This is a genomic window from Mesorhizobium denitrificans (genome assembly GCF_003403035.1).
Lineage (GTDB): Bacteria > Pseudomonadota > Alphaproteobacteria > Rhizobiales > Rhizobiaceae > Mesorhizobium_G > Mesorhizobium_G denitrificans.
On sequence record NZ_QURN01000008.1, the window covers coordinates 57,672 to 220,697 of the forward strand.

Sequence of the window (163,026 nt, forward strand, 5' to 3'; positions counted from 1 at the left end):
CGTCAGCAGTAGAAGCCCTGCCATGACCATCGGCGGAAAAGAATCGGCGAGAACATAGATCACGCCGACCAACACCATGTTCGCAAGCACCAGCGTACCGCCAAGTCCGGCATAAAAAGTGGTGCGCATCTCGCGCGGCACACTGCTCAGCTGCTCCATCGCCAGCACCCAGGAGGTGATAGCCACGAAGTGCGACAGCGCGTAAAGCACCCATCGCGGTGTTCGCTCGGTTCGCATTTCCGGAACGAGCGCGACCACCATCGGCATCAGTCGGATCGAGGACAGCGCCACCGCGAACGCAGCCGCCGGCAAAGATGCACCGCTAAGAATCGCTCCGATCAAAACAACCTTCGCGGGAAGCGCCCAGACCACGCCCACCATAAATACACTTTGCCACAGGGTCAGCCCGGCCGCCTTCGCCAAACCCGCAAAGCCAACGAAGGCGCTGGAAAGGATCAATCCCGGTATGGAAAAAGTAGCTCGCACACCGCGCAAATACCAATGGCGGCGGCTGTGTTCCTGTTCGTGCGGGAGAGTTGCAGACATTTAAAGCCGAATATCACGCTGCCAGTCATGAGTCAGTATGGTTGCTCCCCCTTCAAACAAATAGGATCAAATTCCTTGATTGATGCGATATGTTCACGTATTGTTCTTTCTTCTTATTCATCAAATTGCCGGCCGACTTATCAGGCTTTCGGGAGTAGCCATTGCGATGCATGCGATCAGCACCCATAGTTCCGCGACGTTTCCTGGCCTGTCTACGGAGAAACCCGTGGTGAAGCGCAGACTGACGACCGTGTTATGCGCAGATGCGCGCGGCTATGCCGGCCAGATGCAGATCGACGAAGCAGGAACGCTGGAGCGTTTGCGCCGATATCGTTCGGTCATGTCCGAGCTTTTCGCCAGTCACGATGGACGAATGGTCAACACATGGGGTGATTCGATTATCGCGGAGTTCGCCTCCGTTGTTGAGGCCGTGCGCTGTGCTGTCGAAATTCAGGAAGCTATCGGCTCCCAGAATGCCGACCTCTCCCAGGAACGACAGATGCAATTTCGCATCGGCATCAATCTGGGCGATGTGATTCAGGATGGCGACGACATTTACGGTGAGGGCGTGAACGCGGCTGCGCGGCTGGAATCTTTAGCCGAGCCCGGCGGGATCATGGTTTCAGAAACGGTTTATGCTCTCACCCATAAGCAGTTGAGTTTCACCTTCGACTTTGCCGCTCCGCGTCAGGTTAAAGGTCATGAGGCTCCGGTTTCTGGTTATCGTGTGCGCGTTCCGGGCAGCGACTTGGCGAGCGCCGAGTTTCAGGAGCCAGCGCTCCCGCCGCAACAGGGCAAACGGTCAGGGCTTATTGCCAGATATTTCGGCCCTTCCTCGACGGCGCGCATACCGCTCGTCATGATTGCCATGTTTTTCACGATCAATCTGGTCACAGGCATTGATAAGCCTTGGTTTATATACCCAGCCATACCGTTCGCGGCTTTAATTGTGCTGCGGGGTTTGCGTGGCTCAAAATGAAAAAGCCGCCGGGTGTACCGGCGGCTTTTTTTGCAAAGTTCAGTCTATCAGGATTTACGCGGAAGCTGCGGAACAAGGCTGCGCTTGCCGCCCGAACCGCCGCCACTATCCTTCGCCTTTGGCGCGGGAGCAGCCTTCTTGGCAGCAGGTTTGCGTGCAGCTTTCTTGCGCGGTGCAGGTTGCTCCACTTCTTCCTTTTTCGGCTTCACCGGAATCTCGTCCGCAATGCTTTCGAGCTTGAGGCCGGTTTCGCCGGTATCCTTCTTCTCGACCGTAACGCGAACCGTGCCGCCCTTCTTGAGCTTGCCGAAAAGCACCTCTTCCGCGAGCGGCTTCTTGATGTGCTCCTGAATGACGCGAGACAGAGGCCGCGCGCCCATCCGCTCATCATAGCCCTTGTCCGCCAGCCATTCGATTGCCTCCTTCGACAGATCGAAGGTCACGCCGCGCTCGGACAATTGGGCCTCAAGCTGCATGACGAACTTCTGCACGACCTGATGCACTACCGGAACCGGCAGTGAGCCGAAGGGAATGATTGCATCGAGACGGTTGCGGAATTCCGGCGAGAACAGGCGGTTGATCGCCTCCATGTCTTCGCCTTCGCGCTTGGATGAGCCGAAGCCGATTGCAGCCTTTGCCATATCCGATGCGCCGGCGTTCGTGGTCATGATCAGGATCACATTGCGGAAGTCGATAGACTTGCCGTTGTGGTCCGTCAGCTTGCCGTGGTCCATTACCTGCAACAGAATGTTGAACAGATCTGGGTGCGCCTTTTCAACCTCGTCGAGCAGCAGCACGCAATGCGGATGCTGATCGACGCCGTCCGTCAACAGCCCACCTTGGTCGAAGCCAACATAGCCGGGAGGCGCGCCAATCAACCGCGAAACAGTGTGACGCTCCATGTATTCCGACATGTCGAAGCGCAGAAGCTCCACGCCCAATGACGCTGCAAGCTGCTTGGCGACTTCCGTCTTGCCGACGCCCGTGGGGCCGGAGAACAGATAGGAGCCAATCGGCTTTTCAGGTTCACGCAGGCCAGCGCGAGCGAGCTTGATGGACGAGGCAAGCGCGGTGATAGCCGTATCCTGCCCATACACAACGCGGCGCAGTTCAGTCTCCAGACCGGCCAGCACCTGCTCGTCATCTGCAGAAACGGTCTTCGGCGGAATTCGGGCCATCGTGGCAATCGTTGCCTCGATTTCCTTGATGCCGATAGTCTTCTTCCGCTTGCCTTCCGGCAGCAGCATCTGAGACGCGCCGGTTTCATCGATCACGTCGATCGCCTTGTCCGGCAGCTTGCGGTCGCTGATATAGCGGGCCGAAAGCTCCACCGAACCTTTGATTGCCTCGGTTGTGTACTTGACCTTGTGGAACTCCTCGAAATAGGGCTTCAGCCCCTTCATGATTTCGATTGCGTCCTCGATAGTCGGCTCGTTCACGTCGATCTTCTGGAAGCGCCGCACCAGCGCGCGGTCCTTCTCGAAGAACTGCCGGAACTCCTTGTAGGTGGTCGAGCCGATGCAGCGAATCGCGCCTGACGACAGCGCCGGTTTCAGCAGATTCGAAGCGTCCATCGCGCCGCCGGAGGTTGCACCAGCGCCGATAACGGTGTGGATCTCATCAATGAACAGCACCGCGCCCGGATATTCCTCAAGCTCCTTGACGACCTGCTTCAACCGCTCTTCGAAGTCGCCGCGATAGCGCGTGCCTGCCAGCAGTGTGCCCATGTCCAGCGCGAAGATCGTCGCGTCCATCAGCACTTCCGGCACGTCTCGCTCCACGATGCGCTTCGCCAAACCCTCGGCGATGGCCGTTTTGCCAACACCGGGATCGCCCACATAAAGAGGGTTGTTCTTGGAACGACGGCAAAGCACCTGGATCGTACGATTGATTTCCGATTCGCGACCGATCAGCGGATCGATCTTGCCGGAACGCGCCTTCTGATTGAGGTTCACGCAATAGGCCGTCAGCGCATCCTGCTGCTTCTTGCCCTTGCCGTTTTCTTCCTCGTTGTTCTGCTCTGGCTGATCGTCTTCAACGCCACGCGGCGCACGACGCTCCGACGAACCGGGACGCTTGGCGATTCCATGAGAGATGTAGTTCACCGCGTCGTAGCGGGTCATCTGCTGCTCTTGCAGGAAGTATGCAGCGTGGCTCTCACGCTCGGCAAAGATCGCGACCAGCACGTTTGCGCCAGACACTTCTTCCCGACCCGACGATTGCACATGAATCACCGCGCGCTGGATAACACGCTGGAAACCTGCCGTCGGCTTGGAGTCCTCGTCATAGCCGGTAACCAGATTGTCCAGCTCCGTCTCAATATAGTTCAGCACCGTCTGGCGCAGCTCGTCGAGATCGACATTGCACGCGCGCATAACCGCCGCGGCATCAGGATCGTCGATCAATGCGAGCAGTAGGTGTTCGAGTGTTGCGTATTCGTGGTGACGTTCGTTGGCAATTGTCAGCGCTTGATGCAGCGCCTTCTCAAGCCCCTGTGAAAATGCGGGCATTCAGAACCTCACTTCTTTTCCATCACGCATTGCAGCGGATGCTGGTTCTGGCGGGCGAAATCCATGACCTGCGCGACCTTGGTTTCGGCCACCTCGAAAGTGTAGACGCCACATTCGCCCACACCGTGGTTGTGAACATGAAGCATAATGCGCGTGGCGCTTTCGCGGTCCTTTTGAAAGAACCGCTCCAGCACTACGATCACAAACTCCATAGGCGTGTAATCGTCATTCAGGATCAGCACGCGATAAAGACTTGGCTTTCGCGTTCGCGTCTTCGTTTTCGTGATGACAGCCGTGCCGCGCCCGGCTCCGCCGCCGCCGCGCCGCTCATTATCCTGCATGCGGATAAGATCAGTACCAATGCTAGTCTCGCCGGTTTTCACCCCGACCATCCCTTTCGCCGAATCCTCGCCCAAGCCGTCATGTAGGTAACCATAGCCTGATTGTAAGAGCTTCGCCATTACACTCAATATGAAGGAAGCCCCTTCCGAATGAATTACTGTGGTTGTGAAAATGCAAAGAGCCCAGCCATGCGTCGCATAGCCGGGCTCCTGGTCATACTCCTGATGGGGAGTTATTTCGTCTTGGCGAGCGCGGCCTCGAATGGCTGATACGCATCTTTTGCGAGATCGGCATAAAGGCCGCTCAGCTTCGATGCTTCAGCTACAAAGCCCTCATAGCTCGATTTGAAATAAGCCGACTGAATTTCAACCGCCTTCTCAAAAGACTTTGCCGCAGTGAGATTCTGCCACGCAGAAACACCGTCTTCCATTACCTTCTTGGCATAGTCCGATGTTTCGACGGCTATCGCTTGCGCACCGGTCGAAAACGCTGCGAAGGCTTTCAATCCGCCTTCGTAGAATTCCTTGTTGAATGCGCCGACATCTTCAAAATTCTTGCTCATCTAACTGCCTTTCAAAATAAAGATTCATGCGAGCTTGTGCGATGCACCAAATATTGTGCAGCGCACCATGCCTGTCAAGGTTGATCCCATTCAGCGGCAGCATTGTCCTCGCGAGAATTTGAATAAAAGACACTTTAACAGCGACCAAAATGGTGAACGCGGCGCTTACCATAAACGGATTGGTAACGCTGTCGCCCTAGTTTGGAACGGTACTTCGCAGCGCGTATTGGCGGCGAAGTTTGAAATTTCAATGAGTGTAGGGTGTGCAGCGTGCATCAAGGTTCGAGTTGGCGGGCTGCCGCCGCGTTTTGGCTGATCGTTTCCGCAATTGTTTCGGCGTCTCTTTTCCTGACGACCATTCAGGCGCGGGCCGCATCGAATAAATATGCGGCTATCGTGGTGGACGCGAAAACCGGCAAGGTTCTCCATTCGGAAAACGCTGATTCGCGTCGCTATCCTGCCTCGCTCACCAAGATGATGACGCTCTATCTCACCTTCGAGGCGATGAAGAGCGGTCGCATCAACAAGAACACGCCCGTCCCCTTTTCGGTGCAGGCAGCAGCGCAGCCGCCCACAAAACTTGGCGTTAAGGCCGGCAATTCGATCACCGTCGAGCAGGCGATTTACGCGCTCATCACGCGTTCGGCCAACGACGCGGCTATGGCGCTTGCAGAGCTTTTGGGCGGTTCGCAGCAGCGTTTTGCACTCATGATGACCCAGAAAGCGCGTGCGCTTGGCATGCGCGGTACAATTTTCCGTAATCCTAACGGCTTGCCTGATGATGGTCAGTTCACGACCGCGCGCGATATGGCGACGCTTGGTATCGCCTTGCGCGAGCACTTCCCGCAATATTATCCTTATTTCTCCGTGCGCTCGTTCGCTTATGGCCGTCAGCGCATCGCGAACCATAATAAGTTGCTGGGCCGCGTGCGTGGCGTGGATGGCATCAAGACCGGATACACCCGCGCTTCCGGTTTCAACCTTGTTTCGTCGGTTCAAGATGGCAACCGCCGCATCGTCGCAGTGGTGATGGGCGGCCAGTCCGGGCCTTCCCGCGATAGCCGTATGACCCAACTAATTGCTGCAAACATGCCGAAGGCTTCCAGTCGCGGCGGCGGCGCACTGGTGGCGCGTGCCGACGGCGACACTTCCAAGCGCACGCTCGCCAGCCTGTTGCTGCCGAAGAAAGATATTCCGACTCCTGATGGTCGTCCGGCAATGGCCGATGAGCGCGACACCGATCAGCTCGCCTCGATGATCCAAGGCGCGCAGCCCACCCAGGCATCTGCTGATCAAATCGGCGCGCAAGCCTATGCCGAAGAAGATCAGGCACAGGGCGACACCGAGCCCACGCCGACCCCCGTTGCTGCGGTCAACGATGGCAAGTGGGTGATTCAGGTGGCTTCGTCGCCAAGCGCCAAAGAGGCGAAGGCTGTTCTTGCTCGCACACAGGACGCCTCGGCCGTCCTCGCTGACGCTTCAGCATACACAGTTCCATTCAGCAAAGACGGCACGACCTATTACCGCGCGCGTTTCAGCGGCTTCGCTTCTCAGGTTGAGGCATCGAAGGCTTGCGGCGCGCTCAAGCGTAAGAAGATTGCCTGCTACGCCACTCAGCAGGATTGAACACGCGTAAGAGTACAGCGTTCACGGAGATGGGGTTATGAGTACTGAGTTCGACATCCATCGCGACACTGCGGGGTTTTCCACACCGCGCTCGGAAGATGCCAGCGTTCAAGCGCTGTACCATGCGGCCAGCCGTCTGGCTGACGCGCGGCGCGGGACGCCCCGTTTCAAGACGAGGGATCTTGTCGGGCTGCTGCTCAGCCACGGCGCACGCACCTGGCGCAACAGTCAGCCGCGCGCCGTCGTCAGGTTGCGCGTTCGCTCGCCGGAAGGCCGCTTGGCGGTTCGCATAAATTTTGGCTGAAACGCTCTAGAGCAGACCGAGCTCGGCGAGTTCCTGCCTTAGCTTCGGCGGCATTTCCATCACGTCTTTGGCGCGCTTTCCGAGATCGGCAGGCGCGTCTTCTTGTTTCAGGTATCGCCACCCTTGAAACGCACGGCGCGGCTGCCACACTGTCCGCGCCACAATCGGCTCAAGCACGAGATGGCACCGGGATATGCCTTCGCTATCCACAAACGGCCGAATTTCGAGCAAGCGCTGCCTGCACTGGACATTGCCTTTTATCACCCAATAGAGCGACCCCTCGTCCGTAAGTTCGGAAATGCGCGTCGGCACCATGCGCGTCGTGTGCCACTGCTCAGCAGGTTCGCCCGCGCGCCGGCGCTCGTTCAGCCGGAAGGCAATCCATTCTTCCAGATCTTCGACGCTGTCGCAGCCGACGCACAGTTTTATAAGGTTAAGTGACATGGGACGACCCTAATCCGCGCTCTGCGAAGGTCAACAGAAAGCGCGGTTCTCCACAGGGTCAGCACTCAACCACGTTGACCGCAAGGCCGCCTTGGCTGGTTTCCTTGTACTTCTCGCTCATGTCTATGCCGGTTTGGCGCATGGTTTCGATAGCCGCATCAAGCGGCACGAAATGAACGCCATCGCCTTTGATCGCCAGCGAGGCGGCGGTGACCGCCTTCACGGCGCCAAGCGCATTGCGCTCGATGCATGGCACCTGCACCAGCCCGCCAACAGGATCACACGTCATGCCAAGATGATGCTCAAGCGCGATTTCAGCAGCATTTTCGACCTGCTCTGGCGTGCCGCCCATCACCGCGCACAGTCCAGCAGCAGCCATGGCGGAAGCTGAGCCTACCTCGCCCTGGCAGCCAACTTCGGCACCGGAAATCGACGCGTTTGTTTTGATGATGCCGCCAATTGCCGCCGACGCTAATAGAAATTCGCGAATGCTTCCCTGATCGGCTTCCGGATGGAAATGCAGCCAGTACCGCAGCACCGCCGGAACGACACCAGCCGCGCCGTTGGTGGGCGCAGTCACAACGCGCCCACCTGCTGCGTTTTCTTCGTTCACTGCCATTGCGTAGATCGACAGCCAGTCATTCGCCAGCAGCGGATTTGGCCTGTTGCGCTGCCAATCATCTTGCAATTTGTCATGAAGCTGGCGAGCGCGACGGCGCACTTTCAGCCCGCCAGGCATGATGCCTTCCTTGGTCAGTCCGCGCTCGATGCAGCCCTTCATCGCGCCCCAGATCGCGTCCAACCCGGTGTCGAGTTCTTCGCGCGTTAGAAAAACCTCTTCGTTAGCGCGCTTCATTTCCGCGATGGATAGGCCGCTGCGCGCGGCCATCGCAAGCATCTCCTTCGCGGATGCAAAGGGGTAAGGCACCTTCTTCGATGGCTTCTCCGGTCCCCGCGCCTTCATGCGCTGCAATTCTTCGTCGGAAACAACAAAGCCGCCGCCAATCGAATAGTAGATCCGTTTCAGCAGCAGCCTTCCGCCGCTGTCATAGGCGTAAAACTGCATGCCGTTTGCGTGGCCCGGCAGTGGGATTTTCTTATCCAGCACAAGGTCTTTGGCCGGATCGAAGTGATATGTCGGATGCCCCGCAGGCGTTACGCGCTTTTCGCGCTGTATGCGGTCGATGATTTCGTCCGTTTTGTCAGGATCAGCCGTTGTCGGGGTCAACCCCGCGAGGCCGAGAACAACCGCACGGTCCGTGCCGTGCCCGATGCCCGTGAAAGCCAGCGAACCGTGCAGGCTCGCGCCCAGCGCTGCAACCGCCGCATCTCGCGGTCGCGGCCAATCCCCATTCAGTATCTCATCGAGAAAACGCGCACCGGCCGTCATCGGGCCCATCGTGTGAGAACTCGATGGACCTATGCCAATTTTGTAGAGATCGAAAACAGAAAGAAACAATGGCTATCCCCATGGCAAATCGCCACGGTGATTTAGCGCGCTCTGAAAGACAAATCCATTCCCGTAGTCGACGGTGGATAATCTATGCGCGACGTGAAGCCGAAGATTCTTGCTTAGCCCGCCCGTGCCAACAGAGCGGTGGATTCGTTGCCGCCGATCAACCATGTCAGCAACATGAGCGCGGCGATTACGAGCATGACCTTGGTGGTCAGGCCCCAACAGGATTGGCTGTTTTCTTGATCCATGGTCGATGCAGGTACTTATGAATGGCCGCGCAACGGCAGATTGAATTCTGCAACCCAAATAGACGGTTCAAACTGGACTGGCAAGCGCGGATTGAGGCGGAAATGCGGCAAATGCAGCAGCGCACGCTTCATCCAATCTAAATAACCTTTTAAAATCAATAATCTCCAACACCTCGTTGAGTTGGAGAATTTTAGGCTTTTGGGCAGAAACATGGCGGGCGACTTTTAGCCGCCTGCCGAAACGATCAGTACGATCACCACCATTTTTGGGGTTCGAAGCGTCCCGCCGCCTGCTCGATCACATGCGCTGTCTGAAACAGCGTCTCTTCATCAAATGGGCGACCGATAAGCTGAAGGCCAAGTGGCAGGCCACGCGAATCGAGCCCGGCAGGAACCGCTATGCCGGGCAATCCGGCCATGTTCACCGTCACCGTGAAAACGTCGTTCAAATACATTTTCACCGGATCGCTGTTCATTTCCTGATCCGCTACCCCAAAAGCAGCGGAAGGCGTTGCAGGCGTCAGAATCACATCCACGCCATCCGCAAAAACATTCTCGAAATCGCGCTTGATGAGTGTGCGCACCTTCTGGGCCTGCAAATAATAGGCATCGTAGTAGCCCGCCGAAAGCACATAGGTGCCAATCATAATGCGGCGCTTCACTTCATCGCCGAAGCCTGCAGCGCGGGTGTTTTCATACATCTCGATGATGTCTTTGCCCGGTACGCGCAGCCCGTATCGCACACCGTCATAGCGCGCGAGATTCGATGAAGCTTCGGCAGGCGCAACGATGTAGTAAGCAGGCAGCGCATATTTCGTGTGCGGCAGCGAAATATCGACGATCTCGGCCCCCGCATCGCGCAGCCACGCAATGCCTTTTTGCCAAAGCGTTTCGATCTCCGCAGGCATTCCGTCCATACGATATTCTTTCGGAATGCCGACCTTCATGCCCTTGAGCGATTTTCCAAGCGCAGCCTCATAGTCCGGCACCGCGCGGTCAACCGATGTCGTGTCCTTGTCGTCCACGGAGGCCATGGATTTGAGCATGATCGCCGCGTCGCGCACGTCGCGCGCTATCGGCCCGGCCTGATCCAGCGACGACGCGAACGCCACAATGCCCCAACGGGAAACGCGCCCATAGGTCGGTTTGATGCCAACGGTACCGGTGAATGCCGCGGGCTGGCGAATCGAGCCGCCCGTGTCTGTCGCTGTTGCGCCCGCGCACAGAAACGCCGCCACCGCCGCCGCCGATCCACCGGAGGACCCCCCCGGCACGAGCTGAGCATTGCTGCCCTCTGCGCGCCAAGGGTTCGTCACAGGCCCATAATAGGATGTCTCGTTGGACGAACCCATCGCGAACTCGTCCATATTGAGTTTGCCGAGCATGACGGCGCCGTCGGCCCAAAGGTTCGCTGTCACAGTCGAGTCGTAGCGAGGCTTGAAACCATCGAGAACATGGCTGCACGCCTGCGTGTGCACGCCCTCCGTCGCGAAAAGATCCTTGATGCCAAGCGGAATGCCCTCAAGCGCGCCGCCTTCGCCTTTCGCCAGCCGCGCATCCGAAGCCTTCGCCATTTCCCGCGCCTTGTCATGCGTCACCGCGACATAGGCGTTGAACGCCTCGTTGGCCGCGTCGATAGCGCCCAGATAGGCGTCGGTCAGTTCCGTCGCGCTAATTTTCCGCGCCTTCAGCTTTTCGCGCGCTTCGGCAATGGTCAGTTTTGTCAGTTCGGTCATGAAAGTTTCTTTTCGTAGAATCTGGAAAAACCGGAATCCGGGTAATCGAGCACCGCGCCGCAAGCATTAAAGCCGTTTCGCTCATAAACGCGCCAGGCTGGTTCGAAGCCGGGTGCTTCGCCTGTTTCAAGCACCAATCGGCTCATGCCGCGTTCGCGCGCCAAGCCTTCCAGCGCCGCCAATATCTGCGAGCCGATGCGCTCGCCGCGCACTTGCGTATATGTGTACATCCGTTTGATCTCGGCCACGCCATCGCCGTGGTCCTTGATCGCGCCCATGCCGACCGGCGCGCCGTCCGCGTCGCGAGCGACCAGCAGCGTTACGCTCGGCTCACCCATTTGCTCCACCGTGAGCTGGAACTGGAATTCGCGCGGCGTCAGCGGAATGAGATAATCATTCAATGCCGCTACCATGGCGCGCACATCATCCTGCAGTGGCGTTTCGACGGCGATTGTGATCGGCATTGTCTATTCGACCACCTTCGGCACGAGGAAGAAGTTCTCTTCAGTCGCAGGTGCGTTCGCGACAATATCGGCGGCCTTATTGCCGTCCGTCACAATGTCTTCGCGCTTTTTCATCGCCATAGGCGTCACTGACGTCATGGGCTCAACATCGCGCACGTCAACTTCGTTCAGTTGCTCGACAAAGCCGAGAATGGTGTTCAGTTCGCCGGTCATGCGCGCGGCATCCTCTTCGCTCACAGCAATGCGAGCGAGACGGGCGACGCGTTTGACGGTTGTAATGTCCACGGACATGAGAAAACTCCAAAATGCCTGCTGAGGGCCTCGCCGGGCTATAGCGAGGCCATTGCCACAGTGCAATATTGCGCAGCGTCAGAGAGTGAAGGCTTCGCCCAACTTTGGCACAATAACTTTCGTGTCAGCCCCTTCCATACCATCAACGAACTTCTCCGCCGTTGGGTCGAGCATCGGGAAAGTCGCATAATGGCAGGGAATGACCGTCTCGAACTGGAAATACCGGCGGCATGCGAGTGCAGCAACCGCACCGCCCATCGTAAACCGGTCGCCAATCGGCACGAGCCCAACCTGCGGATTGTGAAGCTCGTTGATAAGCGCCATGTCGCCGAAAATGTCCGTGTCGCCCATATGATAAAGCGTCTTGTCCTCCGGGAAATGCAGAACCAGCCCCAGCGGGTTGCCCAGATAGGTGTTCGTGCCGTTCTCGCCACCGAACGAGGACGAGTGCAGTGCCTGAACGAATGTCGTGGTGAATCCGCCGCAATCGACCGTGCCGCCCGTATTGCCCGGATTGATCCGCGAGCCATCGGCGCCCTGCCCGACCAGATACATGCAAATCTCGAAATTCGCGACGAGTTGCGCGCCGGTCTTCTTTAGAATTTCGACCGAATTGCCGATATGGTCGTTATGTCCGTGTGTCAGCAAAAGATGGGTCACGCCTTCGGACGGCTTTTCCCACCCGCCAGACCAGAGCGGATTTTCAAGGAATGGGTCTATAAGGATCGTCTTGCCTGCCGCTTCGATGCGAAAGGCCGATTGCCCATACCATGTAATCTTCATCTTATGCTCCTTGGTTCCAACGTCGCAGCAAGATAGAAGCGCTTACGTCCGTGTCAAAAGGAAAGCGCCTTGCCCGTCATATCAATAGAAGACGCAACAGCACTTTTGATGACCGGCAGGGTTTTGGCCGGTCTGGACCTTGGCGAAAAAACCATTGGTCTGGCCATCTCGGACCTTAGCCTTTCCTTTGCGCATCCAAGGCCGGTGATCCTGCGCAAGAAGTTCACGCGTGATGCCGAAACCCTGCTCGCGGCGTTGAAGGCGGAGAATGTTGCCGCTGCGGTTATCGGTATGCCGCTGAACATGGATGGTTCGGAAGGTCCGCGGGCGCAAGCTACCCGCGCCTTCGTACGCAACATGGAACGCCTTACGGACCTGCCCTTCATTTATTGGGACGAGCGCCTGTCAACCGTCGCGGCAGAGCGCAGCCTGATCGAGATGGATATGTCGCGCAAAAAGCGCGACGGAAAAATCGATTCCGCCGCTGCTGCCTTTATCCTGCAGGGTGCACTGGACCGGATGCGGATTGCTGGCCGATAGCGCCCGCCTGCATCCGCTCTTTGCGCCTGATCCACCAAGCGCTGATTTCACGACGCCGGCGAAACGCCCAGATGGCCGCAATCAGCATTGTATCGAGGATGCAGGCTTTGCCCACCATCCACGGAATTACAGTCGGGTCCATGTGCAGGATTTCGCCGTAAATGTTGAAAACCAGATCGTTTCCCGCACGTGAAAGCATGAAATAATTCGCGCCCAGATCGTAATAAGAGACGAAATACCAGCCCCAGAAGATCGACATCGGAATTGCCCAGGCTAAGAACACGTATTTCATGCGCGTCCGCCTTTCATTGAGCAATCGACAGCAATTGATGCCATCAAGACATCAGTGCGCCGTTCATCACTTTCCTTATTTATTCTCATCACCCACCCACGCCTGCCAGAACTCTGAAGGCGAAAGGCGTTAGCCGCAATGGAAACCATTCATTAAGGTTAACAGGCGGAGGACTGTGGATTGTCGAGGCTGGAGATCAGGCTGGGAACAGCGATTCTACGATCAACGACGGGTCGTGGCGCGGCCCCAGCATCCCATAGGTCGAGCGCCATTGGCCTCCCAGACGCGTTGCGATAAACGCGTCCGCAATGCGCCCCGCGCCCAGCCTTCGCAGTTCCGCGCCTGCTGCTGAAAGCGCGAGTTGTTCGGTAAAGAGCCGCGCCGAGCCTTCATCGGATGCGGCGACATCCCGCGCCGCGCGCAGGACGGTAGTCGTATCTCCGGCATCGCGGCCAAGGCCATCCTCAATGTCGTTCAGCACTTCATCCAGAATGTTCGGCGCGCGCGACATCACGCGCAACAGATCGAGCGCCATCACATTGCCCGAGCCTTCCCAGATCGCGTTGACGGGCGCCTCGCGATAATATCGAGCCAGCGGACCATCTTCGATGTATCCATTGCCGCCGAGGCATTCCATCGCCTCGTAAAGAAGCGCGGGCGCACTCTTGCACACCCAATATTTCACGACCGGCGTCATGATCCGCGCGAAGGAGGCTTCCGCCCGGTTCTGCGATGCAAGATCAAACGACCGCGCCAGGCGCATCGAAAGTGCTGTCGCGCCCGCAACGTCCAGCGCCATATCGGCCAGCACTCGCAGCATCAGCGGCTGATCGATCAACGTTTTGCCGAACGCCTGTCTGTGGCGGGCGTGATGCACTGCCTCTGAAACGCCTGCGCGCATCAGCGCCGCCGATGCCAGCGCGCAATCGAGACGCGTCAGCGTCACCATATCCATGATCGTCTTGATGCCGCCGCCGGGATCACCGACCAGTTCGCCCAACGCGCCCGCGAACTCCACCTCAGCAGACGCGTTCGAGCGGTTACCGAGCTTGTCTTTCAAGCGCTGGAAGCGAAGGCCATTGGTGTTTCCGTCACCCAGAATGCGCGGCACGAGGAAGCAGGAAAGCCCCTCCCCGGTTTGCGCCAGCATCAGAAACGCGTCCGACATTGGCGCAGACAGAAACCATTTGTGCCCGGTCAACCTGTAGACGCTTCCACCGGCGCGCTCCGCGCGGGAGGTGTTGGCACGAACGTCCGTGCCGCCCTGCTTCTCGGTCATTCCCATGCCGAGCGTCAGCCCAGTCTTTTCGACCGGCGGCTTTTGAGAGGAGTCGTATTTGCGGCTGGTTATGCGCGGCGCCCATTCGCGAAACAGCTTGCCGCTTGCCATTAGCGCGGCCAGCGAAGCGCTCGTCATGGTAACGGGACATAGATGTCCACATTCAAGCTGCGCGGTCAGGTAATAGCGCACCGCCCGCACCTGATGGCGGCGGTTCACCTCTGCCGGCGTATTTTCCCAGATCGAACTGTGCAGCCCGTTGCCAATGGAGCGGCGCATAAGCGCGTGATAGGCCGGGTGAAATTCGACAACATCGATGCGCGTGCCTTGCCGGTCATGCGTCTTGAGTCGCGGCGCTTCTGCATTTGCGAGGCGCGCAAGCTCCTGCGCTTCCGACGAGAGCACGAATCGTCCGAGTACATCGAAATCTTTCCGAACCTCTTCCGGAAAGTCTTCCGCGATCTGAACCAGAAGCGGGTCTTTCCGCCACGCACTGCCGCCGCTCATTGGCGGCGTCTGGTTTGTCACTTCATGCGTCACGCGCTGTCTCCAAGCTGCGCAATCCCGGTACGACGAAAACAGGCATCAGAACATAGGCAGATAAACAAATAATCTGTTGAATCACAAAATGGCGACCCAAACCTAAGCTTGCGACCTGCCCGGCTGGCTCTTATAGCAATGCCTTCAGATGACCCGATCTGATGAACTCCCCCTGTATCCGCACCGCCACCTGCTCGGCATACGCGGCTTGTCCCCTCATGACATCGAGGATTTGCTCGACAGGGCAGATGCAGCCGTAGCCATATCGCGTCAGGCGGAAAAGAAATCCGCGATTCTGCGCGGTCGCACACAGATCAATCTGTTCTTTGAAGCGTCCACCCGCACGCAATCCTCGTTCGAATTGGCGGGCAAGCGCCTTGGCGCAGACGTCATGAATATGTCAGTCGCAAGCTCTTCGGTCAAAAAAGGCGAAACGCTGATCGATACTGCGATGACGCTGAACGCCATGCGTCCCGACATTCTCATCATCCGCCATCAATCTGCCGGGGCGGCGGCGCTGCTCGCGCAAAAAGTTGGCTGCTCGGTGGTCAATGCTGGCGATGGCGCGCATGAGCACCCTACGCAAGCCTTGCTTGACGCTCTCACGATCCGCCGCGCCAAGGGCCACATCGGCGGTCTGGTTGTGGCGATCTGCGGCGACATCCTGCATTCGCGTGTCGCCCGTTCAAACATCCTGCTGCTCAATGCGCTCGGTGCGCGCGTGCGTGTCGTGGCTCCGTCCACGCTTCTGCCCTCCGGCATCGCGGACATGAGCGTCGAGGTTTGCCGCACTATGCAGGAAGGTTTGAAGGACGCTGATGTGGTCATGATGCTACGCCTTCAACGCGAGCGCATGACCGGCTCCTTCGTGTCCTCCGTGCGGGAATACTTCCATTATTACGGGCTCGATGCCGCCAAGCTCGCCCACGCCAAGCCGGATGCGCTCGTCATGCATCCGGGCCCGATGAATCGCGGCGTCGAAATCGCGTCCGAAATCGCTGACGGTCCGCAAAGCGTCATTCAGGAACAGGTGGAAATGGGGGTCGCCGTCCGCATGGCCGTGATGCAGGCGTTGATGGATCCGCGCCGCAACACTGGAGCGGCACAATGAGCGTCACCGTTTTTGAGAACGCTCACATTGTCGATCCTTCGCGCGGTCTAGATGCGGTCGGTTCGCTGATAGTCGAAGGTCGCAAAATAGTTGCCAGCGGAGCGGACGCCCGCAACCAGGGGGCGCCCGAGGGCGCAACGCGTATCGATTGCAAGGGCAAGGTCCTAATTCCCGGTCTGGTCGATAGCCGCGTGTTTATCGGGGAACCCGGCGCTGAACACCGCGAAACCATCGCGTCAGCCAGCGAAGCGGCGGCTGCCGGTGGCGTCACGTCCATCGTCATGATGCCGGACACCGATCCGGTCATCGATGATGTGGCGCTGGTCGAATTTGTCCTGCGCACTGCGCGCGACACCGCGAAGGTAAATGTGTTTCCCGCAGCCGCGATCACCAAAGGCTTTCGCGGTCAGGAACTCACCGAGTTCGGCCTGCTGCAAGAGGCGGGAGCTGTCGCACTCACCGAGGGGCGGCACACCATCTCGAACGCTCAAGTCATGCGCCGCGCCCTCACCTATGCCCGCGACTTTGGCGCGACCATCGCTCACGAAACCAAGGACGCCGATCTGGGCGCATCCGGCGTTATGAATGAGGGGCTGTTTGCAAGCCGGCTTGGCCTCTCTGGCATTCCGCGTGAGGCCGAAGCAATACCGCTCGCCCGCGACCTGATGCTGGCGCGCCTTACAGGCGGCTCGTATCACGCCGCAAAAATCTCCAACGGCCTGTCCGCCGATGCCATCGCCCGAGCAAAGAACGAGGGCGTGAAAGCAACCGCCGGCATTTCTATCAACAATCTCAGCCTGAACGAAAACGACATCGGCGAATACCGTACGTTCTTCCGTCTCGACCCGCCGCTGCGCTCTGAAGAGGACAGGCTCGCGATGGTCGAAGCGCTGCGCAACGGCACCATCGACGTGATTGTTTCGTCGCATGATCCGCAAGATGTTGACACCAAGCGCCTGCCATTTGCTGATGCAGCCGCAGGCGCGATCGGTTTGGAAACCATGCTCGCGGTCGCATTGAGGCTGCATCACAGTGGCGAGGTTCCTTTGCTGCGCATCGTCGAAGCGCTATCCACGGCTCCCGCACGCCTGTTCGGCCTGCCCGGTGGCACTTTGAAACCAGGCGCAGCAGCAGACTTTGCGCTGGTTGACCTCGATGAACCCTGGATCGTGCGGGAAGCGGAAATCCGTTCACGTTCCAAAAATACCTGCTTTGAAGATGCACGGCTTCAAGGCAAAGTCTTGCAGTGCTGGGTGGCGGGCCGCAAAGTGTTCGGCAACTAAGCGGGAGGAGCCTCGCCTTGATAATTCTGGCTGCATTGGTGGTGGGCTATCTGCTTGGCTCAATTCCCTTCGGGCTGCTACTCACGCGTGCAGCCGGACTCGGCGATGTGCGCTCAATTGGCTCCGGCAATATCGGTGCAACGAATGTTCTGCGTACCGGCCATAAGGGCCTCGCCGCAGCAACATTGCTTCTCGATATGTTCAAGGGAACCGTCGCGGTGCTGCTCGCAAACCACTTTTTCGGCATGGAAGCCGCGATGGCGGCGGGCTTTGGCGCGTTCATCGGCCACATATTCCCCGTCTGGCTCGGCTTCAAGGGCGGCAAGGGCGTCGCGACCTATCTCGGCGTGCTGCTTGGCTTTGGCCTAAATCCGGCGCTCGTCTTCGCTGTCGTATGGATCGCGATGGCCCTCATGTTCCGCTTTTCCTCACTCGCGGCCTTGTCTGCCGCCATCATCGTGCCGGTCTCGCTCTTTTATATGGGCATGCCCATGGTCGCGCTCATGTTTGGCGTGATGAGTGTCATCGTATTCTGGAAGCATCGCGCGAATATCCAGCGCTTGGCCGCCGGAACCGAATCGAAGATCGGCTCCAAAGGCTAAACAGTGGTTTTACAGCTTAGTGACCGCCAGCGGCTGCAATGGCTGCGGCTCATCCGCACGCCCAATGTCGGCCCTGCCAGTTTTCGCGACCTCATAAATCGCTTTGGCTCTGCCGAGGCCGCGCTCGATATGCTGCCAGAGCTTGCCGCACGCGGTGGCGCACGGCGCGCGGTCCGCATCCCCACGCTCGCGGAGGCCGAGGCGGAACTCGTCGCCGTTCGCAAAGTGGGTGCGCGCATCATCGCCATCGGCGAGGCGAGCTATCCCGCGAATATGGCGCAGATGGATAACCCGCCTCCGCTCATAACCGTTTTCGGATCGGATCAAGTCTTTGCGAGCCCGTCCGTTTCAATCGTCGGCGCGCGCAACGCATCGCTCGCAGGCATCAACTTCGCCCGAAAACTGGCCACCGATTTAGGCAAACACGGCTGGACAGTAACGTCCGGCATGGCGCGCGGCATCGACACCGCCGCACACAAGGGCGCACTGCATAGCGGAACGACCGCCGTGCTCGCGGGTGGTATCGACCGCCCCTACCCGCCCGAAAACATTCCGCTGATGCACGAAATTGTGGAAAAAGGCGGCGCAATCGTTTGCGAAATGCCGTTTGGCTGGGAGCCTCGCGCGCAGGATTTTCCACGCCGCAATCGCATCATAGCGGGCCTTTCGCTCGGCCTCGTCGTTGTGGAAGCGGCCATGCGATCCGGCTCGCTCATCAGTGCGCGAATGGCAGGCGAGCAAGGCCGCGTCGTTTTCGCCGTTCCCGGCTCGCCGCTTGATCCGCGCTCTGCCGGCACCAACGGCCTGCTGAAGCAAGGCGCAATTCTCGTCACCGGCGCGGACGATATCATTGAACATCTTACCCCGATGTTGGGAATTGATGCGGCGCCACGGGAAAGCTTTGAGGAACCCGTCGATTTTGCTGATGTGCCCATGCAGCGCGATGATGACCGCGCGCGCCTTGTTGGGCTACTCGGCCCCACCCCGACATCCGTGGATGACCTGATCGCGCATTCCGGCGTACATCCCGCCAATGTTCAGTTGATATTGCTTGAGCTGGATCTTGCTGGTCGCCTTGAGCGCCATCGTGGCGGGCTCATTTCGCTAGTTTCTTAGCGCCATAATCGGCACGTCGCGCATTTGGCTCGCAGCCTCCCCGGCTTCGATCTGCGCCATGTCGATAAGATATGCCAGAACGTTCAAATCCTTGCTTTGCGCCATCAAACGCAATTGTCCAAGCATTGCTGCAATGTATTCGATGGCCAGCAATTGCTCATGCCCCGCATCATTCATCATGTTCAGCCTGCCATTGCGCTATGAATCAGAAATAGCTAACTCGCAATTCTCAGCCTTGCAACTACAATTACTAAAACTTCACCTATTTAGATTTTAGGTTGCAGAATTGTCATCAACAAAACAACCTTCAGCCCTTGACCGAGCGGAAAAGCAAAGCCATTTGACGTGCCTTCTGCACATCTGAGAGTGCTGCCCTGCCTCATTCGCCCCTGCAGCAAGGCCCACAGAGATTAGAGATTTATGGACGTTGTAGTCGTCGAGTCGCCTGCCAAGGCAAAAACCATCAACAAGTATCTTGGCCGCAATTTCAAAGTGTTGGCCTCGTTTGGCCACGTGCGCGACCTGCCCGCGAAGGATGGTTCCGTCCGTCCAGATGAGGATTTTGCGATGTCCTGGGCGGTCGATACCGCATCCGCAAAACGCCTCACGGATATCGCGAAAGCGCTTAAAGAAGCTGACGCATTGATTCTCGCAACCGACCCTGATCGCGAGGGAGAGGCCATTTCCTGGCACGTTCTGGAGGTCCTTCGGCAGAAAAAAGTGTTGAAGGATAAGCCGGTCAGCCGCGTTGTTTTCAACGCCATTACCAAGCAATCGGTGCTGGATGCGATGGCGAATCCCCGCCAGATCGATGCACCGCTGGTCGAAGCTTATCTCGCGCGCCGCGCCCTTGATTACCTCGTGGGGTTCACGCTTTCGCCGGTGCTTTGGCGCAAGCTGCCAGGCGCGCGCTCTGCGGGCCGTGTGCAGTCTGTCGCGCTTCGCCTCGTTTGCGATCGTGAATCCGAAATCGAACGCTTTATCCGCGAGGAATATTGGCAGATCGCTGCGCTTCTGCGCACACCACGGCACGAAGGTTTTGAAGCGCGCCTCACAGACTTCGAAGGCAAGAAGCTCCAAAAGCTGGATATCAAAAATCGCGCGCAAGCCGATAATATTAAGGCAATGCTTGAGGGCGCGTCGTTCAAAGCGCTTTCCGTTGAAGCAAAGCCTACCAAGCGCAACCCCGGACCGCCCTTCACGACATCGACGCTCCAGCAGGCGGCTTCGTCGCGACTCGGCTTCTCCGCAAACCGCACCATGCAGGTCGCGCAGCGCCTCTATGAAGGTTTGGATATTGGCGGCGAAACCGCCGGCTTGATCACCTATATGCGTACCGACGGCGTGCAGATGGCGCCGGAAGCGATTGCCGCAGCACGCTCCACCATCGCTCGTGAGTTCGGCGAAAAATATCTGCCGGAAAAGCCGCGCTATTACGCCAACAAGGCAAAGAATGCGCAGGAAGCGCACGAGGCGATCCGCCCGACTGATTTTTCGCGCCTGCCGCAAGATGTGAAGAAATATCTCGATGCCGATCAGGCACGCCTCTATGAAATGATCTGGAAGCGTGCCGTCGCCAGCCAGATGCAGCCTGCCGAAATCGAGCGCACCACTGTCGAGATCGAGGCGATCAACGGCTCGCGCTCTGCCAAGCTGCGCGCTGTCGGCTCGGTCGTCCGCTTTGACGGCTTCATCGCGGCCTATGCCGAGATCAAGGACGAGGATTCGGAAGACGAGGACAGCAAGCGCCTGCCGGAAATTCGTTCGGGCGAAGCGCTCGAGCGCGAGGCCATCAACGCCACGCAGCATTCCACAGAGCCGCCGCCGCGCTATTCCGAGGCCTCGCTCATCAAAAAAATGGAAGAGTTGGGCATCGGTCGGCCGTCAACTTACGCAGCAACGCTCAAGACGCTCGAAGATCGCGAATATGTGGTCATCGACAAGCGCAAGCTCATCCCGCACTCGCGCGGTCGTATCGTCACCGCGTTCCTCGAAAGCTTCTTCGAGAAGTATGTCGAATATGATTTCACCGCTGATCTGGAAGAAAAGCTGGACGAAATCTCTGATGGCAAGCTCGCCTACAAGTCCGTTCTGCGAGACTTTTGGCAGGATTTCTCCGCCGCCATCGAGAGCATCAAAGAACTTCGCGTCACCGACGTTCTGAACGCACTGAACGATGATCTTGCGCCGCTGCTTTTCCCGGCACGCGAGGACGGCACAGATCCGCGCAGTTGCCCGAAATGCGGCAACGGCACGCTTTCGCTGAAGCTCGGCAAATACGGAGCGTTCGTCGGCTGTTCGAACTATCCTGAGTGCGGCTACACCCGTCAGCTGGGCGATGCCGCTAACGGCAACGGCGATGGCGAATCCGTAGAAGACGGGACCAAAGCACTGGGAACCGACCCGTACACCAAGGAAGAAATCACGCTGCGCTCTGGTCGTTTCGGCCCTTATGTCCAGCGCGGCGAAGGCAAGGAAGCAAAGCGCTCGAGCCTGCCGAAAGGTTGGACCACAGATTCCATCGACCATGAAAAGGCTCTCGCCCTGCTATCGCTTCCGCGCGATGTCGGTAAGCATCCCGAAAGCGGCAAGATGATTTCCGCTGGGCTTGGGCGCTATGGTCCGTTCGTATTGCACGATGGAACCTACGCCAATCTCGAAAGCATCGAGGATGTGTTCTCCATCGGCTTGAACCGCGCCGTTTCCGTCATTGCCGAGAAGCAGCAAAAAGGTCCGCGCGCACGCGCAGGCACCCCCGCCGCACTCAAGGATTTGGGCGAGCACCCGGATGGCGGCGGCAACATCACCGTGCGCGATGGCCGCTATGGTCCTTACGTCAATTTCGGCAAGATCAACGCGACGTTGCCGAAGGGCAAAGACCCCGCAAGCGTCACAGTCGAGGAAGCCCTTGCGTTGATCGCTGCAAAGGCCGAAAAAGACTCAGCAGGCGGCGGCAAGAAGCCATTCAAGCGCGGAAAGAAGGCATAGCTTGGCACGAAGGATTTCGGGGGGCCGAAAAGGCGGTGAATCAACCGCCCCGCCGGAAAACTATAAGCCTTCGCGAGAGGATATCCTCCGCTACATCACCGAAAATCCAGACCGTTCCGGCAAGCGAGAGATCGCGAAAGCCTTTTCGCTGAAAGGCGAAGACCGCGCTTGGCTCAAGGATATGCTCCGCGATCTTCAGGACGAAGGTCTGCTCAACAAGCAGCGCAAGCGGCTCGTTCGTCCCGGCGCCCTGCCCCATGTGGTCGTGCTGGATATTTTCGGTCGCGATTCGGACGGCAGCCTCATCGGACGGCCCGCGGAAGCGGCAGAGTATGACGGCGACCTGACCGTTCTCATTCGCGCACCGCGTGGCGGCCCCATCGCTGGCATCGGCGACCGCGTGCTGGCCAAAACCTTCCCGGCCGACGGCACGAGTGGCCCGCCATACACCGCCCGCATCATGAAGGTTTTCGAGAAGCGCCGCGAATCCACGCTTGGCGTTTTCCGCACCGCCACGGACGGCACCCTGCGCATTGTTCCGGTGGAGCGCCGCCAGGCCGAGCTCATCGTCGATCCAGAGTTTCGCGGCTCGGCAAAAGATGGCGACCTTGTCGAGGTAGAGCCGGTTCGCGCTGGCCCTTACGGCTTGCCGCGCGCCAAGGTTCGCACGGTGCTCGGTTCGCTGACATCGGAAAAGGCGGTCTCCATGATCGCCATTCATGCGCATGAAATACCGCATGTCTTTCCGCCGGAAGTGCTTGCCGAGGCAGAGAAGATCAAGCCCGTTGGTCTTGAGGGTCGCGAGGATTGGCGCGAAATCCCGCTCGTCACCATCGACCCGGCAGACGCGAAAGATCATGACGACGCGGTGTTCGCAGAATCAGATCCCGACGAATCCAATCCCGGCGGGGTTATCGCCACCGTCGCAATCGCAGACGTCGCCGCATACGTTCGGCCCGGCTCAGCGATTGATCGCGAGGCGCTAAAGCGCGGGAATTCCGTCTATTTCCCGGACCGCGTGGTTCCGATGTTGCCGGAACGCCTTTCCAATGATCTGTGCTCGCTTAAAGAGGGGCAAGATCGGCCCGCAATGGCCGTGCGCATGATTTTTGCTGCGGATGGCCGCAAGCTGCGTCACAGCTTTCACCGCGTAACCATGCGTTCGGCGGCAAAGCTGGCATATCCGCAGGCGCAGGCTGCAGTCGACGGTTCTCCCGACGATAAGACCGCTGCGATTCTCGACACCGTCCTGAAGCCGCTTTGGGAGGCTTATGCAGTCTTGAAGCGCGGCCGCGTTGCGCGTGAACCGCTGGAACTCGACCTGCCGGAGCGCAAAATCCTGCTCAAACCGGATGGCACCGTTGACCGCGTTGTCATCCCCGAGCGGCTTGATGCACACAAGCTCATCGAAGAATTTATGATTCAGGCGAATGTTCGCGCCGCTGAAACGCTGGAGTGGAAGAGTCAACCGCTGGTCTATCGCATCCATGACGGACCCTCGCTGGCCAAGCAGGAATCGCTGCGTGAATTCCTACAAACCATCGGCATGTCGCTGGCGCGTGGCGCCGAGCTTCGGCCCAATCAGATCAACCATATTCTTGAGCGCGTTCGCGGCGCAGATAATGAAACGCTGGTGAACGAAGTTGTGCTGCGCTCGCAGAGTCAGGCCGAGTATTCGCCAGACAATATCGGCCATTTCGGCCTCAATTTGCGGCGCTATGCACACTTCACTTCGCCAATCCGTCGTTACGCTGATCTCATCGTTCACCGCGCGCTGATCGGCGCGCTCAAGCTTGGCGCTGGCGGCATCACCCCCGATGAAGAAGCCCGACTTGAGGAAATATCTGCGCTGATCTCCGCGACCGAACGCCGCGCGATGGCCGCGGAGCGAGACACTGTTGATCGCCTTATCGCAGGCTATCTATCTGAAAAAATTGGCGAAACATTCGCCGGGCGCATATCTGGCGTCACCAAGGCTGGCCTTTTCGTACAATTGCCGGAGTTTGGCGCAGATGGCTTTATCCCCATATCAACGCTCGGAGATGATTATTACCACTTTGACGAGGGCGCGAGAGCGCTTTTCGGCGAGCGCTCTGGTCAAGGCTACAGGCTTGCGGATACGGTTGAAGTGCGGCTTGTAGAAAACGCGCCCTTGGCTGGCGCCATGCGATTTGAGATGTTGAGCGATCCGAAGCCTCTGCCCGGCAGAAGGAAGTCGTTCCACAAATCAAAAAGCGGCAGGCAGGGGCGTCAAAGAGCATCGCAGCCGCGAGGCCCGCGACGCAGGAGATAAGAATGATGGATCATGCAGGTGGCGTAAATCAGGTTTTCGGTGGCGAAAACCATACCGGTAAACCTCAACGCCCGCTTTGGGACGCCATCAAGCGCGGTATGCTCGGCAAGTGCCCGCACTGTGGCAAAGGCCGCCTTTTTCGCGCCTACACCAAGACGGTGGAACGCTGCGAAGTTTGCAACGAAGAGATCTATCACCACCGCGCCGACGATCTGCCGGCCTATCTGGTAATCACCGTTGTCGGCCACATCGTTCTCACAATGTTTCTCGCGGCAGAGATACTCACGAACTGGTCGAGCTGGCAGCACCTCTCCATTTGGGTTCCTCTCACGCTCATCATGTCGCTCGCATTGCTCCAACCGGCCAAAGGCGCTGTGATCGGGTTGCAATGGGCAAACTACATGCATGGCTTCGGCGGCGAACATGATGGGCTGGAAACCCATCCTGAAATCACCGAATCTGCACGGTAAAATAATACCACATATTTATCGTATTGATTTTCAATAGCATTTTTGATTTGCGCCGTGATTTGATGAATTGACGAGCGCGGAGCACTGTTTTATATGCTGCACCGTCGACAGCGGCCTTTCGGGCCGCCGTTGTCGTTATTGGCGGGTCGCTCGATCGGCGCGTCAATGTAAGCAACAAGAAACGCCCTCACGAGAGGGTTCTATAGGACAAAACCATGACAACCTTTTCGCAAAAGCCTGCGGAAGTGGTGAAGAAGTGGGTCGTGATCGACGCGGAAGGTCTCGTCGTCGGTCGTCTGGCCTCCATCGTCGCCAACCGCCTGCGTGGCAAGCATAAGCCCACCTTCACCCCCCATGTTGATGACGGCGACAACGTAATCATCATCAATGCTGACAAGGTGGCTCTCACGGGCAAGAAGTACACCGACAAGATGTACTACTGGCACACTGGCCATCCGGGCGGCATCAAAGAGCGCACCGCGCGCCAGCTTCTCGAAGGTCGCTTTCCGGAGCGCGTGATCGAGAAGGCCGTAGAACGCATGATTCCGCGCGGCCCGCTCGGCCGTCGCCAGATGAAGAACCTTCGCGTATATGCCGGTGCAGCGCACCCGCATGAGGCACAGCAGCCAGAGCAGCTGGACGTCGCCGCGATGAACACCAAGAACAAGAGGGCTTAACGATGGCCGAACTCAGCTCCCTCGCCGAACTCGGCACGGTGGCCGCAACGCAGCAGCCTGCCGCGCCAGTGCATGTCCAGAAGCTGGACAAGCAGGGCCGCGCCTATGCCACCGGCAAGCGCAAGGACGCGATTGCTCGCGTCTGGGTCAAGCCGGGCTCCGGCAAGATCATCGTCAACGACAAGGAATTCGCGGCCTATTTCGCACGGCCCGTGCTCCAGATGATCCTGAACCAGCCGATCGTCGCTTCCAACCGCGTTGGTCAGTTCGACATCATCGCAACCGTCAAGGGCGGAGGTCTTTCCGGTCAGGCCGGTGCGGTTCGCCACGGCATTTCCAAGGCGCTGACCTATTATGAGCCGGCGCTGCGCGGCGTGCTCAAGAAGGGCGGCTTCCTTACGCGTGATAGCCGTACCGTCGAGCGTAAGAAGTACGGCAAGGCGAAAGCCCGCCGCAGCTTCCAGTTCTCGAAGCGCTAATCGCTTTACAGATTATCGACAAAGGGCCGCTCTCGCGGCCCTTTTTGTTTCTCGCTAGCCGCCTAGATCGGCGAGTGCTGAGACGGCGGGCAAATCATAGGCTCGCCGATAGCCATGGGCGTTCATCCAATCGATAGCTGCCTTCGGCTCGTCTGTCTGAATGATCGTTGCGCCCTGCTCTATCCAAAACCCGAAGACCTCATCAGGATTGGAAGCCTCAACCGCAAGCTGATCACCGCGCCCGCCCGCCAGAAAGCCCGCAGGCTTGTTCACGATTGCATAGGTGTTCACCCACATGTGCCAGTCGCCCCGAACCGCTTCTGCTCGTACCATTGGACGGAACAATGCGCCGCCATTGCCGGTAAGGCTACCTGCCTCGCGCCTCCAATTGATAAGTTCGACAGCGCTTGCACTGACCGGCCCCGTAGCAGAACGGACAAACCCGGCATCGCGCACGGCGTCATCCGCAATAATCGGCATAAACTGAACCTTCGCGCCGATCTTTGCGAGCAGCGCCTTGGCCTCTGCCACCTTGGCCGCATTCCATAGATTCTGTTTGACGATAAGCTGCTCTTCCATGCCGAGCGAACGCGCTTCGGCAACGATGCCCTCAAGCTCGTCAAAATCCAGCTTGTTGTCGATGTTCACCAGAACGCGGTCGCGCGCAGCCGAAAGAATCGCTTTCAGCGTCGGCACACGCTCGTTCCTAACACGTCCCGTCTCTGCGATTCTGAGGCGGCACTCAGCCAGTTGATCAAGCGTGCGATCAATGAGCCGGCCATGACACGTGGTCGTGCGGTCCAGCCAACTGTCGTGCAAAGCCACATAGACACCGTCGCGCGTCTTTTGGACATCGATCTCGACCACCTCGATGCCAAGCGCCACGGCGGCTTCTATCGCCTCCAGCGAGTTTTCTGCACGGACCACTTCGCCGTTCTCGCGAACGCCTCCGCGGTGGCCCACGACCATGATGTGGTCGCGCCACTGATTTGCGTGATGGAAGCGGTCAAGAATCGCCGCGGCGCGCGTGCCCGGCTGATCGGCTGCCGAGGGAAAAGCCATAGCCAGCAAAGCTATGACCGCTGCTGTGAGGGCAAATCGCATTTCGATTCCCGCCAACGTTTCGGTTGGCTGGGCTTAGGTCTGCGATGCAACAGTGTTGTGAAGGTTAGGCGAAGCGCCAATGACACATCTAACCCGCGCAGGGTCTATGGTGGGCGATGAGAGACTCGAACTCCCGACATCTTCGGTGTAAACGAAGCGCTCTACCAACTGAGCTAATCGCCCCTGCAGGCGCGGACCTTTAAGTGGTTCGGTGCATATGCGCAAGCCAAAAAACACGTTTGTTTGCACATGATCGTGCGGTTTTTGCTGTTCCGAATAATTTCCAACAGAACATTCCAACTTACTTGAAAATAAGCGTTCTCGCGCCTTGACACCTAGGAACGAACGCCTTAATCCCACGCCCATCGACGCGGTCCACACGGATCCAAGTCGCAAAGCGCGGGTGTAGCTCAGTCGGTTAGAGTGCCGGCCTGTCACGCCGGAGGTCGCGGGTTCGAGCCCCGTCACTCGCGCCATTAACTCTCGGAAAGCACTAGAAGAACCGCCGCCGCAATCCTCTATAGGGATTCGCTGCTCTTTCCGGTTACGCGATTGCAGCGGTTCAATCATAACCCCTTCAAATTGCCGCATCCGCGCAATCCTAATTATCATCTGTCACGTATCTTAAATGGTCCGCCCTATCTGCGTACAGCAAAGGATCGGGAGGAGGTCGTTCATTGAAACGGCAAATTTCGGGCGGGCACTATGCGGCAAGTATGGCGATGCGTTTTGGCATGCTCGCAGCTATCACCTTTGCATTCCCATTCTTTGTCTATTGGGTAGTTGATGTATCAGGCGCGCGGCATACAGATGCCGCAGGTGCGCTAGCAATGATGCTCGGGATATTTCTGAAGCCGATAATCTATCTCCTGTTCGCGCTTTCAACGCTGCGTCTTTCCTTATGGCGTGCCGGATCTATCGGAATTTCGCCGAAGATCGGACTTTGCATTTCATTGCTGGTTCTATGCGATCTCTCTTTCGGAACTACATTCGGCTCGTTCTGGGCTGTGGGCTTTGCCCTTGGTGTCCTCTATATAAAGCTTCCCGCGTCGCTGTTTGCCGCTGTGATTGCTATGGTCACGTTGTGCCTCTTGCAGGACTTCAAGCAACCAATGACAGGCCGCGTTGCGACCCTGTATCGGATCTGGAAGGGCCTACTCTTCATCTTCCTCGGCCTCGGCTTGATCGAACTCGCTTCATTCGCGCTGCCTTGGTTGTTGGGACTGATTGGCATCAGAACTTCTTTTGGCTTCCGCTATTTACTCATGATGCCGACGGGCTATTTGAAATACTACTTATTTTATCCGCTTGGCGTTTTGATACCGTTCGCGGCAGTTTCCGCCGCGCTGGTTATAGAAAACAGGCGAGCGACACCCGATAACAAAAGCCGCGTCGGTGCCCTGTTCCGCAACAAGGGCGCCCTGCTTTCGGAACCCGTGCGAATTAAGCACAAGCTGCCCTACCCAAAAACAAAAGCGGCCGGGCTGAGCCCGACCGCTTTCCTTCAAAATGAATACCAAGGTGCGCTTAGTTGAGCGCGTCCTTGAGGCCTTTGCCGGCCGAGAACTTGGGGCGAACACGAGCTGGAACCTTCACTTCCGCGCCAGTCTGCGGGTTGCGGCTCGTGGATGCAGCCTTCTTCACTGCACTGAAATTACCGAAACCAACCAAACGAACATCTCCGCCACTCTTCAACTCGTTGGTGATCGCTGAGAACACCGCATCGACGGCTGCCTGCGCGTGCGCCTTGGAGAGATTTGCGGCATCTGCAACCGCGGCAATCAGCTCGTTCTTGTTCATGAAGTGTTTCCTTCCTAGGAGAAAATTTGAGATCTAACGACTCAGCAAATGAGAAGGCGATACTAGAGATTGTTGGCAAGCCAACCAAGCGGAAACCCATGCAAAACAAGGAAAAACCGATGTTTTCTACGGCTTTCAACAGCAAAACGGCCGGGTTTTTGGCCCGGCCGTCATCAGTTTCGTGAATTGGCGTTCAAGCCTAGTGAGCGATGAACTTGCCACCATCTTCGGCATTGTCAGCGGGGGCAGGCGCATTCGCCGGCTCAGTCCACTCGATCGGTTCAGGCATACGCACCAGCGCGTGCTTCAGAACCTCGCCAACGCGCGTCACGGGAATGATCTCCATCCCGCTCTTCACATTGTCCGGAATATCCGCAAGATCCTTCGCGTTTTCTTCCGGGATCAGCACCTTCTTGATGCCGCCACGTAGCGCCGCAAGGAGCTTTTCCTTAAGGCCGCCGATAGGCAGCACCCTGCCCCGCAGCGTAATCTCGCCGGTCATCGCCACGTCCTTGTGAACCGGAATGCCGGTCAGCACCGACACGATGGCAGTTGCCATCGCGGTGCCGGCAGACGGTCCGTCCTTCGGCGTAGCGCCTTCCGGCACGTGGACGTGAATGTCCCGCTTGTCGAACAGAGGCGGCTCGATGCCGAAATCAAGCGCCCTGCTGCGTACATAAGATGCCGCAGCGGAGATCGACTCCTTCATCACGTCGCGCAGATTACCGGTCACAGTCATGCGGCCCTTGCCCGGCATCATCACACCTTCGACAGTGAGCAGTTCACCGCCAACCTCGGTCCAGGCCAGACCAGTAACGACACCGACCTGATCTTCGCCTTCCACCATGCCATGCCGGTAGCGAGGCACGCCGAGATAGTCGTGGACGTTCTCCGGCGTAATCTTCACCGACTTCTTCTTGGTCTTCAGAATTTCGGTGACCGCCTTGCGCCCGAGCTTCATCAGCTCGCGCTCAAGCGAACGCACACCTGCTTCGCGGGTGTAGGTCTGGATCACGATGCGGATCGCATCTTCCGAAATGCTGAACTCCTTCGGCTGCAAGGCGTGGTCGCGGATCACCTTCGGCAGAAGGTGGCGCTTGGCGATTTCAACCTTTTCGTCCTCGGTGTAACCGGCAATACGAATGATCTCCATGCGGTCCATCAATGGCGCTGGGATATTCAGCGTATTCGCGGTCGTCACGAACATCACGCTCGAAAGGTCATATTCGACCTCCAGATAGTGGTCCATGAACGAGGAGTTCTGTTCCGGATCCAGCACCTCAAGCAGCGCGGATGACGGATCGCCACGGAAATCCTGACCCATCTTGTCGATTTCATCGAGCAAGAACAGCGGATTGGATTTCTTGGCCTTCTTCATCGACTGCACGACCTTGCCGGGCATGGACCCGATATAGGTGCGGCGATGGCCACGGATTTCAGCTTCGTCACGCACACCGCCCAGCGCCATACGCACGAACTCACGTCCGGTCGCCTTGGCGATCGACTTGCCGAGCGAGGTCTTACCCACGCCGGGAGGACCAACGAGGCACAATATCGGACCCTTCAGCTTGCGCTGACGGCTCTGCACCGCAAGATACTCGACGATACGCTCCTTGACCTTGTCCAGACCGTAATGATCCTCGTCCAGCACTTCCTCAGCGAAGGTGAGGTCGTGCTTGACCTTGGAATTCTTGTTCCACGGGATAGACAGCAGCCAGTCGAGATAGTTACGAACCACCGTCGCTTCGGCAGACATCGGCGACATGGTGCGAAGCTTTTTCAGCTCCGCTTCAGCCTTTTCGCGCGCTTCCTTGCTTAGCTTGGTCTTCTTGATGCGGGCTTCGATTTCCGCCGCTTCATCGCGGCCGTCCTCGCCCTCGCCAAGCTCCTTCTGGATCGCCTTCATCTGCTCGTTAAGGTAGTATTCGCGCTGGGTCTTCTCCATTTGGCGCTTCACGCGCGAGCGGATACGCTTCTCCACTTGGAGAACCGAAATCTCGGCCTCCATGTAGCCCATCGCCTTTTCAAGCCGCTCCTTCACCGAAAGCGTCGAAAGCAATTCCTGCTTTTCCGCGATCTTCACAGCCAAATGCGAAGCGACCGTATCGGCCAGCTTGGAATAATCCTCGATCTGCCCAGCAGCGCCAACGGCCTCTGGCGAAATCTTCTTGTTCAGCTTCACATAGTTCTCGAAGTCGGAAACCACGGAGCGGGCAAGGGCTTCGACCTCGACCTCTTCCTCTTTAGGCTCGGCCAGAACTTCGGCCTCAGCCTCGTGGAATTCGGAACGCTCGACGAAATTCTTGATCTGCGCGCGCGCGACACCTTCGACGAGAACCTTCACAGTTCCATCGGGCAGCTTCAAAAGCTGAAGCACGTTAGCCAGCGTGCCGACGTCGAAAATCGCATCCGGCTCCGGATCATCGTCGGCTGCGTTTTTCTGGGTTGCGAGAAGTATCTGGCGCTCAGCGCCCATAGCCTCCTCAAGCGCCTTGATCGATTTTTCCCGGCCAACGAATAGCGGCACTATCATGTGCGGGAAAACTACGATGTCTCGCAAAGGCAAAACCGCGAACACACCGGAACCTGAAGGCTTTGTTGTCTTGCTCATTTTGAACCTTTCATGCGGCCGCACTAGGCCAGCCGCGATTCTCAATCATAGCGGCATAGGGTCGATCCGCCTATCATCCATTGATTGAATGCTGAAAAAAGCGCGGAGGCAGCCCATTGCCCTGCAGCTTAATTGGAGACCTGCACGGCAAAGATCAAGGTCTATAAGCAAAAGCCGATTGATATTGTGCTGAAAGCAACACGGGGCGGCACATATTGCGCCACCCCGTGCGAAAATCCGGTCGAAATTTCGAGCTTAAGCGCTCGCGCTGCTCTTCTTCTCACCCTGTTCGGAGTAGATATAGAGCGGTCGCGCATTGCCCGACACGACCTCTTCCGAAATCACAACCTCCTGCACGCCTTCCAGCGCCGGAAGCTCGAACATCGTGTCCAGCAAGATCGCTTCCATGATGGAACGCAGACCGCGCGCGCCGGTCTTGCGCTCGATTGCGCGTTTGGCGATTGCGGAAAGTGCGTTCTCGTGGAACGTCAGTTCGACGTTTTCCATCTCGAAAAGCCGCTGATACTGCTTGACCAGCGCGTTCTTCGGCTCGGTCAGGATCTGGATCAGCGCAGGCTCATCGAGGTCCTCCAGCGTCGCCAGTACCGGCAAACGACCGACGAATTCCGGGATCAGACCGAATTTCAGCAGATCTTCCGGCTCCACCAGACGGAAAAGGTCGCCTGAGCGACGATCTTCGGGCGATGCGACGCGAGCACCGAAGCCGATCGAGGTCTTGCGACCACGATCCGAGATAATACGATCCAGCCCGGCGAACGCGCCACCGCAGATGAACAGAATGTTCGCAGTATCGACCTGCAGGAATTCCTGCTGCGGATGCTTGCGGCCACCCTGCGGCGGAACCGAAGCAACCGTGCCTTCCATGATCTTGAGCAGCGCCTGCTGCACGCCTTCGCCTGAAACGTCGCGCGTGATCGAAGGATTGTCAGACTTGCGCGAAATCTTGTCGATTTCATCGATATAGACAATGCCGCGCTGCGCGCGCTCGACATTATAATCGGCGGCTTGCAGCAGTTTCAGGATGATGTTTTCAACATCCTCGCCGACATAGCCGGCTTCGGTCAGCGTCGTCGCGTCCGCCATAGTGAACGGCACGTCGATGATGCGAGCCAGTGTCTGCGCGAGCAGCGTCTTGCCACAGCCGGTTGGGCCGATGAGCAGAATATTGGACTTCGCCAATTCCACATCGTTGTTTTTGCCCGCATGCGCGAGGCGCTTGTAGTGGTTATGTACAGCGACTGAAAGTACGCGCTTGGCGTAGCTTTGCCCGATTACATAATCGTCCAATACCTTCAGAATTTCCTGCGGAGTTGGAACACCCTCGCGGGATTTCACCATCGAGGTTTTGTTTTCCTCGCGGATAATGTCCATGCAGAGTTCGACGCATTCATCGCAGATGAACACGGTTGGTCCTGCAATGAGCTTGCGCACTTCGTGCTGGCTCTTGCCGCAGAATGAGCAATAGAGCGTATTCTTTGAATCGCCGCTGTTGCCTACCTTGCTCATTTTCTAACGTCCTTTCAGTGCCGTTTCAGCCTTCCTGAGAACCCAACCTTTTCGGTGCGTTCCGTCGGAAAGCCGGCTACCCTGCTATGCCAATCGTACGAAACACAATTCGATTGGCGTGGCAATGATTCGCAGTTGCCCTATTTGAGGCTACCCATCCGTAAATCAACAGAAGCTTAACGTAGGACGTCAAGGGGCCAGTTCAAACATACAGGATGGATTTGGCCATCGCAGGGGCATCCATGTGACGATATAGTCACCCAGAAGCCCAACTGCGATATCAACTTTTGTTGTCTCGGTTAAGTCGTTTGGCCGGAGATCGGGGCTTTACCCGATCAGCTTGCCGGATTTTCCACTGCTTCGCGCGTGGTAATCACCTTGTCGATCAAACCAAATGCGAGCGCCTCGTCGGAGGTCATGAAGTGGTCGCGATCCAGCGTCCGCTCAATGGTGTCGTAGTCTTTGCCGGTGTGCTTGACGTACACCTCATTGAGGCGGCGCTTGAGCTTGATGATATCCTGCGCGTGACGTTCGATATCAGATGCCTGCCCCTGGAAGCCGCCGGATGGCTGGTGAACCATGATGCGCGCATTCGGCGTTGCAAACCGCATGCCCTTCTCGCCTGCGCAAAGCAGCAGCGAACCCATGGATGCCGCCTGCCCAATGCACAGCGTGGAAACAGCAGGCTTGATGAACTGCATCGTGTCGTAAATCGCCATGCCGGACGTGACCACGCCACCGGGCGAATTGATGTAGAGGCTGATTTCCTTCTTGGGGTTTTCGGCCTCGAGGAACAGCAACTGAGCGCAGACCAGAGTCGCCATCCCGTCTTCAACCGGACCGGTCACGAAAATGATGCGCTCCTTCAGCAGGCGCGAGAAAATGTCGTAGGCCCGCTCGCCGCGATTGGTCTGCTCGACCACCATCGGCACAAGGTTCATATAGGTTTCGATCGGGTCTCTCATGGAACTACCTTCGCAACGGTCTGCATGGCCGCAGAATCGGAATCGGAATTTCTGCCTGTAGATAGGACGCCCACTCCCCCTAGTGCAAGTGCATGGAAATTGGGAATTTTCTTAACCTTTCTCTTTAACCGCATCCGGTGAATCTGCTTTTCACATCGCTCTCCGCGCGTAAAGTCGCGCCGAAACCGTCGTGCGGAGGTTGCCCGATGAAAGCTGTAATTGGCCGTTTTGCCGTGATAACTCTTGCTGCGAATATCGCTGCCCCATCCGCGATTGCCGGTGGTTATCCTGTTGAATGCTATGAGCACATTCAGCGCGCGCCGGTTTACGGTACAGTCACCGAGCGGGTTGAGCTTTATCCCGCCACCACCGATGTGCGGATTTCCGCGCCGATCATCGGAACGCGCGAGCGCGTCACGCGGCTAAGCCCCGAAACTGTCGGCGTGCGGGTCGTTCCCGCGCAATATCGCACGATCAGGGAGCGTTACGTGCTCGAACCGGCAAAAGTCGTGCAGCGCCGCCTGCCGCCGCGGACCGAGGCGCGTTACCGCAAGGAACTCGTGCCCGGTGGATATAAATGGGAATGGCGCGTGATTAACGGGCGCAAGGTGCTTTGCAAGATCAAGCTTCCAGCCCGCTATCGAACCGTGGTTGAGCGCGTGCCCGTAGGCCCGGATCGCGTCGTCCGCCAGAAGGTCGCGGCCACCTATGGTTATCGCGAGAAGGTCATAGAAATCACGCCGGAGCGCCGTGAGCGTTATGTCATTCCTGCGCGCTACGCATCGGAAACCGAGCAAGTGGTGCTGCGTCCGAAGATCGTGCAGGAAATACCCATCGGTCCCGCCTATCGAACGATTACGCGTAAAGTGCTCGTGCGGCCCGGCGAGGATGCTTATCAGCGCGTAGCGTTGCCAAACCGATGCAAGTCCTAAGCCTGTTCGGCCTTTAGCCACTGCTTGAAGCCCTCGATGTCACCGTCATCGATCGCGCGTGCTGTCCGCCGGCCAACGGCCGCTCCAAACTTGTAGCCGTGGCCTGAACAAGCCGAGACGATCAGGCATTTGCCGCGCTCATCCGCGAAAAAGCGCTCATCTTTGGTGAAAGTATAGGCGCAGGTCACCACGTCGGTAATCCGATATTCCCTCACCCGCGCGATGGGCGGCTGGAAAATATCGCGTATCGCCTCCCCCTCGCCTGGCACTGGCTCGCGGTTCCAATCCGCATCGCTTGTTTCAACCTTGTGCAGGCCGGTGCCAAACTTCATGCCTGCGCCGCCGCTCGGCGGAATCATATAGCCATCCGTATTGCCGCCCACGTCCAGAACCACCGGCGCGGCTTCCCACGCGGCCTTCAGATCGGCTGGTGGCTCGACATAGGCCAGCGCGGTTCGATAGGTCGTGAGTGTCGAACCCAGGTCCGGGAAAAGCTTGAGCACCCAGGCGCCAGCCGTGACCACGACATGATCGGCTTGCATCCTCTCGCCGGATTCCAGCTCTATGCGCCCCGCATCGGTATCAACGCTGACAACTTTGGCGTTCTCGTAGACATTCGCGCCTTGCTTGCGCAGCCAGTCGGCAATACCGGTCGCGATCCGGCGGCAATGCAGCGCGCCACCTTCCGGCGAGAAAAACGCATAGCGGAACGTTCCGGCCTCCAGAAATGGCCAGCGCGCTACAGCTTCGTCGGGCGTCAGCAATTCCAAAGGAAAGCCGCCATCCACAAGGCCCTCGCGATACTCATCTGCCTCGTCGCCCGGTTCGCGCGAAACGCACATGAAGCCGCGCGGATCGAGGTGGCTTTCGCCAAGATCTGCCCATAATTCGTCCCATGCTTCGTATGCTTCGGAAATCAGACGCCCGTAGCCCGCGGCCTTGCCATAGGCGCGGCGAATTATGCGATGGTGGTCGCCAGATGCTGCCAGCGGGTTGGGAATCGGCCCCTGCTCCACCAGCGAGACACTGTGCCCCGCCTTCGTTAGCGACCACGCTGTGGAGAGCCCGGCAATGCCTGCTCCAACGACAATAATGTTCATGGTTCAATGCCCGTATGCTGACAATTGGCGCGGCTGCGCGTAGAGCCTGTTATGGAACACGCAAGCACGGCGGCATGGGCGGATGCAAGACGAACTACCTTATTTCCAATTCGATTTGCGTTCGAAGCACCTTAAGCTGGACCCGCACGAACCGCGCTTCGTGCAGAATCCGTACGAGGCATACGCGTGGTTGCACGCAAGAGCGCCAACCTTCTATTGGGAAGAGTTCGGCATGTGGTGCTTCGGCGGATATGACCAGGTCAACCGCCTGCTGCGTGATCGCACTCTTGGCCGGCAAAACCCGCTCGGTGTTCCCGGCAGCCCTGCTGTCTCGGCTGGTCGCGAACATCTCCAGCATTTCGACGCCATAGAAGCGCATTCGATGCTGGAGCTTGAGCCGCCGGTCCACACGCGTCTGCGCACGCTGGTCAATCGCGCCTTCGTCTCGCGTCAAGTCGAGCGTTTGCGCCCGCGCGCTGAAGCGCTCGCAAATGAGTTGATCGACCGTTTCCCGAACGGGTCGTTCGATCTGCTTCCGGCTTTCGCTGCGCCGTTGCCCATCACCATCATCGCGGAAATGCTCGGCGTTCCGCTCGAGATGGGGCCGCAGTTGCTGGATTGGTCCCACAAGCACGTCGCCATGTATATGCATGGCCGCACCCGTGAAACCGAAGATGCTGCCAACCGCGCCGCGCTCGAATTTTCCGATTTTCTGCGCAGCTACGCTGCTGAGCGCCGCCGCGCACCGGGCGACGATTTGCTCTCACTTCTTCTGTCCGCGCAGGAAGACGGCGAGCGACTGAACGAGGATGAGCTGGTTTCATCGGTTGTCCTGCTGCTCAATGCCGGGCATGAAGCGACCGTTCATCAGACCGGCAACGCCGTTTCCGTTCTGCTTGCGGAGCGTGATACGGGCCGCGTCGATCTTCCTTCGCTATTCTCTTCGCCGGAAGCCACAGCCGCTGCTGTTGAAGAGTGCCTTCGCATCAACGCGCCGCTCCACATGTTCACGCGCTACGCCTATCAGGATACAGATTTTGGCGACGGCGTCGCCGTCAAGGCAGGCGAGCAGATTGCCTTGCTGCTCGGCATGGCGAACCACGATCCTCGCGCCTTTGATCGACAGGACCAATTCGTGTCAGGCCGCGCGGATCAGAAGAATGTAAGCTTCGGTGCGGGCATCCATTTCTGCATCGGCGCGCCGCTTGCGCGTGTCGAGTTGCAGGCTTCACTCAGCGCGCTGTTGACGCGCCTGCCAAAGCTGAAGCTGGCAGAGCCGCCGCAATACGGCGACACTTACCATTTTCACGGGCTGCAACGGCTCATCGTAACGCGCAACTAGAGCCGGATCACATATTCCTTGCGCGTCGTTTCGAGCACTTCCCAGCTTCCTTTGAAGCCGGGGCGGAGAATGAAGCTGTCGCCCGCCGTCACCTTCCGGGCTTCGCCGCCATCCTCGGTAATGATCGAGGTGCCTGCTAGAATATGGCAGAATTCCCACTCATCATATTCGATGTGCCATTTGCCGGGCGTCGCTTCCCATATTCCCGCATAGAGGCCGCCATCGGCCTCCTCCACATTCCACGTCCGAAACTGCGGCTTTCCTGAGATCGTCCGGCCTTCCGCCGGAGTGCCTTCTTCGGCCTCTCCGGCAGTGTTCACCGCTACATACAGCGCCATGCCTAGACCTTCGCCAGCGACTGTTCGAGGTCGGCAATGATGTCGTTCACATCTTCAATGCCGATTGAAAGGCGCACTGTGTCCGGCCCCGCGCCCGCAGCGATCTTCTGCTCGTCGGTAAGCTGGCGGTGCGTCGTTGATGCCGGGTGGATAACCAGCGAGCGCGTGTCACCGACATTTGCAAGGTGCGAGAACAATTCCAGCCCTTCCACAAACTTGACGCCCGCGTCATAACCGCCCTTGAGGCCGAAGGTGAAAACAGCGCCCCCACCGTTCGGCGAATAGCGCTTTTGCAACGCGTGATTCTTGTCGCCTTTCAAGCCGGGATAAGACACCCACGCCACTTTCGGGTGGTCGGACAGCCACGCCGCCACCGTCAACGAGTTATCGCAGTGCTTCTGCATACGCAGCGGCAGCGTTTCTAGACCGGTCAGGATCATGAAGGCGTTGAACGGCGAAATCGCGGGTCCAAAATCGCGCAGGCCAAGCACGCGCGCCGCAATCGCGAATGCGAAATTGCCGAACGTTTCGTGTAGCACCACACCGCCATATTCCGAGCGTGGCTGCGAAAGCATCGGGTACTTGCCGGACTTCGACCAGTCGAACGTGCCGCCATCCACGATAACGCCGCCGATGGAGTTGCCGTGCCCGCCAATGAACTTGGTTAGCGAATGCACCACAATATCCGCACCGTGCTCGATTGGCCGGATCAGGTATGGCGAAGCCAGTGTATTGTCCACGATCAGCGGAATTCCGTGCTTTCGCGCAATCTTGCCAATCGCCTCGATGTCCACAAAAGTGCCACCCGGATTGGCAAGGCTTTCAACGAAAATCGCCTTGGTCTTGTCGTCGATCTGCTTTTCGAAGCTGGCCGGATCTTCCGGCTCGGCCCAGCGAACTTCCCAGCCAAAGCTTTTGAATGCGTTTCCGAACTGATTGATCGAGCCGCCATAAAGCTTTCTGGCTGCTACGAAATTCTCGCCCGGTGCCATAATCGTATGGAATACCAGCATTTGCGCGGCGTGGCCCGAAGCCACCGCCAAAGCTGCCGTGCCGCCTTCCAGCGCTGCTACGCGCTCTTCCAGTACGGCCTGCGTCGGGTTCATTATGCGTGTGTAGATGTTGCCGAACGCCTTCAGGCCAAACAGCGAGGCAGCATGGTCTGCATCCTCGAAAACATACGCGCTTGTTTGATATATAGGCGTCGTGCGCGCGCCCGTTGCGGGGTCGGGTTTCGCCCCGGCGTGAACGGCTAGGGTGGAAAATCCGGGCGTGCGTGGTGACATAGTCCTCTCCTCAACTTTTCTGCTTGAAAATCTGACCGCGACTTTGCGCAGGAAGCCGCCTGCTTGCAACGATGGATTTTCTTAAATCCGGTTATTTCGGCTCCACTATTTGCGCGGCGTGCGCATTTCTAGAAATGATCGTCTATTTCTGCCGCACCCCGAAGCTCTGAACGCCGCCGCGCATCAGCGGTCTGCGTGAAGACAGCACGCCGGAGTTCACGCCAGTCCATCCAATCTCACCAGAAAGACGGCCATATTCGATTTTCGGGCAGCGATTCATAACCACCTTCATACCCGCCGCCTCAGCGCGTTCCGCCGCCTCATCATTGCGAACGCCAAGCTGCATCCACAGCACTTTTGGCAAATGCTCCAGCGCGAGAACTTCATCCACAATTCCAGGGACTGCGTCCGAAGCTCGAAATATGTCCACCATGTCGATCTGAACCGGAATCTCAGCGAGTTTAGCGTAAACAAGCTGGCCGAGAATCTCCTTGCCTGCCTGACCGGGATTGACCGGAAAAACCTGGAAGCCCTTGGCCAGCAAATACTTCGCAACAAAGTAGCTCGGGCGCACATCGTTGGCGGATGCGCCGACAATCGCGATCGTTTTCACTGAGTTCAGAATTTCCGCGATATACGCGTTGTCGTAGCGGTCGTGATTCAAGCCTGGGTTCTCCGGGTTGCATTCGCTTCGGAAATCCAGTCACATGTCGGTGGGCACGACTGGATTTGCGGAGAGACTACATGCGCGCAGCGCTGGCGCAACGCCTGTTGATTGCCCTTTTCGGAATTGCGTTTCAACCTTCTTTGGCTCGCGCCGAAGTTCCACCAGATGGCGTGGCCACGCTCGACAAGGCCGCAATAGAATTTGTCGCCTTGCTCAAAGAGCCACAATACAAGGCCGAGCCGCCGCGCATCAGCGACGAGAAGATCAAAACCTTGTTCGCCGCCCTGCTCGATCATGAAAAAATCATCGGCGAAGCACCTTACACCCCCAAAGACATTCAGCCGCTGCTGACCATCTTTTCTGGCTATTTCGCACTTTCGAAAGCTTACATCGAGCACCGCGACGCAAACGGCAAGGCACCGGAACAAGGCCCGGAGGTGGCTTATCAGGATGAGTTAGCCCAACTTGCCAAAGGCATGCTGGATACGGGCGGCGCGCTTTCGCTTGCTCTCACGGCCCAGGCTGACAGCAAGCCAGCCGCCGAATTCTCGGAACAGGAAAAAGCGCAACTGGCGAAATTCCGGCTGGGTATCAGCCAAATCTTCTCCAGCGCTGTCACGCTGGTTCAAAACCCGCAATATTCTGAAGCAAACAAGACCGTGATCGCCGCGGCTCTCGCTGAAAACGGACAGGCTTTCAGCGACATCATTCTGGTCGCCGAACGCGGCAACATCGCCAACGCCGCCACCCAGGCGCTCATGTACGCGCCAAAGGGCGTCGAAGAAGACATGAACGCGTTTCTCAACCAACTGAAAAGCGCCGAGTGCACCGGCCTATGCGCGCTTAAATAGCGTGTCAGGCCGGCAGGGAGATGTTTCCGTTGGCATCGATTGGGAAGTCGGGGTTATGCGCCACTTCCCAGACATTGCCTTCGGGGTCGGAGAAATAGCCGTACCAGCCGCCCCAAAACGCCTTGCCTGCCGCTTTCACAATCGTTCCGCCCGCCCGTTCGGCTAGCTCAAGCACGGAATCAACCTCGAAATCGGTTCGCGTATTGTATGCCAGATAGACCCGTGACGGTCCGTCACCGAAGCGCATGCCTGCATCTTCCTCCGCGCTCGGCCTTGGAAACAGCGCGAATATCACGCCGCCGATCTGGAAGAATGCAACGCCGTCATCGATTCGATGACGCTTGAACCCCATCGACCGATAAAATCCTGCCATCAGGTCGAGATCATCAACAGCAATCGTAATGATCGAAACGCGCGGTTCCATCACTCCTCGCTCCATTGCGGCTTTCGCTTTTCAATGAAAGCCGCAATTCCCTCTTGAGCGTCACGTCCAAGCATATTGTCTACCATCACGCGCGACGCATGTGCATATGCGTCGGCCAGCCCCAGTTCGGCCTGCTGATAAAACGCGCGCTTGCCGATAGCTATTGCCGCAGGTGACTTTGCAACAATGACTTGCGCGTATTTGTTCACAACTTGAGTCAGATATTCTGCCGGCACCACGCGATTGACCAACCCGAATTCCCGCGCTGTTCCCGCGTCGATCATCTCACCGGTGAACAGCATTTCCATTGCGTGCTTCGGCTTCATCCCGCGCGCCAGCGCCACGCCCGGTGTGGTGCAAAACAGGCCGACATCGATGCCATTCACGCCGAATGTCGCTTTGTCTGATGCGATCGCCAGATCACAGGTAGCGACAAGCTGGCACCCCGCCGCCGTCGCAATACCATTCACCTCAGCGATGACCGGGCGCGGATGCGCAACAATAGTCTGCATCATTTTCCCGCAAGCCTCGAAAGTTTGCTCGAAAAACGCCTCACCCTTGTCGGCATCGTTGCGATGCGCGGTCATCTCCTTAAGATCGTGCCCGCCCGAAAAAACCTTGCCCTGCGCCGCGATAACCACCACGCGCACGCTCGAATCGGCTGCAGAACGGTCTAGCTCGGCCTGCAATTCCGCGATCAGGTCTATCGACAGCGCATTGGCTGGCGGGCGGTTCAGGATCAAGCGCAGCACGCCATCTGCCTGTTCCACACGCAACAGCGCTTGCTGGTCCGCGCGCGGCATTGCAAGTATTTCTGCCATAGTGACCTCGTTGATCGCTTTCGCGACGTGAATGCCTGAGACGATTCTCGCCCGCAACCTTGACTTCCAGGCAATCCCCGGTTGGTTGTTGCACCACGTTACATCACCGGGGATATGGAATGCCAGCCCAACACGATCTCAATCCCGTTATGTCGGTGGCGCAGGTCAGCGCCATGCTGGATGAAGTTTTTCCTCAATTCAATGTCGACCGCGCGTTTGAGGTTCGCGACATCCGTCCCGGCGGCTGCACGGTTCGCCTGAATGCTGGCGATAATCACCTGCGCCCCGGTGGCACCGTTTCCGGCCCCTCGCTTTTCGCTCTGGCGGATATTGCGGGATATGTTTGCGTCCTGTCCCATGCCGGGCCGGATGCGCTGTCCGTCACCACAAACCTCAATATAAATTTCATGCGCAAGGCCGAAGCCGGCCCCATCGATGGCCATTGCCGCATTCTGAAACTTGGGCGCAGTCTCATGGTATTCGACATCGAAATGATCGCGGGCGACGACCAGCACCTTGTCGCACACGCCACCGGCACCTATTCCATTCCGCCGAAACGCTGATAGAAGCCTCTCATGGAAGGAATGACGCGCAAGCAACTCGACAAGGCGGAAACCAAGGATTTCGCGCTGGGCGGAAAACCCATGCGTCCGCGCGACGCCGCGACCTTGATCCTGCTGGATCGTGTTGGCAGTGAGACGCGCGTACTTATGGGTCGCCGGCACCAGCGCCACGCCTTCATGCCGGGCAAGTTTGTTTTTCCCGGCGGACGCACGGATCCTGCCGATAGCCGCATAGCCGTTGCTGCTGGACTGCACCCTGCCGAAGAAGCGAAACTCATTGGAAGCGGAAACCGCGCAAGTGCCGTTCGCGCGCGTGCCATCGCGCTTTCAGCAATCCGCGAAACTTATGAGGAAGCCGGACTTCTTCTTGGCCGCAAGGGTGATTTCTCGACGACCCGCAAGGATTGGCAAGGCTTCGCCGAGCACGGCGTGTGCCCATCGCTGGACATTTTGCGGTACATCGCCCGCGCCATCACCCCGCCCGGACGCGTTCGGCGTTACGACACGCGCTTCCTCGCAGCATGGCGCGATGACGTCGCGGTTGCGCTGCCGGAAGGTGGCCCCACGGATGAGCTTGAAGAGATAGTATGGCTGCCGCTAATCGACGCTATGGATGCGGACATTCCAGCCATCACGCGCACCATTCTGCAAGAGCTTGGCAATCGGCTTGCCGCCGATCCAAATCTTGAACCCGGCGGCGATGTGCCGTTCTACCGTATGCTGCGCGGGCATTTCCACAAAGACATCCTGTAACGGCGTTCACCGCCACCACGGCAAACTGCCTTCAAGCCCTGCTTCCTCGCGCGTCACACCAATGTCGCGCAATTGTGAATCATTGAGCAGCAACAGTTCCTTTCTGCTGCGCCGAATTTCCACGCGCCAAAACAGCCAATTCGCCACGTTATGCAGCATTCCGCCAGTTTTGCGCCGCGGCGCAATGCGTTGGCTCCGCAAAGGAATTGTATCGATTGTCTGCATGACACGCCCTTGCGCGTTTCCATTGATCGGTACAATCTGCATAAATTGACTCTTTCTATGTGACAATATATAGAATTGTCATCATGACAAATTGGCTCCCAGACCTTTCCTCCGGCGTTGGTCCGCTCTATCAGCGGCTTGCGGATAGCATTGAATCGGACATTGATGCGGGCACGCTTCCGTCCGGCTCCAAGCTACCCCCTCAGCGCGATCTCGCATTCGATATCGGCACGACCGTTGGCACCGTTGGTCGCGCCTATGCGCTGTTGCGTGAGCGCGGCCTTGTTAGCGGTGAAGTGGGTCGCGGCACCTATATTCTCGCCGCCGCCGAAACCGCGAAGGTGCATGAGCGGACCAATGCCAAACATGAGGGAACGCGGTATCTGGATGCGCCTGCGGGCAAGTTGCGCTTTGATACCACCGCCGCGCCGGACGTTGGCCAGGGCGCAGCGATCGCGCATATGCTCGGCGCAATAGCGCTGGAGGAGCCCGCGGAGGTCGCAAGCTACACGCGCACCTTCCCCGATAGCTGGTTTGAGGCGGGGAGCAATTGGCTTTCGCGAGGCGGGTTCCGTCCCGCACCCGACACGATTGTGCCAACGCAGGGCACCCATGCAGGCGTCGTTTCCTCAATTGCCGCGCTCACGGCCCCCGGGGATTACGTCTGTTTCGAGCATGTCACTTATTCGCAGGTTGCGCGCAGCACCGCGCTTGCCGGTCGTCGCATCGCCCTTGTCGAATCCGACGAATACGGGCTCGACCCTGATCACTTCGATCATGTGTGCGCGCAAAAGCATCCCACAATGGCATTTCTCATGCCATCGGCGCACAACCCGACCTGCACAAGCATGCCTGTCGAGCGGCGCGAGCGCATTGCCGAACTGGCGCGCAAGCACAACGTCATTCTGATTGAGGACGACCTGTATGGCCGTTTGAGTGATCGTCCCACGCCTCTGTTCGCCGAGCTTGTGCCTGAGCGCACCATCGTCGCATCGGGCCTGTCCAAATCCGTTGCCGCTGGCGTGCGCGGCGGTTGGCTCTCCTGCCCGCCTGCCTATCGCCATCGCATCCGCGTTGCGCACCGTCTCCTGAGCGGCGGCAACCCATACATACTTTCAGCTTTAGCCGCGCGGCTGGTGCTCTCAGGCGAAGCGCGCAGCATAGAAGAGCGCAGTGTTGCGGAGATCAAGGTGCGCATTGCGTTGGCCCGCGCGGCACTTGAAGGCTACAGCTTCAACAGTCAGGAAAGCCTGCCGTTCATCTGGCTATCGCTTCCAGACAGCTGGAACTCAGGCACGTTCAAGAACGCCGCATTCGAAAACGGCGTCATTCTTGACGATGAGGACGAGTTCAAGGCCGGACGCAGCGAAAAGGTTTTTCACCGCGTGCGCTTCGCCATATCCCAGCCATCAAGCCGCGAGGAAGTCAGCCGCGGGCTCGGCATCATCCGCCGACTTCTTGACGAGGGTCGCGCCGGTTACGAGCGGTTCGACTAATCTTCTCCGATATAGGCGAGCAACTGCTCCGGCGGGCGATTCTCACCAATCGACATGGAAAGAATGCGCGACAGATGGCGGTACGGCAGGCCTGTCTGCTGGTGCCACTCATTGAGCTGCATCTGAATGCGTGCGAGGTCGCGCTTGGAGGTCGGCGCTTCGGCGATTTCCAGCCCGGCATCGCGCAACGCCGCGGAAAAATCCGGTGAAATGATAAACCCGTCCCAGCCGATCCATCGCAGAAAATATTGACCCGTCGCGCCGCCAAGCCGCGTGCCACGCTTGCCGAGATATGCCATCAGCCCAATCTGGTCATCGGCCGGCCAGTTCGCCAGAAACTTGCCGAAGCTGCCATGCTCCTTCGCGATGTCGGCAATGAACGCTGCGTTCTCTTTGACCGACATGATCTTCTGCCCGTTGCGCACAATGCGCGTGTCGGAGGCCAGCGCTCCCCAAAAGTCGTCCGGCTCAAAAAGCAGACGGGAAACATCGAAGCCTAGAAATGCGTCTTCAAAACCCGGCCATTTGGCCTCGATAACACTCCATACAAAGCCCGCGCTGAAAACGCGCTGTGTCATTGCAGAAAGGATGCGATCGTCGCGCATGTCCTTCAACGCGCCATTTTCTGGCGCAACACCCAGCAGCCTGCCAAGCATCTCTTGGCCGCCTTTGCGCTTTGCGGCGCGCTCGCGAATCTTGTTGAAATCGATCATCGTCCTGCCCTTGCCGTAGCTATCCCTTTCTAGCATTTCTGGTTACAGCAAACATATCCAAGAAGTGTCCGAGGTTTGCTCATGTCCAAATCCGTTCCGGAAATCGCCGCCAAATGGCTGCGCCGAAGGCCCGAGAACCTCACCGACGCCGAAAACCGCGTGCTTCAAAGCACTATTGAGCATCGGCCGATTGCAGCCGACATAAACAAAGCCATAGCGGGCACCCAATCCACCGGCGACCGCGTAGCCGACACCATCGCGCGCGTGGGCGGTTCATGGACATTCATCATATCGTTCATCGGGTTCCTGATTGTGTGGACCATCATGAACGCCTGGCTGCTTGGTCAGGATATATTCGACCCATACCCGTTCGTGTTCCTGAATCTCGTACTTTCCATGATCGCCGCGCTGCAAGCGCCGATCATCATGATGTCGCAAAACCGGCAGGCCGAGCGCGACCGCCTCGACGCCTCACATGATTATGAAGTGAACCTCAAATCGGAAATTGAGATCATGGCTCTTCATGCCAAGGTCGAAGAGCTTCGGAGTCAGGAGATAGCGCTGCTCTGCCGTCAGATTTCTGAACTAACCGAACTCGTCCAGAGCGAACTCGTGAAGCGCGGCGGCAAGAACTGATGGAGACAGTTCGTGCGCTGGTCGAGCAGTATGGACTGATCGCAATCTTCACCGGCTGTGTGGCTGAAGGAGAAAGCTTCGCCATACTCGGGGGCTTTTTCGTTCATCAGGAAATTCTGCCACTCGCAGGTGTTTTTGCCGCAACCTTCCTTGGCTCGTTCCTCGGCGACAGCATGTTTTTCATGGCGGGACGTCATTTCACGAACCACCCCCTCGTCATGCGCCTGCGCCACAAGCGCGGGTTCAGCCATGCCTATCGTTTGGTTCGACGCCATCCCAACATTTTCGTTCTCACAAACCGCTTCATCTATGGCCTGCGGCTTGTCGGTGGCGTGGCGGCCGGCATGGCGAATATTCCCGTCGCGCGCTTCTTCGTGCTCAACGCGCTGTCGTCGGTCATCTGGTCGACTGTCTTTGTCGGGTTAGGTTATTTCTTCGGCCTTGGCGCCGAAACGCTAATCGGCGACACACTGCGAACGCATCATCGCCTGCTGATTGGCCTCGCAATCGGCGTCGCTGCCATGATCATTGCCGCCGTCATCGCGCATCGCATGGCAAAGAAAGAGCCACGCGAGCCAGAATAGCTAAAGCAGGCGTTCCAGAAGCGCGGAAATCCAGACGCCACCAACCAGCAGGATCGCAATCAAAACAGCTAGCGAGCCGCAATCCTTCGCGATCTGGATTTGCCGGTCAAACTCAAGGCTTACTGCATCGCAAGCAGCCTCAATGCCCGTATTCAGCACTTCGACCAGCATCAGGACCAGCACCGATCCCACGAGCAGAAAATAGCTCGACCAGCTTTCAGCAATGAACCACGCCACCGGCAGGGCGATTACAAGCAGCGCCAGTTCTTGCTGGAATGCCTTTTCGTTTCGCGCCAGCCAACCGAAGGCGCGCAGCGAATTGTACCAGGCGTTGATAAGTCTTTCCATTGTGAGGCGGCTCGCAGATTCTGTTCAGGTTGCCGATAGCTGGTCCTGACAGGATTGGAAACGGCTATTCGCTCGCCGTCGGAATGCTTTGTGTCGATTTTTCGAATTTTGGCAGGGCGTCGCCCAGATCGTAATAGTCGCCCTTATCGGCAACAAAGATATGGCACTGTGATTCCAGCCCGGTCGGCTCATGGAACGAACCGGCGGTTACGGACACGCGATCCGACCCGTTTCGTTTCCAGAACAGCAAGGATCCGCACTCTTTACAGAAGCCGCGTTTGGCAAATTCGCTCGCCGCATACCAACTGATATGCGCGCTGCCTTCGATCTCGATGTCCTTATCGTCAACGTCCGTCGCTGCGAGATAATGTCCGGTCTGCCGTCTGCATTGCGTGCAATGGCAATACACCACGCCGCGCAGGGACCCGCGCGTTTGATAGCTCACCTTGCCACACAAGCAGCTACCCGCACGCTCATTCGCCACGCCGCACCTCCATTGCTATCCGGTCGGCAGGCTACTCGACCGTCACAGACTTTGCGAGGTTTCTCGGCTGATCCACATCCGTCCCCATAAACACCGCCGTATAGTAGGCGAGCATCTGGATCGGCAACGCGTAAAGAATTGGCGCGGCAATTTCAGGCACCTGCGGCAGCACAATCGTATCCATCGTGTCGATGGTCGATTTCTCCGCGCCCTTTTCGTCGGTGATCAGAATGATCTTGCCGCCACGCGCAGCCACTTCCTGCATGTTGGAAACGGTCTTTTCGAAAATCCGGTCATGCGGCGCAATCACTATGACCGGCATGTTCTCATCGATCAGCGCAATCGGTCCATGCTTCAATTCGCCTGCCGCATAGCCCTCTGCATGGATATACGAAATTTCCTTGAGCTTTAGCGCGCCTTCCAGCGCCAGCGGATAATTCGTGTCGCGCCCGAGATAGAGCACATGCTTGTAGTGCGCGAGTTCGCGCGCCACCTTTTCGATCTGCCGGTCAAGCCGCAGCACCTGATTTGCAAGGCGCGGCGCCTCGGCCAGATCTTTCACCAGCTTGCGCTCTTCTTCTTCGGTCACCGTTCCGCGCGCCGCAGCCGCGTGGATTGCAAGCGCCGCCATCACTGAAAGCTGGCAGGTAAACGCCTTCGTGGAGGCCACACCGATTTCCGGCCCTGCGAGCGTTGGCAGTGTAACATCGGACTCGCGCGCAATGGTCGAGCCGCGCACATTCACAACCGCGCCAATCGGCACGCCCTCGCCCTTGCAATATCGCAGCGAGGCCAGCGTGTCCGCCGTCTCACCAGACTGCGAAATGAACAGCGCCGCGCTTTTCTTTGAGAGCGGCATTTCGCGATAGCGGAACTCCGATGCAATATCGATATCGACCGGCAGCCGCGCATAGCGCTCAAACCAGTATTTGCCGATCAGACCGGAGAGATAGGCAGTGCCGCAGGCGGAAATCGCGATACGGTCCAGCTTTGCGAAATCGAAAGGCAGTTCCAGCGGCTTGGTGCGCCCGGTCGTAAAGTCCACATAATGTGCCAGCGTGTGCGAAATCACTTCCGGCTGCTCGTGGATTTCCTTTTCCATGAAATGCCGATGGTTGCCCTTGTCAACCATATAGCTCGTGCCAACAGAGCGTTGGCGCTGGCGCTGAACAGGCTTGCCGTCCATGTCGAAAATCTCGACCTTATCGCGCCGCACGACTGCCCAATCGCCGTCTTCAAGATAGGTGATCGAATTGGTGAACGGCGCCAGCGCAATGGCATCCGAGCCGAGGAACATTTCGCCCTCGCCATGCCCAACCGCGAGCGGGGGCCCGTTGCGCGCGCCAACAATCAGGTCCTCGTCGTTCTGGAACATAATCGCGAGCGCAAACGCGCCTTCCAGCCGCTTGAGAGCATTATGCGCCGCTTCAACCGGTGGCAGGCCCTTTGCCAATTCGCGGCTCACCAGATGCGCCACGACTTCCGTATCCGTCTGCGATGTGAACGCGTAGCCGTCTTTCTTCAGTTCGTCGCGCAGTTCGGCAAAATTCTCGATAATGCCGTTGTGGACGATAGCCACGCCGTTTGAAAAATGCGGATGCGCATTCGTCTCATTGGGAATGCCATGCGTCGCCCAGCGCGTGTGACCAATGCCTATTGTGCCGCCCAGCGGTTCCGCGCCCAGGCGCTTCTCCAGATTGACCAGCTTGCCTTCCGCACGGCGACGGCCAAGCGCGCCCGCATCAATCGTTGCCACACCGGCGGAGTCATAGCCCCGATATTCCAGCCGCTTCAACGCATCCACGATCAGCGGTGCGACCGGCGTCTGACCAACGATAGCTACAATTCCACACATAAAGTTTGCCTCAGATATGGCGATAATTCCGGGCGACTATCTACGAAGCGCCGGGATTGCTGAAAAATCAATTTGCATGACGCTTCATGTCAGTACGCCAATTCGACGTAGACGGATGACGCTTCTACTTCTTTGCGGCGCGTGAAAAGCGTTCGCGCAGTTCGCGTCCCTTCCCCGGCAGGTTCTTCTGCCGCGCGCGACCAAAGGCGAGCGCGTCCGGCTCCACATCTTCTGTCAGCACACTGCCAGACGCCACATAAGCGCCGTCGCCAATCGTAATCGGCGCAACCAGCGATGAGTTGGAGCCGATGAACGCGCCCTTGCCGATATTTGTCACGAACTTGGAGAAGCCGTCATAATTGCAGGTGATCGTCCCTGCCCCGATATTCGCGCCCTCGCCGATACGCGCATCGCCGATATAGGTCAGGTGGTTCACCTTCGCGCCTGTTTCGACAACTGCCTTCTTGATCTCGACGAAATTGCCGACCTTCGCCTTTTCGTGCAGTTCCGCGCCCGGACGCAGCCGCGCATACGGCCCGACATCGGACCCAGAGGCCACCGTCGCGCCTTCAAGATGCGAAAACGCATGGATCGTCACGTTTGAAGCAATCTTCACGCCAGGTCCGAAAAACACATTCGGTTCCACCAGCGTATCCGCGCCGATTTCCGTATCCGCCGAGAAATGAACACTTGTCGGGTCGATCAAGGTCACACCCGAAAGCATCACTGCGCGGCGTTTGCGCTGCTGCCAGATGGCTTCTGCCTCGGCAAGTTCTACGCGACTGTTCACACCCAAGGCGCTTTCGAAGCTGGCTTCAGTCGCAGCCACCTTGAGGCCAGCCGCATTCGCCAGTTCGACAATATCCGTCAGGTAGAACTCGCCCTTGGCATTCTTGTTGTCGATCTTGTCCAGCAACGCCAACGCGTGTTTTCCGGCGATCGCCATCAGCCCGCCATTGCAGAAATTAATCGCGCGCTCCGCTTCCGTGCATTCCTTGTCTTCGCGGATTGCCACCAGTGCGCCGTTCTTTTCGATCAACCGGCCATACCCCGCCGGGTTTGGTGTTCGAAAGCCAACCACGACGACCGCATTACCGTCAGCGAGCTTTTCGCGCGCGGCTTTCAGCACACCCGATTCGATCAGCGGGGTGTCGCCAAACATCACCAGCAGATCATCGTAGCCGCGGGCAATCGCCTCGCGAGCCGCTAGAACGGCGTGCGCCGTGCCCAGGCGCTCGGTCTGTACATAGGTCTTCGCGTTCTGCGCAAATCCCGCAATCGCCTTGGTGACCGTCTCGGCGCCATGCCCAACGACATAGGCGAAATCGCCAGCACCGGCCTCTTGCGCCGCGTGCGTCACATGCGCCAGCATCGGTAGCCCGGCAACCTTGTGCAGCACCTTCGGCAAGGCGCTCTTCATGCGCGTGCCCTCGCCCGCGGCGAGAATAATGGACAGGCAGCTTCGCTCAGTCATTGAGAATCCACATCGAAATCATGGGCGCTCATAGCATTCGCGCCACCTAATAATCTATCCGAGCTTTTGCAGCGCCGGAAATGTCTCCAAAATCCAGTATGCGGACGCCTGCATTCCACCCGTCAAAAACAGCACGCCCGCAATCACGAGCAGACCGCCGATTGCCTTTTCCACGCGTCCGAGATGCACTCGAAAGCGCGATAGAAAGCGCATGAAGGCACCGGAGAACAGAGCCGCAATGAGGAAAGGTATACCTAGACCCAGTGAATAAACTGCCAACAGCAGCGCTCCGTCTGCCACCGTGCCCCTGCCGCCTGCCAGCGTCAGGATCGGTCCGAGTACTGGCCCGATGCATGGCGTCCAGCCAAACGCGAACGCCAGTCCCATCAGATAGGCTCCGACCACCGTTGCAGGTCTGGCATTTGATTGAAACCGCGCCTCGCGCGACAATAGCGGTATGCGCAGTATGCCGAGAAAATTCAGCCCCATCAGGATGATGACGATGCCTGCTGCGATTGCCAGCGGTTCCTGCCATGCGCGCAAAAACTGACCAATCGTGGTCGCGCCAGCACCCAACGCGACGAACACAGTCGTGAAGCCCAGCACGAAAGCCAGCGATGCGCCGAGCAGCGCCGCGCGCTTGGTGCTCACGACTTGCGTGCCGTCGCCTCGAAAATCTTCAACCGAAACGCCAGCCATGTAGCAGAGATATGGTGGCACCAATGGCAGCACACAGGGCGACAAAAACGAAAGTGCGCCCGCACCAAGTGCAGTGGCATAGCCTATGTCGATGGCCATCTGTTACCAAACACCTCTGGATTGTGGTGAGCCGGGAGGGAATCGAACCCTCGGCCACATGATTAAAAGTAAAGGGTCGCCCCTAACCGCGCCGTTCATTACACAACACCGCGTTACACAATTCTCTTTGCATTGTCTAAGGCTTGTTAGGGCCTGAAAGCTCTTGCTAAGAGCCACCAGAGCTTTGGCCAGTCCAAGCATCCAGGTGACATGGGCGTCATGGCCGCAGGCATGCGTAACGTCAATCTCTGAACCGTCGGCCTTGTAGCTACCCCGATAGGGCGTCAAAAACCACATTCACCAGGCGGTGCGGCAAGTCGTGTTCGGCCCAGGTGAGCCAGTTGCCGGAACGCATTGTTATCGATGGCTCGTCGAGGCGTACCAGGCGGCCTGTGGCGAAATCGTCCTCGAGCAGGCCCAGCGAACCGAGCATGATACCTTGCCCACGGAGCGCGGCCTCTCGAACCTGCAGGAAGCTGTCAAAGCGTATCTCCGATGCCCGCGGCGGCAGCTTGCCAGTTTCCATGGACCATTCGAGCCAACCCTGCCGCGGGCCGGCAAGACCGATTGCCGGCGCTTCCCGCCAGTCAGGCCATTCCGCAAGCAGAGACGGTGCCGCGACGGGCGCAAGAATTTCGGGAAACAGCAGCCGACTTTCGCGACCAGACCAAACGCCATCGCCAAACCGTACATCAAAATCCGCATGCGCGGTGACATAGTCCGGCTCACGATAAACCGTCACAAATTTGATCGTCGTGCGCGGAACGCTCCGCCGGAGCCGCTCCAGTCTTGGCACGATCCAAAGCAGAATGGCAGAGCCCGCTGCGGCAATCGTAATGCGGCGTCGGTCCGCGCCGAAGACGTCCGTTGTTGCGCGTGCTAGGGCCGAGAGCGATGCCTGCACGTGAGGCAGATAGGCCTCGCCCGCCAATGTAAGGGTTACTCCGCGCGGCAGTCGCTCGAAGAGCTTCGTGCCCAACTGCGATTCCAGAAGTCGAATTCTCTGGCTCACCGCCGCCTGTGTGAGGTTCAACTCCGCGGCAGCAGCCGTGAAATTGGCAAGGCGTGCCGCGGCCTCGAACACACGCAGCCACTCGAGTGGCGGAAGCTTGCTGAAGTCAAAAACAGCCATAACCGAAACGATGCCATCCCCTCAAAAATACATTATGTCAATTATGGGAAATCTCTGCCAATCATTTGTTTCGACACCGTCAGGTTTCGTCATGCCCGATTGCACCTCTATCTGGATGCGCTAAGCGCGCATTGCGTCTGGAGCGAAGTTCTCGATGAATATTGCGAGATTTTCGAAACCCGGATCACACCATTCCATCTCTCGCGGTCAGCCTCCGCCTGCACTCGGCGGATCGGTTTGTCACGCCCATTACTGAAAGGAAAACCTCATGCAACCTGCCCCGGTCTACAAATTTGACCCCTCGGAAAAGCCATCGCTGCCCGTCGTCGAGGCACCGGTCATCGTCGCGACCAACGAAACGCTGAAAGGCTACGGCTGCCTGGTCGAGGATCCTGACAATTTCGATATCGAAATTGTTCGCTGGCCGGTCCAGGGCTGGCGGCCGATCGATGCCGGTACCGGCGATGAAGGTGGATACGTCGAAGGGGAGTTCCGCTGCGAATGGAAAGGCGATGTGCTCTACGGCGTCAACGAGGCCGTTAACGGCGACTACGTGCTTGGCTGGACCGCCGATCCGCAGCAGGCATCGACAACCGAGCAGACCCGCCCGCGCGATCGTGTTCTCCTTTGGCACATGAACTATCACCCGGATGGCGGTCAGTTCTTCTTCCCGATCGAAAAGAAGCCGTTCATCGTACCTGCTGCCCTTCCGGGTGATGATCTTAAGCCCGAGAACATCGTCGTCTTTTGGTCCGATGGTTCGAAAGGCATCTACATCCACCCGGGCATCTGGCACGAAGGCGTGTTTCCCGTCACTGACAGCCAGAGCTTCCGTGATCGCCAGGGCCGCGTTCATGCCCGTGTCAGCTGCGATTTCGGCCAGGAATTCGGCGTCTACGTTGCTGCGCCGCTGAACCCAAAAGCCTGAAACGCAGCTAGCAATCTGATCCGCGTCGCGACCTGAACGGTCGCGGCGGAAGGCGACGCGATGGAGAAACTTACGACGAATGCACGGCATCCATTCGAGTCGAGCTGCCGTGGTCTCCTGAAAGGAGTCGCCGCAGCTGGTATTGCCTGTCATCAAGACATTATGCTCCGCTGAATGCTTCAATTAGCGGAGTGTCGGCCTCACTGATTGCTTGATGCTATCCAGCGCGCTTGCGGTGTTGCGTGCGCCGGTATTCATTTCTCGTTGTTCGACAATGGCAGCAGCTTTGCCAAGACTCCAGCTCATCTCTGACCTTTCGGCGCGGCCAGTTCTTAGCGGGGTTCCGACCCGATATCGGCCAGACCGGCCGATTTGCCATCGCCGTACACGCGGCCAACGTCCATAAAGCGCGGAGCCGATCCTCAGCGCTATTCTTGGCCGAAAACTCCGCCCCAAAAGCGTCTCTGAAAAATGCTTTATGCGTTTGATTTCTTTGGTGAGCCGGGAGGGAATCGAACCCTCGGCCACATGATTAAAAGTCACGTGCTCTACCGCTGAGCTACCGGCCCCAAAAGTGGGCGGAACATAGGGACAGCCGTCTCCACGGTCAACCGGAAAATCCCACTCTCCCGCACCTTTCGCAAAGAGCGGAAATCACTATTCAATTATCCTTATAAGCAATTCAAATCGCTGAGTTTTTCCATTCTACGCGGATAGCGTCCGGCGCACCGCATCGTGCCAGCCCTTAATTTTCGCGCGGCGAATCTTCTCATCCATCAGAGGCTCGAACCGCCTGTCCAGCGCCCAGCGCTTGCTGAAATCCCGCGCCTTTGGCCACACACCGGCCTTGGAACCTGCCAGCCATGCAGCACCGAGCGCCGTCGTTTCCAGCACTGTCGGACGATCCACCGGCGCGTCGAGAATGTCCGCAAGGCATTGCATCGTCCAGTCGGATGCGACCATGCCGCCGTCCACGCGCAGCACGGTCTTGCGCCCACCATGGCCCCTCCAATCCTTCTTCATCGCGTCGAGAAGATCGCGCGTCTGGAAGGCGACCGACTCGAGTGCCGCCTTGGCAAACTCCGCCGGACCGGAATTGCGCGTCAGCCCGAAAATTGCGCCCCGCGCGTCCGCGTCCCAGTGCGGCGCACCAAGCCCGACAAAGGCCGGAACCAGATATACATTCTGCGACGGGTCTGCCTGTGCCGCCAGTTCTCCGCTTTTCGCAGCATGGCTGATCATTTTCGCGCCGTCGCGCAGCCATTGCACGGCAGCGCCCGCGATAAAGATCGAGCCTTCCAACGCGTAGGTTGTCTTGCCGCCAAGGCGATACGCAATCGTCGTCAGCAGGCGATTCTTCGAGCGCACCATATCCGCGCCGGTATTGAGAATCGCGAAGCAGCCGGTGCCATAGGTCGATTTCATCATGCCCGGCTCAAAACACGCCTGCCCTATCGTCGCCGCCTGCTGATCCCCGGCAACACCGAGAATCGGAATCTCGCTACCGAAAAGCGACTTCTCTGTTTTTCCGAAATCCGCAGCGCAGTCTTTCACCTGCGCGAGCAACCCCGCTGGAACCCGCAACAGTTTCAGCAGTTCGTCGTCCCATTTGTTCTCTGCAATATTGAATAGAAGCGTGCGCGATGCATTGGTCGCATCCGTCGCGTGAACCTTGCCGCCGGTCAGCCGCCAGATCAAAAATGTATCGATAGTCCCGGCCAGCAATTCGCCTGCTTCGGCGCGTTTGCGCGCACCCTTCACATTGTCGAGTATCCACGCGATCTTTGTGCCCGAAAAATATGGGTCGAGCAGCAAGCCAGTCTTGCGCGTAAAGGTCGGTTCTTTACCGGCCTTTTTGAGTTTCTGGCACAGCGGCGCTGTGCGTCGGTCCTGCCACACAATCGCGTTGTGGATCGCCTTGCCCGTCACCTTGTCCCAGATCACCACGGTTTCGCGCTGATTGGTGATGCCGATTGCGGCGATATCCTGGGCCGTCAGACCGGCCTTCTTGATCGCCGCTTTGCATGTCGCGACCACAGTTGCCCAAATCTCTTCCGGGTCGTGCTCCACCCAGCCCGATGCCGGATAGTGCTGGGTAAATTCCTGCTGGCCAGTGGCTGCAATCTTCATGTCGCCGTCGAAAACGATGGCGCGGGACGACGTCGTGCCCTGATCTATGGCAAGAATGTTTGATGTCATGAAATCAGACTTTCCCTGAAACCGGCGGGCGGATGAGGGTAGAAATAGCAGAAGGGGCGGCGTTGCGCCGCCCCTTCATTGGCCGAATTACTTCTGCCAGCTCTTGACCAGTTCGTCATAGTTGACGGTAACCGGCTTTTCTTTCTCGTTCTCGATCTTCAACTGCGGAGCGAGGTTGCCCTTGGAAACGGCGTCCTTGTTCCAGTATTCAAGATCATGCTCTTCGGCCAGCTTCGGACCGACGTCGCCCTGAACACCTGCGCGTTCGAGACGCTCAAGCACCTTCTCCTGCTCGGCGCACAGCGAGTCCATTGCTTCCTGCGCGGTCTTTGCGCCGGAGGATGCATCGCCAATCGCCTGCCACCAAAGCTGTGCCAGCTTCGGATAGTCAGGAACGTTGGTGCCCGTCGGCGACCACTGCAGACGCGCCGGTGAGCGGTAGAACTCGATCAGACCGCCGAGCTTCGGCGCACGATCCGTGAACGACTTGTGGTCCAGCGTCGACTGGCGGATGAAGGTCAGGCCAACATGACTCTTCTTCACATCCACCGTCTTGGAGGTCACAAACTGCGCATAGAGCCAGGCGGCCTTGGCGCGGTCGTCGGGGGTCGACTTCAGCAGCGTCCAGGAACCAGCGTCCTGATAGCCGAGCTTCATGCCGTCCTTCCAGTAGACGCCATGCGGCGATGGTGCAAAGCGCCATTTCGGCGTGCCGTCCGCATTCACGATCGGCAGGCCGTCCTTCACGAAGTCAGCCGTGAAGGCTGTGTAGGTGAAGATCTGCTGTGCGACTTCACCCTGTGACGGAACCGGGCCAGCTTCGGAGAAGGTCATGCCTTGTGCGGCTGCCGGAGCATATTTCTTCAGCCACTCGAGATATTTCTCGATGGAGTAGACAGATGCCGGGCCATTGGTGTCGCCGCCGCGTGCAACGCAGGAGCCGACCGGGCGGTCATGGTCGTCGACCTTGATGCCCCATTCGTCAACCGGCTTGCCGTTTGGAATGCCCTTGTCGCCATTGCCAGCCATCGAGAGCCAGGCGTCGGTGAAACGCCAGCCGAGCGAGGGGTCCTTTTTGCCATAGTCCATATGGCCGAACACCTTCTTGCCGTCGACTTCTCGACCGGTGAAGAATTCGGCAATGTCCTCATAGGCCGACCAGTTGACCGGCACGCCGAGGTCATAGCCATACTTGGCTTTGAAGTCGGCCTTGTTCTTCTCGTCGTTGAACCAGTCGTAGCGGAACCAGTAGAGGTTCGCGAACTGCTGGTCAGGCAGCTGATACATCTTGCCATCCGGCGCGGTCGTGAACGACTTGCCGATGAAGTCATTGACGTCGAGGTTCGGATTGGTGACGTCCTTGCCTTCATTCGCCATCCAGTCGGTCAGCGAGCGTGCCTTCTGGTAGCGCCAGTGGGTGCCGATCAGGTCGGAGTCGTTGACATAGGCGTCATAGACGTTTTCGCCCGACTGCATCTGTGTCTGCAGCTTTTCGATGACGTCGCCTTCGCCGATCAGATCATGGGTGACCTTGATGCCGGTAATCGCGGTGAAGGCCGGAGCCAGCACCTTGGATTCATAATCATGCGTGGTGATGGTTTCGGAGACGACCTTGATGTCCATGCCCGCAAATGGCTTTGCCGCATCGACAAACCACTGCATTTCCGCTTCCTGTCCCGCCCGGTCGAGCGACGACATGTCTCCAATTTCCTTGTCAAGAAAGGCCTTCGCCTCGTCCATGCCGGCGAATGCATTTCCCCCGCCAAGCAAGAGAGCGAGAACGCTCGTGGATGCCAGAATATGCCGTCTCATATTGTCCTCCCTTAGGATCCTCAGTTTTCGGCGGCGCCGCGGGCTTGCGGCGATGCCGGTACTAATCGCGCTCTACACGAACCGAAATACGCCGATGGCGTACACGACCGAGAGAGCGAGAGCCCACCATAGGTTGGGTCCCACCAGACCCAGCCAGGCAAGATTGATGAATGCGCTGCCGAGCAACGACAGGAACAGCCGGTCGCCGCGCGTTGTTTCAAAGCGCAAAATACCTACGCGCGGATCGCCTCCCGGCGACAAATATTCCCACACCGCCATCAGGGTCAGCAGCACGAAAATAACCAGAAAGAAGAGCGCAGTCGGGAAGGTCCAGGCCATCCAGCCGCCCGGAACCAGCGGCGCGAACCAGTCCTTCGCGCCGTCTTTCAATGGCACCTTCATGACCAGCGCCACCGCGCCAAGCGCTTCCAGCCCCAGTATTCCACCCAGCAGATAAGGCACGCGTGACGTTGCCATTGCTTAGACCCTCCCCAGGGCAAAGCCCTTGGCGATGTAGTTGCGTACGAACCAAATCACGAGCGCGCCGGGGATGATCGTCAGCACACCTGCTGCCGCCAGCACGCCCCAGTCGAGGCCGGAGGCCGAAACCGTCCGCGTCATGATTGCGGAAATCGGCTTGGCGGCAGTTGTTGTCAGCGTGCGCGCCAGCAGCAGTTCCACCCATGAAAACATGAAGCAGAAGAACGCTGCCACACCGATGCCGCTCGCAATCAACGGCATGAATATCTTCACGAAGAAACGTGGGAACGAATAGCCGTCAATGTATGCCGTCTCGTCGATTTCCTTCGGCACGCCCGACATGAAGCCTTCGAGAATCCACACCGCCAGCGGCACGTTGAACAGGCAGTGTGCGAGCGCCACCGCAATGTGCGTGTCGATCAATCCGAAGGCCGAATAGAGCTGGAAAAACGGCAGCGCAAACACCGCCGGCGGAGCCATGCGATTAGTCAGCAGCCAGAAGAACAGGTGCTTGTCGCCAAGGAACCGATAGCGCGAGAATGCATATGCTGCCGGCAGAGCCACGGCGACTGAAATCACCATGTTCATAACAACATATATGATCGAGTTAATGTAGCCCGAATACCAGGATGGATCGCTGAATATCACCGCGTAGTTCTTCAGCGTCGGATTGACCGGAAAGAATGTGATCGGCCCGATGATCTCCTGATTGGTCTTGAAGCTCATATTCACGAGCCAATAGATCGGCAGCATCAGGAAGATGATGTAGAGCGTTGGAACGAGCCACCAGAACCGAGATTCGTCCCCGCGCCGCCGCATCTTGCGTTCAAGCGCTGCGTCCTGCGCACTAACTGCCGTTGCTCCGCTGCCTTGAGCCGCGCGCAATGTGGTGTTGTTTGCCTCTGCCATCTTACTATTCCGCGTCATAGTTGGTCATGACGGTGTAGAACACCCATGACAGCAGGAGGATAATCAGGAAGTAGATGATCGACATCGCCGCCGCCGGTCCAAGGTCGAACTGGCCGATCGCCATCTTCACCAGATCGATGGAAAGGAACGTCGTCGAATTGCCCGGTCCGCCGCCCGTTACAACGAACGGTTCGGTGTAAATCATGAATGAGTCCATGAAGCGCAGCAGCACCGCAATCAGCAGCACGCGATTCATCTTCGGAAGCTGAATGTAGCGGAACACAGCCCAGCGCGAGGCGCCGTCGATCTTCGCCGCCTGATAATAGGCGTCCGGGATCGACACCAGGCCCGCATAGCACAGCAGCACGACAAGGCTCGTCCAGTGCCAGACGTCCATGATGACGACTGTAGCCCACGCATCGATTGGGTCGTTCACATAGTTGTAGTCCAGCCCGAACGCGTTCAGCCCATAGCCGAGCAAACCGATGTCGATGCGCCCGAACACCTGCCAGATCGTGCCAACCACGTTCCACGGAATGAGCAGCGGCAGCGCCATCAGCACCAGACAAACCGGCACGCCCCAGCCGGATTTCGGCATGTTGAGCGCGATGAAAATGCCCAGCGGAATTTCGATTGCCAGAATGATGCCGGAGAAGGCGAGGTTGCGCCAAAACGCTTCCCAGAACCGGGCAGACGTCAACATCTCCTGAAACCACTCACTGCCCGCCCAGAAGAATTCATTATTCCCGAACGTGTCCTGAACCGAATAGTTCACGACGGTCATGAGCGGGATCACAGCGGAAAACGCCACCAGCACAAGCACCGGCAGCACCATGAACCAGGCGCGATTGTTCCACGTTTTTTCCATCACGCCCTCCTGCCTGTTTCGGCAACGTTCACACGCCAGGAATTTGCATAGAGATTGATGCCGGCCGGATCGAACCGCACATGCGGATTGGCCGGCAATTCCTCATCTTCGGTGAGAATGGCGGCAATCTCCTTGCCCTCGATGGCGGCGCGCACAACCTTGTGCCGGCCGATGTCCTCGACCTTGCGAATTTGAACCGGAATGCCCTCCGAACCGACGCGCACATATTCAGGGCGAATGCCAAGCTCGACCTGCCCCTGCCCGTCTGCCGCGGGCGCGCCCGGCAATTCTATGATCTGACCGCCCAGTTTCGCGCGCGTGCCTTCCACCGTCACCGGCAGTACATTCATGCCTGGCGACCCAATGAAATAGCCAACGAAAGTATGGCTCGGCTTCTCGAACAACTCCGCAGGCGTGCCTATCTGCACGATCTGCCCGTCATACATCACCACAACGCGATCAGCGAAAGTCAACGCTTCCGTCTGGTCGTGTGTCACATACACCATCGTGTACCCAAACTGGCGGTGAAGCTGCTTTAGCTGCGAACGCAGCACCCACTTCATATGCGGATCGATCACCGTCAGCGGTTCGTCAAACAGGATCGCATTCACGTCCGAGCGCACCAGTCCACGGCCGAGCGAAATCTTCTGCTTCTGGTCGGCGGTCAGGCCGCGTGCGCGACGCTTCGCCCAGCTTTCCAGATCGATCATCTTGATGATTTCGCGCACCTTGCGGTCGACTTCCGACTCCGGCACACCGCGATTGCGCAGCGGAAACGCCAGATTGTCGTACACTGTCATCGTGTCGTAGATCACCGGGAACTGGAACACCTGCGCGATGTTGCGCTCCTGCGTCGACAGGTTCGTAACGTCCCTGCCATTAAACAACAGCTTGCCGTGCGAGGGGTGCAGCAGTCCTGAAATAATGTTCAGCAGCGTGGTCTTGCCGCAACCTGAAGGTCCGAGCAGTGCATACGCACCGCCGTCTTCAAAGGTGTGATGCACTTCCTTCAGCGCGAAGTCTTCCGGCTTCGTCGCATTGGGCGAGTAGGCGTGCCGTATATGATCGAGGTCTATGCGTGCCATCGTTCGCTCCTCACGCCGCCTTGCGGGGCTTTGCGCCCACCGCATTGCCGTGGCCGTCGAACACCATGATGTGCCGTGGATCGATATACACATCGACCATCTCATCCGGCTCGAAGCTCAACACGCCATGCGCCAGCATGACCCAACGCGCATCGGCAAAAGACAGATGCACAAAGCTTTCCGAGCCGGTGATTTCCGTCACCAGCACCTTGGCCTTTACGGACACCGCTTGCTTGTGTGGCTTATGAAGCGACAAATGGTGCGGCTGGAATGCGATGGTGTAGTTGGCGTCCGGGATGCCTGCGAGTTCCTGCGGAACCGGCAATCTCACACCACCCTCAAGCACGAAATCGGTGCCTTCCTTATCCAGCGCAATCATATTGAGCGGCGGGTCGGCAAACGTCCGCGCTGTAGTCAGATTCAGCGGCTTGCGGAATACCGAAATCGTCGGGCCGAACTGCGTGATCCGCCCTTCGCTCAAGGTCGCCGTATTGCCGCCAAGCAGCAGCGCTTCATGCGGCTCGGTCGTCGCGTAGACGAAAATCGCGCCTGTCTCGGAGAAAATCTTCGGCAGCTCCGCGCGCAGTTCTTCGCGCAGTTTATAGTCCAGATTTGCCAGCGGCTCATCCAGCAGCACCAGCCTTGCATTTTTGACAATCGCGCGCGCCAGCGCCGTGCGCTGCTGCTGTCCGCCCGAGAGGTTAAGCGGCGTGCGGTTGAGGTAAGGCGTAAGCTTCAACAGCTCCGCGGCGCGGTGCACCTCGCGATCGATCTTGGCTTTGTCCTCACCCGCCACGCGCAGCGGCGATGCGATGTTTTCATAAACCGTCATCGCGGGATAGTTGATGAACTGCTGATAGACCATCGCGACATTGCGGTCCTGCACGCGCACGCCGGTCACGTCCTTGCCGTCGAACCAGACGCTGCCGCTCGTCGGACGATCCAGCCCCGCCATCAACCGCATCAGGCTGGTCTTGCCTGAAAGCGTGGGCCCAAGCAGCACGTTCAGCGAACCATGCTCAAGCTGAAGCGAAACGTCGCGGATATGATCCACGCCCCCGACAGCCTTTGTTACGTTCCTCAGTTCCAGCATAATGCTACCGGCTCCTCCTGCCGTTTACTCCGCCGCGATCACTCCCCGGTCGAGCCCGTCCATAAATTTGGCGAGCCCGTCCGCTTCGTCCTTTGTCAAGCGAAGCCCCTGCTTCGTTCTGCGCCAGAGCACGTCCTCCGCCGTCACCGCCCATTCCTGGTCGACGAGATAGCGAACTTCCACTTCATAAAGATCCGCGCCGAAGCAGCGCCCAAGATCCTTTACAGAGCGCGCTGCGCCCAGCAGCTTGCGCGCCCGCGTTCCGTACAATCTCACCAGGCGCCGCGCATGTTTCTCATCCAGAAACGGAAAATCGACCCTCAGCGAGCCGACCTCGGACGCGAAACCGTGAACGCCGAACTCACCACCCGGCAGGGTGGAATTCGCCGTCCACGGCGCTCCGCGCGCACCGATCAAGCCTTCGATCTTTACCAGCATCGACTCGGCCAACCGGCGGTATGTTGTAATCTTGCCGCCGAAACTGTTGATCAGCGGCGCCATGCCTCCGCTTTGATCCGCTGAAAGCACGTAATCGCGCGTAGCTTCCTGCGCTTTCGATGCGCCATCATCATAGAGCGGGCGCACGGCTGAATAGGTCCAGACAATCTCTTCGCGCCGCACGGGTTGCGCGAAATATTCGCTCGCCGCATCGCAAAGGTAGTCGATTTCCTGATCGCTGATCGTAACCTTTCCGAGGTCGCCTTTGTAATCGCGGTCGGTGGTTCCAATCAGTGTGAAATCATTTTCGTATGGAATGGCGAAAATGATCCGGCCATCCTTGTTCTGGAAGAAATAGGCGCGTGGGTCGTCGAATTTCTTCGGCACGACGATATGGCTGCCTTGCACCAGTCGCACATGATGCGCGCCCTTCTGGCCAAGCGCTTCCGTCAGCACATGATCGACCCACGGTCCCGCTGCGTTCACCAGCAGCCGTGCCGTCACAGTTTCCTTTGCGCCCGAGCGCATATCCTCAACCGTGATCGTCCAGTCTTTTTCGCCGCGCCGCGCTTCAATGACCTTCGTGCGCGTTCTGATCGTCGCTCCACGATCTGCCGCGTCACGCGCATTGAGCGAAACCAGGCGCGAGTCTATCACCCAGCCATCCGAATATTCGAACGCCTTCGTAAACATCGGCTTGAGCGGCTTGCTTGCCGCATCTGTGCGCATGTTCAGCGTCTTGGTCGCGGGCAAAAGCTTACGCCCGCCTAGATGATCATAGAGAAACAGCCCTAATCGCAGCATCCATGCCGGGCGCGGACCGCCTTCAAAGTACGGCAGCACAAACCGCATCGGCCAGATGATGTGCGGCGCCATCTTCCACAGGATCTCGCGCTCCATCAGCGCTTCGCGCACCAGCCGAAATTCGTAATGCTCCAGATAGCGCAAGCCACCGTGAATGAGCTTGGTTGAACCCGATGAAGTGCCGCTCGCAAGATCGTTCATCTCGGCGAGAAAGACAGAATAGCCGCGCCCTGCTGCATCGCGTGCGATGCCGCAGCCGTTGATACCACCACCAATGACAAAAATGTCGTATTGGGCTGGCGCCGCCACATTGTCCTCCCTCGACATCGCGCGCAAAGGTTCCGCCGTCTCGAAACCAATTATGAATTAATTCGAAAACAGAACGCATGTCAAACGAAAATTGAAAATATTGTGCGTTCGCACTTATTCGCGCGAAGTTTCAATCAGTCGCACATCACTGTCCGCGCATATCTTATGGATCACAGACAGGTCGCAGTGATCGGTAATGAAAGTATTGACCTGCGATAGATGAGCGATTCTCACTGGTGCAGTGCGCTCGAATTTCGTTGCATCGCAAACAAGAATGACGTGCCGCGCATTTGCGATAATGGCCTGCGCCACTTTCACCTCGCGGAAATCGAAATCCAGCAGTGCGCCGTCATGGTCTATGGCCGATGCGCCGATCACCGCATAGTCCACCTTGAACTGCTTTATGAAATCGACCGCCGCCTCGCCCACAACGCCGCCATCCGAACCGCGAACCACACCGCCCGCGATCACCACCTCGATTGACGGATAGACACGCATCCTATTGGCAACATTGATGTTATTGGTGATAACCATCAGCCCGTTATGGTCCAGCAGCGCGCGACTAACTTCCTCCGTCGTCGTCCCGATATTGATGAACAGCGAGGCCCCGTCAGGTATGAAACGCGCTGCAGCCTTACCGATTTTTTCCTTCTCCTCGGCCGCAATCATGCGCCGGGATTCATATTCGACATTTTCGATGCCGGATGGAAACAACGCGCCGCCGTGTATTCGGCGCAAAACGCGGTGTTCGCAAAGGTCGTTCAGGTCTTTGCGAATGGTCTGCGGCGTAACGTCAAAATGTGTAGCCAGATCGTCAACCAGCACGCGTCCGTGGTCTTTCGCCATCTGGACGATCTCGGCATGTCTGGGCGAAAGAAACATCGCCGCCTCCCCTGTTTTCGTTTTTTCTCTATCTAGATCAAAACGAAAGTCTTGAGAAGGCCGAATTTGGAAAACGAAAGTTTTCTACGGCTATTGAAAATCCGGCAGGCTTTTGAATGCCTGCTTCAGTGCAGTGGACCAGCCATCCGACACCACGCGATAATATGGGTCGTCATAGCTGATGCGCCGCTTTAGCCCGACCTGCAGGCTTCCCGCTTCATAGAACAACAGATCCAGCGGCAGGCCGACGGAGAGGTTTGCCTTGGCAGTCGAGTCAAATGAAACCAGCAGTAGCTTCGCCGCCTCTTCAAATGACATCTGGCGGTCATAGGCACGCACGATAATCGGGCGGCCATATTTCGTCTCGCCGATCTGGAAAAATGGGGTGTCGTCAGTGGATTCGATGAAATTCCCCTCGGGATAAATCATGAAAAGACGCGGCTCGCTGCCTTTGATCTGCCCGCCAAGAATAAACGACGCGTTGAAATAGGAATCCGCCCGCTGCCCCGCGGGAACCGAGCTTTGTATCACTTCGCGAACGGTGTTCCCCACCAGCCGTGCGGTCTGAAACATCGATGGCGCTTCATACAAAGTCGGCGAGCGGTCGGCCACGGCCTTGGTGCGCTCGTCCAACAGGCTCACCACGGCCTGTGTTGTCGCGAGATTGCCTGCCGACATCAGAACGATCACGCGGTCGCCCGGCTGTTCCCATACATGCATTTTGCGAAATGTGGAGATGTTGTCGACGCCCGCATTTGTGCGCGTGTCCGATAAAAACACCAGTCCAGAGTCCACTCGCACGGCAACGCAATAAGTCATGAATTCACATCATTCCCTCAAGTTTCGGCGATTACTGTTCCACAGTGATGCGAACAGCTAGCCTTTCGTCGGCAACGCCGAGACGAATGCCCGATACCGGCATGGCATCACGATAATCGCGCCCAACGGCAATTCTCACATAGCGCTCGTCCGTTGAGATTCCGTTGGCAGCATCGAATGTGACCCAGCCCAGCCCGTCGACATTGGCTTCGGCCCAGGCGTGGCTCGCCACTTGTTCCACCTGATCGTCCATCATCAGATAGCCGCTCACGTAGCGCGCCGGATAACCCATCAATCGCGCCGCCGCGATAAATACATGCGCGTGGTCCTGACAAACGCCGCTGCCTTGCGCGAGCGCCTGTTCCGCCGTCGTCTCCGGTCCCGTCGCGCCGATATTATACGCCACCTGCTGGGAAATCGTCTGCATCAACTCATGCAGTCGGTCGATCTCACCCGCGGCTTTGATCGACTTAATAAGCTTGCGCACACCCGGCCCGGCGGCCGTCAAATCGGTTTCCGTTTCAAACAACCACAGCGGCGCCAGCGAGTTGTCGCGGCCATAGATGCCCGATTTGTCATGCGTCTCGACAGTTCCTTCCGCCACAATGCTGATGACATGAGGCGCGCCATGCGCACTCACCAGTCGCGTTTCGTTGTCGAACTGGTCCTTGAACCGCACTTCGTTGCGCGCGCCCTCCACCTCCACAGCCCATGAAATCACTTTCTGCGTCGGCCCGGTTCGCGGAACGAGCCGCAACCGCTGCAAAGCATAGTTCACGGGTGAATCGTAGCTGTATTCGGTGCGGTGCGAAATTTTCAGCAGCATTGCGCGTCGGCCTCAGTAAAACCGATAGTCTTCAGCTACCTCGTTGCCGAGCTTGTTGTTGTCACTGATAAACTCGCCCAGGAATTCGTGCAAACCGGCGTCGAAAATATCTTTGATCGTTCCGGCGCGCAGGCGATTCAGTGTCCTTTCGGCAGTGTCGTGGCAGGCGTGGCGCTCGCCATAGTCGCGAGCCAGAAACCCAAGATGTTCGTCGATCATGCGATAGCAGAAGGCCAGCGAGCGCGGCATACGACCGTTGATAATCAGGTAGTCCGCGATGTTCGTGGGGCGATAATCGGCCTCATAGACCCAGCGATATGAACGGTGCGCCGATACCGAGCGCAGGATCGACTCCCATTGATAATTGTCGAGCGACGATCCCACCCATGAAATGGAGGGCAGCAGCACGTAGTACTTCACGTCGAGAATGCGCGCTGTGTTGTCTGCTCGCTCCACATAGGTGCCAACCTGCGCGAAATCGAAAATTTCATTGCGCAGCATGGTTCCGTAAAAGCAGCCACGGATCAGCGCCGTCTCGCGCTTGATGGTGTCAAGCACGCGAGGCAAATCACGCTCATCCACTTTGCGCGCGAGCAGCTTTTTCAGCACCATCCAACCGTCATTGATGGCTTCCCACGTCTCGCGCGTCAGTGCCGTGCGAACCATGCGCGCATTCACCCTGCCCGCTTCGATCGCGGAAAGCACGCTTGATGGATGGTCTGTGTCGCGCAGCAGAAAATCGGCAATCGTGTTGGCGTTGAACTCAGAGTGCTTCTGCCGAAAGCCGTCTTCCGCGCCTGCGCTCATCACCACAGAGGTCCACTCGTCCGCTGCGTTGGTTGTGCGTGTCAGCGCCATGCGCAAGCCCGCGTCGAGCAGGCGCGCCATGTTTTCCGCGCGCTCGATATAGCGGCTCATCCAGTAGATGCCGTTGGCGGTGCGTCCAAGCAGCATCAGAAACCCCTTCTGCGCAAGATCAATTTCACGCCCAGTTTAGTCATCGAGCACCCACGTATCTTTCGTGCCGCCGCCTTGCGAAGAATTGACGACAAGCGAGCCTTCCTTCAGCGCCACGCGCGTCAGGCCACCCGGCACAATCTGGATTCTGTCCGAAACCAGAACGAATGGCCGTAGATCGACATGGCGCGGCGCCAGCCCCTTTTCCGTCAGGATCGGACACGTTGAGAGCGAAAGCGTCGGTTGCGCGATATAATTATGCGGCTTGGCTTTCAGCTTTGCAGCGAATGCCTCGCACTCCTTCTGCGAAGCCGCAGGACCGACCAGCATTCCGTAGCCGCCGGAACCATGCACCTCTTTCACCACCAGTTCTTCAAGATGCTCAAGAACATATTTCAGGCTGTCTTCTTCGGAGCATCGCCACGTCGGGATATTGCCCAGAATTGCCTTGCGGCCTGTATAGAATTCCACGATTTCCGGCATGTAGGAGTAAATCGCCTTGTCATCGGAAATACCGGTGCCGGGTGCGTTGGCAATCGTGATGTTGCCAGCCCTGTAGACGTCCATAATTCCGGGAACGCCCAGCGCCGAGTCCGGTCTGAACGTCAACGGGTCCAGATAAGCGTCGTCAACGCGCCGATAGAGCACGTCGATTTGCTTGTAGCCTTCGGTCGTGCGCATCGCGACATGCCCATCGACCACGCGCAAATCTGATCCTTCAACCAGTTCCACGCCCATTTGATCTGCGAGAAACGCGTGTTCAAAATAGGCCGAGTTGAAACTGCCGGGCGTCAGCACAGCGATCGTCGGGCGATCCGGCGCGCTTTGCGGCTTCGTCGCCGCCAGCGAGCGGCGCAGCAGTTGCGGGTAGTTTTCAACCGGGCGCACTTTGATTTGCTGAAACAGCTCCGGGAAAAGCTGCATCATCGTCTCGCGGTTTTCCAGCATGTAGGAAACACCGGAAGGCGTTCGCGCATTGTCCTCCAGCACGAAGAAATCATTCTCGCCGGTGCGCACAATGTCCACCCCGATAATGTGCGTATAAACGCCGGCGGGTGGGCGAACACCGACCATCTCCGGCAAGAACGCCTCATTGCCCGCAATCAGCGAGCGCGGCACGCGTCCCGATTTCAGAATTTCCTGGCGGTGATAAATGTCGTCAAGAAAGGCATTCAGCGCTTGCACGCGCTGCTCGATGCCTTGTGTCAGCCGTCGCCATTCTGAACCGGAGAGAATGCGCGGCACGATGTCGAACGGAATGAGGCGTTCCGCCGCCTCTTCCTGCCCATAAACCGCGAAGGTAATTCCCGTCTTGCGGAACACACTTTCCGCATCAGACATTTTCGTAGTCAAGCGGGCGGGATCTTGCTCCTGAAACCACCGGTCATAGCCGGCATAAGCATTTCGAACCCCGGTATTCCCGGAGAGCATCTCGTCAAATGCGACCACTCAGCGTCTCCCCTGCTGCAAGACATAACAAATGTCCCCGAAAACATTTGCAAGCGCAAAAAAGCAGCAGGCGGCTCTTAGCCGGCACTTTGCCTAATTGAATGGCAAAAGGATTGAAAAATGGGCGAATGCCGCCCCAAAACTAAGCGTTTAGGACTCTAAAAAGCGCGGAACGTCACAGTTGTGAACGTCTCGACTATACCGTCGATAATCTGAATGCGCTCATTCACGAAATGTCCGATGTCGACATCGTCATCGACATAAAACTTCGCCATCAGGTCGTACTGACCCGCGGTCGAATAGATTTCCGAGGCAATTTCAGCTTCAGCAAGCTCGCTCGCCACATCATAGGCTTTGCCCAGGGCGCATTTGAACTGCACGAAAAACGTCTTCATTGTCTACCTGCCAGATTCCAGTCTGCTTTTCGCATCCGCTCGATTCGGATTCAACCCACTGAACGAACGCACCACTCAGAGGGCGGGCAGATCGCCCCGCGCCCAGTCTTCCGTTATTTCGCCTGCTCGACTTTCGAACCGGCCACCTTCAATCGCCTCGCGAATGTCGCGCATCAGGCTCTGATAGTAAGCGAGATTGTTCCACGTCAGCAGCATCGCGCCCAGCGCCTCCCCCGACTTCACCAGATGGTGCAAATAGGCTCGGCTATAATCACGCGTCGCCGGGCAGTTGCTTTCCTCGTCCAGCGGGCGCGGGTCATCCGCATGGCGCGCATTGCGCAGGTTCACCTTGCCGCGCCGCGTGAACGCCAGCCCATGCCGCCCTGCCCGCGTCGGCATAACGCAATCGAACATATCGATGCCGCGCGCGACCGATTTCAGAATATCGTCCGGCGTGCCGACACCCATCAGGTAGCGCGGCTTGTTCTCCGGCAATGCCGGGCACGTGACCTCCAGCATGTCCAGCATCACGTTCTGCGGCTCACCGACCGCAAGCCCGCCCACTGCATAGCCCTTCAAATCCAGCGCCGAAAGCGCTTGCGCCGATTTCAGCCGCAACGGCGGACTGTCCCCGCCTTGCACGATCCCGAACATCGCTTTGCCTGGCTGGTCCCCAAACGCCACCTTGCAGCGCTCCGCCCAACGCAGCGAAAGCTCCATCGCGCGCTCGATTTCCTTCGGCTTCGCCGGCAGCGCCACACACTCGTCGAGTTGCATCTGAATATCGGAATCCAGCAGCCCCTGAATTTCAATCGAGCGCTCCGGCGACATCTCATAGGCCGCGCCGTCAATGTGCGAGCGGAACGTTACGCCCTGCTCCGTCACCTTGCGCAGCTGCGAAAGCGACATGACCTGAAACCCGCCCGAATCCGTCAGGATCGGATAGGGCCAGCGCGCAAATTCATGCAGACCGCCAAGCCGCGCCACGCGCTCGGCTCCCGGCCGCAACATCAGGTGATAGGTGTTGCCCAGAATGATATCCGAGCCAAGCTCACGCACCTGGTCCAGATACATGGCTTTGACCGTACCGCCCGTTCCCACCGGCATGAATGCAGGCGTCTGGATCGTGCCGCGCGGCATGGAAATCTCACCGCGCCGCGCCGCGCCATCCTTACCCATCAGGCGAAACGAAAATTCAGTGCTCATCGGGTTCCCTGAAAAGCAGGCTGCCGTCGCCATAGGAATAAAAGCGATAGCCATTTGCGATGGCATATTCATACGCGGTGCGCATGCGCTCCATTCCGGAAAACGCGCTCACCAGCATGAACAGAGTAGAGCGTGGCAGATGGAAATTGGTAATCAGCGCATCCGCTGTCTTGAACCGGTATCCCGGCGTAATGAAAATATCCGTCGCACCCGCCCATTCCGCCATCGAGCCGTCAGCCTGCACCGCACTTTCCAGCAACCTTAGCGACGTCGTGCCCACCGCCACAATGCGCCGCCCTTCCGCCTTCGCGGCATTGATCTGTGCCGCAACCTGCGCCGACACCCTGCCCGTTTCCGAATGCATATGGTGGTCGCTCGTGTCGTCAGCCTTGACCGGCAGAAACGTGCCCGCCCCGACATGCAAGGTCACGAAACACCGCTTTATACCCCGCGCGTCGAGCCTGTCGAAAAGCTCCGGCGTGAAGTGCAACCCAGCCGTAGGGGCCGCAACCGCGCCCTCCTCATCGGCGTAAATGGTCTGGTAGTCCATCCGGTCGCGATCATCATCCGGGCGGCGCGCCGCAATATAAGGCGGCAGCGGAATGTGCCCCACCGCGTGCAGCGCCTCATCCAGCGAAGCGCCCGAAAGGTCGAAGTTGAGCAAAACTTCACCGCTGTCGCGCTTTTCGGCAACCGTCGCGTCCAACGTTCCCATGAAGCAGACATTGCTGTCATGTCCGAACTGAACACGATCTCCTACCGTCAATCGCTTCGCGGGGCGAGCAAACGCCAGCCAGCTATCGGGCGACATGCGCATATGCAGCGTTGCATCGATATGCGCTACCGCCTCATCGCGATGGCGCAAACCCTTCAACTGTGCCGGAATCACCTTTGTGTCGTTGAACACCAGCACATCGCCCGGCGCGAGCAGATCCGGCAGGTCGCGAAACACAGCATCCTGCGGCGGCTGACCCGGACGGGAAACCAGCAACCGCGCCGCATCGCGCGGTTCCGAGGGCCGCAATGCAATGCGGTCCTCCGGCAAATCGAAATCGAAGAGGTCGACGCGCATTATGCGAAGCGGATCAACAGCGCTCCGGCCAGAAGCAGGAAAGCGCCGGCAATCCGGCCCATTGTGATTTCACGCACGGCAAGGCCAAACGCGCCGAACCGGTCAACCAGAAGTCCGGCCACGAGTTGGCCGGTGACGAGAAATGCCATAAGCGAAGCCGCCCCGAGCCGCGGCGCGAGCAATATGTTGCACGTCACAAATGAGGCGCCCAAAAATCCGCCCAGCACGAACATCCAGAGCGACGGCGCGCGCCAATTGAGCGGCGGGGCGTTCTGCGTCGAGACCATCAACAAAGTGATCAGGCCGAGCACGACGGCGCCGACGAGGAAAGATATGCCGGCGGCAGCCACCGGCATTCCCAGATTGCGCGACAATTCAGCGTTGACGGGCGCCTGTATCGCCAGGAACCCGCCTACCACAATGCCGAGCAATGGCCAGAATACGCCCCCCATGACCCGATCAGGCGTCCGCCGCAACCTTCATGGAAACGATGCTGTCGGGGTCCTTCACCGGCTCGCCGCGCTTGATCTTGTCGACATTATCCATGCCCGAGATCACCTGCCCCCATACCGTATACTGCCGGTTCAAAAAGCCTGCATCGTCAAAGCAGATAAAGAACTGCGAGTTCGCCGAATTCGGGTTTTGCGCACGCGCCATCGAGCAGGTGCCGCGTCCGTGGTTCATATTCGAGAACTCGGCCTTCAGGTCAGGTTTGTCCGAACCGCCCATACCAGCCCGGCCGGGATTGAACGAAGAAGAGTCCTTTTTGCCGAATTTGACGTCGCCCGTCTGCGCCATAAAGCCATCGATCACGCGATGGAAAACCACGCCATCATATGCGCCTTCGCGGGCAAGCTCCTTGATACGCGCCACATGTCCCGGCGCGAGATCCGGAAACAACTCAATTGCGACATCGCCCTTCGTCGTCTCCATCAAAAGGACGTTTTCAGGATCACGGCCCTCAAGCACGCTCTTATTTTCTTCGCTCATTTATCTGCTCCAATTCGTGCCTTGATAATCTTGTCTGGGTCGCTTACCGACCCATTGTCCGCCTCGCTGCCGCGCTTGATCTTGTCCACGACATCCATGCCCTTCTCGACCTCGCCGACAATCGTATATTGTCCATCCAGAGGCGGGGCTGGCGAGAACATGATGAAAAACTGCGAGTTCGCCGAGTTTGGGTTTTGTGCGCGCGCCATTCCAACCGTACCGCGCACGAAATGCGCAGTGTTGGTGAATTCCGCTGGCAGGTCTGCCAGGTCCGAACCACCGGTTCCGACATTGGCGGCATCATAGCCGTCTTTCATGTCACCATAGCGTACGTCGCCAGTCTGCGCCATAAAGCCATCGATCACGCGATGGAACGCGACATTGTCATATGCACCTTCGCGCACCAGTTCTTTGATCTGCGCAACGTTTTTGGGCGCGAGGTCTGGCCGTAGGGCGATAACCACATCACCATCCTTCAGCGTAAGCACGAGCGTATCCTCCGGCGAAGCCGCGAAAGAAACGCTGCTAAACATGAGCCCAGCTCCAAGCAGCATGGCACCCGCCACTTTTTTCAATGGCATGTAAGACTCCTATCTATTTCTTCTTGCTTGGGAATTTTCCCTTGAGCGCCTTGACGACAACGGGCGGCACAAACGGCTTTACGTCTCCACCCATGGCCGCAATCTGGCGCACCAATGTGGCGGTAATCATACGCACTGGAGGGCTCGCAGGTAAAAACACCGTCTGAAGCTCGCCTGCCATTGCGCGGTTCATGCCCGCCATTCCCATTTCATAATCGAGATCGGTTCCATCGCGCAGCCCGCGAATGAGCAGTGTAGCGCCGGCCTTGCGCGCCGCATCAACCAGCAGACCATCGAACGAAATCACCTTGATGCGCTCGGCATCGGCTCCCAACGCCCCCCTGGCAATTTCCTCTATCAGACTTACGCGCTCGTCGAATGAGAAGATCGGCGTCTTGCCCGGATGCACACCAATCGCCGCAAAAACCGTATCGGCCAGCGCGAGCGCGCCCTTAAGCACGTCCAGGTGACCGTTAGTCGGTGGATCAAATGACCCGGCATATATGGCGACGCGATTTGACATGCTTGTACTACGACCGTTGTAGGTTGCCTGCTTTAGACGGTTTCCCCGTAATGCGAAAGCGCTGGCCTGCGCTCCATATGAATCCGTTTACCATTTCGCTTGGCGCTTCTTTAATTGCTTCAGGCGCATCGTGCTGGCGGGGATAAGGAATCGGACATCCACAAAGCTAGCGACGCCAGCAACGCTGCCGCGCAATGGGAGGATGCAACCTTTTTGCGGGCTCCCCGTTTGGGAGGGGTGGAGAACAACGTCATGATGATCACCATATTAGCAGCAGCAATGACCATTCTGATGCTCATCGCAACGGCGGTGGGGGTGCATCAGGAAGCAGAACGCGTCAGGCTCAAGGATCGCAGCGACCGCTCACGCGGTTTTGGTCGCTACTAACTCTTCTCCTCTGACGCATCGCTTACATCGTTTGGCGTCGCGTCGGCATTAGTAGCATCGGGAGATTCTGCGACCTCGTCCTCATCCGAACCTGACTCGCGTTCGTCCTGCGGCTCGGAAATGCGCTCAACAGAAACGACCTTTTCTTCGTCTGCCGTATTGAAGATCGTGACACCCTTGGTCGCGCGGCTCGCAATGCGGATGCCATTTACAGGCACGCGGATAACCTGACCGCCGTCAGAAACCAGCATGATCTGATCCTCATCGGCGACAGGGAAGCTGGCCACAAGCCTGCCAATCTCAGCTGACTTTGAAACATCGGTCGCGCGAATACCCTTGCCACCACGGTTCGTCAGCCGGAAATCATAAGACGAAGACCGCTTGCCATACCCATATTCCGTGACAGTCAGAACGAATTGCTCATGCTGCTTCAAGAATGCGTAGCGCTCATCGCTAAGCTCCTGATCTTCAGCAACTTCTTCATTCGTCAACGCGATGTCTTCTTCCTCGCTGCCTTCTAACCGGCGCTCGTTCACTGCGCGCTTGAGATAGGCGGCACGCTCCGCAGCATCCGCATTCACATGTTCGAGAATAGCCATCGATATGGCACGCTCGGACGCTCCGAGTTGCATGCCGCGCACGCCCTGCGACCCACGGCTCTGGAACACGCGCACATCCGTCACGGCAAAGCGGATACATTGACCGCTGCTGGCCGTCAGAAGCACATCATCATTTTCGGAGCATGTTTCGACCGCGAGGATAGCGTCGCCTTCCTCATCGAACTTCATCGCGATCTTACCGTTGCGGTTTACCTGCACGAAATCCGAGAGCTTGTTTCTGCGCACAGTACCGCGCGTCGTCGCGAACATGACATCGAGTTCGCTCCACTGAGCCTCATCCTCCGGCAGTGGCATGATGGCCGTGATCCTGTCACCATTCTCAATAGGCAACATATTGATCAACGCCTTGCCGCGGGACTGCGGCGTGCCGATTGGCAGGCGCCAAACCTTTTCCTTGTAGACGATGCCGCGTGACGAGAAGAACAGCACCGGCGTATGCGTGTTTGCCACAAACAGGCGAGTAACAACGTCGGTGTCCTTGGTGGACATGCCGGAGCGGCCCTTGCCGCCACGTGCCTGCGCCCGATAAATCGAAAGCGGAACACGCTTGATGTAGCCTTCATGCGTGACCGTGACGACCATGTCTTCGCGCGCGATCAGGTCTTCATCTTCCATGTCGGCGCCAGCGTCGGTGATCTCCGAACGGCGCGGCGTGCCGAACTCGTCGCGCACCGCCTCGAGCTCTTCCCGAACGATGGCCTGAATACGGGCGCGCGAAGCGAGAATATCGAGATAGTCCCGAATTTCGACGCCGATCTTGTTCAGTTCGTCGGCAATCTCGTCCCGACCAAGCGCGGTCAGGCGCTGCAGGCGCAATTCCAGGATTGCGCGCGCCTGCTCTTCCGAAAGATTGTAGGTGCCATCCTCATTGATGCGGTGGCGAGGATCATCGATCAGCCGGATCAGCGCCTCGACATCCGCCGCAGGCCAACGCCGCGTCATCAATTGCTCGCGCGCGGTTTGCGGGTCTGGCGCATTGCGAATGAGCTTGATCACCTCATCAATATTCTCAACGGCGATAGCAAGACCAACGAGCACATGAGCGCGCTCACGCGCCTTGCGCAGCAGGAATTTCGTGCGGCGACTTACGACCTCTTCGCGGAAGGACACAAAAGCCTTCAGCAGGTCGATGAGAGTCATGACTTCGGGCTTGCCGCCGTTCAGTGCGACCATATTCGCGCCGAATGAGGTCTGGAGCGGGGTATAGCGGTAGAGCTGATTCAGAATGACGTCGGCGACCGCATCCTTCTTCAACTCGACGACAACACGATACCCTTGCCGGTCGCTTTCATCGCGAATGTCAGAAATGCCCTCGATGCGCTTGTCGCGCACCAATTCGGCCATTTTCTCGATCATCGAGGCTTTGTTCACCTGATAGGGAATCTCGGTGACAACGATAGCTTCACGGTCGCCGCGCATAGGCTCGACATGAACCTTGCCCCGCATCTGGATCGAGCCGCGTCCGGTCGAATAGGCATTGTAAATCCCAGATCGACCAAGGATCAGGCCGCCCGTAGGGAAATCCGGACCTGGAATGATCTCCATCAAATCCGGTAATTCCATCGCTGGATTTTCCATAATGGCAATCGCGCCATTACAGACTTCCGTCAGATTGTGCGGCGGAATGTTGGTCGCCATACCGACGGCGATGCCGCCGGAACCGTTGACCAGCAAATGCGGGAACCGCGCAGGCAGCACCTTCGGCTCTTGCTCGGCACCGTCGTAATTATCCTGAAAATCGACAGTGTCCTTGTCGATATCCTCAAGAAGCTCGTGCGCGACCTTGGTAAGCCGCGATTCGGTGTATCGCATCGCCGCCGGAGGATCGGCATCGATCGAACCAAAGTTGCCCTGCCCGTCGATGAGCGGGACACGCAAGGACCAATCCTGCGCCATGCGCACCAGCGCATCATAGATCGAGGCGTCGCCATGCGGGTGATATTTACCCATGACATCACCGACGATGCGCGATGATTTAACGTGCTTGCGATTCCAGTGATAACCACCTTCATGCATCGCATACAGAATGCGACGATGCACGGGCTTCAGACCGTCGCGCGCATCAGGCAGCGCACGGCTGACGATCACGCTCATCGCGTAATCCAGATAGGAACGCTGCATCTCCTCAATAATGGAGATCGGTTCGATGCCTTCCGGACTATCCGGCCCGCCTGATGTCTTTTGGTCGGTCAAAATGGATCACAAATAACTGGGAATCACTGGCTCTTTATATAGGAAGTCGGGGCGGGACTCCAAATGTCGTTAAGCATTATCCCGCACAGTTTTTCATATTAAAATCAATGGAATACAAAGCATTATGCAGAATTCTCATTTTGATGGCGCAAGGTTTGTCGAAAATGTGGCCCGAACAGGTCTTTACAGCTCGATCTCAACTTCTTTCCCCTTGTCTAATTTAATGGCTACACTATAGCCACCGGCACTAAAGGGGATCACGCATGCCGAGTTACGAAATCCTGCTCAACGCCTTTGCGACGATCCTCGTTACAATCGATCCGCCCGGCCTTGCGCCGCTGTATCTGGCAGTTACACGAGGCATGACCGGCGATCAGCGCCGCGTCGTTTCCGTACGCTCATCCATCATTGCGTTTTTCATCCTCGCGCTGTTCTCCCTGGCTGGCAGCACCGTGCTTTCCATCCTTGGCATTACACTTCCTGCGTTCCGCGTGGCAGGTGGCATGCTGCTCTTCTACATCGCCTTTGAAATGGTGTTCGAGAAGCGTAACGACCGCAAAGAGAAAACCGCTGAAACGGCGATCACCAAAGATCACGTTCAGAACGTCGCCGCTTTTCCGCTCGCCATTCCGCTGATTGCCGGACCGGGCGCGATTTCCGCAGTTGTGCTGCATTCAGGCCGTTTGCCGACAGTCATGGGACAGATTTCTCTGCTCGCCATTATCCTTGTATGCTGCCTTATCACCTTTCTCGTATTCGTGCTGGCGCAGCACATTGACCGCTTCCTTGGAGAGACGGGTCGCTCGATCCTGACCCGTCTGCTCGGCGTGATATTGGCCGCTCTTGCCGTGCAATTCGTGGCTGACGGCATTCGGGCTTTGATGGGCGCATATGGCGGCGTCTAAACCGCCGCACCCATGAGCATCTTTCTCCGCTCAGAATGGGATGTCGTCGTCGAGGTCGCGCGAGAACCCACCGCCTCCACCACCACCGCTTCCGCCGCGATTGCCCGATCCGCCGCCGCCGCTGCCACGGTTGTAATCGTCACCTGGTGCTGACTGCCCGAAGTCCGAGCGCCCGCCACTGCTGCCGCTACCACCGCTATAGCCGACCTGCCCGCCTTCGCCGCGAGAATCGAGCATCTGCAATTCGCCGCGAAACTTCTGCAGGACGATTTCAGTCGTATACCGATCCTGCCCCTGCTGGTCCTGCCATTTGCGTGTCTGCAGCTGACCTTCAATGTAAACCTTCATACCCTTCTTCAGGTACTGCTCGGCTACCTTCGCTAGATTGTCGTTGAAGATGACAACGTTGTGCCATTCGGTCTTGTCGCGGCGCTCGCCGGAATTCTTGTCGCGCCAGCTTTCCGAGGTAGCAATACGCAAGTTTACAACCGGATCACCGGAATTGAGCCGACGAATTTCCGGGTCTGCCCCAAGATTGCCCACCAATATGACTTTGTTCACGCTTCCAGCCATCACGCGTCTCCTACGCTCATCCGAAACAGGGCTCTCATACACCAAATCTTATGGCGCGCTGGCCTCTGGCGCAGACACTCACCGCTATCCACAGGCAAATTTGTTCTTATTTTGTTCTTTTTGACCTGTCAACCGGCCAAAAAAATAAATGAGCCCCGGCGCAGCGCAAGCGAGGCTCATCTTGATAGACTATATCTATCGTCGGGCGAGTGAACTGGCCCTATAAACTTCGGATGCAAAGCGGCATTCGGCCGCGATCCGACTGAAGTTTCTAATTGTCAGGAAATATCGACGGGCGTGATTTGACCGGTCTTTAAGCGACCATCTGCGCCTACCGCAGCCCCACGGGTGCGTGGAGCCTGTTGGGACTGTCAGGTGGGGTCATTGCCTCCGCTCCTCTGCCCGTTTCTCCAATGTTATCAGCAGGATACACGCAGTTCCCCGCGGCGTCTCGCAGAGCATCGTCCAGACTTCTGCGGCTTCCAACTGCTAACAACAGCGAAATTTTGTCCCTCTAAGCCGCCCAGGTCAACTATTTTTCGCGCTCCTCGCGCAAAATGTGATCGAGATAAAAATCGGTCGCTTGACAATCCTGCTGACAGCCTTATGTCAGGAGAATGTTCGATCTTTGTTCTTTTTCACTTGCTCATGCGGCTGGAAGGCGGGTAGAGGGATTTCTCTTCGACATTTTGAAAAAAGCGCCCATATAAGGCGGGCCGGTTTTGTCCGGTCGATCCATCATCAGGCAGAGCGGCAAGAACGGCATGGCCGATCACAAGTTTATTTCCATTCGCGGCGCGCGCGAGCACAATCTCAAAAATGTCGATCTCGATCTGCCGCGTGACAGCTTGATCGTGATGACGGGCCTGTCCGGGTCGGGCAAGTCATCGCTGGCATTCGACACGATTTATGCGGAGGGCCAGCGGCGTTATGTGGAGAGCCTGTCGGCCTATGCCCGGCAGTTCCTCGAGATGATGCAGAAGCCCGACGTCGACCAGATCGATGGGCTTTCGCCGGCAATTTCCATTGAGCAGAAGACGACCTCACGCAATCCGCGCTCGACTGTCGGCACGGTCACGGAAATTTACGACTATATGCGCCTGCTTTTTGCGCGCGTGGGCGTTCCATATTCGCCTGCCACGGGGCTTCCCATTGAGAGCCAGACCGTAAGCCAGATGGTGGACCGCGTTCTGGCGCAGGAGGAAGGCACGCGGCTTTTTATAACGGCGCCAATCGTTCGCGGCCGCAAGGGCGAGTATAGAAAAGAGCTGGCCGAGCTCCAGAAAAAGGGCTTCCAGCGCGTCAAGGTGAACGGCATTTTTTATGAGATCGGCGAAGTCCCGGCGCTCGACAAGAAATATAAGCACGACATTGATGTGGTGGTGGACCGTGTGGTGGTGCGCGGAGACATTACTGCGCGACTGGCCGATTCGCTCGAAACCGCACTAAAGCTGGCCGATGGGCTGGCGGTGGCAGAATTCGCGGACAAGCCGCTGCCCGCTGAGGAAACTGCTGGCGAATCGGCGAATAAATCTAAGAACGAGACGCATGAGCGAATCCTGTTCTCGGAAAAGTTCGCCTGCCCTGTTTCCGGCTTCACCATTCCGGAAATCGAACCTCGGCTGTTCTCCTTTAATAATCCGTTTGGTGCTTGCCCGACTTGCGATGGCTTGGGCAGTCAGCGCGCCATCGATCCGCAATTGATCGTGCCCGATGACAATATTTCGCTGCGTGATGGTGCTGTTGCGCCTTGGGCGAAATCGACTTCGCCATATTACAACCAGACGCTTGAAGGACTTGGCAAAGCTTATGGCTTTAAGCTGGGCGACAAGTTCAAGGATCTTTCGAAAGATGCGCAGAGCGCGATTCTGAATGGCACCGGCGAGCGCGAAGTCACATTCAACTATGATGATGGTCTGCGCTCGTACAAAACCACAAAGACATTTGAAGGCGTGGTTCCAAATCTCCAGCGGCGCTGGAAGGAAACCGAATCTGCATGGATGCGCGAAGAGATTGAGCGCTTCATGTCCGCTACGCCCTGCCCTGCATGCAAAGGTTATCGTCTCAAACCGGAGGCGCTTGCGGTCAAGATCGCTGGCAAGCACATCGGCGAAGTTACCGAGCAATCGATCCGAAAAGCGGATGCATGGTTCACCGCCCTGCCCGACCAACTAAACGCCAAGCAGAATGAGATTGCGCTGCGCATTCTCAAGGAAATTCGGGAGCGCCTGCGTTTTCTCAATGACGTAGGTCTGGATTATCTGACGCTGGCGCGCAACTCCGGCACGCTGTCCGGCGGCGAAAGCCAGCGTATTCGCCTGGCATCGCAGATCGGGTCCGGCCTCACGGGCGTCCTTTACGTTCTCGACGAGCCCTCAATCGGCCTCCACCAGCGCGACAACGCGCGGCTGCTGGATACGCTCAAGCACCTGCGTGACATTGGCAATACCGTGATCGTCGTTGAGCACGATGAAGACGCAATATTGCACGCCGATTACGTCGTCGATATCGGGCCGGCGGCAGGCATTCATGGCGGGCGCGTCATTGCCGAGGGCACGCCGTCGCAGATCATGGCCAACCCCGCTTCGATTACCGGCAAATACTTGTCTGGCGAACTGTCAATTACCGTCCCTGCGGAGCGTCGCAAGCCCAAGAAGGGCCGTCGCATCAAAGTCGTTGGTGCGCGCGCCAACAATCTGAAGAATGTTACAGCGGAAATCCCGCTTGGCACTTTCTCCGCCGTGACGGGCGTTTCGGGTGGCGGTAAGTCCACTTTCCTGATCGAGACGCTGTTCAAGGCGGCGTCGCGGCGCATCATGGGCTCGCGTGAGCATCCCGCCGAGCATGATCGCATTGAGGGGCTCGAATTTCTGGACAAGGTCATCGACATCGACCAATCGCCCATCGGTCGCACGCCACGTTCCAATCCGGCCACATACACGGGTGCATTCACACCGATCCGCGACTGGTTCGCTGGATTGCCGGAGGCCAAGGCGCGCGGTTACCAGCCGGGACGCTTTTCGTTCAACGTCAAGGGCGGGCGCTGCGAGGCCTGTCAGGGCGATGGCGTCATCAAGATCGAGATGCACTTCCTGCCGGATGTCTACGTCACTTGCGACGTGTGCCACGGCAAGCGCTACAATCGCGAGACGCTGGAAGTCATGTTTAAGGGCAAGTCCATTGCCGACGTGCTGGACATGACGGTCGAGGAAGGCGTCGAGTTTTTTGCCGCGGTTCCTGCGGTGCGCGACAAGCTCACGACGCTCAATCAGGTCGGCCTCGGCTATATCCACATTGGCCAGCAGGCGACGACACTTTCTGGAGGCGAGGCCCAGCGCATCAAGCTGGCCAAGGAACTGTCCCGCAAGGCGACCGGCAAGACGCTTTACATTCTCGACGAGCCGACCACCGGCCTGCATTTCCACGATGTCGCGAAGCTGCTCGAAGTGCTTCACGAACTGGTGGATCAGGGCAACACCGTCGTGGTGATCGAGCACAATCTTGAGGTCATCAAGACCGCCGATTGGGTTCTCGATCTGGGACCGCAGGGTGGTGACGGAGGTGGAGAACTTGTCGCTTCGGGCACGCCGGAGGATATCGTCGCGGAGCGGCGCAGCTATACCGGCCAGTTCCTCAAAGAGCTTCTGGAGCGACGGCCGCACGAGCGCAAAGCCGAAGCAGCGGAATAGGCTTTTCGGGAGGAAACGATGAGCAAGAGCGGAACGATCCGCGCCGGGATGGGCGGCTGGACTTTTGAGCCGTGGGAGGGAACCTTCTACCCCGACAAGCTGCCCAAGAAGCAGCAGCTTCATTTCGCGTCTCGGCAGGTGCCAACCATTGAGGTGAACGGCACTTATTATTCCGGCTTCACGCCTGCGACCTACGCGAAATGGTTCGCCGAAACGCCGGATGACTTCGTCTTTTCGATCAAGGGAAATCGCTTCGTCACAAATCGCAAGGTTCTGGGCGAGGCGAGCGAGTCGATGGCGAAGTTTTTCTCGCAGGGTCTTGACGAGCTTGGACCAAAGCTCGGCCCAATCATCTGGCAGTTCGCACCGACGAAGAAGTTTGAACCGGATGATTTCGAGGCGTTTCTAAAGCTTCTGCCCGCAAAGGTGGGCGGCATTGCATTGCGTCATGCGCTAGAAGTTCGCAACATCTCTTTTGCCGTGCCGGAATTTGTTGCGCTTGCGCGCAAGTACAACGCCGCAATCTGCTACGCACACCATTTCGACTATCCCGAATTTGCCGATGTCACCGGTGACTTCGTTTATGCCCGGCTTCAAAAAGGCAGCGATGATGTTCCAACTGCCTACAAGCCGTCCGATCTGGGTAAATGGGTGGAGCGCGCGAAAATCTGGGCGGCAGGCGGTCAGCCGGATGATCTTCCTTATGCCGATCCTTCAACCAAAGCCGAGCACAAGCCGCGCGATGTATTTCTCTACATAATTCACGAAGGCAAAATTCGCGCACCGCAGGGCGCGGTGGCCCTCATGGAGCGCGTTGCCTAAGAAGTCTGGTCAGCACGCGCGGCAACATGGAAGGCAAATCTTCCGCTATCAGTCCGGGGCCGAATGTGTGCGCCGCTTCCGCATGGAGCCAAGCACCCGCGCACGCAGCTTCAAAGGGCGACATGCCCTGCCCCGCAAGTCCTGCAATAATGCCGGATAGCACGTCACCCGAGCCAGCCGTCGCAAGCAATGGCGTTCCGTTGCTGTTTATCGCGGCTCGCCCCTCGGGGTTGGCAATAACCGTGTCCGGCCCTTTGTAGACAATTATAGAATGCGCGCTTTTTGCTGCGGCCCGCGCCTTTTCAAGTTTCGAGAGACTCTTATCCGCGTGAATTTCAGGAAACAGCCGGCCAAACTCGCCTTCATGCGGGGTCAATATGGTTGCGTGGGCACCGTCCAAAGCGAATGAACCAAACCATTTCGCAGGCTCCTGCGCTATGATCGTCAGCGCGTCGGCATCCAGCACCACAACACGTCGAGCCGCACTTGCCGGTTGAACAACTGTTGCCAGCAATGCAGCCATATCGTTGTCGGTGCCCAGTCCCGGCCCTGCCACAAGCGCCGAAGGTTTGCGCTGATCCAGAAACGCTTGCGCATCATCTGGGCCGTCTATCCGCCGCAAGATTATTGAAGTCAGATGCACGGCATTCACGGCCAAGGATGCCGGCGGCGAAAGCAGCGTTACAGCACCTGCGCCAGATCGCGCGGCTGCCATTGCGGAAAGCCGTGCCGCGCCCGTCGCGGCCGGACCGCCGGAGAACACACCGACGTGGCCGCGACTATATTTGTAAGTATCCGCTGGAGGTCGCGGGAAATCGTCAATCCAAAGCGCTGGCAGATTTTCGAACGTTTGACTGCCGATTTCCTTCACCACGGCGTCCGAAATGCCAATGTCTCGAACGACCAGTTCGCCGCAGAACGCTCTGCCCGGATAGAGCAAGTGGCCGGGCTTTTTGCGCGCGAATGTCACGGTCACGGCGGCGCGGAACGTCGTGCCAAGTGCCTCGCCGCTTAGCCCTGAAAGCCCGGAAGGGAGATCGACAGCGACAACCGGAAGACCGGCTGCGCCTACTTTTTCGGCCACCGCACGCGCGGTGCCCTGCAACGGGCGCTCAAGCCCCGCACCATAGAGCGCATCCACCACAATCCCGCCCGGCAGCGGCTGATATTGTTCAAGTGGTTGCCTTTTCAGAATGCAATTTCGCGCGGCAATTTCCGCATCGCTTCCAGCGCGTGGATCACCATCCGTCCAAAGCGCGACGTGATATCCCGATGCCGCAAGAATAGTCGCGGCGACGTAACCATCCCCGCCATTATTCCCCGGACCGCACAGCACATCGATGCGGCCCGCATCGGGAAAGCGCTCAAAAACGATGTCGGCGACGGCTGCTCCGGCTCGCTCCATGAGGGCTATGCCGCTCAGCGGCCCCTGCTTTATCGCCAGTCGATCAACTCTGCCCATCTCTTGCGGAGTGAGAATTTCAAGCGCCATAGGGTTCCCCTTCTCACCTCAGGATAGGGCTACCGCATGGGTCGCCGCAACGCCCGCCACTGCCAGATCAACAAGCCGGGGTCGGTTGAAATGCACATTTTTTAGTCAACTCGCCCACTTTTTATGCACTGCTGCGGACGATAATCAAACGCGCGCTTCATGGCATCAGATCGGATGCAGACCGGCATGACGCGAACTGCATAGATTTTGTCGCGAGATTGCAAAAACTGAATTTTGCCCATGCCGCGCTTTGGATTGGCATGTTTCGTGCATTCGATAGGCGCAGAGGGGGTCTTCGGGCCCGCTTTTTTCTGTTGGAGGTTTGCATTGGCATGAAAAAGATCGAAGCCATCATTAAGCCGTTCAAGCTGGACGAAGTGAAGGAAGCCCTTCAGGAAGCCGGCCTACAGGGCATCACAGTTACAGAAGCCAAGGGTTTCGGTCGACAAAAGGGGCATACGGAATTGTATCGCGGTGCCGAGTATGTCGTGGACTTCTTGCCCAAGGTTAAGATTGAGGTCGTCGTTGCGGATGATTCCGCCGAGGCCGCAATCGAAGCAATCCGCAAGGCAGCCCAGACGGGGCGCATTGGTGACGGCAAGATATTCGTCTCCAACATTGAAGAAGTCATTCGCATCCGCACCGGCGAGACCGGCAACGACGCGATCTGATTGGGCCTGACGGTCCTGAACCATTCTATTTAACGTCATCACAGGGAAAATCAGCATGACGACAGCCAATGAAATCCTGAAGCAGATAAAGGACAACGACGTAAAATTCGTTGACCTGCGCTTCACCGACCCCAAGGGCAAATTGCAGCACGTGACGATGGACGTCATGGAGGTGAACGAAGACATGTTCGCTGATGGCGTGATGTTCGACGGCTCCTCGATCGGCGGTTGGAAGGCTATCAACGAATCCGACATGGTGCTGATGCCGGACCCCGCAACGGTCCACATGGACCCGTTCTTCGCGCACTCCACCATGGTTGTGATGTGCGACATTCTCGATCCGGTTTCGGGCGAGGCGTACAATCGCGATCCGCGCGGCACCGCCAAGAAGGCAGAGGCCTACCTCAAGTCGGAAGGCATCGGCGACACCATCTATGTCGGCCCGGAAGCCGAATTCTTCGTGTTCGACGATGTGAAATACAAGGCTGACCCTTACAACACAGGCTTCAAGCTGGACTCCAGCGAATTGCCGTCGAACGACGACACCGACTACGAGACCGGCAACCTAGGCCACCGTCCGCGCGTGAAGGGCGGCTATTTCCCGGTTCCACCGATCGACTCCTGCCAGGACATGCGCTCGGAAATGCTCACCGTTCTCGCTGAAATGGGCGTGCAGACCGAAAAGCACCACCACGAAGTTGCAGCAGCGCAGCACGAGCTCGGCCTGCGGTTCGACACTCTGGTTCGCAACGCCGACAAGATGCAGCTCTACAAGTATGTCGTGCATCAGGTTGCCAATGCTTACGGCAAGACCTCGACCTTCATGCCGAAGCCGATTTTCGGCGACAACGGTTCGGGCATGCACGTTCACATGTCGATCTGGAAGGGTGGCAAGCCGACCTTCGCGGGCAATGAATATGCCGGTCTTTCCGAGAGCTGCCTGTATTTCATCGGCGGCATTATCAAGCACGCCAAGGCAGTCAACGCTTTCACCAATCCGCTGACCAACTCGTACAAGCGTCTGGTTCCGGGCTATGAAGCGCCGGTTCTGCTGGCATACTCGGCTCGCAACCGCTCGGCATCCTGCCGTATTCCTTTCGGCAACTCGCCGAAGGCGAAGCGCGTTGAGGTTCGCTTCCCCGATCCAGGTGCGAACCCATATCTCGGTTTCGCGGCGCTTTTGATGGCTGGACTGGACGGCATCAAGAACAAAATCCATCCCGGTCAGGCAATGGATAAGGACCTTTATGACCTTCCGCCGAAGGAACTGAAGAAGATCCCGACGGTTTGCGGATCGCTGCGTGAAGCACTTCAGAGTCTCGACAAAGACCGCGGCTTCCTGAAGGCTGGTGGCGTGTTCGACGACGATCAGATCGACGCTTTCATCGAATTGAAAATGGCCGAAGTGATGCGCTTCGAAATGACGCCGCACCCGGTCGAATTCGACATGTACTACTCGGTCTAAGCAGACCGAACGGTTCGAAACAAAATGACCCCCGGAGCAATCCGGGGGTTTTTTCATGCGAATAGATGCGCATCTTGCGTGCAAAATAGATGAATTTCGGAAAAATACGGCCGTATAAATGGTTGGTTTGTGCCAAACGATGCGATTATACGGGCGTAAAAATGGAAAATGGCGCGGATCGCTCCGCGCCATTTCAGTTGAGCCGATTGATCGTTGCGATCAGTCTTTGGCGTTCAGGTTCGTACCGAGTGTATCGCGGACGAACAGTGTGCCGACGACCAGCGACATTGCTGCGATAACGATCGGATACCACAGGCCGTAGTAGATATCGCCAGCGGCAGCGCTCATTGCGAACACAGTTGCCGGAAGCAGACCGCCGAACCAGCCGTTACCGATATGGTAAGGCAGCGACATGCCGGTGTAGCGGATGCGGGTCGGGAACATTTCGACCAGGATCGCGGCAATCGGGCCGTAGACCATCGTGACGTAAAGCACGAGGATAAACAGGATACCGATGATCTTGGCCCAGCTGACGGCAGCCGGATCGGCGACCATCGTGTAAGTGCCAGCACCCGGTATCGAGTAGGTGGTCACTTCGGTTGCGCTGGCAGCCTCTTCCGCGGTCAGGATCTTGCTCTTGATCGCATCGGCGACGGCGACAACCTTCTTCTCACCAGCGCGGATCGTATCCGGCACCAGCGAAAGCTCAGGATTGGCCGCGACGAATGCATCAAGCTTCTGATCCGCAACCGTTGCTGCACCACGAACCAGCGGATAGCCAGCATCATGAAGCGCGGTGTGAATGCCCTTTACGAAGGCTGCGTTCATTCCGGCTGCTTTATCGCCTGCAGCGGTCGCATCGTAGGAATTGACCGTTTCTTCGCCAACCTTGACCGTTGCCGGAGTTCCCGGAGCGGCAGTCGCTGCAACATCATATGGCACCGAGTTCTTGGTGAGGAAGTCGGTAGCGATATCGCACGAGGTGGTGAACTTGCGTGTGCCGGTCGGGTTGAACTGGAAGTTGCAGTCTCCCGGAGCAGCGGTAACAGTTGCACGCACATTTTCCTGCGCAGCGGCGAGTGCCGGATTTGCGGCCCAGGTGAGCGCCTTGAACAGCGGGAAGTAGGTGACGATAGCGAGCAGCAGACCAAGCATGATGATTGGCTTGCGGCCTACGCGATCCGACAACCAGCCGAAGAACACAAAGAAGAATGTGCCGAGCGCCAGCGAGATTGCGATCATGATGTTGACCGACTGACCGTCAACTTTCAGAACGTTCTGGAGGAAAAACAGCGCATAAAACTGGCCCGTGTACCAAACGACAGCCTGACCGGCAGTGAGGCCGAACAGTGCAAGCAATGCGATTTTAGCATTTTTCCACTGGCCGAAAGCTTCCGAAAGCGGAGCCTTGGAACCTTTGCCCTCTTCCTTCATGCGCTTGAACGTTGGCGATTCATTCAAGGACAAACGAATCCACACCGAAACGCCAAGCAGCAAGACGGAGACCAGGAACGGCACGCGCCAGCCCCACGCGGCAAATGCTTCCTTGCCGAGATAAGTCTGCACCGCAAGGATGATCAGCAGCGAGAGGAACAGGCCCAGCGTCGCTGTCGTTTGAATCCACGAGGTGTAGTAGCCGCGACGATCGTCAGGCGAATGCTCGGCAACATAAGTTGCCGCACCGCCATATTCGCCGCCAAGCGCCAAGCCCTGCAACATGCGCAGCGCGATCAGGATGATCGGGGCTGCGATGCCGATGCTGGCCGAACCCGGCAGCAGGCCGACGATAAAGGTCGAAAGACCCATGATGAGAATAGTGACGAGGAAGGTGTATTTGCGGCCGACGAGATCGCCCAGTCGCCCAAACACCAAAGCGCCGAACGGGCGCACCAAAAAGCCGGCAGCGAAAGCGAGAAGCGCGAAGATGTTTCGCGTGGCTTCAGGATACTGGCTGAAGAAGGCCGCGCCAATGAAGGCGGCAAGTGAGCCATAAAGATAAAAATCATACCATTCGAAAACAGTTCCAAGCGACGAGGCGAAGATAACTTTCTTCTCCTCACGCGTCATACCGCGCGAACGATCGCCGGCAGCCGAAGCCATTGCCATTGGGGTTTCCCCTCCCTTTTTGGGGCCATTTACTTATGTCGCGTCTTCTGCCGACAAGCCGAAGAATCCTCAAGACGCGGACATCGCGAATGTATGGCACAAGCAATCTCTAAAGTGCAGCGATGCGATGGTCTTATGACTTTCGTATTACGCGCGCACATTTAGCCGTTTTGCGCTCGCGCCTTTTTGTGTCAGCATTGGCCTTGGGAGATAAGTTTTATGGACTTTTTCAATTTGCTTGGCGGGCAACTCGCCGATCCATTTCGCATCGCGCTTATTATCGGACTGCTGATAACCTCCAACAACACGGCCCCACAAATTGGCCGATCCATCCCGCTGGTGCTCGGCGTGGTGTTCGTGGCGATACTGATTCCGACTGCATTCGGAACCGGCGAACATGGAATGGTGCCGGTGGTGGCTGTCGGCATATTGGCGAATTTGCTGATATTTGCAGCATGCTGGCTGGTGCTCAGCATAATCAAACGCGTCATATCGAGATGATCTGACGAGGGGCTTTTGAAAACCATCGGCATTCTGGGCGGCATGTCTGCCGCTTCCACCCAAACCTACTATCGTGAACTTTGCGCGCTTGTTCGCAACCGATTGGGCGGCCTGCACTCGCCGGAATTGCTTATCCGCTCTCTTGATTTCGCGAGGATAGAGCAGCTGCAAGTGGCAGGCGAATGGGAGCAGGCTGGCGACATATTGAATGCGGAAGCAGTAGCTCTGGAACGCGGCGGAGCCGAACTCTTGATGCTGGCGACCAACACGATGCACAAGCTGGCCGACCAGATGATGCGCGGTGTTCGCATTCCGCTGCTGCACATTGCAGACGCAACGGCGGATCGTATTTGTAGATCGGGCTTTCAACGCCCCGGCCTGATGGCCACCGCATTTACGATGGAGCAGAGTTTTTACACGGATCGATTGGTGGCCGCGGGGCTTACTCCGATCATACCGGACACAGCCGACCGGACTCTAACGCATCAGATTATCTATGCCGAACTTTGCCGCGATGTTATTTCCGAGGAAAGCCGCGCGAAGTATATCGGCATCGCTGACCGCCTCGTCGCGCGCGGCGCGGATTGCATGATTCTTGGCTGCACCGAAGTTGGAATGTTACTCAATCAAGGCAATGTTTCAGTGCCGGTGTTCGACACCACGCTTATTCATTGCGAGACTGCAATCGATCTCGCGCTGGAGAATTGAGCCGAACCCGCTACGCCCGCAGGGATTGAAGCACTGACGCGGCGGCCGCAAAATCGCGATGGCGCGCATTGCGCCGTGCAAGCGCCTCAGCATCCTGCCCCCAATGCTCGATCTGCCAATCCTCATCGACATGCGCAGCAAGCCAAGCCTGTTCGGCATCCAGCGTGCCAGATTCAACGGCGAGCGCCAAAAGCGCGGAGCCCGAAATCGAGGTCATGAGATGCAGCGCAGCCAGCCGCAGCGCGCGAACTGACGGCTCATCACCCAACCGATGCGCCAAATGCGTGCGCAGCGCCTGAATTGCCAGCGGGCTTTGCTTGATGTGCATAACGCCCTCAGCCAGCGCAAAACGCGCCTGTAATGCATTGGCCGCCCAATCCAGAACCGGATCCCACGCTTCGTTCTGACGGTCAACGAGCTTTTCCGGCGAATCCGCCCGATAGCAGAGCATATCTGACGAGGCAAAACGCAGGATGTCCTCAAGCACGGCGTCAGCTTCATTCGCGACACCATCAATCGCCGTATTTACGAGCCTGGTGACGGGCATCGTTGCCGGGTTGATTTCATCGGCCTGCGCGGCGAACTCATCCGCAATCAGTTTTGCGGCAGCGCGATTTGGCAGAACAACAGGCACCCTGCCCGGCGTGCGCACCGCCTTGCCATCGAGCATAATGCTAACGCCGCCATCAACATCCGCCAGCGTCACGTCCTTGTAAAAGCGCTTGGGCAGCGGCGTGCGCATCTGATTTTGCGCCCGGCGTGTCGGGTCCGGATCAGAGAGAAATTCACCGGATTCCAGATCGTTCAAAATATCACGCATTTGGAACTCCTTGAGTGTCAGCCATCAATCCGCAAGCTCGCCTGCCGTGGCTTCATCAAAGCCCAGCAGGTTCCAGCTTTGCTTCATATGGGGCGGCAGCGGAGCCGTTACATCCACCACGCCGCGATCCGGATGCGGAATCACAATGCGGCGCGCATGAAGATGCAGCCGATTCTGCAGTCCGCCGGGAAATTCCCAGTTCGTATCCGCCTCAAAATATTTCGGGTCACCGATGATGGGGTGGCCAATGTGGGCCGCGTGAACGCGCAATTGGTGGGTACGCCCGGTGTATGGTTCCATCTCCAGCCACGCCAGCGCCTGGCCCGCATTATCTACCACGCGATAGAACGAAACGGCATGGTCGGACCCCTCTTCGCCGTGCCTGGCCACGCGCATCCGGTCGCCATCGGGCGTTTGCTCCTTCACCAGCCAGGTCGAAATCTTGTCCTCACGCTTGCGCGGGACACCTTTGACCAGCGACCAGTATGTTTTCTTGGTTTCACGCGCACGGAACGCCTCCGCCAGCTTCATCGCAGCATGGCGCGTGCGGGCGACGACAAGCACGCCGGACGTGTCACGGTCGAGACGATGCACAAGGCGCGGCTTCTCACCCTTCTTGTTTCGCCACGCCTCCAGCATGGAATCGACATGGCGGACCACACCCGAACCACCCTGCACCGCCAGACCCGCAGGCTTGTTGAACACGAACACCTTGGGGTCTTCATAGAGAAGCATCTGTGCCAGCACATCCGCATCGCCCTGATTGCGGATCGTGTTTGCCGTCAGCGGGCCATCGCCTTTGCGGTCGATCTCCAGCGGCGGCACGCGTATGGATTGGCCGGGCTCAAGCCGCGTGTCAGCTTTCACGCGCCCACCATCAACGCGAATCTGGCCGGAACGCAGCAGCTTTTGCAGATGGCCAAAGCCAAGGCCCGGATAATGGACCTTGAACCAGCGATCGAGCCGCATGCCCTGTTCGTCCTTATCGACGAGAATTTGCTCAACGCCTGCCATTTATTTTTCCTTGCGCACCTTCGCGAGGCACAGCGGGATGAGAGGTAAATTGCACCTTCGCCTGCCACCTAACCCACGCTGCGGACGAACCACAGACCGACGAACACGGCGGCAAGCGAACCGAGCACGCTGACGACCGCATAGAGCAAGGCGGTGTTCATTGTCCCGCGCTCCCACAATGTCGCAAAATCGAGCGAAAAGGCAGAAAACGTGGTGAAACCACCGAGAACGCCCGTTGCCAGAAAGAGCCGCACCGACTGGGTGTCACCCGAGCGCCGCGCCAGAACGGCAATAAGCACGCCCATGAGAAAACAGCCGACAAGATTCACCGTCAGCGTGCCGAACGGGAAATTGGGCCCGGCAACCCGCATCGCCCCCACATTTGTGAGGTGGCGCAAACCTGCGCCAATTGCGCCACCAATCATGACAATGAGCAGCTCCGTCATGCGCCTACCTCCAAACAGGAAGGCCGCCTTGCGGGCGGCCTCCGAAATCACGTCTGACGGGCGATGATTACTCTCCGTCCTTCGCGGCCTTCTTCTTGGCCGGAGCCTTCTTTTTCGGCTCGGCGTCATCTTCCGGCTTCTCAGCCTTGTCGGCCTTTTTAGCCGCTGCCTTCTTCGCTGGCTTTGCCGGAGCTTCTTCGTCCTCGTCGTCAGCCGTCAACTCGTCCTTCGACACCTTCTTGTCGGTGACGGAGATCTTGCCGAGCAGGTCGTCAACAACCTTTTCTTCGAAGATCGGCGCGCGCAGCGTTGCCAGCGCATTCGGGTTCGAGCGGTACATCTCGAAAACCTGCTGCTGCTGTGCCGGCGGATAGCGGCGGACGGTCTCGAAGAGCGCGCGCTGCACTTCATCGTCAGACACCTGAACGCCAGCCTTTTCGCCGATTTCGGCGAGAACCAGACCAAGACGAACGCGGCGTTCGGCCAGGCGCTGATACTCGGCGCGGGCTTCTTCTTCCGTGGTTTCCTCATCCTCGAAGGTGCGGCCAGCGAGTTCGAGATCGCGGTTCACCGTCTGCCAGATGTTGCTGAATTCAGCCTCAACGAGATTCGACGGAGCCTCGAACTGATAGGACTTGTCGAGTTGATCGAGAAGCTGACGCTTCACCTTCTGGCGCGTAATCGAGCCGAACTGGCTTTCGATCTGGCTGCGGACGATTTCCTTGAGACGATCAAGCGATTCGAGGCCAAGCGACTTGGCAGTCTCGTCGTTGATTTCCAGCTTGCCCGGCTTCTCGACAGCCTTGACGGTGACGTCGAAGGTTGCCTCGCGGCCAGCAAGATGCGGCGCGCTGTAGTTCTCCGGGAAAGTGACCGTGATGACCTTTTCCTCGCCAGCCTTGAGGCCAACAAGCTGATCTTCAAAGCCGGGGATGAACTCCTTGGAGCCAAGCACCAGCGGCTGGTCCTGACCGGCGCCGCCATCAAAAGCCTCGCCATTCAGCTTGCCGAGATAGTCGATGGTGACGCGGTCGCCGTCAGCGGCCTTGCCTTCCTTCGGCTCGTAGCTGCGCGCGGATTCGGCAACGCGCTGGACCTGCTCGTCAACTTCCGTATCCGGCACGTCGTAAACCGGGCGCGTGACCTTGATGTCCGAAAAATCCTTGATCTCAATGGCCGGGATGACCTCGTAAGCGAGATCGAACTCGAAATCCGCATTGCCGGAAAGGATCTTTTCAGCTTCCTTCTCGTCCTCGGTCATCTTGATTTCCGGCTGCATGGCAGCCTTTTCGCCGCGCTCGGAAAGAATATCGCGAGCCGAGTTCGACAGAACCTCGTTGACCACTTCGGCCATGAAGGACTTGCCGTACATCTTGCGCAGGTGCTGCATCGGCACTTTGCCCGGACGGAAGCCATTGATGCGAACCTTGTCTTTCGCGTCGGTCAGGCGCTTGACCAGCCGGGCTTCCATATCCCCCGCGGGCACCTTCACCTTTATTTCGCGCTTGAGACCGGTGTTGAGCGTCTCGGTAACCTGCATTTTTTAACCCTTATTATCACCGCCACGAGGCGGGTTTTCCGTGACAACCTGATGGAATTCTGTGCCGGTGTGGCGTCGGATTGACCGTTCGGAGCTGCGCATTTTCATCGCGCTTCCTCAAGATCTTTCCACTAACGCGTCTAAGCTTTTGTTATACCTTGCCTTTTTCTCGAAAGATCACAGCAAGCCGCTGGCCCGGTCACGTCCGGCTGGCCTTTTGTCATAGCCGACATAATTTTTCAACCGAATTTGCCAAGCTGTGCAGAGCCTGCGAATCCGATGCACCTTCACATTGACAGAATGATGGCTGCATGTGATGTGCACCGCCGGAACGCGGATGTGGCGGAACTGGTAGACGCCCCGGATTTAGGTTCCGGTGCCGCAAGGCGTGGGGGTTCGAGTCCCTTCATCCGCACCACCCCCTGACAGATCAAAGCATGGCCTCTCGCACTCGAGATGATTCTTGCAAATGCCGTTCATGGTGTTGCTGCCGATGCAAGGGCGTTGTGACTACGCGATGGGCGCATGACATTCTATCAAAAGATGTAGATCGGGAATGATCTATACCCCCTCGTGAGGGGGTGGGTATGCTAATCAATTACATGGAAGAACCTGTGGGGGACTCTTTGTGCGCGTGCCCGCGCGCTAAGGGGAGATCATCGCCAACACAGAAATTACATATGCCCCGCACCTCCAGAATGCTTTCGATTTTCGTTGTTCTTTGCGTCCCTATTCTGGGCGCGGCGGCGGTGTTTATCGATCATCGTCCGCACACCGTTGCGATTTTTCCGAAGCCATCTTCCGAGGTTGCGACGCTGAAAAATATTCGTGTCGCATTCGACCGTCCGCTTGCTGCCGAGCAGGTTCGTGTAACCATTGAAGGCAAGGCGGGTGACGCGGCACCCTTTGCGATCAAGGGAAGCGTTCATGTGCAGACTGGCAACACGATCAATTTTGCCGCGGACCAGACGCTGGCGCCCGCAAACTATCACGTGACAATTCATGCGGAAGACAAGCAGCTTGCCGACTGGCGGTTCACCGTCGCTGATACGCCCAGGAACGATGAGAGCGGCGCGCCGATTTTGATCGTTGGCGGCGACGCGAGCGACCTCAACCCCTACTATACTGAAATATTGAGTGCGGAAGGCTTCACGGGCTTCAAGACCGCGAGCAAATCGGAATTCGCCAAGCTCGACCTTGCGGGAATCCAATCGATCATCGTTTCGGGTGATCTGGACAATTCTGGTTCTGCACGCCTGAAGGAATGGGTCGAAAACGGCGGCAATCTCGTTGCAGTAATGCCTACGGGCGCTCTCGCGGACCTGGCAGGCGTCAAGGCGCTATCTGTAATCAATGGTGAAGGCTATTTCCAGATCGACACCGGCAGCGCGCCCGGCAAGGGGCTGGTGTCGCAACCGATCCAGTTTCACGGCGATGCCAAGAGATTTGCGGCAAACGACGATGCGAGGGTTTTTGCGACACTGATTTCGGGCCCGGACAAATCGACGTCGCCAGCTGCGACGATCCGTACGGTTGGCGCAAATGGCGGTCAGGTCGCGGCATTGGCGTTTAATCTGGCCAAGTCCGTCGTTTTCACGCGCCAAGGCAACCCCGCATGGGCCGGGCAGGATCGCGACGGTATGGCACCAGTCCGGCCGAATGATCTGTTCTTTGGAAACTCCAAAACCGATCCGCAGCCGGACTATCTGGACGTGAACAACGCGCAAATCCCGCAGGCAGACGAAACGATGCGCCTGCTGACCAACGTGCTGGAATATATGCAGCGTGACGCGTCCCCGATTCCGCGCTTCTGGTATTTTCCAAAAGACTACAAGGCTGCACTGGTGATGGCGGCGGACGACCACGGCACCAAAGACGGCACGCGCAACTTCTTCGAAATGCTGGATCTGGCCAGCCCGGCGGGTTGCGACATGACGCAGTGGACCTGCGCCCGCGCGACTTCGTTCATTTATCCAGATAGCGGTCTGTCGAACAGTGACGCCGAGTTCTACAACTCAATCGGATTCGACACAGGCGCGCACGTTACGACCAATTGCGAGGACTGGACGCGAGAATCCCTCGACAATTCCATCGCGGCCTATCTGTCGTTTTTCCAGGTGCGCTTTCCCGAACTTCCCACCCAGCGCGGCAGTCGGCTGCACTGCATCGCATGGTCAGACTACACCACGCAGGCAGAGGTTGAGCGAAGCTGGGATATTCGCTTCGACATGAACTATTATCACTGGCCAAAGGACTGGCTGAAGAACAAATCCGGCTTTATGACCGGCTCCGGCTTGCCAATGCGGTTCAGTAAGACGGATGGCGAAATCATAGACGTCTACCAGCAGGAAACGCATTTGGTTGACGAGGTTTTCGTAGACAACTTGCCAGCCGTCGAAGAGCTATTCGCGAAAGCCTTCGGCCCCGAAGGCTTCTACGGCGCGTTTGGTACACATTTCGATTTCAACAATGACTTCGCTCCAAAGATGATCGAACTTGCACACAAGTGGCAGGTTCCGATGATTTCAGCGGCGCAATTGCTGGATTGGGAAAACGCGCGTTCGCATTCGCAAATTTCCGACCTTCAGTGGGGCGTTCAAACGCTGCAATTCAAGATGCAAGCAGCCCCGGCGACGGGTGGAGCGCTGACAACGATGGTGCCAATGCGCACAAACGACATGGTGCTGGCTGCGATTTCGCTCGATGGCAAGCCGGTCGAATTCAAGACAGCGGAAATCAAGGGCGTGCAATATGCCTTGTTCCCCAGCGCCAACGGAACGTATTCGATCCGGTATAATTCGAGCTTCAGCGCGGATGAAACGGGTTCGGTTTCGCCGTTGTAAGCAGACTCCCCTACTCCGAACTGTGACTTGACGCAGCAAGCTGGTAAGACCACAATTTCCCACAGCGTTCGTGGAGGAGCGCTCTGGGAGGAGAGATGGCCTCGATCAAGCTCTATAAGGGCGCGTTCGGGCATGTATCGATGCTGAACGCGGCGAGCGACCTCGTCACACATGCTCACGGCGAAGCGCACCTCATTATCTGGCTGGAAGGTGACGCCGGCGAGATAATGGTTGGCGAACGACGTGTGACGCCGGGCCCTGACTGCGCCATCGGGGTCAATTCATTCGAGCCGCACAGCCATAGTTTTTCGCCCGGAGAAGAGCCGGGACGTTTTCTCGCATTCTATATAGAGCCTGATTGGGCCGCGCAGCGACTTGGGCCGAAGCCGGCAACTAAGCTGTTTCAGGAGCCGAGTATCGCGCTGGAGCCTTGGCTTCGCGCGGCGGCGGTGAGTCTTGTTGACAGGCTTGAAACGGAATGGGGCTCAGCAGACCTCAATGTTTATGAAGTGGAGCGGCTTATAGACCAGCTGTTCGAAGCAGCGCTGTCGGCGCGGTCGGCGAAGGGTATGCCCGGAACCCATCTTGATTTCCGGGTGCGCAAGGCCGTCGAGATGATGCGCGCCAACGTTTCGGGCAGAATGAATTTCGACAAGATGGCTCGCAATGTGGGGCTGTCGCGCCCACACTTTTTCGCGCTGTTTAAGGAACAGATGAACCTGACGCCTAATGTTTACTGGAACACACTGCGCATGGAAGAAGCGCTGCGACAGGTGGAGGCAGATGGCGAATCGCTCACCGCGGTGGCGTGCAATCTGGGGTTCACCACGCAGAGCAACTTCACGCGCTTTTTCCGCGATCACGCGGGCGTGCCGCCTGCCGTTTATCGCGAAGCGGCGCGCGGCGCGGCGTAGCGCGCGTTTATCAGACTTTTCGGCAAGCAACCAAGACGCATTGATAAGCGTCGCGAACGGCTGCGCCTAGCATGGACCTCACGCAGGATGTGAGGAGAACACATGCCCACGATTATTATTTCCAGCGTCATCGACGCGCCCATTGAAAAAGTGTGGGAACGAATCCGCGATTTCAACGGCCTGCCGAATTGGCACCCGCGCATGGTGGAAAGCGAGATCGAAGGCGGCAAGTCTGCAACGGAAATCGGCTGTGTGCGCAAGTTCAAGGTGGCAAGCGGCGCGATGATCCGTGAACAGCTGCAGAGCTTTTCGGATGGCGACAGGACCGTCACTTATTCGATCATCGAACACCCCGCCCCGATCAGCAACCATAGCTCGACGCTGAAGCTGACCCACGTGACCGATGGCGATCGGACATTCGCGGAATGGAGCGCGACGTTCGACGCCCCGGCCGAAAAGTGCGACGAGATTGCCAAGGGAATGGGCGAGAATGTTTTTCAAGGCGGATTCAATGCCTTGAAAGAGCATTTTTCGAAGAAGGGTTAGGAGGCTGCCATGCCACTTTCGCTTCGCTCGTTTGGCACGGTGGAAGAAGCTTCAGCCGCGCTAAAGGCTCCAAACGCACGCTATCTGGGCGGTGGTACTCTGGTGGTGCGCGCCGCCAATGAGGGCGACCTGACGTTCGATACATTCGTGCGCGCGACCGATGCGCGGCTGCGCAATATTGAAATTACGGGCAGCACGGTGACGCTCGGCGCCAGCGTCACAATGGCGCAAATCGTCAAGCACCCTGCCCTTGCCTTTCTCGCACCAGCGGCCCGCGCGGTCGGTGGCCCCGCCATAAGGAATATGGCGTCGGTCGGCGGCAACCTGTTCGCCCCCGCCCCTTATGGCGACTTTGCGGTTGCTCTGCTGGCGCTCGGTGCGCGCGTCGATGTCGGCGGCAAAACCGTCGACATCGACCGGTTTCTGGCGACTCGTGACGAGAGCCGCGACGTGGTGAGTGCGGTTCATTTTGAGCTGCCAAAGGAAGGCGCGTTTCGATTTGCGAAGGTGTCGCGGGTGAAGCCAAAGGGCGTCGCCGTGCTTTCGATCGGCGCGCTGATTGAACAGGACGGCGCGGGCGCGGTGAAGGCCGCTCGCATCGCGCTCGGCTGCATGGCTGACCGCCCAATGCGGGCTAAGGCCGCAGAGAAAGCGCTGATCGGTTCGATGCTGACGGAAGATGGCATCGCCGGCGCCGCTGCGACGGTTGGTGAGGGCACGGAGCCGATCACCGATCCAGTGGCCAGCGCGTGGTATCGCGCCGAAGTGCTGCCGGTTCACTTGCGGAGGCTTCTTCTGAAATAGCCCCCAAAACCAACCTAACGCCAGGGAGGAGACAATGGCGAAGAAGGTTCCGCTACAGATCACGCTGAACGGCGAGGAGCGCGCCGAGTTTGTCGAAAGCGGCTCAACGCTGCTGACGGCCTTGCGCGACAGGTTTGACGATACGTCACCCAAGGGCGGCTGCAATCAAGGCACATGCGGCGCTTGCACGGTGATAATCGATGGCGAGTTGCGGCTCGCGTGTTTGACGCTGGCCGAGATGTGCGACGGGGCAAGTGTTCAGACAACGAGCGGCATGGCAAAAGGCGGCGTCCTGCACCCGCTGCAACGGGCATTTATGGAAGGCTTTGCCGCGCAATGCGGGTTTTGCACGCCCGGCATGATTATGGCCGCAAAAGCGCTGCTCGACCGCGTGCCGAACCCAAGCCGGGATGAAGTGATCGAAGCGCTGGCGGGGAATATCTGCCGCTGCACGGGCTACGAGCCGATCATCAACGCCGTGCTGGAAGCCGCACGCGCAAACTCACACAATGCAGCATGAGGGATGAAAATGCCCCCTCACCCCAACTCAAATTCCTACCAGCGTGGAATTTATCCTCCTCCTCCCCGTAAACGGGGAGAGGCAAGCTGCGGCAATGTCTCGCGAGTTCGAGAAGCCTGCGATTTTCAGCACAATATTTTTCCGCACAACATCATGAGGTAATCCCGTGATCCGGCTAGCCAAGGAATATTTCGCGGACCAGCGCAAAGACGATCTGCACGAACTCGGAAAGGGTTTGCAGCGGTCTGATGCGCCAGGCCATGTGACCGCGAAGACGAAGTATTTCGCTGACCGGACTTTTCCCGGAATGCTCTATCTCAAGATGGTGCGCAGCCCGCATCACCATGCGCGCATTCGCAGCATCGATACATCGGAGGCCGAGAAACATCCCGGCGTCGCACGCGTGCTGACGCACAAGGACGTGCCGCACAATGTCTACACGATCCTGATCCTCATTCAGGTGGGACCGGAGGATGAGCAGGTTCTGGCCGAGGACAAGGTGCGCTGGAAAGGCGAGGCCGTTGTGGCCGTGCTGGCCGACAGCCCCCGCGCGGCGGAAGAAGCGGCGGCAATGGTGAAGGTGGATTATGAAGTGTTGCCAGCGGTGTTTGACATCGACGCGGCGCTGAAGCCCGACGCGCCGCTGGTGAACGAGTATCACGGTCAGAACTACTATCTCTACGACAGCGGCGAATGCCGCAAGGTGCGCTTCGGGGATGTCGAGAAGGGCTTTGCAGAGTCTGACCATATTCTGGAACAGACCTATTGGTCCTCGCCAATCGAGCACGCACCGGCAGAGACGACCGGCTGCATCGTCGTGCCGGAAGGGAACGACCGCTTCACCTGCTACACCAACACGCAGGCGATGTTCTTCACGCTCGATAATACGTCGATCATTTTGCAGATGCCGGGCCAAAAGCTGCACATGGTGGGCGGCACAGTGGGCGGCGGCTTCGGCGGCAAGGTGGATGTGACGGTCGAGCCGATATCGATTCTGGCGTCAAAGCTGACCGGGCGACCCGTCAGGTTCGTCTATAGCCGCGAAGAGGAGATGCAGATTTCTTCGCCGCGCGCTGCCGAAAAGATCGTGCTGAAGGACGGTGTTACCAAGGACGGGCGCATTTTGGCGCGGCAGGTGTGGGGCTATACGGATGCGGGCGCCTATTCGCGGCACTCGCCCTATGGCGCGCAAAAGGGCGCGGCGCATTATCCGGGGCCTTACACCATACCGAACGTTTCGATCGATACGTACTGCGTTTACACGAACCGCACGCCCTCCTCCGCTATGCGCGGCTTTGGCGTGACCATCGCGGATTTCGCGCTGGAAGTGCAGATGGACAAGCTGGCCCGACTGATCGGCATGGACCCGCTGGAGTTCCGCTTTCTCAATGCATACCGCGACGGAGACATGAAGGCGCACCGCCAGCCGACCGAGGGCGCGGCGCTGATCGAGTGTATGCAGGAAGCATCGCGCACGGCCGACTGGCCGGTGGCTGAGCGCTTTTTCAAGATGTCGTCCTACAAGACGGAGGCGTGACATGGCGATACGACGTGGGCGCGGCGTGGCCGCAGTCAACTACCCAACCGGCATGAACCTTGGCGGTGATCCGAGCCAGGCGCTGGTGCACTCGACACCGACCGGCAATTTCATGGTGAGCCTGTCGTCTGTGGATCTGGGGCAAGGGCTGAAACAGGTGATGGCGCAGATTTGCGCCGAGACAATCGGCGTAGCGACCGATCAGGTGACAATCGACACAGCCGACACCGATACCGGGCCGCATTGCATGGGTACGTTTGCCTCGCGCGGCACGCATCGCATCGGCAATGCCATTATTCGCGCGGCGACCGAGGCCAAGCAGGTGATGCTGGAGGTGGCCGCAGAAGAGCTGGAAGTGGATGCGGGCGACCTCGAAACCGACGGTGCGGGCAATATTATTGTGAAGGGTGCGCCGCAGAAATCGATCTCGATTTTCGACACCGCGCTGGCCGCGCATTTCAAGCAGGGCCGCTCGATTTCCGGGCGTGGGATATTTCTGGTGCCGCGCTCTTTTCCGGAGACGGAGACCGGCGCAATGAAGCCGTCCACATGCTATGCACACGCCTGCACCGTGGCGGAAGTCGATGTGGACGACGAGACCGGCGAAGTGACAGTTGTTTCGGTGAAGAACGTGTTCGAGATCGGACGCGCGCTGAACCCGAAAATGGTCGAGCAGCAATTGGTCGGCGGATCGTGGATGGGCATTTCGCACGCGCTCTACGAGACGACCGAGCCGTATTATCCAAAGCGCGAGCATGGCGGGACGGATTTTAATCAGTATCTCATGCCGGGTCCGGGTGACTTGCCGGAGACGGAGATCGTCGTGCTGGAACGGCCGGCGGCGGATGGCCCATATGGCGCGAAAGGCCCCGGCGAGATGTGCGCAAATCCGCAGATCCCGGCAATTGCGAACGCGGTGTTCGATGCAGTCGGCGTGCGGGTCGATACGCTGCCGATCACGCCTGAACGCGTGCTGCGGGCGATTAAGGCGCAACACAATTGACTGCGTATTTTCAGCAGAGCGCTCACGCATTCCCATCAAGGAGGAGTGGGACAAAAGCGCCGTATGGCGTGAAAATTGCGAGGCAGCGCTGGCGGTCAACCAGATGAAAACGCCTGACATCGGCCCCACACCGGAAGCGCTGGCGCAGATTCTGGCAAAGGTCGGGTATCTGCCCGACGAAAGCCTGGCGACTGCAATTTTCCTCGCAATTAAACTCGGCAAGCCGCTGCTGCTGGAAGGCGCGCCGGGCGTCGGCAAGACGGAAGCCGCGAAGGCGATTGCGGAACTGATGAGCTCCGAACTGGTGCGGCTGCAATGCTACGAAGGCATCGACGCTGCGCACGCGCTTTACGAATGGAATTATCAGCGGCAGTTGCTGGCAATCCGGCAGGCGGGCGAGCACGAAATCGACATTTATGATGATCGGTTCCTGATTGCGCGGCCACTGCTGCAAGTGCTGCGCGCACCGGGCGAACGGCTGTTGCTGGTGGACGAGATCGACCGCAGCGACCATGAATTCGAAGCGCTGTTGCTGGAGTTTCTATCCGACTTCCAGATCAGCATTCCCGAACGCGGAACGTTGCGCGCCAAGACGCGGCCGGTCGTAGTTCTGACATCCAACCGGACGCGCGAGCTGGCGGAAGCGCTGCGGCGGCGCTGCGTTTACCACTGGATCGCCTATCCCGACGCAGAGCGCGAGGCGGCAATCATCATGCTGCGCGCGGGCGATGTGGCCGAAGCGACCGCAAGGGCGGTGGCCAAGGCTGTGCGCGAGGTGCGGCGGCGACCGCTGGCCAAGCCGCCGGGGATCGCCGAAGCGGTCGAGTGGGCGAACGCGGCGACAGTGCTTGAAAAGAGCGGCAGCCCGTGGCCGGAGGCGTTTCGGCGCTCGCTCGGGGTCGTCATCAAGGACGAGGAAGACCTCGCGGCGATCGGACCGGAATTCGCGGGTATCGTATCGGCGGCGCTCGCATGACACGCCTGCTGCCGCAAGCCGCCGATGCGCTGCTCGGCTTCGCGCGGGTGCTAAGGTGGCACGGGTTTACGGTGGCGCCGGAACAGTCGGTTGCGTTTTTACAAAGCGTGGAACTGCTCGGCCCGCGACATATGAAAGACATTGAGGACGCGGCACTGGCGACGCTGGCTTGTCCGCCTGACCGGCGCGGCGAGTTTGATGTGCTGTTCCGCGCCTATTTCTGGGGCGATGAAGAACTCGCGGCGACGGGCGAGCCCGAGGACGAAACGGCGGTGAAGGATGCAGTGGGCGGCAATGAGCCGCCGCCCACGCCCGAAGGCAAGGAGCAGAGCGGCGCGATTGCATCTGCAACGGAAAGGCTGGCGGGGCGCGCGCTGAAACCGGGCGAAGAGAGGCTCAAGGCATTCGGGACTGCCCTGCCCTATGCGCTGCCACGGCGGCGGTCGTTTCGATCGCAGCGCGTGCGGCTCGGCGGACAGCCAGACCTTCGCCGCTCGATGCGTGCGACACTCGCAAACGATGGGGACGTGCCTGCGCCGATGCTGCGGCGGCGCGCGCTAGTGCAGCGACCGCTGCTGTTGCTGATCGACGTTTCCGGCTCGATGAAGCAGCACACGAACGACTACCTGCGCGTTGCGTATGCGGTGGTGCAAAATGCGGATCGCGCGGAGGTTTTCACGATGGGAACGCGGCTGACACGCATTACGCCTGCGCTGCGATTGCGCGACCGCGCGACAGCGCTGGAGCGCGCGGCGACGCTGGTGGATGATTGGGATGGCGGCACGCGGCTGGGTCCCGCGTTGCAGGCGTTTCTATCGGTGCCGAGGTTCGGTGCATTTGCGCGCGGCGCGGCGGTGGTGCTGCTTTCGGACGGGCTGGAGCGCGGTGGACACGCGGAGCTTGAAAGCGCACTGAAACGCATTTCGGGGCGCGCTTATCGGCTTTCGATGTGTACGCCGCTGGCCGCCGACCCGCGATTTCGACCGCAGACTGCCGCGCTGCGCGCAATCCTGCCGCATCTGGACGATCTGGTGGATGGCTCCGGGATCGAACCGCTGACCGATTTTATTCTCTCGCTCGCCCGCCGTTCAGAGCGAGCCCAAACACGCTGGAACAAGGTGTCGTGATGATGAAAACAATCGACTCGCACTTTCATATTTGGCGGCAGAACGATCAGCCGTGGCTTGTCGGCCCCATGGTGCCGCGCATTTTCGGACCTTACGAGCCAATCCGCCGTGACTACCCAATCGAGGAGTTTCTGGCCGATGAGGCGGGTTCAGGCGTTGAAAAGGGCGTCTATGTGCAGACCAACTGGGCGAAAGAGAATTTTGAAAAGGAGGTCGCTTTCGTTTCGGACGCGGCGGCGCGCACGGGCTGGCCGCACGCGGTAGTTGGCTATGCAGATATGACGGTGGACGATGTGCGCCCGCAGATCGACCGGCTGATGAAATATCCGCTGCTGCGCGGGGTGCGGATGCAATTACATTGGCACGAGACGCCAGCGTTCCGCTTTGCGCCGGACGCGAAACAGGTGATCGACCCCAAGGTGAAGGAAAATGTGCGGCGGCTGCAGGACTACGGACTGTCATTCGATTTGCAGCTTTTCCCCGCGCAGATGCAGGACGGCGCGGAGCTGGTGGGCGAGAATCCGCAGACGGATTTCATTTTGACGCATACCGGAATGCTTGTTTCGCTGGACGAAAAGACCACTGAGGAATGGAAAGCCGGTTTGCGCGCCTTGGCTCCACTGCCGAACCTTTATGCGAAATTGTCGGGGCTAGGCACCTTCGTGCATAACAACGATCAAGCCGTGATTGACTATGTGTATGACAATGCCATCGAGATTCTTGGCAGCGACCGGCTGATGTTCGGGTCAAACTTTCCGATTGAAAAGCTTTGGACCAGCCATGCCGAATTGATAGCAGCGCATCGCAAGGCTGCGGCGCGCCACGGCGCAGCGGCAGAGCGCAATATTTTCTGGAACACTGCCGAGCGCGTGTATCGGCCTCAGTAAAGCGGCTCCGAATAAAGCACCTTGTCTCCGTCGAGAAATTGCTTGATCTGGGCAGTGCCATCGGCTGCGACGGCAACCTTTACGAAGAAAGGCCGCTCGCGCATGTCGGTTTCTATTTGGCGGCCCTCGCCTTCCGGCAGATAAAAGCGCTCGACGCCGAATGACGGACGGATGAACGAGCCTGCGGTTTCGGACACATTCCACGATTCCACCTGCCCGCGAATATCGACCTCGTCAGCAGTGGGTGGAGGCTCCAGCGGATCGCCTAGCGACGCGGCTTTCAGCTTCCAAACACCATCTGTGCCGGGCTCGATGCGCACAAATATTGGCATTTTGCCACCGCGGTCGGACCGGTCGGAGATGTTTTTTACAAGCTCGCCGGGAATCTGACTGATCTCGTAACCCAGCCGCACATAGTCGCCCCGCAGCAGATCACGCGGATCGACCGGCTCGACCTTGAGTAAAACTTCGCGTCCATCCCGCAGCACAGCAGCGCGACCTGCAATAATCCAGCCAAGAAAGCCGATTTGAAGCGCAGCAACCAGCGCGGCGAGGAGCAGGGAGCGGCGCGCGGTCATGTGCCCTGCCCCTGCACAATGCGGCGTTCAATCCTTGAAATGACAAACGCCACCGCCGCGAGCGCGAAACCGGAGAAGAGAAACAGTGCGCCGGTATCGACCATCGAGCCAATGGTCATGAAATAAAGCAGCGTGAGTTCCAGAATGAAGGCGAGATAGGCGACCCATCGCATCAGCCGGCTTTCGCGCCCGCGCAGAACCAAAGCGGTGACAATGCCTGCAAAGGCTATGAGCGAAAGCATCAGCATCGGCCCGAAATCATCGGCGAACTGCGCCTGTAAAAGCCCAACACCCAGCAGGAAGCAAATGAGCGGATGGATAGGTTGGGGGCCGCCCAACTGCGCAAAGCGCTCGACAGCATCCGGCGCCAGATAGGCAGCGGCAAACACGCCGATAGAGAGCGCGATGAGGATGACACCGACGGTCACCGCGTCGTCGCTGAGCGCATAAAGAAACGCGTAGAAGAGGACGGCGAGTATGACCATGTGGCGCGCGACCCGGCTTTCTGTCCAGTATGAAATTGCCCAGATGACGGCCATGAGAACCAGGAAGATGTAACTCGGCCCATGATCGATGCGCCCCCAATCGAAGGCTATCAATAGCCACGCGCAAGCGATGAGCACCGATGCGTTGGTCAAAATAGGCGATTTGAGCAGCACCGCCGCCAGAATGCCGCCGAGGCACCAAATCATGATCGCCTGCGCTTCGTCGCCGGACATATGATACATCTGCCCGATGAGCGCGATTGAAGCGCCGAACGCCGCCAGCCCTATGAGATAAAGCGCCTCGCCGAAGCTGGTTCTTTCCCGCGCCTTCAGCGCAGCACCACCCAGATAGCTGACGGCAATGATTGCGAACAGTCCAAGCACGCGGACAATGCGAGGAATCTCGTCGATGTTTGCGGCAATGAGGATGAGAATGGCTGCGCAGACCAACACAGCGGCCATCACCGATAGAACCGCGCCCAGACTTATCGCTGAACGACTGGTTTGCTCGACATCGCGGCGCAGCGCTGCTGCGGTTGCCGCGTCGATCAATCCCCGCTCTGCCCATCGATCAATGTCGTGAGATAGTTTGCCAGCGTATGTTGCCATGCGTTTCGGTACTCGACCGGCCCCCTCAACCTATGCGTGACACGCAATCATAAAGAGCTACCTAGGTTTGAACGAATTGTCCATCAAACGGATCTGTACACGTACATCTGCATTCAAGCGACTGACGTAACGTCAAGCGAATCAAGGGTTAATTCCGATTAATGGTGCAATGCAAAACACGCATTGCTGCTATGCAGCATCGCATCTTTAAAGCCCGGAGCAGCCAGACTATCTAGACATTGTTCACAGAGATTGAAGAAACAGAACTAAAGACGAAACGAGAACTGAAATGAGCTTGATCCGTAATTTCCGCAACTGGCGTCGTTACCGTGAGACTGTCACGGAGTTGAACCGCCTTTCGAACCGTGAGTTGGCCGACCTCGGCATCAACCGCACCGACATTCACATGGTGGCCCGCAAGGCCATCTAATAAGTCCGGCGCGAATACCGCGACAGACAGCGAAAGAACAAGAAAATGAACATCATCGAGAACTACAGAAACTGGCGCCGCTATCGGGAAACCGTTTCCGAGTTGAGCCGCCTTTCAAACCGCCACCTTGCCGACCTCGGCATCAACCGCGGTGAAATTCCTTCGGTCGCCCGCCGGGCGATCTGAAGATAACAGCTTCGTTGCGGCCCACCTCCTCCCGGGCCGAAACGGAAAACAGCCAATCGTCATCCTCCTCCCGATGATTGGCTGACCTTAACGGCACCCACCGAATCCCTCCTCCCTCGGTGGGTGCCGCAAGGCCCAAGGCAGATTGCCGCTGCCTTAAAGCGAACGGCAAAGGAATTTCGCAGCGGCTATCCTCCTCCCAGCCAATGCGAATATAGGCCGGTTCCAACCCTCCTCCCTGGAGCCGGTCCCACATACAGCGCTCGCCGGATCCTCCTCCCCCGGCGGGCGTTGTGCTTTTCAGGGTTTGATTTTGTAGCGGCGCAGGTCTATCTCGCGCGCATGACCCAAAAGCCCATTCACATCATCGGCGGCGGTTTAGCCGGTTCGGAAGCCGCGTGGCAGGCCGCGCAAGCTGGCGTGCCCGTTATTCTGCATGAAATGCGCGGCGTGCGCGGCACGGATGCCCACAAAACCGACGGGCTCGCGGAGTTGGTTTGCTCCAACTCGTTCCGGTCAGATGATGCGGAAAACAATGCGGTCGGGCTGATCCATGCGGAAATGCGGCTGGCGAACTCGCTGATCATGGCTTGTGCCGATGCCAATCAGGTGCCCGCAGGCGGCGCGCTGGCTGTAGACCGCGACGGATTTTCCGATGCCGTGACGGCAAAGCTGGAAGCGCATCCGCTGATTACGATTGTGCGCGAAGAAATAACCGGACTGCCGCCCGAAGAGTGGGACCAGGCGATCATTGCGACCGGCCCGCTGACCGCGCCGTTCCTTGCGCAGGCAATTGCCGAGCGCACCGGCGCGGATGCGCTGGCGTTTTTCGATGCGATTGCGCCAATCGTGCATTTCGACTCGATCAACATGGATATTTGCTGGTTCCAATCGCGCTACGACAAGGTTGGGCCGGGCGGGACGGGCAAGGATTACATCAACTGCCCGATGGATAAGGCGCAATACGAGGCGTTCGTCGCCGCGCTGATCGATGGGCAGAAAACTGAGTTCAAGCAATGGGAAGGCACGCCCTATTTTGACGGCTGCCTGCCGATCGAGGTGATGGCGGAACGCGGGCCGGAAACGCTGCGCCACGGGCCGATGAAGCCTATGGGGCTGACCAACGCGCATAACCCTACCGTAAAAGCCTATGCGGTCGTGCAGTTGCGGCAGGATAATGCGCTCGGCACGCTGTATAATATGGTCGGGTTCCAGACCAAGCTGAAGCATGGCGAGCAGGTGCGCGTTTTCAAGACGATACCGGGCCTGGAAAACGCCGAATTTGCGCGACTCGGCGGCCTGCATCGCAACACATATATCAACTCGCCGACCTTGCTGGATGCTTCATTGCAGCTCAAGGAGCGGCAGGGGTTGAGATTTGCCGGGCAAATCACCGGTTGTGAAGGCTATGTCGAAAGCGCTGCCATCGGGCTGCTGGCAGGTCGATTCGCTGCGGCGGAACGGATGGGGCAAGCGGTTTCGGTGCCGCCTGTGACAACGGCATTCGGCGCGCTGCTGAATCATATCACCGGTGGGCATATCGTGTCCGACGATGAGCCGGGCAAGCGTTCGTTCCAGCCAATGAACATCAATTTCGGGCTGTTTCCGCCGCTGCCGGCTGGCATGAAGCTCAAACCGGATGGGTTTGAAGGGCGCTTTCGCGGCAAGGACAAGAGCGTCGCGAAGAAGAAGGCGACAACCGCGCGCGCCATTGCCGACTGCCGCGAATGGCTCGGGTTGGAGAACAAAGCAGCAGCGGAGTGAATTGTGACATTGGGGCAAGCTCACTCATCGCGCAGCGATGCGATATCTGGCGCGGGCAGGCCAAGAATCTGCTTCGCCTCCGCATAAGCCGCATCGGCAATATGCGCATGACCCTCGGCAGTGGGATGGAACGGCCCGCCGAGACATGCCTCAACCAGATCCAGCACGCCCCATTGACTCGTCGGCGGCGGAGTACCGCTCGCGCGATATTGCACGAACAGGCAGATGTCATTGATGTTGCGCACCCAACGCTGGCGCGGCGCATAAGGCCGCGTGTCCCGCACGGCGCGATAATCCAGATCGCGATAGGCGGAAAACGGCTCGAAATCGAACCAGCGAAACTGCTGATTTACGCGATCCACATAGGGCAGCATCATGTTCTCAATTGCGGAAACCGGCAAAGTCGAGCGGTTCTGTGCGCAAACGCCGTGCTTTGCGAACGCATCGCGGTGCGAATCCACAAAGTGCCAGTTGCCCGCAGCGGCGGCGGACTTTAGTGCGGGGTAGAGCTTTTTATTGGCGAAATCGCTAACCAAGCGCAGTGTCGGCACATCCAGAAACAACATGCCGCCGACATTGAAGCCTTCCATGCGCTCGCGCGGGTCCTGCTCGCCGCAAACGCGCCCATTCTCGTTCAGCTCGATTTTCGGAAACGCCGTCATGATGACATTCGGCTTGCCGGCAGACGTGCGGATCGGCAGCGGCGCGAGCGCCTTGCGCAGGGCGGCAAAGCGGGCAGGTAATTCGCGAAGTTTGCGCTCCGCCTCGGCGACATCATGCGCCTTAACAACACGCGCGATGCGGGTGAGCATGCTCTGGCCAACGACGTTAAACTGGGTCGGCAGGTCGGCAAGCGGCGGGCGCTGCCTGGTGAGCACATCGACGATCATCGGCGTGAAGCCGACATCATTGCCGCCGATGGAAACCAGCAACAGGTCGATGGGCCGCAAGAAGCGGCCTTGCGGACAACGCAGGAGCGGCACGGAATTGTAAGTCCTGCCATTTTGCGAAATGGGCTGATCGAGGCGGAGCGCCTGCGGCGCAGCGCGCGTGATGGGGTCGCGGCAAAGCTCGATCGTCAGCCGGTCGATCTCGCTCATGTCGCGGCGGCGCGGTCCATCACCGGTCAACTGGCCGGGGTCGATGCCCTCCGCACCCTTGTACGGAAGCAGCAGCCCTTCCGCGACCTCGGCACCGGAACAGGCATAACCGAGGAAGGTGACGGCACTGTGCTTCGGGTCAGCCAGCGCGATCTGCAAGGCCGTGCGCAGATGGTAGCTATATGCCGAGCGGTGACACTTGCGGTCCATCCAGTTGGCGGGGCCGTTTTGCGAGCGCACGGGCAGCGAATGCGATTTCTTGTAGCGGATTTTCTGCACGTCCTCGTCGTAAACGAACGCCTTGTTGAGATTCGCGCGCTGCGACTGTCGGTCAATCTCGACGGGCGAATCCGGGTTGCCCTCACCGGAGGAAAAACTGTCGCCAATGCCGACGATGAGACGGTCTTTAACTGCGATACGCTGGGCGGGCAGCTCCGTGCCATCCGGCAGAGTTACGGAGACGGAAACGCCCTGCTCCGCATCTGGCCGGGTTGGTTCGAACGGAATGCGGGCGGTGATTTCAGCAGTGCAGTCCGCGGTGCGGACGGCGTTGAGCGCGCCACGCTGAATGAACGCCGCGCGATCCGCCTTCCAGATGCACTGGCCGGTGGGCGGCTCAATCAGCTTGACCTCGACGGTGTGGCCCTGCGGCATGACATAGTCAGTGCGTAGACCTTCGCCAAAGCGATCCACTGTGCAGGACGAATGCCATTGCGAATTCGCGTTCCAGCAAAAGGCCTTGCGGCGATTGATGTGGTGCGCCCAACCACGCTCTGGCCGTCCGCTGGCGCGGGGATTCGAGTAGAGCGCGGCGTCCGTTTTGTACCATTCGCGCAGCCAGCGCGGATCGTTCAGGACACGCTCAAGGTCGGAAACGACGGTGGCCGGGGCAGTGCCGCCGTGCGCGGCAAGCACATCGGCCAACGCCTCACGCTGCATGTCGAAATCGGTGGTGTCGGTGAAAAAGCGGAACGGGTGTTGTACACGCCAGTCTATCGAAGGCGACGCACTCGCCGCGACCGAGGACGCAAGCCAAGCCAAGAGGAATGCTATCGCCCGAAACATGATGCCGCCCTCATCTTGAACGCAGCAAGGGTGACGGAGGGGCGCATGGCAGTCAATCAGAGACACCCGGCGTGGTTACTTATCAGGGTGGTGCCAGCAGGCGGAGAGGGTAATGGGCAAAACCCGACGCCTTAGAAACCCCAGCCCGCGGCGCGGAAAAGCAGCCAGTGGCGTTTCCATGCCGGGATTTCGACAACCTCAAGCGCCGTGCGCGCACCACGGCGCTCTACTGCGTCGAGATAGGCCGGGACCAGCGCGAGCGGCAGGAAGGCAGGGCGCATGGACGGCAGGATCGTCGCCGCGGCTTTGTTAAAGGCTGCGAGATGGTCGCGCGCGAGCGCCGTCATGGCGCTGACGATGCGCTCAAGCGCTGCAGTGTCCTTACCTTCCAGCAAAGTGGCGACAGATGCACCGGAAGCAGCGAGAATGTCTTCCGGAACATAGCACTGGCCGCGCGCGCGATGCAGCGGCAAGAGCCTCAGCAGGCCAGCAATCGCCTGCGCACAACCCGCGTGACCGGCAAGTTCCGCGACATTGGGCGCGGCTTTCGGGTCGAGAATCAACGCGGCGAGTTGGATGATGCAGGACGCGGTTTCGCCGCAATAACCCTCAAGGTCGGTGCGCGACGGCATCGGATCGTCGTAGAGATCGAAAATGCGCGCTTCAAGATAATTGTCGAACGCCTGCAACGGCAGTGCGTGTTGATGGATGGTCAATAGCAGCGCAGTTGCGAGGGGGTAGCCGCCTGCAGATTCGGGCGTTCCCGCTGTAATAATGTCGCGCCACCATTGAAGGCGAATTTCGCCCGGCAAAGGGTCATGAATGCGATCCCGAACAGACGCGATTTCGGCATTGAACCCATATAGTGCGAACAGCGCGCCACGCTTTTCTTCCGGCGCATAGAGGACGGAAAGGTAGCGGTCTGGATCGGCATGGCGCAACTGCGCCGCTATATCGGCCTGCGCGTCCAACTTATTCCACGGCCACAAGAGCGGCGGCCACGGCGCGATCTTCGGCGAGCAGCACGTTGTAGGTTCGCACGGCAGCGCCGGTAGACATCGGGTCAGCGCTGATGCCGTGCTCTTTGAGCAAGGCGCGCAAATCCGGCGCGATGGGCTTTAACATCGGACCGGACCCCACGAGAAGAATCTGGATGTCGGCGGCCTCGTCGATGAGCCTCGCAAAGTCGTCAACGCCCAGCGTGTCCGGGTTGGCAGGCTCCCAGCCATAAATGCCGGATGGCAGGCAGAGGATGGAGCCGCGATGAGACATATCGGCAAAGCGAAAGCCGCCATTGCCATATGCCTCAATCGGCGCACGTCCGGGAAAATGCGCTTCCCGGATGACTATGCCTGTCATGTCAACCCTTGGATGGTTGCGCGCCTGCGGGCGCTGCCGGAAGCTTGTCCTTCGTTTCGGTTTCCGAGCCTTCCGGACGCAGCTTGAACAGGATCAGCAGCGGGCCAGCAACGAAGATCGAAGAATACGTGCCAACCAGAATGCCGAAGATCATGGCGAATGTGAACGACCGGATGACCTCGCCGCCCCAGATATAGAGCGCGATGAGGGCAAGCAGCGTCGTGACACCGGTGAGGATCGTGCGCGACAATGTTTGGTTCATGGACAGGTCGAGCAATTCCTCGATAGGCATCCTTTTGTATTTGCGCAGGTTCTCACGCACGCGGTCATACACGACGACAGTGTCGTTGATCGAATAGCCGACGATTGTGAGGATGGCCGCGATACTGGTCAGATTAAACTCCAGACCAGTGAGCACATAGAGGCCGACCATCATGGTGACGTCGTGAATGGTGGCGATGATGGCACCAAGGCCGAACTGCCATTCAAATCGGAACCAGATGTAAATCAACATTGCCGCCATGGAGGCGAGAACGCCCATCGTGCCGTTAAACGCCAGTTCGTTCGATACAGTGGGGCCGACCGACTCGACGCGGCGGAAGTCATATTCGTCGTCCAGTTCCATATGGACTTTTTCGACGACGCTCTGCTCGGCCTGATCACCAAGATTCTGGCCTTCAACGCGGATCAGCAATTCGCTCGGCGAACCGAACTCCTGCACCTGCACGTCACCCATGTTGAGCTGGTTCAGGCGCTCACGCACATTGGCCGAGTCGGCATTGCCGGTCTTTGCCTGAATTTCAATGGATGTGCCGCCCCGGAAGTCGATGCCGTAGTTCATTTCCTTTGAGAAGAACAGGAGCACAGCAGCAATCGACAAGGCCGCCGAAATTCCGAACGCATATTTGCGCCACGACATGAACGGGAACTTCGTGTCGTGCGGCACAAAATTGATGAGGCCGCGCGGCAACTCCTTGGGCTTCATGCGCCGCAGCCACGCGGAGACCAGCCAACGCGTGAGCGTGAACGCCGTAAACACGGTGGTGATGATGCCGATTGCCAGCGTAACGGCGAAGCCCTTTACCGGGCCGGAGCCGAGGAAGAACAGAATGACCGCCGCGATGAAGGTGGTGAAGTTGGCGTCCACAATCGTTGCCAAGGCTCGCGCAAAGCCCGAATCAAGCGACTGGACAAGCGACCTGCCCCATCGCCGCTCTTCACGAACCCGCTCGTAAATAATGACGTTGGAGTCCACGGCCATACCGACCGTCAACACGATACCGGCGATGCCGGGCATGGTGAGCGTTGCGCCGAGAATGGAAAGGATCGCGATGATGAGCACCACGTTCGCCGCAAGCGCGATATTGGCAATGATGCCAAGCGTGCCATAGGCAATGAACATGAACGTGACGACGAGGATGCCCGCGATGAGCGAGGCAAACTTGCCCGCGTCGATGGAGTCGGCACCCAGGCTCGGTCCGACCGTGCGTTCCTCAACGATGGTGAGGTCTGCCGGAAGCGCGCCCGCACGCAGCAGCACAGCAAGATCGTTTGCGCTCTGCGCGGTGAAATTGCCGGAAATCTGGCCCGACCCGCCAAGGATCGGCTCGCGGATTTGCGGCGCGGAAATCACCTCATTGTCGAGAATGATCGCGAAAAGACGACCGACATTCTGCTGTGTGGCCTGACCGAAGCGCTGCGCGCCCTTGGCATCAAAGCGGAACGAAACAACCGGCTCGCTGCTGCGCTGATCGAACGTAGACTGCGCATCGACGAGATTTTCGCCCGAAACGATGACACGATTTTCAATCAGGTAAGGCACCGGCGGATCATCAGTCGAATACATGACCGTAGAGCCCGCTGGCGGGCGGCCATTGATAGCCTGCTGGACCGGCACGGACTGATCGACCATCTGGAAGGTCAGCTTCGCGGTCTGGCCCAGAATTTCCTTCAAGCGTTGCGGGTCTTGCAGACCGGGAACCTGAACCAGGATACGGTCAGCGCCCTGACGCTGAATAATCGGCTCTGTGGTGCCAAGCTCGTTGACGCGGCGCTCGATGACTTCGATGGACTGCGTGACCGCCGTACTGACACGATAATTCAGCCCCTCGTCGGTCAAATTATATTGAAGCGTGCCGGGCTGCGGCTCCTGCAAATCAAATTCGCGAACCGCGCCGCCGCTGAACAGACCAGAGGAAATGGGCAGCGTGAGCCCTTCAAGGGCCTTTTTAGCCTTGTCGAGATCGTTTGCCTCAGAGATTCGCACAGAAACGTGGCGATCAGAGCCGGTCAGACCCGTGTATCCAATCTTGGCATCGCGCAGCAGCGTGCGGATGTCATCGCGCGTTGCCTGAAGCCTGTCTCTGATGAGGTCGTTTTGATCGACCGCCAGCAGAATGTGCGAGCCGCCCTGCAGGTCGAGCCCGAGCGTCATCGGCTGCTTCGGCACCCAGCCTGGCAGAGAATCCAGTGTTGATTGCGAGAACAGGTTTGGAAGAGTGAATATCACGCCGAGCAGCACGACCGCCCAAATCGAGAACGTCTTCCAGCGTGAAAAATACAGCATGTCCGTCTTCCATTCCAGCCGGGAGGCCCACTGCCACCCGGCGGTTCCGCCTTTTTGGCTTTATTTCTTGACGTTCTGGTTAGCTACCGGCTCGCCCTTGACGCGCACGTCGGAGATGGTCTGGCGAATTGCCGTGACCTTCACGCCGTTGCCGAGATCGACTTCCAGCTCGTCGCTTCCGTCATTTACCTTTGTCACCTTGCCGACCAGACCGCCGCCGGTCACAACCGTGTCGCCGCGACGAATGGCCAAAAGCATCTCGCCGCGCTTCTTCATCTGCGAACGCTGCGGACGGATAATCATGAAATACATGACGACAAAAATGAGTATGAACGGCAAAATGCTTATGAGTGCATCTGGTCCGGCGCCCGCCGTCTGCGCATAAGCCGGTGTCACGAACATCAAGAACTCCCCAGAAAATACAGGCGCCGCGCGCCCCGTCCGAAAGTTCGCGGAATATAGTCGCTCGCGCTTCCTTTGCAACACACGAACTGCGTGAGCGCTCACCTTTGCGGAAACGGCATCGCGTGATAGAGCAACACCCAGCCTCCATTTTCGAAAAAGCGCCCGCAAATGACTGAAAAGACAATTGAAACGCTGAACAACAAATTGGACGAGTTGATTGCGGCAATTAGTCGATTAGCGCCCCCTACCCCCACGCCAGCCGACCTGAACAGCGCCGACTGCTTTGTGTGGAACGCCGAATCCGGTGTGCTGGACCCGGTTCAGCGCATCAATCGCGTCGAGATTGACCTGATCCGCGGCGTGGACCGGGTACGCGATATTCTGGTGGACAACACCGAACGATTTGCAGCGGGACTGCCCGCCAACAACGTGCTGCTGTGGGGCGCGCGCGGCATGGGAAAATCCTCACTGGTCAAAGCGTCGCACGGGTCTGTGAATGCCGGGCGCTCGGCTGCGGACGTGTTGAAGCTGGTGGAGATCCATCGCGAGGACATCGACACCCTGCCGCGCCTGCTGGCCATACTAAAAGCATCGTCGTTTCGGTTCATTCTGTTTTGCGATGATTTATCATTCGATCACGACGATACGTCGTACAAATCACTGAAGGCGGCGCTGGAAGGCGGCGTCGAGGGACGGCCGGCCAACGTGATCTTTTATGCGACGTCCAATCGAAGGCACCTGCTGCCGCGCGATATGATCGACAATGAGCGCTCGACCGCGATCAATCCGTCAGAGGCGGTTGAGGAAAAGGTGTCGCTGTCTGATCGGTTCGGGCTGTGGCTCGGTTTTCACAAGTGCAGCCAGGACGATTATCTCGACATGGTCGACGGATATGTGCGCCATCACGGCTTGAAGATCGATGCCGAGCAATTGCGCGCCGAAGCGCTGGAATGGGCAACGACACGCGGCAGCCGTTCAGGCCGCGTCGCATGGCAGTTCATTCAGGACCTCGCCGGACGGCTTGGGCAGAATTTGAAGGATTAGGCAGTTCGTTTGAGAGGCGGATGAGGGGTGAGATTACGCGCATTTCCGAAACCGCGGAATGCCATGATCTACTGGACAGATAGAGATCGAAAAGGCAAAGCCCGTTTCCGTGAAGAAACGGGCTTCGGCGGGCAGGAGGTCACCGCCCGCAGCCTTGCGGAATGCTATTGCAAATATCCGCTGGGATCGACCGCCGCGGCGTCTTTGCGGACTTCAAAGTGAAGCTTCGGCGTGTTGGACGCGCTGCTGACGCCGGAGAGCGCAATGTCCTCTCCGCGCTTGACCTGCTGGCCGCGCTTGACCTTCAACTCGCTGGCGTTGCCGTACACCGTGACAAGCCCGTTTTCATGGCGCACGAGAACCGTGTTCCCGAAGTCCTTGAGGCCGTCGCCAGCATAAATAACGACGCCGTTTTCGGCGGCTTTAACCGGCGTTCCCGGTGGAACCTGAATGTCGATGCCATCCTTGCCGGTGCCAGTACCCTTGCCGAAGCCGGAAATAACGCGGCCCTTGACCGGCCAGCGCATCTTGCCGATGCCGGTTTCGTCCGGAGCCTCGACGTCGTTGGTCTTGGCAGCGTCCGCAACCGCCTTGCCAGAGCTTGGCGGAGTGTAGGCCGCAAGTTTCGGCTTTTCAGTTTCGGCGGCAGGCTCTGCCTTTTTCAACTCGGCTTTTGCGACAGACTTGTCCTGTGCGGTGGGTTTGGCTTCCGCCAGTGGCTTCAGCGTGTCGCTCTTTGAGGCGGTAAGCGTCGCTGCACCCGGAATCCTGAGGGTCTGGCCGATGCGGATGCCGCCTTCCTCGATGCCGTTTGCCTGCTTGAGCGCGGCAACGCTGACGCCATGCTCGCGGGCGACGCCGGTGAGCGTGTCGCCAGATTCGACCTTGTAGGTGCCCGCCGCGGATTTGGCGGCGGCGAGCGTTTTTGTCGTGGTCCGGGCCGGCTCCTGCAACGTGCCGATGGTATTCGGCGCAGTCGATTTGGCTGGCTTCATGCCGTCGCGCTCGACCGAGCGACTGAGCGGATCAATTGGCTGGACCTCAGCAACGCGAACCGGCTGTGTGCTCGTCGCGGCGACAGGCCCGCTGGAAGATGGCGCGGCCAGTTCCGTGCGCTGCACCGCCCCACCCGAAGGCGCGGCTGGAGCCTGAGAAACCGCGTAGGTTTCTTCCGCTGGCGAAGGCGCATATTGCGCACCATCAACCGGCTGAGACGGCGTTGTGGAAGATGTCGTCAACCCGTCGGTGAAGCGCATTGCATTCGAACTGCAACCCGCAGTAGCGCTCAGCAACAGCAGCGCAACACCTTGCGCTAAACGAAGCCGACGGTCCCTCAGTAGACTGAAACTCATCGCAATACCCGCGAACACTCAAATCAGATGATGAGAATTAAAGCGAGTTAATGTTACCGCACGGTTAAGACTCGAGTCGCGTCGTAAATAAACTCGGTTGAAAAATGCTAAATGACCGACGAAACAGACCGCGCGATGGGCTGCAAACGCACGCGAGCGAAGTCTTCACGCTCAAACCGGCTGCCAACTTTGCCCAGCCTGGTCAAATCTTGCTCGTCTTCAGGCGGACCAATCGGGGCGACCATTACGCCGTTCGTCGCGAGTTGATCGACAAATGTGCGCGGCAGGCTTTCAAATGCAGCCCACACCACGATGCGATCATAGGGCCCCTGCGAGGCCAGGCCGTTGGAGCCGTCCGCATGGCGAACGGTGATGCTGCTGAGTTGCAGCGCCTCGAAACGCTGCCGGGCGTTTTCGCAGAGCGTTTTATAGCGGTCGACAGTCGTGACACGTGCGGACAGGCGCGCCATGAGCGCGGCGGTGTATCCGGTGCCGGTGCCGATTTCGAGAACACGATGAGCCGGCTCGATGTTGAGCGCAGTGATGACTGCGGCTTGGAGGTCGATGCCCTCGACCGCCTCGCCGCATTCGATTGGCACCATGCGGTCCGTCCACGCGTGGCTCTGCCACTGGGCAGGCAGGAACTGGTCGCGCGGTGTTAGTTCAATGGCTGCGGCAAGCTGCTTGGACAGGCGACCACGCTGGCGAAGGAAAAATGCTGCCAATCCCTCACGGCCTGCCGTCTGCTTGCTCATCCAAGAACCTCGCTGAGTTCGCGGCGCAAGTTATGGGCGGTCAGGTCAAGCTGCAAGGGCGTGACGGATACCTTCTTTTGGCGAATGGCGTGCACGTCCGTACCCTCGGTGACTTCCGCAGGCGCACGCCCGAACCGCAACCAGAAGTATGGCAGCCCGCGACCATCGCGGCGCTCATCGATCCACATCGCATGGGCGAGCCTGCCCTGCGCGGTGACCTCCGTGCCGGTGACTTCCTCCGGCAAGCAGTTCGGAAAATTGACATTGAGCAACACGCCATCCGGCAGCTTCATATCGATGAGCTTTTGCAGAAGCTCCGGCGCGAGCGCTTCGGCCGTTTCGTACGGCACAATGCGCTCTTCGTGCTCGACCGAATAGGCCTGGCTCAGCGCGATGGAGCGAATGCCGAGCATCGCGCCCTCAATGGCCCCGGCGACCGTGCCGGAATAAGTGACGTCATCGGCTATGTTCGAACCGGAATTGACACCCGACAGAATGAGGTCTGGCGGTTCCGGCATGAGCTTGCGCACGCCCATGATGACACAATCGGTGGGCGTGCCGCGGAGTGCATAATGCTTCTCGCCAATGCGGCGAAGGCGCAGCGGGTCCGACAACGAAAGCGAATGCGCAAAGCCCGATTGATCGAATTCCGGCGCGACAACCCAGACATCGTCTGTGAAGTGGCACGCAATGCGCTCAAGGCAAGCTATGCCCTCGGCATTGATGCCGTCATCATTCGTCAGAAGAATGCGCATTAAGCCCTCTCGACTTTTACCAGACCGCCCATATAGGGCCGAAGCACATCCGGCACTGTGACGCTTCCGTCCTGATTCTGGTAATTTTCCAACACTGCGATGAGCGCGCGGCCCACGGCAACACCGGAGCCGTTCAGTGTATGGACGAATTTGTTCTGGCGCGTCTCGCGGGTGCGATAACGCGCCTCCATGCGCCGGGCCTGGAAATCGCCGCAGACCGAGCAGGACGAGATTTCGCGATAGGCGTTTTGCCCAGGCAACCAGACTTCAATGTCGTAAGTCTTGCGCGCGCCGAAACCCATATCACCAGTGCAGAGCGCAACCGTGCGGAACGGCAGTTCAAGACGCTTGAGCACTTCTTCGGCGCATTGCGTCATGCGCTCATGCTCGGCGATGGAGCTTTCCTGATCGGTGATCGATACCAGCTCAACCTTGAAGAACTGATGTTGGCGCAACATGCCGCGCGTGTCGCGGCCAGCCGAACCAGCCTCCGACCGGAAGCACGGCGTGAGCGCCGTCATGCGCAGCGGCAACACGTCTTCCGCAATGATCTGCTCGCGCACGAGATTGGTGAGCGGCACTTCGGCGGTGGGGATGAGGCCGAGGCGCCCCTCGCCATGCGGAACGAAAAACAGATCTTCCTCGAATTTCGGCAAATTGCCGGTGCCGAACAGGACAGGATCGCGCACCAGCAGCGGCGGCGAGACTTCCTGATAACCGTGCTCGGTGGTGTGCAGGTTCAGCATGAACTGGCCGAGCGCGCGCTCAAGCCGGGCAATCTGCCCCTTGAGCACGGTGAAGCGCGAGCCGGAAAGCCGCGCGGCACCCTCGAAATCCATCATACCCAGCGCTTCGCCGATCTCATAATGCTCCCTGGTCCAGTTGGTGCGGACCTCGGGCTTTCCAACGCGGCGCACTTCGACATTGTCGTGCTCGTCGCGGCCGACAGGCACATCGTCCAGCGGGATGTTCGGGATGACGGCGAGCGCCGTTTCCAGCTCTGCATCAAGCTCGCGCTCGCGCTCCTCGGCGCTCGACAGGAACGCCTTGATCGCGTTGACTTCCTGCTTCAACTCTTCCGCGAGAGCCATATCGCCGGAGCGCATGGCGTTGCCGATCTCCTTGGACGCGGCGTTGCGACGTTCCTGACGCACCTGCAGCTCACCCAGATGCGCGCGGCGCGCTTCATCCAGATCAAGGACCGATGAAACTATAGATTGTGCGCTGTCAGGCGTGTTGCCCCGCTTTACCAGCGCTTCGATCAGCGCTTCAGGCTTCTCCCGAATCCATTTGATATCCAGCATTTCGTCTGACTTCCATTGCGATGCGATGAGGCCGTGACGGGGTAAACCTCCTCGCTTTCAGACGCAAGCCAGTGTTTGGGTAAAAAGCGGATCGGGCGAAAGTATAAGCGTTGCAAGCGCAGAGTAATTGACCTCCGCGTGCCTGCTTCTCCCACAAGGGGAGAGGTGAGCGGTGGCGACGCCGGGGCAGCCTCAGCGCAAGTAGAACCCCGGTCAGCTACACCGGAGCGGCGGGACTGGAAGTTTCGTCTTCGGCGGCGCGCTTGGCGGCTTCCTCGTCGCGCTTTTTCTCAATCATCCGCGCAGTCCAGATGGAAATTTCGTAGAGGATGATGGTGGGCAGCGCGAGGCCGATCTGGCTGATCGGATCAGGCGGGGTGAGCACCGCAGCGACGATGAACGCCAGCACGATGGCCCATTTGCGCTTTGCCTTCAAACCTGCGGATGACAGCAAGCCGACACGCGCCATGAGGGTTGTGACGACCGGAAGCTGGAACACAAGGCCGAACGAGAAAATGAGCGTCATGATGAGGCTCAGATATTCCGACACCTTTGGCAGCAGCGAAATCTGGACGTCGCCATTGCCGCCGGTCTGCTGCATGGCCAGGAAAAACCACATGACCATTGGCGTGAAGAAGAAATAGACCAGCGCAGCGCCCATCAAAAACAAGAGTGGCGAGGCAATGAGAAACGGCAGAAACGCCGCACGCTCATTGCGATACAGGCCCGGCGCAATGAATTTATAAATCTGCGTCGCGATGAGCGGGAACGCGAGAACCATGCCGCCAAACATGGCAAGCTTGATCTGCGTGAAGAAAAACTCCTGCGGCGCGGTGTAGATCAACTCCACCTTGTCCAAAGGCAGGCCCGCCCACTTGACGGCCCATTTGAACGGCACGACCAGCAGATTGAAAAGGTGCTTAGCAAAGAAAAAGCAGACAAGGAAAGCGACGAAAAAGCCGCCAATCGACCAGATCAGGCGCGTGCGCAGTTCAATAAGGTGTTCGATCAACGGAGCGGAGGATTTCTCCATCTCGTCCTGTTCAGTGAGGCTCACGATTTCGACCTTGCCGTTGTGGTTTTCTTCGCAGCCGGTTTTGCAGCGGCTTTTGCCGCGGGCTTGGCAGGCGCCTTCGCGGCTGGCTTTGTCGCGGGCGCTTTTGTTGCTTTAGCTGCAGCGGGCACCGGTGCCGGTTGCGGCGTTGCTGGCGCGGCGGCGGCTTCCGGCAATGCACTGGCACCCGTTTTCAACGGCTCAGCAGGCTGCAAATTAGGGCTGGGCGGCGACGGGGGCGGTTGCGGATTGAGCGATTGCAGCCCGGCACGAACATCAGAAGCGGCCTGCTCAAACGGATTAAGCTGCTTCTTGATTTCAGTTGCCGGGTTCAGGCTGCGCAGCGCATCAACCGACTTCTTGACGTCGTCGAGTTCGGCTTCCTGCAAAGCCTCATTGAACTGGCGCTGAAAATCGCCAGCCATCTTGCGCATCTTCGCCGTTGTGCGCCCGAACGAGCGCAACATTCCCGGCAAATCTTTTGGCCCGACGACCACGATCATTACGACCGCAATCACCAGCATTTCGGTCCAGCCTACTTCAAGCATTGGCTACCGCCTGTCTGACCGAAGCCAGCTTAGCTTTTCTTTGCCTTGACGCCCGGCTCGACGGTCTCATCAACGCGATGCTCGACGGTGCGCGGATCAACCGGCGCTTCGTCATCCTCAGCCATGCCCTTCTTGAAGCTCTTGATGCCCTTGGCCATGTCGCCCATCAACTCAGGAATCTTGCCACGGCCAAACAGCAACAGCACGACCACCAAAACGATGAGCCAGTGCCAAATCGAAAACGAACCCATTTCACACTCTTCCAGCTAGAACGGAGTTAGCATCATCTATGCGCTTTCGCGCTCAGTTTCAAACACAAGTACGTCGGAAGTGCGCGGCGTCAACCAGATATCTCGCGCAGCATCGGGCACAACGCCGCATCTGATGCGCACACGCACAGGTTGCTCATAGCCCTGAAGAGCTAATTCAAGCATTTCCACAACACCAAGATAGTGCCGCGAAAGGACTTTTGCCTGCACTGCGCCGGATTTCGGGTCAAGGTCGAAGCCCGTGGTGCGCACCGCGACAGTGGCGCGCGCGCCCTCCCCCAAACCGGCTGCAGCAAATGCGCCGACCGGCGTATTGGCCGCACCGTCACGCACTTTTGAATGAAAGAGATTCAGTTCCGAGAAAAAACCCGCAGCGAAGAGATTCGCAGGGCGCAGATAGAGGTCCGATGATTTGCCGACTTGCACCAGCTTGCCGCCTTTGAGCAGCGCGATGCGGTCGCCCATGCGCATGGCTTCTTCCGCATCATGCGTGACGACAATGGCGGTGGCGCGGCTGCGACGCAGAATTTCAAGAGTCTCGGCACGCACACTGTCCTTAAGGCGCGAATCAAGCCCGGAAAATGGCTCGTCGAGCAGCAGCACGGCGGGACGCGGGGCAAGCGCACGAGCCAGCGCCACGCGCTGTTGCTCGCCGCCCGAAAGCGTGTGCGGATAGGCATCCGCCAATCGCGACAAGCCGACGCGCTCCAGCGCGATCATGCCCTGTTTGCGGCCCTCTTCGCTGGAAAGAGCGGTGAGGCCGAAGCGGACGTTTTCCAGGATCGACAGGTGCGGGAACAGCGCAAAATCCTGAAACACCAAGCCGATGGAGCGCTTTTCCGGCGGCATGAATGTTGCCGGACCTGCGATTTCGCGGTCGTTGAGAAGGATGCGGCCCGCACTCTGGCTTTCAATGCCCGCGGCGATTCGGAGCAAGGTGGTTTTGCCGGAACCCGACGGACCGAGCAGGCACAAAACCTCGCCCGGCTCGGCGGTGAGCGTCAGCCCGCGCAGCGTTTCCGTGCCATCGGCGAAACGGTGATGGATGTCGTCAAAGCTGAGACGAGCGGCGAACGAGACGCCCGACGCCGTGCGGCTTGCACTCTCCTGTACCGCCTCGTCCACCTGATTGCCGCCCTCGATAAACCTGACCCGTTGGGTCAAGCATCTCGGTCTTTGGGTGTCAACAGGCCGAGCTCTTCCAGATCGATGTCCGTCAACGGATCTTCGTCTTCCGTCAGCTCGTCGGGATCTTCGGGTGGCAGCGGAATCGAGAAGTTGGACGGCATGCGCGCCGACAGGAGCCCCGCCCCCTTCAACTCGTCGATACCGGGAAGATCGCGGATCGATTCGAGCTGGAAATGGTCGAGGAAAGCTTCCGTAGTGCCGTAGGTTACGGGACGACCAGGCGTCTTGCGGCGACCACGCATGCGCACCCATTCGGATTCCAGCAGCGTGTCGAGCGTGCCCTTGGAGGTTTCGACCCCGCGAATGTCTTCGATTTCGGCGCGGGTGACCGGCTGGTGGTAAGCGATGATGGAAAGCACCTCCAGCGCGGCGCGGGAAAGCTTGCGCTGCTGGATCGTGTCGCGGCTCATCAGGAAAGCAAGGTCGCCCGCGGTGCGGAACGCCCACGAATCACCGATCCGTACAAGGTTTACGCCGCGCTTGGCGTAGATTTGCTGGAGATGAAGCATGGCCGCGGCGACGTTGGCGCCCTCCGGCAAGCGCGCGGCCAAGGCGTTTTCGCTGACAGGCTCGGTGCTTGCGAACACCAGCGCTTCGGCCATGCGCGCGGTTTCGGCCAGCAGCATGCGCTCCGCAGTGCTCAAGGCTTCCGGGGCTTCATCTTCGTTTTCATCATCGGCCCGAAAGGGCATGATCTTCGCGCTCGCTTGTTCGCTCATGCTGCACTCACCGGTTTCGGCGTGGCAGTTCGCCCACGCATATACAAAGGCTTGAAGGCGGCTTCCTGACGCATTTCGATTTGCCCTTCGCGCACCATTTCAAGGCTGGCGGCAAATGAACTCGCTATAGCAGTGGTGCGCTGGTCGGCGCTGACGACGTAATCAATCAGGAAGCTGTCGAGGCTCGCCCAATCTTCCAACTGGCCGATCATTCGCGTCAGCATTTCGCGCGCATCCTTGAGCGACCAAACGCGCCTATATGCGATGCGAACACTCGACATTTCCTTGCGCTGACGCTCCGCCGCGTAGGCCGAAAGCAGGTCGTAGAGCGTGGCCGAAAACTGGTTTCGCTTTTCGATGATGACCGTTTCCGGCATGCCGCGCGCAAACACATCGCGCCCAAGCCGATTGCGATTGACCAGACGCGCCGCCGCATCGCGCATCGCCTCAAGGCGCTGGAGGCGGAACTGGAGTACAGCGGCCAATTCCTCGCCGCTCTCGCCTGTTTCGTCCTTTTGCTTGGGGATCAAAAGCTTGGATTTCAGGAAGGCCAGCCATGCGGCCATGACCAGATAATCCGCAGCGATTTCCAGCCGCAACTCGCGGACCTTTGCGATGAAGCCCAGATATTGCTCGGCAAGCGCGAGAACCGAAATGCGCGTAAGGTCCACTTTCTGGTTGCGCGCGAGGTGCAGCAGAAGGTCGAGCGGACCTTCAAAACCGGCAACGTCTACGACCAGTTCCGGCTCGTCAGTGGCTCGCTCTTCCGCACCGGGCAGCGCGCCCTCGCCCCACAGCCGATCCATCGGCGTGCGGTCCGAAGCTGCCTTACTTGGCGATTTTGGCGGCGTTTGACCTGCCATCGTGTCCTTCTATCAGCGGATTATGCAACCGCCTCGAAATAGTTTGCAAACTCGGCTCGGATGTCTGCTTCGGCCACTGCGTCTCGTGACTTGATGAAGCCGAGCGCGCGTTCGGCACGTTCAAGCGCGCGGCCCTCAAGCGGCTTCGCACCCGCCACAATGCCCTGCATTTCTTCCATTACCCCGTTGCAGTGAAGGACGATATCCACGCCCGCCGCAAGGATTGCCGACGATTTATCCGGGAAATCCCCAGAAAGCGCCTTCATGGAGGTGTCATCGCTGATGAGAAGGCCGTCAAAGCCGATCTCGCCGCGCACGATGTCTTGCGTAACCTTACGCGAAGTGGTGGCCGGATTGTCGGGGTCAATTGCATTGAAAACCACATGGGCGGTCATTGCCATCGGCAGATGATTGAGCGCCTTGAACGGGGCAAAATCATGCTGGCGCAGTTCGTCCAGTGATTCATAGACCGTGGGCAGCTCGTAATGCGTATCGGCAGTCGCGCGACCGTGGCCCGGTATGTGCTTCATGACCGGCAGAACGCCGCCCGACATGAGGCCCTCGGCAGTGGCGCGGCCAAGCGCGGCGACGGTGTCGGGATCGAAGCCATAAGCACGCGCGCCGATTACGTCGCTCGCTCCGGCAACGGGGACGTCAAGCACGGGGAGGCAGTCGGCATTGATGCCAAGGCGCAGAAGGTCGAATGCGTGAAGGCGTGCAAGCAGCCATGCCGCGCGAAGACCTTGCTCGCGGTCGGCCTGATAGACTGCGCCGATTGCCGAACCGGAGGGATAATTCGGCGCGATGGGCGGGCGAAGACGCTGCACGCGACCGCCCTCCTGATCGATAAACACAGGCGCATCCGGCCTGCCGACACTGGCGCGCATGTCGGCCACCAGATCACGGATCTGGTCCGGCTCGCCAATGTTGCGCGCAAAGAGGATGAAGCCCCACGGACGCTCGTTTGCGTAGAACGCGCGCTCTTCAGGTGTGAGGGATTTGCCGGCGCAGCCGAAGATAATTGCTTGTGATTCGCTCATGGCAGCAATTTAGACCCGCATTGAGCCGATGCCTACCATTTGAAATTGAAGCTGTGTGGCGTGACTTACCCCTCATCCGCCTGCCGGCAGGCGGATGAGGGGTAAACTGTGAGGCGTATCGATTGAGAGCAGTGCTGGCAAAAACAAAAAAGCGCGGACCCGAAGGCCCGCGCCTTGTTCGTCAGATGCTGTTTGCGGTCAGGTCTTCGTGACGAAGCACTTGCCGCCTGCAGACTTGAAGCTGTTGCACATGCCAGCCGCCGCGTCGCGGGTTTCCGCCGGGATGCGGATGCGCCAGAACGTGCCCTTGCCTGCGATGTCGGCCTTGACGATGTTCACGCCCTTGCCTTCAAGCACGCTGCCGTAGCGGCCAAGCATCTTCTGATAGGTCGCCTTGGCGGCAGCTTCGCTGCTTTCCGAAGCAATCTGCATCGTCCAGCCACCCTCGACGGCCGGTTGCGGCTCGATGGAAGCGGTCTGATCCGGCGCAACGTCTGCAGGCTGCACAGCCGCCTGATCATCATTGGCCGGAAGCGCCGGTGCATCGTCGTTGGAACCGATGGCGCTTGCGACATCATCACTTGCCGGGGCCGGTGCGGCAGCAGCGACCTTGTTCTGTGGCGCGATGGTGTTCGTCGCCTGCGGCTCCGTTTCCTCGCGAGGAGCAAGGCTGCCATCCGGCTTCACAACCATTGTGCGGACCTTGCGCGGAGCCACGGCGATGGATTCGCCATTGGCAGGCTGCGCATCTTCCGCAGTGGCGGGCTGGATGCGGTCATCCGACTTTGCGGCGCCATCATCCGACATTGCCAGATCGTCTTCCGCATTTTCAGGCAACTGGTCCGGCAGATCGACCGGCTCTTCATTGCTGGTGATCAACTTGTCCTGTGGATTGGCGTTCGCATCCCCAGTGCGAGCAACAGTCTCGTAAACCTTGCTTTCCTGGCTAGGCTGCGTGCTGGCGGTCGGCGTTTCCGGGCGCACCCTGAAAGGAGCCTGATCGGCCTTGACCAACTCCGGTGAGCTGCCCTGCGCATCGCCCATCATCGACATGGCAACCGCACCAGCAACGCCAAGGATGGCGACGCCACCGATGATTGCCGCAATGAGCAGGCCGCGCTTTTTCGGCTGCTTCTGATAGGCGGGCTGCTGATACGGCGCGGGGGCCAGATCATCCTCGAAATCGCCATCGAGATCGAAATCGTCCATTGCGGCGGTGTCGAAATCGTCAAACGCTTCGGCGAGATCGTCTTCGGTCAGGTCGATACGAATATCGTCGTCATCGTGATGGGCGTGAGCTGCCGCGCGCTCCTGATATGCAGGCGCAGCAGGTTGCGGCGTGTAGCCATAAGATGATGCGGGCTTTGACTGCGCAGCATAGGACGGCTGCGGAGCAGCAGGCTGCGCATAGGTTTGCGCGCTGTATGCATTGTGCATGTCCGGCGCTGGCTGCGCAGGGCGCGACGAAACACCAGCGAAGGACGGCGTTGCGCGAGCCGGAGCAGCGGCAGGAGCCGGGGTGCTCATCTGCTGGAGCAGATTGTTGAACTCGGTGTCGAGATCATCGACCGCAGCAACGGCCAGCGGCTCCTCAGCAATTTCAAGCTCTGGAATGTCGAGATCGTCAGCGACGGCGACCGCACGGTCTGGCACGTCAATCGTCTCGATTTCCGGGATCGGCGCGGCGACAACCGGCTCAGGACGGCTGTAGGCTGCAACCTGCGGCGCTTCCACGACGCGCGGTGCAGGCATTTCCACGACTGGTGCCTGCGGCTCAATGCGCTGCTCAATACGAGGCTCGACGCGAAGGGGCTGCGCTTCAGCGCGAGCGATTGGCTGCTCGGCGCGGTTGATCTGAGGGGTGGCCCGGCTGAACACAGGGGCAGCTGTGCGCCAGGAATCATTCGGTTCTGCTACGCGGTACTTTTGCGCCATGGCGGCTAACATCGCAAACGGGTCGTCTTCATCTACTGCCGGGGGTTCCTCCGCCTTGACTTCGGCGACAGGTTCAACTTCCTCCTGAACAGCGGCTACTACTTCTTCGGCTTCCTCTGTTGCCTCGACAGGTGAAAGCTCTTCTTCTGTTTCTTCTACCAACGCTTCGGCTGCTTCCACTTCGGGAAGCTTATCGAGCGCCTCGGCTGGTTCAGGGAAACCGAACTCAACCGACAAATCGTCTTCCGGGGCTGGCATCGAAACCGAAGCATGCGCCGCGACGAGTTCTTCTTGATTGGGCTGCTGCGAAACCGACGCCAGATTTTCAGCGCGGGTATCGAGAATTTCGTGATGCTCAGAATTGCCAAGCAGTGCGTTGAACTCCGCCTCAAGCTCGGCTTCGTCGGCGTCGTCAGCGACAAAGGCGACCGGCTCTTCGCGGGGCGCTTCCTGCGACTGCTCGTTGACCGGGCTGAGCTTGATGACCGGAATCTCAGCGTCTTCAACCTGTGGCGCAAGCTCTGCGGCCATCAGATCTTCAAGCGGCTGCTCATCGGCTGCTGATAATTGCGGCTCGTCGGCAACTTCTTCCTGCGCGACCGGCTCATCTGCGGCTTCTTCGACATGCGCTTCAAGCGGCGGAAGCGGCTCTTCAAGCTCCGGCTCCTGGGCGGAAGCGGCCACTGGCTCGTCGGCGACGTCCTCATCGCCAAACTCGCGCATAAGCTCTTCTTCAAGATCGATCTTGAATTCCTCAACAGACGCGGTTTGTACCGCGACCTTGTTGGCGCCTTCCGCCTTGCGCGGATCGAAACCCATGATGCGCGTCAACTCAGCAAAGGGATCGGCAGCAGGCACGTCGGAGTCCATCAGGTCTTCCCGACCCGCATTCACACCGGTTGTTTTGTCAGCCATGTGTCTCTCGCACACTCATGTTACACGGTTACGCAGAGGCGTTTGCGGCCCCTACCAGCGCAATGTGGGCAAATGGTGACAGGTGATTTGTGCTCAACGCATCTCGGTTGGAGCATCTGCCCCAATCAGCGTCAGGCCCGATGTGACGACATCGCAAACCGCCTGCACCAGACCCAGCCTGGCTTCGGTCAATTCTGCGTCGTTAACCTTAACAAAGCGTAAGCTCACATTTTCAGTGCCACGATTCCAGTGGGCATGGAAAGCGCTCGCCAAATCATAGAGGTAAAACGCAAGCCTGTGAGGCTCATGCGCCTGCGCCGCAGAGGCCACCAGACGGGGGTATTCCGCGAGTTTCTTGATGAGCGTCAATTCGCCCTCATCATCAAGCTTTTCCACGGACTTGCGCAATGTTTCGCGATCAAATTCGCGACCCGGAAACTGCTCGCGCGCCTGCCGGAAAACCGAGTGGCAACGCGCCGAGGCGTATTGCACATAGAAAACCGGATTATCCTTGGACTGCTCCGTGACTTTTGCGAAATCGAAATCCAGCGGGGCATCGCTCTTGCGATAGAGCATCATGAAGCGAATCGCATCGCGACCGACTTCCTCCACCACATCGCGCAGCGTGACGAACTCCCCTGACCGCTTCGACATGCGCACCGGCTCGCCATCGCGGAACAGCTTCACGAGATTGCAAAGCAGGATCGTGACTTCCAGCCGGTCGGCGGAAAGGGCGCGGCCAAGCGCTTCCATGCGCTTTACGTAGCCGCCATGATCCGCGCCGAGCACGAAAATGGTTTGCTCGAACCCGCGCGCAATCTTGTCGGCCATATAAGCGACGTCGGCGGCGAAATAGGTGAATGAGCCATCCGACTTGATCAGCGGACGATCCAGATCGTCGCCGACCTCGGTGGAGCGGAACAGCGTCTGCTCACGGTCTTCCCAATCGACGGGCTTTTCGCCCTTCGGAGGCGGCAGCGTGCCCTTGTAGACGTGGCCAGCCAGCGTGAGGTCGTTGATCGCGGAGCGGATGCGACGCGCACCATCGGCATGCAGCGCGCGCTCGGAGAAAAACACCTCGTGGTGAACATTCAGAAGCGCGAGGTCTTCACGGATGATGACCATCATGGCCTCGATCGCGCGGTCCTTGGCGATGGCAAGGGCTTCGTCTTCGGGCTTTTGCAGAAGGTCGCGGCCATATTGCTTTGCCAGCGACTGACCGACCGGAACGAGATAATCGCCGGGGTAAAGGCCTGGCGGAATCTCGCCGATATCTTCCCCGAGCGCCTCGCGGTAGCGCAACAGCACCGAGCGGCCCAGAACGTCGATCTGCGCGCCAGCATCGTTGATGTAGTATTCCTTGGTGACGTCGTAACCGACGAAAGCCAGCATGTTGGCAAGCGTGTCGCCTACCACCGCGCCACGGCAATGTCCGACATGCATCGGCCCTGTCGGGTTCGCGGATACGTATTCGACATTGACCTTGCGCGCCTGCCCAAGCGTGGTGCGGCCAAAATCCTGACCTTCCACCAGAATGCCGGACAGCAGCGATTGCCAGAAACGCTCGGCCAGCTTGAGGTTGACGAAGCCGGGACCGGCGACCTCGGCGCGCACCACGTCCGGGTCCTTCGCCAGTTCAGCAACGATCATTTCGGCCAATGCGCGGGGATTCTGCCCAGCCGGTTTGGACAGAACCATCGCGGCGTTTGTGGCAAGGTCGCCGTGACTGGAATCGCGCGGCGGCTCGACAGCGATGCGCGAAAGATCGAGCGAACCGCCGTCTTTCGACTTGATCTCAAGACCTTCTACGATTTTGATAATCCGACCTGTGAAGTCGGCGAAAATATTCATGGCTTTACCGGACTGCTTTCAATGGACAGACGCCCGCCAATATATGGCAACGACGCGCGAATTGTTGGGCGCGGAGCTATCCCAAATCCGGCTCGCGGTCAAACAGACGGCGGTATTCCTTGATGGCGTATGTGTCCGTCATACCCGCGAGGTAGTCCGCGATATGCCGAGCCTTGGCCTCTTCCGAGGCATCAGCGCCAACAGTGCGCCAACTTTCGGGCATTGCGGCGGGATCGGCGAAATAGGCGTCGAACAGGTCCTTGACGACTTGCTCGGCTTCTTCGCGCACGCGCATGACGACGGGGTTGCGGTAGAGGTTGGCGTACAGGAAGCGCTTTAGCTGGCTTTCCGAAGCCGCCATCTGCTCCGAAAACCGCGCGAGGGTTTCGCCAGCGCCGCGCACATCGTCCGCGCTTTGCGGCTTTAGACGGTCCAGATTTGCGGAGGTGGTGGAGATGACGTCCTCAACCATCGCGGTGATCTGTCGGCGCACCAGCTCATGCGTTGTGCGGTGCTGGTCGAGGCCGGGATAGAGCGTGCGCACTTCGGCCAGTATCGCGGCGGGCATGTCAGCTCCTTCCAGCATTTCCAGCGACAGCAGGCCGGAGCGCAGGCCATCGTCGATGTCATGCGCATCATAGGCGATGTCATCAGCAATCGCGGCGCATTGCGCCTCCAGCGCGGCGTAGCGGGACAGCTCAAGATCAAACTGGGCGGAGAAATCCAGAATGGCCTGCGGCACCGGACCTTTCAGCCCCCTACCCGACGAATCCTCCAGCGGGCCATTGTGCTTGACCAGACCTTCGAGCGTTTCCCATGCGAGGTTCAGCCCGTCGAAGGTTGCGTAGCGGCGCTCAAGATCGGTGACAACGCGCAGAGACTGGGCGTTGTGGTCGAAGCCGCCCCATCGGCTGAGGCGGTCGTTCAGCGCATCCTCGCCCGTATGGCCGAAGGGCGTGTGACCGAAATCATGCACCAACGCGATGGCCTCGGCCAAATCCTCATCGCACCGGAGCGAGCGGGCCAAAGCGCGGGCAATCTGGGCCACCTCAATCGAGTGCGTGAGGCGCGTGCGGTAATGGTCGCCCTCATGCGCGATGAAGACCTGCGTCTTGTGTTTGAGGCGGCGAAAGGCGGTGGAATGGATGATACGATCGCGGTCGCGCTGGAACGGCGTGCGGGTCGGGCTTTCGGGCTCAGGATAGAGACGGCCACGCGATTGCGCAGGGTCGCAGGCATAAAGCGCGCGTGGCCTGTAGCCGAAGCCAATGCCTTCGAGTTCCGTTCCCATCCGCTTCTCGCCTGCCCTCCAGTTGACTTGGACAGACGCGCTTCATACCTATGGTGGGAACGCTAATGCAAGGTGAGCGCTATGAGCGCAGAAATAAACACTGTGGAAGTAACGGAAGCTGCGGCAAAACGCATTGCCAAAATCGTTTCCGCCGAGCCGGGCAAGTCTGCCCTGCGCGTATCTGTCGAGGGTGGCGGATGCTCAGGCTTTTCCTACAAGTTCGATCTTGTAGACGGGCGCAACGACGACGATTTCGCTATTGAACGCGACGGCGCAACCGTTCTGATAGACGATCTTTCGCTCGTCTATATGGGCGGCTCGGTCATCGACTTTGTCGACGACCTGATGGGCCAGTCATTCCAGATCAAGAATCCGAATGCTGTCGCGTCCTGCGGCTGCGGGACGAGTTTCTCAGTATAACCGGGAGAAGAGCGGCTTATTCAGCCGCTCTTCTTTTCTTTTCCAGGTTGCGACTCGCGCAATGACGCATTCTGTTCGTCAAGCCACCGCAGGCACGTGACCCGGATAGCAGACGTAAGATTGCCAGATTCACCGTGCTGCTGAGCGATTTCCTCGATCAGTGCACCCATGGTGATTTTTCTGTTTTCAGCCATACGCTTCAGCGTCGTCCAGAATATCCGCTCCAACCTGATACCGCGTCGCACATTGCCGCGTGCGACGACCCGGAACTCCGGAGCGAAAGGATCTTTTTCTGACGAAGCTGGCTTTAGTCCCCCATTGTCTTCATTGCTCATTTGGCTCGACCGTGTTTGCCCCAAGCCTCCTCGCAGGGGTTTTGTGGGACGGCGGCACGGCCTTGCTCAATACAGCCTTATGGTGAGTAAGGAGTAGGCGAGCCCTACCCCTCCCCCATTAGGAGAGGGGGTGAGCGGCTTGCATTGAGAAAAACGATCAGAATGAGCTAGCTCTGAACGGCGATTCAGTGGGCCTCGGCCGTCATGGCTGCTTCGCGCAGTTCTGCTTCATCGATCACCGTGCCGTTGAAGAAAGCGTTCAGCACGATCGACGACATGGTGGCGAGCAGGATTCCTGATTCGATCAGCGGATGAATCGCGTGCGGAAGCCACATCATGTAGCTCGGCGCGATGAGCGGGATCATGCCCATGCCCAGAGATACGGCGACTACGAACAAATTGTTGCGCTTATGCTTGAAGTCCACATTCGAGAGGATGCGGATGCCAGTGGCCGCAACCATGCCGAACATGACCAGCCCTGCCCCGCCCAGAACGAAAGTGGGCAGGCTTTCGACAAGCGCACTCATTTTCGGGATGAGGCCGAAGATGATTAGAATGACGCCGGCCGCAACGCAGACGAAGCGGCTCTTGACACCCGTGACGCCGACCAGCCCGACATTCTGCGAAAAGGATGTGTAGGGGAAGGTGTTGAATATGCCGCCAATGACCGTGCCCAGACCATCCGTACGCAGGCCGGCGGACAGGCTTTGCGGCGTGATCTTACGTTCGACGAGGTCGCTCAACGCGAGGAACATGCCGGTCGACTCGATCAGCGACACTATCATTACCAGCACCATTGTTGCGATGAGGATGGGATCGAAGATCGGCATGCCGAAATGAAACGGCGAAATGAGCGCGAACCAATCGGCCTTTGCGACATTGTCGAAATGCATCATGCCAAACAGCGCGGTGGCAACGCCGCCGACGATAATGCCAAGCAGGACCGCGATGTTCGAGACAAAGCCCCGCCCATATTTTGCGATGAGCAGGATCGAGATAAGCACAAGCACCGAAATACCGATATGCGACAAGGGCGCATAGCCGGGATTGTTGACGGAAGGCGCGAGCTGCAAGCCAGCCGGAATCGGCGGAATGGCGGGGTTTGCACCAGTCGTGAAGCTCTGAACGGTCTTAAGCCATTCCGCATGTTCTGGCGAGACGAGCTTCGGCGCTGTCAGCCCCACCGGCACGCCGAAAACCCACTGGATGCCGACGCGCATCAGCGTTACGCCGATAACGAGAATGATGGTTCCTGTGACCACCGGTGGAAAGAAGCGAAGCATCTTGCCGACAAGCGGCGCAAGAAATATGCCGATGACGCCAGCACCGATGATGGAGCCGAATATCAGCCGCGCACCATCTGCACCCGGATTTGCGCCCGCCATCGCCACCATCGGGCCGACTGCAGCGAAGGTGACGCCCATCATCACCGGCATCTTGATGCCGAACCATTGTGTGACGCCAAAGGACTGAATCAGTGTAACGATGCCGCAACAAAAGAGATCGGCAGAAATCAGAAATGCAACATCATGCGGTTCCAGATTGAGCGCGCGCCCAACAATCAACGGAACCGCGATGGCCCCCGCATACATTACCAGAACATGCTGGATTCCGAGTGTGGCAAGGCGTGGCAGTGGCAACACCTCGTCCACAGGATGGACGGTTGACGACATGAGTGCTCTCCCGGTTTAATCCCGCTCCTTTATCAAGCTCCTCACAGCGGGATGGTGGAGAATGACTGGAAACCGGTGCGCCGACTATCAAGTACTATTTGAAATTCTAATGAGATTCACATGAAAATCGTGACCTGGAATATTAACGGCGTCAGAGCCCGCCTGGGAAATCTCACGCATTGGCTGAGCGAGAGCCAGCCCGATATTGCGTGCCTTCAAGAAATCAAGACCGTGGACGACCAGTTTCCGCGCGCGGAGGTGGAGGCGCTCGGCTACAACGTGGAAACGCACGGGCAAAAGGGCTTCAACGGGGTAGCCATCCTTTCCAAGCTACCGTTCGACGAGGTGAACCGTGGCCTGCCCGGCGACGATGCCGACGAGCAGGCGCGCTTCATCGAAGGCGTTTTCTCGACGGATCGCGGCGCGCTGCGCGTCGTCTCGCTCTATCTGCCCAACGGAAACCCGATCGACACGGAGAAATTTCCGTACAAGCTTTCGTGGATGGAGCGCTTGCAGCGCTGGACGAAGCAGCGGCTGGAGCTTGAGGAAGCGCTGGTGCTGGCTGGTGACTACAACGTTATTCCCGAGCCCAAAGATGCACGCCATCCCGAAAACTGGCTGGGCGACGCTCTGTTTCAGCCTGAGACAAGACAGGCTTTCCGGCGGCTGAAATCGCTGGGTCTGACAGAAGCCGTCCGCGCTGTTACCGACGCGACGGATGTCTACACGTTCTGGGACTATCAGGCAGGCGCATGGCAGAAGAACAACGGCATTCGTATCGACCATCTGTTGCTCTCGCCCGAGGCGGCGGATGTGCTGGTTTCAGCCTCAATAGAAAAGCATGTGCGCGCCTGGGAAAAGCCTTCCGACCATGTGCCGGTTGCCATCGATCTCAATCTGGGACTGCCGGTGAAAGCTGCAGCGTGACTTACTGCTGGTCCTGAAGCTCGTCGGCGCGCGCAATTGCCTTGCGCCGCGTGCTCTCTTCAGTGACCGCGAAAGCTTCTTCCTGCATGCTGCGAATCCACGGCCGATCACGCGGTTCGGCACGTTCAAGCGCTGTCGTCATCATGGCCAGGCCATCGACAACCCTGCCGCTCTGGAACAGCAGATTGCCGAGCATGGCGCGCGCGCCCTCATGGCCGTTTTTGGCTGCGAGCATTAGCCAGCGGCCCGCCAGGCGAATTTTGCTCGGCGAGGATTCGCCACGCTGCAAATACATCTTGCCGACTTCGAACTGGCCGATGGGGCTGCCGTAATTTGCGGCACGCTGAAAATATTCGAACGCTGCATCAGGATCTGCCTGCACCGGGCTGCCAGGTATGCCCTCTTCGACATAGCGCCCCATTTCGGCGAGCGCATCCCCGACGAAACGCTCGTCGCTGCTGCCCGGCTCGACATCGCGGCTGACGATCTCGGAGAAGAATTTATAAGCTTCGTAGTCGTCCTGCGTGACGCCATCGCCCTCGGCATACATGCGTGCCAGCTTCCAGGTGGCGCCTATCTGCCCCTGCTCGGAAGCATCGCGATAAGCCTGCGCCGCCTGATCCTTATGCCCGCTCTTGTAGGCGGAGAACCCGAACTTGAAGACATCCCAAGGGCCACTCTTTTCGGTGATGGTAGCATCCTGCGCCCAAGCAGCCTCGACGCCGCCTGCCAGACACCCTGCGAGAGCGGCACTGATAAAAGAAGAACGGAGGATTTCCGATACCCTCATGCGAACTTGCTTCCGCCGAACCGGCGCGCAAGCAACTGCGCGCGCTCGTCCGGCGCTCCTGAAAACCTCATTTTGAGCAGGCTGGCGAGCCAACTGCTCCCTGTTTAGCATAACATGATAGGGGTTTTCGGCCAAAGTACGGCCCGGAATGGCCAGACCGGCGGCGAGGCTGTGACAAGAGTCAGCCATCGTTTCCGGCTGGATTTGCACGCCAACTGCATCGCGCGCACAAGCTGGCGCGCCTTCAGCAATCAACTGCCCCTGATTTGAGATGACCCTCGCGTCCATTCCTTTGCGCCGCAATCGCGGCCTTCATTCCTGTTCACGCCGACGATGCGGCTGTTGTGGTGAAACGTCTTTTTGCTGCGTTCCGTCCCAACGGCGTGCGCGTGGTTTATGGCGGGAAAACGGCAATTGCGACTCCGGAAGCCACCCCACGGATGGGTCTTTCCAAGCTGTTGCTGATTCGACACAAACCCGCCGCCGCCAAAAGACGTAGAGCGACATCACGACTTCCACTCAAGAATTAAAAAAGCCCGGCAGTGCCGGGCTTTTCGCATTCCATGAAGTCAGCTTACCACTTGATCGAGTAGCCAACATTGCCAGCAACTGCCCAACCGGAGTCCGCCGATGAATTTTCGCCCGGCGCATAGTTGGTTTCTTCGGCTGAGCCAATGTAGGTCAATCCGCCACCGAGACGCAGCTCACCGCCGAATTTGTCCTTGAGGAGCGTGCCAGCCGATACGGTCCAGCTATCACTGATCAGATCCCATCCGGTCGCAACGCCCTGATCATAGGTGAGGGCAACCAAACCCGAAACATTGTCGTTGAACTGGTGACCAACACCAGCGGTGAAGGTCCAGCCATCTTTCCAGAAATAATCATTGGTGCTGTTGATAGTCGTGCCAAGCGGCGTGAAGGCTTCGGCGATCAACTGCTTGGTTTCACTCCAGTCGGTCCACTTGATAGCGCCGAACGCCAGCCAGCCCGGAGCAATGCCGGACTGAAGCTTCAACTCAACGCTCTGCGGCAAATCACCAGTACCGATCGCGGGCAGCGCATTGCGCAGATTTGCTGCGGCTGCCGCATAAGCCTGACCAAGAACCGCCTGAGCCTGCGCTCCAACCTGCTGAGCCTGCAACAACTGACCAGCAGCCGCCAAAGCCTGCGCTTGCTGCTGCAGAGCTGCCGCCTGCGCGCCAAGCAGCGCACCAGTCGGAACCGTCAATGAACCATCTGCACCATAGTGCGTGCCTGACCGATACATGAGCTGGGCGCGGAAGGCGATTTCCTTGATTTCATACGCGACACCAAGCCGGTAGCCAGTATCGTCGCCATCCAACGAAAGAACGGCATTTGAAAGAGCAACGTCGCCAGGCAGACTGCCGACAACATTCACACGGTTGTAGTCGAACTGCTCCATAAAGCCGCCGCCCAACAACCAGAAATTGCCTTTGCCGACATCAAATTTAACGCCACAGGTGAGCGCAGATTCATATGTGGTGAATTCTTCAGACAACTTTCCAGATATGGTTGGGAAGTCGTATTGCGCATTGCCACCGTTATTCATCACATGCGTGCCGGCGCAGCGGAAATTATCCGTTACGTTCAATTTGACCGCAAACGAAGGGACCATATAGTCTGCGGCGTAATCAGTGCCGTTCAACTGCGGGTTGGCGTTCGATTTGAATTTGCGCGTTGGGTGAACATAAGTCACGCTCGAACGCATGTTGAAGTTGCCGTCTTCATAGATGATGTCGGTGTCGGCCGTGCCACGACCAAAACCGCCAGCATTTGCTGTGCCCACAACCGCCATCGACAGGAAGGTGGCGCCGAGCAGCGATTTGACGAGCAGTCTGTTCATTTTCAAGGTCCTCTCCCCGCAGGCAATTCCGTTGCGCCGAATGTGTACGGCTAACGGATGATCTTGCAACGCCGAATTGCGACCGGTGAGAATTTACGACGCCTTAATTTCCGCCTTTACGCTCCCGGTACAAAGTAAAACCCGCCTGAAAACGGCTCGAACTGGAGCGCGCGCGGGCAAAATCTATTCGTTTTGAGTGCAAAATACTCGGAAATGGCCCTAAAACGGGCCCGAAACGGCGTTTAGTTACATTATGGCAACATTGCGACCCAAAAAAGCACAATGGGTTATTCTTCCGCAGCGTCACTGATCCAGTGACGCTGCGGCAAGTGCCTGTTTACCTTAAGTAAAGTGACGGCGACTCGAACAAAGCCGCCTGGCGGCTAGCTGGCTTCGCGCAGGCGGCCCAACGCAACCGCAAGTTTCGACTGCGACAAGCGGAACTCTTCCAACTTTTCGCGTTCAGCGGCGACGATCTCTTCTGGCGCGCCAGCCACGAACTTTTCGTTCGATAGCTTCTTCTCGATGCGCGAGATTTCATCTGAAACCTTGCCCGCCTCTTTTTCGAGGCGGGACGTCTCGGCCTTGACATCGATGAGCGCGCCAAGCGGCAAGCAGAAAGTGGCCTCGCCAAGCACGATCTGCGCCGCACCCTTGGGTGCAATCTTGGCGAAATCAATTTCGCCCACACGCGCAAGGCGCTTGATGGCTGCATCGTGACGCTCCAGCCGCGTGGCGGTGGCATCATTGGCATCCACAACCACCATCGGCGCAACCGCAGCGGGAGGCACACGCATTTCGGACCGCACCGAGCGGATTTCAGAAACCAGCTCGATGAGCCAGTTGATCTCGGCAGCGGCTTCCTTGTCTTCAAAAGTGGGTTGCGGCCAGGTTGCATGGCAAAGCAGCGTCGTGCGCTGTTCGCCTTCCGGCGCGGTCAACGCCCACAACTCCTCCGTCATAAACGGCATGAAGGGGTGGAGTAGCTTGAAGATTTCGTCCAGCACGTAAGCAACACAGGCCTGACTTTCGGCCTTCGCGGCTTCATCATTGCCCATGAAAACGGGCTTCAAAAGCTCCAGATACCAATCACAGAACATGTTCCAGACAAAGCGATAGGCCGCGCCCGCCGCTTCGTTAAAACGATAGGTCGTGATTGCGTCCGTAATCTCACGCGATGCGCGCGAGAGTTCGGTCAAAATCCAGCGATTGATGGTGAGCTTAGCGTCGTTCAGCCAGATGTCATCATTGCGCGCGACGCCGTTCATCTGCGCAAAGCGTGTTGCATTCCAGAGCTTGGTTCCGAAATTGCGATAGCCCGCGATGCGCGCCGGATCGAGCTTAACATCCCTACCCTGCGCAGCCATGATCGCGAGCGTAAAACGCAGCGCGTCAGCACCATATTCGTCGATCAACTCAAGCGGATCGATGACATTGCCCTTGGACTTGGACATCTTCGCGCCGTTCTTGTCGCGAACGAGCGCATGGACATAGACCGTGTGGAACGGCTCCTCATCCGTGAAATGCAGGCCCATCATCATCATGCGGGCAACCCAGAAGAAGATGATGTCGAAGCCCGTGACAAGCACACTGGTCGGGTAATAGGTCGCGAGTTCCTTGGTCTGATCCGGCCAGCCGAGCGTCGAGAACGGCCAGAGCGCCGAGGAAAACCACGTGTCCAGCACGTCTTCCTCGCGCGTCAGAATCGCGCCCGGCTCGAAGTTCTCAAGACGCTCTTCGACCCACGCCTTCCACGGACCTTCGTGCGCGAGATAGTGCTGCACGGCAGCGTCCAGCGCCTCTTCCTCGGTGCGTTCCACAAAGACCTGACCATCCGGACCATACCATGCCGGGATCTGGTGCCCCCACCAAAGCTGACGCGAGACGCACCAAGGCTGGATATTCTCCATCCAGTCGAAATAAGTCTTTTCCCAATTCTTCGGGACGAACCTGGTGCGCCCTTGCCTTACGGAGCGGAGCGCGGGCTTCGCAAGTTCGCCAGCATTGACATACCATTGGTCCGTCAAGAACGGCTCAATCGGCACGCCGCCGCGGTCGCCATGCGGCACCATATGCTTGTGCGGCTCGATCTTCGCGAGATAACCGCCGTCTTCCATCAACTGTACAATGAGTTTGCGCGCGGCAAAGCGGTCCTGCCCATGCAGCGCATCCCAAACCGACTGGCGCTCCGGCGTAACCTCAAGACCTTCGAGGAAGTCCTCGTTTTCATTGATGTCTATTTTGGCATCGACGGTGAGAATATTGATCGCACGCAAACCATTACGCTTGCCAACCTCGAAATCGTTGAAGTCGTGCGCAGGCGTGATTTTCACCGCGCCAGTGCCCTTTTCCGGATCGGAATATTCATCCGCGACGACTTTCAGCCGCCTGCCGACCAGCGGCAGAACGAGATTTTTGCCGACGAGCGCCGCGTAACGCGCATCATCAGGATGAACCGCAACGCCCGTGTCGCCCAGCATGGTTTCCGGACGCGTGGTCGCGACGGTCAGATAGGTGCTTTCGTCTTCCGGATCGAAGGTTTTGCCCTCAACCGGATAACGGAAATGCCAGAGATTGCCGTTCACTTCCTGCTGCTCAACCTCGAGGTCAGAAATTGCAGTGAGCAACTTGGGATCCCAGTTCACCAGGCGCTTGTCTTTATAGATCAGGCCCTGCTTGTAGAGCGTGACAAAAACCTCGATGACCGCCTTCGACAGGCCCTCATCCATCGTGAAGCGCTCACGCGACCAATCACACGATGCGCCCAGCCGCTTCAGCTGGTTGACAATGATGCCACCGGATTCCGCTTTCCAATTCCAGACGCGATTGACAAAATCCTCACGCGTGAGGTCGCGGCGATGGATCTGCTTTTCCATCAACTGCCGCTCGACGACCATCTGCGTGGCAATGCCCGCATGATCCATGCCCGGCTGCCAAAGCACGTCCCTTCCGCGCATGCGCTCGAACCGCACCAGAATATCCTGAAGCGTGTTGTTCAGTGCGTGCCCCATGTGCAGTGAGCCGGTGACGTTCGGCGGCGGAATGACGATGGTGAACGCTTCAGCACCCGGCTCTGCGCCCGCACCCGCGCGGAAAGCATCCGAGTCCTGCCAAAGTTTAGCAATGCGAGGCTCCACCGCCTGCGCGTCATAAGTCTTTTCGAGCATGAATATCAGTCCGGTTTGGTCGGCTTGGATGTAATGCGAAAGCCGCGAGGCCGCAACAAGGCAGACCAAAACAAAAAGCGCCGCCAGACAGCGACGCTTCGCTCTAATGGCTGATGGCTATCAGGATGTACCGCGCGCGACCCGTTCGATTTCCTCGCGCACAAGGCGCTCAACCAAGCTCGGCAGATTGTTGTCCAGCCACTCCTGCAGCATGGGCCGCATCATTTCTTCCGCAATCTGGTCCAGCGGGCGACGACGACTTGCCGCAAGCGCTTCGCTCAGTTCGGTGAACGAGGCAGCAACCTGACGCTCAACAACCTGTGACAGCATTGCACTCTTTTGATCGACCTGCGGCGCTACAGCACCGGAAATCGCCGTAATCAACGGCCGATTCGTCTTTGCCGGCCCTGCAACCACGGAGTTTACAACAGCCTTTGGCGCTTCCACCTGCGGCGCAACGAAAACCTGAGTTGCAGCAGCACTCGGCGCCTGAACTTCCGCCACCGGCTTTGAAGCTTCCTCTTGCTCCGGCACGCTAACCGCAGCGGCTGGCTTCACTTCTTCGGGAGCCGCCGCTTTCGGCGCAGTTTCAACTACGGTTTCAGGCAGGATATTCGCGGATGCAGCTTGGGACGGCTCTTCCGAGCGAATCTCTTCTTCAACTTCGGCTATGTCGATAACGAAATCGTCCAGCGACAGAGACAACTCATTGATCGCGGCTTCCGCTGCGGCCACGGCCTCGTCCAGATCCTTGACCTCAATACGGTCCGGCTTCGGGGACGCGACTGAAACAATGTCCGCCGCCGGCTCGACCTCTGGAATGACGGTGCGCAATTCCGGCGCTGCCGCTAACGGACGACGAGTAGCGTCGTTGGCCGCCGGTCCAATCGGCGTGGCTTCAAAATCATCGTGCAGGTCGGCGGGCTTCTGACGAGCCTCTTCACCCTCTTCAATGATCTTGCGGATAGAGGCGAGAATTTCCTCCATCGATGGATCACGTTGCGCGCTCGACTGTGCCATGCTTTCCGCCTGTTTGGTTTCTGCCGAATATTTCCGGCTCGAATCACCTTTGGTTAGCGTAGCTGAGGCTGCGACAAGATAGAATCATCAATATCTTGTATGCGGAAATATCAACAAGCTAGAAGGCAATGCCTCGAGGACATGCAATATGACGCGAAGCCAAACCTCGCTTCGCGCCAAAATTAACGGCCGTCCGGCGTCCGCAAGCCGATCCACTTGTCTTTGACAGCACGGTAGTGCTCTTGCGGATCATATTCAGCCACACTCAAGCCGAGGCGTTTGATCGTGAGTTGACCAAGCGCTGACATGATGGCGTATGAGGCGACGACAACGTCATGCTCATCGCTGACCAGATTCATCTGAGCCTGAATCACGTCTGCCTGCGCATCCAGAACGTCCAGCGTGGTGCGCTGACCGACATTGCGCTCTTCGATAACGCCGTTCAGTGCCAGCCGTGCGGCCTCGACAACTGAACGCTGCGCACGCACACCCTCGGAAGCTGACACATAGGTCGCCCAAGCAGACGATACGGCGTTGCGGACGGTGTCGCGATTCACGTCGACATCAATGCGAGCTTTGCCAAGGTTTTCCTTCGCCTGCCTGACCGTCGCCGATGTACGACCGCCTTGATAAATCGGGATTGTGAGCTGCGCACCAATCTGCGCGCTGCGCGACCAGGTGTTCGCGTCACTATCCTCACCGCCGCTGACCGAGCCAGAATAGTTGCGGCTCACACCGGCGAAGACATCGACCTGAGGCAAAATCGCTCCCTCAGCGGACTTAACGCCGAAATCAGCGGCATCGACCAGATGTTTGCTGGCCAGAATCGCAGGATGCTGTTCCAGCGCTACATTGATCGCGCTGTCCAACGACTTCGGAAGCATCTTCTTGAGGCCGCCAGCCGGCGACAATTTACCGGGGTTCTCACCGATGTATTCGCGGTAATTCGCGGAGCTCTGCCCAACCTTCGCGCGCGAACTGCTCACCAATGCGACGGCGTTGGCACGAGATGCCTCTGCCTGCGCAACGTCGGTGCGCGTGCCTTCACCCACTTCAAAACGAGAATTTGCCGCGCGCACCTGCTCGTTCAAAAATGCGAGGTTCTGTTCAGTCAACGAAGCGATCTGACGGTCCCGGATGACATCCATATAAGCCTGCGCTGCGTTAAACAGCGTGGTTTGCTCCGTGTTGCGCAAGCTCTGATTGGCTGCCTGAACCTGCGCGACAGCAGCAGCAACGTTGTTACGGGTCTGAAACCCATCAAATATCATCTGCTGCAACTGCACGCCCACGCTGCCGCTCGTCGAATTCGTGGTGCGGGGCGCGACACCGCCGAACCCATTACCAAGCTCACGATCTCGCCTCGTGGTGGTATAGCCGACGCTGCCTGCACCAGAAATCTGCGGACGATAGCCAGATTTGGCAAGCGGAACGCTCTCGTCCGTCGCGCGAACGCCCGCCCGCGCCGAATTCAGAGACGAATTGAACTGATAGGCTTTGGCCAACGCGCCATTTATCGTTTCGGCAAAGGCGGGAGTGGCCATTGCGGTCGAAAACGCGAGCATTGTCGCAAAAAGTCTTTTTTTCATCGACACCAGGATCGATCCCTCATCCATTTGCGTGGCCGCGATGCGCCCGGTTTACCCAGAACTCGTTCCACACGCAAATCCACCGAGCCGGGAACGCACCACGTCACGGCGAAATATGCAATAGAAACAGTTTAGAATTCGAAACCGCGCGCGATTTCAAATCCCGGAAGTGGCTTTATTGCCGCATTAAACGCGTATCTACCAGTAACTTTGCTCCCCGTCTTCAGATAGATTCGCGCCTTACCCGCATTACCAAAACCCTCCACAACCACCAGACGCCCCTCTTCTTTCAACTGGTCGAAAAGTGACTGCGGAACAGCGCTTACCGACCCTTCGAGAATAATGACGTCATATGGCGCTTCGGTCGCGCAACCTTCCTGCAACGCGCCTTCAACCACCGCAACATTGTCGCAGCCAAGCTCCGCAAGCTTTTCCGTAGCGATGCGCGCAAGCTCTGAATCGCTTTCAACGGCGATTACCTGGCTCGACAGGCGCGACAGTACCGCGGACGAGTAGCCCGTGGCGCAACCAACATCGAGCACGACATCTGTGGGCTGTATCTCCGCAAGCTGAACCAACTTCGCGAACGGTGATGATTCCATGAGATAGCGCCGCGGGCCCGCGCCATGTTCCGTGAGTGCAATGTCTTCATCGATATAGGCAAGCGCCTTGGACTTCGCGGGAACGAACTCTTCACGCGGAATATCGAGCATGGCGGATATGATCGCGAGATCGGTCACGTCGGTGGTTCGCACCTGACAGTCGACCATCTTCACGCGCTGTCCGGTATAGTCGATGTTCATGACACGCCGGCCTATCTCAAAGCGCCCGCCCCGCCATACGGGGACGGAACGCGGTTAAACTCATCAGCTGCGCGACTTTGGAGGCCTCGCCCGGAATCGAACCGGGATACAAGGATTTGCAGTCCTCTGCGTAACCACTCCGCCACGAGGCCCCTGTGCACAGCGCACTGCAGGCTCTTAGGTTGCCGCAAAAAGGGCGTCAAGCCGCCTCGCAGATTTCGAAAGCATAATATGCCGTATCTTTATGCCGCATGCGCACATGCAAGCCCCCACATTGCGAATCATCGTTAGCTTTTTGCTGCTTTTGCGCGCTGGCGACGCTCCCACCAGACCACAGCGCGACGCCGAAAACGGCGCACTACCGCAAATTCATAGGAAAGGACGAGGATTCCCAGCGGAATCATCCAGAAGCCAAGCACGGGCAGAAAGCCCAGCAGACCAAGAAAACAGAGCGCGAATCCTATCGCGACTCGCAATCCGCGCGATCTCGGCAAGGGAATCGCCTTGCCAAATATCTGAATTTTTCGCGGCGGCGGGCTCTGACGATGAATTTTGCCGGTCTGCTTTTCGCTCATTATCGCTTCATTAGCCCCAAATTATGCAAGCAAAGTGCCGCTGACATATGAGAGTGTGCAAAAGAAATGTCACGAATGAAAAAAAGTTCGCGGAGTTCTTTGCAAACACGAAAACTGTTTGCTATAGGCGGCTCCGCATCACGCGAGCCCAAGTTCCCCGGTAGCTCAGTGGTAGAGCAACCGGCTGTTAACCGGTTGGTCGCTGGTTCGAATCCGGCCCGGGGAGCCATTCATCCCAAATTCCGCGTGGTAAATTCTCCCTTCTGACAATTAACCACTTGTTTTTGCTGTATTTCTCGCAGCAATGCGTTTTTTCCGTGCCGCGTTGGTTCGCTGAGGACCGCTTGCATCCGCTCTTTTTGTTGGTAATTCTGTTGGTATTTTCGAGCCGGATACCAACGCGAATGCCCCTCACTGATACCCAAATCCGCAACGTTAAAGCATCCGGCACTGTGCAAAAGCTTTCCGATGGCGAGGGTCTTTTCCTGAGGGTATCGGTCGCAACGGCGAGCGGAAAGGCGTCGAAACTGTGGCAAATGGCCTATCGTTTCGCGGGGAAGCAGAAAACACTTTCTTTCGGACCCTACCCCGCAGTTTCGCTCTTGCAGGCACGGGAGAAGCGCCAAGACGCCAAAAAGCTACTGGCGCAAGGAACCGACCCATCGCAGCAAAAGCGAGAGGATAAGCTGACTGCAAAGACCGCGCACGCCAATACGTTCGGCGCTGTGGCAGATGAATTTATCGCCAAGATGGAAAAAGAGGGGAAATCCGATAAGACCCTAGCCCGTGCACGGCGAATGGTGGCTTTGGCGCGTCCTACTTTGGGGCATCGCCCCATTGCAGAGATAAAGGCGTCTGAAATCCTGCCCTTGCTTCAAAAAGAGCAAGCTAAAGGCAATAGCGAAAACCCCCAGCGACTACGCGAGGCAATCAGTGGGATATTTCGCCTTGCCGTTACGACTTTGCGCGCGGAGTACGATCCGACGACAAATCTTCGTGGAGCGCTGACAAGCGTGCCTGTCAAGCACCGTGCGGCCCTGACAGAACGCGAATCATATGCGGGATTGGTAAAAGCGATATGGGCTTATGAGGGCCGTCTGCCGTCAATCCGCACGGCATTGATCCTCATGGTCTATCTGTACCCACGCCCGAGCGAATTGCGGCTGGCGGAATGGGGCGAGTTTGATCTTACGAAAGCGATTTGGGTGACCCCGGCGCACCGTGCGAAAACGCGACGCGATCACGTGAAGCCCCTGCCCCGGCAAGTCGTGGAGATTTTGAAGCCGTTGCAGGAAAAGAGCGGGTTGGTTTTTCCCGGGGCAATGGTCGGCAAAGCACTGTCAGAAAACACTTTCAACTCTGTACTAGCTCTTTTGGGCTACGGAAAAGAGCGTGCAACTGCGCATGGCTTCCGCGCTTCCGCCTCGACTATGCTCAATGAAAGCGGCTTGTGGAACCACGACGCCATTGAGGCTGAGCTAGCGCACGTCGATAAGAATGAGGTCCGCCGTGCGTACAATCGCGGGGCGTATTGGGAAGAGCGGGTGCGGATGGCGCAATGGTGGGCAGATGAGGTTGATAAGATGCGCGCAGCGAATTGAACGGTTCTTTCGCCAAGGTTGCGCACATCGACTGATATTATTGGCTTCTCAATTGCACATCGTTTGAAGCGTTCCAAAGACAACCTGTGTTCTGCACACGGTTGGATGATATTTGGCGTTAAATTCAGCGTTCCCCCGTGCCAACTCTTGTGACAAAAGATATTTTGCTTGAGCGCTCGAAACCTGTCCCGCGCGGTACTGTTCGTTGAGCGCATCGCCGTAGGCCATATATCGAATGCCCATCTCGTTGTTCATCATCCCTGCGGTACCATTCGCCACCCTCCCGCGAACGCAATCCCACATAGCACTGTAGTCGGCGTTTGCCGCTGAACACGACCCCTGCGCATCGTTGAGCGACATGCATCCCGCAAGTGAAATAAATCCACATGCAGCTATTAACGCCGCGACGCTATTTCTCATGAAAGTCCCCCCAAATACTTTTGCAATGAGCGCACCGGCTTTTCATAAAGCCAAGTTAGCTTTCAGGCGTAACAAGCGACGTTCGCACTCTGTCCATGCCGTTCTTGACAGATGTTCCGGCGTTGTTCGCTGCCTTCTACCCCTTTTGATGTACCTAGCCCCGCATCCGCCAAGAGCGCGGGGGTTCTGGCCTTTTAGGCTTTGGCTTGCGTGTCAGCTTTCGCCACTCCTGCTTTGGGCTGAAAGTGCCTTCGACCATTTCCCGCAACCATCGAAATCGCATCGCCGCGAATACAAATGCGCCGCCAGCGGCGACGACTGCGAGAAGCGCCGGAATGCCCCACCCTTGGCTGCGGCGGGGTCGCCAAATTCCAAAGGCTGTGGGGCGATAATAAGCGCGGTCGCTGTTGCCGTTCCCAGAGCGCACACGTCGCGCATTCGCGGGGGCAATTGCGCACGTGGTTGCTAGCGTAACGACGACGCCCCTTATGAAGGCTCTACGGTTCATTGCGCGAGCATGCCAGCCAATCGCAAAGCGATAGTTGGCAAGCGAGCTACAATTTGATGGAACCAATCCCTCCCCGCTGCATTCAACATATCAGCATCTCGTCCTCCCCAATTTTGCCCGCTGCCCGTCGAAAGGCGGTGGGCTTTGTTTGGAGAGTGCGGACGACGCGGAGGAACGCGACCATGCAGCTTACGCCAGCACAAAAGCGGGAACTGAAGATCATCGCGCAAATCGGCATCTCTGTTTGGCCGGGATTTCCGCCAGATGCGATTGACAGGGATTTGGACCCTGATTTTGCTGATTACGTTGAAAACGGTATCGTGCGATGGACCGGGAAGGGTTATCGCGTGACGGCGAAAGGATTAAGAGCGCTAGATAGCTGACACGCGTGTCAGCAAGTTGTCAGGCAAAGGCCGTTGCAAATCTTTGGCGCTCTGCCAGTCTTCTGTCAGCCATCTGTCAACCTCATCCTGTGTTGTCAGAATAACCGGCATTGCCTTTTGATGCACAGGGGCGACAACGCCATTAGGCTCTGTCGTCAGAAATCCATACAGGTCCAGTGTTTCCAGACCGTCGCGAACTTTCCGCACGCTCTCCCATTGCGGCACGTAAATCCCGGCGAACCACGCCAGCGGGCGTTCTTCGTTGATTGCGAACCATGCGTTAGGCACTGGTCCGCCTGTAAATTGCCCGTTGGGGTCCGGCTCTGCAAAGCTGGTCCACGGCACGACGCAGCGGTTTTCCACGCCAAGCCGCCCAATATGGATTTCTAGAAAATATCATAAGTCGTGAGCAGCGGCACGGCACCATACCGTGTTCGCGATGCAGCCTTAAGCAATGCGTTCCTTCGGGAGATCAGTTCGTATTGACCAATCAAGGCAAGGAGGTTTGTTGAAACTTTGAATGTCCCGCACTCCCTACATTTAAATTCTTTTGCCGCGCCTAGTGTGTCAGCGCGTCGGACGTGGCCTTGTTCGCAAATCGGGCAGGCGATGCTCTTTTTCAAATTATGCTTTCCGCTCATCTTCGCACGCTAACAGACAGCGGTTTGAGAATATCGGGCCTTCATCTCATCAATCGCATGGCTGAACACGGCATCGTAGATGACAGCGCGCAACTCGCCTTCGGTTAGTGGACCCTTTAGCAGTCGCATTCCTGCCGTATGCGCTGCCGAGCGTTCACGCAAAACATCACGCGTGGGGCCAAACTGGCGCACTTCCAGCACCAGCCGATTAATTGTTGCGATATTATGTGGAGTAAGGTGTGTGGAAGACATTTCGTCCTCCTTTCGGTCGGGGCAAGGGGTTGTTCGCCACCCTCAACCAGCAGCGCCCTAAAAATGGCTGCTGACAATTGCTGCGTACGCGGTTCTGGTAAACATAGCAAGGCAACGAACGCGTGATCTTCTCAATAAAATAAAATAAAAAGTATATGCATCTTGGCAGGCTTGTTTATTTCGTCTCAATGGCCTATCGTAAAAAGATCGAACTTGCCTGTAGAACTTTGTTGTCGCGTTTCGCGCATCTGGCGATTTTCTTCCTTCAACTTCGATTTTTCACGCACTCGGCAATGGTCGAGCGCTTATAAAACTATGAGCGACTGAAAGGAAATCGTCATGAGCACGGGCACAGTAAAGTTCTTCAATTCCACCAAGGGTTTCGGCTTCATTTCCCCTGACGATGGCGGCGCTGACGTGTTCGTCCATATTTCCGCCGTTGAACGTGCAGGTATGCAGTCGATTGTCGAGGGACAGAAGCTTTCGTTCGACATCGTCGCGGATCGCCGCAACGGCAAGAACGCCGCTGAAAACCTTCAAGCTGCTTGATCGCTTGGATCGGGCGCGCGCCGCAGATTTGACGCTGCGCGCCTCTTAGCCCCTGCCTGTGCTGGCGCATGAAATGGCAGATAGCCGTTTGAGTGCCAAACATATGCGGGATGCCGCAAGCGTTACGAAGGTCGGGCGATAGTCCGGCCTTTTTTCTGCAGTAAACCGGAGAACTCGGATGCCTAGGAAGATTGAAGTATCTCCGCTGTCCCGCGCTGCGCGACTTGGCGAAAAAGCACAAGCGACAGACAACGTGTCCCGATCTATCGTTGATGCAGAAACGAAAAAGCGCGACGCAAAGACTGAACGCTTACGTGCCGCACGACTGAAAGCGGAGGCGGAAACGCCTGTGCTTTTGGCGACAAAACAGCCGCGAAAGAAATAACCCCGCCTGAGCGGGGTTTGATGGTTGTAGGTGTGAAAGTCAGGCGGGGCGCTGCCTAGCTGTCATGCAGACAACGTTCTAAACAGTTCCGCCTTGTCTTCCGCTGTCAGGTCTTCGCCAAGAGCGTGGCGCGCTAGTTGCCGCACTTCGTCCAGCGTGGCAGGGCGATGATGCACGACCATGTGAGCGATGGCGCGCTCTTTATCGACGGCTTGGCTTGAAGCGTTCTCGTAATTGATGGCGGCAACTGCTTTACGGTGCTGCGCAATAATGTGGTCAAGGGTCATTTTCGGCTACTCCATTTTTTTTTACAGGGGTCGATAGCCGGAAGCATGGCACGGGCGGGGGGTCGGGTGGAAGCCAATAAAAAGGACTATTTCGTTTGCGTTTTCAACAACTTAGTTGCGTTTAACGCAACTGAATTTGCTAGGATTTTTGGAAGTGGGTGCCGATAATTATATCTGCCCCCTGCCGGGGGGAGGGGCGGGGGGTGTTTCTGGAAAATGGTGGGATACAACAACCAAACTTAAATGATTAGCTACCTCGATTTTTGTCCCTGATCGCCTGCCACGCCAAACCTATGGCACCAAGAGCCATCCACGCCACAAACAGCATGCCTAAGCCCTTGCCTAGCTCATACAAATCAGACCAATCAGAGCGTTTGCTTCCGGCCAACTCGACACATTTATCCAGCCCAAAGTTTATGCCTAACGCCACTTCCGTCCCTTTGCACGCGGCTTCCGCTTTCGTGAACCCCTTCACATAAAGGCAAGCCGTAACGTAATCTCCCACAACATCGCCGTTCATCGCGCCGAGCTTGTCTGCTGCCTCAAGCTTGCATTCGACCGCTTCCTTGTGAATATCTTGCCAAGGCCAAGTCCATCCTGCCACCGCTAGGCATGCGGTGATTAGGACGCCACACATCGGCAACCGTGACAAAGCCCCCCTCCCCTCAAAATTTGCCAATGTATACTGCAATTTCGCGGGGGATGGATCAGCGCCTTTTGTTGCTATCCGTAAGGGTATACCTCTGCGTACACCTCTGACACTGCACAAAATAGTGTTCGTAAGGGTTGACTTCGATCAACGGACAGTATTATCTTCGGACACTACCTAATCGGACAGATTGGAGGGTCCAGTGTCCACTATCCTTTATGCTCGTGTTTCCACGCTCGACCAGAATGCCACGCATCAACGCGCACAGGCGGAAGCGTCGGGATTTAAGATTGACGATGCTCTTTTTGAGGAAGGCGTGTCAGGCGTCACCACGCGGCTACAGGATCGACCACAAGGCAAGCGCCTCTATGACAAGTTGCGCCCCGGTGACACGCTTGTCGTGCGCTGGGTGGACCGGCTAGGCCGAAACTATCAGGACGTGACGGAGGCCATTCGGGATTTCATGGCGCGGGGCGTCGTTATCCGCACGGTCATAAATAACATGACATTTGACGGCGCGACCAAAGACCCTGTGCAGAAAGCAGTCAGGGACGCGCTAATCGCGTTTATGGCTGCAACTGCGGAAGCACAGGCGGAAGCAACGAAATCTGCGCAGCGCGTGGGGATCGACGCGCGCAAGGGCGATGAAACGCGGTATCGCGGTAAAAAGCCAAGCTATGACAGAGCAACATTTGAAAAGGTCGTTGACTTGCTCGGCAACGGCGCTGGCGCGTCAGCCATAGCGAAGGCAACAGGGGTTTCGCGCCAGTCTGTGTTGCGCATCCGCGATGATCGCGCGAACGCTGAAAAGGCGCTGGCGAAATGGGACGTCGCGTAACACCCTCTAGTTGACTCAGAAACGGCCATAGATCGCGAAAGAGCGTTTCGGCAGTCTAAGGGCCGCTGAAACGCTCTTTCGCGATCTATGGCCGTTTCTGTGGCGTTATTTGCGTATCGACTTAAATAGCCTGTCCTTCGTCGGTTATTTCTTCGATTTCTTCCGGCTCTATGTCGATAATCGGAACCGCTTTGGACATAGCTGTCAGCGCACGTAAGGCGTTTATGTGTGCCGTCGCGGCATCCATGCCCTTCACTTCAACGGTGGCCTGAGCCTTGCCGTAAACGCGGTTGAAGACCTCTTGCGCGGCGATGAGCTTTAGGCGGGGGTCGGAGCCTTGTAGCGCTTCCGCAATGGCCTTCGCCGCTGGCTCCACAAGCGAGCCAAGCATTTCTTGGATCGGTTTCGGCACAGGGGGACGCCCTGTCGGGTTGCCGCTAAATCCTTTCGCGAATTTGCCGTTAACGCGGGGACTGATTTGATTGCTAGTCATATCTGCAAAATCTCTGATGTAGTCATTTCTTAAATACAGCAACCGGCACGGATCACGCAACCGCGCCGTGAGTGTACCCAGTGTACCCCAGTGGACCCAAATTCCCTATAACTCTGCACTGCGCTGTACCCTCTCCTATCCTTATCGAATTTTTCAAAAACTAATAAGAAAAAGGGTACACAGGGGTACACTGGGTACACTAGAACTAGCTGTCCCATCCGTCCCCCGCCCCCGTGCATTTTACAGGCACCCGCCGCCGCCATATATTTCCGCTGCTTGCTCTTACTCTTATAAAGCCTAGACGCGTGAGAATGCCTGTCACGCGCAATGTGTCTGAATTTCCCAGTTCCTTGAGGCTTTTGCCTAATACCGTTTGCGCGATTTCAACAACCTTGGTTTCGTTTTTATCTGCCAAGAATTTGGTTATGTGTTCTTCCCAAATGTCAGCCGTATAGCGAGCGTCTTGTTCGGGCTTGATTACCCGTGCTTCAAATTCACGGTCGGGCCACCATTTATCGCCACGCTTATAGCGAACAACGGCTTCCGCAAAAATTTGGTCGCGGTCCTCACGCAAACCATCGGGGTCTAAATCGCCTGTCGCAACCGGCCAAAAGCGCCGCGCCCCAGTAGGATCACGTAGGTACTCGGCATTGTTAGTAGTTCCGATAAACACGACTTGGCGGGGTTGGTGGACTTCCTCTCTGGCCTTTATCGGGCGGTAGATGTCGATCGGAGCGGTGATGAAACTTTTCAGAACGTCCGCATCTGCCTTTCGGAGCGGAGCCATTTCCGCCATTTCTACAAGCCATTTACCTTTGAGGTGGATCATGGCGTCTTTGTGCGCCAAATCCTTTGGCATTGTATCTGAGAAGAAGTCTCCGGCCAAAATCCGGCACATCGTTGATTTGCCGTCACCTTGTTCGCTTTCCAGCACAACCATGTAGTCCGCCTTGCATCCCGGCTCCATAACACGCGCAACCAGTGTTAGCGGAAGCAACGGGCCGATCCCACGGGTATACTCATTGTCCTCTGCGCCAAAGTAGCGCGAATAAAATGTCGTCAAACGGTTCTTTCCGTCCCATTGCGGCAAGCCGTTGAGGTAATCGCGTATAGGATGAAACCTGTTGAGCCGCGCAACGCGCCCCACTGCGTCCCTAACGGTTGCTGTTGCCTTCCCATGTACGCCGCCACGCTGCATTGCCTCTTGTAAGATCACATAGTCATTGTCTTCGATAGGACGGGGTTTGAAAGTCCTCTCACCTTCAAGGGGCAGCGCCAGCATTACCAACCCCCGCATTTCATCGTACTTGAAATGGTCCGGCAGATAGCGCGTTATAATATCAATTGCCGTCGCCACATTCGGTTTAGGGTGTTCAGGCGCAAATAACTCCAATGCGCCGCCGCTGTTCGCTTCGATAAATTCCATTTCATCATCGCTGATTTCTTTGAAATCCAGCACTGCCCCGCCCTTCCAACCATGCTTGCGAGCTAGTGAAATCAGATAGTCATGGGGCGTGCGAGGTGCGCTCTCATCGGTCCAGAAATGCTCGAAATATTCCGCGTCAGCCCAGCCGTGGCGCAACGCCCATTCCTCAATCTGATCGCGGTAATTCTGTGCCTCGCGCCCAAACGCAACCTTGACGCTGCAAAGCAGCGCTAGGAAGTCTTCGCGCGTCGGCAAAGTCTTTTCCGTATTGGGAATGCAGTTCAATGCTTCCAGCGCCAATTCTGGGGGCATGGCAGGGTCTTTATCGGCATAATCAATCGCCTCTCGCCGTGCGGTTTCCAGCGCTATCATATCGATGTCAGGAACATGGATGCTGTCATGCTCACCGTCCAGCATGCCCCAGCGCTGGCTACAAGGATCGCTAGCACCGTTGAACGTGGGATTGGCCAAATAGTGAAGTTGCACGTCCCCAAAGAGCGACGTGTCAGCGGGGAAGCCCGACAACTTATGCCACGCTTTCAACTCTAGTCCGCTCAGGGGGCGGTCCAGCCAGAACCATATATGAGCTTTTACTAAATCACGCCGTTTGACGCCCGCACTACTGGAAAGCTGCCACACAGCTTTGACGTTCTGAAACTCTTCCGGGAAGTGCGTGCGGATTGTATGGGCAATGACCGCATCGGGGTTGGCGCAAATATCCATCCCCGGAACTTCTATTTTGTCGATGTCGATACAAGCCCATGGATGCCGAACCGGATCAAAGCATTCGCCAGTGCGGCGAGTGCTTTCCTCTTTGGCAAGAGACGCGAGGGTTTTCGCATTCGGCTCACCGCGAATGATCGCGTCACAACCGTTTGCGGATATGTTCGGAAGTTCTCGAAAAAGATCGCGGATACTGGAAACGGTGACGGTTCTGACTTTGAAGTATTTGACCTTTGGTATGTCAGCGGATTGCCAAGTGCCATCGCTTTGAAACGCATGGCGCTTTGACAGTGTGCGGCCTCGCACGTCTGTCAGGACTGTCAGGTTGTCAGAAATTGAAAGGGCATGATCTGCATCGCCAAACGATTGGCGGATTTCGGGCGTAAACAAGAAGGTGCTCCAATTCAGGACGGAAACAAGATTTTGGGGTGATTGGCTAGTTGGCGGAGGCTTTAGGATGCGGTCACGCCCCTGCCCCAAATGCAGGTTTGGAATGGCGTGACCGCGAAAGCTGTGTCCGTCCAGAACAAGCGATTATTAAAGTAGCATGTTCTAACGCAAATTGCCAGATGCTTGTTAGTTTTTGGTGATGTTTTCCGCGTCCAGATCGTCCCACTCGGCAACCCAAAGCGCCCTTTGCATTTCATCGTCATGGTGATCGCGCCAGTCATATTCGGGCTCTATGCCCTCCAACAAAGCGCTGTCTCGGTGATCGTAAATTAGCTTGTCGAAAATCGCCCTGTAGCCTGCTTGACTATCAATTGGCACGCGTTTGCGAAGATCACCGCAGTAAGGCATGTCGTTATATTCGTTGGCCTTGACGCGGGCCCATCGCGCGTCACTGTCGCGGCCTTCTGCGAGATTCAACTCTTCAAGTTCAGACGCTGCGTCGTGGCGTAAGCCCCGTGCGAGTTTCAGGACCGTGCGGACTACATCCTCAAATTTCTCCCAGAACGCGGGGCGCTCTTCATCGGTGAACTTTGAATACTCGTTGTTCGGGTGCCCGTCGCCGCCATACTCGTTTATCGCGACAAAATGCACGGCGTCTTCAATCAGGTCCGCAAGATAGTCCTTCGCAATATGGCTCTGATTGTAAAGCACGGTGCGACCTATGCGGCGTTTGATACCAAGCGCCTCGCATTCATATTCGAGATAGGCCATATTGCTATTCAGGTCTTCGTAGAGCGAAAACTTGCTCTGTTCTGGGGTGAAGCACGCGAAATAGATCGCGCTGCGCAGTGACAGACTTGTATTTACCCCCTCAGCCAACCATTCGCCGCGATGCTCTTCAAGCAGTTTTTGAGATAGCTGGATTGTTTGTTCGAAGGTGAGATGGTTCAACATATTAGATTTTCCTCACGTTATAGATTGATTGTGTTTGACGGCGATTCGGCCTGCGAATTGGTTTCAATGTGAATTGCAGAGCGGAGAGCGAGCGCTACTTGGTCCTGTAGCGCCGCCATGGCCGTTGATTTTCAACCGTCTCACTGGCACGGCCTGACTGGACCGCTGTTTGGCGGATCAAGCGGCGTTGTGCGGGCGTGAGCGTATCGGCAATTCGTGCGGCCTTGCCCGCGCCGTAAGCCAATTCCCCCATGACGCGCGGCGAAGAAGCGACCATTCCCGCCCCCGCGCTCAACAAAGCCCCCGGAAGACCGCCCGCAAGCCCACCGGCAAGCGCATGAGCCAGTGGAGTGCCTACACGCGCAAGCGAACGGGGTTCTAACGAATTAAGCGCCATTCCTGCCAGCGCGCCGGGGAGTTGGGGCTGGTGTTTTGCCAGTTGGTCCAAGAGCCTTACGCGCTGGCCGTAGTTGGTTTGGGCGTTGTTGCGTGTGGTGGATAGAAGAGCACGCGCTGTCTGGTCGCGGGTTGCGCCCGGTCCTAGAGCCAGCCCCTTTTGTATTTCCCGACTGTTGCGCTTCCCTTGTGAGTAGTTTTTTAGAATGTCGGAATACCCCGGTGCGACTTTTTCAATTTCGCCCTTCAATGCATTCAGCACGGTATCGACAACAAGCTGTTCCCTACTACCCGGCGGGGTTGTTGACTTAATGTCACTGAGGCGCTTGTAGAGGGCGTCACCGGCCTCAACCGTGCGAAATTCTGGTCCACCTTTTGACAACCAATCTTCGACCGTCCGCCTTACTACTTTCCTGACATGCACGCCGTCTTCGCTGACAGTTTTGCCTTTGTAGGTAACGATGCTGTCGGTGTCTTTTATGGCTTTGAAAATAGGCAGTGCGTCGATTTCGGCGGTGTTCGTTTTAATGTCAGCTATGTCACGCCGGTATGCTTCCCGGTTTTCTTGATCGACGGCCCGTAGCGCGTCTTTTGCCATGTCGGGAACGAATTGATCGTCCACATTGCCGCGCATCGTATCGCGCGGCAGCGTATCGCCCTCACGTCCGGCCCTAGCCATCGTGCGGTATGCCTCTCCCCCAGTGCCAGTGGAAACGCCCGCTGCGGTCGCCGCGATATTCCCGCCCACGTTAAGAGCCTTTCCGACAACTCGGCCCGGAATGGCAGTCGGGTCAATAATGTCAGCAGCGGCAACCGCACCGCGTCCAATCTTTCCCGCCAGCCCCGGCGCTTTGGCTGCGAGGGAACCCCCAACATTCAAAGGCAGAGTGGCGTCTAGAGCGGTTGATACAGGCTTATCGCGAAAACGCCGCGCAATGTTATCCAGCCCGCCGTAAGCGTCCTTTACGCCCTGCCACGCGCCTTGTGCGAGTGACGGGTCGCCGTCGATAGCGCCCGCCATTGCGAGTGCTGATTTGCTTAGGTCCCAAACGTTGGAGCCGGTTTCCAGCGGGTGTGTAACGGCGTTCCACGTATCGCCCACTATCCGGGCTGCATCGGGAATGGCGTTTTTCGCCGCGCCGGAAAGAACCTCGCCGACAGACGGCATATAACCGTCTGCGCTGCGATCAATCTCGTATCGCCCGTTTCTCACCCGCCCGGGCGTTTGGATTATATCAACAAAATCGTCGGGTATCTGAATAACGTTACCGTTGATATGTGCGGTTCGGCCTTTTGAGTAAAAGGGGTCTGCTCCTGTGAGCGTGCCTTGTCCGGCAAATTTGGGTTTCTTCCCCGCCAGAAGATCACGCGAGGTTCGGCCTTCACCCTTCGACCAGTCCAAATTCCAAGGATCAACGATATGGTCGTTTTCGTAAGATTCTGGCATTGTTAGCGCGCCCCCTTCACGTTGGAAGGAAGCGCGTCACGCCACGCGATAGCATCCCGCGCATCGATGAGCGTTTTACGCCCGACCTTGCGCACGCGGAGACGCCCTGCGGCGACTTCCTCATAAAACTTCGTTTTGCCAATGTTCGCGGTTTCGCGGAAATCGGCTGCGGTAATCAGTCTGATAGGTTCAGCGAGCATCTCTTTGGTTCCCATTGGTTCTCGAACGTTCGATAACTTTGGGATACATTGTATCACGAATAACTCATAGATACTAAATATAGTTGTAACAGCAAATTTATGCTCAAGCCAAAAATTTCCCTATCCGTTGGGATTTATGTGCTTTTTTTGCGATTTCGAAGCGTGAAGAGACACACCGTGCTGTTGTCGAGCACCACAATATGTTGTGGCTGTCGTAAGACTGAGTGTTTCACTTGACACATTCGGGGTTCAATCAAACACGTTTACCACGCGTAAACAGGGGTCACGGCTGCATTTGTTGGTAAAAACGTTGGTATTTCAAAAATTATGGAAATTTTTCTGATTTATTTTCAATTACTTAACTACACGTTTTGCCTTCGGCCCGGGGAGCCACTTTCAAGAAAAAGTCCAATAAAATCAGGCACTGCAAGGGTTTCCGCTTCCCCCGAGGTACACCACAAGGTACACCGGAAAGGACATCGCGCTGTGGGAATAATCGTGCCTTACATCACCAAAGTCAGTGACAAACAGTGGATTTATCGCCGCAAGGTCCCCAAGGATTTGCGAGAAAAGATCGGCATAAGGGAGTTCAAGTTTCCACTTGGGACCACTGAAGCCGAGGCATGGAAAAAATATCCTACTGTCCACAAGGAAACCGAGAAGCGCATCGTTGAGGCTCGGAAAGCCGTCCTCAATCCGCCAAAGGTGCAGCATCAAAGTGAGCTTGAGAGGTTCCGTGAGGCCCGCTCACGCATCAGAGCGTTGCAGCTGAACCCTGATTGGGATGGTAGCGATGAGAACGAAGGCATAATCCGTGATGTCATCGCTGATAAGATCGTCAGCAAGTACGCTGAGGACGAAGAAGGCCACCCCTTTGGTGTGACCGCTGAGGATGCTGCCTTGCTCAACACCTTAGCTTACGGAAGCCGACAGAAAGCCCCCTCCCCGACGATCAATGACGCCAAACGGCTCTACCTGAAAGAGCGGGTCAGGGACGATGAGAAGAAGCAAAAGCACGTTGAGTTGGTGTTCAGTTATCTCCAAAAGGCACTTGGATCGGACCGCGTTCTGACCAGCCTCAAGCGTGAGGACGCCAAAGAGGTACGCGACTACATCTATGATGGGATTAAAGCTTCCTCCGCAGACCGCTATCTCAACACTGTCAGGGCCGCACTCAACCACGCCATCAAGGAGTTTGACCTGAACTGGAAGAACCCATTCATGGGTCTTGAGGTCGATCATAAGGGAAAGGGTGAACCCGACCGCGATAGCAAAAGGCCCTTCACGGACGAGGAGGTTAAAGCAACCCATGTGCGCATCCTTGGCTATGCCAAGCAGGACCTCCAGCACATCTGGAGAATACTGGAGCGGACGGGTTGCCGACTTGCCGAGGTCACCGGCTTGAGGGTCGAGGACGTCAAATTGGATAACCCCATCCCACACATCGTGGTCGAGTGGCACGATCAGCGACGCATCAAGAACATGGTATCTCGTCGTAGGGTGCCTCTCTTGGGAGACGCCTTGGTTGCAGCGAAGGAAGCCGTAGCTGAGGCCAAAGGGAGCGTGATGTTGTTCCCTGCGTACGGTCGGCTCAATGGTGCCGGTTCAGCATCAGCGGCCCTTGGGAAGCATGTCAGAGCTTGTGTCACTGATAAGAAGGTCACGACCCACTCACTGCGTCACTTGATGAAGGACCGGCTCAGACTGGCTGGCGTGTCGAAAGCCGATCAGGACATCGTTTTGGGTCACTCCTCGGGAAGCGTTGGAGAGGACTATGGTGGTGATGAGGTGAGGTTGAAGGTGGCGTTGAGGGCGCTGGAGAAGGTCTTTGCCTAAGTCAATCCAAGTCGCTCGCCTCAGCCAGCCCAGAAGGCACCTCCTGCTCCGACCTAAATGTGCAAGCCTTATCGGAGCTATTGTCGGTGAATGGAACACCGTGGAGAACCTGTTAGCCCACCTTCACGCAACTGCACTCGGCACAAGCCGGAGCTCTACCGACGAGGAAGGTGAGTTTCTGGAGACCAAGTTGAACGTTACGGCACTTTTGGCGATGAGGAAGCTCTCAAGCAACCCCAGCCGCATCGAACTCATGAACAAGAGAGTAGCGCCGCGATTGCCACCGCACCTCGTCAGCCGTTGGCAGCAAATCGTTCCGTTAATCGAAGAATGCGCAAGGGAGCGGAACACCGTGGTGCATGGGGATTGGTGGTTATCCGACTTATACCCAGACGGCCTCATCCTGCAGGACAAACAGTGGCAGCTAACCCTCTATGAGGTGCAATGCTTCGAGTACGTACTGGAGTGTATTTCCACACTTTCAACGGCATTGGTGAAGTTTGCGCGTGAGGTGGGTAAGGCGCAAATCGGCTGATACGCGGGTTGCCGTTCTGATGAAGCGCTATGGGCAAGCGATTGACGGGAAACAGAAGGCGTTGCTCGACAGTGGGTTCGGGTAGTGACGTTGAATGAGGCTATGGGGCGCTGGAGAAGGCACTCAAAGCTTGAGGTCGAAAGGCTCCCCCTTAACAACCTTCAAAAGCAAATCGGCCATCGCCTTTGAATATTTATGAGTGACGTTCTTGTGGCCTGTTTTGACCGCGCAGTGGTAATTGTTGTCATTCTCAAGGATGTTGACACCGGTCTCTTTGGCAACCTTTTCAATAAGCTGCCTTGCCCCATGCCAGCCGGGAAATCCCAACTGTTGCCCGACCTGAGACAAAATGAAGGGGTGAGTTAGGTTTGTATTTGTTGCGGGGGCTATTCCGAGAAGTCTCGGGAGTTCATCTGCCTTGTCAGCAACCGCCTCAAGCATTCCATAATCCACCTCGACCTTGCGCATCGGAATGTCAGTACGGATGAGCTTGTACGTTCTGGCGGCAAGTGCCCTTAGCAGCTTGGTGTTGATCGGTTTGAACTCTCGCTCTTGGGCTATGGCTTTAAAAACCCATGAAAACTCACCGGCGATGATCGCTCGAACGCGGTACTGTTTGTCACCACTTCCGACAACATACTCTTCCTGAAAGTTTTTCATCTCGGAGGCGGAAGGGTCCCACTGGACATAAAAGATATTACTGATGAACTTGCTGTCGTCGCCAATTATCCGACCCACGTCTTGAATAATCTCAGTCACATTCGGGTCACCAAAACCGTACCCAAAGATGAAAACCGGATGCTCTGCAAGGTAAGTTAGGAGCTTGGCAGAGATGTACATTTTCTTCTCTCTGTAGTCCCGGTAATCCTCTCCAGTAATGACCAGCGTTTGGGGATCACTCATCGAACCATGTATCTTAAAAATCTCACCTATCAGGTTGAGGTTAGATCGGATTACCTGTTCCCCTATAACCGGCTCATACCCCTCAAACAGTTCCTCAAGAAATCCGTCGTAGTTGGTTGTTATGATCGCGTGAGGGTTAGCTTCACGCAGAAGGGTGATCTCCTCAATCAAGTCGAGCTTTTGTATCTCTTCAGCGTTTGGCGATATGCCCTCTATGTAAGAGGCCACCAAATGCTTGAAGAAGGCATCTCTTGATCCCTTCTCGTCGAACATCTTCGCTGGGAATTGGTTTTTCCCTTTATCCCAAGCCCACTGGAATGCTCGCCCCTCAAGCTCGGTTCCTATGTCAATTGGCCGACCGGAATGGTTCTGGACAAGGAATGCAAACTCCTCATTGGTCATGCCGATTTTGTCCGCAACAGCCTTGAGCAAATCGATCCAACTCGGTGCAGAGAAGTATCGCTTCGACATCCCGGCCCCAACGAAAAACACTGGTTGAACCTCAAGTTCAGTCAGCGTGTTCCGTATAAGGGCATCTTGTCGTTCGATGTATCTGCGGTATTCGTCCGTTGGCAGTCCCATAAGAACATCCTTGATGTATTATCCCATCAGCAGTAGCCGCGTGTTGAGCGGTTCACAAGATTGGCCGCGCCGCGACAGCGATCGCTTTGAAAGGCAGCCGCCCCACTGCTTAAAAGGCGATGATGCTCAATTAGCAGATATTAATCCCTGATCGCTTAGTTAGCTTCGCATCCTTGGGGCTGCAAAGGGGAAAATAATGGGATCGTTCTCGATTTGGCACTGGGCCATTTTGGTCATCGTCTTAGGATCGATTTGGTATGCGATCTATCTCTCGTCCCGTAAGGTCAACGCTCAGGGTCAACCTGAGGGGATCGGTGGGTGGCTGATGTTGATGGCAATTGGCGTCACTATCGCGCCTCTCAGAACGCTGAGTGAGATTAGCAAGAACGTCGAAAGCTACGGACAGCTTATGGCTATCCCGAATGGTCCTGCGACGGTGTACGTTGAGGTTGGACTTTTCTTGGCGCTCTTGGTGCTTCAGGTCATTGTCGCGGTAGCACTCTATAAGAAGAAACGCACATTCCCCCGCCTTTACATGTACCAGTGGATAGCTGCCCCAGTGATCGTGTTAATCGACGTACTGGCTATTTCGTACTTCCTCAAGGTGGCCCCAGGAGACCTGCTAACCGTAGATGCTGTTGTCCCAGTCCTCGCTTCATTTGCTTTCGGTGCAATCTGGGTCTGGTATCTGTCAGCATCAGTTAGAGTGAGGAACACCTTCACGGAGGCATAAGCATCAACGCCCGACGTTCGGAATATTTGGGGCATAAATCTGTGAACCCAATCTGATAGACGGACCACGCGGTGACCCCCGTACCCCCTCTCGTTTCCCCTAAATCAGGCCCTCAAGGTTTCCCATCAGGTCACCATCACCTGCCACTCACAGGTCTGACCAAGCTGCACCTTGAGCCACAACCGAGAGTTTCACCTTGAAGTCACCCGAGGGGGTGGGGGAGCAGCAGCTGGGGTGTCATTTCCCATGACGTCATGGTGGCATTCTAATGCGTTCAACAGGTCGGGTGGTACAATTCACCATCCAGCACCAAACGCCTCTGTAATCGTCGGACTTGGATGGACAGGACCTCCCGCTTCGCTGGTCCTCAGCCTACGGCTTGCGGAAGCGTACGACCTCAGGAAGATCATCTACTTCGCCCAGAGGGAACTCAATCGGATCGAACGGGAGGTGAAATGAATACCACCACCCCTAGCACTACGGAGGGCTTCTGGGTTCCAGAGCCTTCCTTCACCAAGGCACAGTTGGACTGGCACTTTCTTTTGAGAGAATAAGACCTAACTCCCGAGAGGAGCGGCTCGATGGTGACCCCTAGCAATAACCCACCCACAAGGACCTAGGAGACGTTCACTAACGTATACCTTTGTGAACATACTGCTTGACATGTTCACTTAGCGTCCACTATTGTTGATTTCCACTCAGAAGTGAGCCGGGTTTTCCATCGAGAAGTGAGCCACCTCTGATTATGGATTTCGAGTCATGCTGGGGTCAATACGGT

At 57.9% G+C, this 163,026-nt stretch carries 155 protein-coding genes, 6 tRNA genes and 1 pseudogene (1 of these 162 cut by a window edge); 57 read left to right on the forward strand and 105 right to left on the reverse strand.

Annotated elements, in window-relative coordinates; genetic code table 11:
- A protein-coding gene (locus DY251_RS11865; protein ID WP_116624126.1) for an AzlC family ABC transporter permease crosses the window boundary here: on the reverse strand, positions 1-546 show its 5' portion. 195 nt of this gene lie to the left of the window's left edge; only the first 546 of its 741 coding nucleotides appear in the window; the start codon lies at positions 544-546; the stop codon falls past the left edge of the window.
- A 229-nt stretch (positions 547-775) separates the two neighbouring features.
- Here DY251_RS11865 and DY251_RS11870 point away from each other — a divergent pair, with 229 nt between their 5' ends.
- Positions 776-1,525, forward strand: coding sequence for an adenylate/guanylate cyclase domain-containing protein (locus DY251_RS11870; RefSeq protein ID WP_245415940.1), 750 nt, complete (start codon positions 776-778; stop codon positions 1,523-1,525).
- A 47-nt stretch (positions 1,526-1,572) separates the two neighbouring features.
- On the opposite strand, the gene clpA is transcribed toward DY251_RS11870, so the two are convergent.
- From clpA to DY251_RS11885, 3 genes are all read right to left on the reverse strand, one after another.
- Positions 1,573-4,035, reverse strand: coding sequence for an ATP-dependent Clp protease ATP-binding subunit ClpA (clpA, locus tag DY251_RS11875; RefSeq protein ID WP_116624127.1), 2,463 nt, complete (start codon positions 4,033-4,035; stop codon positions 1,573-1,575).
- An 8-nt stretch (positions 4,036-4,043) separates the two neighbouring features.
- Positions 4,044-4,376, reverse strand: coding sequence for an ATP-dependent Clp protease adapter ClpS (gene clpS, locus DY251_RS11880; RefSeq protein ID WP_116624266.1), 333 nt, complete (start codon positions 4,374-4,376; stop codon positions 4,044-4,046).
- Between the two features lie 233 nt (positions 4,377-4,609).
- Positions 4,610-4,939, reverse strand: a complete 330-nt coding sequence (locus DY251_RS11885; protein WP_116624128.1) for a phasin family protein — start codon at positions 4,937-4,939, stop codon at positions 4,610-4,612.
- A gap of 327 nt (positions 4,940-5,266) precedes the next feature.
- Between DY251_RS11885 and DY251_RS11895 the strand changes: the two genes are divergently transcribed.
- Positions 5,267-6,565, forward strand: a complete 1,299-nt coding sequence (locus DY251_RS11895) for a serine hydrolase (protein ID WP_425373297.1) — start codon at positions 5,267-5,269, stop codon at positions 6,563-6,565.
- A gap of 37 nt (positions 6,566-6,602) precedes the next feature.
- Positions 6,603-6,869, forward strand: coding sequence for a hypothetical protein (locus DY251_RS11900; RefSeq protein ID WP_116624130.1), 267 nt, complete (start codon positions 6,603-6,605; stop codon positions 6,867-6,869).
- Positions 6,870-6,875: 6 nt separating this feature from the next.
- On the opposite strand, the gene DY251_RS11905 is transcribed toward DY251_RS11900, so the two are convergent.
- The 7 genes from DY251_RS11905 to DY251_RS11930 form a co-directional block, all read right to left on the reverse strand.
- A complete protein-coding gene (locus tag DY251_RS11905; protein WP_116624131.1) occupies positions 6,876-7,313 on the reverse strand; it encodes a DUF1489 family protein in 438 nt (145 codons plus the stop codon).
- A 58-nt stretch (positions 7,314-7,371) separates the two neighbouring features.
- The gene (locus DY251_RS11910; protein ID WP_116624132.1) at positions 7,372-8,772 is read right to left on the reverse strand and encodes an L-serine ammonia-lyase; all 1,401 of its coding nucleotides are present in this window, start codon (positions 8,770-8,772) and stop codon (positions 7,372-7,374) included.
- 113 nt (positions 8,773-8,885) lie between these two features.
- Entirely contained in the window at positions 8,886-9,017 is a 132-nt protein-coding gene (locus DY251_RS21880) for a hypothetical protein (RefSeq protein WP_281004457.1), read from the reverse strand.
- Positions 9,018-9,271: 254 nt separating this feature from the next.
- Positions 9,272-10,753 (reverse strand): Asp-tRNA(Asn)/Glu-tRNA(Gln) amidotransferase subunit GatA, encoded by a 1,482-nt coding sequence (gene gatA, locus DY251_RS11915; RefSeq protein ID WP_116624133.1) that lies wholly within the window; start codon positions 10,751-10,753, stop codon positions 9,272-9,274.
- Positions 10,750-11,217, reverse strand: coding sequence for a GNAT family N-acetyltransferase (locus tag DY251_RS11920; RefSeq protein WP_116624134.1), 468 nt, complete (start codon positions 11,215-11,217; stop codon positions 10,750-10,752). Before DY251_RS11920 ends, gatA begins: the two co-directional genes overlap by 4 nt.
- Positions 11,218-11,220: 3 nt before the next feature.
- Positions 11,221-11,508 carry an Asp-tRNA(Asn)/Glu-tRNA(Gln) amidotransferase subunit GatC gene (gatC, locus tag DY251_RS11925; RefSeq protein WP_116624135.1) on the reverse strand — a complete coding sequence of 96 codons (288 nt, stop codon included), beginning with the start codon at positions 11,506-11,508 and terminating at the stop codon, positions 11,221-11,223.
- Positions 11,509-11,586: 78 nt separating this feature from the next.
- Positions 11,587-12,291, reverse strand: a complete 705-nt coding sequence (locus DY251_RS11930) for a metal-dependent hydrolase (protein ID WP_116624136.1) — start codon at positions 12,289-12,291, stop codon at positions 11,587-11,589.
- A 69-nt stretch (positions 12,292-12,360) separates the two neighbouring features.
- Between DY251_RS11930 and ruvX the strand changes: the two genes are divergently transcribed.
- Positions 12,361-12,831: a Holliday junction resolvase RuvX gene (ruvX, locus tag DY251_RS11935; protein WP_116624137.1), complete on the forward strand. Its 471-nt coding sequence runs from the start codon at positions 12,361-12,363 to the stop codon at positions 12,829-12,831.
- Here the strand turns inward: ruvX and DY251_RS11940 are convergent.
- Positions 12,785-13,123 (reverse strand): DUF6105 family protein, encoded by a 339-nt coding sequence (locus tag DY251_RS11940; RefSeq protein WP_116624138.1) that lies wholly within the window; start codon positions 13,121-13,123, stop codon positions 12,785-12,787. The two genes, ruvX and DY251_RS11940, sit on opposite strands and share 47 nt — an antisense overlap.
- Positions 13,124-13,319: 196 nt before the next feature.
- Positions 13,320-14,942: an acyl-CoA dehydrogenase family protein gene (locus DY251_RS11945; protein WP_116624139.1), complete on the reverse strand. Its 1,623-nt coding sequence runs from the start codon at positions 14,940-14,942 to the stop codon at positions 13,320-13,322.
- A gap of 148 nt (positions 14,943-15,090) precedes the next feature.
- Between DY251_RS11945 and DY251_RS11950 the strand changes: the two genes are divergently transcribed.
- Genes DY251_RS11950 through dprA form a run of 4 tightly spaced genes read left to right on the forward strand, consistent with a single transcriptional unit; the run spans position 15,091 to position 19,054 of the window.
- Complete coding sequence (locus DY251_RS11950; protein ID WP_116624140.1) at positions 15,091-16,053, forward strand: aspartate carbamoyltransferase catalytic subunit; 963 nt, start codon at positions 15,091-15,093, stop codon at positions 16,051-16,053.
- Positions 16,050-17,336, forward strand: coding sequence for a dihydroorotase (locus DY251_RS11955; protein WP_116624141.1), 1,287 nt, complete (start codon positions 16,050-16,052; stop codon positions 17,334-17,336). The genes DY251_RS11950 and DY251_RS11955 overlap by 4 nt, the downstream gene beginning before the upstream one ends.
- Before the next feature lie 17 nt (positions 17,337-17,353).
- Positions 17,354-17,938, forward strand: coding sequence for a glycerol-3-phosphate 1-O-acyltransferase PlsY (gene plsY, locus DY251_RS11960; RefSeq protein WP_170971365.1), 585 nt, complete (start codon positions 17,354-17,356; stop codon positions 17,936-17,938).
- Positions 17,939-17,941: 3 nt separating this feature from the next.
- Entirely contained in the window at positions 17,942-19,054 is a 1,113-nt protein-coding gene (gene dprA, locus DY251_RS11965) for a DNA-processing protein DprA (RefSeq protein ID WP_116624142.1), read from the forward strand.
- Here dprA and DY251_RS11970 read toward each other — a convergent pair.
- A complete protein-coding gene (locus DY251_RS11970; RefSeq protein ID WP_116624143.1) occupies positions 19,043-19,234 on the reverse strand; it encodes a hypothetical protein in 192 nt (63 codons plus the stop codon). The genes dprA and DY251_RS11970 overlap by 12 nt on opposite strands.
- Before the next feature lie 240 nt (positions 19,235-19,474).
- Between DY251_RS11970 and topA the strand changes: the two genes are divergently transcribed.
- From topA to rpsI, 5 genes are all read left to right on the forward strand, one after another.
- On the forward strand, positions 19,475-22,042 hold the full coding sequence (gene topA / locus DY251_RS11975) for a type I DNA topoisomerase (RefSeq protein WP_116624144.1): 2,568 nt from the start codon (positions 19,475-19,477) through the stop codon (positions 22,040-22,042).
- A gap of 1 nt (position 22,043) precedes the next feature.
- Entirely contained in the window at positions 22,044-24,335 is a 2,292-nt protein-coding gene (gene rnr / locus DY251_RS11980; RefSeq protein WP_116624145.1) for a ribonuclease R, read from the forward strand.
- A 2-nt stretch (positions 24,336-24,337) separates the two neighbouring features.
- Positions 24,338-24,805: a DUF983 domain-containing protein gene (locus DY251_RS11985; protein WP_170971366.1), complete on the forward strand. Its 468-nt coding sequence runs from the start codon at positions 24,338-24,340 to the stop codon at positions 24,803-24,805.
- A 215-nt stretch (positions 24,806-25,020) separates the two neighbouring features.
- On the forward strand, positions 25,021-25,482 hold the full coding sequence (gene rplM / locus DY251_RS11990; RefSeq protein ID WP_116624146.1) for a 50S ribosomal protein L13: 462 nt from the start codon (positions 25,021-25,023) through the stop codon (positions 25,480-25,482).
- Positions 25,483-25,484: 2 nt separating this feature from the next.
- Positions 25,485-25,961: a 30S ribosomal protein S9 gene (gene rpsI / locus DY251_RS11995; protein WP_116624147.1), complete on the forward strand. Its 477-nt coding sequence runs from the start codon at positions 25,485-25,487 to the stop codon at positions 25,959-25,961.
- A 54-nt stretch (positions 25,962-26,015) separates the two neighbouring features.
- On the opposite strand, the gene DY251_RS12000 is transcribed toward rpsI, so the two are convergent.
- On the reverse strand, positions 26,016-27,065 hold the full coding sequence (locus tag DY251_RS12000) for a glycerophosphodiester phosphodiesterase family protein (protein ID WP_116624148.1): 1,050 nt from the start codon (positions 27,063-27,065) through the stop codon (positions 26,016-26,018).
- Positions 27,066-27,172: 107 nt separating this feature from the next.
- Positions 27,173-27,248, reverse strand: a tRNA-Val gene (locus tag DY251_RS12005).
- A gap of 216 nt (positions 27,249-27,464) precedes the next feature.
- On the opposite strand from DY251_RS12005, the gene DY251_RS12010 reads away from it, so the two are divergent.
- Together DY251_RS12010 and DY251_RS12015 are read left to right on the forward strand one after the other, a co-directional pair.
- Positions 27,465-27,541, forward strand: a tRNA-Asp gene (locus DY251_RS12010).
- Between the two features lie 201 nt (positions 27,542-27,742).
- Entirely contained in the window at positions 27,743-28,600 is an 858-nt protein-coding gene (locus DY251_RS12015) for a hypothetical protein (protein ID WP_137113653.1), read from the forward strand.
- Here the strand turns inward: DY251_RS12015 and DY251_RS12020 are convergent.
- From DY251_RS12020 to DY251_RS12035, 4 genes are all read right to left on the reverse strand, one after another.
- Positions 28,593-28,865, reverse strand: a complete 273-nt coding sequence (locus tag DY251_RS12020; protein ID WP_116624150.1) for an HU family DNA-binding protein — start codon at positions 28,863-28,865, stop codon at positions 28,593-28,595. The genes DY251_RS12015 and DY251_RS12020 overlap by 8 nt on opposite strands.
- A 199-nt stretch (positions 28,866-29,064) precedes the next feature.
- Positions 29,065-31,476: an endopeptidase La gene (gene lon / locus DY251_RS12025; protein ID WP_116624270.1), complete on the reverse strand. Its 2,412-nt coding sequence runs from the start codon at positions 31,474-31,476 to the stop codon at positions 29,065-29,067.
- A gap of 255 nt (positions 31,477-31,731) precedes the next feature.
- Positions 31,732-33,003 (reverse strand): ATP-dependent Clp protease ATP-binding subunit ClpX, encoded by a 1,272-nt coding sequence (gene clpX, locus DY251_RS12030; RefSeq protein ID WP_116624151.1) that lies wholly within the window; start codon positions 33,001-33,003, stop codon positions 31,732-31,734.
- A 335-nt stretch (positions 33,004-33,338) separates the two neighbouring features.
- Positions 33,339-33,968 carry an ATP-dependent Clp protease proteolytic subunit gene (locus DY251_RS12035; protein ID WP_116624152.1) on the reverse strand — a complete coding sequence of 210 codons (630 nt, stop codon included), beginning with the start codon at positions 33,966-33,968 and terminating at the stop codon, positions 33,339-33,341.
- A 206-nt stretch (positions 33,969-34,174) separates the two neighbouring features.
- Here DY251_RS12035 and DY251_RS12040 point away from each other — a divergent pair, with 206 nt between their 5' ends.
- Positions 34,175-34,900, forward strand: coding sequence for a hypothetical protein (locus DY251_RS12040; protein ID WP_137113654.1), 726 nt, complete (start codon positions 34,175-34,177; stop codon positions 34,898-34,900).
- Here DY251_RS12040 and DY251_RS12045 read toward each other — a convergent pair.
- Positions 34,897-36,000, reverse strand: a complete 1,104-nt coding sequence (locus DY251_RS12045) for an NAD(P)/FAD-dependent oxidoreductase (RefSeq protein ID WP_116624154.1) — start codon at positions 35,998-36,000, stop codon at positions 34,897-34,899. The two genes, DY251_RS12040 and DY251_RS12045, sit on opposite strands and share 4 nt — an antisense overlap.
- Positions 36,001-36,082: 82 nt before the next feature.
- Here DY251_RS12045 and DY251_RS12050 point away from each other — a divergent pair, with 82 nt between their 5' ends.
- Positions 36,083-37,342, forward strand: coding sequence for a cytochrome P450 (locus tag DY251_RS12050; RefSeq protein ID WP_116624155.1), 1,260 nt, complete (start codon positions 36,083-36,085; stop codon positions 37,340-37,342).
- On the opposite strand, the gene DY251_RS12055 is transcribed toward DY251_RS12050, so the two are convergent.
- The 3 genes from DY251_RS12055 to DY251_RS12065 form a co-directional block, all read right to left on the reverse strand.
- Positions 37,339-37,680, reverse strand: coding sequence for a cupin domain-containing protein (locus tag DY251_RS12055; RefSeq protein WP_116624156.1), 342 nt, complete (start codon positions 37,678-37,680; stop codon positions 37,339-37,341). The genes DY251_RS12050 and DY251_RS12055 overlap by 4 nt on opposite strands.
- A 2-nt stretch (positions 37,681-37,682) precedes the next feature.
- Positions 37,683-38,966: an O-acetylhomoserine aminocarboxypropyltransferase gene (locus DY251_RS12060; protein WP_116624157.1), complete on the reverse strand. Its 1,284-nt coding sequence runs from the start codon at positions 38,964-38,966 to the stop codon at positions 37,683-37,685.
- Positions 38,967-39,108: 142 nt separating this feature from the next.
- Positions 39,109-39,630 (reverse strand): CoA-binding protein, encoded by a 522-nt coding sequence (locus DY251_RS12065; protein ID WP_116624158.1) that lies wholly within the window; start codon positions 39,628-39,630, stop codon positions 39,109-39,111.
- 173 nt (positions 39,631-39,803) lie between these two features.
- Here DY251_RS12065 and DY251_RS12070 point away from each other — a divergent pair, with 173 nt between their 5' ends.
- Positions 39,804-40,484, forward strand: a complete 681-nt coding sequence (locus DY251_RS12070; RefSeq protein ID WP_158553252.1) for a hypothetical protein — start codon at positions 39,804-39,806, stop codon at positions 40,482-40,484.
- A gap of 4 nt (positions 40,485-40,488) precedes the next feature.
- On the opposite strand, the gene DY251_RS12075 is transcribed toward DY251_RS12070, so the two are convergent.
- Both DY251_RS12075 and DY251_RS12080 read right to left on the reverse strand, forming a co-directional pair.
- Positions 40,489-40,908, reverse strand: a complete 420-nt coding sequence (locus DY251_RS12075) for a VOC family protein (RefSeq protein ID WP_116624160.1) — start codon at positions 40,906-40,908, stop codon at positions 40,489-40,491.
- Positions 40,908-41,729: an enoyl-CoA hydratase gene (locus tag DY251_RS12080; protein ID WP_116624161.1), complete on the reverse strand. Its 822-nt coding sequence runs from the start codon at positions 41,727-41,729 to the stop codon at positions 40,908-40,910. The genes DY251_RS12075 and DY251_RS12080 overlap by 1 nt, the downstream gene beginning before the upstream one ends.
- 119 nt (positions 41,730-41,848) lie before the next feature.
- Between DY251_RS12080 and DY251_RS12085 the strand changes: the two genes are divergently transcribed.
- Both DY251_RS12085 and DY251_RS12090 read left to right on the forward strand, forming a co-directional pair.
- Positions 41,849-42,292, forward strand: a complete 444-nt coding sequence (locus tag DY251_RS12085; protein ID WP_116624162.1) for a PaaI family thioesterase — start codon at positions 41,849-41,851, stop codon at positions 42,290-42,292.
- A 12-nt stretch (positions 42,293-42,304) separates the two neighbouring features.
- Positions 42,305-43,045, forward strand: coding sequence for an NUDIX hydrolase (locus DY251_RS12090; protein WP_116624163.1), 741 nt, complete (start codon positions 42,305-42,307; stop codon positions 43,043-43,045).
- 6 nt (positions 43,046-43,051) lie between these two features.
- Here DY251_RS12090 and DY251_RS12095 read toward each other — a convergent pair whose 3' ends face one another.
- Positions 43,052-43,312 carry a DUF1127 domain-containing protein gene (locus tag DY251_RS12095; protein ID WP_245415942.1) on the reverse strand — a complete coding sequence of 87 codons (261 nt, stop codon included), beginning with the start codon at positions 43,310-43,312 and terminating at the stop codon, positions 43,052-43,054.
- Between the two features lie 41 nt (positions 43,313-43,353).
- On the opposite strand from DY251_RS12095, the gene DY251_RS12100 reads away from it, so the two are divergent.
- Positions 43,354-44,766, forward strand: coding sequence for an aminotransferase-like domain-containing protein (locus DY251_RS12100; protein WP_116624164.1), 1,413 nt, complete (start codon positions 43,354-43,356; stop codon positions 44,764-44,766).
- Here the strand turns inward: DY251_RS12100 and DY251_RS12105 are convergent.
- Complete coding sequence (locus DY251_RS12105; RefSeq protein ID WP_116624165.1) at positions 44,763-45,479, reverse strand: DNA-3-methyladenine glycosylase I; 717 nt, start codon at positions 45,477-45,479, stop codon at positions 44,763-44,765. The genes DY251_RS12100 and DY251_RS12105 overlap by 4 nt on opposite strands.
- A gap of 81 nt (positions 45,480-45,560) precedes the next feature.
- On the opposite strand from DY251_RS12105, the gene DY251_RS12110 reads away from it, so the two are divergent.
- Complete coding sequence (locus DY251_RS12110; RefSeq protein WP_116624166.1) at positions 45,561-46,115, forward strand: DUF1003 domain-containing protein; 555 nt, start codon at positions 45,561-45,563, stop codon at positions 46,113-46,115.
- Positions 46,115-46,699: a DedA family protein gene (locus DY251_RS12115; RefSeq protein WP_116624167.1), complete on the forward strand. Its 585-nt coding sequence runs from the start codon at positions 46,115-46,117 to the stop codon at positions 46,697-46,699. Before DY251_RS12110 ends, DY251_RS12115 begins: the two co-directional genes overlap by 1 nt.
- On the opposite strand, the gene DY251_RS12120 is transcribed toward DY251_RS12115, so the two are convergent.
- The 6 genes from DY251_RS12120 to DY251_RS12155 all read right to left on the reverse strand — a co-directional run bounded on the left by DY251_RS12120 (position 46,700) and on the right by DY251_RS12155 (position 52,790).
- Positions 46,700-47,047: a diacylglycerol kinase gene (locus DY251_RS12120; protein ID WP_116624168.1), complete on the reverse strand. Its 348-nt coding sequence runs from the start codon at positions 47,045-47,047 to the stop codon at positions 46,700-46,702.
- A 64-nt stretch (positions 47,048-47,111) separates the two neighbouring features.
- Positions 47,112-47,531 carry a GFA family protein gene (locus tag DY251_RS12125; RefSeq protein ID WP_116624169.1) on the reverse strand — a complete coding sequence of 140 codons (420 nt, stop codon included), beginning with the start codon at positions 47,529-47,531 and terminating at the stop codon, positions 47,112-47,114.
- Between the two features lie 31 nt (positions 47,532-47,562).
- Entirely contained in the window at positions 47,563-49,386 is a 1,824-nt protein-coding gene (gene glmS, locus DY251_RS12130) for a glutamine--fructose-6-phosphate transaminase (isomerizing) (protein WP_116624170.1), read from the reverse strand.
- 124 nt (positions 49,387-49,510) lie between these two features.
- Positions 49,511-50,860: a bifunctional UDP-N-acetylglucosamine diphosphorylase/glucosamine-1-phosphate N-acetyltransferase GlmU gene (gene glmU, locus DY251_RS12135; RefSeq protein WP_116624171.1), complete on the reverse strand. Its 1,350-nt coding sequence runs from the start codon at positions 50,858-50,860 to the stop codon at positions 49,511-49,513.
- Positions 50,861-50,914: 54 nt separating this feature from the next.
- Complete coding sequence (locus DY251_RS12140; RefSeq protein WP_116624172.1) at positions 50,915-51,658, reverse strand: cytochrome c biogenesis CcdA family protein; 744 nt, start codon at positions 51,656-51,658, stop codon at positions 50,915-50,917.
- 268 nt (positions 51,659-51,926) lie between these two features.
- The gene (locus DY251_RS12155) at positions 51,927-52,790 is read right to left on the reverse strand and encodes a LysR family transcriptional regulator (protein WP_116624173.1); all 864 of its coding nucleotides are present in this window, start codon (positions 52,788-52,790) and stop codon (positions 51,927-51,929) included.
- A gap of 268 nt (positions 52,791-53,058) precedes the next feature.
- Between DY251_RS12155 and DY251_RS12160 the strand changes: the two genes are divergently transcribed.
- A complete protein-coding gene (locus DY251_RS12160; protein ID WP_116624174.1) occupies positions 53,059-53,718 on the forward strand; it encodes an ureidoglycolate lyase in 660 nt (219 codons plus the stop codon).
- A gap of 494 nt (positions 53,719-54,212) precedes the next feature.
- On the opposite strand, the gene DY251_RS12165 is transcribed toward DY251_RS12160, so the two are convergent.
- The 21 genes from DY251_RS12165 to coaD form a co-directional block, all read right to left on the reverse strand.
- Positions 54,213-54,287 (reverse strand) — tRNA-Lys (locus tag DY251_RS12165).
- Positions 54,288-54,423: 136 nt separating this feature from the next.
- Positions 54,424-55,917, reverse strand: coding sequence for a glycerol kinase GlpK (gene glpK, locus DY251_RS12170; RefSeq protein ID WP_116624175.1), 1,494 nt, complete (start codon positions 55,915-55,917; stop codon positions 54,424-54,426).
- Between the two features lie 87 nt (positions 55,918-56,004).
- Positions 56,005-57,729: an ABC transporter substrate-binding protein gene (locus DY251_RS12175; protein ID WP_116624176.1), complete on the reverse strand. Its 1,725-nt coding sequence runs from the start codon at positions 57,727-57,729 to the stop codon at positions 56,005-56,007.
- A 72-nt stretch (positions 57,730-57,801) separates the two neighbouring features.
- Positions 57,802-58,206: a DUF2160 domain-containing protein gene (locus DY251_RS12180; protein WP_116624177.1), complete on the reverse strand. Its 405-nt coding sequence runs from the start codon at positions 58,204-58,206 to the stop codon at positions 57,802-57,804.
- 3 nt (positions 58,207-58,209) lie between these two features.
- Entirely contained in the window at positions 58,210-59,028 is an 819-nt protein-coding gene (locus DY251_RS12185; RefSeq protein ID WP_116624272.1) for a carbohydrate ABC transporter permease, read from the reverse strand.
- Between the two features lie 94 nt (positions 59,029-59,122).
- A complete protein-coding gene (locus DY251_RS12190; protein ID WP_116624178.1) occupies positions 59,123-59,986 on the reverse strand; it encodes a carbohydrate ABC transporter permease in 864 nt (287 codons plus the stop codon).
- Positions 59,986-61,071 (reverse strand): ABC transporter ATP-binding protein, encoded by a 1,086-nt coding sequence (locus DY251_RS12195; protein ID WP_116624179.1) that lies wholly within the window; start codon positions 61,069-61,071, stop codon positions 59,986-59,988. Before DY251_RS12195 ends, DY251_RS12190 begins: the two co-directional genes overlap by 1 nt.
- A gap of 10 nt (positions 61,072-61,081) precedes the next feature.
- Positions 61,082-62,164: an ABC transporter ATP-binding protein gene (locus DY251_RS12200; RefSeq protein ID WP_116624180.1), complete on the reverse strand. Its 1,083-nt coding sequence runs from the start codon at positions 62,162-62,164 to the stop codon at positions 61,082-61,084.
- Positions 62,165-62,188: 24 nt separating this feature from the next.
- A complete protein-coding gene (gene glpD, locus DY251_RS12205) occupies positions 62,189-63,715 on the reverse strand; it encodes a glycerol-3-phosphate dehydrogenase (protein WP_245415943.1) in 1,527 nt (508 codons plus the stop codon).
- A 114-nt stretch (positions 63,716-63,829) separates the two neighbouring features.
- Positions 63,830-64,597: a DeoR/GlpR family DNA-binding transcription regulator gene (locus tag DY251_RS12210; protein WP_116624182.1), complete on the reverse strand. Its 768-nt coding sequence runs from the start codon at positions 64,595-64,597 to the stop codon at positions 63,830-63,832.
- 90 nt (positions 64,598-64,687) lie between these two features.
- Positions 64,688-65,416: a proteasome-type protease gene (locus DY251_RS12215; RefSeq protein ID WP_116624183.1), complete on the reverse strand. Its 729-nt coding sequence runs from the start codon at positions 65,414-65,416 to the stop codon at positions 64,688-64,690.
- 31 nt (positions 65,417-65,447) lie between these two features.
- Complete coding sequence (locus DY251_RS12220; protein ID WP_116624184.1) at positions 65,448-66,242, reverse strand: transglutaminase family protein; 795 nt, start codon at positions 66,240-66,242, stop codon at positions 65,448-65,450.
- A 12-nt stretch (positions 66,243-66,254) separates the two neighbouring features.
- Positions 66,255-67,196 (reverse strand): alpha-E domain-containing protein, encoded by a 942-nt coding sequence (locus DY251_RS12225; RefSeq protein WP_116624185.1) that lies wholly within the window; start codon positions 67,194-67,196, stop codon positions 66,255-66,257.
- A gap of 39 nt (positions 67,197-67,235) precedes the next feature.
- A complete protein-coding gene (locus DY251_RS12230) occupies positions 67,236-68,648 on the reverse strand; it encodes a circularly permuted type 2 ATP-grasp protein (RefSeq protein ID WP_245415944.1) in 1,413 nt (470 codons plus the stop codon).
- A 158-nt stretch (positions 68,649-68,806) separates the two neighbouring features.
- Positions 68,807-69,043, reverse strand: coding sequence for an Lrp/AsnC ligand binding domain-containing protein (locus DY251_RS12235; RefSeq protein WP_116624186.1), 237 nt, complete (start codon positions 69,041-69,043; stop codon positions 68,807-68,809).
- A 75-nt stretch (positions 69,044-69,118) separates the two neighbouring features.
- On the reverse strand, positions 69,119-70,249 hold the full coding sequence (gene tgt, locus DY251_RS12240) for a tRNA guanosine(34) transglycosylase Tgt (RefSeq protein ID WP_116624187.1): 1,131 nt from the start codon (positions 70,247-70,249) through the stop codon (positions 69,119-69,121).
- Positions 70,239-71,321: a tRNA preQ1(34) S-adenosylmethionine ribosyltransferase-isomerase QueA gene (gene queA / locus DY251_RS12245; RefSeq protein WP_116624188.1), complete on the reverse strand. Its 1,083-nt coding sequence runs from the start codon at positions 71,319-71,321 to the stop codon at positions 70,239-70,241. The genes tgt and queA overlap by 11 nt, the downstream gene beginning before the upstream one ends.
- Positions 71,321-71,773 carry a DMT family transporter gene (locus DY251_RS12250; RefSeq protein WP_116624189.1) on the reverse strand — a complete coding sequence of 151 codons (453 nt, stop codon included), beginning with the start codon at positions 71,771-71,773 and terminating at the stop codon, positions 71,321-71,323. Before DY251_RS12250 ends, queA begins: the two co-directional genes overlap by 1 nt.
- A 7-nt stretch (positions 71,774-71,780) precedes the next feature.
- A complete protein-coding gene (locus DY251_RS12255; RefSeq protein WP_116624274.1) occupies positions 71,781-72,290 on the reverse strand; it encodes a peptidylprolyl isomerase in 510 nt (169 codons plus the stop codon).
- Between the two features lie 17 nt (positions 72,291-72,307).
- Positions 72,308-72,865 (reverse strand): peptidylprolyl isomerase, encoded by a 558-nt coding sequence (locus DY251_RS12260; protein WP_245415949.1) that lies wholly within the window; start codon positions 72,863-72,865, stop codon positions 72,308-72,310.
- A gap of 40 nt (positions 72,866-72,905) precedes the next feature.
- Positions 72,906-73,415, reverse strand: coding sequence for a pantetheine-phosphate adenylyltransferase (gene coaD, locus DY251_RS12265; protein WP_116624191.1), 510 nt, complete (start codon positions 73,413-73,415; stop codon positions 72,906-72,908).
- Between the two features lie 114 nt (positions 73,416-73,529).
- On the opposite strand from coaD, the gene DY251_RS12270 reads away from it, so the two are divergent.
- Entirely contained in the window at positions 73,530-73,802 is a 273-nt protein-coding gene (locus DY251_RS12270) for a hypothetical protein (protein WP_116624192.1), read from the forward strand.
- On the opposite strand, the gene gyrA is transcribed toward DY251_RS12270, so the two are convergent.
- Positions 73,799-76,615: a DNA gyrase subunit A gene (gene gyrA, locus DY251_RS12275; RefSeq protein WP_116624193.1), complete on the reverse strand. Its 2,817-nt coding sequence runs from the start codon at positions 76,613-76,615 to the stop codon at positions 73,799-73,801. The two genes, DY251_RS12270 and gyrA, sit on opposite strands and share 4 nt — an antisense overlap.
- 263 nt (positions 76,616-76,878) lie before the next feature.
- On the opposite strand from gyrA, the gene DY251_RS12280 reads away from it, so the two are divergent.
- Positions 76,879-77,520, forward strand: a complete 642-nt coding sequence (locus tag DY251_RS12280) for a MarC family protein (RefSeq protein WP_116624194.1) — start codon at positions 76,879-76,881, stop codon at positions 77,518-77,520.
- 30 nt (positions 77,521-77,550) lie between these two features.
- Here DY251_RS12280 and DY251_RS12285 read toward each other — a convergent pair whose 3' ends face one another.
- Positions 77,551-78,093, reverse strand: a complete 543-nt coding sequence (locus tag DY251_RS12285) for a single-stranded DNA-binding protein (RefSeq protein ID WP_116624195.1) — start codon at positions 78,091-78,093, stop codon at positions 77,551-77,553.
- A gap of 764 nt (positions 78,094-78,857) precedes the next feature.
- Between DY251_RS12285 and uvrA the strand changes: the two genes are divergently transcribed.
- Both uvrA and DY251_RS12295 read left to right on the forward strand, forming a co-directional pair.
- A complete protein-coding gene (uvrA, locus tag DY251_RS12290) occupies positions 78,858-81,782 on the forward strand; it encodes an excinuclease ABC subunit UvrA (protein ID WP_116624275.1) in 2,925 nt (974 codons plus the stop codon).
- A gap of 18 nt (positions 81,783-81,800) precedes the next feature.
- Entirely contained in the window at positions 81,801-82,604 is an 804-nt protein-coding gene (locus DY251_RS12295) for a DUF72 domain-containing protein (RefSeq protein WP_116624196.1), read from the forward strand.
- Here DY251_RS12295 and DY251_RS12300 read toward each other — a convergent pair.
- The gene (locus tag DY251_RS12300) at positions 82,585-84,096 is read right to left on the reverse strand and encodes an NAD(P)H-hydrate dehydratase (RefSeq protein ID WP_116624197.1); all 1,512 of its coding nucleotides are present in this window, start codon (positions 84,094-84,096) and stop codon (positions 82,585-82,587) included. The two genes, DY251_RS12295 and DY251_RS12300, sit on opposite strands and share 20 nt — an antisense overlap.
- 332 nt (positions 84,097-84,428) lie before the next feature.
- Between DY251_RS12300 and DY251_RS12305 the strand changes: the two genes are divergently transcribed.
- Complete coding sequence (locus tag DY251_RS12305; RefSeq protein ID WP_116624276.1) at positions 84,429-84,767, forward strand: P-II family nitrogen regulator; 339 nt, start codon at positions 84,429-84,431, stop codon at positions 84,765-84,767.
- A 55-nt stretch (positions 84,768-84,822) separates the two neighbouring features.
- On the forward strand, positions 84,823-86,232 hold the full coding sequence (glnA, locus tag DY251_RS12310; protein WP_116624198.1) for a type I glutamate--ammonia ligase: 1,410 nt from the start codon (positions 84,823-84,825) through the stop codon (positions 86,230-86,232).
- A 219-nt stretch (positions 86,233-86,451) separates the two neighbouring features.
- Here glnA and DY251_RS12315 read toward each other — a convergent pair whose 3' ends face one another.
- The gene (locus DY251_RS12315; protein ID WP_116624199.1) at positions 86,452-88,338 is read right to left on the reverse strand and encodes an MFS transporter; all 1,887 of its coding nucleotides are present in this window, start codon (positions 88,336-88,338) and stop codon (positions 86,452-86,454) included.
- A gap of 219 nt (positions 88,339-88,557) precedes the next feature.
- On the opposite strand from DY251_RS12315, the gene DY251_RS12320 reads away from it, so the two are divergent.
- Complete coding sequence (locus tag DY251_RS12320) at positions 88,558-88,839, forward strand: hypothetical protein (RefSeq protein ID WP_116624200.1); 282 nt, start codon at positions 88,558-88,560, stop codon at positions 88,837-88,839.
- 15 nt (positions 88,840-88,854) lie between these two features.
- Positions 88,855-89,547, forward strand: a complete 693-nt coding sequence (locus tag DY251_RS12325) for an aspartate/glutamate racemase family protein (protein ID WP_116624201.1) — start codon at positions 88,855-88,857, stop codon at positions 89,545-89,547.
- Positions 89,548-89,557: 10 nt separating this feature from the next.
- Here DY251_RS12325 and DY251_RS12330 read toward each other — a convergent pair whose 3' ends face one another.
- From DY251_RS12330 to tig, 4 genes are all read right to left on the reverse strand, one after another.
- Positions 89,558-90,367 (reverse strand): ATP12 family chaperone protein, encoded by an 810-nt coding sequence (locus DY251_RS12330; protein ID WP_116624202.1) that lies wholly within the window; start codon positions 90,365-90,367, stop codon positions 89,558-89,560.
- A gap of 24 nt (positions 90,368-90,391) precedes the next feature.
- Positions 90,392-91,381 (reverse strand): RluA family pseudouridine synthase, encoded by a 990-nt coding sequence (locus tag DY251_RS12335; protein ID WP_116624203.1) that lies wholly within the window; start codon positions 91,379-91,381, stop codon positions 90,392-90,394.
- Positions 91,382-91,449: 68 nt separating this feature from the next.
- Positions 91,450-91,827: a fluoride efflux transporter CrcB gene (gene crcB, locus DY251_RS12340; RefSeq protein WP_116624277.1), complete on the reverse strand. Its 378-nt coding sequence runs from the start codon at positions 91,825-91,827 to the stop codon at positions 91,450-91,452.
- Between the two features lie 67 nt (positions 91,828-91,894).
- Positions 91,895-93,367, reverse strand: coding sequence for a trigger factor (gene tig, locus DY251_RS12345; protein WP_116624204.1), 1,473 nt, complete (start codon positions 93,365-93,367; stop codon positions 91,895-91,897).
- Between the two features lie 333 nt (positions 93,368-93,700).
- On the opposite strand from tig, the gene DY251_RS12350 reads away from it, so the two are divergent.
- The 11 genes from DY251_RS12350 to DY251_RS12400 all read left to right on the forward strand — a co-directional run bounded on the left by DY251_RS12350 (position 93,701) and on the right by DY251_RS12400 (position 104,524).
- Positions 93,701-93,785 (forward strand) — tRNA-Leu (locus DY251_RS12350).
- Between the two features lie 262 nt (positions 93,786-94,047).
- Positions 94,048-96,210 carry an Ig-like domain-containing domain gene (locus tag DY251_RS12355; RefSeq protein WP_137113657.1) on the forward strand — a complete coding sequence of 721 codons (2,163 nt, stop codon included), beginning with the start codon at positions 94,048-94,050 and terminating at the stop codon, positions 96,208-96,210.
- A gap of 95 nt (positions 96,211-96,305) precedes the next feature.
- Positions 96,306-97,124 (forward strand): helix-turn-helix domain-containing protein, encoded by an 819-nt coding sequence (locus DY251_RS12360; RefSeq protein WP_116624206.1) that lies wholly within the window; start codon positions 96,306-96,308, stop codon positions 97,122-97,124.
- 102 nt (positions 97,125-97,226) lie between these two features.
- Positions 97,227-97,670 (forward strand): SRPBCC family protein, encoded by a 444-nt coding sequence (locus DY251_RS12365; protein ID WP_116624207.1) that lies wholly within the window; start codon positions 97,227-97,229, stop codon positions 97,668-97,670.
- 9 nt (positions 97,671-97,679) lie between these two features.
- Positions 97,680-98,474: an FAD binding domain-containing protein gene (locus DY251_RS12370; protein ID WP_116624208.1), complete on the forward strand. Its 795-nt coding sequence runs from the start codon at positions 97,680-97,682 to the stop codon at positions 98,472-98,474.
- Positions 98,475-98,508: 34 nt separating this feature from the next.
- On the forward strand, positions 98,509-98,994 hold the full coding sequence (locus DY251_RS12375; RefSeq protein ID WP_116624209.1) for a (2Fe-2S)-binding protein: 486 nt from the start codon (positions 98,509-98,511) through the stop codon (positions 98,992-98,994).
- A 169-nt stretch (positions 98,995-99,163) separates the two neighbouring features.
- Positions 99,164-100,531 (forward strand): xanthine dehydrogenase family protein molybdopterin-binding subunit, encoded by a 1,368-nt coding sequence (locus DY251_RS21885; protein ID WP_116624278.1) that lies wholly within the window; start codon positions 99,164-99,166, stop codon positions 100,529-100,531.
- A gap of 1 nt (position 100,532) precedes the next feature.
- On the forward strand, positions 100,533-101,534 hold the full coding sequence (locus DY251_RS21890) for a xanthine dehydrogenase family protein molybdopterin-binding subunit (RefSeq protein WP_116624210.1): 1,002 nt from the start codon (positions 100,533-100,535) through the stop codon (positions 101,532-101,534).
- Positions 101,535-101,637: 103 nt separating this feature from the next.
- Positions 101,638-102,510, forward strand: a complete 873-nt coding sequence (locus tag DY251_RS12390) for an AAA family ATPase (RefSeq protein WP_116624211.1) — start codon at positions 101,638-101,640, stop codon at positions 102,508-102,510.
- Positions 102,507-103,637, forward strand: coding sequence for a vWA domain-containing protein (locus tag DY251_RS12395; protein ID WP_116624212.1), 1,131 nt, complete (start codon positions 102,507-102,509; stop codon positions 103,635-103,637). Before DY251_RS12390 ends, DY251_RS12395 begins: the two co-directional genes overlap by 4 nt.
- Positions 103,637-104,524: an amidohydrolase family protein gene (locus tag DY251_RS12400; protein ID WP_170971368.1), complete on the forward strand. Its 888-nt coding sequence runs from the start codon at positions 103,637-103,639 to the stop codon at positions 104,522-104,524. Before DY251_RS12395 ends, DY251_RS12400 begins: the two co-directional genes overlap by 1 nt.
- Here the strand turns inward: DY251_RS12400 and DY251_RS12405 are convergent.
- Positions 104,518-105,102, reverse strand: coding sequence for a GDYXXLXY domain-containing protein (locus DY251_RS12405; RefSeq protein ID WP_116624214.1), 585 nt, complete (start codon positions 105,100-105,102; stop codon positions 104,518-104,520). The genes DY251_RS12400 and DY251_RS12405 overlap by 7 nt on opposite strands.
- Positions 105,099-106,196, reverse strand: coding sequence for a DUF2157 domain-containing protein (locus tag DY251_RS12410; protein ID WP_116624215.1), 1,098 nt, complete (start codon positions 106,194-106,196; stop codon positions 105,099-105,101). Before DY251_RS12410 ends, DY251_RS12405 begins: the two co-directional genes overlap by 4 nt.
- 289 nt (positions 106,197-106,485) lie before the next feature.
- On the opposite strand from DY251_RS12410, the gene DY251_RS12415 reads away from it, so the two are divergent.
- The 3 genes from DY251_RS12415 to trmFO all read left to right on the forward strand — a co-directional run bounded on the left by DY251_RS12415 (position 106,486) and on the right by trmFO (position 108,576).
- The gene (locus tag DY251_RS12415; RefSeq protein WP_116624216.1) at positions 106,486-106,626 is read left to right on the forward strand and encodes a DUF1127 domain-containing protein; all 141 of its coding nucleotides are present in this window, start codon (positions 106,486-106,488) and stop codon (positions 106,624-106,626) included.
- Between the two features lie 45 nt (positions 106,627-106,671).
- Entirely contained in the window at positions 106,672-106,812 is a 141-nt protein-coding gene (locus DY251_RS12420) for a DUF1127 domain-containing protein (RefSeq protein ID WP_116624217.1), read from the forward strand.
- Between the two features lie 342 nt (positions 106,813-107,154).
- Positions 107,155-108,576 carry a methylenetetrahydrofolate--tRNA-(uracil(54)-C(5))-methyltransferase (FADH(2)-oxidizing) TrmFO gene (gene trmFO, locus DY251_RS12425; protein ID WP_116624218.1) on the forward strand — a complete coding sequence of 474 codons (1,422 nt, stop codon included), beginning with the start codon at positions 107,155-107,157 and terminating at the stop codon, positions 108,574-108,576.
- 20 nt (positions 108,577-108,596) lie between these two features.
- Here trmFO and DY251_RS12430 read toward each other — a convergent pair whose 3' ends face one another.
- From DY251_RS12430 to yajC, 5 genes are all read right to left on the reverse strand, one after another.
- Positions 108,597-110,741 (reverse strand): SGNH/GDSL hydrolase family protein, encoded by a 2,145-nt coding sequence (locus DY251_RS12430; protein ID WP_116624219.1) that lies wholly within the window; start codon positions 110,739-110,741, stop codon positions 108,597-108,599.
- Positions 110,742-110,872: 131 nt separating this feature from the next.
- Complete coding sequence (locus DY251_RS12435) at positions 110,873-111,712, reverse strand: phytoene/squalene synthase family protein (protein ID WP_170971369.1); 840 nt, start codon at positions 111,710-111,712, stop codon at positions 110,873-110,875.
- 1 nt (position 111,713) lies between these two features.
- Positions 111,714-112,100, reverse strand: coding sequence for an Mth938-like domain-containing protein (locus DY251_RS12440; protein ID WP_116624220.1), 387 nt, complete (start codon positions 112,098-112,100; stop codon positions 111,714-111,716).
- Between the two features lies 1 nt (position 112,101).
- Positions 112,102-114,666, reverse strand: coding sequence for a protein translocase subunit SecDF (gene secDF / locus DY251_RS12445; RefSeq protein WP_116624221.1), 2,565 nt, complete (start codon positions 114,664-114,666; stop codon positions 112,102-112,104).
- Between the two features lie 60 nt (positions 114,667-114,726).
- Positions 114,727-115,068: a preprotein translocase subunit YajC gene (yajC, locus tag DY251_RS12450; protein WP_116624222.1), complete on the reverse strand. Its 342-nt coding sequence runs from the start codon at positions 115,066-115,068 to the stop codon at positions 114,727-114,729.
- A 171-nt stretch (positions 115,069-115,239) separates the two neighbouring features.
- Here yajC and DY251_RS12455 point away from each other — a divergent pair, with 171 nt between their 5' ends.
- Positions 115,240-116,115, forward strand: a complete 876-nt coding sequence (locus tag DY251_RS12455; RefSeq protein ID WP_116624223.1) for an ATP-binding protein — start codon at positions 115,240-115,242, stop codon at positions 116,113-116,115.
- Between the two features lie 164 nt (positions 116,116-116,279).
- Here the strand turns inward: DY251_RS12455 and DY251_RS12460 are convergent, their stop codons facing one another.
- The 14 genes from DY251_RS12460 to DY251_RS12525 form a co-directional block, all read right to left on the reverse strand.
- Positions 116,280-117,467 carry a peptidoglycan DD-metalloendopeptidase family protein gene (locus DY251_RS12460; RefSeq protein WP_116624224.1) on the reverse strand — a complete coding sequence of 396 codons (1,188 nt, stop codon included), beginning with the start codon at positions 117,465-117,467 and terminating at the stop codon, positions 116,280-116,282.
- 107 nt (positions 117,468-117,574) lie between these two features.
- On the reverse strand, positions 117,575-118,222 hold the full coding sequence (locus tag DY251_RS12465; protein ID WP_116624225.1) for a protein-L-isoaspartate(D-aspartate) O-methyltransferase: 648 nt from the start codon (positions 118,220-118,222) through the stop codon (positions 117,575-117,577).
- Positions 118,219-118,977, reverse strand: coding sequence for a 5'/3'-nucleotidase SurE (gene surE, locus DY251_RS12470; RefSeq protein WP_116624226.1), 759 nt, complete (start codon positions 118,975-118,977; stop codon positions 118,219-118,221). The genes DY251_RS12465 and surE overlap by 4 nt, the downstream gene beginning before the upstream one ends.
- A complete protein-coding gene (gene serS, locus DY251_RS12475) occupies positions 118,977-120,281 on the reverse strand; it encodes a serine--tRNA ligase (RefSeq protein WP_116624227.1) in 1,305 nt (434 codons plus the stop codon). The genes surE and serS overlap by 1 nt, the downstream gene beginning before the upstream one ends.
- A 217-nt stretch (positions 120,282-120,498) precedes the next feature.
- Positions 120,499-121,314, reverse strand: coding sequence for a twin-arginine translocase subunit TatC (tatC, locus tag DY251_RS12480; protein ID WP_116624228.1), 816 nt, complete (start codon positions 121,312-121,314; stop codon positions 120,499-120,501).
- Between the two features lie 20 nt (positions 121,315-121,334).
- Positions 121,335-121,883: a Sec-independent protein translocase protein TatB gene (gene tatB, locus DY251_RS12485; protein WP_116624229.1), complete on the reverse strand. Its 549-nt coding sequence runs from the start codon at positions 121,881-121,883 to the stop codon at positions 121,335-121,337.
- Between the two features lie 29 nt (positions 121,884-121,912).
- Positions 121,913-122,134 (reverse strand): twin-arginine translocase TatA/TatE family subunit, encoded by a 222-nt coding sequence (locus DY251_RS12490; RefSeq protein ID WP_116624230.1) that lies wholly within the window; start codon positions 122,132-122,134, stop codon positions 121,913-121,915.
- 36 nt (positions 122,135-122,170) lie between these two features.
- Positions 122,171-123,277: an ABC transporter ATP-binding protein gene (locus DY251_RS12495; RefSeq protein WP_116624280.1), complete on the reverse strand. Its 1,107-nt coding sequence runs from the start codon at positions 123,275-123,277 to the stop codon at positions 122,171-122,173.
- Between the two features lie 35 nt (positions 123,278-123,312).
- Entirely contained in the window at positions 123,313-124,059 is a 747-nt protein-coding gene (gene scpB, locus DY251_RS12500) for an SMC-Scp complex subunit ScpB (RefSeq protein WP_116624231.1), read from the reverse strand.
- The gene (locus tag DY251_RS12505) at positions 124,056-124,865 is read right to left on the reverse strand and encodes a segregation and condensation protein A (protein WP_116624281.1); all 810 of its coding nucleotides are present in this window, start codon (positions 124,863-124,865) and stop codon (positions 124,056-124,058) included. The genes scpB and DY251_RS12505 overlap by 4 nt, the downstream gene beginning before the upstream one ends.
- Positions 124,866-124,942: 77 nt before the next feature.
- Positions 124,943-125,962, reverse strand: a complete 1,020-nt coding sequence (nagZ, locus tag DY251_RS12510; protein WP_170971370.1) for a beta-N-acetylhexosaminidase — start codon at positions 125,960-125,962, stop codon at positions 124,943-124,945.
- A gap of 198 nt (positions 125,963-126,160) precedes the next feature.
- Positions 126,161-128,812: an SPOR domain-containing protein gene (locus DY251_RS12515; RefSeq protein WP_116624232.1), complete on the reverse strand. Its 2,652-nt coding sequence runs from the start codon at positions 128,810-128,812 to the stop codon at positions 126,161-126,163.
- 93 nt (positions 128,813-128,905) lie between these two features.
- On the reverse strand, positions 128,906-130,663 hold the full coding sequence (gene argS, locus DY251_RS12520) for an arginine--tRNA ligase (protein ID WP_116624233.1): 1,758 nt from the start codon (positions 130,661-130,663) through the stop codon (positions 128,906-128,908).
- 76 nt (positions 130,664-130,739) lie between these two features.
- A complete protein-coding gene (locus DY251_RS12525) occupies positions 130,740-131,954 on the reverse strand; it encodes a deoxyguanosinetriphosphate triphosphohydrolase (RefSeq protein WP_116624234.1) in 1,215 nt (404 codons plus the stop codon).
- An 81-nt stretch (positions 131,955-132,035) separates the two neighbouring features.
- Between DY251_RS12525 and erpA the strand changes: the two genes are divergently transcribed.
- Positions 132,036-132,374: an iron-sulfur cluster insertion protein ErpA gene (gene erpA / locus DY251_RS12530; protein ID WP_116624235.1), complete on the forward strand. Its 339-nt coding sequence runs from the start codon at positions 132,036-132,038 to the stop codon at positions 132,372-132,374.
- 20 nt (positions 132,375-132,394) lie between these two features.
- On the opposite strand, the gene DY251_RS12535 is transcribed toward erpA, so the two are convergent.
- Both DY251_RS12535 and DY251_RS12540 read right to left on the reverse strand, forming a co-directional pair.
- A complete protein-coding gene (locus DY251_RS12535) occupies positions 132,395-132,709 on the reverse strand; it encodes a ribbon-helix-helix domain-containing protein (RefSeq protein ID WP_116624236.1) in 315 nt (104 codons plus the stop codon).
- Between the two features lie 185 nt (positions 132,710-132,894).
- Positions 132,895-134,382: a nucleobase:cation symporter-2 family protein gene (locus tag DY251_RS12540; RefSeq protein ID WP_116624237.1), complete on the reverse strand. Its 1,488-nt coding sequence runs from the start codon at positions 134,380-134,382 to the stop codon at positions 132,895-132,897.
- 120 nt (positions 134,383-134,502) lie between these two features.
- On the opposite strand from DY251_RS12540, the gene xth reads away from it, so the two are divergent.
- Positions 134,503-135,309: an exodeoxyribonuclease III gene (xth, locus tag DY251_RS12545; RefSeq protein ID WP_116624238.1), complete on the forward strand. Its 807-nt coding sequence runs from the start codon at positions 134,503-134,505 to the stop codon at positions 135,307-135,309.
- A gap of 1 nt (position 135,310) precedes the next feature.
- Here xth and DY251_RS12550 read toward each other — a convergent pair whose 3' ends face one another.
- The 8 genes from DY251_RS12550 to DY251_RS12585 all read right to left on the reverse strand — a co-directional run bounded on the left by DY251_RS12550 (position 135,311) and on the right by DY251_RS12585 (position 145,117).
- Positions 135,311-136,387 carry a tetratricopeptide repeat protein gene (locus DY251_RS12550; RefSeq protein ID WP_342633570.1) on the reverse strand — a complete coding sequence of 359 codons (1,077 nt, stop codon included), beginning with the start codon at positions 136,385-136,387 and terminating at the stop codon, positions 135,311-135,313.
- 286 nt (positions 136,388-136,673) lie between these two features.
- Positions 136,674-137,963, reverse strand: coding sequence for an outer membrane protein transport protein (locus DY251_RS12555; protein WP_116624239.1), 1,290 nt, complete (start codon positions 137,961-137,963; stop codon positions 136,674-136,676).
- Between the two features lie 383 nt (positions 137,964-138,346).
- A complete protein-coding gene (locus tag DY251_RS12560) occupies positions 138,347-141,130 on the reverse strand; it encodes a valine--tRNA ligase (RefSeq protein ID WP_116624284.1) in 2,784 nt (927 codons plus the stop codon).
- 120 nt (positions 141,131-141,250) lie between these two features.
- Complete coding sequence (locus tag DY251_RS12565) at positions 141,251-142,150, reverse strand: PopZ family protein (protein WP_116624240.1); 900 nt, start codon at positions 142,148-142,150, stop codon at positions 141,251-141,253.
- Between the two features lie 182 nt (positions 142,151-142,332).
- On the reverse strand, positions 142,333-143,748 hold the full coding sequence (locus DY251_RS12570; RefSeq protein WP_116624285.1) for a TolC family outer membrane protein: 1,416 nt from the start codon (positions 143,746-143,748) through the stop codon (positions 142,333-142,335).
- 122 nt (positions 143,749-143,870) lie between these two features.
- Complete coding sequence (locus DY251_RS12575; RefSeq protein ID WP_116624241.1) at positions 143,871-144,542, reverse strand: protein-L-isoaspartate O-methyltransferase family protein; 672 nt, start codon at positions 144,540-144,542, stop codon at positions 143,871-143,873.
- A 78-nt stretch (positions 144,543-144,620) separates the two neighbouring features.
- Positions 144,621-144,694: transfer RNA gene (locus tag DY251_RS12580), tRNA-Cys, on the reverse strand.
- Positions 144,695-144,829: 135 nt separating this feature from the next.
- A complete protein-coding gene (locus DY251_RS12585) occupies positions 144,830-145,117 on the reverse strand; it encodes a hypothetical protein (protein WP_116624242.1) in 288 nt (95 codons plus the stop codon).
- A 154-nt stretch (positions 145,118-145,271) separates the two neighbouring features.
- Here DY251_RS12585 and DY251_RS12590 point away from each other — a divergent pair.
- Positions 145,272-145,346 (forward strand) — tRNA-Asn (locus DY251_RS12590).
- A 175-nt stretch (positions 145,347-145,521) separates the two neighbouring features.
- Entirely contained in the window at positions 145,522-146,718 is a 1,197-nt protein-coding gene (locus tag DY251_RS12595) for a tyrosine-type recombinase/integrase (RefSeq protein ID WP_116624286.1), read from the forward strand.
- A 48-nt stretch (positions 146,719-146,766) separates the two neighbouring features.
- On the opposite strand, the gene DY251_RS12600 is transcribed toward DY251_RS12595, so the two are convergent.
- The gene (locus DY251_RS12600; protein ID WP_147307437.1) at positions 146,767-147,138 is read right to left on the reverse strand and encodes a hypothetical protein; all 372 of its coding nucleotides are present in this window, start codon (positions 147,136-147,138) and stop codon (positions 146,767-146,769) included.
- A 690-nt stretch (positions 147,139-147,828) separates the two neighbouring features.
- Here DY251_RS12600 and DY251_RS12610 point away from each other — a divergent pair.
- Entirely contained in the window at positions 147,829-148,029 is a 201-nt protein-coding gene (locus DY251_RS12610; RefSeq protein ID WP_116624245.1) for a hypothetical protein, read from the forward strand.
- Here the strand turns inward: DY251_RS12610 and DY251_RS12615 are convergent.
- Both DY251_RS12615 and DY251_RS21285 read right to left on the reverse strand, forming a co-directional pair.
- Positions 148,018-148,395 (reverse strand): annotated as a pseudogene (locus tag DY251_RS12615) (SOS response-associated peptidase family protein); the annotation flags it as partial. The gene DY251_RS12610 and the pseudogene DY251_RS12615 sit on opposite strands and share 12 nt — an antisense overlap.
- A 284-nt stretch (positions 148,396-148,679) precedes the next feature.
- Entirely contained in the window at positions 148,680-148,922 is a 243-nt protein-coding gene (locus DY251_RS21285; protein WP_147307438.1) for a hypothetical protein, read from the reverse strand.
- A 339-nt stretch (positions 148,923-149,261) separates the two neighbouring features.
- Here DY251_RS21285 and DY251_RS12620 point away from each other — a divergent pair, with 339 nt between their 5' ends.
- Positions 149,262-149,471, forward strand: coding sequence for a cold-shock protein (locus DY251_RS12620; protein WP_116624247.1), 210 nt, complete (start codon positions 149,262-149,264; stop codon positions 149,469-149,471).
- Positions 149,472-149,918: 447 nt separating this feature from the next.
- On the opposite strand, the gene DY251_RS12630 is transcribed toward DY251_RS12620, so the two are convergent.
- Together DY251_RS12630 and DY251_RS12635 are read right to left on the reverse strand one after the other, a co-directional pair.
- On the reverse strand, positions 149,919-150,143 hold the full coding sequence (locus tag DY251_RS12630; protein WP_116624249.1) for a hypothetical protein: 225 nt from the start codon (positions 150,141-150,143) through the stop codon (positions 149,919-149,921).
- A gap of 247 nt (positions 150,144-150,390) precedes the next feature.
- Positions 150,391-150,747 (reverse strand): hypothetical protein, encoded by a 357-nt coding sequence (locus DY251_RS12635; RefSeq protein WP_147307439.1) that lies wholly within the window; start codon positions 150,745-150,747, stop codon positions 150,391-150,393.
- Positions 150,748-150,994: 247 nt separating this feature from the next.
- Between DY251_RS12635 and DY251_RS12640 the strand changes: the two genes are divergently transcribed.
- Positions 150,995-151,630 carry a recombinase family protein gene (locus tag DY251_RS12640; protein WP_116624251.1) on the forward strand — a complete coding sequence of 212 codons (636 nt, stop codon included), beginning with the start codon at positions 150,995-150,997 and terminating at the stop codon, positions 151,628-151,630.
- Positions 151,631-151,751: 121 nt separating this feature from the next.
- On the opposite strand, the gene DY251_RS12645 is transcribed toward DY251_RS12640, so the two are convergent.
- The 5 genes from DY251_RS12645 to DY251_RS12665 form a co-directional block, all read right to left on the reverse strand.
- Entirely contained in the window at positions 151,752-152,042 is a 291-nt protein-coding gene (locus DY251_RS12645; RefSeq protein ID WP_116624252.1) for a hypothetical protein, read from the reverse strand.
- Between the two features lie 286 nt (positions 152,043-152,328).
- The gene (locus tag DY251_RS12650; RefSeq protein WP_116624253.1) at positions 152,329-154,662 is read right to left on the reverse strand and encodes a virulence-associated E family protein; all 2,334 of its coding nucleotides are present in this window, start codon (positions 154,660-154,662) and stop codon (positions 152,329-152,331) included.
- Positions 154,663-154,848: 186 nt separating this feature from the next.
- Positions 154,849-155,616 (reverse strand): hypothetical protein, encoded by a 768-nt coding sequence (locus DY251_RS12655; protein WP_116624254.1) that lies wholly within the window; start codon positions 155,614-155,616, stop codon positions 154,849-154,851.
- Between the two features lie 94 nt (positions 155,617-155,710).
- The gene (locus DY251_RS12660; protein WP_116624255.1) at positions 155,711-157,459 is read right to left on the reverse strand and encodes a hypothetical protein; all 1,749 of its coding nucleotides are present in this window, start codon (positions 157,457-157,459) and stop codon (positions 155,711-155,713) included.
- A gap of 2 nt (positions 157,460-157,461) precedes the next feature.
- Complete coding sequence (locus DY251_RS12665) at positions 157,462-157,659, reverse strand: DNA-binding protein (RefSeq protein ID WP_116624287.1); 198 nt, start codon at positions 157,657-157,659, stop codon at positions 157,462-157,464.
- A 498-nt stretch (positions 157,660-158,157) separates the two neighbouring features.
- On the opposite strand from DY251_RS12665, the gene DY251_RS12670 reads away from it, so the two are divergent.
- Together DY251_RS12670 and DY251_RS21290 are read left to right on the forward strand one after the other, a co-directional pair.
- Positions 158,158-159,495, forward strand: a complete 1,338-nt coding sequence (locus DY251_RS12670) for a tyrosine-type recombinase/integrase (protein WP_158553253.1) — start codon at positions 158,158-158,160, stop codon at positions 159,493-159,495.
- A 190-nt stretch (positions 159,496-159,685) separates the two neighbouring features.
- A complete protein-coding gene (locus tag DY251_RS21290; protein ID WP_147307440.1) occupies positions 159,686-160,030 on the forward strand; it encodes a hypothetical protein in 345 nt (114 codons plus the stop codon).
- A 123-nt stretch (positions 160,031-160,153) separates the two neighbouring features.
- On the opposite strand, the gene DY251_RS12680 is transcribed toward DY251_RS21290, so the two are convergent.
- A complete protein-coding gene (locus DY251_RS12680) occupies positions 160,154-161,515 on the reverse strand; it encodes an SIR2 family NAD-dependent protein deacylase (RefSeq protein ID WP_116624258.1) in 1,362 nt (453 codons plus the stop codon).
- A gap of 196 nt (positions 161,516-161,711) precedes the next feature.
- Between DY251_RS12680 and DY251_RS12685 the strand changes: the two genes are divergently transcribed.
- A complete protein-coding gene (locus DY251_RS12685; protein WP_116624259.1) occupies positions 161,712-162,248 on the forward strand; it encodes a DUF2569 family protein in 537 nt (178 codons plus the stop codon).
- The last annotated feature ends 778 nt before the right edge of the window (positions 162,249-163,026 follow it).

What these genes read in the sequence shown, in the direction of transcription:
- DY251_RS12175 (WP_116624176.1), bottom strand. Translation starts at nt 57,729, where the DNA reads ATGAGACGGCATATTCTGGCATCCACGAGCGTTCTCGCTCTCTTGCTT.
- DY251_RS12250 (WP_116624189.1), bottom strand. Translation starts at nt 71,773, where the DNA reads ATGGGGGGCGTATTCTGGCCATTGCTCGGCATTGTGGTAGGCGGGTTC.
- DY251_RS12320 (WP_116624200.1), top strand. Translation starts at nt 88,558, where the DNA reads ATGGACTTTTTCAATTTGCTTGGCGGGCAACTCGCCGATCCATTTCGC.
- argS (WP_116624233.1), bottom strand. Translation starts at nt 130,663, where the DNA reads ATGAATATTTTCGCCGACTTCACAGGTCGGATTATCAAAATCGTAGAA.
- DY251_RS12375 (WP_116624209.1), top strand. Translation starts at nt 98,509, where the DNA reads ATGGCGAAGAAGGTTCCGCTACAGATCACGCTGAACGGCGAGGAGCGC.
- DY251_RS21890 (WP_116624210.1), top strand. Translation starts at nt 100,533, where the DNA reads ATGGCGATACGACGTGGGCGCGGCGTGGCCGCAGTCAACTACCCAACC.
- DY251_RS12620 (WP_116624247.1), top strand. Translation starts at nt 149,262, where the DNA reads ATGAGCACGGGCACAGTAAAGTTCTTCAATTCCACCAAGGGTTTCGGC.
- coaD (WP_116624191.1), bottom strand. Translation starts at nt 73,415, where the DNA reads ATGTCAAATCGCGTCGCCATATATGCCGGGTCATTTGATCCACCGACT.
- DY251_RS12185 (WP_116624272.1), bottom strand. Translation starts at nt 59,028, where the DNA reads ATGCGGCGGCGCGGGGACGAATCTCGGTTCTGGTGGCTCGTTCCAACG.
- DY251_RS12555 (WP_116624239.1), bottom strand. Translation starts at nt 137,963, where the DNA reads ATGAACAGACTGCTCGTCAAATCGCTGCTCGGCGCCACCTTCCTGTCG.
- DY251_RS12215 (WP_116624183.1), bottom strand. Translation starts at nt 65,416, where the DNA reads ATGACTTATTGCGTTGCCGTGCGAGTGGACTCTGGACTGGTGTTTTTA.
- DY251_RS12365 (WP_116624207.1), top strand. Translation starts at nt 97,227, where the DNA reads ATGCCCACGATTATTATTTCCAGCGTCATCGACGCGCCCATTGAAAAA.
- xth (WP_116624238.1), top strand. Translation starts at nt 134,503, where the DNA reads ATGAAAATCGTGACCTGGAATATTAACGGCGTCAGAGCCCGCCTGGGA.
- DY251_RS12490 (WP_116624230.1), bottom strand. Translation starts at nt 122,134, where the DNA reads ATGGGTTCGTTTTCGATTTGGCACTGGCTCATCGTTTTGGTGGTCGTG.
- DY251_RS21880 (WP_281004457.1), bottom strand. Translation starts at nt 9,017, where the DNA reads ATGGATCAAGAAAACAGCCAATCCTGTTGGGGCCTGACCACCAAGGTC.
- DY251_RS12395 (WP_116624212.1), top strand. Translation starts at nt 102,507, where the DNA reads ATGACACGCCTGCTGCCGCAAGCCGCCGATGCGCTGCTCGGCTTCGCG.
- DY251_RS12560 (WP_116624284.1), bottom strand. Translation starts at nt 141,130, where the DNA reads ATGCTCGAAAAGACTTATGACGCGCAGGCGGTGGAGCCTCGCATTGCT.
- DY251_RS12610 (WP_116624245.1), top strand. Translation starts at nt 147,829, where the DNA reads ATGCAGCTTACGCCAGCACAAAAGCGGGAACTGAAGATCATCGCGCAA.
- DY251_RS12535 (WP_116624236.1), bottom strand. Translation starts at nt 132,709, where the DNA reads ATGAGCAATGAAGACAATGGGGGACTAAAGCCAGCTTCGTCAGAAAAA.
- yajC (WP_116624222.1), bottom strand. Translation starts at nt 115,068, where the DNA reads ATGTTCGTGACACCGGCTTATGCGCAGACGGCGGGCGCCGGACCAGAT.
- DY251_RS12420 (WP_116624217.1), top strand. Translation starts at nt 106,672, where the DNA reads ATGAACATCATCGAGAACTACAGAAACTGGCGCCGCTATCGGGAAACC.
- clpX (WP_116624151.1), bottom strand. Translation starts at nt 33,003, where the DNA reads ATGAGCAAGGTAGGCAACAGCGGCGATTCAAAGAATACGCTCTATTGC.
- DY251_RS11920 (WP_116624134.1), bottom strand. Translation starts at nt 11,217, where the DNA reads ATGCCGATCACAATCGCCGTCGAAACGCCACTGCAGGATGATGTGCGC.
- DY251_RS12660 (WP_116624255.1), bottom strand. Translation starts at nt 157,459, where the DNA reads ATGCCAGAATCTTACGAAAACGACCATATCGTTGATCCTTGGAATTTG.
- topA (WP_116624144.1), top strand. Translation starts at nt 19,475, where the DNA reads ATGGACGTTGTAGTCGTCGAGTCGCCTGCCAAGGCAAAAACCATCAAC.
- DY251_RS12585 (WP_116624242.1), bottom strand. Translation starts at nt 145,117, where the DNA reads ATGAGCGAAAAGCAGACCGGCAAAATTCATCGTCAGAGCCCGCCGCCG.
- uvrA (WP_116624275.1), top strand. Translation starts at nt 78,858, where the DNA reads ATGGCCGATCACAAGTTTATTTCCATTCGCGGCGCGCGCGAGCACAAT.
- glpK (WP_116624175.1), bottom strand. Translation starts at nt 55,917, where the DNA reads ATGACATCAAACATTCTTGCCATAGATCAGGGCACGACGTCGTCCCGC.
- DY251_RS12630 (WP_116624249.1), bottom strand. Translation starts at nt 150,143, where the DNA reads ATGACCCTTGACCACATTATTGCGCAGCACCGTAAAGCAGTTGCCGCC.
- DY251_RS12220 (WP_116624184.1), bottom strand. Translation starts at nt 66,242, where the DNA reads ATGCTGCTGAAAATTTCGCACCGCACCGAATACAGCTACGATTCACCC.
- DY251_RS11970 (WP_116624143.1), bottom strand. Translation starts at nt 19,234, where the DNA reads ATGATGAATGATGCGGGGCATGAGCAATTGCTGGCCATCGAATACATT.
- DY251_RS12020 (WP_116624150.1), bottom strand. Translation starts at nt 28,865, where the DNA reads ATGAACAAGAACGAGCTGATTGCCGCGGTTGCAGATGCCGCAAATCTC.
- DY251_RS11950 (WP_116624140.1), top strand. Translation starts at nt 15,091, where the DNA reads ATGACCCGATCTGATGAACTCCCCCTGTATCCGCACCGCCACCTGCTC.
- DY251_RS12525 (WP_116624234.1), bottom strand. Translation starts at nt 131,954, where the DNA reads ATGGGAACGGAACTCGAAGGCATTGGCTTCGGCTACAGGCCACGCGCG.
- DY251_RS12400 (WP_170971368.1), top strand. Translation starts at nt 103,637, where the DNA reads ATGATGAAAACAATCGACTCGCACTTTCATATTTGGCGGCAGAACGAT.
- DY251_RS12285 (WP_116624195.1), bottom strand. Translation starts at nt 78,093, where the DNA reads ATGGCTGGAAGCGTGAACAAAGTCATATTGGTGGGCAATCTTGGGGCA.
- surE (WP_116624226.1), bottom strand. Translation starts at nt 118,977, where the DNA reads ATGCGCATTCTTCTGACGAATGATGACGGCATCAATGCCGAGGGCATA.
- DY251_RS12540 (WP_116624237.1), bottom strand. Translation starts at nt 134,382, where the DNA reads ATGTCGTCAACCGTCCATCCTGTGGACGAGGTGTTGCCACTGCCACGC.
- DY251_RS12360 (WP_116624206.1), top strand. Translation starts at nt 96,306, where the DNA reads ATGGCCTCGATCAAGCTCTATAAGGGCGCGTTCGGGCATGTATCGATG.
- glmU (WP_116624171.1), bottom strand. Translation starts at nt 50,860, where the DNA reads ATGACTGAGCGAAGCTGCCTGTCCATTATTCTCGCCGCGGGCGAGGGC.
- glmS (WP_116624170.1), bottom strand. Translation starts at nt 49,386, where the DNA reads ATGTGTGGAATTGTAGCTATCGTTGGTCAGACGCCGGTCGCACCGCTG.
- DY251_RS12180 (WP_116624177.1), bottom strand. Translation starts at nt 58,206, where the DNA reads ATGGCAACGTCACGCGTGCCTTATCTGCTGGGTGGAATACTGGGGCTG.
- tatB (WP_116624229.1), bottom strand. Translation starts at nt 121,883, where the DNA reads ATGCTTGAAGTAGGCTGGACCGAAATGCTGGTGATTGCGGTCGTAATG.
- rplM (WP_116624146.1), top strand. Translation starts at nt 25,021, where the DNA reads ATGACAACCTTTTCGCAAAAGCCTGCGGAAGTGGTGAAGAAGTGGGTC.
- DY251_RS12410 (WP_116624215.1), bottom strand. Translation starts at nt 106,196, where the DNA reads ATGGCAACATACGCTGGCAAACTATCTCACGACATTGATCGATGGGCA.
- clpA (WP_116624127.1), bottom strand. Translation starts at nt 4,035, where the DNA reads ATGCCCGCATTTTCACAGGGGCTTGAGAAGGCGCTGCATCAAGCGCTG.
- DY251_RS12295 (WP_116624196.1), top strand. Translation starts at nt 81,801, where the DNA reads ATGAGCAAGAGCGGAACGATCCGCGCCGGGATGGGCGGCTGGACTTTT.
- DY251_RS12155 (WP_116624173.1), bottom strand. Translation starts at nt 52,790, where the DNA reads ATGGCTGTTTTTGACTTCAGCAAGCTTCCGCCACTCGAGTGGCTGCGT.
- secDF (WP_116624221.1), bottom strand. Translation starts at nt 114,666, where the DNA reads ATGCTGTATTTTTCACGCTGGAAGACGTTCTCGATTTGGGCGGTCGTG.
- DY251_RS11885 (WP_116624128.1), bottom strand. Translation starts at nt 4,939, where the DNA reads ATGAGCAAGAATTTTGAAGATGTCGGCGCATTCAACAAGGAATTCTAC.
- queA (WP_116624188.1), bottom strand. Translation starts at nt 71,321, where the DNA reads ATGCGCGTCGACCTCTTCGATTTCGATTTGCCGGAGGACCGCATTGCA.
- tatC (WP_116624228.1), bottom strand. Translation starts at nt 121,314, where the DNA reads ATGGAGAAATCCTCCGCTCCGTTGATCGAACACCTTATTGAACTGCGC.
- DY251_RS12040 (WP_137113654.1), top strand. Translation starts at nt 34,175, where the DNA reads ATGAAAGCTGTAATTGGCCGTTTTGCCGTGATAACTCTTGCTGCGAAT.
- DY251_RS12305 (WP_116624276.1), top strand. Translation starts at nt 84,429, where the DNA reads ATGAAAAAGATCGAAGCCATCATTAAGCCGTTCAAGCTGGACGAAGTG.
- DY251_RS12685 (WP_116624259.1), top strand. Translation starts at nt 161,712, where the DNA reads ATGGGATCGTTCTCGATTTGGCACTGGGCCATTTTGGTCATCGTCTTA.
- DY251_RS11955 (WP_116624141.1), top strand. Translation starts at nt 16,050, where the DNA reads ATGAGCGTCACCGTTTTTGAGAACGCTCACATTGTCGATCCTTCGCGC.
- DY251_RS12260 (WP_245415949.1), bottom strand. Translation starts at nt 72,865, where the DNA reads ATGCTGCTTGGAGCTGGGCTCATGTTTAGCAGCGTTTCTTTCGCGGCT.
- DY251_RS12515 (WP_116624232.1), bottom strand. Translation starts at nt 128,812, where the DNA reads ATGGCTGACAAAACAACCGGTGTGAATGCGGGTCGGGAAGACCTGATG.
- DY251_RS12595 (WP_116624286.1), top strand. Translation starts at nt 145,522, where the DNA reads ATGCCCCTCACTGATACCCAAATCCGCAACGTTAAAGCATCCGGCACT.
- DY251_RS11985 (WP_170971366.1), top strand. Translation starts at nt 24,338, where the DNA reads ATGATGGATCATGCAGGTGGCGTAAATCAGGTTTTCGGTGGCGAAAAC.
- DY251_RS12405 (WP_116624214.1), bottom strand. Translation starts at nt 105,102, where the DNA reads ATGACCGCGCGCCGCTCCCTGCTCCTCGCCGCGCTGGTTGCTGCGCTT.
- DY251_RS12440 (WP_116624220.1), bottom strand. Translation starts at nt 112,100, where the DNA reads ATGACAGGCATAGTCATCCGGGAAGCGCATTTTCCCGGACGTGCGCCG.
- DY251_RS11940 (WP_116624138.1), bottom strand. Translation starts at nt 13,123, where the DNA reads ATGAAATACGTGTTCTTAGCCTGGGCAATTCCGATGTCGATCTTCTGG.
- DY251_RS12315 (WP_116624199.1), bottom strand. Translation starts at nt 88,338, where the DNA reads ATGGCAATGGCTTCGGCTGCCGGCGATCGTTCGCGCGGTATGACGCGT.
- DY251_RS11900 (WP_116624130.1), top strand. Translation starts at nt 6,603, where the DNA reads ATGAGTACTGAGTTCGACATCCATCGCGACACTGCGGGGTTTTCCACA.
- DY251_RS12055 (WP_116624156.1), bottom strand. Translation starts at nt 37,680, where the DNA reads ATGGCGCTGTATGTAGCGGTGAACACTGCCGGAGAGGCCGAAGAAGGC.
- DY251_RS12000 (WP_116624148.1), bottom strand. Translation starts at nt 27,065, where the DNA reads ATGCGATTTGCCCTCACAGCAGCGGTCATAGCTTTGCTGGCTATGGCT.
- DY251_RS12300 (WP_116624197.1), bottom strand. Translation starts at nt 84,096, where the DNA reads ATGGCGCTTGAAATTCTCACTCCGCAAGAGATGGGCAGAGTTGATCGA.
- DY251_RS12665 (WP_116624287.1), bottom strand. Translation starts at nt 157,659, where the DNA reads ATGCTCGCTGAACCTATCAGACTGATTACCGCAGCCGATTTCCGCGAA.
- DY251_RS12355 (WP_137113657.1), top strand. Translation starts at nt 94,048, where the DNA reads ATGCCCCGCACCTCCAGAATGCTTTCGATTTTCGTTGTTCTTTGCGTC.
- DY251_RS12050 (WP_116624155.1), top strand. Translation starts at nt 36,083, where the DNA reads ATGCAAGACGAACTACCTTATTTCCAATTCGATTTGCGTTCGAAGCAC.
- DY251_RS12035 (WP_116624152.1), bottom strand. Translation starts at nt 33,968, where the DNA reads ATGAGAGACCCGATCGAAACCTATATGAACCTTGTGCCGATGGTGGTC.
- crcB (WP_116624277.1), bottom strand. Translation starts at nt 91,827, where the DNA reads ATGACGGAGCTGCTCATTGTCATGATTGGTGGCGCAATTGGCGCAGGT.
- DY251_RS12430 (WP_116624219.1), bottom strand. Translation starts at nt 110,741, where the DNA reads ATGTTTCGGGCGATAGCATTCCTCTTGGCTTGGCTTGCGTCCTCGGTC.
- DY251_RS12190 (WP_116624178.1), bottom strand. Translation starts at nt 59,986, where the DNA reads ATGGAAAAAACGTGGAACAATCGCGCCTGGTTCATGGTGCTGCCGGTG.
- DY251_RS12210 (WP_116624182.1), bottom strand. Translation starts at nt 64,597, where the DNA reads ATGTTTCTTTCGCCCAGACATGCCGAGATCGTCCAGATGGCGAAAGAC.
- DY251_RS12455 (WP_116624223.1), top strand. Translation starts at nt 115,240, where the DNA reads ATGACTGAAAAGACAATTGAAACGCTGAACAACAAATTGGACGAGTTG.
- DY251_RS12235 (WP_116624186.1), bottom strand. Translation starts at nt 69,043, where the DNA reads ATGAAGACGTTTTTCGTGCAGTTCAAATGCGCCCTGGGCAAAGCCTAT.
- DY251_RS12120 (WP_116624168.1), bottom strand. Translation starts at nt 47,047, where the DNA reads ATGGAAAGACTTATCAACGCCTGGTACAATTCGCTGCGCGCCTTCGGT.
- DY251_RS21285 (WP_147307438.1), bottom strand. Translation starts at nt 148,922, where the DNA reads ATGTCTTCCACACACCTTACTCCACATAATATCGCAACAATTAATCGG.
- DY251_RS12080 (WP_116624161.1), bottom strand. Translation starts at nt 41,729, where the DNA reads ATGGCAGAAATACTTGCAATGCCGCGCGCGGACCAGCAAGCGCTGTTG.
- DY251_RS12415 (WP_116624216.1), top strand. Translation starts at nt 106,486, where the DNA reads ATGAGCTTGATCCGTAATTTCCGCAACTGGCGTCGTTACCGTGAGACT.
- DY251_RS12110 (WP_116624166.1), top strand. Translation starts at nt 45,561, where the DNA reads ATGTCCAAATCCGTTCCGGAAATCGCCGCCAAATGGCTGCGCCGAAGG.
- DY251_RS12105 (WP_116624165.1), bottom strand. Translation starts at nt 45,479, where the DNA reads ATGATCGATTTCAACAAGATTCGCGAGCGCGCCGCAAAGCGCAAAGGC.
- DY251_RS12225 (WP_116624185.1), bottom strand. Translation starts at nt 67,196, where the DNA reads ATGCTGCTTGGACGCACCGCCAACGGCATCTACTGGATGAGCCGCTAT.
- DY251_RS12100 (WP_116624164.1), top strand. Translation starts at nt 43,354, where the DNA reads ATGACAAATTGGCTCCCAGACCTTTCCTCCGGCGTTGGTCCGCTCTAT.
- DY251_RS11930 (WP_116624136.1), bottom strand. Translation starts at nt 12,291, where the DNA reads ATGAAGATTACATGGTATGGGCAATCGGCCTTTCGCATCGAAGCGGCA.
- scpB (WP_116624231.1), bottom strand. Translation starts at nt 124,059, where the DNA reads ATGAGCGAACAAGCGAGCGCGAAGATCATGCCCTTTCGGGCCGATGAT.
- DY251_RS12140 (WP_116624172.1), bottom strand. Translation starts at nt 51,658, where the DNA reads ATGGCCATCGACATAGGCTATGCCACTGCACTTGGTGCGGGCGCACTT.
- DY251_RS12390 (WP_116624211.1), top strand. Translation starts at nt 101,638, where the DNA reads ATGAAAACGCCTGACATCGGCCCCACACCGGAAGCGCTGGCGCAGATT.
- tgt (WP_116624187.1), bottom strand. Translation starts at nt 70,249, where the DNA reads ATGAGCACTGAATTTTCGTTTCGCCTGATGGGTAAGGATGGCGCGGCG.
- DY251_RS12655 (WP_116624254.1), bottom strand. Translation starts at nt 155,616, where the DNA reads ATGTTGAACCATCTCACCTTCGAACAAACAATCCAGCTATCTCAAAAA.
- DY251_RS12600 (WP_147307437.1), bottom strand. Translation starts at nt 147,138, where the DNA reads ATGAGAAATAGCGTCGCGGCGTTAATAGCTGCATGTGGATTTATTTCA.
- lon (WP_116624270.1), bottom strand. Translation starts at nt 31,476, where the DNA reads ATGAGCAAGACAACAAAGCCTTCAGGTTCCGGTGTGTTCGCGGTTTTG.
- DY251_RS12505 (WP_116624281.1), bottom strand. Translation starts at nt 124,865, where the DNA reads ATGGATCGGCTGTGGGGCGAGGGCGCGCTGCCCGGTGCGGAAGAGCGA.
- DY251_RS12330 (WP_116624202.1), bottom strand. Translation starts at nt 90,367, where the DNA reads ATGCGTGATATTTTGAACGATCTGGAATCCGGTGAATTTCTCTCTGAT.
- trmFO (WP_116624218.1), top strand. Translation starts at nt 107,155, where the DNA reads ATGACCCAAAAGCCCATTCACATCATCGGCGGCGGTTTAGCCGGTTCG.
- DY251_RS12565 (WP_116624240.1), bottom strand. Translation starts at nt 142,150, where the DNA reads ATGGCACAGTCGAGCGCGCAACGTGATCCATCGATGGAGGAAATTCTC.
- DY251_RS12045 (WP_116624154.1), bottom strand. Translation starts at nt 36,000, where the DNA reads ATGAACATTATTGTCGTTGGAGCAGGCATTGCCGGGCTCTCCACAGCG.
- DY251_RS12060 (WP_116624157.1), bottom strand. Translation starts at nt 38,966, where the DNA reads ATGTCACCACGCACGCCCGGATTTTCCACCCTAGCCGTTCACGCCGGG.
- serS (WP_116624227.1), bottom strand. Translation starts at nt 120,281, where the DNA reads ATGCTGGATATCAAATGGATTCGGGAGAAGCCTGAAGCGCTGATCGAA.
- tig (WP_116624204.1), bottom strand. Translation starts at nt 93,367, where the DNA reads ATGCAGGTTACCGAGACGCTCAACACCGGTCTCAAGCGCGAAATAAAG.
- DY251_RS12460 (WP_116624224.1), bottom strand. Translation starts at nt 117,467, where the DNA reads ATGAGTTTCAGTCTACTGAGGGACCGTCGGCTTCGTTTAGCGCAAGGT.
- DY251_RS12550 (WP_342633570.1), bottom strand. Translation starts at nt 136,387, where the DNA reads ATGGACGCGAGGGTCATCTCAAATCAGGGGCAGTTGATTGCTGAAGGC.
- clpS (WP_116624266.1), bottom strand. Translation starts at nt 4,376, where the DNA reads ATGCAGGATAATGAGCGGCGCGGCGGCGGCGGAGCCGGGCGCGGCACG.
- DY251_RS12680 (WP_116624258.1), bottom strand. Translation starts at nt 161,515, where the DNA reads ATGGGACTGCCAACGGACGAATACCGCAGATACATCGAACGACAAGAT.
- DY251_RS12075 (WP_116624160.1), bottom strand. Translation starts at nt 40,908, where the DNA reads ATGGAACCGCGCGTTTCGATCATTACGATTGCTGTTGATGATCTCGAC.
- glnA (WP_116624198.1), top strand. Translation starts at nt 84,823, where the DNA reads ATGACGACAGCCAATGAAATCCTGAAGCAGATAAAGGACAACGACGTA.
- gatC (WP_116624135.1), bottom strand. Translation starts at nt 11,508, where the DNA reads ATGTCCGTGGACATTACAACCGTCAAACGCGTCGCCCGTCTCGCTCGC.
- DY251_RS12200 (WP_116624180.1), bottom strand. Translation starts at nt 62,164, where the DNA reads ATGCTGGAACTGAGGAACGTAACAAAGGCTGTCGGGGGCGTGGATCAT.
- DY251_RS12370 (WP_116624208.1), top strand. Translation starts at nt 97,680, where the DNA reads ATGCCACTTTCGCTTCGCTCGTTTGGCACGGTGGAAGAAGCTTCAGCC.
- erpA (WP_116624235.1), top strand. Translation starts at nt 132,036, where the DNA reads ATGAGCGCAGAAATAAACACTGTGGAAGTAACGGAAGCTGCGGCAAAA.
- DY251_RS12090 (WP_116624163.1), top strand. Translation starts at nt 42,305, where the DNA reads ATGGAAGGAATGACGCGCAAGCAACTCGACAAGGCGGAAACCAAGGAT.
- DY251_RS12280 (WP_116624194.1), top strand. Translation starts at nt 76,879, where the DNA reads ATGCCGAGTTACGAAATCCTGCTCAACGCCTTTGCGACGATCCTCGTT.
- DY251_RS12195 (WP_116624179.1), bottom strand. Translation starts at nt 61,071, where the DNA reads ATGGCACGCATAGACCTCGATCATATACGGCACGCCTACTCGCCCAAT.
- DY251_RS12160 (WP_116624174.1), top strand. Translation starts at nt 53,059, where the DNA reads ATGCAACCTGCCCCGGTCTACAAATTTGACCCCTCGGAAAAGCCATCG.
- DY251_RS12335 (WP_116624203.1), bottom strand. Translation starts at nt 91,381, where the DNA reads ATGGCAGGCGTTGAGCAAATTCTCGTCGATAAGGACGAACAGGGCATG.
- DY251_RS11905 (WP_116624131.1), bottom strand. Translation starts at nt 7,313, where the DNA reads ATGTCACTTAACCTTATAAAACTGTGCGTCGGCTGCGACAGCGTCGAA.
- gatA (WP_116624133.1), bottom strand. Translation starts at nt 10,753, where the DNA reads ATGACCGAACTGACAAAACTGACCATTGCCGAAGCGCGCGAAAAGCTG.
- nagZ (WP_170971370.1), bottom strand. Translation starts at nt 125,962, where the DNA reads ATGAGCGAATCACAAGCAATTATCTTCGGCTGCGCCGGCAAATCCCTC.
- rpsI (WP_116624147.1), top strand. Translation starts at nt 25,485, where the DNA reads ATGGCCGAACTCAGCTCCCTCGCCGAACTCGGCACGGTGGCCGCAACG.
- DY251_RS12115 (WP_116624167.1), top strand. Translation starts at nt 46,115, where the DNA reads ATGGAGACAGTTCGTGCGCTGGTCGAGCAGTATGGACTGATCGCAATC.
- DY251_RS12465 (WP_116624225.1), bottom strand. Translation starts at nt 118,222, where the DNA reads ATGAGCAAGCAGACGGCAGGCCGTGAGGGATTGGCAGCATTTTTCCTT.
- DY251_RS12085 (WP_116624162.1), top strand. Translation starts at nt 41,849, where the DNA reads ATGCCAGCCCAACACGATCTCAATCCCGTTATGTCGGTGGCGCAGGTC.
- DY251_RS12095 (WP_245415942.1), bottom strand. Translation starts at nt 43,312, where the DNA reads ATGCAGATTGTACCGATCAATGGAAACGCGCAAGGGCGTGTCATGCAG.
- DY251_RS12575 (WP_116624241.1), bottom strand. Translation starts at nt 144,542, where the DNA reads ATGAACATCGACTATACCGGACAGCGCGTGAAGATGGTCGACTGTCAG.